Here is a 230,686-nt window from a genome sequence, read left to right on the forward strand (position 1 = left end):
CTCCCTGCGTCCAGCCATGTTCCACCAGCAGCCAGCCACCGGGAAGCAAATGTTGCCGTGACGTTGTCACAATGTGATCGAGATCCGCAAGTCCCTGATTCGCAGCGACCAGCGCGGTCAACGGTTCAAAACGCACGTCGCCCTGCGCGAGATGCGGATCGTCTTCGTCGATGTAGGGCGGATTGCTGACAATCATTTCGAACATGCGGCTTTCAAGCGCGGCAAACCAGCTGCTTTGCAGAACGGAAACATTGTTCAGCCCCAGCCGTTCAACGTTGCGCTGCGCGAGGGCGACCGCATCCGGCATCACGTCTACCGCCGTCACGGTGCAGTCCGGTCGCTCGCTGGCAAGCGCCAGCGCAATCGCGCCGGTGCCAGTACCGAGATCGAGGATCTGACACGGCTGCGCCGGTAACCGCGCCAGCGCCTGCTCCACCAGACACTCGGTGTCCGGGCGCGGGATCAGCGTGGCCGCTGAAACGTACAGCGGAAGCGACCAGAACTCGCGTTCGCCAACCAGATGCGCCACCGGCTCGCCGGTTTTACGGCGGGCAAGCAGCGCCTCCAGCTGCGATTGCTGTTCAGCGGTCAGCGCGGTTTCGCCGAAGGCCAGCAGATATGTGCGGGCTTTACCCGTCACATGCTCAAGCAGAATTTCGGCGTCGCGCTTCGGGCTTTCACTTGCAGAAAGCTCACTGGCGGCATGGCGTAACCAGCGCTGAAAATCCATTAATCCTGCTCGGACAGTGCCGCCAGCTGGTCGGCCTGGTATTCCTGCACGATAGGCTCAATCAGCATATCGAGCTTGCCTTCCATCGCCTCATCCAGACGGTAGAGCGTCAGGTTGATGCGATGGTCGGTTACGCGACCCTGCGGGAAGTTATAGGTACGGTTACGGTCGCTACGATCGCCGCTGCCCAGCAGGTTACGGCGGGTAGAGGCTTCCGCCTGCTGGCGTTTCGCCATTTCAGCCGCGTGGATACGGGCGCCCAGCACGGATAACGCTTTAGCCTTGTTCTTGTGCTGGGAACGTTCATCCTGACACTCAACCACAATCCCGGTGGGCAGGTGAGTAATACGGATAGCGGAGTCGGTGGTGTTAACGTGCTGACCACCTGCCCCTGAAGAGCGGAAGGTGTCGATGCGCAGATCCGCCGGGTTGATATCCGGCAGTTCCGCTTCCGGCAGCTCCGGCATCACCGCCACCGTACAGGCTGACGTATGAATGCGTCCCTGAGATTCTGTCGCAGGCACGCGCTGCACGCGGTGACCGCCGGATTCAAATTTCAGTCGACCGTACACGCCGTCGCCGCTGATCTTGGCGATAACCTCTTTGTAGCCGCCATGCTCGCCTTCGTTGGCGCTCATGATCTCCACGCGCCAGCGACGGGATTCGGCATAACGACTGTACATACGGAACAGATCCCCGGCGAACAGCGCCGCTTCGTCGCCGCCGGTACCGGCGCGGACTTCCACAAAGGCGTTACGCTCATCGTCCGGATCTTTCGGCAGCAGAAGCACCTGAAGCTGCTGCTCCATCTCTTCTGAACGCGCTTTTGCGTCCTGTAACTCTTCCTGCGCCATCTCGCGCATCTCAGGATCGTCGAGCATCATCTGCGCGGTTTCGATATCTTCCTGGACCTGTCGCCAGTCGGTAAAGCATTTTGAAACATCACTTAACTGCGCGTATTCACGCGACAGCGCGCGAAAACGTTCCTGGTCGGCAATGGTCCCGGCATCACCGAGCAGCGCCTGGACTTCTTCATGGCGCTCGTGCAGAGCTTCCAGTTTAGCGACGATAGAAGGCTTCATAGGCGTAAATGCACCTTGTCTTAGAAAATGGGTATAGGGCGCTATTCCAGCCCGAGGCTGTTGCGCAGAATTGTCAGGCGTTCATCGTCCCCGTCACGGGCAGCCTGCTGAAGAGATTTGGTTGGGGCATGGATCAGGCGGTTGGTCAGTTTCCAGGCCAGATCCTGCATAATCGCCTGCGCGTCGCCGCCCTGTTCAAGGGCCGCTAACGCTTTGGCCGTCAGGTCATCACGCACCTGCTCCGCCTGACCGCGGTATTCGCGGATGGTCTCGCTGACGCTTTGCGCGCGCAGCCAGGCCATAAATTCGCTGGTTTCCTGTTCAACGATGGTTTCCGCCTGCACAGCCGCCGCCTTACGCTGGGCAAGGTTGTGCGAAATGATGCTTTGCAGGTCATCCACACTGTACAGGTAGGCGTTCGCCAGTTTGCCCACTTCCGGTTCGACATCACGCGGAACGGCGATATCCACCAGCAGCATCGGCTGATTGCGGCGGGATTTCAGCGCACGCTCGACCATCCCTTTCCCGATAATCGGCAGCGGGCTGGCGGTAGAACTGATAATAATGTCCGCCTCTTTCAGACGTTCATCGATGTCGCTCAGCGCAATCACCTCAGCGCCCACTTCGTCCGCCAGCACCTGCGCACGTTCGCGGGTGCGGTTGGCAATGATCATCTTCTTCACCTTGTGTTCGCGAAGATGGCGCGCCACCAGCTCGATGGTTTCGCCCGCTCCCACCAGCAGTACGGTGACGGTCGACAGGGATTCAAAAATTTGACGGGCAAGGGTACAGGCCGCGAAAGCAACCGAAACCGCACTGGCGCCAATGTCGGTTTCGGTTCGCACACGCTTCGCCACGGAGAATGACTTCTGGAACATTCGCTCCAGTTCGCTGGCTTTCAGATGCCCTTTCTGGGAATCCGCGAAGGCTTTTTTCACCTGGCCGAGGATCTGCGGCTCGCCCAGCACCAGCGAATCCAGACCGCTGGCCACGCGCATCAGATGGCTGACCGCATCGTTATCCTGATGCCAGTACAGGCTGTTGCGCAGCTCTTCTTCGTTGAGGTTGTGGTAGTCACACAGCCAGCGGATCAGCGCCTCGTGCAGGTTGTCCTGCTCTTCTACGCTCAAATACAGCTCGGTACGGTTGCACGTCGACAGCACCACGCCACCCTGCACCATCGGCTGTGCAAGCAGGCTGTCCAGCGCCAGGTCGAGCGTATCCGGCGAAAACGTAACGCGTTCTCGCAGTGAAACCGGGGCCGTTTTGTGGTTAATACCGAGTGCTAATAGGGTCATGTTGAGCGGGAGTAGTACCAGCGTTAATAAGGTTAGCAGGACGCATCATACAGGATGCGCGAGATCAATAAAAGAGACTGCCCCCTTTCGGAGTAATAGCTTACGCCACGCTTTGAGATAATTTGAACGTAGACGGTGGCACCCTTCAACGCTAGCATTAACAGTTATAACTGCAACGTATCTCAAGGATTTGTCATCATTATGACCCGAATGATTCGCCTGCTGCCTCTGGCGGCCTTGGTTCTGACCGCCTGTTCCGTTCATCAGCCGAAAGGCCCGGGCAAAAGCCCTGACTCACCGCAGTGGCGTCAGCACCAGCAGGACGTGCTGAAATTAAGCCAGTACCAGACCCGCGGTGCATTTGCTTATCTCTCTGACGAACAAAAAGTTTATGCTCGCTTCTTCTGGCAGCAAACGGGTCAGGACAACTATCGCCTGCTGCTGCTGAACCCGCTGGGCAGCACCGAGCTGGAGCTTAACGCGAAGCCTGGCGAAGCGCAGATCACCGATAACAAAGGCCAGCACTACACGGCAACCGACGCCGAAGAGATGATTGGCAAGCTGACCGGAATGCCGATTCCGCTCAATAGTCTGCGCCAGTGGATCCTCGGCCTGCCGGGTGACGCAACCGACTATACGCTCGACGATCAATACCGTCTGAGCCAGGTGAACTACACCCAGGGCGGTAAAACCTGGAAAGTGGTGTACAGCGCGTATGACAGCAAGACGCAACCGTCGCTGCCGTCCAATATGGAGCTGACGCAGGGTAGCCAGCGTATCAAGCTGAAAATGGACAACTGGATCGTTAAATGATGACCCACTGGCCCTCTCCCGCAAAACTGAACCTGTTTCTCTACATTACCGGGCAGCGCGCTGACGGCTATCACACCCTGCAAACGCTGTTTCAGTTTGTCGATTACGGCGACACCATCTCCATCGAACCGCGTCAGGACGGGCAGATTTGCCTGCTGACGCCGGTCGACGGCGTGGCGCATGACGATAACCTGATCGTGCGCGCTGCCCGCCTGCTAATGAAAACGGCGTCGACGTCGGGTCGTCTGCCGGCGGGAAGCGGTGCGGATATCCGTATCGACAAACGCCTGCCGATGGGCGGCGGTCTTGGCGGCGGCTCATCAAACGCCGCGACCGTACTGGTGGCGCTTAACCACCTCTGGGGCTGCGGTCTGACGACGGACGAACTGGCAGCGTTAGGGTTGACGCTGGGCGCCGATGTACCGGTGTTTGTGCGCGGCCACGCGGCGTTCGCTGAAGGTGTCGGTGAAATCCTCACGCCGGTCGATCCGCCGGAAAAATGGTATCTGATCGTTCACCCCGGCGTGAGCATTCCTACCCCGGTCATCTTTAAAGATCCTGACCTGAAAAGAAATACCCCGGCACGGTCAATAAAAACGTTATTAAATTGTGAATTCAGCAACGATTGCGAGGATATCGCAAGAAAACGTTTTCGCGAGGTTGATGCGGTGCTTTCCTGGCTGTTAGAATACGCGCCGTCGCGCCTGACCGGTACAGGGGCCTGTGTCTTTGCTGAATTTGACACCGAAACCGCCGCCCGTCAGGTGCTTGAGCAAGCGCCGGTTTGGCTGCATGGTTTTGTAGCACGCGGGATGAACACCTCCCCCCTACAGCAGGCCATTCTGGCGCAGACTGAGTTTCGGTGACAACGTCACCCTGTTCCAGACGTTGCATCGCGCTCTTTAATACACCGCCTGGATAGCGTTTGCTTAGGCCCCGCAGTTTGCGGCGAACGCTATCCACCACTGGACGCATGCCTGAGGTTCTTCTCGTGCCTGATATGAAGCTTTTTGCTGGTAACGCCACCCCGGAACTAGCACAACGTATTGCCAACCGCCTGTACACTTCCCTCGGCGACGCCGCTGTAGGTCGCTTTAGCGACGGCGAAGTCAGCGTACAAATTAACGAAAATGTACGCGGTGGTGATATTTTCATCATCCAGTCCACCTGTGCTCCAACGAATGACAACCTGATGGAATTGGTTGTTATGGTCGACGCGCTGCGTCGTGCTTCTGCTGGCCGTATCACTGCTGTTATTCCTTACTTTGGCTATGCACGTCAGGACCGTCGCGTCCGTTCCGCGCGTGTGCCAATCACCGCTAAAGTTGTCGCTGACTTCCTGTCCAGCGTCGGCGTTGACCGCGTACTGACGGTTGACCTGCACGCAGAGCAGATCCAGGGCTTCTTCGACGTGCCGGTTGATAACGTATTCGGCAGCCCAATCCTGCTGGAAGACATGCTGCAACTGAATCTGGACAACCCGATTGTGGTTTCTCCGGACATCGGCGGCGTGGTACGTGCTCGTGCTATCGCGAAGCTGCTGAACGATACCGACATGGCGATCATCGACAAACGCCGTCCGCGCGCTAACGTTTCTCAGGTGATGCACATCATCGGTGACGTGGCTGGCCGCGACTGCGTGTTGGTGGACGACATGATCGATACCGGCGGTACGCTGTGTAAAGCCGCTGAAGCGCTGAAAGAGCGTGGTGCGAAACGCGTATTCGCTTACGCCACTCACCCGATCTTCTCCGGCAATGCGGTAAACAACCTCCGTAACTCCGTCATTGACGAAGTTGTGGTGTGCGATACCATTCCACTGAGCGACGAGATCAAAGCGCTGCCAAACGTGCGTACGTTGACTCTGTCCGGGATGCTGGCCGAAGCGATTCGTCGTATCAGCAACGAAGAATCGATCTCTGCAATGTTCGAACACTGATCGAACACGGCCAAAAAACCCGCTACGGCGGGTTTTTTTGTTTATAGTATTTATTTGTATGACTTATGCCTCCTTCACCTGCCATTCACATGACAGATGATGCGCACACGGATGATAGATAATTGTGAAAAACGTAACCTCCTCACATGTTCTGCCCTTTCGCGCCCTCATCGACGCCTGCTGGAAAGAGAAATACACATCGTCACGCTTTGTTGGTGACCTGATAGCCGGGATCACCGTCGGGATTATTGCCATCCCGCTGGCGATGGCGCTGGCGATTGGTAGCGGCGTCGCGCCGCAGTACGGGCTGTACACCTCGGCCGTTGCGGGGATTGTGATTGCGCTGACGGGCGGGTCCCGCTTCAGCGTCTCCGGCCCGACTGCCGCCTTTGTGGTGATCCTCTACCCGGTTTCCCAACAGTTTGGTCTGGCAGGCCTGCTGGTTGCCACCCTAATGTCCGGCATCTTTTTAATTCTGTTTGGTCTGGCCCGCTTTGGTCGCCTGATTGAATATATTCCCCTTTCCGTAACGCTGGGGTTCACCTCGGGGATTGGGATTACCATCGGGACCATGCAGATTAAGGATTTCCTCGGCCTGCAAATGGCCCATGTTCCGGAGCACTATTTACAGAAAGTGGGCGCGCTGTTTATGGCGTTGCCGACGGCCAACCTGGGCGATGCAGCCATTGGCATCGTTACCCTCGGCACACTTATCGTCTGGCCTCGCTTAGGCATTCGTCTCCCGGGGCATCTGCCCGCTCTGCTGCTGGGCTGCGCGGTGATGGGCGTTGTCAACCTGCTCGGTGGACAGGTCGCCACCATTGGCTCCCAGTTCCACTATGTTCTGGCGGACGGCTCACAGGGCAGCGGCATTCCGCAGCTGCTGCCGCAGCTGGTTCTGCCGTGGGACATGCCGGGCTCAAGCTTCACCCTAAGCTGGGATTCCCTTCGCGCTCTGCTGCCTGCCGCGTTCTCCATGGCAATGCTGGGCGCGATTGAATCCCTGCTCTGCGCCGTCGTGCTCGACGGCATGACCGGCACTAAGCACAAAGCCAACAGCGAGCTGGTCGGCCAGGGCTTAGGGAACATCGTTGCACCGTTCTTCGGCGGTATTACCGCTACGGCTGCGATTGCCCGTTCCGCCGCGAACGTACGTGCGGGCGCGACATCACCGGTTTCGGCGGTCATTCACTCCCTGCTGGTGATCATGGCGCTGCTGATCCTTGCCCCGCTGCTTTCATGGCTTCCGCTCTCGGCCATGGCTGCGCTGCTGCTGATGGTGGCCTGGAACATGAGTGAGGCGCATAAGGTGGTTAACCTGCTGCGCCGTGCGCCGAAAGACGACATTATCGTGATGCTGATCTGCATGTCGTTGACCGTACTGTTCGATATGGTTATCGCCATCAGCGTCGGCATTGTGCTGGCCTCGCTGCTGTTTATGCGCCGCATCGCGCAGATGACGCGTCTCTCCCCGGTTAACGTTGAGGTGCCTGACGATGTGCTGGTGCTGCGCGTGATTGGTCCGCTGTTCTTCGCCGCAGCGGAAGGTTTGTTCAGCGATCTGGAATCCCGCATTGCGGGCAAACGGATTGTGGTGCTGAAATGGGATGCCGTCCCGGTGCTGGATGCCGGCGGTCTGGATGCCTTCCAGCGCTTTGTCGCCCGCCTGCCGGAAGGCTGTGAACTGCGGGTGAGTAACCTCGAATTCCAGCCCCTGCGCACCATGGCGCGCGCGGGCGTGCAGCCGATCCCTGGCCGATTGTCCTTCTACCCTAACCGTGAAGCTGCGTTAGCGGATCTGTGAGTCATCTGATGCAGAGACGCGTCTTTGCATCATCACCCCGATCGCCTGCTGGAGCCATTCAAGCACGGCAGGCGTCATCCACGTGCCTTTCATCAGATGCGGCTCCTGCTGCATGGCGAGGCGAAATTTTTGCTGGGTCTGCGGGTTTGTTCCCGCATAGGACTGGAATAAAACCAGCCAGTTTTCTGCCAGCTTTTGCGCATCGTCAGAAGCGGGACTGAGATTATCCCGCTGCGCCTGATGCAGCTTCGCCACCAGCGGCGGCCACTCCATCATCCGGTCAAAGTAGTGCGCCCGGGTAAAGGCCATCTCTTCGGCAGTGAGATATTTCTCCCAGATGCTGAGCTTTGATTCGGCAAACGCCCGCGTGATGTAATCAGTTATCTCCGGCGTAATGCCGGTTTGCTCCTGCATCTGCGGCTCCACGCTGTGCATCTCGTTCAGACGGGTCAAAAATTCCGGTTTGCCTGCGGTATCCTGCTCCAGGCGTTCCATCCACCGTGAAGCCAAATCGGTCGCCCGCGCGTCCGTGACGCTGACGTTCTGTTCCAGCAAGTGTTTAACTTCCGTCACCAGACCCGCCCAGATATCCGCCAGCGCCTCTTTCTCTACCGCAAACGGCAGTTGCTGCAACTCTTCTTTGCTAAACCAGCGATCGTACATATTCATTAACTCCAGAGTCTGTAGCCAGTATTCCAGATCCGGCGTCGCATCGTCGGTCAGCCCGGTTCGCAATTCCACCAGCCGGTTGCGCAGCGTATGGATGCTACGCAGTTGCTTGTCCAGCAGAGTGATTTGCCCGTCGAGTAATTCGGCTAATGACAGCGAACGCTGTTCCAGAAAATCCCTGATTTCGGCAAGCTCCAGTCCGGCTTTTGCCAGCGCCTGGATCATATGCAGACGCTGCACATCCGCCAGGTTATAAAGCCGGTAGCCTGCCGCGCTTCTGGCAGAAGGTAACAACAGCCCTGTTTGCTCGTAGTGATGCAAAGTCCGCACGGTGATCCCGGCACGTTTCGCCAGTTCACCCACCTGTATCAACATAACGGCTCCTTTTGTTCTGCCAGTGTCGTTACTCTGAAGCCTTACGTTACGTGAGGGTCAATGCGTCATGCAAAAAAAACGACTTCAGATGAAGTCGTTTCGGTGTTCTTTATGGGGCACTAGCTATGCTTGCGCTGGTCGCGGCGGCATCGTTTATCGTAATGGCGCACCCACCAGTATTTATCGCAGACTTCCTCATGTCCGCTCACGCGCGCCCCGGCGAGCCACAATACCGCACCAAGGAAGATACTCAGCACCGCGCCATGCGCAAAGTATTGTGGGAGGTCAAGCTGCGGTAATTGGTTTAAGATTGAATAACCGACACCGGCGACCATCACGAACAGTCCCAACCCCATTAGCACGTTACCGAGCATTGAAGCGTTTTTGCGTTTCATATGTCACCTCCGGAACTTTGGGTTGTCAGGGGAAAAGCCCCTTCTCCTTGTGTGTAAAGTATAGACAACGCCTCTTATATGAGTTGCGTGAATGATCACATTTACTGATAGCTCCCGGACAAAAATTTACAAATAAGACATTGAACAGCTTGAAATTCTAATTGTTCAAAGAGGAAATTATTCGCATTTCGGTGTACCGCAGGCAGAACTTTGTCAAGCGGCGCGCCAGACAGTAAACTACGCGCCAGATCTGGAACCCATTAGGAAGTAAATCGTGACGATTAAACTGATTGTCGGCCTCGCCAATCCGGGCGCAGAGTATGCCGCCACCCGCCATAACGCCGGTGCCTGGTATGTTGATCTGCTGGCGGAGCGTTTGCGCGCTCCCCTGCGTGAAGAACCCAAGTTTTACGGGTATACCTCACGCATCAATCTTGCGGGTGCTGACGTGCGGTTGCTGGTGCCAACCACCTTTATGAACCTGAGCGGCAAAGCCGTGGCGGCCATGGCAACGTTTTATCGCATCAACCCGGATGAGATCCTGGTGGCCCACGACGAACTGGACCTGCCGCCAGGCGTGGCGAAGTTCAAACTGGGCGGCGGTCATGGCGGCCACAATGGTCTGAAAGACATCATCAGCAAACTGGGTAATAACCCTAATTTCCACCGTTTGCGCGTGGGAATCGGCCATCCGGGCGATAAAAACAAAGTTGTTGGTTTCGTACTGGGTAAACCACCGGTTTCTGAGCAGAAGTTGATTGACGAAGCGGTGGACGAAGCGGCCCGCTGCACCGAGATTTGGCTTCAGGACGGCCTGACGAAAGCCACCAATCGACTGCACGCTTTCAAAGCGCAATAATCGGCGCCCCGGGGCTTTTTTACCGCGCGTCGCGCGGGTTACGTGTATAATAGGCGTAGTTATTTACTTTTCTTCAATCGGTTATCGTTAACGGATTGATTATCAAGATATTAAGGTGATTTAGAAATGGGATTCAAATGCGGTATCGTCGGTCTGCCAAACGTGGGCAAATCCACCCTGTTCAACGCGCTCACCAAAGCAGGTATTGAAGCGGCGAACTTCCCGTTCTGTACCATCGAGCCGAACACCGGTGTTGTTCCTATGCCCGATCCGCGTCTGGACCAGCTCGCGGAAATCGTGAAGCCACAGCGCATTCTGCCAACCACCATGGAGTTCGTGGACATCGCGGGCCTGGTAAAAGGCGCATCCAAAGGTGAAGGCCTGGGCAACCAGTTCCTGACCAACATCCGTGAAACCGAAGCGATCGGCCACGTTGTGCGCTGCTTCGAGAACGACAACATTATCCACGTCAACAACAAAGTGGATCCGGCTGACGACATCGACGTCATCAACACCGAGCTGGCCCTCTCTGACCTTGACACCTGCGAGCGCGCCATTCACCGCGTGCAGAAGAAAGCCAAAGGCGGCGACAAGGACGCGAAAGCGGAACTGGCTGCGCTGGAAAAATGTCTGCCACAGCTGGAAAACGCGGGCATGCTGCGCGCGCTGAAAAACCTGACTGACGAAGACAAAGCGGCGATCAAATACCTGAGCTTCCTGACCCTGAAGCCAACCATGTACATCGCCAACGTCAACGAAGACGGTTTCGAGAACAACCCGTACCTCGACAAAGTGCGTGAAATCGCTGCGGCTGAAGGTTCTGTAGTTGTGGCGGTTTGCGCTGCCGTTGAATCCGACATCGCTGAGCTGGACGACGCCGACCGTGAAGAGTTCATGGCCGAGCTGGGTCTGGAAGAGCCGGGCCTGAACCGCGTGATCCGCGCGGGCTATGAGCTGCTGAACCTGCAAACCTACTTCACCGCTGGCGTAAAAGAAGTGCGTGCGTGGACCATCCCTGTGGGTGCGACCGCGCCTCAGGCGGCTGGTAAGATCCACACCGACTTCGAGAAAGGCTTTATTCGTGCGCAGACTATCGCGTTTGAAGACTTCATCACCTACAAGGGTGAGCAAGGCGCGAAAGAAGCAGGCAAGATGCGTGCGGAAGGGAAAGATTACATCGTTAAAGATGGCGACGTGATGAACTTCTTGTTTAACGTTTGATTTGTTTTGAATGAAAAAAATCCACGCTTTGGCGTGGATTTTTTTTCGCGTGTCCTATCAATAGATAACTAGTTTGCCCGCTGGCCAAGTACCTGACCATCCACAGGGCATATGCCCAGCTTCATAAACATTAATTAAGCCTTCAAAAGCGAATGGCTCATGTAGTAAAGAACTATACGCATCTTCAAGCAAGTAATTCACAAGGTCCCATTTTAAGTTCTCAGTCATTGATCCTTTCTCAGACTCTGGGAAGATTATTTTTGGGATAATATCATTCTCCACAACTTTCTTAGCTTCTTTGACCAAAGAGTTCCAATATTGATATTTGTTAGTGTGTTTTTTTGCGAGATAGCCCGTTATTTCATAACCAGCCTCCAAGGTGGCACTTTCCCATTCATCGCTATTCAAGCCTTTTATAAATAAGCTAAGGGACTGAGCCTGGATAACACCAGGGAGTGTCGTTGCTACACCAAGATTAACAAACCAATTAATATTATTTAACCTATGTATTGCTAACTGGGATATCTTCATTTTTTAACCTGATTTATTCTACATGGGATTCTAGCTGCTTTCATACCACCAAGCCTGTCATGCTGTTTTATAATAAAACCCTATGATTTGTGTCACAGAGCTTTATTAAAAATATGAATATCAAAACAACAGCAATCGAAGTAAATAAATCGATTAAATTTTTAAATATTCTTTAAGAAAGATCTTCTTCTGCTACTAATCCATTAACAAAATTGGCAAATGAATTTGTCAGATATCTTTGAAGTTTTATGTGATTCTCTTGCATAGTCAAATCCTCATCAAAAGAATCTGTAGCAAAATATACTATTGAGTAATTGTCTAAATCTAGACAGAAGAAATTCCCTCCCCAATCATTTGCGAAAGGAAGCAGGTTTTTAGGAATCACTTCCCTATCCAACATGCTGATATAACAACCGTCGATTAAAGATCTAGGGTCATTATTTGTCTGACTATTATAAACAAACGGTTTAAACCCTGCCACCTCTACTGGCTCAAAATCTTCATCACCGTCCCACCAACTTTTCTCAGGAGTGCCACCATTAAATTGCAGATAATGTGAAACGAAATCATCCGGAAGAGTAATAGATAATTTCTCTTCCGTTTTAGTAATATCTGCACGTCCAATCTTTTTTTCACAGTTACTGAAATGGTTCATAGGTTATACCTCACTGATGACAGTTTGCACGCAATTTTTTCGGGACACGCCCCTTCAACCAGCCTTTAGAATGAGAAACAGCAATGGCTTCTTGGGAACCATATTTTACACCAAAATATTTCTCGAATTGTGAGACTGAGCCTTTATGTGGGAAAGTAGCTTCATGCGCAGAAGTTTTTACTAATTGCATTGTTGTCCTTCCTGTGGCTGGGTCAAAATCATCGACATGATGCCATGTATATCCAGTTGCATCGCTTTTAGAAATACCGGCTGCCTTGAAAGCCTCGGTGAAATCTCTATCTCGAGTTCCTTGCATTGTAATAGATACAATATTCTGTTTTGTTCCATTGATTGGGAAAAGATCTGGGCTTCCTGTAAAGTCGACTCCCTTTAATGCCAACCCCCACGGATCCACCCAACCCAGCGCATTCGGCGCATACTGGTAAAGGTTTATCCCCCCCGCCAGCCCTATCGGGTCCTGCTGCGTAAATCGTCCGCAGTCCGGGTCGTAATACCGGAACAGATTGTAGTGCAGCCCTGTCTCACGATCCAGGTATTGCCCCTGCATGCGCAGGTTCTGAGAATATCCTGATACCTTCGTCTCGCTTTCCCGTAGCAGCTTGCCCCAGGCGCTGTTCACCCCTTCCCAGCGCACCTGCCCTTCGCTATCCGTCATCCGCTCCGGCGTGCCGTTGGGCTGGCAGTGGAACCAGAAGATCTCCGGGGCATCAACGCCGTCGATACGCGCCAGCGGGTCGTAGCTGTCCTGATCGCTGTAGACGTAGGTCAGCGGCACATCACCGTGCACTTCCTGCAACAGCCGGAACCCTTCCCATACAAACCGGGTGGTGACTGGCTTGCCGGTCGGCTGCCCAAACAGCATCTGGCGTCGCGTTTTGCTGATGCGGCGCCCGAGCGGGTCATAGCGGAAGCTGACCTGCGTCTGCGGCCTGTTGCGGTCCCGCGGCTGGCTGATGACCTCCGTCAGGCGGTGCTCGCCGTCATAGCGGTAGTGCCAGCGGGTCTGGCCGTTATCCTTCTCCACGGTGCGGCCGTGGATGTCATAGCGCCAGCGAATGCCGTTGAGGTGCGTCAGACGGTTGTGCGTAACCTTCTCAGCAGAGCCTTCGAGCGGGTTACCGGCAGCATCCCAGCGCCACTGCTCCTGGCCGGGCAGCGTGCCGTCCTGAACCAGCAGACGTCCGGCGCTGTCATACTGCCAGCGGTACCAGCTGAACGGGTCATCGTCCCGCTCTTCGCGGACCAGATTATTGCGATAGTCGTAATCCCAGCGGCGGGACCATCGGCGCGGCGACGGGCGCTGGGCATTGCCGGTAAAGACGTCCCGGCGATGCAGTCGTCCAAGACGATCGTATTCACTGCGGGTGGTCAGCAGCCCCTGGGTACGGCTGGTTTCACGGTGGAGTTCGTCGCGGGTAAAGTCGGAGACCGAGAGCTTATCAAGGGCAATGCTGAGCAGATGCCCGCTGCCGTAGTAGAACTGTTTCAGCTCCCGGCCATCGGGCAGCGTGACGGAGGTGCGGTTACCCAGCGCGTCATACTCCCACGCCAGCTCCCCGTGTTCGCCCGTTTCGCGCGTGACGCGCCCGAGCGCGTCATACTCAAATACAAGCTCCTGCTCGGCCTCGGCGCTCCAGGCATCGGCTGAAAGCGCGGGATGCAGCCCAATCCGGCTCAGAAGGCCGGACGGGGTGTAGTGGTAGCGGGTCTGCCCTTCCGGCGTGGTGCGGGCGACCAGCTGGCCGCTCGCGCTCCAGGCGAAGGCATGGGTAATGGCCTCCAGATGTCCGGCGGCAAAGGTGCGCGCAATCGTACGCCCGCAGGCATCGTAGCGATACTGCGAGGCCACGCCATCCAGCCCCACCTCTTCCAGTAGCAGCGAGTCTGCGCCCCAGCGGAACTGATACGCTTCGCCGTTTTCGTTTTCCAGGGCAATCAAACGCCCGCGGCTGTCCCAGCGGCGGCGCACCTCTTCACCCTGCGTATTGCGGGTGGCGGTTAAGCGCCCTGCCTCGTCGTATCTGAACTCGCTCTCTTTCCCGTCGGCGCCCGCATGCTTCACCGGCAGACCACGTTCGTTCCATTTGAGCGACTCTGTCCACCCTTCCGGGCGATCGAGCTGCACCGGACGCCCCGCGGCGTCGTAGCGGTAACGCGTCTCTTCGCCGTCGGCGCTTATCTCAGCCACCAGCCAGCCCAGCGGATGATAACGGTATTGTGTCACACGGCCCGAACAGTCCGTCGCACGCACCATCTGCCCGGCTTCGTTGTACTCCTGGTAGCGGCTGTTCCCGGCGGCATCAACTTCTTCCACAACCTGACCAAACTCGTCCCGACGCAGCAGCGTGGTCTGCCCCATCGGATCCACCACGCGTTTCAGCCCGTGATGTTCGTCATACAGGAACCGGGTGGCGCTACCGTCGGCTTCGATGATGGACGCCGGAAGCGCACGGTGCTCCAGCCAGGTGGTGGTGCGGGTATTGCCGTCGGCGTCGATCTCCTGCACCCGGTTGCCCATCTCGTCATAGACGAAGGTAACGGCATTACCCAGCGGATCGATGCGACGCGTGAGGAGTTCGTTGTCATCCCACTCGTAGCGCCAGTTCTCACCGCGCTCGTCAACGTAGCGAACAATCAGGTTTTGCGCGTTCCAGTAATGCTTTCGCGTCTGACCGTCGTAGTGATCGACGGTCGTCAGCCCGGCGGCTAAATCGTAGGTAAAGCGACAGCCGTCGCCGGTGCTGGTGCGATTTTCCACCACGCGCCAGTGGTCGAATTTTTGCCAGCGGTATTCGCTCTCCAGCCCGCCCGGCAGACGGTGCCAGACCATCAGGCCATCATCGTTATAACGGTATTCACGGGTTACCACGCCGGAGGCATCCGTTGCGCTGGCCAGCTGGCCGCGCGCGTCGTACCCCCACTGCATCAGCGGCCATGTCTGGTTGCCGTCAAAATGGCTGGCAGCGGTAACGCGCTGCGGGAAACGTTCATCGTCATAGCGCAGGGTGACATCGATCGCTCGCGGCTCATCGTGCAGACCGACCAGCCGCCCGTGCTCATCCCATTCAGTCAGCAGCGCGTTGCCGTACTCGTCGCTGAGGGAGGCCAGGCGCAGGATGGAGGGGTTAGCGCGGGTCGGTTTATACAGACGCCACACCGCGCCGTCATCGTCAGCTATCGCCACGTCGCCGCTCTCATTGCGGCGGATAATGATGCCTTCGCTGATGCTGTAAAACGCGCGGTCGACCGGCGGCAGTTCAAAGCTCAGCTCGCGCCCGGTTTCATCGAACCAGGTGGCGTTGTTTTCTTCCAGCGCCAGATAGCTGTCAAAGGTGGTAGCCCAGCCCAGACCGAAAAGCCCTTCGCGGGTGGTCAGGCTGTTGTAGCTGCGCTGCCAGCGCAGCGGAAAGCGCCCTGGCAGCGAGAAATCGAGTTCGTCGTCGTCATTCAGCACCTTCACGCCGGTAGCGGCGTGAACCGGGTGCGAGGAGCCGAACACGGCGTTGACGGCCATATCCGCCAGCATCCCGCCACCGGCAGCAGCCAGCGCGCAGGGCATGTTTTTCAGGATCTTGCCTGGCCGCCCGCGCAGCAGGGAGAGCGCAATCATCCCCAGCGCCAGACCCGGCGTTTTACCGCTTTTGATATCGCGGACCGTGAGCGTGTCGCCGCCTATGATCACGTTCGGGGAGACGTCGTCGGAAACGGTGCCCTCGCAGGTGGTGCGATCTTTTGCGCGCACCGCAGGCTGTCCGTTGATGAAGACGCTTTTCGAGCCTTCCGCCAGATACTGCGGCCCGGAGTGTTTATCACACGCCACCTTGTCTTCTTCCAGCGGCGAGGTCCCTGCGGCGGCAGAGGCGACGCTCGGCTGCCACATCTCGCTGCCGAACTGTCCGGCAGCGGAGAGCAGCATGCCCGCGTAGTCGGCAAAGCTGCCCGGCGACTGCGGCTCAGGGGACGGGGTATCGGCAGGGGTTAACGTCCCGGCGGCGCGTGCAGCGGGAAGTTTATTTGTCAGAACATTGCTCGAACCGGTGGTGATTTTGCCCGCGGGCGACGGCGGGAAAAGCGCGTTACCCAGCCCTTCAGCGGCGTTGCTGATATCGTCGGTGATCCCGGCGACGTTCGCCAGAACCCCGCCGATAATGCCGCTCAACAGACAGCTGGATCCAATCGCCGCCACGCCTGCTGCTGCGGCCCCGGCTCCCAGCAGTGGGGCCGCGACGGTCGCTGCCGCGCCCACCGCCGCGCCAATCACCGCATAGGCGGCACCTTCCGCCACAATGCTGGTAATATCAGCAAAAATGCTGGAGTGAATAATCTCGTCGCCCTTACGGGCCGCGTTGTTATCGCTCATGCCTTACACATTCCGGTTGTCGTTTAGCGTCAGACTCTGCTTCAGTGCGCTCCAGCGCGCCTCGTCCTCTTCCGTAAAGGCTTTTAAGGCCGAGAGGGTAAAAATTATCAGTACCGGTTTGCCCGGCGTCTGCACGGCCAGCTGTTTTTGCCACAGGCGCTGGCCGTTACGGTCAAAGGTGGTCTCAACTTCCAGCCCGTTAATTTTTCCGTCAGGCCCGGCTTTTACGTGCTGAAATTCGCTCTGGGCGATCTCACCCATCTGAGGACGCAGCACGTCCCACTGGCGGTGAAACTCTTGTTCGTAGTCGCTGCCATCCGGGATAACGCCGCGGCTGACCACCACGGACAGCCCGCTTTCGTCATCGCGAATGATGTTCATGCTGTTGTCCTGCCAGGCGGCAGGAAAAAGGGTAAAGGAACCTTCCTGGAGGGTGTATTTCATCGGTGAACTCGCGTCTAAAATTGCTAAAGGGTTTTACGTGCCGCCACGGACAACCCGGCGGCAGACAGAAAGCGGTTACTCTTCCGGGGGCGTAAATTTCTCCTGCACCGCCGCATCAATATCCCCTTTATGCCCTGACCCCGGCGCCGTTGTGCCCGGTTGGGTGCCCGACGTATTCAGGTGCAGCTTGCCGCCCGTGGTGATATAGCCGTCCCCTTCAACGAAGAAGTTGAACTCTTTGCCGATCAGGTTAATTTTGCCGTTAGCGTTAAGCTCAATAGCACTCTCGCCCGAGACCAGCCGCAGCTTCGTCCCGGAAGCAATAACATACTGCTCTACCGCCGCATCCAGCTTGCCTTTACCCGTCAGGATCTCGGTTCCGCCTTTCACGGCCTGGATCTGATTAGCCTCCACGCGATGCAGCTCATTTTTCTTCACGTAATGGCTGCGTGCGCCGCCAACGCTGTGCGTTTCATCATTCTTGACGCTGGTGTCCAGATTCCGCTCGGCCTGGATCCACACCTGTTCCGCGCCCGCCTTGTCCTCAAAGCGCAGGGCGTTGGCATTGTCGACTGAACCGTCTTTCGTGCGGCTCATAAAGCCCATCTGCGTCGCGGCAGCCGGCAGCGCCCACGGCGGCATGCTTGCTTCGTTGTATACGCGGCCGGTGATAATCGGACGGTCCGGGTCGCCGTTGATAAAGTCCACCACCACCTCATCGCCGACGCGCGGGATTTGCACCCCGCCGTAGCCCTGGCCCGCCCAGGCGCTCGACACGCGCACCCAGCAGGAGCTGGTGTCATCGCCCTTCGCCAGGCGGTCCCAGTGGAACTTCACCTTCACGCGGCCATATTTGTCCGTCCAGATACTCTCCCCCTGCGGTCCCACGACTTTCGCCGTCTGCGGGCCGTAGGTGCGCGGCCACGCCGTGCTCTGCGCCGGACGGTAGGACACCGACGCCGGGATAACGGTGAAATCGGTGCGGTGAATGGTTTCCCCCTCACCGCTCGCGTAGCGGTTCTCCTCGAAGTGGTAACCCGCCGCCGTCACCAGATACTCCCCGTTGTCACTGAAGAACGGCGCGTTGGACAGGGTAAAGATGTGGCCCGGCGCAATGCCCGCCGCCGTGGCCGTCGCCTGAATCTGCTGATGCTCCACCTGCCAGCGCTCCTGACGGATTCGGGCGTAGAACTCCGCATGGCCTGTCTCCACAAAGCGGCCCGGCCAGTCGTACACGTCGATGCTGCCCGGCTTCGGGGACGCCGGGTTCTGCTGCGCCTGGAACAGCCACGCGTTCGGCTTGCGGAAGTCATAGTCGTCGAGGCTGTATATCCCCGGCGTCACGCTGTCCTCCAGTGCCCACTGACTGATGCCCTCTTCATCCGTACTGCCGCCGGACGGCGTCTGGTGGTAAGGAATGACTTCATAGCCGCTGAACGGCTGGTGCTGGGTCGCGGCGTCGGTCAGTACCAGGGTATGCTTGTCGGCCTCGTGGCTGAAGTAGTAGGCAATCCCCTCCAGCTCCATCAGGCGGCTGATGAAGTCCAGGCTCGATTCCTGATACTGCACGCAGTAGTCCCACACCCGGTAGCTGCCGGTAAGTTTGTCTTCGAGGTTAACCTGATGCTCACCCAGCAGGGTTTTGACAATCTGCGGTACCGTCTGGCCCTGGAAGATACGCAGGTTACGGTCGCGCTTCATCGGCCACAGGTCCGGCTCCACCGTCAGCTGGTACACCGCGTAGCGGGTGCCCGTCAGCTCCACGGCGCTCACCGCCACGCGCGTCACCTTGCCGTTGATATAGCGGGGGGTGAGCAGGTTCTGCGTGGGGATGGTCACCGTGACCGGCTGGCCCAGCAGCTTGCTGCGGTCAATGCGCGCGTCCGTACCAAGCAGGGTCAGCGTCAGCGCGAACGACTCGGACATCGCCTCACGGCCGGAGAGTTTCCAGAAAAGCAGCCCCTCAACCGGGAGCTGGACGGTAATTCGGTTGAGCATAATCTTTATTCCGTAATGGTTTATGCTGGGAACGTTTATGAACGTAAAGCTAATTTCGACGAGGTGGTTTTGGATTGATGCAATGCTGGGTTGATTTGTCTGGAGGTACGAACTTTCGTTTTTATAAATCCAAAGAGTGCAGGCTAATGGAAACTCCGGAAAAAACCTTATCTCTGGCTTTCATGAAAGTTGAGCAATCACTTAACCGGCGCAGGTGGCCACACGCCCCCTTTCTGAATAAGTTTCTCTTTTATTTCATTTAACTTCTCGTATTGCTCGCTGCCTCTATCAAGTCCACTCAGCGCGTCCGCAAGCGCATTACTCATTGACCAGCCATTTTTAGCCTTAACTGACGGGTCCGCTCCACGATCGAGCAGTAACAAGACATGCTCGTAAGCCTGGTTATCCAGCGCATCAAACACCAGCGTTTTACCCAGTGAATTGGTTGCATTGACGTCAGCTCCGCGATCGAGCATGGCTTCCAGAGTCTCTGTGTTTTTCGCTTTAAGCGACTGGAAGACGATCGGTTCGTGGAAGACCTTATCTTTCACGTTGGGTGAGAGGCCACCGTCCAGCATCGCATCGATCCAATCCGCGCTGTCCCCCTTCAGGGCAAATTCGGCAGGGCTGCTTTTTCCCTGCGGTCGAGGCTGGAGCGGATCTGCGCCGGCCTTAACAAGCAATGTAATCACCTTTAAATGGGGCGATGTTTTTTTATCATTAATCGCGTTGCCGATGGCCCAAAAAAGCAGGGTCATATCCTGCTTTCCCGGTTTATTAAGATCGCTTTCTGGTGCAAGCGTCTTCACCGCGTCGACATCACCTTCTTCAATCGCTTTCGCCAGTTCAAGCTGCTGACCGCTGAAGTAGTCCTGTGGATTAAGGTCCATATCCTGCTTACACCCCTGAATCATGGATAAAAAACATAACGCGACAAAAGCCATCAACCGTTTTTTCACAATCGACTCCCGATTATCGAAATATCCTCGTCCTTCTGTTGCTCTATGCAATCAATCGCCTGATTAATCCCGTGGCGGTCCAGCGCGCTTCCGGTTCCACCGGGAAGATCGTGGGGTATTCCGGCAGCATTAGGGCTCAGCGCAGAGATTTCCTCTTTGAGGATCCACGAAGGGACATGCCCTTTCATCGTTTTCAGATCTTCCCAGGGGTTAACTTCCTGAATCTTCGTCAGCAGTTCACCTTCAACCCGATACGCCTGGATATTATCCGTACTGCCTAATATCTTACCGCCGTATTTTTCTACGGTTCCGGCATTCAGGCCGGCGGCGTTGAACGTCCACCCCGCTTTCCCGCTGCCCATAGAGGTTGCAGAGGCGAGGCCACCGCCAAGGGAATGACCGGCAATATCAATATTCTGGCCTGACCTTGCCAGCTCCTTACCAATACTCACGGCCTTTTTATAATAATCTGAAGCCATACCCATGCCCTGTGAGAAGTTATTCGACCAGTCAGCCCCGTTTACCACCGGCGCCAGCTCCCCTTTGGTCAGTAAAGAGGAGACATTCTCAGACAGAGAGGCGAAACCAGGCTCGCGCGATCCCCTGAATACCAGTGTGGGGTTCATATCTGTACCAAACACTTCCGGCTTCGGTTGATAGACGCGCGCCAGAAAATTGGGGGACGTATCATCGTCAAAGAGCATTGATTTGTTCAGCCCGAACTTTCCTAACAGCGCATCGTCATTACTGATATCCGTCCACCCCTCCGGCACGCCCGGTGTGGTTTCCAGCGGGTTCACGGTCTTATAAATATTTTCCGCAAGCTTCGCTTTTTCCACCGCGATATTATTCGCCGCCAGACGCTTCGCGGCGATCTGGGCATCCGGATAAAGGCTATTGCTCCCCTTCGCAATCAGATCTTTACGCGCCTGCCAGCGCTCTGCTTTGGTCATCTTCTGAAGCTGCCCGGCATAGGTTTTACCGTCCTTGCCCGGAGTAGGTTCATCCGGCACCTGTGCCGTTTTAGATTTCACCACCTGTTTTGGCAGTACCGTTGGCGCAGGGCGAGATCCGTACGTTCTCACCATGGCTTCGTAGCGGTCGACAATCGTACTCACCGGATACCAGCCCAGGCCGACCAGCGAGGCAGCCTGGAGTTGCCCTTTGGCATTGATGTAAAAAATTTCCGTTACTGATGACCAGTCACGAAAACTTTCGTCAATGGCAACCACTCTGCCCATCTCTAAATCCTGCGCGATCAGCGTGCGGGTATCGCGCCCGGACTGATAAGGATTCGCACCGGTGATCGTGCGCAGCAGATCGTAGCGCGTGAAGAGCGAGCGCAGCGAATGGTCGGGAACCGACATAATCCACTGTCCGGCAACGGACGGGCGGATTATTTTCGCAAACAGCGCTGGCGAGACGTTCTCGTGGAACAGATAGACAAACTTGATGTTATACATTCGCTCCGTCCTGTTACCCGCAGGCTTACGGATTCACCAGCCAGGTGCCTGGCTTCGCAATATCCAGCGTCTGGGTACGCGTTCTTCCATTGCCTTCCAGTTCAATGCGGGTCTCGCCCGCAGGCAATTTCAGCGATGCGTAACCGTTATTCCCCGGACGCAGCGCTTTAGACTCGCCGTTCACCTTCAGCGTCTCGCCATCAAGCATGCGAATGTAGACCAACGCGACCGGGCTGGCGTCGACAGGCGGCGCACTCTGCTGCGCCGAAGCAGGTGGCGCAACCGGCTCGCTCACGTCTGCCGTTGCCGGTCTGGTTTCCGCCTGGGCGGAGGTCTCAGCCGGAGGGCTCACGGCAGGCGTTTGCGCCGTCTGCGCTGGCGTTTCCTGACTCTCGCCGCCGAACAGCATCGCACCGGCAACCACCCCAACCAGCACGCCCGCAGCCACCAGCCCCGGAAGCTTGTAACGTCGCCAGTCCAGCGCGGAAGCAGATGTCTCCTCTTCCACCGGCACCAGCATCGTGCCGGTCTTCTTCGCGGTCAGCACCTCGTCGATACCGGCGACGGGCATCTCGATCAGCGCCGCGAACTCCTCAATGGATTGCGGACGGTCTTCCATATGCAGCGCCAGCGCCTTGTCGATGGCCTGTAGCAACGGGATGGAATACCCCTGCGGCATCAGCTCCACCAGCGGTTTGCAGGTGTCCTGAATCGAGCGCACCACGCTGACCGGTGGCGGAGAGCCCACGATGAGGGTGCGCAATACGGCGCCGAGCGCGTAGATATCCGTCCACGGCCCCTGCTCGCTTTCATTGTCGTCGGTATACTGCTCGATAGGCGCGAAGCCCGGACGCAGCATGGTTTCCGTCTCATCCGAGAGATTACCGATGGTGCGGCGCGCCGATCCGAAATCGAGCAGCACCGGCAGGCCGTTATCCTGAATCTGAATGTTATCCAGCGAGATGTCGCGGTGTAGATAACCCTCGTCGTGGATCGTTTTGATGGCGCCGAAGAGCATTGGCAGCATGCGGCGGATCCACGCCTCGTTAATCAGCTCCGGTTTCTCTTCGCGCAGACGCGACAGCGTGGTACCGCTGTAAAACAGCGTCCCCATATAGGCCGTGTCGTTTTGCACCCAGAAACGCAGTACGTGCAGCAGGTTCGGGTGGTTAAAGCGCGCCAGCAGGCGGGCTTCCTGGATGAAGCTGTTCAGACCGGCAGAAAACGCTTTGCCGAAGCGCTCGCTGCGCAGCACCAGCGTCATATCCTCGCCGCGCACGGCGAGGGAGGAAGGCATAAATTCTTTGATAGCGATAGTGCGTTCGAGCTGGTGATCCCAGGCGCGATAGACGATGCCGAATCCGCCGCCGCCAATCACCTCTTTTATCTCAAACTCATTGAAACGGTACCCGACCGGGAGCGCGTTTGGGACAGTCCGATTGTTATCATTATCCGTCATCTTTTACAGTTCTCTTGATGATTATTACGCGGCAAACTGACAGTGGAACTCGCCCTGCTCGCAGGTGACATGCAGACGTCGGTACTGCTCGTCGCTGCGGCTGGCGGTAAGTAAAATCTGGCTCATCTGAGGCAGCAACGTATTGGTCAGAATCGCATCCACCATACGCCCGCCCGACTCAACCTCGGTACAGCGCTGAACAATCTGTTCGACCACGCTGTCGTCAAATTCAGAAATAATGTTGTGATTCTCTTCCAGACGACGCTGAATGCGCCTGAGCTGAAGACGCACAATCTGCCCCAGCATCTCGTCGCTCAGCGGGTAATACGGCACCACCAGCAGGCGGCCCAGCAGCGCAGGCGGGAACACCTCCAGCAGCGGCTGGCGCAGGGCGCCGCTTAACGCGTCAGGCTCCGGCATCAGTTCCGGGTCGGCGCACATGGCTGCGATCAGGTCGGTGCCGACGTTAGAGGTCAGAATAATAATGGTGTTACGGAAATCAATGTGACGCCCTTCGCCGTCCTCCATCCAGCCCTTGTCGAAGACCTGGAAGAAGATCTCGTGCACGTCCGGGTGCGCTTTTTCAATTTCATCCAGCAGCACCACGCTGTAGGGACGGCGGCGCACGGCCTCGGTTAAGACGCCGCCTTCACCATAGCCCACATAGCCCGGAGGCGCACCTTTTAACGTCGAAACGGTGTGCGCTTCCTGGAATTCACTCATGTTGATGGTAATAACGTTCTGCTCGCCGCCGTAAAGCGACTCCGCCAGCGCCAGCGCGGTTTCAGTTTTACCCACGCCGGATGGCCCGCAGAGCATGAATACGCCGACCGGTTTGTTCGGATCGTCAAGCTTCGCCCGCGAGGTTTTTACCCGACGGGCAATCAGATCCAGACCGTGACGCTGACCAATAACCCGCTGGTTCAGCGTGTCGGCCAGGTTCAGCACCGCGTCAATCTCATTTTTCACCATCCGGCCCAGCGGGATCCCGGTCCAGTCTGAGACCACCGCAGCCACCACGTTCTCATCCACCGCGGCAAACAGCAGCGGTTCGTCACCCTGTAAGGTCTTCAGCGCCTGCTGCTGTTCTGCCAGCTGGCCGCGCAGTTCAGCCGTATCCTCATCACCCGCCGCAAACAGCGCGGCACGCAGACGGATAATCTCCTGCACCCGCGTGCGCTCTTCTTCCCAGCGACGGGCCAGAGCTTCGCGCTGGGTTTCGAACGCGTCACGTTCGGCGGTTAAGGCCGCCACACGCGCCGGATCGCCCGCCCCCACGCGCACTTCGCGTTCAGCAATCTCCAGCTCCACGTCCAGGGCCGCCAGGTGACGCAGACAGTCTTCCAGCTGGGCAGGCGGCGCGCTCTGGCTGACGGCCACGCGCGCGCAGGCGGTGTCCAGCAGCGCCACCGCTTTATCCGGCAGCTGACGCGCAGGAATATAGCGATGCGACAGTTTCACCGCCGCGCTGACCGCTTCGTCGAGGAGTAAAACCTGATGATGGGTTTCCAGCGGCGACACGGTGCTGCGCAGCATCAGCACGGCTTTGGCTTCGTCCGGCTCGTGAACCTGTACGGTCTGGAAACGGCGGGTCAGCGCCGGATCTTTCTCAATGTATTTTTTGTATTCCGCCCAGGTGGTCGCGCCGATGGTGCGCAGTTGCCCGCGCGCCAGGGCAGGCTTGAGCAGGTTAGCAGCATCGCCGGTGCCCTGCTGACCGCCAGCGCCAATCAGAGTGTGGATCTCATCGATAAACAGAATAATTGGCGTGGCGCTGGACTGCACCTCGTTAATCAGCGCCTGGAGGCGCGCCTCAAATTCCCCTTTCATGCCCGCGCCGGCCTGAAGCATGCCGATATCCAGCAGCCACAGCTGAACGTTTTGCAGCGGCTCCGGCACGTCGCCGTCAGCGATACGCAGCGCCAGCCCTTCCACCACCGCCGTTTTCCCGACGCCGGCTTCCCCGGTCAGCAGGGGGTTGTTCTGGCGACGACGCATCAGAATATCGACCATCTGGCGGATCTCTTCATCGCGCCCCACCACCGGGTCGATTCTCCCTTCCCGGGCGCGCGCCGTCAGATCCTGACCATACTGCGCCAGCGTGCCCTGCGCAGCCGGTACTGCCCCGGCAGGCGCGTCCGCAGCGGCGGCGGCCTGCTGGCTCTCTTTGCTGCTGGCGCAAATGGCGTCGAACTGCTCGATCAGCACCTCGACGTTAAGACGGGTGAACTGCGCCGAAATGCTTTTCAGCACGTTAGCCAGATTCCACGTTTTCAGTATGCCGATCAGCAAATGGCCGCCGCGGATGCGGCTGACGCCAAACTTCAGCGAGCCGTAGACCCAGGCGCGCTCGACGGCGCTGTCGATATGCTCGGAAAGATCAGACACGGAACTCGCGCCACGCGGCAGGGCATCCAGCGCCGCCACGATATCGCGTGTCAGCTGCTGTTCATCAAGGGCGAAGTGACGGATGACCTGTTGCAGATCGCCATCCTGCTGCTGCATCAGCTGATGCAGCCAGTGCACCAGCTCAACGTACGGGTTGCCGCGCAGCTTACAGAAGGCAGTCGCGCTTTCCAGAGAGGTAAATAACAGCGTATCCAGTTTGCCGAAAAGCACGGCACGGCTAATTTCTGACATGTTAGTTTCCATTAACAATGATTCGGTATACGGAAGGATTATCGCTCTGCGCGATACACCAGATCGCCACGCGGAACAGGCTGAGGCTGAAGGCCGAGCCAGGTGTTGTACCCTAATCGCCCGGCGCTACCGAGCGTGGCGCCCTGCACCGCATCGGCGCGCAGGATCACCCGTGTTTCCCATTCAAATTCCACCCCGGCGTACTGTCGCACCCAGTCGCGCAGCTCGGTCACCCATCCTTCGCCCGGCAGAAAACGGTTGTAGTCGTCTGCGCTCAACGGGCCAATCTCGAGCCGGAATTTATGCTGCACGTCGCGTACCGCAATGCCGAGAAAAGCGGACTCTCCCATGCGCGGCAGGCGACGCCCCTCACCCAGCTGTGCCTGCTCCCGCATTGAGAGCGGCATCCACTGCGGGACGTTGGCCACCAGCCTGACCGGCACGTTGAAATAGTTGCGCAGGATTTTCTCCAGCCCTTCCGGGTCCCGTCCGTGGCGGGTCAGGTGCCCGGCGTGAGTAAAGCGGGCGTGCGCGCTCAGACTGCCTTTCGACATCTGGGCAGGCTGCCCCATGCCAATCAGCGATGCCAGATACCCTTCGAAGCGCCTGTTGTCGTTGCGATCCAGTGAAACGGCAGGCTGCGCGTCCGCCCAGGCGCGGTAGAACAGCAGCGTCAGGCGGTGGTGAAAGAGGTCGGCAAACGCGCTGAGGCTGTGATCCTGATGATGATGAATACGCTCGCGGGCATACTCAGTCATGTGCACCGGCAGCGGGCCGTTAGGACCAAACAGGCCGAAGCTCAGTATGGAAACGTCATGCAGTCCGTTCTCTTCCCGCTGCCGGACCTCAGCAACCGTTGACGGCGCAAAGCCCATTGAAGGCTGCTGACCAATACGCAGCGGCTCAAATTTAGGCAGCGGCGCGCGCCCCAGCGGGTAACGCTCACTGCCCTGGGCATCAATGCGTCTTAACAGCTGGAACAGATCGTAGCGCCACGGCGTCTCGCGCACCCCGCGCCAGAACGCATCGGGGAGCGGCGTCAGGCGATGCACGCGCAGCGTTACAGGGGCAACTTCACTCATACCAGCGCCCTTTTACCCATGCGCGGCGCCCAGTAGCCGATTTCACCACGCTGCTGGCTCTTGAGCGTGAACTCCGTAAAACTGTTGATGGAGACCAGGCGGGCAAAAAGGCGTTCCAGCACGCTGCCGAAAAGCCATGGGCTGGCGCCGGAAAAGGCGCGTTCGTCCACCGTCAGGGTGATGCCGATCCCGCGGGCGAACACCACCGGGCCGGGTTCAGGCACGCGGCGGTGCACCGGCTCCAGCACGCAGTGACGAACGCCATCCACCTGACGGGCAACCGGCGTCTCGGCCAGGTTGGCGTACAGCCCTAACAGCTGACGCAGCGCGGCAGCGCCCTCTTCGTTTTCGCTGTCCATCAGGCTGAGGTAGTTCATTTGCAGCTGGCTGATGAGCCGCCAGGTGCTGAACCCTTCCGCCAGCGCCGGACGCGGCGGCGTCGGGCCTTTACGCAGGGTTAACGCCTTCACCGGCATGGAGTCGGCCATAATAAACTGCCCAAGCTCCTGCTGGAGCATCAGCGGCAGGTCACGGCTGGTGCACAGCACCTCGGCGGAAATGTAGCGCAAATTCTCCTGCCACGGCGCGTGCTGCGCATCCACCAGCGAGACGAAGACCTCCGAGCCGATATAGCCCGTGCGGGTGCCATAGCGCAGCGCGTGTTCAGAGAGAACGCGCTGCTCACGGCGCAGGGAAAAATAGGCGCCGTAGTTGCCCGCGTCTCCGCTCCAGGTACTCCAGAACGGACGAAACGTCTGGTCGTCCCGCTGACCATCCGCGCTGGCATAGATTTTTTTCACGGCATAAATTTCATAATCCAGCGGGCGGATGTTATCCACCACCAGGTGGTATTCATGCTGGCTTTCGCTCAGCTTCTGCCGGGCCGCCACTTTCGGGAACAGGTTGATCACCGGCGTGCAGTGCAGCGCCAGGTGGCTGGCATCCACCACGCGCTCCAGCTGATTGTCGCTCTTGTCGAGCAGAATGAAGATATCAAACGCTTTTTCGTCTTCGCAGCGCTGGATCAGCTTGCCCAGCCCGCTCAGGCTGATGAAACGAAAACGCGCCGGGAACGCGAAGTACTCCTGCAACAGGCGATAGCCGTCGAAGTTACGCAGATCGTCCGGGAGCAGCGCCTGGTCCGCAGCAAAGCCTTCCTGACGCAGGGCGTCAGACGACAGCAGCTGGCGCTGGGGCTGCTTGCTGACCGTCTGGCAGACAATACCCGCGTGGTGCTCCATCACCAGCTCCAGCAGCTTCAGCGCCTCGATGTCCGGGCCGCTTAAGAAGAACTCCAGGCGGTCAAAGTCCAGGTGCCCGAGATGCTGCGGGCCATCGCAGGCAATGCGGATCCGTAAGGCGCTGCTGATCCCCCGCTGGCTCAGGCCGAGCTGGGCCAGCGGCAGATCGGCGGGAACGCCGCCCAGCTCGATCCGCTCAATTTTTAACGGCAGCAGGTTCACCTCGTGCGCCGTGGTATAGCTGCACGTAACGCCGGTCTTTTTCAGCGCCAGGCTGTCCATCATGGTGCCGCGCGGCACAATAAAGCCTTTGCTCAGGTCGCCGCGGCTGCTGTCGGGCTGAATTTCAGCGATCGCCATCGACGGCGTAGGCGCCAGATAATTTGGCGCAATCATCTCCAGCATACGCTGTGAAAAGCGCGGAAATTCGGCGTCCATTTTCATCTGCACGCGGGAGGTCAGGAAGGCGAAACCTTCCATCAGGCGCTCAATGTACGGGTCCGCCACTTCGATGCCGCGCATGCCGAGCCGCCCCGCCACTTTCGGGTAGCGCTCGGCGAACTCTGCGCCCATCTCGCGCAGATAGGCCAGTTCACGGTTGTAATATTCGAGCAGTTTGCTTTCCATAATTACCCCGCATCCTTCAGTTCAAAATGGCCGTTCTCAAGATCGACGTCGGTGCGAAAGAGAAACTCCAGCGGATACGGCACGCACCACAGGCGACCTTTGATTTCGATAGACAGAACGTTGTGCAGATCTAACGAGGAGGTATCGGACACGCAGCGAACCTGAAGCCCCTGCGGCAGGATCCGCGGTTCAAAGTTAATAATCGCTTCGGTGAGCTTGCGCTGAATGTCGTGCCATTCAATATCGGACATTCTTTTCCCCGCCAGCGGCGCCACGCCAAAGTTAACGACGGAACGGCTCACCTGCGTCAGCCCGCTCGGATCGCTGGAGGCATCGTGGTTAATGGTGTTAAACAACCACTGTAAATCCCGCAGGACGTTACGACGCAGCGCGGCGTGGGTAATCAGATTGCTGTTGGCGGACTCGCGTTTTTTTTCCGGATCGTTATCCGTCAGGCGATCCAGCAGTGAGGGCTGCATTTTGTCGCGCGCCCCCACTTTCTCCTGCTTGCTGCGGGCCTGCCAGCCGCTGCGCAGCAGATCGCCTTCGCCAGCGGGATTACTCATCCGCACCATCCGAGGTAAATGTCACCAGGCTCAGGGTAAGCAGCGGGCTTTCGCTTTGCTCGCTCAGCCAGGCTTTCTGTCCCATGCCTTCATACAGGGCGCCGTCATCGTCCAGCGGGAGCCATTCGGTGGTGCGCCCCAGCTTAACGCTGTCTGGCGCCCCGTCAGCAAACGGATAACGCGCCGGGATCTGACACACCTGCTCGGTGCCGTCCGTGAGGCGGACCAGCGCATGACGCCACACCAGATCGGTCACGCTGGCCGGAGCCTGAAAACGGATCGCGTCGATGGCGCAGAACGGCACCCAGAAATAACGGCCATTGACCAGGGTTTCACACACCGGCCCCAGACGGGCATCGCCGTCCATCAGCCATTCAAAGGTGTGGCTCTCTTCATTCTCCAGCGTGACCTGCCCGCGGCTTGCCGGGGCCTGTTCGAGTGCCGCCAGGCGCAGCGTTTGCGCTTGCCCTGCGCTTTCGGTCAGCGCCTGGGCTAACGTCGTCAGCCACGGCCACTGCGCCTCGGGCATTGCCGGTCGTACCTCCCCCGCGAACACGCGCGCACGCTGCTGTTCACCCTGAATGGCCTGCTCCAGCAGCGTTACGGTCGGTTTTGCCTGCGGCTTCAGCGCCAGCCAGCTTTTCAGCTGGGTCAGGGCGCGCGCCCAGTTGCCGCTGAGGATCAGAAACTGCACAAACGCAGCGCGCAGATCGGCATCCGCCGGACGGGCTTTGATATCGGCTTCCAGGCGAAGCAGCGCGTCGCTAATCGACTCCCCCGCCAGACGTTGATAAAGCGTATTCATAGCCCCTCCTTAATTCGCCGCGCGCCAGGCGCCCACTGCCGGATCGCGCAGCTGCGGACGCAGCGTGTCAATCAGAACAACGTTCAGCTCCGCGCCCGGTGCAACCCATGCGCTCCAGATCTTCTTCACCTCTGCGATACGCGCCTGGAGTCTGGCGTCGTCGCTGGCGATCTCACGGGTGATTTCCACCGCCACCGTGCCGTTGCTCTTCCAGCCGTTCAGGGTGCTGTCGTACGGCAGGATCATCCAGCTCTGGTCGCTGTTCTGGGTGCTGAAGACCATGCGCTCTTTGTTGACGGAGGTGATCAGCGCCTTTTCAGGATCGACCGTGTTGTTCAGCCCCATCACCGGGAAGCCGTGAATGTAGGTGACCGGAATCGCTTTCTGCGTCCCGTTACGGTTCTGCGTCACCACGGTGTGGCCGCTGAGCCAGCTGCCGTTGCCGCAGCGGGTGGTGTCGGAATCCGGAATAAACAGCGCTGGCGCGGAGGAACCGCCCTCCCAGAAGGTGCGCAGGTGGCAACCGTCCTGAAGGGTGAACTCCTGCCATGGCGTACGATCTGCCGCCACGGTGTGCGTCTCCGGATTCTGGTCAGGCGGCAGCAGCGCGCCTGAGGTGGAGGTCGTTGCCGCCGCCGTTTCCTGCTGCTTCACCACCAGCGCCCAGTCCTGCGCTTTAGCCGCTGTGCCCCGGGCAAGCGTCGTGCCTTCCGGATCGTTAAGCGTCCAGTTCAGGGTATTCAGCTTGCTGCACTGGTGCTCCAGCAGCGAGCCAAGGCGCGGCACGAAGTTTTCCAGCACCGAAACCTCTTTCTTGCCGTTCGCCACGATACGCAGCGCCACGTCCGCCTTACACCAGCTTTGCGGCGTATTGTCTTTAATGTTGTCGATCCAGATATCCAGCTTCTGCGCAGGAGACTGCACGATGCGGAAGTTTTCAGCCTGTGCGGTGGTCGCCACCGTCAGAAGAGCCAAACCCGATAGCCAAAGTTTCATATCAATCCTTGTGTGTCTAATCAGTTCCGCAGGGAAGAAATTGTGCTGCGTCAGAGAGCGTATGCAGCAAAGTGGTGTCCTGAGGGTTGCCCATCCACACCGCCACGGCGGTATAGTTATCCTGAGCATTGCCCTCCTGTTCGGCATTCTTTTGAATGATTTGGTTCATTAAGGTCAGCCACTCCTGTGGCGTATTGACCATGTGCAGCGACTGCTTCATCTGCTCTTCGCTGACGCCGTGCCAGAAACCGTCGGTGCAAAGCAGGAAGGCATCACCGTCCTCAACCTGCACGACATCGCTGTAGCTCGCTTCCGGTCCGCCATTCTCAATACCCAGCGCCAGATACAGCAGGTTGCTGTTGAGATCGTCGGTCTGATGCCCGGCATCTTTCATCTGCTGGACGAGGCTGTGATCGGTGGTGACATGCCACAGCCAGCCGCGGCGAAACAGGTACAGGCGGCTGTCTCCGGCGTGCGCCCAGTAAGCCAGACGGTAATCCCTGTCGATAAACAGGCTGACCAGCGTGGTGCCCATCCGGCGATAGTCCTGCACGGCCTGTTGTTCGCTGAGAATGGTGCGGTTCGCCGTTTGGACGTAGTCACGAATATGCTGCGCATTCAGGTGCTTGTCGCCGTCAAAGCGGGAAATAATGCTGTTGCGGGCCAGCTCAGCGGCCACCTCGCCGCCCGGCAGGCCCGCGATGCCGTCACAGACGACAAAGCAGGCTGAACGTTCCCCGATGGTTTCTCCCGTCTGATCCTGGTTGCTGGCGCGCGTCCCCTGGCGGGAGAGAGAAGCCGTTGCGATATTCATTTTTCTTCCGATCCGCTTTGTGAGTCTTTGTACTGATTGACCTCCATGTCATAGGCATGGAGGAAGGCTTCGCCAAACAGGGTATGGAAGTCGTCCTCGATCTCGCCCGCCGTCTCGCCATAGCTGCGCACGAAATAATCCCACAGCGCGGCTTTACGGCTGCCCGGCAGCGCCAGGCGTGACGTCATCCCGTTCTGCTTCGCCTGCTCTTCCAGCTGTTCCGGGTTAAAGGATTGCAGCATAGCGGCGATAATGGCGCGGATACCGGAGATCATCCCTAGCTGGTGTGCCTGGAGATCGATCAGCGCATCACGCACCGATTTGGTCGGCGGCATAAATCCCGGCATCGGCGTGCCGAACATCTGGATCAGCACCGTTTTCCCGGTCGGCAACAGTTTGAACGGGTTGTTCGCATCGTCGAGCACCATGGTCATATCGGCTTTCACCCCACGCTTGAGGATGGAGCGCGAGGAGAGCAGCGCCACGGTCCCCTGCGAGAACATGCCCAGGATCTGCCCCAGCTGACGCATATTTTCCCGGTCAAACTGCGGCACCGGCTGCATTTCGCTCAGGCCCATGCCCTCCAGCAGCGCCTCCAGCAGTTCGCCCTGAAGCACCTCGCCCCGCTCGCCGGTCTGCGCGGAGGCAGCAGGCGATGCAGCGTTTTTAACCGGGTCGATACGCAGACGTCCCTTCGGCGTCTGTGCGCTACTGCGTGCGACGGCCTGCGGCGTTGGCATGGTGAAGCCAGCGTAATCCGGACGCGCGGGCTCTTCTTCCGCGCGCGGCGCATCCTGTGGTTCAGTCGGTTCCGGATCGAACAGCGGTGAGCTGGCCAGCGCATCCTCTTCCTGTGCGGCTTGCGCTTCAGGCTTTGGCTCCGGCTTATCGGCCACGATTTCATCCGGATGGGTTAACGGCGCGCCGCCCATCAGGCCGAGAGGGTCATCGTGACGCGCGGCAGGTGCGCTCGCCGACCCGCCAAACAGGGCTAACGGATCGAGTTCATCAGACGCCTCTTCCTTTGGCTGGGCAGGTTTGCTTTCGTCCGGCTGTACCAGCGTTGAAGGGGTGACATCGTCAAAGATGCTCTCTTTTTTAAACAACGCTTCATCGCTAAACAGCGTGTCCGGGTCAACGTTTTTACGTTCAAGCGACGGTTCGGCGTCGTTAAACATTGCCAGCGGATCTTCGGCATTCCGCTCCGGGGCCGCAGGCTGAGAGAACGGATCGTGGGATGCGGCGGGCTGTGGTTTTGCCCGGTTGCTGGAGATGCTGTCGGAGATGGAAAACTCCTGCATCAGGCTGTCCCAGATTTCCGACGGCACGGCCGTAGGTTCAGCTTTTCCACGAGGCGCGGCGCTGGCCGGTTTCGGTTGCGGCGCTGGTGCAGGTGTCGCCACTGGGCGCGCCTGCTGCATGCTGGCCGCCATGCGGCTTACGGGCTGGGTGTCATGAATGAGTTCGCTGACTTCAATGCGATAATCATCAATACCGAGAATATCCCCATCCTGAAGCTCAACCTGACGCCCACGCTCCAGCGGGATATCATTCAGTACCACGCGGGTAACGCTGCCGCGGTTCGTGACGCGGCATTCGCCACTGGCGTCGACGTGAACGATGGCCTGCAAACGCGAGATGGTGCGGTCATTGTCCGGCAGCACCAGATTGTTATCCGTACCGCGCCCAATGGTGCCGCCCGGGGCATAAAAATCACAGCTGCTTTGCGGCGGCTGATGACCGGGTTTCGTAGAAATAATCGTGAATCGCATGGCGTATTCCTGCTGGTATGATTAGCGCTCAAACGCTGCCGCTCTCGGGGGTGAGAACGGCGGGGTTTGGGGGTTAAGGGCTGATTAAAGCTATTTGACTACATTCAGGAAAATAATGCCGATAAGCAGCCATAGCGTAAAAAGTAAGGCCTGAGCTTTATAGCGTCGATGCAGTTTTAATATCCAGCCGATTCTCTCTTCCGGTAAAGCCTGAACAAATTTATAGGCATCGTCCTGAACATTTCTGTCTTTGGTAAATTTCATCTTCACGCCTTTGCGAAGACGAACAAACCAGATTATTTTTTGATAGTTCGCCAGCGAACCAAAAAATGATGCGTAATTTGTCACCAGATCGAGATCGTAGCCTTTTTGCCTATATTCTGAAAGAAGCTGATTATATTCGGCCTCGTGTTTTTTAAAATAACGGGAACTGATGAAGTCCATAATTACGACAAGTAAAAATAAAACAACAATCAGAAATAAAAGAATATTTTCTAAATTCACCATAGCTTATCCATGACATATTCAGTTGCTCCACCGGCAACTTCGCCACCAATGTATCCACCCGCAGCGGCGCCTACCACAGAACACGCGAGCAACCCTACACCACCTGTTGCCACGCCCAATGCAACACATACGCCAGCCCCAGCCATGGCGCCATATTTTCCGCCATAAATCCCGCCCGCAAGACTGGCGCCAAATTGACTGTACTTCTTAACGGCGACTTTGGAACAACTCTGCTCTCTACCTACTGTACAGGCATCGTAAACTTCATTGGTTGTGTTTGCACCAGCGAAGCCGATAGCAAGCCATCCTCCCATTTTCAGAAAACGGGCAGCTTTTGAAGCATTGTCTACATATGTTGAATACCCTCGTATCGAGGCAACACCCGCAGTACTCCATTCGTGGACAATTGACCTGCTTGATAAACCTAAAGCGTGCTTGATTTCTTCATAAGGTTTCAGTTTCAGCGTTAGTCTGGACAGCTTATTTAATAAAACGTCCAGCTCAGAAAAAAGTTTTTGCCTTTCAACAAAAAACTGCTGCCCGATCAATGTGCCTTGCGTTCTGTATTGATTTTGATAAGCCAGTTCGATAGCTTTTAATTTCTTTTCTATTTCGCTAAAGTACCTTTCACCTGCATCAGCAACCACCCCGAGAGATTTATCCATAAAATTAGTTAATGCTGCGATGGTACTAAAATGCTTGTTAAAGAAATTAGCTTCATCTGTATTCAGTTCTGCCAATGCTCCATTAACCTTTTGCTTTGCATTTTGTAATTGTTTTAGCTGAACCGCATTTTCAGCACCCGGAGCATTAAGGATCAATATTTGCCCGGGTTTTAACCACCGTGTGTCCCTGTTCACTTGCATAAAATAACGTGCCGCTTCACTGTCTGGTTTATTGAACAGTAGTCTTGCCTGGAAATCTAACGTACCAGCCTGCTGAACAACACAATAACCAGGAGCAACCGTTGATTTTACGCTCATATTGACATCCCTTTGCAAACGAAATTAAGTCTCTGTAAATAATGACCGGGGAAAACTCCCCGGTCACGCGCGCAATTACGCTTCTTTGTTTTCTTTGATGTTCCAGCCAGCGCTGCTTTCAGCACCTTTACCACCGGCAGTGGTCTGCTCCCAGTACTGCTGTTTCACTTTCGCAGCCTGGAATGCATAGGTCACGCCAACGGTATCGCCGTTGTCTGCACCCGTGTACTGAACGGAAGTCACGAGAACGTCTTCCAGGGTGATGCGGGTGTATTCAACCTGCTGACCACCCGCTTTGCAGACGGACAGTTCAACTTTGGTCAGGTGTTTACCGCTTGCGCAGTGTTTCAGGATTGCTGTAGTGGATTTGTCGATCAGAGCGTTAACGTGCAGATCGTTAAAGTTCACTTTACCGGCACCGCCGCCACCGCCAACGCTCATATTACCTGGCTGGGACGCGCCCCAGGAGAAGGAGGTAATATCAGTCCAGCCGGTGTGGTTAGAATCTTTAGATTCGCCCGTAACACCCTCGACCTTCAGAAACATATCAATAGCCATAATATCTACTCTTCGTGGATGAACAATATTGCTTTCGAAAAAGCCCTTATATGGCAAACAGGAAAGCATGGGGCTGAATAAAACCGTCCATATTTTACCTCTGCCTCATATCAAACGACCCGTGTCATTTGACAGTCTTACATTCCCCCTGAACGAAAGGAAAGAATGTGAAGTCTTATACTATTGTGGATTATCCTGAATCCAGGTGCGGTCAGGATTTCCGATGATTAATTGAGGAGCAAGTTGATTAAGTTCGTCACTATGATAAAGACGCAGGCAGTTTAAGGTTACGCCTTTTACATCGGGTTTTCTCTCAGAATGAAAGGCATTGGTTGCGCCTTTATATTTATTAATAAGGGCATTAATTTTGTCATTGCCATTTTCAATATCGAAAGGCACCCATTCCAGTAATGCGCTACTGCTACGGGCTGCATCCAGAGAAAACTGGCTTTTATCATCTGCAACTTGTGCCAGGCAGCGAGAAAAAACAACGTCTTTAACAACTTGCTTATAAGGCATTTTTTTGACAAACGACACCGGATCGTCAGTTGCATACACAGAGGCGGAACTGGTGAGCAACAGTAGACTAGCAATCATTTTTTTCATGGCAACTCCCAAAAATTAGCTTTGGTCGTCGTGTAATTCGTCTCCGGCGCATTGAAATAACAGTGATCCGAACAGGTTAAACCATTCCAGAATGTTGCATGACCTGCGGCGTCACTCCAGCCCTGTACCTCAAACAGAATTACGCCCTTTTTGTTGGCTAATTGCTCAACGGGTAAGGAAGGATAACTCACGATCATGTCAGGTTTACCCCACTGACGCGTCAACCAGGCAATGACATCCTTTACGCGGTAGAAGTACCATTTATTATCAGCACCGGATACCGTGAGATTTGCAATACGCGGAACGGGATGCCCGGTATAGTTAAGAACATAACTCATCCGTACGGCACAACTATTTGACCACCCGCCCTCATCTGGCGCTATTTCGAAATTGTGCTTAACTTTGCCGCCGATAACTTGCTTAACTTTGCCGATAGAATCATTTGCATCGTAAATACGTGTTGCCGCCGCCCAGGCAGCAACAAACGAAGGTCTCGCGGTCATATTTCCTCTCAAATTTCCATACTATAAAGCTAACGCCGGGCATGGCCCCCCGGCGGCAATTATCATTACGCGTCCTTCGTCTTCAGCGACGGCAGTTTAGATACCAGACGCAGGGAAACGGTCAGACCTTCCAGCTGGTAGTGTGGACGCAGGAAGAACTTCGCGGCGTAGTAGCCCGGGTTGTCTTCGATTTCCTGCACCTGCACTTCCGCAGCCGCCAGCGGTTTGCGGGACTTGGTTTCCTGGGAGGAGTTCGCCGGGTCGCCGTCCACGTAGTTCATCACCCAGTCGTTCAGCCAGCGTTCCATCTCTTCGCGCTCGCGGAAGGAGCCGATTTTGTCGCGCACGATGCACTTCAGGTAGTGAGCAAAACGGCAGCAGGCGAACAGGTACGGCAGACGGGAGGCCAGGCGCGCGTTAGCGGTGGCATCCGGGTCGTGGTACTCGGCCGGTTTTTGCAGGGACTGCGCGCCGATGAAGGCGGCGAAGTCGGAGTTTTTGCGGTGAACCAGCGGCATAAAGCCGTTTTTCGCCAGTTCCGCTTCACGACGGTCGCTGATGGCGATCTCGGTCGGGCACTTCATGTCCACGCCGCCGTCATCGCTCGGGAAGGTGTGGCACGGCAGGTTTTCCACCGCCCCGCCGGATTCCACGCCGCGAATCGAGGTGCACCAGCCGTACTCTTTAAAGGAGCGGTTGATGTTGGCCGCCATCGCATAGGCAGCGTTTGCCCACGAGTAGCTGTTGTGGTTCGCGCCGTCGGTCTGCTCTTCAAAATCAAAGCTGTCGACCGGGTTGGTGCGAATGCCGTACGGCAGACGCGACAGGAAGCGCGGCATCACCAGGCCCAGATAACGGGCATCTTCTGATTCACGCAGTGAACGCCAGGCAGCGTATTCGGTGTTCTGGAAGATTTTGGTCAGGTCGCGCGGGTTAGCCAGCTCCTGCCAGGACTCCATCTGCATCACGCCCGGCGCGGTGCCGGTGATGAACGGACAGTGGGCCGCAGAGCCGATGCGTGCCATCTCGCCCAGCAGCTCAACGTCCTGCGGGCTGTGGTCGAAGTAGTAGTCGCCCACGATGCAGCCAAACGGCTCGCCACCGAACTGGCCGTACTCCTGCTCGTAGATTTTCTTGAAGATCGGGCTCTGGTCCCAGCCCACGCCCTTGTAGCGCTTCAGGGTGCGGCCCAGCTCCTGCTTGGAGATGCTCATAAAACGGATCTTCAGCATCTCGTCGGTTTCGGTATTGTTCACCAGGTAGCTCAGCCCGCGCCAGGCGCTCTCCAGCTTCTGGAACTCCTCGTGGTGAATAATCTGGTTCACCTGCTGTGAAAGCTGCTCGTCAATACCGGCAATCAGGTTCTGAATGGTGCGGTAGGTATCGTTTGAGAAGGTCACGGTGTTTTCCAGCGCCTGCTGCGCCAGGGTTTTAACCGCGCTTTCTACGGCAGAGCGCGCCTGATCGGTTTTCGGGCGGAACTCTTTATTCAGCAGCGCGCTGAACTCGTCCTGGCTGAACGCCTGGCCCGCCTGCTGATCGTGTTGTTGAGTCTGGTTGCTCATCGATTATTCCTCGCTACCTTTCGCACTTTCGTCATTTTTTGGCAACTGGCTCAGGGATTTGAGCAGCGTCGGATCCTGGAGAATTTTCGCGATCAGCTCTTCCGCACCGTTTTTACCGTCCATGTAGGTCAGCAGGTTGGAGAGCTGGGTACGGGCTTCCAGCAGCTTGTTCAGCGGCTCTACTTTGCGGGCCACCGCGTCCGGCAGGAAGTCGTCCATGCTGTCGAAGGTCAGATCGACATTGAGCTTACCTTCGCCGGTCAGGGTGTTATCCACCTGGAACGCCACGCGCGGCTTCAGCGCCTTCATGCGTTCGTCGAAGTTGTCGATGTCGATTTCCAGGAACTTACGCTCGTCGACGGCTGGCAGATTTTCCACCGGCTTGCCAACCAGATCGGCCATAACGCCCATCACAAACGGCAGCTGAATTTTGCGTTCTGCGCCGTAGATCTCTACGTCGTACTCGATCTGCACGCGGGGAGCACGGTTGCGTGCGATGAATTTCTGTCCACTGTTACTCATTGCCATGATGTTCTCCATCAAAGATGCGCGGTGAAGGTGAAACGGCAGACTCCATGCCTGTCGTCATAATGCCAGGACGCGTCATTCGCGGCGTCCAAAGATGTTTTCCAGTTGGTTAACGCCGTCTGGCGCCAGGTCGCGAATAATGTCCATAAAGTTGAGTTCGGACAGCCGCTGCACCCGTTCAATCATCAGCGGTGCGGGATGGCTGGGTTCGTACTGCGCAAAATACTGTTTCGCTTTTTCCAGCATCAGCTGGGCGTCGGCGCGGCTGGTCACCTGCACGCTGCGCCAGTCCGTCACCTGCTGAACGGGCGACGCGGCCACCGGCTGCGGCTCGGCGTGCTGTTCAGCCTGCGCGTCACGGTTCGGCAGCAGCTTGCTGATATCGGTCACCTGACAGGCGCTGGAAACCAGTCCGACGGTTTTCAACAGCTGTTCCATCTCCGGTACGCCACTTTCCCCGAGATAGCCGGTAAGCAGTTCGCGGATGGCCAGCAGGCGTTCGTTGATCACGATTACCGCTTCGGTGCCGGGCTGATCGCCCCGGGCCAGCTCATCGATCAGTCGTGGACGACCGCCCGGATAATCCGGACACTCGGTTTTACTGCCGTCAAGCAGCGCCTGGGCGTCACGGAGTGAAATCTCATCGCCGTTTGAGCGGAGCAGTGAGGCGTTACGCACCGCGACCGTCAGGTCAGATTTATCACTCAGCCCGGCGAGGGCATTGATGCGGTAGAATGGATCGGTTTCGCCATACTCTTCCAGCAGCGGGTAAAGTTGCTCCCAGTATCGGGACAGGGCTTCCTGCACCAGCACTAGCCCGTCGGCGTAACCTGCCAGACCGCGACGACGTGTCCAGGCATGGGTTAACGCCAGCATGACGCGAAGATCTTTGGTGCGACCCAGCAGGCTGGTGGCGAGTTTTTCCACCGTGTTCCAGTCGGCAGGCTCTGCCGGAATGATGGTGTCGCCAAACTGCTGCTCGGCTTTGCCCTGACTGGCCTGACCCATGGCCTGGAAATCGGCGTCGTACTCCAGATTTTCACCGCAGGGGTTATCGGGGCTTATCGGCGCGAGAAATTCATCGATATTCATAAGATCCCTGCTTATTCAAACATAGGCGGGTAAAGACCGTGGCGGCCCGGACGGGCGCCGCCTGCCGGATCGAACAGCAGCGTAAAGAGCTGCCCGGTGAAGTTTCCACTGTGGACGTGGGTGTACAGCGGATAGCCGTCGCAGCGGTTTGTCCACCAGTAGCTGGTCTGGCGCAGCGGATCAAAACACTCCGCCGCCTGCGGCCAGCCCAGCGTGCTCTGACCATCGTCGTCATAGCCAATCACGTCGAGAATGTCGGAACGCTTTTGTGGCTCAACCGGCTGGGGCGCCGGGATGGTCATCAGCATTTCATCTAGTTGGGAGGCAGAATAGCTGTTACGCACCGCGTGCAGCCCCAGACGGCCAAGCTGCTGGTACCAGCTCTCAGCCTGCCCGAGCAGGCGGGATGACCACTCGGCGGGGGTGAAGCTCAGTTGCAGGCATACCGGATAGTGGCGGCCTACGCTGTCACGGCCCGGCAGCAGGCAGCCCATCTGAATCATCTGGCTACCGAGCATCGGCGGGACGACAAAGTTCCACACCGGGGCTTTTGAAAACGGGCGCTCGCCGCTGCGCTGCTCTTCCTGTTGCCAGGCCAGCAGGCCGACCTGGAACCAGTGCGACCACTGGCGTTGCAGGGTATCCGGAAAGCGACGCTGCAAAAAATCTCCGGCGCTGGGTAATTTGCCATACCAGCTATAACGGTTCATCGCAGGGGTATTCGTCATACGGCTGTCCTTGCGGTTATGGGCATGAGAAACGGGGAAGCTGGAACGGGTTGCGGATGCTGTTCGGGGCAAACTCCAGCGTGACCTGATGTCCGTCGACGTTGAAGGTCGCCTGACGGCTCAGGCTACCCGCGCCAGGGCTGGTGCGCGCCTTGTCGAAAAAGCGGTTGAGCGCCCAGGAACCGTTAGTTACCAGCGTTGCGGTGCTGCCATTGGTCAGACCGAGCTGCATACGCACCTGGTTCGTCCCGCCCGGCCCCGGCCAGTTCATGATCTGCACCGCCTGCGGACCGTGGCTGTAGCGCAGCAGCTGGCCGTCCACGTCCAGCGTCAGGTTCAGAATGGTGTTGTCCATCCGCACGGTGCGCACCGTCACCCTGAAGGATGGCGTGGTCGCGCCGTTGGCGAAGAAGGCATCGCGGACAGACTGCGCCTGCTGGAACGGACGCAACAGCCCTTCGCTGCCCGGCAGCGTTTTACCGTCGATGCCCGGCATAAAGCGCCAGTTCGCCTGGGTGGTGTCCACCTTGTTGGTCAGGTTGTCGCGGAAAAAGGTGTCCATCAGTCCGGTGCCCGGCGCGAACATGCGGGCGAGATCGTCCGGCGTCACCTCGGTGCTGGCGCTGCGCACCAGTGGATAACGCCCGGCAATCGCCTGACGGCAGAACCCACCCACTTCCACGTTAATGCGCTTACGCACGTTCTCCAGATCGCGACGCTGGGTGTCGCTGCTGGCGCCGACGGCCATATTGCTGAACATGGTTTGCAGCCCGCCCGGCAGACGTCCCGCGCTGGCTTGCAGGCGGCTGATTGCATCGCCGCCCGGCGCGGGCATACCGCTGTTTGCCGCATCCTGAACGGCGGTCAGGTAGCGATAAAGCTCGTCAACCTGCTTAAGAAAATCGTCGAAGACGATGGTCTTGCCACCCTTCTCCAGCGGCTGCGCCAGCTCAATCATCGGCGCATAGTGGTCGGTCACCAGTTGCTCAGGCGCCTGCGTCACGACCGCGCCCTGCGTCGGGGCATTGTCACCGTTGCTGAACAGCGCTTCCAGCGTGCGGGTGGCGCGGTTGCTTTGATCTTCCGCTTTCTGCGCATCTTCCGGCGCAGGCGCAGTGCGCGACAGGGTCAGCACCTTGCTCAGGTTAAGCACCAGACGGCGCAGCGGCGAGTTGGTGCCTGAAAGCAGGCGCGCGGTGTTAATACGCTGGGAAAGATCGGCGCTGTTGTTGAGCTGAATGTCAGCGAGAAAGCGATCCCAGTTGACGATAAAGTCGCGCATGTAGAGCTGGCGCACGGCGTTGTCGATCTGCTGTTTATCTTCCTGGGCGGTGGTCGCTCCCAGTACCCAGGCGTCGTCCTCGTGCAGGGCGGTGGTCACGCTGTCGATCTGGTCGTTGAAGCTCTTCCAGTAGCCGTCCGGCGTATAGAGGCCCGGTACGCCTTCACTCACCGGCTTGCCGCTTTTACGGGAAAACACCAGCTCGCTCTGCGGGCCGCCGAGATCTGAAAGCGAAACCGGCTTCAGGTTCTCATCATGCTCCAGCAGACGTTTCAGGCGGCCATATACGCGAGTTGAGAGCGGCTGCTGGTTGATAAGCGCCCTTTCACGTGCCACCAGATCCTCATCCTGCGCATACGGTGAAGCCTGAATTTTTGGCTCCAGCAGCTGGGTCAGGTGCCATTCCAGCTCCTGAAGCTGCGCCTGCGTCACGTTCTGTGGCAGGTTGCGTTGCAGGTTGAGCATCACCCACGAGTGCAGGAATTTGCCGTCATAGTGCTTCGGCTGGTAGAGCATCTGATAGGCTTTCAGCGCCTCATAGCTGTACTCCACGTCGCTGCCGTTGTCGTTGCGCAGCCAGGTGGTAATGTGCATCGCCACGGCGGGCAGCAGCATCTGATCCAGCGCCTTCTGATACAGAGACTGCGAGGCATCGCTGACGTCATCCCCGCGATAAAGCCCCATGCGGCGGGAAACCGGCGGGTCGTTAACGTCGAAGGCATTGCTTTTCGGCAGATCCACCAGGCTGTTAAGCAGCGGCAGAAGCGCAAACAGATCGCGCTGGGGCTGGTTTTGCAGCGCCTTGCTCTGCTGCTCCAGCATCGGCACTTTTGCGTCCACTTCTTCCAGATAGGCTTTATTTTTGGCGTAGCTGGTCAGCCACAGGCCACCCAGGATCACCAGCAGGGCCAGCAGCGCCGCGTAGCCGGACCACATCACGGCGCGGTTGCGCAGTTCCCACCAGCGGTTTTCCCCGGCGATGCCCGCTTCCTGGAAAATCACGTTTTGCAGCAGGTTTTTAATGAAGAAGCTTTGGCCCTTCGCGCCTGGGATCGGCGCCTCTTTGCTCACCGAATCCCAGCGCGTGCTTTCCCCCCCTTCAGGTAAGGAGAGCGCGCGATTCAGCTCGCCCATCACGCGGTCAAACGGCATCCCTTCCTGAGTGCCACTGGCAAAGTAGATGCCGCGCGGCGAAAATTCGGTTTCGAAGTTTGAACGGGCAAAGACCGTGCTCAGGTAGTCTGCCAGCAGCGGACGCAGCGCGGCGAACTCCTGCGGGAAGAGATAGGCTTCCGCACGGGTTTTGGCGTCATGCTCTTTGAGCATGGTTTCCGGAAGGCCAGCATCCAGACGCTGTTGCAGCAGGGAAAATTCCTGCTGGAAGTTGCCCATCAGGTCGTAATCAGCGTGTTTGGTCTGCTCCCACGGCAGCGTAAAGCCCCAGATCTGGTCGCGCTGGGCTTTGTCGTAATCCGCAAACCAGGCGCGGAAGCCTTTAAGCAGGTCCGCTTTGGTCACCATCACATACACCGGGAAGCGAATACCCAGCTGTTCATGCAGCTCGGAGAGACGCTGGCGCAGGTTGACCGCCTGCTGGCGCGAGGCCTCAGCGGACTGCGAAAGCAGGTCGGAAATGCTGATGGTGATAATCACGCCGTTAATGGGCTGGCGACGGCGGTATTTACGCAGCAGGTTGATAAATTCCAGCCACTCCCCGGCGTCCTGAACCTGCTCGCTCTCCTGAGTGGTGTAGCGCCCCGCGGTATCCAGCAGAACCGCCTCGTTGGTAAACCACCAGTCACAGTTGCGCGTGCCGCCAATGCCGCGCAGCGCGGTTTTACCGAAGCGATCCGCCAGCGGGAATTGCAGCCCGGAGTTGGCCAGCGCGGTGGTTTTACCTGAACCCGGCGCGCCAATAATGACGTACCACGGCAGCTGATAGAGGTACTGTGTGCTGAAGCGCTGCGTCCACTGCGCGCCATGTCCCGCTTTGCTGAAGTGGGCTTTTTTCAGCATCTGGGCGGCTTCATCGAAACGCCCGGCAAGGATCTGCTCCTCGCTGTTCAGACGTTTCTGCGGATCGGCCGCCTCCGGGCTGGTGGTATTTTCGTTGAGCTTGTCCATCAGCTTACGGTTCAGCCAGGCGTTATACAGCCGCGGCAGAATGTGGCTCTGGGCCCAAATCAGGTAGACCACCGCAATGCTGATGACGCGGTTCTGCTCTGATTCAAGGGGCCGGGTATCCACGATGGACAACAGCGGGCCAATCATCCAGATGACCGCCGCGAGCGCCGTTACGCCCAGGAAGCTCCACAGAATGCGATTGGTCAGTATAGAAAGTAGAGTTGTCAGCATCCTTAGTTTCCTTGCGGCAATCCGTTCAGCTCGGCCTGGGTATTGTCAGGCGATACCAGCAGCGTAATCTCTACGCGGCGGTTACGGGCGCGATTTTCAGGCGTGGTGTTAGGCGCTACCGGGTTGATCTCACCCCGCCCTTCGGCTTTGACGCGCTCAGGCTGTGAGAGGCTACCCTGGAGCTGTTTTTGCACCGAACGGGCGCGCTCAAGCGAGAGTTCATAGTTAGAAGCGAAGCGTGCGCTGCGGATCGGCACGTTGTCGCTGTACCCCACCACCAGAATTTTGCCGCTGACGTTATTCATCGCCTGGGCGATGCGGTCGATGACCGGCTCATAGCGATCGCGCACCACCGTTGAGGCCGAGGCAAAGAGTCCGTCCCCTTTCAGGATCACCACGCTGCGATCCGCCTCATCCTTAACGGCCACCAGACCGGCATCAATTTCTGGTTTCAGGAAGCCGCGCAGGTTCAGCACCGCTGGCAGCTGACGCGCAGGCTGCTGGATGGTGGTTTCCGGCAGTTGGGACTGGTAAATTTTCGCCAGCACCGGGCTGGTGTTATCACCCAGACGCCAGTTCAGCACGATATAGAACAGGCAGGCGATAAAGCCGACCAGCGCCACGCACGCCCAGAGTGGGATCATCGGCCGCCAGAGCTTGCGCAGAACGGGGCGATCTTCCGGGTGCGGCGAGAGCGGCGGCGGATAGCTGCCGCGCACGCCACGGATCATCTGCCACAGGCGCTGTTTGATGGTTTCAAGCTGGGTCCGGCCATTGTCCAGCACGCGGTAGCGGCCTTCAAAGCCGAGCAGCAGACAGTAGTTGATCATCTCCAGCAGCAGAATGTGTTCGCGCGGATTCTGCGACAGACGCGCCAGCAGCTGGAAAAACTTCTCACCGCCCCAGGTTTCGTTATGAAACGTCACCAACAGACCATTGCTTGACCAGACGCCGCTGCTTCCCCACGGGGTCAGCGCGGCGGCTTCGTCCAGCGCCGTGCAGAGGCAGTAGCGCGCGCCGACAATCACTTCATACGGTAAGCCCGCCTGCTGGCATCGCACTTCGAAACGGCGAATTTCGTCAATCAGGCGCTGGCGCAGCCCGACCTGATCGTCGTGGGAAACCGAATGACGGATTTGCGGAATCGCATTGAGCAGCGGATTGGCGGCCGCCACCAGCTGATTGTTCCCACTGGCTCCGGTAAACACGGCATCACTGCCGGTATCCTGTCGTTCCTGCATATTAAGCGCTCGCTTTATTATTCTGTCGGGCTACGGATGGCCCAGAACTCCATATCGAGACCCGGGAATTCCCCTGCGAGATGCAGCGCGAATGCCCCGGACTTGTCCATCTCGTGCCACAGTTCGCTGCCCCTCTCGAGCTCGAAATAGCTGTAGCCTGCATGCCACGGGATCTGCGGCGGCGCGACGGGCATTGCCCGAAGCATGATGCCCGGCAGCTGGAGCTGGACCAGATCGCGAATTTTCGACACTGGCGCAACCTTCATTTGGGCAGGGAAATGGGTTTGCAGGTGTTCGCCGGGGACATTGGCTTTTACCGCCAGCACGAAGCCAAATTCGCGGACCATGCTGGTCTCCGGCACGGTGGCGATGTTCAGCCCGTGGGAGCGTTCGTGCAGCGGCAGCTGGATGGCATGATCCTCCATGACCAGCGACAGCCCCTGACGCAGCATCAGCATCAGTTTGCTGAAGCAAACGGCGAGATCGTCATGGTCGTATACCGGCAGTATGCTCTCTGCGGTACGCTGCGGCGTCCAGGTGGCGAGCTCCGTGGCAAACGGCAGCCAGCTGCGCCAGAGCGCTTCCGGGTGAAGCAGCGGCAGCGTTTTTAAATGTGAGACGTCGCCAAGGTGGCGGTTGATCAGCGAGAGAAGCGTGAACTCAACCATCTCGGACGTATTGAAACGCCCCGGCTGGCGCAGTCGACCGCCGATCTGCTGGCTACGCTGCACCAGCAAGCCGTGCAGGTCATTGATCATGCCGTACAGCTGCGGGCTGTTATTGGCGTTCAGCATTGGCGGAATGTAGCTGTTATCCAGCCGCACGTGGTTGTCGTTGCGCTTTTCGGTGACGTACGCCACGCCGATGGCGGTCCATTCTGCCGTCAGATCTTTCTCCAGCATCAGGGTCAGACGCAGGCGGCCAAACTGGACCGTCGCCTCCCCGACCGACATGGCGTTGTCGTCTTCCACCTCTTGTTCAAAGGTAATAAAACGCGCCAGAGAAGACTGCTCCTCGCTGAAAATCACCTCTTCACGGCCACCGCGACGAACCGGCAGCGCAAGCACCACCTTTTCATTGGTCAGATTATCGGGGATTTTTAGCGGAGCCGGACCGTTGCGGTCGCTGCGAACCTGGAAAAAGGTGCCGTCAGGCAGCAAACCGCTACAGTAGCTCAGGGCAATACAGCCCTGGCGAAGCATCGCTTCATCCAGCTCAAGGTCGAGAAAGCCCCAAAGATACGATCGCTGCAAGGCCCCCCACTCACGAACGTGGTTGAGGAGGTAGCTTTCTGTCCGCTGAAAATGGTGGGGACGCAGGAACATGCCCTCGGTCCAGACGACCTTTTCTGCTTTCGTCATGATGATCTCTTTCCTGTTATGAAGGGCGTTACTGGCTGATGACCCGGATACCATTTACGTCAAGAAAGACGCTGGCCTGGAGTTCATCTGCGGACCATTTCCAGAACTGGTAAATCGCGTTTTCGCCGGGAACAGGCAAAGGAAGTGAGACGCGCCATTTTTTGCCGTCCAGCGCCTGGTATTCCGCCATCACGCCGATATAGCGCGCTTCCGGTGAGCTTTGTCCGCTCAGGGTTTTCGAAAGCTGGCCCGGCATCAGGAAGAACACATCGCTGTTCAGCAGATTCGCGCCAAGCGTGGCTGACGCGTTGTTCTGTAAGGAGTAGAAGTCACTGGACATGAAATCCGCATCGGATTTCAGCAGCAACACTCTGACCTTAAGCGGCGCAGAATCATTGATTTGAGGATGAGCCTGAAACTGAAGATTGTAGCGGGAGGGGTCGCTGTGTGAAGACGACGTACAACCACCGATCAGCGCGAAAATCAACGCAAAAAAAGGGAACCACATCCGATGAAAATTTTTATTATTCATAAAAATATGCTCGTGAAACCCGTTTAGTTCAGGATCCAGGTACCGTTCGCGCTGTCTTTGCAGGCTTTGCTGTTGCCATCGACATCAACACAGGTGGTTTTCTTGCGCGCTTTCGGGCGCAGTGCCTGTTTACGCACGGTGGCTTCGTACTGGTCAGCCTTGATTACGGCACGCATCGGCACATAACCAATCAGCTGTTCACTCCCTTCATCGGCCAGCGCCATCCAGAAATGTTCAACCTGCCCCAGCACGACGTAAGTTTTACCGGTCTCAAGCGTACGGATCACTTTTCCGCCGTAGTCAGGACGGCTCATCAGGGATGCCGGGTACATGGCACGGTACGGTTCATTCACCTGAGTGAACTCCGCCGGAGGGGTAACAGCGTGACGGTGCGTCAGCGTGATGCCATTCACCTGGCTGGTCACAATCGTATCATCGGTGATCGCTGGTTTCTGCGGCGCCTTACAGCCCGCCACCGCCATAACAAACAGAAGTGATAACAATACGCGCAGTTTCATATGCTTTTCCGTAGCGATATTTAGAGGATGAAGAGAGGGGATAAAATTTGACTTAGGTGCTATTGTTAAAATAGTCGGAATATTTTCAGCAGGTAACTATTTTAAGGCATAGCTACCGCACGAACCCGACAGAAATGGGCCCAGCATGCTCCTGACATATTTTGACAAACGGTAGACAAGTTTACATGAGCTTGTCATCAATTCAATATTTCCCACCTGCTTAATGGCGTTTAATGATACGCCCAATGCATTATAGGATTAATCTCATAAAAAATGCGCACTTAGGTAAAATCGTCTTTTTCTTAGACAGATTTCGAGCATAACTCTATGAAAATTAATGGCTAAACAGGAAAAAGAGAACCACTATCATTAACGTAACCCCTTATTATCTCCACTACCATAATTAGTAGAATTTCATTTTTTCTGTGCGCTGCGGGATATATCTGGGATATTTTCATTGTTGCATTCAGAAGATAACTTTTATTGTGCACGAGCGTCCCGCATAAACAAATGGCGGCTAAGAAAATGGCAGAAATTTAATTTCGCGATCCGAAATAACCTGAGCAAAATTCCCCTTTGGGGTTATTTTTTGCACCTAAACAATTAAGCCCGGCTACATCTTTTTGCTCTCTCATCGTTCAGCGCGCTCCCTTGCAGCCCATAAACTGGGGGGTTCAGCGGCGCTGACAGTGAACCTCACGCAAGAAGTTTTACCGTTACTACATATTTCTTTTACTTCTTCCCAACATCTGCCGTTCTACTCTTTCACCCGGCACGCCTCATTTGTCTCTTCTACAATGTTCGCCTTCCGCTTGACTTATTTTGTGATAAAGGTACTTTTCAGGACATGAAGAAGATCCTGATTATCGTTCCTGATGGTGGCATGTTGTTTGAGGCCGCCGGTATCGCCGACATTCTGATGCAGGCCAACCGGCTGCACCCGGACGGCCTTGCGCAGCCCCGCTACCGCATCATTATCGCCACCACCCAGCCTCATCTGGTGATCCACGGCCAGTCCGGCTTGAACCTGCTGGCGGACTATCGCCTGCCGGAGCTTGATCCGCGCGAGCCGCTGGACACGATCATCATTACCGGCCGCGGCATGAATGAGCTGGAGAGCACCGCCGTGGTGGACTGGCTGCACCTGGCCGCGCCGCATGCGCGCCGCGTCGCCTCTGTCTGCGGCGGGGCCCTGCTGCTGGCACAGGCCGGACTGCTCGACGGGCGCCGGGCAACGACCCACTGGCGGCTGCTGGAAACCCTGAAAACCCGCTATCCTGCGGTCAACGTTGAGGGCGGCCCGCTCTATGTTCAGGATGGCCCCGTCTGGACGTCGGGCGGCGTCAGCTCCGGGTTTGACCTGACGCTGGCGCTGGTGGAGGATGATTACGGCTTCACCCTCGCCCGCAACGTGGCGCAGGATATGGTGATGTACCTGCGTCGGCCTGGCGGCCAGCTACAGTTCAGCCGCTATAATCTGGAGCAGTCCGGTGCGAGCGGACCGGTCAGCGAACTGCAAAGCTGGATCCTGCAAAACCTCACCGCAGATTTGTGCGTCGAAAGGCTGGCCGAACGGGTCGCCATGAGCCCGCGCAATTTCACCCGCGTGTTCACGCGTGACGTGGGCGTGCCTCCGGCCCGTTATGTCACCGAAGCGCGCCTGGCCGCCGCCCGACAGCTTCTGGAGCAGACCCAGGCTCCGCTTGAGGTCATTGCCGAAAAAAGCGGGTTTGGTACCAGCATCAACCTGCGCCGCGTTTTTGAAAAGCAGCTTCATCTCACGCCGGGCGAATACCGCCAGCGCTTCCACTGCCGCAGAATGGCGTAATATGATCCTTTTTTGTCATTTACGCCATCTGACCTGACGCCTACAGTAACTCCAGACAACACAGATAAGGAGTGCATCATGGTTAAGGTCGGTATTAACGGTTTCGGCCGTATCGGACGTAATGTCCTGCGCGCGGCGCTGGGCAACCCGGATCTCCAGATTGTGGCCATTAACGATCTGACGGACAGTAAAACCCTCGCCCATCTGCTGAAATATGACTCTCTGCTCGGCACGCTGCCGGTGCCTGTGGAAGCGGCGGACGGCGCGCTACAGGTTGACGGGCAACGCATCACCGTATTCAGTGAACGCGACCCGGCAAACATTGCGTGGAAAGACGCAGGCGTTGAGGTGGTAATTGAAGCAACCGGCTTCTTCACCGAACGTGAAAAAGCGGCGGTGCATATCACGAGCGGCGGCGCAAAACGAGTCATTATTTCCGCCCCGGCTAAAAATGATGATCTGACGGTGGTGATGGGTGTGAACCACACGCTGTACGATCCGGCCCAGCATTTTGTGGTCAGCAACGGGAGTTGCACCACTAATGGTCTGGCGCCAGCGGCGCAGGTGCTGCACCAGCAGTTTGGCATTGAGCACGGGCTGATGAACACCACGCATGCCTACACCAACAGCCAGGCGCTGCATGACCAGCCGGAAAAAGATCTGCGCGGCGCGCGCGCGGCAGCATTATCCATTGTGCCTTACTCCAGCGGCGCGGCAAAAGCGCTCGGGAAAGTGATCCCCGAGCTTGACGGTAAACTCACCGGGTATTCTCTGCGCGTGCCGGTTCCGGTGGTGTCGATTGTCGATCTGACGGTGACGCTGAGCCGCAACGTGACCGCCGAAGAGGTGAATGACGCGTTCCGTCAGGCTGCCGCCAGCGGGCCGCTGAAAGGCATCCTGGGCTACAGCGATGAACCGCTGGTCTCCCGTGATTATCAGGGCGACCCGCGCTCATCCATCATCGACGGGCTTTCAACGCTGGTGATTGGCGGGAATATGGTGAAGATCCTGTCGTGGTATGACAACGAGTGGGGCTTCTCGAACCGTCTGGTGGATCTGGCGGTGCTGATGGATAAGAAAGGGTTGTAGCCGATCGTATTGCCGGGTGACGCTTGCGCATACCCGGCCTGCAAAATGGCCCCTCTGCCTGCTAACAGAGGGGCATCATGACACTCTTCAGAAATAATATTTAAACCGCACACGACCGCCATAACGATCGTCGTTCTTATCGCTTCCCTTTTTCGGCGACGCGTTCACCCACGAAGCGTAGGCGCCCAGGTAAATGTTAAAGTTCTTCATCTTCATTACGTTGGGAATAAGGTACGACGCATGGACAGTGTGAATATCATACTCACCCGGATCGGTGATCCAGCAATCATTCTCACACTCTGCGTCAAAGGTTGAAGTGTTAAATTCGTCGATTTCGTTATGCGCATAAATATAGCCCAGCTCAGCGTTACGCCACAGGGCATTGACGCCGGAGGTGAAGTCCGTTTCGTCTGCGGCGTCAAGATACGCTGTGTTGAGATTCACGACTATGCCATCCTCAGGATCGGCTTTCAGACCATCCCAGGTCATGGTGAATCCGTAACCGGTGCGGTCAGACTGATCGACCCAACGACCCGCGTCATCCCGATAGCCATAAGCATTGTTGACCAGATTGGTTTCCATGGCGACGGCCGTTGAGAACGGGCCGTCCTGCCACGAAATAACTGGCCGGACATAGGCGACGTTCTTATCATTTTCCAGTTCCGCGCCATGGTAGCGCTGGTCGACGTACAGATCGCTGCCGTCTTTGAACAGCGTATTCAGCTCGAAATACCAGTTATCCAGCGTTTTACTCATCAGGAAGTTACCGCCGCTGTCGGTACGGCCACGCCCCTCTTTCAGCATATAAATGTAACCATAGCCGTCGCTATAAAGATCGTCCGCTGTATTGCCTGAGTATTCAACAAAGGTATCCTGGTTGAGCGGGAACATATCGTAGGCTTCAAAACGTCCAACTTTAATTTCCCAGTCGTTTTCTGCGCCAAAGAAAAATACCGCATCATCAAGGTACATTTGCCCTGCCAAATCGCCCAGTGGTTGTACAGAAAATCCGGAAAAATGGCCGTTATCCATTTTTCGATAACCATCAAACCCCAGCAAAATACGACCATTAATATCCCACCGTTCTTTATCTCCCGGCGCCCAGTCGCTATTAGCATTTTGCTTAACAGAAGTCAGACTGCCGGTTTTGCTGGCAGCATCCATATTAAATTCCACATCGCCATAAAATTTTATATCTCCAAAGCCCGAAAGCGTCAGCTTCGGTGGTGCGTCTTTATTGACGGGCTCTTCTGACTGGACGACCACGGGAGCAGCCTGCTGACTGGCCGCCTGCTGTTGTTTCAACGCCTCGATTTGCGCCTCCAGTTGCGCCAGTTTTTCATCTACGCTCGTCGCGCTTTGTGCCGCAAAAAGAGAGCCAGAACAGAGTGCCCCCACGAGGACAACCATTTTTTTTAATTGCATAGAATCCATCCTGAAATAAAAGTGAATACCCGAAGTGATGGGCCACTCTATTTCGTCTAAATGTTTTTCGGCAGGCTATTATGTTTTTTGTTATGTCGGTTATGTTTTTTACTTTGTGTGACCTTCACGGAAAGTTATTCGCGGAATGTAATAAAGAAACACAACCCCGTTCACAGAATTAAAAAAGGTTGCAACCCATAAGCCTGGTCAATATTCATAGTGTGCCCTGACAGGATATTTAATTAAAATCATTCCCCAAAAAACATTCCCCGAGTAAATAGTTTTCGGCGCGCTTCTCACGTCCGGGCGCGGCGGTAAATTGTCTGGTAATGCGCAAAATGGGATATCTAACACGCGAAGCGGGCAATATTCGTCTAAGGTTTTCAGGTGATTGACGACAGCGGTGACGCTACCCAGCGACGAATGGAGATGAACCGATGATAAAAACTCGAATGCTACGCCCTGGCTTGTTACACCTTACGTTGGCAGGCGCCCTACTCGGTGTTACCGCATTTGGTTATGCTGAAGACCAGCCAACGAGCCAGCAAAGCTCACCTGATATTCTCCTTGGCCCCCTCTTTAATGAAGTACAGAGCGCCAAACTGTTCCCGGATCAGAAAACCTTCGCGGATGCCGTTCCCAAAAGCGACCCGCTAACCATCCTGGCGGATTACCGGATGCAGCATACCCAGTCCGGTTTTGACCTGCGCCACTTCGTAGAGATGAACTTTATCCTGCCGAAGGAAGGTGAGAAATACTTTCCCCCTGAAGGCCAGAGCCTGCGCGAACACATAGACGATCTGTGGCCTGTACTGACCCGCACCACTGACAAAGCGAACAAATGGGATTCCCTCCTGCCCCTGCCAAAGCCCTATGTCGTGCCGGGAGGACGCTTCCGCGAAGTCTATTACTGGGACAGCTATTTCACCATGCTGGGGCTGGCCGAGAGCGGCCACTGGGATAAGATCGGCGACATGGTGGACAACTTCGCTTACGAGCTTGATACCTGGGGCCATATCCCTAACGGTAACCGCAGCTACTACCTGAGCCGCTCTCAGCCGCCTTTCTTCTCGCTGATGGTGGAATTGCTGGCCACGCATGACAGCGACGCGTTGAAGAAATACCGTCCGCAGATGGAGAAAGAGTACGCTTACTGGATGGAGGGGGCTGATGGGCTCCAGCCTGGTCAGGCGAACAAACGCGTGGTGAAGCTGGATGACGGCTCGATCCTCAACCGCTACTGGGACGATCGGGACACGCCGCGCCCTGAGTCGTGGCTGGATGACGTGACCACCGCCAAAAATAACCCTAACCGTCCGGCCACCGAGATTTACCGCGATCTGCGCTCTGCCGCGGCCTCGGGCTGGGATTTCAGCTCCCGCTGGATGGACGATCCACAGAAGCTGGGTACCATCCGCACCACCAGCATCGTGCCGGTGGATCTGAATGCGCTGATGTTTAAGATGGAAAAACTGCTGGCCCGCGCCAGTCAGGAAGACGGCGATAACGCCAGTGCAAGTAAATATGACGCGCTGGCCTCCGCACGTCAGAAAGCCATGGAAAGCCACCTGTGGAACGATAAAGAGGGCTGGTATGCGGATTACGATCTGAAAACCGGGAAGGTGCGTAATCAGCTGACGGCCGCAGCCCTCTTCCCGCTGTATGTGAAGGCCGCATCACAGGATCGCGCCGATAAAGTGGCCGCAGCCGCGTCGTCACGCCTGCTGAAACCGGGCGGTATTTCTACCACCACCATCAACAGCGGGCAGCAGTGGGATGCGCCGAACGGCTGGGCGCCGTTGCAGTGGGTAGCGGTGGAAGGGTTGCAGAACTATGGTCAGCAGAAAGTGGCGATGGACGTAACCTGGCGTTTCCTGAAAAACGTTCAGCATACCTACGATCGCGAGAAGAAACTGGTTGAGAAGTACGATGTCTCTTCGACCGGTACCGGCGGTGGCGGCGGTGAGTATCCGTTGCAGGACGGTTTCGGCTGGAGTAACGGCGTGACGCTCAGGATGCTGGACATGGTCTGCCCGAAAGAGAAGCCGTGCGACAGCGTACCGGAGAATCAGCCTGCGGCAAACGATGATGTTGCACCTGAGAAACAGGCGGCGCAGTAGCGCCCCTCACCCTGCCCCTCTCCCCGGTGGGGCGAGGGGATGGTTCCGTGCAATAGATTGGCCCGGTAGCGAAGCGCCACCGGGCTTTTTTCAGAAGCTGTAACTCGCCCCGACCTGGAACGTGCGGTCACGGCCTATCCAGCAGTTGGTCGCGTCATAGCAGGTGAGCGTCTCTTTGTTGGTGACGTTCTGCGCGCTCGCTTTCAGCGTCAGCCCCTCCAGCGATGGCGCCAGCTCGCCCATGCGGTAGGATGCCGCCAGATCGTACTGCGTCGTACCGCCCAGCTTGCCTGCGTCGTTGGCTGGCGAGATCTCCATCGGCCCGGTGTAGCGTGCCCCTGCCCCCAGCGTTAACCCTCTCAGCGGTGTGCTGTCAAAGGTGTAATCTCCCCACAGATTAAAGGCGTTCTCAGGGACCTGCGTCGGTCGTTTGCCCTGGTATTTGTCATCTTCGGTATTGATGGCGTGGGTGTAGGCATAGTTGGCAATCAGCGTCAGGTTATCCGTTGGACGACTCATAGCGGAAAGCTCCGCACCTTTCGATTCCACTTCCCCGGTCTGGCGATAGTTGAGGAAGCCCGGATCGCTGGTCACCACATTTTTCTGACGAATGTTAAACACCGAGGCGGTGAAGGTGGTTGCGTATTCCGCCAGCAGGTATTTCACCCCACCCTCCACCTGCTTGCTGGTGGTGGGCTTAACGTCTTTCGCGGTCAGCGTGCCCTGCGGCGATACCGGGGCGAACCCTTCCGAATAGCTGATAAACGGCGAGAGACCATTGTCGAAGGCATAAAGCGCGCCCAGTCGCTTGGTGAGGCGATCCTGCGATACCCAGGCTTTGTCACCGTTTTGCAGATAGTTGGTGGTGACAGAACGGTAGTCGTCATAGCGCAGGCTGGCCAGCACGTTCAGCCCGCCAAACGCAATCTGATCCTGGAGGTAATAGCCATTCTGCTGATAGCTGAGACGGTTTTTCTGCGCGGTTTCAAGCCCCAGCGCATCGTTATCGATCTGCGAGTGATCCGGATTACGCATATCGATACCCGGTGTGGACGAGGCGTAACGATAATGGAAGTGAGAGTTCAGCTTCTGGTAGTCAAAGCCCGCCAGCAGATGATGTTTCCAGTCCCCCAGCGCGACGGTTCGGGTGACCTGGTTATCAATGTTGAAGCTCTGTAAATCTTCATCCGTGGTATAGGCGAAGCGGTTAAGCTGGTAGACCTCGCTGCCCGTCCCGGTTGAATAGGCGCTGCGCTGGTGGGTGTCCACGTCAAAGTAGCGCGCTTTCTGATTAAAGCCCCAGCCACTGTCAAACTCGTGCTCAAAGCTGTAGCCCAGCATCCACTGGCGCTGCTTAAAGCCGCTCCACTCATCCCCGGCATAGTCACGACGATCGGCGTATTTAGACCGCAGATAGCTAAGCGGCATCGGATCAGACGGCGTCAGGCTCGGCGTATTTTGCGCCAGCGCGTCAATGGTCAGGCGCGTTTTGTCATCCGGCTGCCAGGTCACGGAGGGGGCCACCAGATAGTTTTCATAGCGCGTGGTGTGCGCCTGTTCGTCACTCTCTGTCGCTTTACCCAGCAGGCGATAGTTCCAGTCGCTGGTCGCAATCTGCCCCGTGGAGTCCAGGTACCCCTCTTTCAGATTGCGGTTTCCGGTGTTAAAGCCCAGTTCTGTTTTCGCCTCTTTCTGCGGCTTTTTACTCTGAATATTGACCAGCCCGCCCGGGGAGCCGCCGCCATACAGCACGGATGACGGCCCCTTCAGGATATCGACGCTCTCAATCAGCAGCGGATCGATTCGCGCTTTGGTGTTCCCGGTGACGTTATAGGGAAGTTGCAGGCCGTTGTAGAACTCCTGCTCGACGTTGAACCCGCGGATTTTGTACTCGCTCATGTAAGAGGTGCTCCCGCGCACCTCCGTGGAAACGCCCGGCGCATAGCGCAGGATCTCGTTTACCGAACTGGCGTGCCGCTGCTCAATCTCTTTAGCGGCGATGGTGTTGATCACCTGGGGCGTTTTACTTTCCGCGACGGCTGATTTCGTGGCGCTGTTGGTCCAGGCAGGGAGCGCGCTGCCCTGCTCTGTACCGGTCACCACGATGGTGGGTTCTTCTGCAAAAGCCTGTGTTTGCAATGCCAGCGTGACGGCGCCTGCCAACGCGCATAACGCAAAACGTGAGGTGCTCATAGTGTCGTCTTGTTATTAGATGGTATTGGGAACGCCAATTATTATCATTTCCATTAGCAAATCAATATCGGCGGAGAAAAACAGATCGTTTGTATTAAGTTTCATGCCAGCGTGCCGATAACCCAGAGACAGTCTGTCATCTATCGAGGAGCCATCTGGCGTGAGTAGCTACAGTGAGCAGTTCCTGAAACAAAATCCGCTGGCTGTATTAGGGGTGTTACGCGACCTGAAAAAGGGCGAGGTGCCGCTGCGCATCAACTGGTCAACCAGCCAGTTTATCAGCAAGATCCTGGACGTGACGGCAGAACACCTGATCGTGGATCTGGGTAGCCAGAGCGAAGAAAACCGTGCCGCGCTCCAGGCAGAAAACCTCTCGGTGATGGCCGAAACGCAGGGGGCTAAAGTCGAGTTTATACTGCCCCGCCTGACCACGATCGCGTACCAGGGTTTGCCTGCGTTTATCGCTCCCCTGCCCGCTAACCTCTGGTTCGTGCAACGCCGCGAGTTTTTTCGCATCAGCGCCCCGCTTCACCCGGCCTATTTCTGTAAGGCAAAAATGCCGGACAAAAAAGAGATCCGCTTTCGTCTCTTCGACCTGTCACTGGGCGGGATGGGCGCGTTAATGGATACGCCGAAGCCGGAAGGACTGGTGGAAGGCATGCGTTTTAGTCAGATTGAGCTGGATATGGGCGGATGGGGACGCTTCTGGTTTGACGCCCAGCTGATTGCCATCAGCGAGCGTAAGGTGGTGGACAGCAAAAACGAAACCATTACCACGCCGCGACTGAGCTTTCGCTTTCTGAATGTCGGGCCAGGCGCCGAACGCGAACTACAGCGCATCATCTTCTCACTGGAGCGTGAAGCGCGGGAACGCGCGAACAAAGTGCGCTGAAAGGCGTCGGGCAGCATACTGCCGCCCGACAAAGGCGTTACATGGCGTCCATCGCTTTCTGTACTTTCCAGATATAACGTGGAGCCTGTGCTGACGGATGATTCTTCACCACGTGCTCGAAGAATTCATCTTTATCCATATCGTTAATCTCTTCTATCGCCTCTTTGCGATCGGATGAGAAGGTTCGGAGCAGCGCGCCGGCTCCGTTAACGTACGACACCACCAGCGCATATTGCATCACTTCCGGATCGTCAATCCCCTTCAGAATGCCATGCTCGAGAATGCTCAGGTAAGCGGTTCCCATAGAGATATTACGTTCCGGGTTTTTCAGCTCGCTGGTGGATGGCTGTCCCTTCCAGCCCATGTAGCGATAGACCTCTCTTCCCGCCGTCGAGGCTTTTAACTGCATCAGCCCCACCGCATTCGATTTACTCACCAGCGTCGGGTTGCCGCCGGACTCCACGGCAATGATCGCCGTGATCAGACGCGGGCTCACGCCCCAGGCCTTCCCGGCTTGTTCGCTGATCGGCATCCACTGCATGGCCCGCTTTACCGGCACTTCAGGGTTCCAGGGGGGATTTTGATAATCATGTTTTGAACTACAGCCAGCGAGCAGCACAATCAAAAAAGCAAACCATCTCAATTTCACGTCATCTATCCTTATAGCCGGTCATCGCGGTACGTCGCCCCTTGAAGCAGGCGGCGTATAAGCGGCATGATATAGACAATTAGATTCTCATTCAGCAAGGAATTGCCATGCCTCAGTTTCATCTCATCGCACCGTCAGGCTACTGCATCAACCAGGAGGCGGCACAGCGGGGCGTTCAGCGCCTGCTGGAAATGGGCCATCAGGTAAAAAATCAGACAATTATCCCCCGCCGCATGCAGCGTTTTGCCGGTACCGAGGCGCAGAGACTGAGTGATATCAACAACCTGGCGACGCTGGAAGGTGAAAACACTATTGTGCTGGCCGTGCGCGGCGGCTATGGCGCAAGCCGGCTGCTGGAGAGCGTCGACTGGGCCGGGCTGGCCGCGCGCCAGCAGCAGGATCCGCTGTTAATCTGCGGACACAGCGATTTCACGGCGATCCAGCTCGGCCTGCTTGCGTTGCATAACGTCATTACCTTTAGCGGCCCGATGCTGGCCGGCAACTTTGGTGCGCCGGAGCTGGATGCGTTTACGCAGGACCATTTCTGGCGCGCCCTGCAAAACCCGACGTTCACCATCGAGTGGCAAGGCAATGGACCGCACTGGGAATGTGAAGGACAGCTGTGGGGCGGCAACCTCGCGATGCTGGTGTCGCTGATTGGAACGCCGTGGCTGCCGCAGATCACGGACGGCATACTGGTGCTGGAAGATATCAACGAACACCCGTTCCGCGTCGAACGTATGCTGTTGCAGCTGTATCACGCCGGGATCCTGGATCGGCAGTCGGCCATTGTGCTGGGCAGTTTTAGTGGTTCAGCCCCCAACGATTACGATGCGGGCTATTCCCTGGAGACGATGATTGATTTCATTCGTTCCCGGCTGGATATCCCGGTGATCGCCGGTCTGGATTTCGGCCATGAGCAGCAAACCGTTACCCTGCCGCTGGGTGCCCAGGCGCACCTTGTACACGATAATTCAGGCAGTCGGTTAACAATCAGCGGTCATCCGGTCTTAAAGGCATAAAAAAGCCGTTATTCCCCCTCAATAAAACGCAGTTAACGTTGTTATTATGTTAGGGTTTTAATAACAGCGTTCACATTGAGGTGGGAGTAAGACGACATTGGGTGCCACAGCGATAATCAGTCTCTTCATTCTGGGTTCCATCCTGGTAACCTTTAGCATTTTATTAAGTTCATTTTCATCGCGTCTTGGCATACCTATTCTTGTCATTTTCCTGGCTATCGGCATGCTTGCCGGGATCGACGGTATCGGCGGTATCCCCTTCGATAATTACCCTTTCGCCTATATGGTGAGTAACCTCGCGCTGGCGGTGATTCTGCTGGACGGCGGAATGCGCACCCAGGCAAGTTCGTTTCGCGTTGCCTTAGGCCCGGCGCTGTCTCTGGCGACCGTCGGCGTGCTGATCACCTCCGGCCTGACCGGCATGATGGCGGCCTGGCTGTTTAACCTCGATATAATGGAAGGCCTGCTGATTGGCGCGATTGTCGGCTCTACCGATGCGGCGGCGGTTTTCTCACTGCTCGGCGGCAAGGGGCTGAACGAACGCGTTGGCTCCACGCTTGAGATTGAATCCGGCAGTAACGATCCGATGGCGGTGTTCCTGACCATCACCCTGATTGAGATGATCCAGCAGCACGAAACCGGCCTGAGCTGGATGTTCGCCTGGCACATCCTCCAGCAGTTTGGCCTCGGGATTATCATTGGTCTCGGCGGCGGTTACCTGTTACAGCAGACGATCAACCGTATTACGCTGCCTTCCGGCCTTTACCCGCTGCTGGCCCTGAGCGGTGGGATCCTGATCTTTGCCGTCACCACCGCGCTGGACGGCAGCGGTATTCTGGCGGTTTACCTTTGCGGTTTCCTGTTGGGCAACCGACCGATTCGCAACCGTCACGCCATTTTGCAGAACTTCGACGGCCTGGCCTGGCTGGCGCAGATTGCCATGTTCCTGGTGCTGGGCCTGCTGGTGACGCCGTCGGACCTGCTGCCTATCGCCGTACCGGCGCTGCTTTTGTCGGCCTGGATGATCTTCTTCGCCCGTCCGCTGTCGGTGTTTGCCGGGCTGCTGCCGTTCCGCGGGTTTAACCTGCGTGAGCGGATATTTATCAGTTGGGTGGGGCTGCGCGGCGCGGTGCCGATTATTCTGGCCGTGTTCCCGATGATGGCCGGGCTGGACAACGCCCGTCTGTTTTTCAACGTCGCCTTCTTCGTGGTGCTGGTGTCGCTGCTGTTCCAGGGGACGTCGCTGGGCTGGGCGGCGAAAAAAGCCAAAGTGGTGGTACCGCCCATTGGCTGGCCGGTCTCCCGCGTGGGGCTGGATATTCACCCTGAGAATCCCTGGGAACAGTTTGTCTACCAGCTAAGCGCCGATAAGTGGTGCGTGGGCGCGTCCCTGCGCGATCTGCATATGCCCGCTGAAACGCGCATTGCCGCCCTGTTCCGGGATAACGCCCTGCTTCACCCGACCGGCAGCACGCGGCTGCGTGAGAACGATATCCTCTGCGTGATTGGCCGCGAGCGCGACCTGCCGGCCCTCGGCAAGCTGTTCAGCCAGTCGCCCCCGGTGGCGCTGGATCAGCGTTTCTTCGGCGATTTTATCCTCGAAGCCAGCGCCCGCTTTGCGGATGTGGCGCTGATTTATGGCCTGGAAGGTGGACTGGAGAATCGCGATAACCAGCAAACCCTGGGTGAGATTATTCAGCAATTATTAGGGGCTGCGCCGGTCGTCGGTGACCAGGTGGAGTTTGCCGGGATGATCTGGACGGTAGCGGAGAAAGAAGATAACGCGGTGCGCAAAGTCGGCGTAAGGCCGATGGAGGAGGAGGCGGAGTAGCTGCTTTTTTGCCGGGTGGCGGCTTCGCCTTACCCGGCCTACAAAACCCCGAACGTAGGCCGGGTAAGCGCTAGCGCCACCCGGCACACACAAGTTACACCGTCACAACAGGCACTCTTGGCGCCAGAGCGCACATCAGTTCATACCCGACGGTGCCCGCCGCAGCGGCCACATCATCAATTTTAACCTCGTTGCCCCACAGCTCAACCGGCGATCCGATGCCCGCCTGGGGACACGGCGTCAAATCGATGGCCAGCATGTCCATGGAGACGGTACCTACCGTGCCGGTGCGCACGCCATCGACCCACACCGGCGTGCCGCTCGGGGCGATGCGCGGATAACCATCTGCATAGCCCCCCGCCACGATACCGATGCGCTGTTCACCTGCTGCCCGATAGCGGCTGCCATAGCCCACCGTATCGCCCGCTTTAAGGGTTTGCACGCCGATAATCTCGCTTCGTAACGTCATCACCGGCTTCAGGCCGCTGTTGGCAATATCCTGCCACTGACCTGAGGGTGACGCGCCGTACAAAACGATCCCTGGACGTACCCAGTTGTAGTGCGCCTCGGGATGCCAGAGCGTTGCCGCTGAGTTCGACAGCGAGCGCGGACAGTCCAGACCTTCTGCCGCCTGCTCAATGCGGACCATGGCATCGGCAATGCCGTCCGGCTTTTCCGCATCGGCGAAGTGCGCCATCAGCGTCATCTCACCGACGTTTTTCAGCGCACGAAGCTGCTGCCAGACCGTATGCACCCGTTCAGGCTGGAAGCCCAGACGGTTCATCCCGCTGTTCACTTTGAGATAGAGATCCAGCGGGGCATGCAGCTTCGCGTCCTGGATGGCCTTGATCTGCCAGTTACTGTGAACGCTGGTCGTCAGGCGGTACTTATCCAGCAGAGGCAGATCCTGCGCATGAAAGAATCCTTCCAGCAGCAGGATCGGTCCTTTCCAGCCGCGCTCGCGCAGCAGGATGGCCTCTTCCAGATTCAGCAAGGCAAAACCATCGGTGCCGCCGAGCGCACTCCAGATACGGTCGATACCATGACCGTAGGCGTTGGCTTTCACCACCGACCAGACACGAGAACCCGGCGCAGCACGGCGAACAATTTGCAGGTTATCCTTCAGCGCCTGCAAATCCAGCTGGGCCAGAATGGGACGGGACATGACGACTCCTTAATTATGCGCGCCGTGCAGGTGTTGTGGACGCGATGGGGTAAACCCTGATTGATAGCGTGCGGCGCTCAAATCGTCAAACGGAATTGCCGGCGTCCTTCCGGAGATCAGGTCGCTCAGCAGCTGGCCCGAACCGCAGGCCATGGTCCAGCCAAGCGTGCCGTGGCCGGTGTTAGTCCACAGATTTTTGTATGGTGTACGGCCCACAATCGGCGTGCCGTCCGGGGTCATTGGGCGCAGGCCGGTCCAGAATGTCGCCTGCTCAATGAAGCCGCCGCGCGGGAAGAGATCGCCCACGACCATCTCCAGCGTTTCACGACGCGGTTTGAGCAGCTCGGTATTGAAGCCCACGATTTCCGCCATGCCCCCGACGCGGATCCGGTTATCGAAGCGGGTGATGGCGATTTTGTAGGTTTCATCAAGAATGGTCGAGACCGGCGCGCCGCTGTCCTCTTTCACCGGGATGGTCAGGGAGTAGCCTTTCAGCGGATAGACCGGGATATCCAGGATGCCTTTCAGCATCGCGGTTGAGTAGGAGCCAAACGCCATCACGTAGGCATCGGCTTTAATTACCTCTTCCCCACACTTCACGCCGTAAATCTTCTCCCCTTCCGACAGCAGTTTGTCGACAGAAGTATTGAAGCGGAATTTCACCCCGGCCTGCTCACACATGCGCGCCAGACGCTGGGTGAAAAGCTGGCAGTCGCCGGTTTCATCGTTCGGTAAACGCAGACCGCCCGTCAGCTTGTGCGCGACCTCGGCAAGCGCTGGCTCCACCTGCGCCAGCTGGCTGGCTTCCAGCAGCTGATACGGTACGCCAGCATCTTCAAGCACGGCGATATCGCGGGTCGCGTTTTCGTACTGTTGCGCGGTACGGAACAGCTGAAGCGTGCCGCCCTGACGCCCTTCATATTCAATGCCCGTTGAGGCACGCAGCGCCTTCAGGCAGTCGCGGCTGTATTCCGCCAGCCGCACCATACGCCCCTTGTTTTCCATATAGTGGCGGGTGTCGCAGTTGCGCAGCATCTGCCACATCCATTTAAGCTGGAACTGCGTGCCGTCAAGACTTATCGCCAACGGCGCATGTCGCTGAAACATCCATTTGATCGCCTTCAGCGGAACGCCCGGGGCCGCCCACGGCGCAGCGTAGCCCGGAGAGATTTGCCCCGCATTCGCCGCACTGGTTTCCAGCGCCGGACCGGATTCGCGATCGATAACGGTAACCTCATGTCCCGCCTGACTCAAATACCAGGCGCTGGTTACGCCAACGACACCACTTCCCAGTATGACAACACGCATAGCCACTCCATTATGAGCAAAAGAACAATCATCTAATTACAGATTGATAACCTAGTTGAAAATATTATTCAACATATGACTTTTTTATGGTGACTCAACTCACATATCCCGCTGTATCAGGGGATGGCGCTTATTTGGGATCTCCTGCTGCGCGTTATTTTTAACCAGTAGAAAATTCTGTGAGCACCGCTTTATTTGCCGTATCGAAAACGCGAAATCGCAAAGAAAAAATTTCTGCGCCCCGCGTATTTGAATGGGGTGATCTATGCTTGAAAGGAGGCTCTCCAGTCAGAGAGAGCGACCAACAACGAGGGCGCGCTAATGGCTACACTAGATTCCATGTCCAGGGACAGCACCCGTCTGAGCGATGGACCCGACTGGACCTTCGAGTTGCTGGATGTCTACCTGGCGGAGATCGACCGGGTGGCCAAACTCTATCGTCTGGATACCTATCCCCATCAGATTGAAGTCATCACCTCGGAACAGATGATGGACGCTTACTCCAGCGTCGGGATGCCAATTAACTATCCGCACTGGTCGTTTGGCAAAAAATTCATTGAAACAGAGCGGCTGTATAAGCACGGGCAGCAGGGACTGGCGTATGAAATCGTCATTAACTCTAACCCGTGTATTGCCTATCTGATGGAGGAGAACACCATTACCATGCAGGCGCTGGTGATGGCGCACGCCTGCTATGGACATAACTCGTTCTTCAAAAATAACTATCTGTTCCGCAGCTGGACGGACGCCAGCTCCATCGTCGATTACCTGATCTTCGCCCGCAAATACATTACCGACTGCGAAGAGCGCTACGGCGTGGACGAGGTGGAGAAGCTGCTGGACTCCTGCCACGCGCTGATGAACTACGGCGTTGATCGTTATAAGCGTCCGCAGAAGATCTCATTGCAGGAAGAGAAAGCCCGGCAGAAGAGCCGCGAGGAGTATCTGCAAAGCCAGGTGAATATGCTGTGGCGCACCCTGCCGAAACGTGAAGAGGAGAAAACCGTCGCCGAGGCGCGTCGCTACCCTTCCGAGCCGCAGGAAAACCTGCTCTACTTTATGGAGAAAAACGCCCCACTGCTGGAGCCGTGGCAGCGTGAGATCCTGCGCATCGTGCGCAAGGTGAGCCAGTATTTCTATCCGCAGAAGCAGACCCAGGTGATGAACGAAGGCTGGGCGACCTTCTGGCACTACACCATTCTTAACCACCTGTACGACGAAGGAAAAGTCACCGAGCGGTTTATGATGGAGTTTCTGCACAGCCACACCAACGTGGTATTCCAGCCGGCATATAACAGCCCGTGGTACAGCGGCATTAACCCGTACGCGCTCGGCTTTGCCATGTTCCAGGATATCAAGCGTATTTGTCAGTCGCCCACCGAAGAGGACAAATACTGGTTCCCGGATATTGCCGGTTCCGACTGGCTGGAAACGCTGCACTTCGCGATGCGTGATTTTAAGGATGAGAGCTTTATCAGCCAGTTCATGTCGCCGAAGATCATGCGTGATTTCCGCTTCTTCACCGTACTGGATGATGACCGCAACAACTACCTGGAGATCTCCGCGATCCACAACGAAGAGGGCTATCGCGAGATCCGCTCGCGCCTGTCATCCCAGTACAACCTGAGTAATCTTGAACCGAACATTCAGGTCTGGAACGTGGATCTGCGCGGCGACCGCTCCCTGACGTTGCGCTATATTCCGCACAACCGCGCGCCGCTGGACAAGGGGCGTAAGGAAGTGCTGAAGCATGTGCATCGCCTGTGGGGATTTGACGTGTTGCTGGAGCAGCAGAACGAAGATGGCAGCGTGGAGCTGCTGGACCGGTGTCCGGCGCGGTTGAATACGCTGTAGTTTGTTGCCGGGTGGCGGCTACGCCTTACCCGGCCTACGGGTTTTGTAGGCCCGGTAAGCAAAGCGCCACCGGGCGAAAAAAAACCTCTCAATCGAGAGGTTTTTTATTTTAGCGACTCTGAATCGCTAAATCACCCGGCAGCGTTTTCTGCATCCGATGCCAGATTTCACCGGAGTCGTGGCCGTAACGACGCACCGTTTCATAGACCTGATCGTGCAGCCCTTCGGTGCAGAGTTTGCTCAGTTTATGGTAGAAGCCGAGCGCCAGGCTGCGGGCTTCAGGGTTAGCAAAATAGTGACGACCAATGCGCGTATATAACCCTTTCATTCCATTCAGGATCAGACCGTAAACCGGATTGCCGGAAGCAAACGCCAGACCGCGGAACACATTGTAATCCAGGGTCGCAAAGGCATCCGCGTGGTCTTCCACCTCATTAGCGGTGGCAAGCACTTTCAGCGCATCTTCAGGATGCTGACGAAACGCGGTGCGGATGAAAATGGTGGCGATGTTGGTGCGCACGGAAAGCAGATTATCAATCAGCTGCGGTACGCTTTCGTGGTCGAGACGCGCCAGCGTTTCCAGAATGTTCAGCCCGGACGTTTCCCAGAAGTTGTTCACCTTAGTGGGTTTGCCATGCTGTATCGTCAACCAGCCATCGCGCGCCAGACGCTGGAGCACTTCTCGCAGCGTGGTACGGGTGACGCCAATCAGTTCAGAGAGTTCGCGTTCAGCAGGTAGAATTGATCCCGCAGGGAAACGATTATTCCAGATGCTTTCAATGATGTACTCTTCCGCGAAACCCGCCGGGCTCTGCGCCTTAATGACCATAGTGAGATTTCCATTACACAGCTTTAGCAAATTGCACTCATCATACCAGAGGCGCGCAGAGGCAGATAGCGCAGCAGAGACAGAAAAGAGGGATCGCCGTTTCATTTTTATGAAATTTACAAATGGCTTAATCCCCCGCTCTGCCGCCATTTTTGCGTATACTGATGTCTTGTCTTATTTGACGGGTAAAGGACGTCTGTCGTGGAAATTTCATTTGGGCGCGCGCTGTGGCGCAACTTTTTAGGTCAGTCACCTGACTGGTACAAACTTACTTTACTGGTATTCCTGGTCGTTAATCCCGTTATCTTTTTGCTGGATCCCTTCGTTGCCGGGTGGATGTTGGTCGCCGAGTTTATCTTTACCCTGGCGATGGCGCTGAAGTGCTATCCGCTGTTGCCCGGCGGGCTGCTGGCGCTGGAAGCCGTGGTCATTGGAATGACCAGCGCGGAGCATGTTAAAAACGAGATAGCGTCGAATCTTGAAGTCCTGCTGCTGCTGATCTTCATGGTGGCGGGGATCTACTTTATGAAGCAGCTTCTGCTGTTTATCTTCACCCGTTTGCTGCTGAGCATTCCGTCGAAAACGCTGCTTTCGCTGGCGTTTTGCCTCGCCGCGGCCTTCCTCTCTGCCTTCCTGGATGCGCTGACGGTCGTTGCGGTGGTGATCAGCGTCGCCGTCGGCTTTTACGGGATTTACCACCGGGTGGCCTCGTCTCGTCCTGGCGATAACTTGCAGGACGACAGCCATGTTGAGGCGCACAACCGCGATGTGCTGGAACAGTTCCGCGCGTTTCTGCGCAGCCTGATGATGCATGCGGGCGTGGGGACGGCGCTGGGCGGCGTGATGACCATGGTCGGGGAGCCGCAAAACCTGATTATCGCCAAAGCGGCTGAATGGCATTTTGGCGAATTTTTCCTGCGCATGGCGCCCGTCAGCGTGCCCGTGCTGGTCTGCGGGTTAGCCACCTGTGTGCTGGTCGAAAAATTCAACCTCTTTGGGTATGGCGCGAAGTTGCCCGATCAGGTCCGCCAGGAGCTGCATAAGTTTGACGAGCAGAGCCGCAAACAACGCACGCGCCAGGAGACGCTGCGCCTGATTGCACAGGGTTTCATCGGCGTGTGGCTTATCGCTGCGCTGGCCTTCCACCTTGCCGAGGTGGGGCTGATTGGCCTGTCGGTAATTATCCTTGCAACCAGCCTGGGCGGCGTTACGGACGAACATGCTATCGGAAAAGCCTTTACCGAAGCGCTGCCGTTTACCGCCCTGCTGGCGGTGTTTTTCGCGGTCGTGGCGGTGATTATTGACCAACATCTGTTCGCGCCGATCATCGCGTTTGTGCTTCAGGCTACGCCAGATTCGCAGCTAACGCTGTTCTATTTGTTTAACGGTCTGTTGTCCTCTATATCCGATAACGTCTTTGTCGGGACGGTATACATCAATGAGGCCAAAGCCGCGATGGAGCAAGGGATTGTCAGCAGTGAACAGTTCGAGCTGCTGGCGGTGGCGATCAACACCGGAACCAACCTCCCCTCCGTGGCAACCCCGAACGGTCAGGCGGCATTCCTCTTCCTGCTGACCTCGGCGCTGGCACCACTCATACGACTTTCTTATGGAAGAATGGTCTGGATGGCGCTGCCGTATACGCTGGTGCTTACCCTGGTTGGTTTGCTGTGCATCAAAATTACTCTCGTTCCCTGTACGCAATGGTTATTGCAAGCAGGTATACTTGCGGCGCATTAAAATTCGTTTACACTGCGCTGTCTAAGCATGTTCCAGGGAAATGATTATGTTGCGATTTTTGAACCAGTGCTCACGCGGTCGCGGAGCGTGGTTGTTGATGGCCCTGACCGCCTTTGCGCTGGAAGTGGTCGCGCTGTGGTTTCAGCATGTGATGGGGCTGAAACCTTGCGTACTGTGTATTTATGAGCGTTGTGCTCTGTTCGGCATTATGGGCGCGGGTCTGGTAGGTGCGATTGCACCCAAATCACCGTTACGCTATGCGGCAATTGCCATCTGGCTATACAGCGCCGGGAAAGGGATTGCGCTTGCCTGGGAGCACACCCAGATGCAGCTTCACCCGTCGCCGTTTATGACCTGCGATTTTGCCGCCCGCTTCCCGAGCTGGCTGCCGCTGGATAAATGGCTGCCGCAGGTGTTTGTGGCCTCCGGTGACTGCTCTGTACGCCAGTGGGAGTTCCTGACGCTGGAGATGCCGCAGTGGCTGGTGGGCATTTTTGTCGCCTACTTTGTGGTGGCGCTGCTGGTGCTGATTGCCCAGCCGTTCAAACCAAAGAAACGCGATCTTTTTGGAAGGTAAAAGCAAAACGGCAACGTCAGTTTTGTTGGTCGGGTAAGCGCAGCGCCACCCGACAAAATTGCGCACAATAAAAAACCCGCCTCGGCGGGTTTTTTATTATCACCGATTAGGGTGATTCATAATGTGGTCTTCCCAGTCGCGCACCTCGGACTCTTTCACCGCAATGTGGCGCACGGAAATACGTTCACCGTGCATCGCCGCTTTCGACCCCGTCAACAGCGGATGCCATGTCGGCAGATCCTTTCCTTCCGCCAGCAGGCGATACGCGCAGGTATGCGGCAGCCACTCAAAGGTCGGCAGATTTTCACGGGTTAACTTGATGCAGTCCGGCTCATATTCGAAACGGCGCTCATAGTTGCGGCACTGGCAGGTTTTGATGTTTAACTGCTTGCAGGCTACGTTGGTGAAATAGATCTCGTCCGAATCTTCATCCATTAGCTTATGCAGGCAGCACTGCCCGCAGCCGTCACACAACGATTCCCACTCCGCGTCGGTCATGTCGTCGAGAGTTTTGCTTTGCCAGAAAGGAATGTCGTTCATCGGGATGTCCACACGTCAAAATAGAGCGCACCTTATAACGAGTCTGGCACGTTGATGCAAGTTTTGCCGCCCTTTTCAGGCGGCAAGGTGCTTTTACAGCACGCGGGTTTTCAGCGACAGGCCGTTAAAACTGACGTCCAGTTCGTCGCTGCTAAGCAGCGGCCCCACACCTTCCGGAGTGCCGGTGAGGATCACGTCGCCAGGTTTCAGGGTGAAGAAGCGGCTCATGTAGGCAATCAGCGGAACGATCTTATGGATCATGTCAGCGGTTGTTCCCTGCTGGCGGATCTCGCCGTTGACCTTCAGGCTGAGCGGCGTGTTCTGCGGATCGTCGGTAAATTCACTCACCGGAACGAAACCGGAAATCGGGCATGAATTATCAAAACCCTTGGCTTTTTCCCACGGCTGCCCCGCTTTCTTCATTTTGCCCTGGACGTCACGCAGCGTCAGGTCGAGCGCGACACCGTAACCCGCAATCGCTTTCTCTACATGCTCTTCAGTTGCCTGGCGCAGCGTCGCGCCGATCAGCACCGCCAGCTCCACTTCATGATGCACCGAGCCCAGTCCCTGCGGCAGAACCAGCGGCTGGCGAATATCGCACAGTGCGGTTTCTGGCTTAATAAACAGAACCGGCTCTTCCGGCACGGCGCTGCCCATCTCCTGAATATGTTTTGCATAGTTGCTGCCCACGCAGACCACTTTGCTGACGGGATAATCCAGTAATGCACCTTGCCAGTTATGATGTTGATACATGGTCGACCCCTAATCGGTTGATGAGTTGTTCCCGGAAGGACCCGGGCTTATTTCTTTCCGCTCAGCTCAAGGTGCTGTTTTAATAAATTCTCCGGTGGCGGCGGAAGCTGTAAATAATAGCCCTGCTCGATTAACGCCTTTTTGACTTTCTCAAGATCGGCGTTCACCAGCTTCTTACAGCCGTCCAGCGGCAGCAGCATCGCCAGCTGCGGTCGGCCAAAGCTTTTCATTAATTCTTCAGGCACGCGGGAAAAATCGTCTTTCTTTTCGACATAAAGGTAGGTCTGGTCGCGGCTGGTACTTCTGTAGATCACACAAAACATGTTTTTACTCTGAATTAACGGGTGGTTGCTTGCCTCAATATACTCCTGACTATAACATGCCTGATACTCTTCGGAATATCGCGGCGATGTGTTGCGGTTAATAGCAAATTGAGTAAGGCCAGGATGTCAAATACGCCCATCGAGCTTAAAGGCAGTAGCTTCACCTTATCAGTGGTTCATTTGCATGATGCAAAACCCGAGGTTATTCGTCAGGCGTTAGAAGACAAAATCGCGCAGGCTCCCGCTTTTCTTAAGCATGCTCCTGTCGTCGTCAATGTAAGCGACCTTGAGGGGCCGGTTAACTGGAAGCGACTCCAGCAGGCCGTCGTCTCCACGGGGTTGCGCATCGTGGGTATTAGCGGCTGCAAAGACGCAGAGTTAAAAGCCGAAATTGAACGCGCGGGTTTGCCCTTGTTAAACGAGGGCAAAGAAAAAGCCCCGCGTGCAACGCCTGCAACCGTTCCCGCTCCCCCGCCTCCGGCGCAAAATGTAGCCCCAGTCACAAAAACGCGATTGATTGATCTGCCGGTTCGTTCCGGTCAGCGCATTTATGCGCCAAACTGTGATCTGATTGTTACAAGCCACGTCAGTGCGGGCGCAGAACTGATTGCAGATGGCAATATTCACGTTTACGGTATGATGCGTGGGCGTGCGCTTGCGGGCGCCAGCGGCGATCGAGAAGCACAAATTTTTTGTACTCACCTGACGGCAGAACTGGTGTCTATCGCAGGTGAATATTGGCTGAGCGATAAAATCCCAGCCGAATTTTATGGCAAAGCGGCCCGTCTGCAACTGGCAGATAACGCTTTGACCGTTCAACCGTTAAATTGATCCCTTTTAACAAGGAATTTCTATGGCACGCATTATTGTTGTGACTTCGGGTAAAGGAGGCGTTGGCAAGACCACCTCCAGCGCGGCCATCGCTACTGGTTTGGCCCAGAAGGGAAAGAAAACCGTCGTAATCGACTTCGATATCGGTCTGCGTAACCTGGACCTGATCATGGGTTGCGAGCGTCGCGTGGTGTATGACTTCGTGAACGTCATTCAGGGCGATGCCACCCTTAACCAGGCGCTGATTAAAGATAAGCGTACCGAGAACCTCTACATTCTTCCGGCGTCCCAGACCCGTGATAAAGACGCCCTGACCCGCGAAGGCGTGGAAAAGGTGCTCGACGATCTGAAAAAGATGGAGTTCGACTTCGTGGTCTGCGACTCCCCGGCCGGTATCGAAACCGGGGCTTTGATGGCGCTCTACTTCGCGGATGAAGCCATCATCACCACCAACCCGGAAGTCTCGTCAGTACGTGACTCCGACCGTATTCTCGGCATTCTGGCCTCGAAATCCCGTCGCGCGGAAAATGGCCAGGAGCCAATCAAAGAGCACCTGCTGCTGACCCGCTACAACCCGGGCCGGGTGAACAAAGGTGACATGCTGAGCATGGAAGACGTGCTGGAGATCCTGCGCATCAAACTGGTTGGCGTGATCCCGGAAGATCAGTCCGTGTTGCGCGCCTCTAACCAGGGCGAGCCCGTGATCCTGGATACACAGGCAGACGCAGGTAAAGCGTATGCGGATACCGTTGACCGTCTGCTGGGAGAAGAACGTCCTTTCCGCTTCATTGAAGAAGAGAAGAAAGGTTTCCTCAAACGCCTGTTCGGAGGATAAGTTATGGCATTACTGGACTTTTTTCTCTCGCGGAAAAAAAGCACCGCCAACATCGCAAAAGAACGTCTGCAAATCATTGTGGCGGAACGTCGTCGTAGTGACGCCGAACCGCACTACCTGCCGCAGCTGCGCAAAGACATTCTGGAAGTGATCTGCAAATACGTGCAGATTGACCCGGAAATGGTCACCGTTCAGCTGGAGCAAAAAGACGGGGATATTTCGATTCTGGAGCTGAACGTGACGCTTCCGGAAGCGGAAGAGTCGCGTTAATCCGTTTGTGGTTTTGTAGGCCGGGTAAGCATCGCGCCGCCCGGCAATTTCCCCGGTGGCGCTGCGCTTACCGGGGCTACAATTCTTTAGCGCGGATACCCTTCCAGCAGGGTATTCAGGCGTTCGGCCATCAGTTCCCCCCGCCATCCGGCGACCAGTTCCGGTAAACCATTTTGCGGTTTCAACTTCCAGTGCCAGTTCAGCAGCTGGTTAATCTGACGACGTGAAGCCAGCAGTTCGGCACTCAGTTTGCTTTCCCCCGCCACCGTCTGCACCAGCGCTTTGATGTCTTTGAACGCCTTGCGGTAGCCCGGCATATCCATCAGGTTAAGCAGCGGTTCTGGCAATGCGTCCTCCGGCAGCTGCTGAGCTTTCTCTACCAGCGCGAGCAGCGTTTTACCGTGGAAACGGATCTCACTTCCGGAAAGGCCAATGCTGTCCAGCTCACCAAGGCTACCCGGCATATAGCGCGCCACCGCCCACAGGTGTTCTTCACGCACCACGAAGTTAACCGCCAGATCGCGCTCACGCGCTTTACGCAGACGCCAGTCAGCCAGCAATTGCAGACAGGCCAGCTGGCGGGTGCGCAGCTGCCAGGCGTTGGTGATGTCACGCCAGGCTTCTTTCGGATCAACCACTTCCTGGCGACGCTGCTGCGTCATGCGGCACTCGTCCAGTGCGGCAGACAGCCAACCGGACGCCTCAGCCTCTTTCATGAGCTGGCCGGCAATTGGAAGAAGATAAAAGACGTCTGCCGCGGCGTATTCAAGCTGACGCGCCGTCAGCGGACGCGCGAGCCAGTCGGTACGCGATTCGCTCTTATCCAGCGTCAGACCGGTGTACTCTTCCACCATCGCCGCAAAACCCCAGGAGAGCGGACGACCGCTGAACGCCGCGAGGATCTGGGTATCAATCAGCGGCTGCGGCATGATGCCAAAGGTGTTGAGAAAGACTTCCAGATCTTCACTGCCCGCGTGCAGATATTTGGTCACGGCGGTATCCAGCAACAGCTCGCGCATTGGCGCCCAGTCGGTAATGCCGAGGGGGTCAATCAACGACACGTGTTTGCCGTCATACATCTGAATCAGACCCAGCTGCGGATAGTACGTTCGGGTGCGGACAAATTCCGTATCCAGGGCGATAGCGGGAAATTCACGCGTCACCTCGCACAGCGAAGCCAGCTCGTCGTTGGTAGTGATCATCTGGTAATTCAAATCGGACTCTCTTTTGTTTGCGCCCATAAAAAACGCCGGATTAACCGGCGTCTGGGCGATTAACGTGAAGCTCAGGCCTTATTGTCCACTTTGGCACGGGCTTCGTCACGTAATTCTCGTCGTAATATCTTCCCGACGTTGGATTTCGGCAGCTCATCCCGGAATTCCACCAGCTTCGGCACTTTATAGCCGGTCAGCTGACGGCGACAAAATGTTATCAGCGCATCCTCGGTCAGAGAAGGATCTTTCTTGACCACAAATATCTTCACCGCTTCACCGCTGCTGCCGGAAGGAACGCCCACCGCCGCCACTTCCAGCACGCCGCTGTGCTGCATCACCACGTCTTCGATTTCGTTCGGATAGACGTTGAACCCTGACACCAGGATCATATCTTTCTTGCGATCGACGATGCGCAGGAAGCCTTCGTCATCCATCACCGCGATGTCGCCCGTGTGCAGCCAGCCGTCTTTGATGATCTCATCCGTGGCATCCGGACGTTGCCAGTAGCCCAGCATCACCTGCGGCCCTCTGACGCACAGCTCCCCTGGCTCACCGTGAGGCACTTCGTTATCCTCATCATCCACCAGTTTTGCTTCCGTCGACGGGACCGGCAGACCGATACTGCCGCTGTGATAGTCGATATCATGCGGGTTAACGCTGACCAGCGGGGCGCACTCCGTCAGGCCATAGCCTTCCAGCAGATATTGCCCGGTGAGTTTCACCCAGCGCTCGGCAACCGCCTGCTGAACCGGCATCCCGCCACCCGCAGAGAGGTGCAGCGTGGAGAAATCGAGCTGCAGGAACTCTTTATTGTTAAGCAGCGCGTTAAACAGGGTGTTCACGCCGGTCATGGCGGTGAACGGGTATTTCGCCAGCTCTTTGACCAGCCCCGGAATGTCGCGCGGGTTGGTGATCAATACGTTTTGACCGCCAAGCTCAATAAACAGCAGGCAGTTCATGGTCAGCGCAAAAATGTGATACAGCGGAAGCGCGGTGATCACCAGCTCCTTGCCCGGGTGCAGCAGCGGCCCGTAGGTGGCATTAACCTGCTCAAGGTTCGCCAGCATATTTCGGTGGGTCAGCATCGCCCCTTTCGCCACGCCGGTGGTACCGCCCGTGTATTGCAGAAATGCCAGATCCTCAGACACGATCTCCGGCTTCACGTACTGCATCCGGTAGCCCGCATGCAGGGCGCGGCGGAAGGAGATGGCATCCGGCAGGTGGTATTTCGGCACCAGCCGCTTAACGTATTTAACGACAAAGTTGACCAGCGTACCTTTCGCGGTAGAGAGCTGGTCGCCCATGCGCGTCAGGATGACGTGCTTAACCTGAGTTTTTTCAACGACTTTTTCCAGCGTGTGGGCAAAGTTGGAGACAATCACAATCGCCGCCGCGCCGCTGTCATTCAACTGATGTTCCAGCTCGCGCGGGGTATAGAGCGGGTTAACGTTAACCACAATCATCCCTGCCCTGAGGATCCCGAACAGCGCCACCGGGTATTGCAGCAGGTTTGGCATCATCAGCGCGACGCGATCCCCTTTCTGCAAGCCCAACCCTTCCTGTAAATAGGCCGCAAACGCCCGGCTGCGCTCTTCCAGCTTACGGAAGGTCATCACTTCGCCCATATTCACAAATGCAGGCTGGTCAGCGTAGCGCCGTACCGAGTGTTCAAATAATTCAATCAGGGATTGATAACGGTCAGGATTGATCTCCGCAGGGACATCCGCGGGATAACGGTTAAGCCAAACCTTTTTCAATGCATCACCTCTGAAATGAGTGTTCGTCGTCATCACAGCCCCGATAATAAACAGTTTGTTAACATTATATTAACTCAGCGTACCAGTTTATTAATTGTTCAGATTGCAGGTTGCGAAGCGCGTCACTCTTTTTTTTCGTTTTATCCGTAGAAAAACAGAGACAGCGGCTGAGCCGCTGTCTCTTTCCTAACAATAACAGTAAGTTACTCAGTTACGATTGTTTGAACCTGTGCAGGGCCTGGATTGTACCAACCCCAGCCACCGTAGCCGTAACGATACGGATGCGGTCCCCACATCCACGGATCGATTGGCTGTGGCGGCATCACCACCTGCTGGGCGATACGCCAGCGTTTGTAGCCGTTCACCTGCATGGTCATAAATTTGTATGGCGTATTGCCGATTTTCCCCGCCACCGAACCGGTAATCGGCCCGACGACGGTCACCAGCTGCCCGCGGAAATCTACCGGATCGAGGAAGCCGCTGACGTCAGCGTAGATCCGCCCGCGCGAGGCTTCACCCAGAACAGGCCGCGCGCCGTCGTCCAGCGGGACAGTGGCAATCTCCAGTCGGGTTTTCCCCTGCTGGTTTAACACTTCAACCACCTTGCCGCCAAACCGCGCTTCCTGCCCGACATACAGCTCCGGGGCATTCATCACGCGTACCAGATCCTGCTGTGGCGTCGGGCTGGTGCCCTTGATCGCATCAGGAACGGTGACGCACCCGCTCAGTGCTATGGCAACCGCGCCTGCCATAAGAAAGCGTACAACTTTAGTCTGAACCGCCATGATGCGACTCCTTTTTCTCAGTTCCTGTTACTGAGATTCACTCGCGGCCAGGAAGTTTCTTCCACGCGACGGTGTTTCGTAAATAAACCGGTTCAGCATGTTCAACCGCCACGGTTTTTCCTGCGGCAAGCAGCTGACAGGCAATCGGCAGCATATCTTCTGCGGCGGGCAGGAGCATGTTACCGTCCACCAGCGTAAGGCCGGTGTCCTTCGCCATCTCAGGCCATGCCGGCCAGCCGGTTCCGACCGTCGCCCACTCACCGGAGAGCTGTTTCAGGCGCCCGGTGACGGCTTCAGGTTTAAGCACCGCTTCCGTCTCTTCGCCGTGCCAGACGCCGTTTTCGTCACGGGTGTACTCCGCCCAGTAGACTTCCCCCATGCGGGCATCAATCGCAGCCAGCACGCGGGTGGCGCCGGTCATGCGCCAGGCACCCTGAGCCATGGTCGCAAGCGTTGAGACGCCGATCATCGGCAGGTCAGCGCCCAGCGCCAGCCCCTGCGCAATGCCTATCCCGATACGTACGCCCGTAAAGCTGCCCGGACCACGGCCGTAGGCCAGCGCGTCGAGGTCAGTCAGGGCGGTGTTGCCCTCGGTTAAAATGGTTTTTACCAGGGGCAGAATACGTTGGGTGTGTTCCCGTGGGCACTCTTCGAAATGAGCAAAAGTCGTACCGTCGTTCCACAGGGCAACGGAACAGGCCTCTGTCGCGGTATCAATAGCCAGAATTCGCATCAGTCGTCGCGCTCTCGCAATGGTCAGTCACAAAATGGCGCGCATCTTAACACACTCCGGGAAGAATTACTCCGCCGTCGGGTTCGCCAGGAAGCGGACCGCGCGTTTAATATCCCGCGTGCGCGGCGCGGGCGGCAGGCTGGCGAGGAAGGTGGCGCCGTAGGGACGCATCACCAGGCGGTTGTCGCAGATCACCAGCACCCCGCGGTCGGTTACGTCGCGGATCAGTCGCCCTACCCCCTGTTTAAGCGTGATGACCGCGTCCGGCAGCTGGACGTCGTCGAACGGATCGCCCCCGCGCAGACGGCAATCCTCCATGCGCGCTTTCAGGAGCGGATCGTCCGGCGATGTGAACGGCAGCTTATCGATAATCACCAGCGAGAGCGTATCGCCGCGCACGTCCACCCCTTCCCAGAAGCTGCTGGTCGCCACCAGCAGGGCATTACCGGCGCTGACAAACTGCTGGAGCAGCTGGCCTTTGCTGGTTTCCCCCTGCAACAGCACCGGTAGCGTCATGGTGGCGCGGAACTGCTCGGCCAGATCGCGCATCATGGCGTGTGAGGTGCAGAGCATAAAGCAGCGCCCGTTGTTGGCCTCAATCATCGGCTTCAGCATGGCCGCCAGATGGCGCGCCGCGCCCGGCTGGTTAGGCAGCGGCAGATTGCGCGGCACGCACAGCAGCGCCTGTTTCTCATAGTCGAACGGGCTCGGCAGAAGCAGGGATTCCGCCTGCTCAATGCCGAGGCGCTCGGTAAAGTGGTGCAGATCGTCATTGACCGACAGCGTGGCCGAGGTAAAGACCCAGGTGCCGGGCTTTTGCGCCATCACCTCTTTGAATTTATCAGCAACGGTCAGCGGCGTGAGCGCCAGGGTGAAGTGGCGCGAGGTACATTCGTACCAGTAGCTATAGCCCGGCTGGTTGATCTCTTTCAGCCGCTTCAGCCGCCCACGGTAGAGCGTGGCGCGCTCGAAAGCGGCGTCCAGCAGCGCTGAACGTCCGAGGGACAGCTTCGCCACGTCGTAACAGAGTTCAAGGGCATCATCGAGCAGCAGCAGCGCGCGCTGGATATTTTTGTCTGCGAGCAGTTCGCGCAGGTTGCCGCGATAGCCCGGCTCGCCAAGCTGTAAGCGGAAATCCTGTGCGCATTGCGCCAGGCGGTCCGCGCACTTCTGCAACTGCTGGGTATCTTTGAGTTCGGTGCGATAGGCAATGGTAATATCTTTCGCCAGATCCTGAAGCTGACGGCTGGAGAGCGACTGACCAAAATACTGGCTGGCGATGTCCGGTAGCTGATGGGCTTCATCGAAGATCATCACCTCCGCCTCCGGGATCAGCTCGCCGAAACCACTGTCCTTGACCACCATATCCGCAAGAAACAGGTGATGGTTCACCACCACCACGTCGGCGTCCATCGCGGTTTTACGCGCTTTCACCACAAAACAGTCCTTATACAGCGGGCAGTCGCTGCCGAGGCAGTTGTCATTGGTGCTGGTCACCAGCGGCCAGGCCGGGGAGTCTTCCGGCACGCTCGCGCAGGTGCTGATGTCCCCCTCCTCCGTCTGGTTGGCCCAGGCGCGCAGGACGATCACATCGCTCAGGGTTTGTACCGGCAGGTCACCGCCCGCCAGCGCCTGCTGTTCAAGACGCTCCAGACACAGGTAGTTAGAACGCCCTTTCAGCAAGGCCAGACGCCCTTTGTATTTCAGCGCTTTCGCCACCGTGGGTAAATCGCGGCTGTAGAGCTGATCCTGGAGCGCTTTTGATCCCGTAGAGATGATCACCTTCTTTTTCGCCCGCAGCGCAGGAGCGAGGTAAGCATACGTTTTCCCCGTACCGGTGCCGGCCTCCACGACCAGCGGCTGCGCCTTGTCGATGGCGTGCGCGACGGCATGCGCCATCTGACGTTGGGGTTCGCGCGGTTTAAAGCCGGGAATAGCCTGTGCTAAGTGACCTTCTGGGGAAAAATCGTCTGCCACGGTGTTCTCTCACTGTATTTTTGCACAGGGATTATGTCAGCCCCTTCTCTCCGGTGCCACCCCAAATAGTGACGACGGCGGAACATTATGGCAGTCTTGCCGCCTGACGACGAAAGATAACGAGGATACGTTTATGACAATTACGCGCATTGATGCCGAAGCCCGCTGGTCTGATGTGGTGATCCACAACCAGACGCTGTACTACACCGGCGTCCCTGCCAATCTGGACGCTGACGCCTTCGAGCAGACCGCCAACACCCTGGCGCAGATCGACGCCGTACTGGAAAAACAGGGCAGCGATAAATCCCGCATTCTGGATGCGACGATTTTTCTGGCGAATAAAGACGATTTCGCGGCGATGAATAAAGCCTGGGATGCGTGGGTGGTGGCGGGTCACGCGCCTGTACGCTGCACCGTACAGGCCACGCTGATGAAACCGGAATATAAGGTTGAGATCAAGATTATCGCGGCAGTGTAAGCCGGTTATTCTTCATCTTCATCCTCAAAGCGCGCCACGATCCGCTCGCCGGTATGGGTGGCGCGAAGTTCTTCCGCGACCTGGGAAATTGCCTGTCCGCTGCTCATCCCCTGGGACATCAGCTCCTGAATACGTTCAACGGCTTTCTGCTGTTGGTCATGGCTGAGAGAAGGTAAACCTGCAAACATCGTTAACTCCTGCTAAATTATTCGCGCTAATTATTTCACGCTGCCCGGTAGTATGCCATACATGAACATGCGCTTCCCCACTGTTATGACCTTGCCCTGGCGTGCAGACGCCGCCGAGTTCTGGTTTGCCCGTCTGAGCCACCTTCCTTTTGCCATGCTGCTGCACTCCGGCCATGCGGATCACCCCTACAGCCGCTTTGATATTCTGGTGGCCGACCCGGTTAAAACGCTGACGACCGATGCGCTGTCGCCAACGGACGATCCGCTGATGCGGCTTCAGAACGAGATCCATGCTCTGGGCTTATCTGCCACACCGGATCCGGATCTGCCTTTCCAGGGGGGCGCGCTGGGCCTGTTTGGTTACGATCTGGGTCGCCGTTTCGAAACGCTGCCCGAGCATGCGCAGGCGGATATTTCCCTGCCGGATATGGCGGTGGGGCTGTATGACTGGGCGCTGATCGTGGATCACCGTAAGCAGACGGTTTCCCTGCTGAGCCACCGGGACGTGCAGGCGCGTCTGGCCTGGCTTGAGGCGCAACGGCCCGCCATCCCGGAACGCTTTATGCTGACCTCCGGCTGGCGCTCGAACATGAGCGCGGAGGAATACGCGGAAAAATTCTCCCGCGTGCAGGCGTATCTTCACAGCGGCGACTGTTATCAGGTCAACCTTGCCCAGCGTTTCCAGGCGGCATACGAGGGAGACGAATGGCAGGCGTTTACCCGCCTCAATGCCAGCAATAAGGCCCCGTTCAGCGCATTTTTACGCCTTGAACACGGCGCTATCCTCAGCCTTTCGCCTGAGCGTTTTATTCACCTGGCTGACGGTATGATTCAGACCCGTCCGATAAAGGGCACCCTGCCGCGCCTTGCCAACCCCGACGCCGACCGCCAGCAGGCGAAGACGCTGGCAGCTTCGCCGAAAGATCGCGCTGAAAACCTGATGATTGTCGATCTGATGCGCAATGATATTGGCCGCGTCGCCGAGCCGGGCAGCGTGCGCGTGCCGGAGCTGTTCGTCGTGGAGCCATTCCCGGCGGTGCATCATCTGGTCAGCACCATCACCGCACGTCTGCTGGCCTCGCGAACCGCCTGCGATCTGCTCCGCGCCGCGTTTCCGGGCGGCTCCATTACCGGCGCGCCGAAGGTCCGGGCGATGGAGATCATCGACGAACTGGAACCGCATCGCCGCAACGCCTGGTGCGGCAGCATCGGCTATGTGAGTCTGTGCGGCACCATGGATACCAGCATCACTATTCGCACCCTGACGGCCTGCGACGGTAACCTGTACTGTTCCGCAGGCGGTGGCATTGTGGCCGACAGCCAGGCGGAGGCGGAATATCAGGAAACCTTTGATAAAGTGAATCGTATCCTGAAACAACTGGAGAACTCACGGTGAAGAAAGACGACCTGACGCTGGATGATTTTCTGTCGCGCTTTCAGCTTCTGCGGCCCCAGGTTAACCGCGCCACGCTGAATCAACGTCAGGCGGCGGTGCTGATCCCGGTCGTGCGTCGTGAGCAGCCGGGTCTGTTGCTTACCCAGCGCTCACCGCATATGCGAAAACACGCCGGTCAGGTTGCGTTCCCGGGCGGCGCGGTGGACAGCACCGATGCATCCCTGATTGCCGCCGCACTGCGCGAAGCGCATGAGGAAGTGGCGATCCCCCCGGAGGCGGTCGAGGTGATCGGCGTGCTGCCGCCAGTGGACAGCGTAACCGGTTTTCAGGTCACGCCGGTCGTTGGCATTATTCCGCCCGATCTTCAGTATCACGCCAGCGTCGATGAAGTTTCAGCGGTATTCGAAATGCCGCTGGAAGAGGCACTTCGTCTGGGTCGCTATCACCCGCTGGATATTCACCGCCGCGGACACGATCATCGGGTCTGGCTGTCGTGGTATCAGCATTATTTTGTCTGGGGCATGACGGCAGGCATCATTCGTGAGCTGGCCCTGCAAATCGGCCTGAAGCCTTGACTATACTTTACATTCCACCCTTTTCTGGCAGGTTTGCGATCGGCGTCGCGCTATTAGCAGAACCATCGTTAACCATTAGTTTAATTCATGTGAATAGTTAAGCCGAGGTTGGTGTTCCCTCTTACACTATGCGCAGTTATAACATCGTTACTGGAACCCCAGTAACCCTGTCAGGAGTGTGAAAGTGATTAGTATATTCGACATGTTCAAAGTGGGGATTGGTCCATCTTCTTCCCACACTGTAGGGCCGATGAAGGCCGGTAAACAGTTCGTCGATGATCTGGTCGAAAAAGGATTACTGGAAAGCGTTACCCGTGTCGCCGTAGACGTTTACGGTTCACTGTCATTAACGGGTAAAGGCCACCACACCGATATCGCCATTATTATGGGTCTGGCGGGCAATATGCCGGACACAGTTGATATTGATGCCATTCCGGCATTTATCCGCGACGTGGAAACGCGCGGTCGTTTGCTGCTGGCTAACGGCCAGCACGAAGTGGACTTCCCGCAGGATGACGGGATGCGTTTTCGTAGCGACAACCTGCCGCTGCATGAAAACGGCATGACCATCCACGCCTGGAGTGGCGAAAAAGAGATCTACAGCAAAACTTACTACTCCATCGGCGGCGGCTTTATCGTTGACGAAGAACACTTTGGTAAAGAGAGCGCGGGCGACGTCAATGTGCCCTATCCGTTTAAATCGGCCACCGAGATGCTGGGCTACTGCAAAGAGACCGGTCTGTCCCTGTCAGGCATGGTGATGCAGAACGAACTGGCGCTGCACAGCAAGAAAGAGATCGAAGACTATTTTGCTAACGTGTGGCAAACCATGCGCGCCTGTATTGACCGCGGGATGAACACCGAGGGTGTTCTGCCTGGGCCACTGCGCGTACCGCGTCGTGCCTCTGCGCTGCGCCGCATGCTGGTCACTACCGACAAGTTCTCCAATGACCCAATGAACGTGGTCGACTGGGTGAACATGTTTGCCCTCGCGGTTAACGAAGAGAACGCAGCGGGTGGTCGCGTCGTGACGGCGCCAACCAACGGAGCGTGCGGTATCGTTCCGGCGGTGCTGGCCTATTACGATCACTTTATTGAGCCCGTGACGCCGGACATCTATATCCGCTATTTCCTCGCGGCAGGTGCTATCGGCGCGCTGTACAAAATGAATGCGTCCATCTCTGGTGCCGAAGTAGGCTGTCAGGGTGAAGTGGGCGTGGCCTGCTCTATGGCAGCAGCGGGTCTGGCGGAACTGCTGGGCGCCAGCCCTGAGCAGGTGTGCGTGGCGGCGGAAATCGGTATGGAGCACAACCTCGGTCTGACCTGTGACCCGGTTGCCGGCCAAGTGCAGGTGCCGTGCATTGAGCGTAACGCCATCGCCTCCGTCAAAGCGATCAACGCCTCACGTATGGCGATGCGCCGTACCAGCGAGCCACGCGTGTCGCTGGATAAGGTTATTGAAACTATGTACGAAACCGGCAAGGACATGAACGCGAAGTACCGTGAGACCTCGCGCGGCGGTCTGGCCATTAAGGTGCAGTGCGACTAAGCCTTCCTTTCGCCCATCTGCAACGGATGGGCGAATTTTCCCCTCTCGTCTCGTCGCTTCACGTATTCCCCACTACACTGTCACTGTTGCGTCTGGCTTTTCCGGCCGGTGCTTAACAGGCGACCGTTCATGCAAACTGCACAAACGATCATTAAAGACTATCGCCGAAAACGCGTTATCGTCTGTGTCACGGTTGCGCTCGTTACGCTCGTCCTGACGCTGGGTATTCGCTTTATTTCACAGCGCAACATAAATCAGGATCGGATCCACGACTTTACCCACCACACCGTGCGTGCGCTTGATAAGGTGCTTCTTTCGTTAGAGGCCCAGCGGGAAACGCTACTTTCACTGGTTGGCATACCCTGTTCCGAAGCAAATCTGATCCTGCGAAAACAGGCGGCGATCCTCCAGACCGTACGCTCCATCGCCCTCATTCAAGACGGAATACTGTATTGCTCAAGCGTCTTTGGCAGCCGTAATGTGCCCGTCAGTGAGTTTGTGCCGGAGCTGCCGGTCAGTGAATCCAGGCTGTTGCTGCTGACCGATCGGTGGCTGGTAAAAGGCAGCCCGGTACTGATTCAGTGGTCTCCCCTCGCGAGCGACGGCAACGACGGGGTGATGGAGGTGGTGAATATCGATCTCATCACTAAAATGATTCTCGAGCCGCAGCGGCCGCAGATCACCGACGTTGTCCTGAGAGTAGGAGATAACTTCCTCCGCGACGGGCAACAGGTGACGACTACGCCGACCTTCGATGAAAACGCCTCCCTGCTGGAACAATCGTCACAGCATTACCCTTTCAGCGTCACGGTGAGTGGCCCCGGGCCTGGCGAAATGGCGTTAAAAAATCTGCCCACCCAGCTGCCGCTGGCGTTAATGCTCAGCTTACTGATGGGCTATATCGCCTGGCTCGCCACCGCGCGGCGCATCAGTTTCACCTGGGAAATCAATATGGGAATTGCGGCCAGGGAGTTTGAGCTCTTCTGCCAGCCGCTGGTGAATGCCCGCACCCGGGAATGCGTCGGCGTCGAGATCCTCCTGCGCTGGAACAACCCGCGTCAGGGATGGATTTCGCCCGATGTCTTTATCCCTCTGGCCGAAGAACATAACCTGATTGTTCCGCTTACCCGCTACGTCATCAGCGAAACGGTGCGGCAGATAGGCTATTTCCCGGCCTCGCGCGATTTCCATATCGGCATTAACGTGGCCGCCAGCCATTTTCGCCGCGCTGCGCTGATCCAGGATCTCAACCGCATCTGGTTTAACGCCAGCCCTGTTCAACAGTTGATCGTGGAGTTAACCGAACGCGATGCGTTGCTGGATGTGGATTACCGCATCGTGCGGGAGCTGCACCGCAAAGGGGTGAAACTTGCGATTGATGACTTTGGTACCGGCAACAGCTCACTTTCATGGCTAGAAAAACTGCATCCGGATGTGCTGAAAATTGATAAATCCTTCACCACCGCGATCGGCACCGACGCCGTGAACTCAACGGTAACGGATATTATTATTGCGCTGGGTCAGCGGCTGAATATTGAACTGGTTGCGGAAGGGGTGGAAACCGAGGAGCAGTCACGCTACCTGCGCCGTCACAGCGTACATATTTTGCAGGGGTACTTGTATGCGCGGCCAATGCCGCTGCGCGAGTTTCCGAAATGGCTGGCGGAAAGTCACTCTCCGCCAGCCCGCCACAACGGACACATCGTGCCCTTACTGCCGTTACGCTAGATAGCGTTACTCTTCTTCGTCGTGTGCAGAGTGCTCTTTAACAATACGCACCATATCAACGCGATAGTCGTTGGCTTCGACGATAGTAATTTGCAGCGGCGGCAGCTCCAGCACATCACCAATACGCGGGATCTGCCCGTTAACGGCAATCACCAGCCCCGCGACGGTGGCAATGTCTTCATCATCATTGACCACGTTTTCGACGCCCAGCGTGTGCGAGAGCGCGTGCAGGTCGGTGGTGCCTTTCACCAGCCAGCCGTCACCGTCGGCAACGATTTCCGGGGTTTCATCCGCATCAGGGAATTCACCGGCAATGGCTTCCAGCACGTCCAGCGGCGTCACCAGGCCCTGTACCACACCAAATTCATTGGTGACGATAACAAAGCTCCCGCGGGCACGACGCAATACGCCCAGCAGGTTGATCGGATCCAGCGTCTCCGGTACTACGATGGCGGGCGACGCGGCCGCTACGGCCTCGACGTTAACGCCCTCTTCCAGCGCCACCAGCATCTCTTTCGCGCGTACGACACCGATGATCTCATCCAGCTCACCCCGGCAGACCGGGAACAGGCTGTGTGGCGAGGAGAGCAGCTGCTGACGAATTTCGTCGACGCTCAGGTTGGCGTCCACCCAGCTGATCTCACCGCGCGGCGTCATAATGCCGCGCAGGGAGCGGGAAGCCAGCGAAAGCACGCCGTTGATCATGTAGCGTTCTTCTTCCACAAACGCGCCTTCCGGCACCGGAACCGGGTTACGGTTCTCGTTATCAGCCTGCACGTTGACCTGACGACGTCCGCCCATCAGTCGCAGAATCGCATCTGCGGTACGGGCTCGCAGCGGCTGATTCGACTGCTGCTTAATAAAGTTACGGCGCGCAATCTGGTTAAACAGCTCGATCAAAATCGAGAAGCCAATCGCGGCGTACAGGTAGCCTTTCGGAATATGGAAGCCAAACCCTTCTGCCACCAGGCTCAGACCAATCATCAGCAGGAAGCTCAGACACAGCACAACGACCGTCGGATGCTGGTTGACGAAACGCGTCAGCGGTTTTGACGCCAGCAGCATTACCGCCATCGCAATCACCACCGCCGCCATCATCACCGGCAGATGGTTCACCATGCCGACCGCCGTAATCACCGCATCCAGTGAGAAGACCGCATCAAGCACCACAATCTGGAGAACAACCACCCAGAAGCTGGCGTAACCCTTACCGTGACCATCATCGTGCTGCCGGTTCTCCAGCCGTTCATGCAGCTCTGTTGTGGCTTTGAACAGCAGGAACAGTCCCCCCACCAGCATGATTAAATCGCGGCCGGAGAAGGTGAAATCCATGACGGTGAACAGCGGCTTCGTCAGGGTAACCATCCACGAGATCACAGACAGCAAGCCCAGACGCATGATCAGCGCCAGCGAGAGGCCGATCAGACGGGCTTTATCACGCTGTTTCGGCGGCAGCTTATCCGCGAGGATGGCGATAAACACCAGGTTATCAATACCGAGAACGATCTCCAGCACGACCAGCGTAAGCAAGCCTACCCAGATTGACGGGTCCATTAAGAATTCCATGACACGCTCCTGCTAAAGGAATGACAAAACGGTGCCCCGCTAATTTCGGGCATTTCAAAGGGAATGAGAGTCGATGCGTGGCGAAGATCGCCGATGAATAAGGCGCGGAATGGCCTGGAAGATGACTGACGTCGGTGACGGTCCATATAGTGGGCTGTAGCCCTATACTCCTGAATAATTAAACGGACGCTAAACATATCAGAGACAATTGGTTTTTAGCAAAGATTTACGTTCCTTTGCAAACTTCTGTAACACACGCGGATTAACTTAAAGAAAAATCTGTAAGGCGTAGCTAAATTACGGATCTTCATCACATAAATTATTTTTTCACTATCTAAAATAATTCGCGGAAGTCTTAGTTTTTTGAACTCTAACCCTTATCTGAATCGATTCGGTTCGCCAATACGATTCTCAGTACGCCTGCCTGGCAGACGTATACATGATAATAAAAGGAGGTAGCAAGTGACCATTGCTATTGTCATAGGCACACATGGTTGGGCTGCGGAGCAGTTACTCAAAACGGCAGAAATGCTGTTGGGCGAGCAGGAAAACGTCGGCTGGATCGATTTCGTTCCCGGTGAAAATGCCGAGACGCTGATTGAAAAATACACTGCTCAGCTTGAGAAGCTGGATACCAGCAAAGGCGTGCTGTTTCTCGTGGATACATGGGGCGGCAGCCCGTTCAACGCTGCCAGCCGCATTGTCGTCGATAAAGAGCATTATGAAGTCGTCGCCGGGGTGAATATCCCGATGTTGGTGGAAACCTTCATGGCGCGTGACGACAACCCAGGTTTTGATGAACTGGTGGCACTGGCGGTGGAAACCGGTCGCGAAGGCGTGAAGGCGCTGAAAGCGCAGCCGGTTGAAAAACCGGCCCCTGCCCCTGCTGCACCAAGGGCGGCAGCACCGGCGAAGCCAATGGGTCCGAACGATTACATGGTTATCGGCCTTGCGCGTATTGATGACCGTCTGATCCACGGCCAGGTGGCAACACGCTGGACCAAAGAGACCAACGTACAACGCATCATCGTGGTCAGTGACGAAGTGGCCGCCGACACTGTCCGTAAAACCCTTCTTACCCAGGTTGCACCGCCGGGCGTCACCGCGCACGTCGTGGATGTCGCCAAAATGATCCGCGTTTACAACAACCCGAAATATGCGGGTGAGCGCGTGATGCTTCTCTTCACCAACCCGACAGACGTCGAACGCATTGTTGAAGGCGGCGTGAAAATCACCTCCGTTAACATTGGCGGTATGGCATTCCGTCAGGGCAAAACGCAGGTCAACAACGCGATTTCAGTGGATGCGAAAGATATCGAGGCCTTCAACAAACTGAATGCACGCGGTATCGAACTGGAAGCCCGTAAGGTTTCCACGGACCAGAAACTGAAAATGATGGATTTGATCGGCAAAGTGGGGAAATAAGCCCGGGCCGGTTTTTCATATAGAGCTTATGTAATAGGAGAAGTGCAATGGAGATTACTACTCTTCAGATTGTGCTGGTGTTCATCGTCGCATGTATTGCGGGTATGGAGTCCGTACTTGATGAATTTCAGTTCCACCGCCCTCTGGTGGCCTGTACGTTGATTGGCGCCGTTCTCGGTGACATGAAAACCGGTATCATCATCGGTGGTACTTTGGAAATGATCGCCCTCGGCTGGATGAACATCGGTGCGGCAGTTGCGCCAGATGCCGCGCTGGCGTCCATTATTTCAACCGTTCTGGTTATCGCTGGTCATCAGAGTATTGGTGCCGGTATCGCGCTGGCCATCCCGCTGGCCGCAGCGGGTCAGGTGCTGACCATTATCGTCCGTACTATTACCGTTGCCTTCCAGCACGCGGCGGATAAGGCGGCCGAAAACGGCAACCTCACCGCGCTCTCCTGGATCCACGTTTCTTCCCTGTTCCTGCAAGCGATGCGTATCGCAATCCCTGCGGTTATCGTGGCGATTTCTGTCGGTACCAGCGAAGTTCAGGGCATGCTGAATGCGATCCCTGAAGTGGTTACCAGCGGTCTGAATATCGCCGGGGGTATGATCGTGGTGGTCGGTTATGCGATGGTCATCAACATGATGCGCGCGGGCTACCTGATGCCATTCTTCTACCTCGGCTTCGTTACCGCTGCGTTCACCAACTTCAACCTGGTTGCGCTGGGTGTGATTGGTGCGGTGATGGCGATTCTTTATATCCAGCTCAGCCCGAAATACAACCGTGTCGCGGGTGCCCCTGCGCAGGCTGCTGGTAACAACGATCTCGATAACGAACTGGACTAACAGGTGAGCGAAATGGTTGATATGACAAAAACTACCACTGAGAAAAAACTCACTCCGGGTGATATTCGTGGCGTGTTCATCCGTTCTAACCTGTTTCAGGGTTCATGGAACTTCGAACGTATGCAGGCGCTCGGCTTCTGCTTCTCCATGGTGCCGGCCATCAAACGCCTGTATCCGGAAAACAACGAAGCACGCCGTCAGGCAATTAAGCGTCACCTGGAATTCTTCAACACCCATCCTTATGTTGCGGCGCCTGTTCTGGGCGTGACGCTGGCAATGGAAGAGCAGCGTGCGAACGGGGCTGAAATCGACGATGGTGCCATCAACGGTATCAAAGTTGGTCTGATGGGGCCGCTGGCAGGCGTGGGCGACCCGATCTTCTGGGGTACCGTGCGTCCGGTCTTTGCGGCGCTGGGCGCCGGGATCGCCATGAGCGGCAGCCTGCTCGGTCCTCTGCTGTTCTTCATCCTGTTCAACGCGGTGCGTCTGCTGACCCGTTACTACGGCGTGGCGTACGGTTATCGTAAAGGGGTGGATATCGTTAAGGATATGGGCGGCGGCTTCCTGCAAAAACTGACTGAGGGGGCGTCAATCCTCGGCCTGTTTGTAATGGGGGCGCTGGTTAACAAGTGGACGCACGTGAACATCCCGCTGGTGGTATCGACGATCACTGGTCAGGATGGTCAGACGCGCGTTACCACCGTGCAGACGATTCTGGACCAGCTGATGCCGGGCCTGGTACCGCTGCTGTTAACCTTCGCCTGTATGTGGCTGCTGCGTAAGAAAGTGAACCCGCTGTGGATCATCGTTGGCTTCTTCGTCATCGGTATCGCGGGCTACGCCGTCGGCCTGCTGGGTCTGTAATAAAATGCGTTACCGACCGGGGGCTTGCCCCCGGTCTTTTTATCTGGAGGATGAATGACTGTCACGGACACAGTACTGGTTTTATTTATTGTTGCCCTTCTGGCTTACGCGATCTATGACGAGTTCATTATGCCTCGCCGCCACGGCGAGACGCTGCTGACCCTTCCCCTCTTACGCCGTGGACGCATTGATGCGTTTATCTTCGCCGGTCTGGTAGTCATCCTGATTTACAATAATGTGACCAGCCACGGCGCAATATTAACCACATGGTTATTATGTGCGCTGGCATTAATGGCGATTTACCTGTTCTGGATCCGCTCGCCAAAACTCATTTTTAAAAAACACGGATTCTTCTTCGCCAATGTCTGGATAGAATATAACCGTATTAAAGAGATGAATTTATCCGAAGACGGGGTTCTGGTGATGCAATTAGAACAACGCCGCCTGCTCATCCGGGTCAAAAATATTGATGACCTGGAAAAGATCTACAAATTACTCGTTAAAACTCAATGAGTTAATATTATAGCATCGGCTATATATTGCATTATTCTTAAACCAGCAATATAGCCGGTGCTATATCTCCTCTGTTAATTGCCTTATATTTGTTAACGATATTTTCACGCATAAATCTAAATGGAAATCGTTATCAATATAGTGGCTATATAAAGCCATCTTCGTTGTTGTTTTATATTCTCAAAATATGTTAAGGTTGCGCCCGTCGTTGGGGAGTAGCCGATTTCCTGCCTGCGGGAAATGTACGTGTCAACATACTCGTTGAAAAACGTGGCGCGTACGGATCGTTTTCAGCACACTTACTGTGCCAAAAGCAATCAGGCGAGACCATAGATACATCAACTGCTGTTTACTGGGGGCAGTGATGTGTCATATGGATATCCCCGGTCTGGACGCTCTTATGAATATCTCCGCTACGATCCTTCTGGCTTTTGGCATGTCCATGGACGCATTTGCCGCCTCTATTGGTAAAGGTGCCACCCTCCATAAACCTAAATTTTCCGACGCCCTGCGTACCGGTCTCATCTTTGGCGCTATCGAAACGCTGACGCCGCTTATCGGCTGGGGTCTGGGGATGCTCGCCAGCCAGTTCGTGCTGGAGTGGAATCACTGGATTGCTTTCGTGCTGCTGGTGTTCCTCGGAGGACGCATGGTGATTGAAGGCTTTCGTGGTAACGGCGATGAAGATGATGCGCCGCTGCAACGCCACGGCTTCTGGCTTCTGGTGACAACCGCCATCGCAACCAGCCTGGATGCAATGGCCGTGGGTGTCGGTCTGGCGTTTTTGCAGGTCAATATTATCGCCACCGCGCTGGCGATTGGCTGCGCCACGCTGATCATGTCAACGCTGGGGATGATGGTGGGTCGGTTCATTGGCCCGCTGTTAGGCAAACGAGCCGAAATTCTGGGCGGTATCGTGTTGATCGGGATTGGTGCCCAAATCCTTTGGGCACACTTCGCGGGTTAACCTTCGCGCTGCCAGCAATGAATGCTGAAATCCGTCTGGCAGCGAAATTCTGTCTGCGCTGCCAGCGTTTCCCACACCTCTGGTTTTGCCCGCCATGCAAACGGCGTCATTTGCAGTAACGCCACCGCTTCACTTCCCTGCAACGTCATTTCATACGCTACCGACTGCGCCTGCTTTAACGCAAAGCCCGCCAGCTGTTCAGAGTGCGGCGCATGCAGGTGAACTTCATCATAGATCAGCCCTTTTAGCTCCAGCAGATGACGCGGCCCTGGCGTGACGGTAATAACCCAGCCGCCGGGCTTAACGACGCGCGCCAGCTCCTCTGCCTTGCACGGCGCATAGATACGCACCACGGCGTCCATACTCGCTTCCTCAAACGGCAGGCGGTGGCTGGAGGCCACGCAGAACGTTACCGCTGAATAGCGTTTTGCTGCCGCACGGATAGCCACTTTCGACACGTCCAGCCCGTAAGTTTCGGCACCCTTCTCAGCCGCCACGTCAGCAAACGTGGCGGTGTAGTAACCTTCGCCGCAGCCGATATCCAGCATGGCGGATGCGCCTTCTGTCAGATATTGACGGAGTAAGGCGACAACGGCATCCCTGAGCGGTTGATAGTGCCCGGCATCGAGAAACGCCCGGCGCGCCTGCATCATCTCCGCGCTGTCACCCGGGTCCCGGGAGCGCTTGTGTTGTACCGGCAGAAGATTTACATAGCCCTCTTTCGCCCGGTCAAACTGATGTCCCTGTGGACAGATAAACGTTTTCTCCGCGCGCGTCAGCGGCGCGTGGCAAAGGGGACAACTGAAAGACATGACAGCTCCAGGGCGTAAACCAAAAGGCGAAGTGTACCGCTATTCGCCAGGGTTATAAACGGCTGGGTGACGCATCACGATCAGATGGTCAGAATCTGCCGGCAGCCCGTCTGGCTTCACATTTTCCAGGCGCAGGACGTTACCCATAATTTCGCTGAACACGGGCGCAGAAACGGCCCCGCCATAGTAGGCACCGTTTTGCGGATCGTTGATCACCACCACCAGCGCGAAACGGGGATCGCTGGCAGGCGCAACGCCTGCGGTATAGGCGACGTATTTATCCACATACTTACCATGTTCATCGATTTTTTTGGCCGTCCCGGTTTTTATCGCCACGCGATAGTTACGCACCGCCGCTTTGACCCCGCCACCGCCGGGTAACGCAACGCTCTCCATCATGTGCTCCACCTCGTGAACAATTTCCTCGGGCATCACCCGCTTGCCAATCACCGGCGGGTCGATTCGGGTGATGGACAGAGGCCGTTCAATGCCATAGCTGCCGATGGTGGCATACACATGCGCCAGCTGGAGGGGGGTGACCATCAGGCCATACCCAAAGGCAAAGGTCGCCCGGTCTAACTGGCTCCAGAATTTTCGCTGCGGCAGTAAACCTGCGCTTTCTCCCGTTAAGCCAAGCCCGGTACTCTCGCCAAAACCAAAGTGTTTATAGGTATCCAGTAACCGTTGCACGGGCATCGCCAGCGAAAGACGGGACACGCCCGTATCACTGGATTTTTGCAGGATCCCGGTCATCGTCAGCTCGGGGTAGTAGCCCACATCGCGGATACGATGGCCATCAATAGTGTAGGGATGCGTGTCTATGACGCTGTCAGGCTGTACCAGCCCCTGCTGTAGCGCCGTCATCAGCACCAGAGGCTTAACGGTCGAGCCAGGTTCAAAGGTGTCGCTGATCGCGCGATTGCGAAAATCATCCAGCGTTGCCCCTTCCCGGTTATTGGGGTTGAAGTCGGGGAAGCTCGCCATTGCCAGAATTTCGCCCGTCTGGATATTAATCAGCACCGACGCGCCTGATTCGGCTTTGTTCCACGCTACGGCATTATCCAGCGCGTCTTCGGTGATAGTTTGCAGGCGTTCATCGATACTAAGCTGGATATTATGTGCAGGTACGGGAGCCACCTCCGTAAGGTTCTCCACCACATGTCCGTAGCGATCTTTCCTGACCAGCCGCACGCCTGCCTTCCCGGTAAGCTGCGTGTTAAAGCTTTTCTCGACGCCCTCAATGCCCTGACCATCAATATTGGTGAAGCCAATCAGGTTCGCCGCCACGTGCCCGGCAGGATAAAAGCGGCGGGACTCATCGCGAAGGTTGATACCGGGGAGACGCAGCTTATCGATCCACTTTGCCTGGGCGGGATCAACCTGACGGGCCAGGTAAATAAATCGCCCGTGCGGGTTACTGTTAATTCGCGATGCGAGCGTGCTCAGAGAAAGGTGTAAGGCATTTGCCAGGGCCTGCCAGCGCGAGTCAAAACCGATCCCCCCTTTTTCCAGCACTGTTTTGGGATCGGCCCAGACGGCCTGGACGGGTACGCTCACCGCAAGGGGTCGCCCTTCACGGTCAACAATCATCCCACGCGGGGCGTCTATCGCCACTTCGCGCAGGGAGCGCATATCCTCCTGCTTCACCAGATTATCCGGTTTGATAATTTGTAGCCACGCTACGCGGCCCAGCAGAAACGCAAGGCTACAAAAGATGGCGAGACACAGAAGTGCAAAACGTGCCGGAGTAAAATTTCCGGTGGTGGTTATTGTCTTTTTTTTCACCTTAACCCCAGGGCTGTTAATCAACGCCCTGATTTAACGAGAAAAGCGGATAATAAGGCGGGAAAACAATGCTAATAATCTCGCGGGTTTGCAACAAGATAATAACAGAGGAGGATTACGTAATATTTTGAAAAATAAGCGAATAAAAAAGCCCCGCATTGGCGAGGCTTATGTCTGAGATCGAAGCGCTGAGCGCTTCAGTCAGCAGTGATTCGATCAGATAGCAGTTACGTTAACCGCAGCTGGGCCTTTCTGGCCATCCTGAATTTCGAACTCAACGTTCTGGCCTTCAGCCAGAGTTTTGAAGCCGTTACCCTGGATTGCAGAGAAGTGTACGAACACGTCTTTGCTGCCGTCAGCAGGAGTAATGAAACCAAAACCTTTAGACTCGTTGAACCACTTAACTTGACCTTTAATCTTTGCCATTTGCAAAATTCCTTAGAGTGTTTTCTTAGCCCGCGGGCTTTGACATAGATAAAACTGAGACATTACTGCTTGAGGCACTAATATAAGGTTCGGCAGAGAAGCGGTATTCAACGACAACGTGTTTACTCAGGACTTCTTTACTGAAAATGCCACACATAAACAGAACTGTACCTCGTTTGACCCAAAACGTGTTATCACACACAACGTTTAATATGGCAAGCCATTTTTAAACGTGTCTCGATCCGCCGCACAAATTCAGACGTTACTCCATAACAATCTGCACAGTTATGCGAATTGTCAAATGAAGCGCCACCTGACCTCACTGCCCGCAGGGTGCGTTGACGCGCCCTGTAATCAAAGACTTTTTAAACATAGCTCAATCATTTCAAAGCGTCCATCCCAATCCCAGAATTTCTTTAAAGGAATGACTGAGTTAGAACATTTTGTGAAAAGTTATGCTGAAAACATTGCAACGCACCAACATGTGTCAGGGAATATACGATGTTAATTACATTTTGCTAACTGTATTAAAAACCACCATTTAATAAGTGTTATTCTGCACCAAAATAATGAAATTTTTATGACTCTGCCTCAAAACAAGGCAAGCAAAACGTTTCGATAAAAATAAAACACTTCAGGAAAGATATAGCACACTATTTATTCAACGAAACTGAATTTGTTAAATAAGGATAAATATTCGCCAGTTTTCAGTGTGCTAAAACATGAGTTAACTGCTGCTTAATTAAATGCCGGGAAGTTGTGGGATGCATTTGATAAGGGAGGGGATTTACGCCGTACGTCAGGCCACCTCCCCGCTCCTGGCAGACTATCGTTCAGCTACCAGGCGAATGAAGTCTTCCTCGTCTTGTTGTTGAGCAACAGCGTCCTTCGGTACCGCTTTCTCCTCCGGCTCGTTGGCTTCGCACAAACGACGCAGCAGCGCAGTCTGCCGTTTCTGCTGATCGAGCAATGCTTCCAGCAGCTCAATCTGCTCGTTTGTGCGGGAGCTGGCGCGGTTAACGAAAAACCACAGCACCAGCCCAACGACCAGCACCACCAAAGACATTACCAGGGATGCAATGCTCAGCAGCCCCGAATTCAGTAACTCACCCATTTCACCACCTCAGTAAAAACCGCCATTTTACCACTGCCGCCGCGTAAGGACATCACTCAGCGTAAAAATGGTCTCTACCAGGGGATAAACTTATTGATTGAACAAATGCCGCTAAAGAACTGTACATCCTGATCGCACATCACATTGATAGTCTGCGTCCACAGCACCACGCATGCTATCAACACTATAATCAGAATTACCCAGCGTATTTTTTTCACTCCACACTCCGTCTTATGACCTGATACAGCCAGGTTATCACGGTTATCTTAAACAGGGGCTAACTGTACCTTCAACAGACGCTTTTCGGAATCGTGCACTTGTTTCACTGCGTAAAGCCGTTACGCTTACTCTATGACAACAAAGAAAAAAGAGGCAACGATGCGTTTACTTATTCGTACAGTAATTGTACTGGCCATTGTCTGGATCGGCCTGTTATTAAGTGGGTACGGCGTATTAATGGGGAGCAAAGAAAATGCCGCGGGTCTGGGTATCCAGTGTAAATATCTTACCGCCCAGGGGATAAGCACGGCTCAGTACATCCATTCCGACAGCGGGATCATCGGGTTAACCAACTGTCCTGTGCTGCGTAAATCATCTGTTGTGGTTGATAACGGTTAATCAGCGCTGAACTTCGCTTACAGAAACGCCGCAAAAGTGCGGCGTTTCTATTGGTGGCGTCGATCAGAACGGATAATCGTTATAGCCCATCTGCTCTGAAATTTTGCGCGCTGCGGTATGCAGAATCGCCACATATTCATGAAGACGCTCTTCAGAGAAACGCAGCGTTGGGAACGAAATGCTCAGGCCGGCAATGACAACGCCGAAGCGGTCAAACACCGGCACACCGATACAACGCAGCCCCTCTTCCTGCTCTTCGTTATCTTCCCCGTAACCCTGCTCACGCACTTTATCCAGCACGCTCAGCAGTTCTTCCGTACTGGTAATCGTGCGGTCGGTGCTGCGTTTGTACTCCACCCCGTAAAGGATTTGCTTCACCTCTTCGCGATCGCGCCAGGCCAGCAGTACTTTACCAATTGCGGTGCTGTAGAGCGGGTTACGACGACCGATGCGTGAATACATGCGCAGGTTGTACATGGAGTCAATTTTGTGGATGTAAACAATGCTGTCTTCATCCAGCGCACCGAGGTGAATTGTCTCTTTCGTCAGTCGTGAAAGTTCACGCATCTGAATGTCAGCGCTGCGGATCAGATCCACGTTCTGCAAGGCGCGGGCACCCAGTTCAAACAGTTTCAGGGTCAGAGAATATTTTTCTGATTCTCCCTCCTGCGCGACATAACCCAATGATTTCATCGTCTGCAAAAAGCGATAAACGGTGCTTTTCGACATCATCACACGCTGCGACAACTCTGTAATACCAATTTCACGCTCTTCTCCGAGCGCCTGCAAGATGCCAAACACCTTCAGCACGGAAGAAACAGAATCTGGCTGCTTATCCAAATCTGCGATTGCCATTTATCACCTCATGGAGAGTGTTTTATAAAAATCAGAACCGGTTTTTATTATAAATTCGTGTGATGCGTGCTGCAATCTATCTGGGTTTACTTCGTTACAAATCTGCGACATAAAACCGAAATAACGATGCTAAAATAGTTACTCTGAAAATAATTTCACGCTGAGTCATTCTTTTCCCATGCAAAAAAACGTTTCTTATGGCCTGCCCTTACCGCAGCGGTACGGGGCAATTGCCACTATTGTCATCGGTATTTCGATGGCTGTCCTTGACGGTGCGATTGCCAACGTGGCTCTTCCGACCATTGCCAAAGACCTGAATGCTTCGCCGGCCAGCTCCATCTGGATTGTCAACGCGTACCAGATAGCGATTGTGATTTCTCTTCTGTCGCTCTCTTTTCTGGGCGATATGTTTGGTTATCGCCGGGTTTACCAGTGCGGGCTGGTGGTATTTACCCTCACCTCGCTCTTCTGTGCCCTTTCAGATTCACTGCACACCCTTACGCTGGCGCGTATCGCCCAGGGTTTTGGCGGCGCGGCGCTAATGAGCGTGAACACGGCCCTGATACGGCTTATCTACCCTCACCGCCACCTGGGGCGCGGGATGGGCATTAACTCCTTTATTGTGGCCGTGTCGTCCGCCGCCGGGCCGACGATTGCCGCCGCCATCCTGTCCGTTGCCTCGTGGCAGTGGCTGTTTGCCATTAACGTGCCGCTGGGCATTGTGGCGATCTTCTTCGCCCTGCGCTATCTTCCGGAAAATGGTCCGAAAAGCACCATGCCACGTTTCGATCTGCCCAGCGCTGTGATGAACGCGCTGACCTTTGGCCTGCTGATTACCGCGCTGAGCGGATTTGCGCAGGGACAGTCTCTGTCGCTCATTACCACAGAAATCGTTGCCATGCTTATCATCGGCTTTTTCTTTGTACGACGTCAGCTGGCGCTGCCCGTGCCGTTACTACCGGTGGATTTGCTGCGTATTCCGCTGTTTTCGCTATCCATTTGTACCTCCATTTGCTCGTTCTGCGCCCAGATGCTGGCGCTGGTTGCGCTGCCGTTCTTTTTGCAGAGCGTGATTGGCCGTTCGGAAGTGGAGACAGGCTTGCTGCTCACGCCCTGGCCTCTGGCAACCATGGTGATGGCCCCGCTGGCCGGTTACCTTATTGAGCGCGTCCACGCCGGGCTTCTGGGGGCGATTGGGCTGGTCGTCATGGCGGTAGGACTGTTTGCGCTGGCGCTCCTGCCCGCCTCGCCGGGGGATCTGGATATTATCTGGCGCATGATCCTGTGCGGGGCCGGTTTTGGTCTGTTCCAGTCCCCTAATAACCACACGATTATCACCTCTGCCCCACGTCATCGCAGCGGTGGCGCCAGCGGGATGCTGGGCACGGCAAGACTGTTAGGGCAAAGCACCGGGGCCGCACTGGTGGCGTTGATGTTTAACCTTGCCGGGCAGAATGCGACACACGTTGCGCTGATTACCGCAGGGACCCTGGCGACCCTCGCGGCTGTCATTAGCGGCCTTCGTGTCACCCAGCCAAAGGCGCAGGCATAAAAAAACCGGGCGGAGAATGGCTCCAGCCCGGTTCTTTTCAACCCGATTACGTTACTTCAGGTATTCGCCGCTACGCAGCGCTTCAATACGTTTATCCAGCGGCGGGTGAGACATAAACAGCTCGCTCAGCGACTTTGATTTGCCGTTGATGCAGAAGGCCATCATGCTGTTTGCTTCCTGCGGCTCGTAGCTGGTTTTCAGTCGTTGCAGCGCAGCAATCATCTTTTCACGACCCACCAGTTTCGCGGAACCGGCATCCGCGTGGAACTCACGATGACGGGAGAACCACATGGTAATGATGCTTGCCAGGATACCGAACACCAGCTCCAGCACCATTGAAACAGCAAAATAGATCAGCGGGTTGCCGTTGCTCTCTTCACCCTCATCACGGTTGCCACCCATAAACCCGGCAGCAATCTGTGCCAGAATACGAGAAATAAAGATAACGAAGGTGTTCACCACGCCCTGGATCAGGGTCATGGTGACCATATCGCCATTGGCGATATGGCTGATCTCGTGAGCAATAACCGCTTCCGCTTCGTCACGGCTCATGTTTTGCAGCAGGCCGGTACTGACGGCCACCAGGGACGCGTCACGACGCGCACCGGTAGCAAACGCGTTGATATCCGGCGCGTGGTAGATGGCTACCTGCGGCATGGCAATGCCCGCCTGCTTTGACTGCTGAGCAACCGTGCTCATCAGCCACTGCTCCATATCGTTACGCGGTTGCTCAATAACTTCACCGCCCACGGATTTCAGTGCCATCCACTTCGACATCAGCAGTGAAATGAAAGAGCCACCGAAACCAAACAGCAGCGCCATAATCAACAGACCCTGAACGCTGCTCGACTGAATTCCCGTCAGGCTTAGCACCAGCCCGAATACCACCATCACCGCCAGGTTGGTGAGCAGGAAGAGCGCGATTCGCATCATAATATTCTTTTAACCTCAGTTTAACAAAACGCACTATGCGATTACCCACATCGTATGGGTATTACGGCTATTTTCAAGCATCCAGACGGCGTAAGTCACCAGAAAGACACAACTTTACACAATTGGAAATCCGCCTGACGGAAGGAGGAGGTACATAAAGAAACAGGCACAATTTCTTGTGCCTGTTGGGGGATTATTTTGTCGGAGCAGGTTGCAGGGCGGGTTTCTCTTTTTCCAGCTTCGCGAGATCAAGCGCGATATGCACCGTCTCGTCCAGATACGGATCGGGCTCCTGGTAATCCTTAGGCAGATCGTCCAGTTTTTTGAGCAGAGGCTTGCCTTCACGTTTGAAGCGATCGTTGATACGCGCCAGACGTGTCGCGTCATCTTCATTGTTCTCTTTCTCACGCTGGGCGTAGTTCAGAGACACAATGTTCCGTTTCGCTTTCAAAGCATTGAAACGCGCGATGTCCTTCATGATGTACTGGAATTCCGGATCCTTCCCGATGCGATCGTTGTGATTTTTCAGCAGTTCCGGTCCGAACTGTTTCATATCACCCGATTTCACGAATGTCGCGGCATCAATGCTATCCCACGGCAGCGCGTTATCTTCAAACTTCTCGCCCGTTTCCGTCTCTTCGGTACCTGTCGGCATCATGATATCCGGCGTCACGCCTTTGCGCTGCGTACTGCCGCCGTTGACGCGGTAAAACTTCTGAATAGTGTACTGTACTGAGCCCAGCGCAGGCCACTCAGGGCGCAGCATCTGGTCGTAAATACGGTTCAGAGAGCGGTACTGCTGAACGGTGCCCTTGCCAAACGTCGGTTCGCCGACGATTAATGCCCGGCCGTAATCCTGCATGGCAGCAGCGAAGATTTCCGATGCAGAGGCGCTGAAGCGATCGACCAGCACCACCAGCGGCCCCTTATAGTAGACCACACCATCGGTATCGGCATCTTCACGCACTTTACCGTTGTTATCGCGCACCTGTACCACCGGGCCAGACGGGATAAACAGCCCGGAAAGCGAGACGGCCTCGGTCAATGCCCCGCCGCCGTTGCTGCGCAGGTCAATGATCACGCTGCTGACATTCTGCTTTTCAAGCTTCTGGAGCTGCACTTTCACATCATCGGTCAGGCCGACGTAGAAACCTGGGATATCCAGCACGCCAACCTTCTCTTTACCCACGGTTTTCACCGACATTTTCACCGCGCGATCTTCCAGACGGATACGCTCACGGGTGAGAGTAACGATACGGGTTTTAGTCCCCTTACCGGCTGGCAGGATCTCCAGGCGAACTTTGCTGCCCTTCGGCCCTTTGATCAGCGCAACAACATCATCAAGACGCCAGCCAATCACGTCCACCATGCTCTTTCCGGTTTGACCCACACCGACAATACGGTCGCCTACGCTGATCGCTTTGCTTTTCGACGCAGGGCCACCAGCCACCATGGAGTTGATTACGGTGTAGTCATCGTCCATCTGAAGCACAGCACCGATACCTTCCAGAGACAGGCTCATTTCGGTATTGAACTGTTCGGTGTTACGTGGAGAGAGATAATTAGTGTGCGGATCAATTTCATGCGCAAACGCGGTCATCGCCAGCGAGAAAACATCTTCACTGTTGGTCTGCGCCAGACGACGAATAGCGAATTTGTATCGACGATTTAACGTCTCACGGATCTCTTTCTCGTCTTTGCCTGTAAGCTTGAGGCTCAGTTCGTCATATTTGACTTTTCCGTCCCACAGCGCATTCAGTTCAGCCTCGTCTTTCGGCCATGGCGCTTTGCTGCGGTCCAGATTAAAGGTGTCGTTGCCGGTGAAGTCCATCGGACGTTCCAGCACTTTCAGCGCGTATTGATAACGCTCAAAACGGCGCTTTTGCGATAAGTTGTACAGATCGTAGAACAGATCGAGCTTTCCGGAGCGCAGCTCATCACCCACTTCGGATTTGCGTTTAGCGAACTGTTCGACATCGCTGGCCAGCAGTACGTTATGGCTGTAATCCAGCAAGTTCAGATAACGGTCAAAGATTTTGGCCGAAAAGGCCTGATCGAGATCGAACTGACGATAGTGCGAACGAGTAAAGCGCGACGTCACGCGCTCACTCACCGTCGCGTGCTGAGTCTCTTCCTTGAGAACCGGAATTTGATCAACACGCGTAATATCGTCCACAGCGAAAGCATGGCCTGTTATAGCAAACAGGCCAGCCAGCGCGGTGAGCTTAAAAAAAGTGTTCATGCCAGGCTCGGCCTCCGTTTCAGAACAACAAGTGTTCTGCGCGTACAATCATTGACATACCAGAAGTCAGCTGTACACGAACGCCATCTTTGGTGATTTCCAGTACGGTGGCGTCCATCGCGTTGTTACCCGCTTTCACCTTCAGAGACTGACCTACGCTCAGCGCATTGATGTCAGAAACTGGGGTGTGGCGCGGCTCTTCGCGCGGCGCACGTGGGGCTTTAGCTGCGGGTTTGTCAGCACGCGGTTTGCGATCGTTATTTTCAGTACGACGCGGTGCCGGGCGCGGTTTACGCTCGCGACGAGGGGCGTCTTCCTGACCGTTTGCCGCTGCGGCTTCGCGTTTTTTCGCCTGCTGTTCCGCACGCTGTGCCTGCACGCGAGCTTTGGCTTCTTCAAGCTGCTTACGCGCATGTTCTACGTGCTGCTCGTCCAGCTCACCGCACGGGTTGCCGTCAAGGTCGACACGGGTCGCACCCGGCTTGATACCGTACAGGTAACGCCAGCTCGAGGTATAAAGGCGCAAGGCAGAACGAAGCTGCGTTTTGCTGAGGTTCATCTCCCCCTCAACGCGCGCGACCAGATCCTGAAAGATACCGACTTTCAGAGGACGCGCTTCACCTTCAGCGCTGAAGCACTGCGGGAAACGCTCGGCCAGAAATGCGATAACTTCTTTACTGCTATTCAACTTAGGTTGATTTTCCATGAAATTTCCTGATTACAACGGACGTTGCCAACAAGCGCAGGCATGAACAGGCGACATTATAATGACGCTATCAGTAAATGCTACGTTATCCGTTGATTATCCTGCGACGCTCGCAAAGAATTTATGATAATCGGTCTCTGCCAGAACATTTTCCAGGTTTGCGGCCAGCGCGCGCAGCCCCTGCTCATCCTCGGCAGTAAAGCGGCTGAAGACCGTGCTGTCGATATCCAGAACGCCAATAATCTGATTTTTAACCACCAGCGGCAGTACGATTTCAGAATTGCTGCTGGCATCGCAGGCAATGTGGCCGTCAAACGCATGAACATCTTCGACACGCTGAACCTGACGGGTCGCCACTGCGGTACCGCACACGCCACGACCTACCGGGATGCGTACGCAGGCGAGTTTACCCTGGAAAGGCCCCAGCACCAGCGTGTCACCTTCCAGCAGATAAAAGCCCGCCCAGTTCACGTCAGAAAGGCGTTCGAACAGTAACGCACTGGTATTTGCCAGAGTGGCTAAGAAACTGGTTTCCCCTGCCATTAATACCTTAAAATCGCGATTCAGATCCGCGTAGAATTCTGTTTTGTTCATTATTCAATCACTTAGTTATCTTACATAGTTACCGCATAGCCTATTAAAATAAGCATTAAATGCGCTCATGCTCAAGATGAATCCGTTCATGAGTTATTATAACTTTCAACAATACTAATCTGTGTGCGACTGATGGCCCTAAAAACACCCCAAATTACGCCGACACGAAAGATCGTTGTCCGTACGGTAAGCCAGGCTCTGCCCCGTGCACATTATCAGCGTTGTCCCCAGTGCGATACGCTTTTTATGTTGCCGAAGATGAAATCGCACCAAAGTGCTTTTTGTCCATGCTGCGATGCTAAAATCCGCGATGGCCGGGACTGGTCATTGACGCGTCTGGCGGCAATGGCGGTCACCATGCTGCTGCTGATGCCCTTCGCCTGGACCGAGCCGCTGTTAAAGCTCTACCTGCTTGGCGTGCGTATTGACGCTAACGTGTTGCAGGGGATCTGGCAGATGACGCGCCAGGGCGATCCGCTTACGGCCGCCATGGTGCTGTTCTGCGTCGTCGGCGCGCCGTTGGTGCTGGTCGCGGCAATTGCCTACCTGTGGTTTGGCAACATTCTGGGGATGAACCTGCGCCCTGTCCTGCTCATGCTGGAAAAGCTCAAGGAGTGGGTGATGCTGGACATCTATCTGGTAGGCATTGGCGTGGCCTCCATCAAGGTGCAGGATTATGCGTTTTTACAACCCGGCATTGGCCTTTTCGCGTTTATTTCACTGGTCCTGCTGAGTATTTTGACCCTGATTCATCTCAATGTTGAACAGCTTTGGGAGCGATTTTACCCGCAGCGCCCCGCGACCCGGCCTGATGAAAACCTGCGCGTCTGCCTGGGCTGCCATTACACCGGTTTTCCGGATAAACGCGGGAGGTGCCCACGCTGCCACATTCCGTTAAGATTGCGACGCAACAACAGCCTGCAAAAGTGCTGGGCGGCGCTAATCGCCTCCCTGGTATTTTTGTTCCCGGCCAACATGCTGCCGATCTCCGTAATTTATGTGAACGGCGCCCGTCAGGAAGATACTATCCTTTCGGGGATTATCTCTCTGGCGCACAGTAACGTGGGGGTCGCCGCCATTGTTTTCATCGCCAGTATTCTGGTGCCCTTTACCAAAGTGGTGGTGATGTTTACGCTGCTTATTAGCATTCACTTTAAATGCGAACAAGGACTACGCACCCGCATCCTGCTTCTGCGATTTGTGACCTGGATTGGTCGCTGGTCGATGTTGGATCTGTTCGTGATTTCGCTGATGATGTCGCTCATCAATCGCGATCAGTTACTTGCTTTTACCATGGGACCCGCAGCTTTTTATTTCGGCTCTGCGGTGATATTGACTATTCTTGCAGTGGAATGGCTGGACAGCCGCTTACTTTGGGACGCACATGAGTCAGGAAACGCCCGCTTCGCCGACTGAAGCGAGAATTAAAACAAAACGCCGCATTTCGCCATTCTGGTTGCTGCCTGTTATCGCGCTGATGATCGCAGGCTGGCTTATCTGGACGAGCTATGAAGATCGCGGAAGTACCATCACGATTGATTTCCAGTCTGCGGACGGCATTGTCGCCGGACGTACCCCCGTTCGCTTCCAGGGGGTGGAAGTGGGTACTGTGCAGGATATCTCCCTTGGCAAAGGGCTGAACAAAATCCAGGTCCGGGCGAGCATTAAGTCTGACATGCAGGATGCCCTGCGTGCCGAAACGCAGTTCTGGCTGGTCACGCCTAAAGCCTCCCTGGCCGGCGTTTCCGGACTGGATGCGCTTGTGGGCGGTAACTATATCGGCATGATGCCCGGCAAAGGTGAGCCACAGGATCACTTTGTTGCGCTGGATACCCAGCCGAAATATCGGTTGAATAACGGCGATTTGATGATCCATCTCCGCGCGCCGGATTTGGGCTCGCTGAACAGTGGTTCTCTGGTCTATTTCCGCAAAATTCCGGTAGGCCGCGTTTACGACTACGCCATTAACCCGAACAAAGATGGCGTGACCATTGATGTACTCATCGAGCGCCGTTTTACCAACCTGGTTAAAAAAGGCAGCCGCTTCTGGAACGTCTCAGGCGTCGATGCCGACCTGAGCTTAAGCGGTGCGAAAGTGAAGCTTGAGAGCCTGGCGGCGCTGGTGAATGGCGCTATCGCCTTTGACTCACCTGCTAACTCCAGCCCTGCCGCCGCAGAAGATACCTTTGGCCTGTACGCCGACCTGGCGCACAGCCAGCGCGGTGTCATCGTCAAGCTGACCCTGCCGGATGCCAAAGGCCTGAAAGCCGGTTCGACCCCGCTGATGTACCAGGGTTTAGAGGTCGGGCAACTGACAAAATTAACCCTCAATGCGGGCGGTTCCGTTACCGGCGAAATGACGGTGGATCCGAGTGTGGTGGATCTCCTGCGGGAAAAAACGCGCATTGAACTGCGTAATCCGAAGCTCTCCCTCAGCGACGCCAGCATCAGTTCTCTGCTGACGGGAAGCACCTTTGAGCTGATCCCCGGCGAAGGTGCGCCGAACAAAAACTTTGTTATCGCGCCGGCGGATAAAGCCCTGCTGCAAAAACCGGGCGTGTTGACGGTTACGCTGAATGCACCGGAAAGCTACGGTATTGAAGCCGGGCAACCGCTGATCCTGCACGGTGTGCAGGTGGGCCAGGTCCTCGAACGTAAGCTGTCGGAAAAAGGGGTCTCCTTCTCCGCCGCCATCGATCCGCAGTACGGCAACCTGGTCCACGGCGACAGTAAATTTGTGGTTAACAGTCGGGTCGACGTGAAGGTGGGTCTGGACGGGGTTGAGTTCCTCGGCGCCAGCGCCAGTGAGTGGGTTAACGGCGGGATCCGCATTCTGCCGGGCAGCAAAGGTGCGCTGCGCGAAAGCTATCCGCTGTTCGCCAATCTGGACAAAGCCATTGAAAACAGCCTCGGCGACCTGCCAACCACCACGCTGACCTTAAGCGCTGAAACGCTGCCGGATGTCCAGGCAGGCTCCGTCGTGCTTTACCGTAAGTTTGAGGTGGGGGAAGTGATCACCGTTCGTCCTCGTGCGGACGCGTTTGATATCGAACTGCATATCAAGCCGGAGTACCGCAAGCTGCTCACGCCAAACAGCGTGTTCTGGGCTGAGGGTGGCGCGAAAGTGCAGCTCAACGGCAGCGGGCTGACCGTACAGGCATCGCCTCTCTCCCGTGCCCTGCGCGGTGCGATCAGCTTCGATAACCTGAGCGGCGCCGGCGGCAACATGCGTAAAGGTGACAAGCGGATCCTCTTCCCGTCCGAAACCGCGGCGCGCGCGGTCGGGGGGCAGATTACCCTGCACACCTTTGATGCCGGTAAACTGGCAGAAGGCATGCCCATCCGCTATCTCGGCATTGATATCGGGCAGGTCCAGAAGCTGATGCTGATCACCGCACGCAACGAAGTGCAGGCGACCGCCGTGCTTTATCCGGAATATGTGCAGACGTTTGCCCGGGCAGGCTCGCGCTTCTCGGTGGTTACGCCGCAAATTTCTGCCGCAGGGGTTGAGCATCTCGACACCATACTTCAGCCGTACATTAACGTTGAACCGGGTCGCGGCAACGCGCGTCGTGAATTTGAGTTGCAGGAGGCCACCATCACCGACTCCCGTTATCTGGACGGTTTGAGCATTGTGGTTGAAGTGCCGGAAGCCGGTTCGCTGGGCATCGGTACGCCGGTCCTGTTCCGCGGCATTGAAGTAGGGACAGTAACAAGCCTGACGCTGGGTAATCTGTCCGATCGCGTGATGGTCGGCCTGCGCATCAGCCAGCGTTATCAGCATCTGGTGCGCAACAACTCGGTGTTCTGGCTCGCTTCAGGCTACTCGCTGGACTTCGGCCTGACCGGTGGCGTGGTCAAAACGGGGACCTTTAATCAGTTCATTCGCGGCGGCATTGCCTTCGCGACGCCGCCTGGCACGCCTCTGGCGCCTAAGGCGCAGGCAGGTAAACACTTCCTGCTGCTGGAAAGTGAACCGAAAGAGTGGCGCGAATGGGGAACGGCGCTGCCACGTTAATCTCGCAGGCTCCGGTGTCAACGCGCCGGAGCCTTTATGTTACACTGCGCACCTGAATGTTTCCCTGTGGTGTGCCCGTGGCTCAAAACTCCGTATTTCTTCCCGAACAATTCCTCGCACAGATGCGCGAGGCGCTTCCTGCTCATCTCTCTTTCGACGATTTCGTTGCCGCCTGCCAGCGCCCTTTGCGCCGGAGTATTCGCGTCAATACGCTGAAAATCAGCGTCGGGGCGTTTCTGGATCTCGTCTCCCCCTACGGCTGGCAATTAACGCCAGTGCCGTGGTGTGAAGAGGGTTTCTGGATCGAACGGGATGACGAGGAGAGCCTGCCGCTCGGCAGCACCGCCGAGCACCTGAGCGGGCTGTTTTATATTCAGGAAGCCAGCTCCATGCTGCCGGTTGCTGCGCTGTTTGCCGACGGGAACCAGCCTGAGCGGGTTATGGATGTCGCAGCGGCGCCGGGCTCTAAAACCACGCAGATTGCCGCCCGGATGAACAACCGCGGCGCGATCCTCGCCAACGAATTTTCCGCCAGCCGCGTTAAAGTCCTGCATGCCAATATCAGCCGCTGCGGGATCCACAACGTCGCGTTAACGCACTTCGATGGTCGCGTGTTTGGCGCTGCCCTGCCGGAAGCCTTTGATGCCATCCTGCTCGACGCGCCCTGCTCCGGCGAAGGCGTGGTGCGTAAAGATCCTGATGCGTTAAAAAACTGGTCCGTTGAAAGCAACCTGGAGATCGCCGCCACACAGCGCGAACTGATCGACAGCGCGTTTCATGCCCTGCGCCCAGGCGGGACGCTGGTTTACTCTACCTGCACGCTGAATCGCGATGAAAACGAGGACGTCTGCCTGTGGCTCAAGCAACGCTATGCGGATGCCGTCGAGTTTCTGCCGCTGGACACCCTCTTCGACTCGGCCAGTCATGCGGCCACGCCTGAAGGCTTCCTGCATGTCTTCCCGCAGATTTACGATTGCGAAGGCTTCTTTGTTGCCCGTCTGCGTAAAACCCGCGCCGTCGATCCTTTGCCTGCCCCTAAGTTTAAGGTCGGCAACTTCCCGTTCACGCCGGTCAAAGGCCGTGAGGCGGCAGAGGCGCAAGCGGCTGCGAGCAAAGTCGGCCTGCACTGGGATGAGAGCCTGCGCCTCTGGATGCGTGACAAAGAGCTGTGGCTGTTCCCGGTCAATATCGAACCGCTGATTGGTAAGGTGCGTTTCTCCCGCCTCGGTATTCGCCTGGCGGAGATCCACAACAAAGGCTATCGCTGGCAGCACGAAGCGGTCATTGCGCTGGCCGACAGTGAGAACACCTTTGCCCTGACGCATCAGGAAGCGGAAGAGTGGTATCGCGGTCGTGACGTTTACCCAGAAGACGGCCCGTCACAGGATGAAGTCATCGTGACGTATCAGGGTTATCCGTTGGGGCTGGCGAAAAAAGTCGGCTCGCGGCTGAAAAACAGCTATCCGCGCGAACTGGTACGCGATGGCCGCCTGTTTACCGGTAACAACCGCAGCGCCTGAAAAAAAGCGCATTTTTTTACTGGCGATTTCGCTCTCCTTGTCTAGGATCAAAAATGGGTGACTGCACTGGTCATACCAGATTTTGGGCAACAAACCGGAGAGCATTATGACGAAAACCAGCGTACGCATTGGCGCTTTTGAAATCGACGACGCTGAATTGCGCGGCGAATCACAAGGCGAACGAACGTTAAGTATTCCCTGCAAATCCGATCCGGATTTGTGCATGCAGCTGGACGCCTGGGATGCAGATACCAGCGTCCCGGCGATCCTTGATGGGGAACATTCCGTTCTGTACCGTGAGCATTACGACAGTAAAACCGATGCCTGGGTCTTGCGTCTTGCCTGACCCAAAGAGAACCCGCCCGAAGGCGGGTTATTTATTACTGAAGCTGCGCCAGCGTCAGAAAGCCCCCGAATACTGCCCCCGTATCAATGTAGTGCAGATTGTTAAAATCGTAGCGTTTGTCCACAGGCGTATGTCCAAACCAGAAGTGATCCGCGCCGCTAATGCCCTGCCCTTTGCCCACCATAAAGCCCATTAACCGGTCGCGATCCCACAGCACGCGCTGGGCATCCACCGGCTTATGCCAGCCATATTCAGCGGAGGGATAATCCGCATGAGCAATCACGTTCAGACCGTTTTTGCAGGTTATTTCAATAATGTGCGGTAAGTCCCGACACGCATCGAGTAAACCCTTCGCCTGTTTTTGTTGAGCGTCCTTAAGCCCGGTAAACCAGTTACCGCCATTTATCGACCAGAGACTAAAATCATTATTTTCAAGCGCATCTAACGCCATTTGCTCGTGATTACCGCGTACCGCATAAAACCAGTTTTCCTGCATCAGCTGTAAACATTTTACGCTGTCAGGCCCGCGATCGATAATATCCCCCACCGAGATCAGCAGATCCGTATCAGGATTAAAATGCCGTCGTTTCAGCTCATCCATAAGCCACTGATAGCAACCATGAATATCGCTGACAACCCAGACATGACGCCAGTGTTCTCCCTCTATTTTCTGATACATAACGCCTCCTGTAAGAAGTATAGCCGCCACAAAAAATGTCATGAGCTGGCGTCGGATTTCGCGAATCCAAACAAACCATAAACCAGCCGGAAATAAAGATCGCTGCGCTATTAATCCCTTATTCCCTGGCCTTTAAAATAGAGCGGAATAAAAAGAGGGATTTTCACGTGTCAAACATACACCTGCAAAACGATGTTTTTTATCCGCATCGCACAAATATTATTTCTGAACTGGTGAGAGGAGAACGCGTTCCCGGCCCAATCTGGCACAAACGTGATTACCGGTTAAAGTTCCTTCTACGCTCGCTTTTATTCTGGTCCTCCACCCATCGCATGCTGGAGGCCCTGTCCGGGCGCGATGATTTCGACAGGCTGCTCACCTCTCAAATTACCTTACCGAGCAAAACTCACCGCCAGTATCTGATGCGCGGCCTGAACTCAAACGATCGGGCCGATGCTATCATCAGCCACTATCAGTGGATTGATAGTCTGAAAAACATCGCCCTCGCCCACGCGCTGACCAGCCCGCAAGAGGTGCCGGTTGTCCGGTTCGAGGCAAAAAACGGCGAAATCTATACCGTCCACGCCTCGTCCGCAGGTAAGGCCGAACGCGAAGGCGAAAGCACGCTTTGGCTGCACGACAATGACAATACGCTGCTTGCCAGCCTGACGTTCTGTGTCGCACGCAGTAACGGCCGTACGGTGCTGGTGATCGGCGGCCTTCAGGGTCCACGTCGTCATGTTTCACGGGAGGTGATTAAGCAGGCTACCCGTGCCTGCCATGGGCTTTTCCCGAAACGCGTGCTGATGGAGGTGATCTTCCAGCTTGCCTCACGCTCGAACATTAGCGCGATTTTTGCCGTCAGCGATGAAGGCCATGTTTTCCGCGCGCTGCGCTACCGTCTGAGCAAAGGCCGTCATTTTCACGCCAGCTACGACGAGTTCTGGGAAGGCCTGAACGGAAAGAAACTCTCCCCCTTCTGCTGGCAGTTGCCGCTTCAGATGGAACGTAAAGCACTGGAGGAGATTGCCAGCAAAAAACGCGCCGAATACCGTCGCCGCTTTGCGTTACTTGATGATATTGCGGCTTCCGTACATGCGCGCATTGATCCCGCAGTCTTCTCAGGCAAAAAACAAACAAAAATTTAACAAAACAGCCAAAAAGGACTGGACTTACGCCTGCCGGGTTGTGGTATGTTTGAGGCAGGCGCACAGGAAGTGAACCTTCTGCTGAGACGAAAACCGGATTTTATCGTTTATTTTCAAGCAGATAAAAAGAGACCGAATACGATTCCTGTATTCGGTCCAGGGAAATGGCTCTTGGGAGAGAGCCGTGCGCTAAAAGTTGGCATTAATGCAGGCTCAATCGCCTTGCCCTTTAAGAATAGATGACGACGTCAGGTTTTCCAGTCCACAGTAAAAGTGGTCTGAAAAAAAGCGTCAGAACATCACTAAATGTGAAAAACCGCAGAGCTTTTACAAGCACCTGCGGTTTTTTTTTACTGGAAACCTGACGGCTAGCAGAGCTTTTCAGCGCGCTCAATAAACGGTGCCAGACTCTTCTTCTGCCCGGGGTTTGCCGGGTCATCTACCTGGATCACGCTGACAGGCTGTCCGTTACTTTTCCCTCTGGCAACCTGCTGCTCCGCCACGTCATTTAACGGATACTGCACGAGCGTACTGGGATTGATGACATACAGCGCGTTACCGGGACGGCAGGTAAGCATGACTTCTTCACGATTAAATGCCCAGTTGTCCTTACCCACTTCAAACCGGCTGACGGTGATGACCTGCGGCGCGGCTAACGCACTGCTGGCACAGGTGAGAAGTAAAAGAGAAAGCAGTGTCTTTTTCATATGTTATTTAACCTTGTCAGAAGGGTTCCCAGGTCGCGAACAGGCTGACGGCCGCCAGTACCAGCGCGCCCAGCACCACCTCTGCCTGTGTCATCCTGATAAAAATCTGTTGTTCCCGCCCGGCCTCCGGGCGAAAGCGTGGCACAAGAAAATACCGATTCGCCAGCGCAATTGCCACCATCATCATGACCAGCGCACATTTGAACAACAACAGCTGGACATAAGGCGCCTGCCACGGCACGTTTATGCCAACAATAAAGAGCGTATTGATTATCCCGGTCAGCAGCACGCCTGCCACGGCGTAATGCCCCACGCGGGAGAAGCGCATCATGGTAAAGATAGCGGCTGGCTGCCAGCGGCCTTTCGCCAGACGCATACAAAACAGCAGCGGCAGTAAACCACCCACCCAGGTCGCGGCGCAGAGCAGGTGAAGCGCATGGTTGAGACGATGCAACGCTCCCGGTGCGCCACCGTTCATCGCGGCATGTCCCACGCCCGCCAGCAGCACCAGCTGCCCCATCGCGAGCAGTAACAGCCGTGAGCCTTTTTGCGGGGTAAGCCATGCAGCGCCCGCCGTCACAGCGGCCAGCACCATTTGCCACAACCAGACGCCGCCAAATTGCGTTCCCAGCACGCTGCGCCAGACCGCCGGACGAATGACATCGCCCCATCCGTTGCCCATCAACCCACTTTGCAGGCCAAACATCAGCAGAGCCGCTATCAGGCTGATTAAGGCCGCGAGTTTCTGCTGCCGCTGGAAACGCCGGGTCATGAGGCGCTGCAACGAAGACGGCGCAAACCAGACGCTGTAGAGCGCGTTGCCGAAAAGCAGCATCAGCGCAGCAAAATGGATAAAGCGTAACGCGACGTAGCTCAGGGTCAGCATGCTATTTCACGCTAAAGTGATAGCTGCCTTTGGTTTTGTGGCCATCCACGGAGACCACATGCCAGTCCACCGTGTAGGTGCCGGACGTCAACGGTTTCTCAAGAGGAACAATCAGCTTTGCGTTATCCTTCTCGTCACGCTTCACCGCGCCGGTCTGGATCTTGTGCTGCTGCGCGTCCGTCACCACCACGCCGCTGAAGGCTGGCTCAATGCCTTCCGAGAAGTTCAGGGTAATAACCTCTGGTGCCACCGCAACGGTATTTTCCTGCGGGGATTGCTGCTTAAGATGCGCATGGGCCAGAACTGAGGGCGTGATGGCTGAAGAGAGCAGAAATGCCAGCGCGCACGCGACACGGGAAGGGGTAAAATGCATCACAATCATTCCTTTTCGTTATGCCTGAATGCTAAAGAATAACTCTGTATAATTAACGAGTCGAGGAACATCCTTTGCTCCCTTGTCATCGTTGAACAATCGCGGTAACGTTGCCGCCGCAGAAAAAGGAGAAGGAAATGAACGTTAACCTGGCCGCCCTTCCTCAGGACGAGATGGACAAAGTGAATGTCGATCTCGCCGCCGCGGGGGTCGCATTCAAAGAGCGTTACAACATGCCCGTCGTGGCTGAAGTGGTAGAGCGTGAACAACCCGCGCATCTGCGCGACTGGTTTCGCGAACGTCTCATTGCGCATCGCCTCGCCTCCGTCAATCTCTCGCGCCTGCCGTACGAACCTAAAGTTAAATAAGCTTAACGTCTCGTTACACTTCCTTACGCGTTATGTGGCAGGATAAGAAAACCCTGATAAATTTAGGTGTAATCTTAAAATCCCAGCGACTTAGTGTATAAGGAAGTCACGATGTCACGATGGAATATTGCCGCGGCTCAGTATGCCCCGCGGCACAACTGTGTTGATGAGCACGTAAAACATCACCTGCACTTTATTGCCGAGGCTGCCTGGCATGGGTGCGATTTAATCGTCTTTCCGGAGCTTTCGCTTACCGGCCCAGGCGGAACATCCTTACCCCCACCCCCTGACGATTTGCAGCTTGCCCCCCTCCTTCACGCCGCCCAGTCACGTTTCATCACGGTGATTGCTGGTATTACACTCCAGCAACACGGCCAGCGCCAGAAAGGACTCGCGCTTTTCACCCCTAACCTGTCGACCATCCGGCGTTATCCGCAGGGCAACGGTGCAGGTGTTATTCCTGGCGATAAACGGTTAACCATCGTGGATAACCAGGCTGACGCCCCGGAACTGGACCCGGAGGCAACGCTGTTCACCAGCAGCCTGGCCGTGGGCGAGCATCGCTGGCGGCAATCCATCGGTTCGTTACAACGCTTCGCGCACAAGTACGCCATCGCGGTATTAATGGCGAACGCGCGCGGCGGTAGCGCGTTATGGGATGAAAAAGGTCAGCTGATCGTACGTGCCGATAAGGGAGAACTGCTGCTAACCGGTTCTTTAGGCCAACAGGGTTGGCAAGGCGATATCATTCCATTAGGCTAGGCATTTTTGGATCAGGAGCGATCAATGCTGCGCGTTATCGATACCGAAACCTGTGATTTGCAGGGTGGAATTGTGGAAGTCGCTTCTGTCGACGTGATTGACGGAAAGATAGTCAACCCCATGAGCCATCTGGTGCGCCCGGATCGTCCCATCAGTGCGCAGGCGATGGCGATACATCGTATTACGGAATCGATGGTGGCGGATAAGCCGTGGATTGAAGAGATCATCCCTCTTTACCACGGTAGCCAGTGGTATGTGGCCCATAACGCCAGCTTTGACCGCCGCGTGCTGCCGGAGATGCCCGGCGAATGGATTTGCACTATGAAGCTGGCGCGCCGTCTGTGGCCGGGGATCAAATACAGCAATATGGCGCTGTATAAGTCGCGCAAACTCAGCGTACGGACGCCGGAAGGGCTGCATCATCACCGCGCTCTTTACGACTGCTACATCACCGCAGCGCTCCTGATTGATATCATGAATACTTCCGGCTGGACGCCAGACGATATGGGGACCATTACCGGGCGCCCCGCGCTACTGACCACCTTTACGTTCGGAAAATATCGCGGGAAGCCAGTATCGGAAGTGGCGGACAAAGATCCGGGCTATCTGCGCTGGCTGTACAACAACCTCGACAGAATGAGCCCGGAACTGCGCCTGACGCTGAAGCATTATTTAGGCGAAGCCTGAGTCCCCGCCCGGCCTGGCAGCGTATCCTGCGCCAGGCCAATCAAAAAGGCGTACTCCAGCGCCACCCCTTCATAGGATTTAAATCGCCCTGATTTCCCTCCGTGCCCCGAGTCCATATCGGTACACAGCAGCAGTAAATTATCGTCAGTTTTCAGCTCACGCAACTTCGCCACCCATTTCGCGGGCTCCCAGTACTGTACCTGGGAATCGTGCAGGCCGGTGGTCACCAGCATATGCGGATAGGCTTTCGCCTCGACGTTATCGTACGGGCTGTACTCTTTCATGTAGCGATAATAGGTTTCATCCTGCGGGTTCCCCCACTCCTCAAACTCCCCGGTGGTCAGTGGAATGGACTCATCCAGCATGGTCGTCACCACGTCCACAAACGGCACCTGGGCGATAACGCCTTTAAACAGTTCAGGCCGCTGGTTGATCACGGCGCCCATAAGCATGCCCCCGGCGCTGCCCCCCATGCCAAAGCAGAGCTGCGGATCGCCATAACCCTGCGCGATCAGCGCATCGCAAACATCAAGGTAGTCATTAAAGGTATTTTTCTTTTTGAGAAATTTTCCGTCTTCATACCAGTGCTGACCCAGCTCGCCGCCGCCGCGAATATGGGCAATCGCATAAACAAAACCGCGGTCGAGCAGGCTCAGCCTGCTGCTGCTGAAATCGGCGTCCATGCTGGAGCCATAGGAGCCATAGCCATAGACGAGGATGGGGTTTTTACCTTTGTTGAAGTGCGCCTTGTGATAGACGAGCGACACTGGGACTTCAACGCCGTCGCGTGCGGTCACCCACAGATGCTCACTGCGATAATTTTCCGACTCAAAACCCCGGACCTCAGCCTGTTTAATCACCTGACGCTGCCCGGTGTCCATATCCAGTTCAAACAACGTATCCGGGGTGGTCATCGACGAATAGCCGTACCGCAGGCGGGACGATTCCGGTTCCGGGTTAAAGCCGATCCACGTTACGTAAGCCGGGTCATCGAACGCAATGCCCACCACTTCGCGGGTTTTGCGGTTGATTTGGCGGATACTGGTCAGTCCGCGCTGACGCTCTTCCACCACCAGCCAGTCGGTAAACAGGGTGAACCCCTCCAGCATCACCTGATCGCGCGCGGGAATTAACACTTCCCATTTGCGTTCATCGCGCACTTTGGTTTTATAAAGGCCAAAGTTTTTGCCCTCGCGGTTCGAACGCAGGTAAAAGCTGTGCTGGAAGTGATCCAGGCTGTACTCATGATCTTTACGGCGCGGCAGGAAGCACAGAGGCTGCGCATCCGGCAGCTCTGCATCCAGCAGCAGCACTTCTGAGGTGGTGGCGCTGGAGAGGAAAATGATCACGTAGTGGCGAGACGACGTTTTGTGCAGGCTGACATAGAACGTCTCGTCTTTTTCCTCATACACCAGTTCATCGTCGGCGGAATCGGTCCCCACCGTATGACGCCAGACCTGATAAGGCAGCAGCGTTGAGACATGCTTTTTAACGTAGTAGACCGTTTCTGAATCGTTACCCCAGACGAAATCGGGGGAGACATTATCCAGCATTTCGGGATACCAGTTTCCCGTTTCAAGATTGCGGAAACGCAAACCGTACTGGCGGCGGGAGAGGTAATCCTCAGCCAGCGCCATAATGGCGTTATCGGGGGAAATGGACATGCCACCCAGCGTATAAAACTCACTGTGGGCCGCACGTTTGTTGGCATCCAGCAGGATCTCCCATTCATCCCACTCGGCGCTCAGCACAGACTGGCGCTGGTAGATGGGATATTCGTTTCCCGGCTCATAAATATGGCGATAGCGATAACCGTTTTTGCACCACGGGGCAGAGACATCACGCTGGGGGATACGCTGCACCATTTCCTTCAGAAGTTGATCCTGAAGCGCCTGCTGGCTGGCCATGACCTGGCGGCCATAGTCGTTTTCCTCGTGCAGATAGTCCAGCACTTCTGGCCGGGAACGAGAATCGTCCCGCAGCCAGTAGTAGTTATCGATACGCGTATCGCCATGCGTGGTGATCGCATAAGGAGTACGTCGGGCTTTTGGAGGCATGGCATTCTTACTTTTTCGTTTTACATCCTATAAGGTTGGCAAAACACACGTATGATGCAAGCGAAACATGACCTTCTAGCCCACGAGGGTCTGCTTCTGCTGCTGAATATCCTGCTCAATTCCCTCACGAACGTCCTGTGGGATCTTCAGCGCATCGCCCAGGGCGTTCAGGTAGCTGCGCTCCATAAAGTGATCGATATCGATGGCGGCACAGCTCAGAAAATAGAGTTCCAGCGCCTCTTCTTCGTTTTTCACGCTTTGCGCCAGACGCTGCGGATCAAGCGGCTGTTCGATGGCCTGCGCCACCAGCGCCCTGCCCTGTTCCTCAACGCCCGCTTCCCGCATCTGCTGTTCAATTGCGGCACGTTCACTGGCATCAATATGCCCGTCGCTCTTGGCCGCAAAGACCAGGGCGAGGATCAACCGCTCGGTGCGTAAATCTAACGGCGATACCTGCTTCCCGTACTGCGGTTCATCCTGATGCGCGCTGCGCACCTTGTCTTTGTATTTGTTCCATAAGACGGAGCCTGCAATAGCCCCTCCGCCCGCCAGCAGCGCGCCGGTACCGTATTTGGTAAGCAGTTTCCGCGATGATTTATTGGCAACCAGCAAACCGGCCAGCCCGCCGAGCGCACCCGGCACCAGCAGCTTGCTCAGACCCTGCTCGCCGGACGACGAGCCTTTTTGTCCCAACAGGGATTGCAGTTGATTCATCCAGCCTGACATATTTTTCCTCACGTAACAGTGCGTAACCTTCACAGCCTAAGCGAGCGGGTGTCAGGAAATGTCTGTCAGTACTAAAGAAGCGCAAATTTCCCTGCTGTCCGGTTATCCCCATACAAGACAGACGCAAACGTTTTCGTTTATACTGCCCGCATCTTTTTCAGGGGGATTTTTATGACTCGTTTAGGAACCGCGCTGCGTCCCGCCGCGACGCGCGTCATGCTGTTGGGATCGGGTGAACTGGGTAAAGAAGTGGCCATTGAATGCCAGCGTTTAGGTGTGGAAGTGATTGCGGTGGACCGTTACGCGAATGCGCCCGCCATGCACGTCGCGCATCGCTCGCACGTCATCGATATGCTTGACGGTAATGCGCTGCGGGGGTTAATTGCCGACGAAAAACCGGATTTCGTGGTACCTGAAATTGAGGCCATTGCCACTGAGATGTTGATTGCCCTTGAACAGGAAGGCCAGCGCGTGGTGCCCTGCGCCACTGCGGCAAAACTGACCATGAACCGGGAAGGCATTCGTCGCCTGGCGGCAGAAGAATTACAGCTCCCGACCTCCAGCTACCGTTTTGCCGGGGATAAAGCTGCGTTTCTCCAGGCCGTAGAGGAGATTGGCTACCCGTGCATCATTAAGCCGGTAATGAGCTCCTCCGGCAAAGGGCAGAGCTTTATCCGCGACAGCAGCACGCTGGACAACGCCTGGGACTATGCCCAGCAGGGTGGCCGTGCCGGGGCCGGGCGCGTCATCGTGGAAGGCGTGGTGAAGTTTGATTTTGAAATTACCCTGCTCACCGTCAGCGCCGTGGATGGCGTTTATTTCTGCGACCCGATTGGTCATCGCCAGGAAGACGGCGATTATCGCGAATCCTGGCAGCCGCAGCAGATGAGCGAGCTGGCGCTGGCACGCGCACAGGAGATCGCCCGCAAGACGGTGCTGGCGCTGGGCGGCTACGGCCTGTTCGGCGTGGAATTGTTTGTTTGCGGCGACGAGGTGCTCTTCAGCGAAGTCTCCCCTCGTCCGCACGATACCGGGATGGTTACGCTGATTTCACAGGATCTCTCCGAGTTCGCGCTGCACGTACGCGCTTTCCTCGGCCTGCCGGTTGGCGGCATCCGTCAGTACGGCCCGGCAGCCTCGGCGGTGATCCTGCCGCAGCTGACCAGCCAGAATGTCACCTTTGATAACGTCGAAGGTGCGGTTGGCGCAGGCTTGCAGGTCCGGCTGTTCGGCAAACCGGAGATCGACGGAAGCCGTCGTCTGGGCGTGGCATTAGCGACCGGGGAAAATGTGGACGAAGCCGTCGCGAGAGCAAAAAGAGCGGCTGCGAACGTCAGCGTAGCAGGATAAAAAAACGGGCCGAAAGGCCCGTTTTAACTGTCTGGCTGGCCGGGTTAGGCGCAGCCGACACCCGGCAAACAAACTTACTGTTTCGCGCCTTCTACCGCTTCGCGAGCCAGTTTAGTGATGCGATCCCAGTCGCCTGCTTCCAGCGCATCCGCCGGAACCAGCCAGGAGCCGCCGATGCACAGCACGCTTTTCAGCGCCAGGTAGTCGCGGTAGTTGGCCGGAGAGATGCCGCCCGTTGGGCAGAAACGCACCTGGGAGAATGGGCCCGCAATGGCCTGCAACGCTTTGGTGCCGCCGTTCGCTTCAGCCGGGAAGAATTTGAACTCTTTCAGGCCGTAGTCCATGCCCAGCATAAGTTCAGAAACGGTGCTGATACCCGGGATCAGCGGAATAGAACCTTCGGTTGCGGCTTTCAGCAGGGGCTCAGTCAGCCCCGGGCTGATGGCAAACTGTGCGCCCGCTTCGGTCACTTCCGCCAGCTGCTGCGCATTCAGAACCGTACCTGCACCGATGATCGCTTCCGGCACTTCTTTGGCGATAGCGCGGATCGCATCCATCGCACAGGCCGTACGCAGGGTCACTTCCAGAACACGAACGCCACCCGCAACCAGCGCCTTCGCCATTGGGACAGCGTGCTCCAGTTTGTTTACCACAATAACCGGCACGACAGGGCCAGTGGTCAGGATTGCTTCTGCACTTGTTTTCCAGTTTTTCATCAGAGTTTTCTCTCGCCAGATCGTTAAAATCAAGTCGTCTTAAAACGTAATACAGGTTGCGCCCTGCTCCGCACCGGAGAGTTTCTCACGCAACGCACCAAACATTTCGCGTCCGGTACCCACGCGCGATGCGCTCAGGTCAGGAATATGTGGCTGACGCGCCGCCAGCTCTGCTTCATCCACCAGCAGGGTTAACTCGCCTGTCTGACCGTTAACGCGGATCATGTCACCATCACGCACTTTCGCCAGCAGGCCGCCGTCGTAGGCTTCCGGGGTGACATGAATCGCTGAAGGCACTTTACCGGATGCCCCTGAAAGGCGTCCATCGGTTACCAGTGCGATTTTGAAACGGCGGTCCAATAATACACCAAGCGGCGGCATAAGTTTATGTAATTCTGGCATCCCGTTCGCTTTTGGTCCCTGATGACGCACCACGACCACACAGTCTTTATCAAGCAGACCCGCGTCAAAGGCAGGTAAAACGTCGTGCTGGCTTTCAAACACCACCGCCGGGGCTTCGATAACCTGATTCTCTTCCGGCACGGCAGAGGTTTTCATCACGGCACGTCCAAGGTTACCGCTCAGCACTTTGGTGCCGCCGTGAGGAGAGAACGGCTGTTCGAAGGTTGCGATAACCTGAGGATCGAGCGAGTCGCTCGCCCCTTCGCGCCAGTCCAGCTCACCGTTGTTCAGCCAGGGTTCAAGGGTATAGCGATGCAGGCCAAAGCCCGCCACCGTGTTGACATCCTCATGCAGCAGGCCGCCTTTCAGCAGCTCGCGCATCAGCACCGGCACGCCGCCCGCGGCCTGGAAGTGGTTGATGTCCGCCGGACCGTTCGGGTACAGACGCGCCATCAGCGGTACCACGGAGGAGATATCGGAGAAGTCATCCCAGTTGATCAGAATGCCCGCCGCGCGCGCCATCGCGACAAGGTGCATGGTATGGTTGGTTGAACCGCCGGTCGCCAGCAGGGCGACAATCCCGTTTACGATGACTTTTTCATCCACCATTTTGCCCATTGGCATCCACTCGTTGCCGTTACCGGTCAGGCGCGTCACCTGACGGGCTGCGGCTTCGGTCAGCGCTTTACGCAGTGGCGCATCCGGCTGGATGAACGACGAGCCCGGCAGCTGCATACCCATAAACTCCACCACCATCTGGTTGGTGTTGGCCGTACCGTAGAACGTACAGGTGCCCGGCGCATGATAGGACGCGGCTTCCGCTTCCAGCAGTGCCTGACGGTCCGCTTTTCCTTCGGCATACAGCTGGCGGATACGGACTTTTTCCTTGTTTGGCAGACCACTAGCCATCGGGCCTGACGGCACAAAAATCGCTGGCAGATGGCCAAACGACAGCGCGGCCATCACCAGCCCCGGGACGATTTTGTCGCACACGCCCAGATAGAGCGCGCCATCAAACATGTTGTGAGAGAGGCCCACTGCCGCCGACATGGCGATCACTTCGCGGCTCAGCAAGGACAGCTCCATACCGTCCTGGCCCTGGGTTACGCCATCACACATGGCCGGCACGCCGCCTGCAACCTGGCCCACCGCGTTCACGCTGTGCAGCGCATTGCGGATGATAGCCGGGTAGGCCTCATACGGCTGGTGGGCTGAAAGCATGTCGTTATAGGAGGTAATGATGGCGATATTGTTACGCAACATGCTTTTCAGCGCGTCTTTATCACCAGGCTGGCAGGCCGCAAAGCCGTGGGCCAGATTCCCGCAGGCCAGCTGAGAGCGATGGACAGTTTCACTCTTCGCCTGTTCGATGCGGGCAAGGTAGGCAGCACGGGTCTCTTTCGAGCGTTCAACGATGCGCTGTGTTACGCGTAACAATGTCGGATTCATAAAAGCTCCTCTAATTTATCTGTCCAGGCTCGGGAGTTTACACAGTTTCTGACGGTTGTTAACAACGCTGAAACGCCTGATATCCGGAGCACAGGGGCAAAATGTCTGAAGGGAGTGTAATAAAAAAAGCTCCGCGGGTGAATCCACGCGGAGCTTAAAAGATAAAAATTATGCCACTTGCTGTGTTAGATCATGTTACCGGTAAAATAACACCTTTGGGCTAGAGAAGGTGGTTATTCAAACTCGTTCCAGGAGCGGCCATCACGGGTGATCATCGCAACGGAGGCGACAGGTCCCCAGGTTCCCGCCTGATACGGTTTTGGCGCGTCCTGATCGGCTGCCCACGCTTCAGTGATGGAGTCGACCCACTTCCACGCCTCTTCCACTTCATCGCGGCGGACGAACAGCGCCTGGATACCACGCATGGTTTCCAGCAGCAGACGCTCGTAAGCATCGGCGAGATGCGTCTGGTTGAAGGTTTCAGAGTAGCTCAGGTCCAGCTTGGTAGTTTGCAGGTTGTGTTTGTGATCAAGGCCTGGCACTTTGTTGAGGATCTGAATATCCACACCCTCGTCCGGTTGCAGACGGATGGTCAGTTTGTTCTGCGGCAGTTCCTGCCAGGATTCTTTGAACAGGTTCAGTTCCGGATTTTTGAAGTAGACCACCACTTCGGAGCATTTTGCCGGCAGACGTTTACCGGTACGCAGGTAGAACGGCACACCGGCCCAGCGCCAGTCGTCGATATCCACGCGGATCGCCACAAACGTCTCGGTGTTGCTGGACTTGTTCGCGCCCTCTTCTTCCAGATAGCCAGGAACTTTTTTCCCCTGGGCAAAACCTGCGGTGTACTGGCCGCGCACGGTTTTCTCACGTACGTTGGAGCGGTCAATACGGCGCAGTGATTTCAGTACTTTCACTTTGGCGTCACGAATGCTGTCGGCCGTCAGATCTGACGGTGGAGACATGGCAATCATGCACAGAATTTGCAGCAGATGGTTCTGGATCATGTCCCGCATCTGGCCGGCCTGGTCGAAGTAGCCCCAACGGCCTTCGATGCCCACCTCTTCCGCCACGGTAATTTCCACGTGGTCGATAGTGCGGTTGTCCCAGTTGTTCACAAACAGGGAGTTGGCAAAACGCAGCGCCAGCAGGTTCAATACCGTCTCTTTGCCCAGATAGTGGTCAATACGGTAAACCTGACACTCCTCAAAGAACTCGCCCACCTGGTCGTTGATTTCACGCGAGGTCGCCAGCGACGTACCCAGCGGTTTCTCCATCACCACGCGCGCCGGTTTGGCGTTCAGCTTCGCTTCGCCCAGACCTTTGCAGATGGCGCCGAAGGTGCTTGGGGGCATGGCGAAATAGTTAATAGTGACACGATTTTCCTGGTCAAGCATTTCACCCAGACGGGTAAAGGCGCCTACATCGTTGACGTCCAGGTTGCAGAAATCGAGACGCCCGCTCAGCTTATCCCAAAGGCTTTCATCGATTTTCTCTTTCATGAACGTTTCGAGCGCCTCGCGCACGACTTTGGTATAAGCCTCCTTATCCCAGTCTGCGCGCCCTACCCCAAGGATCCGGGTATCGGGATGGATCTGGCCCGCTTTTTCGAGCTGATACAGGGAAGGCAGCAATTTTCGGCGTGCAAGATCGCCTTTCGCGCCGAAAATGACCAGGTCACATGCCTGGGCTGTTTGCGTTACCGCCATGTCATTCTCCTCAGTTAGATCGCCTGGTACTCTGCCAGGTATCGTTGTAATTTTATTACAATGCACTGTACTGCTTTTACGCGTTTCCTGAAACCATTAGCGCTTAACGTCGCGTGCGATACGGTGATTTTTCGTCGCCCGGGCCATTACGCCCGTCTGATGACGCAACAAACGTCGATTCTTTGCGCAACAGGGTCAGAGCAAAACCCGACGTCGATCAAGTAATGAAAAAAAACAACAACATTTCTTGTCGACGATTACCCTTTCGGGAGTCCCGGGGGTAATATCGGCTAAATCGAATCAAGATTTCATCTCTTTATGAAATCGTTTATGCCCTCATGAGCGTCTTGTTAACAATGAACATGCTGGAAAAAATCCAGTTTCAACTGGAACACCTTAGCAAATCCGAGCGCAAAGTGGCTGAAGTTATTCTCGCCGCGCCCGCTCAGGCGATTCATTCAAGCATCGCCGCTCTGGCACAGGAATCGGGCGTCAGCGAACCGACGGTCAATCGATTCTGTCGTAGTCTGGACACGCGCGGCTTTCCTGATTTTAAACTGCATCTGGCCCAAAGTCTGGCAAACGGCACCCCGTATGTTAATCGCAATGTAGATGAAGACGACAGCGTTGATGCTTACACCGCAAAAATATTTGAATCGGCTATGGCCACGCTCGACCACGTTCGCCAGTCTCTGGACATGAGTTCAGTGAATCGCGCGGTCGATCTTCTCACGCAGGCCAAACGGATTGCCTTCTTTGGCCTTGGCTCGTCCGCCGCCGTGGCGCATGACGCCATGAATAAGTTCTTTCGCTTTAACGTGCCGGTGATTTACTCCGATGACATTGTGCTGCAACGCATGAGCTGTATGAATTGTAGTGAAGATGATGTCGTGGTACTCATCTCCCATACGGGCCGCACCAAGAGCCAGGTGGAGCTGGCACAGCTCGCGCGTGACAACGATGCGATGGTCATCGCCCTGACGACGGCAGGTACGCCGCTGGCCAGGGAAGCGACGCTCGCCATTACCCTGGACGTACCGGAGGACACCGACATGTACATGCCGATGGTCTCCCGCCTGGCGCAGTTGACGGTCATCGACGTGCTGGCGACCGGTTTTACCTTACGCCGGGGCGCAAAATTCCGGGATAACTTGAAGCGGGTCAAGGAAGCCCTGAAAGAATCGCGTTTTGATAAAGAATTGCTTATAAAGAGCGATGTTCCCTAATAACTACGATGTACGATTTACGGCATTCGGTCCCCTCGCTACTGCCTTGCGATAGATGAAGGCCGATTCTATGTTCACGCAACACCAAAGTTGTTTCAGTCAACGGAGTATTACATGTCCAGAAGGCTTCGCAGAACCAAGATCGTCACCACCTTAGGCCCGGCCACCGACCGCGATAATAACCTCGAAAAGATTATCGCCGCGGGTGCCAACGTGGTGCGCATGAACTTCTCTCACGGTACGCCAGAAGACCATAAATTACGTGCCGACAAAGTGCGTGAAATCGCAGCTAAACTGGGCCGCCATGTTGCTATCCTCGGTGACCTGCAAGGTCCAAAAATCCGCGTTTCGACCTTTAAAGAAGGCAAAGTCTTCCTCAACATCGGCGATAAATTCCTGCTGGATGCCAACCTGAGCAAAGGCGAAGGCGATAAGGAAAAAGTGGGTATCGACTACAAAGGTCTGCCTGCTGACGTTGTGCCTGGCGACATCCTGCTGCTGGACGACGGACGCGTACAGCTGAAAGTGCTGGAAGTTCAGGGTATGAAGGTATTCACCGAAGTGACAGTCGGCGGCCCGCTCTCCAACAACAAAGGCATCAACAAACTCGGCGGTGGCCTGTCTGCCGAAGCGCTGACCGATAAAGACAAAGCGGATATCGTGACCGCAGCGCAGATCGGCGTGGATTACCTGGCCGTCTCCTTCCCGCGCTGCGGCGAAGATCTGAACTATGCTCGCCGCCTGGCGCGCGATGCAGGCTGCGATGCGAAAATCGTTGCGAAAGTGGAACGCGCTGAAGCGGTCTGCGATCAGGACGCGATGGACGACGTGATCCTGGCGTCTGACGTGGTGATGGTTGCCCGTGGTGACCTGGGCGTGGAAATTGGCGACCCTGAACTGGTCGGTATCCAGAAAGCGCTGATCCGTCGCGCGCGTCAGCTGAACCGCGCGGTGATCACCGCCACCCAGATGATGGAATCCATGATCACCAACCCAATGCCAACCCGTGCGGAAGTCATGGACGTGGCGAACGCCGTGCTGGATGGTACCGATGCGGTGATGCTGTCAGCGGAAACCGCGGCAGGTCAGTATCCGGCAGAAACCGTGGCCGCCATGGCGCGCGTGTGCCTGGGTGCAGAGAAGATCCCAAGCATTAACGTCTCTAAACACCGTCTGGACATTCAGTTCGACAACGTGGAAGAAGCGATTGCGATGTCCGCGATGTACGCAGCCAACCACCTGAAAGGGGTCACGGCGATCATCACCATGACCGAATCTGGCCGTACCGCGCTAATGACGTCCCGTATCAGCTCCGGTCTGCCGATCTTCGCCATGTCCCGTCACGAGCGTACGCTGAACCTGACGGCGCTGTATCGCGGCGTGACGCCAGTATACTTCGACAGCACCAACGACGGCGTGGCCGCCGCGCACGATGCCGTGAACCTGCTGCGCGACAAAGGTTATCTGGTATCCGGTGATATCGTTATCGTGACGCAGGGTGACGTGATGAGCACCATCGGCTCAACCAATACCACCCGCGTACTGACCGTAGAGTAAGCTCCGATCCCCTCTCCCCTAAGGGGAGAGGGGTGAAGGTTTCCTATTTCTTCGGGAAAAGCTCTTTACGCTTGTACGGCTCTGTTTCGCCAGGTTTGCGCGTTTTGAGCAGCTTCAGGATCCACGTATATTGCTCCTTATGCGGCCCCACCAGCACCTCCACCTCTTCATTCATGCGACGTGCGATGGTGTGATCGTCTGCGGTCAGCAGATCGTCCATCGGCGGACGTACCTCAATGCTCAGGCGATGCGTTTTACCGTCATAAACCGGGAACAGTGGGATCACGCGGGCGCGGCAGACTTTCATCAGGCGACCAATCGCGGGTAGCGTGGCTTTATAGGTTGCGAAGAAATCGACAAACTCGCTGTGTTCCGGGCCGTGGTCCTGATCGGGCAGATAGTAGCCCCAGTAACCCTGACGTACCGACTGAATGAAAGGCTTAATGCCATCGTTTCGGGCGTGCAAACGCCCGCCAAAGCGACGGCGCACGGTATTCCAGACGAAGTCGTAGATTTTGTTTCCCTGATTATGGAACATCGCCGCCATTTTCTGGCCCTGCGACGCCATTAACATCGCCGGAATGTCTACCCCCCAGCCGTGCGGCACCAGGAAAATCACCTTTTCATCATTGCGACGCATCTCGTCGATGATCTCCAGCCCTTTCCAGTCAACGCGTTCGACGATCTTCTCCGGCCCTTTCAGCGCCAGTTCCGCCATCATCGCCATGGCCTGGGGCGCGGTGGTATACATGTCATCAATGATTGCTTCGCGTTCGGCGTCGCTTTTATCCGGAAAACAGTACAACAGATTTATTTGCGCGCGGCGGCGTGCGCTTTTACCTAAGCGCCCTGCCAGGCGCCCCACTTTGCCGAGCACCGGATCGCGGAGGGAAGCAGGTAGCAACGCCATGCCAGCAAACGCGTATACGCCAAGCCAGGCGCCCCAGTTACGCGGGTGGCGGAAAGATTTTTCAAACTCGGGAATGTACTCAATATTGTTTTTTTTGGTTTCCATGCGGGTTCCAGGGTCTGGTGACGCAAAAATATATTCGGATAGTGTAGCGAGGCTGCCGCCCGCGCACAAAAGAAAAAGCCGGCGCATACTGACGCCGGCTTTTTAAATCAGGAGAGCTTAGTCGAAGCGCAGCTGCGGCATCACCTCTTTCACCTGCGCCAGGTAATCTTTGCGATCTTTGCCGGTCAGCCCTTCGGTACGCGGCAGTTTTGCCGTCAGCGGGTTAACCGCCTGCTGGTTGATCCACACTTCGTAGTGCAGGTGCGGACCCGTCGACCGGCCGGTGTTACCGGACAACGCGATGCGATCGCCACGTTTCACTTTCTGGCCCGGTTTGACCAGCAGTTTACGCAGGTGCATGTAGCGGGTGGTGTACGTACGACCGTGACGAATAGCAACGTAGTAGCCAGCAGCACCGCTGCGTTTCGCCATGACCACTTCACCATCCCCTACCGCCAGCACTGGCGTGCCCTGCGGCATGGCGAAGTCAACGCCACGGTGCGGCGCTACGCGGCCAGTTACCGGGTTCAGACGACGCGGGTTAAAGTTGGAGGAGACGCGGAACTGTTTCGCCGTTGGGAAACGCAGGAAGCCTTTTGCCAGACCCGTACCGCTGCGGTCATAGAACTTACCGTCTTCCGCGCGAATAGCATAGTAGTCTTTGCCGTCTGAACGCAGACGAACGCCCACCAGCTGGCTCTGCTCGCGCTTACCGTCCAGCATTTCGCGGGACATCAGGACAGAGAACTGATCGCCTTTTTTCAGTTTGCGGAAATCCATCTGCCACTGCATGGCTTTGATCACCGAGCTGATTTCAGCGCTGGTCAGGCCGGCATCGCGTGCGCTGGAAACAAAGCTGCCGCCGACGGTCCCTTTCATGACGCTGTTAACCCAGTCGCCCTGCTGCAATTCGCTGGTCATTTTGAAACCGTTTGCAGTGCGATCGTAGGTGCGGGTTTCGCGACGGGACATCTCCCAGGTCAGACGTTGCAGATCGCCGTCGGGCGTTAGGGTCCAGGAAAGCTGCTGACCAATTTTCAGGTTACGCAGCTCTTTATCGGATGCGGCGAGCTGGCTGATGTTGCCCATGTCGATACCGTACTGGTTCAGGACGCTGCTCAGCGTATCGCCAGTAGATACAACATATTCATGAATGCCGGCTTCATTCTGGATCTTGTCATCCAGCTCATCCTGGGGAATCGCTTCATCTTCCTGAGCGGCCTGATCGATAGGCTCGCTGGCCTCAGGCAGCAGAGAGCGGATCTCGCTCTTCTCCAGTTCGATGGTTTTAATGATTGGGGCGGAACTCGGGTGGTAAACATAGGGCCGCCAGACGGCGACCGCTAATGTGAGAACTGTAAGCGACCCCAGCATAACGCGGTGGGGTCGAGGCAGATTGTTAAATGCCAGGGCGACAGAGCGGGCTATCTGTTGCACGTATTCACTTCCTCGTTAATCTCCTTTCAGGCAGCTCGCATACTGATTCGCCAGTTGGCTGAGGAACTGCGAATAGCTCGCTTTGCTCAACTGGATGTTCGTACCTAGCGGGTCAAGGGTTCCCATGCGCACGGATGTTCCCCTGGCCACGGCTTCTACGACCGCTGGCCTGAACTGTGGCTCAGCAAAAACGCATGTCGCTTTTTGCTCAACCAACTGTGTTCTGATTTCATGTAAACGCTGCGCACCAGGCTGAATTTCAGGGTTGACGGTAAAATGCCCCAGCGGGGTCAGACCGTAATGTTTCTCGTAATACCCGTAGGCATCATGAAAAACGAAGTACCCTTTTCCTTTAAGCGGTGCGAGCTCGTTACCCACCTGTTTGTCGGTTGCAGCTAATTGAGCCTCAAAATCCTTCAGGTTGGCGTCGAGTTTGATTCGACTTTGCGGCATAAGTTCCACTAATTTGTCGTGGATTGCAACCGCTGTAAGCCGCGCTATCTCTGGGGAGAGCCAGAGATGCATGTTGTATTCGCCGTGATGGTGATGGTCGTCACCTTTTTCACCGTGAGCATGGTCGTGGTCGTGTTCGTCACCCTCGCCCTCAGCTCCTTTCATGAGTAACGGTTTCACGCCGGACAGCCCGGCAATCGTCACCTGTTTCTCAGCGGCAAGCTGACTGGCTGACTTCTGCATGAACGCTTCCATCTCAGGACCAATCCAGACGACTAAGTCCGCGTTCTGTAAGCGTTTTACATCAGATGGACGCAGGGAATAATCATGCTCGGAAGCACCGTCAGGCAGCAGAACCTGGGTCTCAGTGACCCCATCCGCGATGGCAGAGGCGATAAACCCAAGCGGTTTAAGCGAAGCGACAACGGCGGCGTTAACATCTTGTGCTGTTGTACCCCAAAGAGCAGCGGATAAAGCTGCGAAAAGAAGCGTATTTTTCTGTAACATAATGCGACTAATCATCGTAATGAATGCGTGGAATGTGATATTATAACATTCGATGACTTCTGCAAGCTTAAATTGACATGACGACTTTAGTTTCTCTTGAAAATGTTTCGGTCTCATTCGGCCAGCGCCGCGTCCTTTCTGAGGTGTCGCTGAATCTGAAGCCCGGCAAAATACTCACGCTGCTCGGCCCTAACGGTGCAGGCAAGTCGACGCTGGTACGCGTCGTATTAGGCCTGGTAGCCCCTGATGCAGGTGTTATCGTCCGCCAAGACAAGTTGCGTATCGGCTATGTGCCGCAAAAATTACACCTCGATGCCACCCTGCCCCTGACGGTGAGCCGCTTCCTGCGCCTCCGTCCCGGTACGCGTAAAGCGGATATCCTCCCGGCGCTGAAACGCGTTCAGGCGGGACATCTTGTTGAGGCGCCCTTGCAAAAGCTGTCGGGCGGTGAAACCCAGCGCGTATTACTTGCCCGCGCCCTGCTCAGCAGCCCTCAGCTGCTGGTCCTGGACGAGCCGACGCAGGGTGTTGACGTCAACGGTCAGGTTGCGCTGTACGATCTGATTGACCAGCTCCGTCGGGAGCTAAACTGCGCGGTGCTGATGGTGTCCCATGATCTGCACCTGGTGATGGCCAAAACCGACGAAGTGCTGTGCCTGAACCATCACATTTGTTGTTCCGGCACGCCGGAAGTGGTGTCAATGCATCCGGAATTTATCTCTATGTTTGGCCATCGCGGCGCCGAACAGCTGGGCATCTATCGTCATAATCACAATCACCGCCATGATTTACAGGGACGAATTGTCCTGCGTCGGGGAAATGGACACTCATGATTGAACTGTTAATGCCCGGCTGGCTGGCCGGGATTATGCTTGCCTGCGCCGCAGGTCCACTCGGCTCGTTTGTCGTCTGGCGCAGAATGTCCTATTTCGGCGATACGCTGGCCCATGCTTCATTGCTGGGTGTGGCGTTTGGTTTGTTACTGGACGTGAACCCGTTTTATGCGGTGATTGTCGTCACGCTGCTGCTGGCTGCCGGTCTGGTCTGGCTGGAAAAACGCCCTCACCTGGCAATTGATACCCTGCTCGGCATTATGGCGCACAGCGCCCTGTCGCTGGGCCTGGTGGTAGTGAGCCTGATGTCAAACATCCGCGTAGATCTGATGGCCTACCTGTTTGGCGATCTGCTGGCCGTCACGCCCGAAGATCTCATTTCCATTGCCATTGGCGTGGCGGTGGTGCTCGGGATCCTGCTGTGGCAGTGGCGGAATTTACTGGCTATGACCGTCAGTCCGGATCTGGCCTTTGTTGATGGCGTGAAGCTTCAGCGCGTGAAGCTGCTGTTGATGCTGGTGACGGCGTTAACCATCGGCGTGGCGATGAAATTTGTTGGCGCGCTGATCATCACGTCGCTGCTGATAATTCCTGCCGCCACTGCGCGCCGTTTTGCGCGAACGCCGGAGCAAATGGCCGGTATCGCGGTGATTATCGGAATGATTGCGGTGACGGGCGGGTTAACCTTCTCGGCGTTTTATGACACGCCAGCGGGGCCGTCGGTGGTACTGTGCGCGGCGGTGTTGTTTATTTTCAGTATGATGAAAAAGACCGCGCAGTAGTCAGCATGTCCCCGGTGGCGCTTCGCTTACCGGGGCTACAATTTATCGCTGCTTACGGCATCGCGGGCGGCGTAATGCCGAAATGATTCCACGCCCGCACCGTTGCCATACGACCACGCGGGGTACGCTGCAAGAAGCCCTGCTGGATCAGATACGGCTCCAGCACGTCCTCGATAGTCTCACGCTCTTCGCCAATTGCCGCCGCCAGGTTATCCAGCCCTACCGGCCCGCCAAAGAACTTATCCAGCACCGCCAGCAGCAGCTTACGGTCCATATAGTCAAAGCCTTCGGCATCGACATTCAGCATATCCAGCGCCTGGGCGGCGATCTCGGCCGATATGGTGCCGTCGTGCTTCACCTCGGCAAAGTCACGCACCCGGCGCAGCAGGCGGTTGGCGATACGCGGCGTACCGCGGGAGCGCTTCGCCACTTCAAACGCCCCCTCTTCGCTCATATCCAGCCCCATGTAGCGCGCGCTGCGCCCTACAATATGCTGAAGGTCGGGCACCTGATAAAACTCCAGACGCTGCACGATACCAAAACGGTCGCGTAGTGGAGAGGTCAGCGAGCCGGCGCGGGTCGTGGCGCCAATCAGGGTAAACGGTGGCAGATCGATTTTGATCGAGCGCGCGGCCGGACCTTCACCGATCATGATATCCAGCTGGTAATCCTCCATTGCCGGATAGAGCACTTCCTCCACCACCGGTGAAAGACGGTGGATCTCATCGATAAACAGCACGTCATGCGGTTCGAGGTTGGTCAGCATCGCCGCCAGGTCCCCTGCTTTCTCCAGTACCGGGCCGGAGGTGGTACGCAGGTTAACGCCCATTTCATTGGCGACGATATTCGCCAGGGTGGTTTTACCTAACCCCGGCGGACCAAAAATCAGCAGGTGATCGAGCGCATCGCCGCGCAGCTTTGCCGCCTGGATGAAAATCTCCATCTGAGAACGAACCTGCGGCTGGCCGATGTACTCATCCAGCAGTTTGGGACGGATCGCGCGATCCACCACGTCATCTGGCTGAATGGTGCCTGCCGATACCAGGCGGTCTGCTTCAATCATCCTTTACCTCACAATGCAGCGCGCAGCGCTTCACGAATCAGAGTTTCACTGCTGGCATCCGGTTTAGCAATTTTGCTCACCATCCGGCTGGCCTCCTGAGGTTTATAGCCCAGCGCCACCAGCGCGGCAACCGCTTCCTGCTCGGCATCATCATCAGATGCAGGCGCGCCCGGGGAAGTCAGCACCAGATCGGCTGCCGGCGTGAACAGATCGCCATGCAGACCTTTGAAGCGGTCCTTCATCTCGACAATCAGGCGCTCGGCGGTTTTCTTCCCGATGCCAGGAAGTTTAATTAACGCAGCCGGATCTTCACGCTCAACGGCGTTCACAAACTGTGGCGCTGACATACCGGACAGAATCGCCAGGGCCAGCTTCGGCCCGACGCCGTTGGTTTTAATCAATTCGCGGAACAGGGTGCGTTCCTGTTTGTTATTGAAGCCGTACAGCAGCTGAGCGTCTTCACGCACCACAAACTGGGTAAAGACAACCGCCTCTTTGCCCGCCTCCGGCAGCTCATAGAAGCAGGTCATTGGCATATGGACTTCATAGCCCACGCCACCCACTTCCAGCAGTACTAACGGGGGTTGTTTTTCAATGATGATGCCTCTGAGTCTGCCTATCACGTGACGCTCCTGCGTTCTGGAAGAAATTAACTGCCGACATAATAAAAAAAGGCTGGATAAACATCCAGCCTGATTTGTCATTATCGTAACCTGCCTCGCGCCAGATTGAGCCGCGACTCGCTCATTTGCATCGCATTCTGGCTGACGTGACAGTGGGTAATCGCAATGGCCAGCGCATCCGCGGCGTCGGCCTGCGGGTTCGCAGGGAGCTTCAGCAGGGTACGCACCATGTGCTGCACCTGGCTTTTCTCCGCGCTACCAATGCCCACCACCGTCTGCTTAACCTGACGGGCCGCGTACTCAAACACCGGCAGATCCTGGTTCACGGCGGCAACAATCGCCACGCCGCGCGCCTGACCGAGCTTTAACGCCGAGTCAGCGTTTTTCGCCATAAAGACCTGCTCGATGGCGAAATAGTCCGGCTGGAACTGGGTGATGATCTCCGACACGCCCGCATAGATGAGCTTCAGGCGCGACGGCAGATCGTCCACTTTGGTGCGAATACAGCCGCTGCCGAGGTAGGTTAGCTGGCGTCCCACCTGACGGATAACGCCATAGCCGGTGACGCGTGAGCCGGGGTCAATCCCGAGAATAATCGACATCACGCGTCTCCCGTAAACGGTTTACAGGCTCTCATCAGAGAGTCGCTGCAACCTCATCAGAGATTTCACCGTTGTGATACACTTCCTGCACGTCGTCGCAGTCTTCGAGCATGTCGATCAGACGCAGCAGTTTCGGTGCGGTTTCCGCATCCATGTCCGCTTTGGTAGACGGGATCATGGAGACTTCAGCGTTATCCGCCTTCAGGCCAGCCGCTTCCAGCGCATCGCGCACGGCACCCATCTCTTCCCATGCGGTGTAAACATCAATAGCACCGTCGTCATAGGTCACCACGTCTTCCGCACCGGCTTCCAGCGCCGCTTCCATGATCGCATCTTCGTCGCCTTTCTCGAAGGAGATGACGCCTTTTTTGCTGAACAGGTACGCTACAGAACCGTCAGTGCCCAGGTTGCCGCCGGTTTTGGTGAACGCGTGACGCACTTCCGCAACGGTACGATTACGGTTGTCGGACAGACACTCAACCATCACCGCCGTACCGCCAGGACCGTAACCTTCATAAATGATGGTTTCCATGTTCGCGTCTTCATCACCGCCCACGCCACGTGCGATGGCACGGTTCAGGGTGTCACGCGTCATGTTGTTGGACAGGGCTTTATCCACCGCTGCGCGCAGACGTGGGTTAGAGGCCGGATCGCCGCCGCCCAGACGCGCCGCTGTCACCAGCTCACGAATGATTTTGGTAAATATTTTACCGCGTTTGGCATCCTGTGCCGCTTTGCGGTGTTTGGTGTTGGCCCACTTACTATGACCTGCCATAAAAAGTTCTCCAAAAATCGCGCCTTCTCAGGCAGCGTTAATTACAAATTCTTCAATCGCCTGCCGGTTGCTCCACGACTTGGTCAGTGCGGCGGCATCCGCCGCATCCACCCAGCGGTAGGTCAGGTGTTCCGTGAACACGATCTCCCGCTCATGGGGAAGCGCAAGGCAGAACCACGATTCCGTATTGCGCTCAATGCCCGGTGCATAGCGATGACGTAAATGGCTAAAAATTTCAAACTCCACCGTGCGCTGACAGTCCTTCAGGGTCAGTTGCTCGTAAGCAACGTCAATGGCGACCTCTTCCTTTACTTCACGCGCGGCGGCCTGCGGCGCGGTCTCTCCCTCTTCCAGGCTGCCGGTAACCGACTGCCAGAAATCCGGATCGTCGCGCCGCTGCAACATCAGCACCCGCTTCGTGTCTTCTGCATAAATGACCACCAGAACCGAAACGGGACGCTTATATGCCATATCAGTTTTTCTCTTCCTTCTTCACCACCTCAATGCCCAGCTCAGCCAGCGCGGCCGGGTTGGCAAAGCTTGGCGCTTCAGTCATCAGACACGCCGCTGCGGTGGTTTTCGGGAAGGCGATCACATCACGGATGTTGTCGGTGCCGGTCAGCAGCATGGTCAGACGGTCAAGACCGAAGGCCAGACCCGCGTGCGGAGGGGTACCGTACTTCAGGGCGTCCAGCAGGAAGCCAAACTTCTCGCGCTGCTCCTGCTCGTTAATGCCCAGAATGCCGAACACGGTCTGCTGCATTTCACCGCTGTGAATACGCACGGAACCGCCGCCCACTTCGTAGCCGTTGATGACCATATCGTAGGCGTTTGCCACCGCGTCTTCCGGCGCCGCTTTCAGCTCTGCCGCCGTCATCTCTTTTGGCGAGGTGAACGGGTGGTGCATCGCGGTCAGGCCGCCTTCACCGTCGTCTTCAAACATCGGGAAGTCGATTACCCACAGCGGCGCCCATTTGCTTTCGTCGGTCAGGTTCAGGTCTTTGCCAAGCTTCAGACGCAGCGCGCCCATCGCATCCGCAACCACTTTCTTGTTGTCTGCGCCGAAGAAGATCATGTCGCCGTCCTGCGCGCCGGTGCGCTCAAGGATCGCTTCCACGATGTCCGCATTCAGGAATTTCGCCACCGGGCTGGTGATGCCTTCCAGACCTTTTGCACGCTCGGTCACTTTAATATAGGCCAGACCTTTCGCGCCGTAGATCTTGATGAAGTTGCCGTAGTCGTCAATCTGCTTACGGCTAAGGGCAGCACCGCCCGGAACGCGCAGGGCAGCCACGCGGCCTTTCGGATCGTTAGCCGGGCCAGCAAAGACCGCGAACTCAACGGCTTTCACCAGGTCTGCCACGTCCACCAGCTCCATCGGGTTACGCAGGTCTGGTTTGTCGGAACCGTAGCGACGCTCGGCTTCCGCGAAGGTCATGACAGGGAAATCGCCCAGCTCAACGCCTTTCACGTCGTTCCACAGGCTACGCACCAGGGCTTCCATCACCTCACGCACCTGCTCAGCGGTCATGAAGGAGGTTTCCACATCGATCTGGGTAAATTCTGGCTGACGGTCAGCGCGCAGGTCTTCGTCGCGGAAGCATTTCACGATCTGATAGTAGCGATCGAAGCCGGACATCATCAGCAGCTGTTTGAACAGCTGTGGTGACTGCGGCAGCGCGTAGAATTTGCCTTTATGGACGCGGGATGGCACCAGGTAGTCACGCGCGCCTTCCGGCGTGGCTTTGGTCAGCATCGGGGTTTCGATATCAAGGAAACCGTGGTCATCCATAAAACGGCGCACCAGGCTGGTGATTTTCGCACGGGTTTTCAGGCGCTGAGCCATTTCCGGACGACGCAGATCCAGGTAGCGGTATTTCAGACGCGCTTCTTCGGTGTTGACGTGGTTGGAGTCCAGCGGCAGCGCTTCCGCGCGGTTGATGATCGTCAGATCGGACGCCAGCACTTCGATTGCGCCGGTCGCCATGTCGGCGTTGACGTTTTTCTCGTCACGCGCACGCACGGTGCCCGTCACCTGAATGCAGAACTCATTGCGCAGCTCAGAAGCCAGCTTCAACGCATCAGCGCGATCCGGATCGAAGAACACCTGAACGATACCTTCGCGGTCACGCATATCAATAAAGATAAGGCTACCAAGATCGCGACGACGATTGACCCAACCACACAGGGTGACCTGCTGCCCGACGTGGGACTGACGCAGCTGCCCGCAATATTCTGTACGCATGAGATATCCCTTAATTAGCCGCAGGCTGATTGTCGCCTGTCTCGCAGGCTACGATGTCGCAGCTTTCTGTATGTCACAACTGGATGAAAAAAGGCGGCTATTATACTGGAAATTCTGCCGCACGATAAGAGCGAAGCACGGCCTGACGCGCGTTTGCTGAACTCTTATTGCCTATTCTCACAAAAATTAACAAAATTATCCGACCGATAACAGGCCATCACGTCGTAAGGTGTAGAAAAGCAATTCATTTGACGGGAGTGACGATGTTTACACTAGATGCCACCAAAACCGCCCTTGTGGTCATTGATTTACAGGAAGGCATTCTGCCTTTTGCCGGTGGACCGCACACCGCTGACGATGTGGTCAGCCGCGCTGCGCGCCTGGCAGAAAAATGCCGCGCCAGCGGCTCGCCTGTTGTTATGGTGCGCGTCGGCTGGTCCGCTGATTTCGCCGAAGCGCTAAAACAGCCGGTTGATGCCCAGGCCCCGGCGCAGGCGCTGCCGGACAACTGGTGGACATATCCTGTCTCGCTCGGTAAACGCGACAGCGATATAGAAGTTACCAAACGCCAGTGGGGCGCATTCTACGGCACCGACCTGGAGCTCCAGCTGCGCCGTCGCGGGATCGACACGATTATTCTGTGCGGGATCTCCACCAACATTGGTGTGGAATCCACCGCCCGTAACGCCTGGGAGCTGGGCTTTAACCTGGTGATCGCGGAAGATGCGTGCAGCGCAGCCTCTGCGGATCAGCATCAGGGCAGCATGACCCATATCTTCCCGCGTATCGGTCGCGTGCGCAGCACGGATGAGATCCTCAGCGCGCTATGATGTACGTGGGCCTGCCCCAGTGGTCGCACCCGAAATGGGTGCGCCTGGGTATTACCAGCCTTGAAGAGTATGCCCGACACTTTAACTGCGTGGAGGGCAATACCACGCTGTACGCCCTGCCCCGCGCGGAGATCGTCGAACGCTGGCGCGAGCAAACCACCGACAACTTCCGCTTTTGCTTTAAATTCCCGGCGACCATCTCCCACAACGCCGCGCTGCGCAACTGCGATGATTTAACCCACGAGTTTTTCACCCGGATGTCGCCTCTGGCCAACCGTATTGGCCAGTACTGGCTCCAGCTTCCCGCCACGTTTGGCCCGCGCGACCTGCCCGCCCTCTGGCAGTTTCTCGACGCCCTGCCACATGGCTTTACCTACGGCGTAGAAGTGAGGCATCCGGAATTCTTTGCCAAGGGCGACGCGGAGAAAGCGCTCAATCGCGGCCTGCATGAACGATCGGTCAACCGCGTGATCCTCGACAGCCGCCCTGTGCACAGCGCAATCCCGCACAGCGAAGCGGTTGTTGATGCCCAGCGCAAAAAACCGAAAGTGCCCGTCCACGCGATCGTAACGGCGCAGAACCCGATGGTCCGGTTTATCGGCAGCGATAACATGCAGCAAAATGAGGAGATGTTCGCCGTCTGGCTGCAAACGCTGGCGAAATGGGAGCACACCACCACGCCGTACCTTTTTTTACATACGCCGGATATCGCGCAGGCGCCTGAACTGGTCGATGCTCTCTGGCAGGCCTTGCAGCAGGCGGTTCCGTCGGTTGGCCCCGCGCCGTCCATCCCACAACAATCTTCTCTTTTCTGAAATCACCCCCTATCATAGAGACGTGCCATCTGCCAAAAACAGGGAGTTAGTATGGTCAGCGCGCTGTATGCGGTGTTAGGTGCATTACTGCTGATTAAGTTTTCATTTGATGTTGTGCGCCTGAGAATGCAGTACCGCGTCTCGTACGGTGACGGGGGCTTTTCTGAGCTACAAAGCGCAATCCGCATCCACGGCAACGCGGTCGAGTACATTCCCGTCGCGTTAATTTTACTGCTGTTAATGGAGATGGATGGCGCAGAAACCTGGATGGTGCACGTCTGTGGGCTGCTGCTGATAGCAGGGCGTTTGATGCATTATTATGGTTTTCACCACCGCCTGATCCGCTGGCGTCGTTCCGGCATGAGCGCGACCTGGTGCTCGCTTTTGCTGATGGTGCTGGCTAACCTTTGGTATATGCCGTGGGAGTTGGTTTTCTCCTTCCATTAGCGCACAATATGCCCCTTTATTTTTCCCGGATTTTTTACGTTATGTCAGATCGCGACACGCTTTTTTCCGCGCCTATCGCCAGCCTGGGCGACTGGACCTTTGATGAACGGGTAGCCGAAGTCTTCCCGGATATGATCCAGCGCTCTGTTCCCGGTTATTCCAATATTATCTCCATGATCGGCATGCTGGCGGAGCGTTTTGTTCAACCCGGCACGCAGGTCTATGACCTGGGTTGTTCGCTGGGAGCGGCAACGCTGTCTATTCGTCGTAACGTTCATCACAAAGGCTGCAAGATTGTGGCTGTCGATAACTCACCGGCCATGGTCGAACGCTGCCGTCGCCACATTGACGCGTATAAAGCCCCTACGCCTGTGGAGGTGGTAGAAGGCGATATCCGCGATATCGACATCCAGAACGCCTCGATGGTGGTACTGAACTTTACCCTTCAGTTCCTGGTGCCGGACGATCGTCAGCGGTTGCTGGATAAAATTTATCAGGGCCTGAACCCGGGCGGCGCGCTGGTGCTGTCTGAGAAATTCAGCTTTGAAGACGCCAGCGTGGGCGAACTGCTGTTCAACATGCACCATGATTTCAAGCGTGCAAATGGCTACAGCGAGCTGGAGATCAGCCAGAAGCGCAGCATGCTTGAAAACGTCATGCTGACGGATTCCGTAGAAACCCACAAAGCGCGCCTGCGCAAAGCCGGATTTGAACACAGCGAACTGTGGTTCCAGTGCTTTAACTTTGGTTCTCTGGTGGCGCTTAAAGCCGGAGACGCAGCATGATCGAGTTCGGTAATTTCTATCAGCTGATTGCCAAAAACCACCTTTCCCACTGGCTGGAAACCCTGCCTGCGCAAATTGCCACCTGGCAGCGCGATCAGCAGCATGGTCTGTTGAAGCAGTGGTCCAACGCCGTGGAGTTTCTGCCTGAACTGACGCCTCATCGTCTGGATTTGCTGCACAGCGTGACAGCGGAGAGCGAAGAGCCGCTCCCGGCCGGGCAGATCAACCGCATCGAAACGCTGATGCGTAACCTGATGCCGTGGCGCAAAGGGCCGTTCTCGCTGTACGGTGTAAATATCAACACCGAGTGGCGCTCTGACTGGAAGTGGGATCGCGTTCTGCCGCATTTATCCAACCTGACCGGGCGCACCATTCTGGACGTGGGCTGCGGTAGCGGCTATCACATGTGGCGCATGATCGGCGCAGGCGCGCATCTGGCCGTCGGTATCGATCCGATGCAGCTGTTCCTGTGCCAGTTTGAAGCGGTGCGTAAGCTGCTGGGTAACGACCAGCGTGCGCACCTGCTGCCGCTGGGTATCGAGCAACTCCCTGCCCTGAAAGCGTTTGATACCGTTTTCTCGATGGGCGTGCTGTACCACCGTCGTTCCCCGCTGGAGCATCTCTGGCAGTTGAAAGATCAGCTGGTCAGCGGCGGCGAACTGGTGCTGGAAACGCTGGTCATCGAAGGCGATGAACATGCCGTTCTGGTGCCGGGCGATCGCTATGCGCAGATGCGCAACGTTTACTTCATCCCTTCCGCGCTGGCGCTGAAGAACTGGCTGGAGAAATGTGGATTTGTCGATGTACGCATCGCCGATGTGTGCGTGACGTCGGTTGAGGAACAGCGCCGCACCGACTGGATGATCACCGAATCGCTGGAGCAATTCCTCGACCCGGACGATCACAGTAAAACCATAGAAGGCTATCCGGCCCCGATGCGTGCGGTATTGATTGCGACCAAGCCGTAGCCTTTAGCCGGGTGGCGGCTGCGCCTTACCCGGCCTACGCGTGATTTCGTAGGCCCGGTAAGCGCAGCGCCACCGGGCAAAAAAGAAAAAAAGGCCCCTGTGTAATTTGCAGGGGCCTGGTACAAGCAAGCATCATATTGGGCGACATGATGCGCGGTAAAAATCGGTTCGTTGCTACACGTGATGACGTTCAATCAACGATTTCATTACCGCAACCGACTCTCCATCCACACCGTAGCGTGAGTACTCATCCGCTTCAGCATCCGTCGACATTGACAACCCTGTATTGCGATAACGCATGGGTGAAGGTATCCATTTACCCGCCGAGCTGTGCAGCTCTTCCACCCCTGCGTTTAAAAACAGTTCCAGATTGCTGGCGCGTACTCCTGCGCCCGCCATGATTATTGGAACACCGGAATATGCTTTTAGTTCCGTAATTAATTTCAGTCCTTTTTCAGCCGAGGACTGCTGGCCCGACGTCAGAACGCGCGCCACGCCCAGTTCTGCCAGCGTATCAAAGGCTTGTATCGGATCCTGACACATATCGAACGCACGATGAAAAGTGACCGCCATCCCCCGGGCGGCGCGCATGACCTGACGCATACGCGGAAGATCGATGTTGCCGTCTTCGTCCAGCATACCGATCACCAGCCCCGGAAAACCGGAATCACGGACGAGGGCGATATCCTCAAGCATGGCACTGAACTCACCCGCCGTATAACAAAAATCACCGCCGCGCGGGCGAATAATCGGGTGCACCGGAATAGTGATGGCCTGACGGGCTGATTTCAGCACGCCAAAGGACGGGGTTAATCCTCCTTCTTTCGGTGCCGCGCAAAGCTCGATGCGATCGGCCCCCTGCCGTTGCGCAGTGACGGCACACTCCACGCTGTAACAACAAATTTCCAGCAGCGCCATGTCATCCTCCTTAAATTTCACTCAACGTACCATCGTGGCACGTTGCCCGATTGGTGTCTGGATCGACGCTCACAATGCTTACGCTTCGCTGGCGACGATCTGCTCGATAGTCCAGGGATGGAATTTCACCGTCACGTTGCCGTCCGTTACGGCAAGCGTAGGGTTCGGTAAGCGTTCGCGCTCCCCTTTTGGCGAGCTGGTTTTGACGAAAATACCCGGCTGGCTTAACCCCTCGTCGGAAAGCAGCGCCAGCGCACGGGCGTTCAGCGTCTCGGGCTCCCCAGGCAGAACAATTTCGATATGCTCCCAGCCTTCGTGCGGATAACGCTTCTCTCCTGGCCAGGGCAGTTCCACAACGGTGAGTTGCCAGTGCGCCACCGTTACCGGCGCGTGAAGTTTGAACAGGCAGATCGGGCGACCGTTAATGATATTCTCCGACAGCAGTTCTCCGCACTGCTCAAAGCCACGCCGCCAGCGTTCGGCGGTGGCATTCTGGTGGCAGCGCAAAGAGATGTGATCGGCCTCAAGCGGCGCGATATCCAGCCCGAGACGGGTGGCAAGTTCTGTGAACGCCTGAGTGAAGCGCGGTAAATCTGCGGAAATATCATGCAGTTCGTCAATGGTATGCCAGTTCGCCATAGGTCAGTCTCGTTTCGTGTCGCAAAGCCGCTAATTTACTCTGTTGCCCTCTGTCGACCAACCGCAGAATCACGGTTTTTTCGACTGCATGATTATGCATACCGTCTTCGCCTGGATTCTGAGCGATCTTCGCCCCCCGCAGGGCTGACGCCCGAAGGCATTTGCAGTATACTCCCGCCCTAAATTCTTAAACTGGCGTGGGTGTTTTTTACCCGCATCAAAAACGTAAGGTATCCAGGTGAATATTCAGGCTCTTCTCTCAGAAAAAGTCAGTCAGGCACTGATTGCCGCAGGTGCGCCTGCGGATTGCGAACCACAGGTTCGTCAGTCAGCGAAAGTACAGTTTGGCGACTATCAGGCTAATGGCGTGATGGCAGTGGCTAAAAAACTGGGCATGCCGCCGCGACAGCTCGCTGAGCAGGTACTGACGCATCTGGATCTCACCGGCATCGCCAGCAAAACCGAAATCGCCGGTCCAGGCTTTATCAACATTTTCCTTGAGCCTGCATTCCTCGCAAGCCACGTTGACGCGGCGCTGAAGTCTGACCGTCTGGGCGTGGCTCAGCCAGAAGCGCAGACCGTGGTGGTTGACTACTCCGCGCCAAACGTGGCGAAAGAGATGCACGTCGGTCACCTGCGCTCCACCATCATCGGTGACGCGGCGGTGCGTACCCTCGAGTTCCTTGGTCACAAGGTGATCCGCGCTAACCACGTAGGCGACTGGGGCACGCAGTTCGGCATGCTGATCGCGTATCTGGAAAAGCAGCAGCAGGAAAACGCAGGCGAAATGGCGCTGGCAGACCTGGAAGGTTTCTACCGTGAAGCCAAAAAGCACTATGACGAAGATGAAGCCTTCGCCGAGCGCGCGCGCAGCTACGTGGTGAAACTTCAAGGCGGCGACCCGTACTTCCTCGAGATGTGGCGCAAGCTGGTGGACATTACCATGTCCCAGAATCAGCTCACCTATAACCGTCTGAACGTGACCCTGACCCGTGACGACGTGATGGGTGAAAGCCTGTATAACCCGATGCTGCCAGGCATTGTGGCGGACCTGAAAGCTAAAAATCTGGCGGTGGAAAGCGAAGGCGCAACGGTGGTGTTCCTTGATGAGTATAAAAACAAGGAAGGCGAACCGATGGGTGTAATCGTCCAGAAAAAGGATGGCGGCTATCTCTACACCACCACCGACATCGCCTGTGCGAAATACCGTTACGAAACCCTGCATGCGGATCGCGTGCTGTATTACATCGACTCCCGTCAGCACCAGCACCTGATGCAGGCGTGGACTATCGTGCGTAAAGCGGGTTATGTGCCGGATTCCGTGCCGCTGGAACATCACATGTTCGGCATGATGCTGGGTAAAGACGGTAAGCCGTTCAAAACCCGTGCGGGCGGCACCGTGAAGCTTTCCGATCTGCTGGATGAAGCGCTGGAACGCGCGCGTCGCCTGGTGGCCGAGAAGAACCCGGATATGCCTGCTGACGAGCTGGAGAAACTGGCTAACGCGGTTGGGATCGGCGCGGTGAAATACGCGGATCTCTCCAAGAACCGTACCACCGACTATATCTTCGACTGGGACAACATGCTGGCGTTTGAAGGCAACACGGCGCCATATATGCAGTACGCTTATACCCGCGTACTCTCCGTCTTCCGTAAAGCCAATATCGACGAAAGCGTGCTGGCGAATGCTACGGTGACCCTTACCGAAGACCGTGAAGCACAGCTGGCTGCCCGCCTGCTTCAGTTCGAAGAGACGCTCTCCGTGGTCGCGCGTGACGGTACGCCGCACGTTATGTGTGCATACCTGTACGATCTGGCCGGTCTGTTCTCTGGCTTCTACGAACACTGCCCTATCCTCTCTGCCGAGAGCGAAGCGGTGCGCCACAGTCGCCTGAAGCTGGCGCAGCTGACGGCGAAGACCCTGAAGCTGGGTCTGGATACCCTGGGTATCGAAACCGTAGAACGTATGTAAAAAAGAAACCCGGCGAGCGCCGGGTTTTTTATTATCAGAAATATTTCCGCAAATATTCCGTCAGACACAGAATCGCCATGGCCTGTCCATACGGCATTGAGGTCAGCGGTATCTGGCGGTAAAACGCCAGATCGCTGCCCATCCCCGTCCCGAAGGACGTTTGCAGCAGCTCCCCTTCCGGCGAGATGTTTTGCACGATGCCGCGAATCGCTTTCTCCGCCACCTCTGCGTACTCTGCGCCGACATAACGCTTGCGCACGGCTTTCAGAATGCCGTAGGCAAACCCTGCCGTGGCCGACGCCTCCAGATAAGAATCAGGATCGTCCAGCAGCGTATGCCACAATCCGCTCTCGTCCTGACATTTTGCCAGCGCGGCGATCTGCGCGTTCAGCACCTGCACCAGATAGCGACGAATGGCGTTGTTTTCCGGCAGATCCACCAGCTCGAGGAAATCCGGGATCACGATGGTCAGCCAGCTGTTGCCGCGCGCCCAGCGAGCCCGGGCAAAGTTGTGATTGCCGTCGTAATTCCAGCCGTGGAACCACAGTCCGGTCTCCCGATCCATCAGGTTCTGTACGTGGAGCAGGAACTGATAGATCGCCTCCTCGACGTACTCCGGCTTGTTCAGCAGCTTGCCGATTTTCGCCAGCGGCAGCACCGTCATCATCAGCGTGTCATCCCACATCTGCTGATGGTTCTCTTCCGCCAGGGTGATGTGCTGCATGCCGCCATGTTCGGTGCGCGGCATCTCATTCATCGCCCATTCCGCCCAGCTTTCCAGCCACGGCAGCCAGGCAGGGTTTTTGGTCTCTTCGTAGCGATACGCCAGCGTCAGGAACGGCGACATGGTATTCACGTTTTTGGTGGTTGCGCCTTCAGCGAAACGGTCAGCAAACCAGCTGTCGATAATCTCGCGCATGCCTTCGTCACCGGTCTGGCAGTAATACTGCCAGATACCGTATAAACCGACGCCGTGGGTCCATTCCCATCCGGCCCAGCCTTTGGTGTCGATCACGCGCCCGTCGTCCAGCCGCAGCAAAAACTCACCCGTTTTGTCGTGGATATTGACCAGGTTATGCGTCACCTTTTGAATCAGCGATTTCAGCTCATCCCTGGCGATAAAGCGCTCAGGCTGACGCAGTAACGGGCTATGTTTGACAGGCCAAACTTTCATCATCTTAACCTCTGTTGTATGTCGAATTCAGTACCGCGCGATCCTTCAGCGAAGGGGCCGCCGGCTTATTGCGATTCAGATAACCGATGTTGTTGTTGCCCCACAGGGATTCATACGGCATTCCCGCCAGCATCTCCACGGTAGCGCGGGCCTGCGGGGTCACCGCCTCTGGCATCGCATGGCCGGACTCGCGCATTTTCGCGGTCTCTTCACGCAGGGTGCTGTGAGTCTGCAAATTGAGTTTGAAGCGCAGGGAGACAAGGAAGCCGCAGAACAGCACCAGAATAGTGCCAACGCTCAGGATCATCAGAATGGTGTGGCTCACTTCCGCAGGTTGCACTTTTTGCCCGCTGATAAAGCCCGACATCTGCATCACGATCCCCACCAGCATCACCGCACCGGCCTGAGACGCTTTACGGGTCAGCGTCATGATGCCCGCGAAGATCCCTTCGCGACGCTGACCGGTGATCACTTCGTCCACGTCAGCAATGTAGGTGTAGGTATTCCACGGTACGTAGTTGATACCCCCGCGGCCAAGACCGGCAACCGCAGAGATCAGCAGCAGCAGAGCGTAAACGTCGCTCAGGCCCGCGTAATAAAGCACCGCGTAAGAGAGCGAGGCCAGACCAAACAGCACGACCACCATGCGGTAAGACGGCGCAGGTCCGAAGCGAATGCACAGCGGGATCATGCCGATCACGGCGAGGAACTGGAAGATGGCCATCGTGCCCAGCAGGTTGGACGCCATTGACGCCTCCTGCATCAGCACAAATACCACGTAATAGGTGAACACCGCATTAAAGACGTCCTGGGCGATGTAGCCGCCAAGGTACATCCCCAGATGCTGGCGGAAAATCTTGATGCGCAGCGTCGAACTTAATTCGACAAAAAGACGGTTCAGGCTCTGGCCCAGGGTCAGCTTTTTCTTCTCTTCCTCGGCACGCAGAGCCGCTTCAGACCACTCTTCCCGCGGACGCTCCCAGGTGAAGAACCAGACGAAAGTAAGCATCAGCGCGCAGAGTACGGAGAAGACCAGGCTTGCATAGAAGAAGGAGATCGCGTTGTCTTTGCCGAAATGCGTGAGCAGGATCCCCGGCAGGAAGGAGGCCAGAATGGCGGACATCTGCGCCATAGAGATTCGCGCCCCGGAGAATTTGGTTTTCTGTTTGAAATCGTCCGTCATCTCCGGCACCAGCGTTTCGTACGGCACCAGGATCATGGTGTAGACGATATCAAAGATCAGATAGGTCAGCAGGTAGTACCAGAAACTCATGTCCCCTACCCACATCAGCGAGTAGCTGAAAACGCAGGGAATACCGAGCAGGATGAAGAACTTACGACGGCCAAAACGCTTGCCCAGCCAGGTGGTGCCAAAGTTATCGGTTAAAAAGCCCATTAACGGGCTGACAACCGCATCCAGCACCCTTGCGGCAGCGAAGATAAAGGTTGCTTCAATCGGTGTGAGTCCACAGAAGGTGGTATAAAAATACAAAAGCCAGGCGGCCGTCAGGGCGGTAGTCCCCGCCCCGAGGAAGTCCCCTGACCCGTAAGCAAAATAATTTGCGAGTCCAATTTTACGTGTTTTCATTGCCGTCAACCCTAATCAGTTTTGGGAGACTCCCTGTAAGCAACCTCGTCCGGGAGTTTTTACACGGCTACAGTAAAAGTATCGACCTGTTGATACCTTTCTGTTTCTGCCATCACAAAGTGGTGAATGGCAAAAACGCAAAGAGTGTCAATACGCGTGTCACTGATTTATAAAACAGCGTTTCTTTTGTATCAAAAGGGAAGGTCATTTTTGCGAGCCAGCCTTCAGAAATGCCTGGAGACTGGCGAAAAGGCGGGCAGTTAGCGGTAGTTGACGAGCACCTCGTTGCGCTGAACCTTCAGCGCCGGGATCAGACGTCCACCGCCTGGCACTTCCCAGATAAAGCGTAAAGGCTCCTGAGCAGACACCCCGTTGAAGGCCTGGGTAGTGCCACGTTGACCCTCGATTTCCGCGCAGCGGGTCAGCGAGCACAGCCGCACCCGCAACCCGGCCGGTGTGGGTCCCGTCAGGGTGTAATTCCAGGCCACCAGCGTCATCTGCCCGGACACGGGCTCAGAGGCGGACAGCGGACGGGAGGAGATCGACTCACCCCGATGGTTGAGCGTCAAGCCGATACTGCTGGCCTGCCATGCCCCCTCGCCTGCGGCCTGCGCCGCCAGCGGGAAAAGTAAGATCCACAGCCACTTACGCATTATTTCCCTCCTATGGTCGCCGTCATGCGAATATTGCGGTTATCGGACAGCTCCATATTCGACAGCACTACCAGCTGGTTCAGGCTCCGGCGCAGGAAGCGCGACAGCAACGGACGCAGCGCGTGATTCACCAGCAGCACCGGCGGCGCGCCCAGCATCTCCTGACGCGCCAGCGCCTCCTGGGTTTGCGCCAGTAATCTGTCCGCCAGACCCGGCTCCAGCCCGCCACCGCCCTGCAACGCCTGAAGCAGCAGACGTTCCAGCGGCGTGTCCAGGCCAATGACCTGCACTTCGCCGGTTCCCGGGAACCATTGCTGGGTAATGGCGCGTCCGAGCGCCACGCGCACCACCGCCGTCAGTTCGTGCGGATCGCTTTGCAGCGGCGCATGTTCGGCCAGCGTCTCAAGGATGGTACGCATATCGCGAATGGGCACCTTCTCATCGAGCAGATTTTGCAGCACTTTGTGCAGGGTGGTTAAGGTCAGTACGCCCGGCACCAAATCTTCGGTCAGCTTCGGCATCTCCTGCGTTACGCGGTCGAGCAGCTGCTGCGCCTCCTGACGTCCAAACAGTTCCGCGGAGAACTGGCCAATCAGGTGGTTGAGGTGCGTCGCCACCACGGTACTGGCCTCAACGACCGTGTAACCCTGAATCTGGGCCTGCTCTTTCAGGGCGCTCTCAATCCAGATTGCCGCCAGACCAAAGGCCGGGTCGGTCGTCTGCTCACCCGGCAGCGTGCCTGCGGCGGTGCCCGGGTTAATCGCCAGCCAGCGGCCGGGGTACGCATCACCGCTGCCGATTTCCACCCCTTTCATCAGGATGCGGTAGCGCGCGGGCGGGAGATCCATATTGTCCCGGATGTGGACCACCGGCGGCAGGAAGCCCATATCCTGGGCGAATTTTTTACGAATGCTGCGGATACGGCCAAGCAGCTCACCATCCTGCTGGAAATCCACCATCGGGATCAGGCGGTACCCCACTTCCATCCCCAGCGAATCTTCGAGCTGTACGTCGTTCCAGGTGGCTTCCACCGCCTGGGTGTTCTCAGGCATTTTGACCGGCGCAGGCTCTGCCTTAGGCTGCGTTTCCCGGCCACGCATCCACCAGGCAAGCCCCAGCAGCGCAGCGGTGAACAGCAGGAATACCAGGTTTGGCATGCCCGGCACCATACCGAGCAGGCCCAGCACCGCCGCGGAGAGCAGCATAACGCGCGGGTTGCTGAAGAGCTGCCCCACCATCTGCTCGCCCACGTCCTGATCGGTACTGACGCGAGTCACAATCACGCCCGCCGCGGTGGAGATCACCAGCGCCGGGATCTGCGCCACCAGACCATCACCAATGGTCAGCAGCGTATAGCTTTCCGCTGCGTGGCCCATGTCCATGCCGTGTTGCAGCACGCCGACAAGCAGGCCGCCGACGACGTTAATCACCATGATCAGAATGCCCGCGATGGCGTCACCGCGCACAAACTTACTCGCACCGTCCATGGAGCCGTAGAAATCTGCCTCCTGGGTCACTTCAGCACGGCGTTTTTTCGCTTCATCTTCCGCGATCAGCCCGGCATTCAGGTCCGCGTCGATGGCCATCTGCTTGCCCGGCATCCCGTCGAGCACGAAGCGCGCGCCCACTTCTGCGATACGCCCCGCCCCTTTAGTGATAACCATGAAGTTAATAATCACCAGAATGACGAACACCACGATACCGATGGCGAAGTTGCCGCCCACCAGGAAGTGACCGAAGGCTTCGACCACCTTGCCCGCCGCCGCCGCGCCGGTGTGCCCTTCCATCAGGATGATACGCGTGGAGGCAACGTTCAGCGCCAGGCGCAGCAGCGTGGTGAACAGCAGGATCGTTGGAAACGCGGCGAACTCCAGCGTGCGCTGGGTGAACATCGCCACCAGCAACACCATGATGGACAACGCAATGTTGAAGGTGAAAAGCAGGTCGAGGATAAATGCCGGTAACGGCAGCACCATCATCGACAGAATTAGCAGGATCAGAATCGGTCCGGCAAGGATCTGCCATTGCGTCGATTTCAGGTTGCCGGGCAGGCGCAACATTGCCACCAGATTAGCCATCAGTGTCCTTCTCGTTCAAAAAATCCAGTGCTTCAGGCACCGGAAGGTTCTCAGGTTTTACAGGTCGTTGACCGCCCGCTAAACGCCAGCGTTTCAGTTGCCACACCCAGGCCAGCACCTCTGCGACAGCGGCGTAGAGCTGGCCCGGGATCTGTTGTCCAATTTCCGCGTGGCGATACAGCGCGCGAGCCAGCGGCGGTGCTTCCAGGATCGGCACACGGTTTTCCGTGGCGATTTCACGAATGCGCAGCGCAATCAGCCCGGCCCCTTTCGCCACCACTTTCGGCGCGCTCATTTTGTTTTCGTCGTACTGAAGCGCCACGGAGTAGTGGGTCGGGTTGGTGACGATGACGTCGGCTTTCGGCACATCTTCCATCATGCGCCGACGCGCGGCGGCGCGCTGCATCTGGCGGATACGGCCCTTAACGTGCGGGTCGCCTTCCATCTGTTTATATTCATCGCGGATGTCCTGACGCGACATTCGCAGCTTTTTGATATGGGAATAGATCTGGAAGATAACGTCGAACGCCACCATCGGAATAATGCTGAGTACCACCAGCAGCGAGCATAACCCGACCAGGTTCAGGGCATTCTTCATCGCCGTCATCGGGGACTCGCTGATGAGGCGCATCATCTCCGGCCAGTGGTGCCACAGAAAAAACCCGGCGGTACTGCCCATAAGAAGCGATTTCAGGATCGCTTTAAGAAGCTCAGCCCCGGTTTGCGCGGAAAACATTTTCGCAATGCCGGGGAACGGATTGAGCTTAGAGAATTTCGGTTGCAGCGATTTTCCGCTGAACACCAGGCCACCGAGCATGACCGGCGAAACCAGGGCCACGATGACCACGCCCGCGATCAGCGGCAGCAAGGCGAGCATCGCGCTTTTCACAAGGTTGATGATCTGAATGAGGATCAGATTGGGGTCATTGACCATGCTGTGATCAAAACGTAGGCCAGCAGAAAGCATTCCCGCCAGTCTGCGGGCGAGCATCTCCCCGCCCCACCAGATTATGCAGACGCCCACCACCAGGATCAGCAGGGATGTCAGCTCTCGGGATCGGGGGATCTGCCCATCCTCACGGGCTTTTTCAAGTCGGTGGGGTGTGGGGGCTTCTGTTTTGTCGTCGTTCTCTTCTGCCACTGTGCCTGCTCGCAGCCCATTAATTCACGGGTATCATGCCAGCGCAGAGAAAATCCAATGGCGAGAAAAGCCCGTTTATTCGGGCTCTTTTCGCTGTTTTTGTTCTGAGCTGCCTCAGGCCGCGTTAACGAGCTGAGGCAGAACGGGCAATCAGAAACCAAGACTGTCCAGCAGATCGTCCACCTGATCCTGGCTCGCCACCACGCCCGCTTTGCTGGTGTCAAGCTGTGGACCATTGAGCAGGCTTTCGTTCTCGCGTTTCGGACGGGCAGCCGGTTCCGGTATGTTCTCCAGCAGCACCATCAGCAGCTGACGTTCAATCTCCTGAATCACATCCATCATGCGCTTGATCACCTGGCCGGTGAGGTCCTGGAAATCCTGTGCCATCATGATGTCCAGCAGCTGGGCATTGGTGAAGCTGGTGTGCCCCGGCACGTCACCCAGGTACTGACGGGTATCCGTTACCAGTTCGCGGGCATCCGCCAGCTCAATAGGGTTCTCAAACCACTCATCCCAGCGTTTGCTCAGCGCTTTCGCCCCCTTCTCCATCGCATCCTGGTGCGGCTGCGAGGCTTCAACGCTGTTCAGCGCACGCTCGGCCGCCTGCGCGGTCATCTGTACGACGTAGTCCAGACGGTCGCGCGCGTCAGGGATGGCTTCCGCCGCTTCGGCGATAGCCTGGTCCAGCCCCAGCTCACGCAGGCTGTCACGCAGCATGCGGGTCAGGCTACCAATGCGAGCAATAATGTCGCTCGGCGAATGTTCTTCAACGGGTTTCATAGCAGGTTGCAACATATCCATCACCTCACATGCCGAGTTTCTCGAAGATCTTCCCGAGCTTCTCTTCCAGAGTCGCCGCGGTGAATGGCTTCACCACGTAGCCGCTTGCGCCCGCCTGTGCAGCGGCAATAATGTTCTCTTTCTTCGCTTCTGCGGTCACCATCAGCACCGGCAAAGAGGCCATGCCCGCATCCGCGCGGATGGTTTTCAGCAGTTCGAGACCGTCCATGTTCGGCATGTTCCAGTCGGAAATCACAAAACCAAACCCGCCAGCCTGGAGTTTGTTCAGCGCATCCACCCCGTCTTCTGCTTCTTCAACATTGTTGAAGCCCAGCTCTTTCAGCAGGTTGCGCACAATGCGACGCATGGTGGAAAAGTCATCCACAACCAAAAACTTAAGCTCTTTATCCGCCATAAAATAATACTCCTGAGTCAAATACGTATTGCCTGTCCGGCACTGATTTTCGCCAGCATCTGCTGGCTTACCTGGCTAAGATCGACCACTTCGCTTACGCCACCCATATTGATGGCCTCGCGCGGCATGCCGAACACCACACAACTTGCTTCATTCTGCGCAATCGTCCAGGCGCCAGCCTGGTGCATCGCAAGCATTCCGGCGGCGCCGTCGTTGCCCATTCCCGTCAGGATCACCCCAACGGCGTTGCGCCCCGCATGTTTCGCCACCGAATGAAACAGCACATCCACCGACGGACGGTGCCGGTTAACCGGCGGCCCGTCATGAATTTTGATTTGATAGTTCGCCCCGCTGCGCGCCAGCTCCATGTGCTTGTCACCCGGGGCGATATAGGCGTGACCCGGCAGCACGCGCTCGCCGTCTTCCGCCTCTTTCACGCTGATCTGGCACAGCTTATTCAGGCGCTCCGCGAACGAACGGGTAAACCCTGGCGGCATATGTTGCGTGATCAGAATACCCGGGCTTGAGAGCGGCAATGGCTGGAGTACATGGCGAATTGCCTCTGTTCCTCCGGTTGACGCCCCAATGACCAGCAACTTTTCCGAGCTGAGTAACGGCCCTGCCTTCAGGGTTGCCGGAGCTGCCATCGGCTTGTGGGCCGCGAGTTTTGCGCGCGACGCGGTACGGATTTTCTCGGCGATCATCTCGCTGTACGCCAGCATCCCCTCGCGAATGCCGAGCTGCGGCTTGGTGACAAAATCCACCGCCCCCAGCTCCAGCGCGCGCAGGGTGATTTCTGAACCTTTACCGGTCAGAGATGACACCATCACCACCGGCATCGGGCGCAGGCGCATTAATTTTTCCAGGAAATCGATGCCATCCATGCGCGGCATTTCAACATCCAGCGTCAGCACGTCGGGGTTATATTTTTTGATTAAATCCCGCGCGACCAGCGGATCGGGCGCTGTCGCCACCATCTCCATATCGCTGTGGCTATTGATGATTTCGGTCATGATCTGACGCATTAGCGCTGAATCATCGACAGACAATACCCTGATTTTACTCATGCTTTTTCCTTACTCAGCGCATATACCGTTTGCCCACGCAGGCTAAACTCACGCACGAGGTTGCTGAAGTTTTCCGAGTGCCCGGCAAACAGTAAACCGTCAGGCTTGAGCAACGGAACAAAGCGACGCAGGATGTCCTGTTGCGTCGTTTTATCAAAATAGATCATCACGTTACGGCAAAAAATGGCGTCGAATGGCCCCGGCACGTTGTACTGCTTATCCAGTAAATTAACGGGAGCAAATTCCACGCAGTTCGCCAGCTCCTGGCGTACGCGCACCAGTCCTTCATGCGGGCCGGTACCGCGCATGAAGTAACGCTGTAGCTGCTGAGGAGACAGCGTTTTAAGCTCATCCTGGCGATAAACGCCGTTACGGGCTTTTTCCAGCACTTCGGTATCGATGTCGCTGGCGTACACTTTCCAGCGGCCCGGCGCCATGCCCAGGGTGTCCGCCAGGGTGATGGCCAGCGAGTACGGTTCTTCCCCGGTAGAGGCCGCCGCGCTCCAGACGCGATACTCTCCGCTACGGCGACGGGCGTGTTCCGCCAGCACCGGGAAGTGATGCGCCTCGCGGAAAAACGCGGTCAGGTTGGTGGTTAATGAGTTGATAAATGCCTGCCATTCGGCGCTGTTCTGGTTCGCTTCGAGCATGCTCAGATAGCGGCCAAAATCATCCAGCCCCAGCGTACGCAAGCGCCGCACCAGCCGGTTGTAGACCATGTCTCGCTTATGGTCCGCAAGCACGATCCCCGCACGCTGGTAGATTAACTGACATATCCGACGAAAATGCGCGTCGGACAGCGCGAGGCGCTGTGTCATCTGCAACAATAATGACGTTTGCCCTGAGGGCATGGGTGATGTCATAGCGCCTTCTTAATCACATTCAGGATACAACGGGCACGGCCTGTGACCGTCCGACTTCTGTTACTGCTTCAACGTGCTCTTTCACATTAAATACGGCGACCAACCCGGTAAGGTGATCCGCCTGGTTTGCCAGCTGATCGGTAGCCGCCGCCGCCTCTTCCACCAGTGAGGCGTTCTGCTGCGTAACCTGATCCATCTGTGTAACGGCCTGCGCCACCTGCTCAATACCACGGCGTTGTTCATCAGACGCCGAGGCAATCTCGCCCATAATGTCGTTAACCCGCGTCACGGAGGTGACAATCTCGTGCATGGTCTGCGCGGCGGTATCCACCAGCGCGGAGCCCTGCTGAACGCGGGAGACCGACTCTTCTATCAGCCCTTTGATCTCTTTCGCCGCATTGGCGCTGCGGCTGGCGAGGTTTCGGACTTCACCGGCAACCACCGCGAACCCGCGCCCCTGCTCCCCGGCACGCGCCGCTTCAACGGCCGCGTTCAGCGCCAGAATATTGGTCTGGAACGCGATACCGTCGATGACGCTGATAATGTCGCCAATTTTCTGCGAGCTGGCGGCAATCTCCTGCATCGTGCTGGCGACGTGAGAGGCCTGATCGCCCCCACGTTTCGCCGTCATCGCCGCCTGTTTTGACAAGTCGGACGCCTGACGCGCGTTATCGGCGTTCTGGCTTACCGTCGCGGTCAGCTGCTCCATGCTGGCCGCCGTCTGCGCCAGCGATGCCGCCTGCTGTTCGGTGCGGGATGAGAGATCGTTATTGCCTGCCGCAATCTCGGAGATCCCGGTATGCATGGCGTAACTGCCCTGGCGAACGTTGCTTACCGTTTCCCGCAACGACCCCTGCATCGCCTTCAGGCTGGCGAAAATCGCTGATATCTCATTCCTGCCATACACGGCCACCGGACGCGCCAGATCGCCCTTCGCCATACTGTCGAAGTGGCTGCTGACGATGGCCAGCGGCTGGACGATCATTTTGCGCGACCACCACAGCGAGCCGCCGGTCAGCAGGGCGGCCAGGATCACCATGGTCAGGAAAATCGCCCCTGACATGCGGTAGCTGGTACGGCTGTCCGCACCGGCACGCGCCACAAACTGGTTAATATCCTGCTGCCAGGCGTTAAAGCTGCCGTCGAACGCCGCCTGAGACGCCTGCACCGGCGCGGTCAGGAAGTCAGAAAGCTGGTTGTTTTCCAGCCACGTCGCCTGATGGTCGAGATCGCCGTACCACACATCAAAGGTCTTTTTCATGGCGACTTTCAACGCTTTCTCTTTCTCACTGACCGCCTCCTGCGCCGTAAAGGCCTTAAACTGCGCGTCGGCCTGCTTCAGGCTGCTGCGGGCCACGACCATCAGCGCCTTAATATCCTCCGGCGGATAGCTCAGCGCGGTTAACGTCCCTGCTTTGTTCAGCGCCGTGCTTGCCTGCAACAGCACGGCACGCGTTTGTGCCAGTGCGGAGCGCTGCTGATTACTCGTCTCAACTTCCTGCAAATTCTGATAGCCATCGCGAAACGCCCAGAAAGACAACCCGTTACTGCCAACCTGCAAAACCCCACACAGGATCAGAATCAAAAACAGTGTGGTCGAGATACGAATACGATTTAACATCCACGCTCCCATCAAGCGGCAAGCAGCCGCGGTTTAATTGTCAGTCAAAATGTTTCCCAGTTTTCATCTTGTCCGGTCACCGCTGCGCGCGTACGTGTTGTCACGGGTGCCGGGGTTGCTTCGCTGTACGCCGACCGCGAGCTGACCGTATTTGTCGTTTTTGAAGTAAGACGGAACGCCGAGACGGCCATTTTCAGGCGGCTCGCCTGGTCCTCCAGCGCAGCGGCCGCGGCAGCGGACTCCTGCACCAGGGCGGCGTTTTGCTGCGTCACACGATCCATTTCCGATACCGCCAGGGCGACCTGGTCAATACCACGACTCTGCTCATCCGATGCAGAGGCGATTTCACCCATGATGTCCGTCACGCGCGTCACGGCATTCACGATGTCATTCATGGTTTCACCCGCACTTTCCACCAGCACCGAGCCGGTATCCACGCGTGAAACAGAGTCTTCAATCAGGGCTTTGATCTCTTTCGCCGCATTGGCGCTGCGGCTGGCGAGGTTACGCACTTCGCTGGCGACCACGGCAAACCCGCGCCCCTGCTCGCCCGCACGCGCCGCTTCAACGGCCGCGTTCAGCGCCAGGATATTGGTCTGGAAGGCGATGCCGTCGATTACGCTGATGATGTCGGCAATTTTCTTCGAGCTGTCGGCAATGTCATGCATGGTTTTCACCACGCCGTCGACCACCCGACCGCCGCGCTGGGCGGTGTCGGACGCGCTTTCTGCAAGCTGCGACGCCTGGCGGGCATTGTCGGCATTCTGCTTCACGGTCGCGGTGAGCTGCTCCATGCTGGCCGCCGTCTCTTCCAGTGCGGATGCCTGCTGTTCGGTACGGGACGAGAGATCGTTGTTGCCCATCGCGATTTCACTCGTGCCGGTATAGATGGCATCCGCCCCCTCGCGCACGTTGGCGACGGTATCAATCAGCGAACGCTGCATATGGTCGACGCTGGTTGCCAGCTCGGTGATCTCATTGCGGCCAGAAACGGTCAGCGTTTTCGTGAGATCGCCCCGGCCAATATCACGGATATGGGCAATGACGCGGCCAAGCGGGTTAAGCAGGATATGACGAATGCCGTACCACACGGCCACCAGCACGATGACCAGCGCGAGGGCGAGAACCGCCATCTGCCATTTCGCGAAACGGTAGTCGTTCTGGCTTTGCGTAAAGGCGGAGTGATAAAGTTCGCCGCTGGCTTTGGCGTACTCGCCGAGCGCCGCGCCGAGGGCGTTCTGCATTCCCTGGGTCGGCTGCGCGAAATAGGCGTCCATATTGCCCTGCTCCAGGAACTGTACCAGCTCCGTGAGGCCGGCGAAGTAGGCCTGATATTTTTCATCTATGTTCGCGCTCGCCTGCGCCATTGCTGGCTGAGGGGCGATTTTTTTGAAGGCGTCGTAATGTTTCGCCGCGTCTGCCAGCGTGGCGCGCGCATTCTTCAGCAGTTCCGTTTTTGCGCTGCTCTGTTGGTTATTCGGGTCCATCATCATGCGGGCAGACGAGCGGCTCAGGTTGATACGCGTCTGCAACATCAGATCCCAGGTCGTGGTCAGTTCGCTTTGCTGCATTCGCAAATCGTTCGAGGCCGCGAAGCTGTCCTGGTTCTGTTTTAACGACGAGAAAAAGAGGCCGCCAGAAATAAGCTGAAGAAGTGCGAAAATGACCAGCACCATCATAAGCATTGTGACAACGCGGATACGGTTCAACATACAACACCTTCTCATAGATTTATTAACGGTGTTATCGGCACAGGCCACAGGAACTTTACATTTGCGAAAGGGAAAAGCGCGGGAGTCAGAACGCGACGTCGACAATCAGCGTGTCGGTGTAGGTTCCGGCAGGCGGCGTGGCCTGGCTGGTCAGAACTTTGGCGGTGTAGTTGTAGGTACGTAAAAGCCCGTCCGTACTGACCTGCGATGAGCTGGCGCTGGCCCAGCGCTCGCTGCCGCTGCTACCCCAGCGGTTGCTGGTCGCCTCTTTGTAGATGTCGTAACTCATGAAGTTGCTGCCGCTGACCATACGACGCACGTTGTTCAGGGCATTTGCCCCATTATTAATGCCTATGGTGTAGGTGCTGCCTTTGGTGCAGGTGACGGCAACCGACTGTGAAACGGTAGGAAAATTTTGCACCAGCGGCGCGCTGTTAAAATTCACGTCCGGCGTGGTCATGGTGCTGCAATCGTTGGTGACGGTCATGTTGAGGAGGATCGAGGTGGTTGCCGTACCGGTTTGCGGGGTCAGGCACGCTCCGACCGCGCCAACGGCGCACACGTTGTAGTTAATGCTGAACGTTAACAACACCTGATACGGCCCGGCGGTGACGTTCTGCCCCATTACGGTCCGGAAATAAAGGGGAATGTTGTAGCGCCTTGAACCCAGCAGCCCGAGCAGCGTATTTCCGTTCCAGGTATAAGCTTTGCTGATTTGTACTTCACTGTTTCCGCCGCAGCCGGACGCCCCGCACAGCCGCGCAGGGATGACATCGGTAATAGCCGCGTTGTCCGTACGCTTCATGGTCGCCCGGCTATTCGCGAAGACGGATGCCGAGGTGTAATTCAGCGTCACCGAGTCGTTAGTTAACAGGTTGAGAACGGTATCGCAGGTCACCACCAGCGTGCCCGTCGTTTCCACTTCCCCGGTGCCGCTGAGTGCGAACGAGGTGACGCTGCCAAACGAGGCATTCACCGTACTGACGGTACAGGCCGCCCAGCTGCCGCCGGAGCACAGCAGCAGGAGCGCGATTAACAGGCGTCTCACGGCGCCTCCCGACAGGTCAGCGGACCGTAGGTTTGCAGCTTATGTTCAGGGTTTGCGCCAACGGTCAGCGTTGCCGTACAGCGTTTACCCTCCGGGGTGGTAACCTCGAGCGGATTCACGTCGTTGAGGTTTTCCAGCCAGGCGAGGCCGTCGTAGCCGACAACCGCGCTGCTCCGGGACGCGCGTCTGACCTGGCTTCCTACCGGGATCGCATTGCCCTGCGCATCGTGCAGGATCACGCTGGCAACCCGCTCCTGCTCCATCGGGAAATCCACCAGATAACCGTTATGCCGACGAATCGCCACCCGACGCTCGGTCTCTTTCAGCCGGGTATCCGCAGGTAAGTTCAGGGTATCAATGCGGTAACTTGCCGGGTAATAGGCGGAAACGCCGCTCACCAGCAGATAGCCTTTGTTATTGGTTTTTCCGACCGGCTGGTTTTCGTAGCTGACGGGAACATCCGGATGACCGTCGGTGCTGATCACCACAAACGCATCGTTGATTTTGTTCGCCGCAAACAGCTCACCGTCCATCAGCACGACAGAGCCCATTGCCTCGCCCCACCAGGTCATCATGCCCTTCTCACCATAGCCGCCGCCCTGTAGCTCCACGTTGTTATTCCGCCAGCCGAGCGTGGCCTGCTGATAGTTACTCGACCGCGACTGGTTGGCCCAGGCCATGTTCCAGCTAAAGCCGCCGTCTGAAGGCATCGAGTGGTTGTAGTTAATGCGTTGAGTGCTGCCTGCGTCAGGGGTGTTTTCAAAGGTGACGGCGGCGCTGTCACGTTCGCCGAGGGGAACCTGCAACGACAGCGCAACCGTCCAGTCGCCTCGCTGCTGGTCACGGCTGGCAGCCAGATAAATACTGCTTGAGCCCCACAGATTACGGCTCCAGGAGAGGTTGAGCAGCTCAGTTTTCTGGCTGTCAAAACTCTCAACGCCGATCCATGCCGCGCCGATATTGCCGTATCCGCCGAGGTTAAAGGTTAAAGAATACTGGTCGGTATTGCGGCTCAGGCTGGCAACGGGGTTATCATTTTCATCATAAACGGTGGGCTGATCGTACAGGGCGAGATTGCCAAAACCACGATCACGTCGGGTATGCTGGGTCGCTACGCTAAGCTCGCTGGTGTTGTATTGATAGCCCCAGTTTATCTGGCCGCCGCTATCGCCGCGCATGCGGCTTTGGGTCCACGAGGTATTTACCACGCCAAAACGCCCGAGCTTCAGTACCGTGCCCGCGCCACCAAGCGCCAGCGACTCCGCCCCTTCCGCATGCCCCTCCAGCGTCAGCCAGTCGGTCACCCCGTAGCGGTACGATCCGCTGCCCGCCGCCGGGCCATAGTCAAAATTCTCAATACCGTAGTTACGCCGCAGGCTGCCCAGCGTCACGGCGCCGTCGCTTAACCCCTGCTTAAGCAGATCGCTGCTGACATAAAACGGCAGCGTGGTACTCACCTGACGACCCAGCGCATCAGTGGTAACCAGTACTGCATCGCCAGCACCGTTGATATACGGCAAATTGGTGAGGGTAAACGGCCCCGGCTGAAGGCGGGTGGAGCCGGAACGGTAGCCATTAATAAAGAGATCGACCGAGGTCGGGACAGCCGCCTCGCCGGAAAACGCCGGCAGCGGCCAGGTCACCAGATCCGGACGCAGGGAGAAGTCGCGCCCGTAGCTGATCCCGCCCATGCGCACGCTGGTGCTCCAGCTCAGCGCATCGCTGATGACGTCCCCGGCGGACCAGGTGGTGGCATCCTCTTCGTTGGTGATCAGTAACGTAGAGTCATAACGCACGTACCCTTCCTGCTGTCCGCTGTTACCGGTGAAATTCTGCCGGGCGTAACCCGTCGATGAAAATGAATAATCCTCATTGAAATAGCGGAACTCGTGCCAGACCGACGCCTGGCCGCCCGTGTGTTCGGAATGGTTGGTATAAACGTCGTAATTGAGCAGCGCGCCGCGGCCATAGTGCGGTTTGCTTTGCGTGCTCTGCTCACTGAAAGGCGTGACCCGCGCCGCGACCCAGTCCCGGGGGACCGTCAGCAACAGGCGCTGGGCCGTGCTGTCGTACTCTGCGCGTACCGACGTAAGCGTCGAGAGATTCACCTCTCCGGCTGGCACATGCGCGGGCGGCAGCCCGGCGCGGAGCAAATCCGCGCCCGAAATAAACCAGGCGCCCTCACGCTGCGTCACCGGCACCACCAGACCCGTGTCATAGTGGTTCAGCACCAGGGCGAGCTGGAATACTGCTTCGCCGTTTATCGTCCGTGCATCCGGCGGCGGTAAACTGTCGTCGCCGGTTTCGGCAAAGGCGCTGGTACTGACGCAAAGCAGGATCATCATCGCCGGTTTCAGTTGACGGGCGTCGATTGCCATTGCGTATCCCTGGCATTAATTTGCGCGCTCATCCGGTTCGGCTGATAAATCCCTGCCGGAAGCGGCCAGCTTCGGGTGCTGCCTGGCAGCACATAACCCAGCAGCCCCTCGGCAACCGTGCGTTTTTGCCCGCCCTGCTCAACCGTAACCTGGCTGAGCCGGACGTGCACATCCCCCTGATTACGGACCTGAAGCGCGGGTTTCCCCCCTTCCTGAACGACCCGCCAGCTCAGCTGTTGAGTATTCGCCAGCGCGTGGTGCGCCCCTTCGTTGAGGGTGGGGATCCCCTGCCCATAAACAAATAAGGGAATGGAATAGCGCATTTGCAGTTTGAGGCCCATGGACGGTTCCGCTTTGGCATCCGGCTGGGGAATTTCATCCACAATAATGCGGTAGGCCTGCTCAACCCCCGACGGGATCGTCCCCTGCTTGATCAGGCGAATAAGCTGTTTACTGCCTTTGGCGATGGTCACGATCGGCGGGCTGGCAACCACATCCTGCTGGGCGGTGTAACGCTCATATCCGCCCTCCTGCTTCCAGCGCACAATACGCACCTGCATTGTCGTGGCGCTGTTGCCCTGATTCTGGATCCACAATTCAGTTGCTCTGGCCTCTGCCGAAAGCCACGGATCGATGGGCCACAAAAGAATGGTTGCCGCTGCCTGCGCCTGGCCCGCTGCCAGAGCCGTTGCCCCCAACAGACCCACCAGGCCTGATCGCCTGAAAAATGGCTTCATCGATGTTCTCCCTTTCCTACCATGACAAGGTCACGGTGAGTTGATCTGAATATGTTCCCGGCAGGCTAAACCCCGTCAGGAGCGCGACGCCAAAAAGAGGCAGCGCGATGTTATTGCTGTTGGTATAGGTAATCGGTATGGCCTGGTTAACCCCAATTTCGCTGTTCGCCGCCAGAGAGCTGCTGCTGTAAAGCCGGTAACCAACAACTTCGGTCCCACCTGAACGCGTCATCCGTCGCACCGAGCTGTAATTCTGGCCGCCGTCAATGCTCATGCTCAGCGCCACGCCCGGCGTGCAGGCGATGGACAACGCACCGTCGGCGACAAAGCTGGTGCTGACCGGCGTGTTGTCCACGCCGTTACGGGTTCCAAAATCCAGCGTCCCAAAGCGCCCGCCCGTGCCGGTACTCACCGAGCACCCTGGTACTACCGTCGCGCTCACCCTGAAGGACTGGGAGGTCACCGCTCTGGCGTCGCAGTTCATCATCAGCCCGACGAGCAGGGCCAAAAAAGGGTGCACGACGCCCTCTGCGCTTTCGCGCAGACATAAACACAATGCCTTCATGGCTGAATCAGTAGGTGACGCTGACGTTAATCGTGTCGGTATAGGTTCCCGGTACAACCGTTACGCTATTGCCGCCGCCCGTTATGCGCCCGTAGAGGGTATAGCTGTTCACCCCGCCCGCTGTGGAAGCTACGGGCAACGCGGCGTTGTTAGCGATAACGTTGTTGTACCCGCTGTCGCTATAGAGGCTGTATGCCACGCCCTGTGCCGCATTGGCGGTGTTCACCAGATAGCGGGCGGGTGTGCCGGGGGTGCCGACTACGGTTCCGGGTGCGGTCGCGTTGGTGTTGCCGGTGATCGCCACCGTGTAACTGGCAGTGGTACATTGAATGGTAAAGGTGTTTCCGCCGCTGGCCCCGGTTAACTGGGTTGTCAGGGTGGAGAATGTCGCAGGATGGGTCCCGAAATCGAGTGTCCCGAAGTTAATGCCGTTTTGCGTTGGCGAGCCGTTGATCAAACAACCGTTCGTCAACGTCAGCGTCGCCCCGATAGTACCGCTACTGGTGACTGCCAGCGCCTGACCGACAGTCGCCGCCGTCAGCAGTGTACCCGCGCAGATAAAAAGAAGTGTTCTTTTCATTTACCACCCTCCAGAAGAAATAATGGTCCGCTTACCCTATTTTATTCATACTGTTCAGTATGTTAGCCCCGCTTAAACATTCCCCGGCGCGGTTACTGAGAATTTAGTTTATGGTTCACGCTTCAACCACTTTCAGCGAAGGTGAGACACCCGCCCTCCAATTAACAGACTATTAACAGACTATTAACAAACATTACAAAGAGTTAGCAAAATAAAACGGGCATTATTCTTGCTTAATTTGAGGATATATCGCCTGTAATGTGATCCTCGTCACAATATATCGTCATAGTAAAAACAACGAATTTCATAAAAATTAAAAACAAGTTGTAACTCACGCAGCTTTACTTCAATTTATGCCCCGAATATTTTCCTGCGCTTAAATAAAAATTTTGTATGCATTGACGCAGGAAACTCTTTTAGCGCATAGAGGATCTTTTTGTGGCAAGTGCAAACAAACTCACGCTCTTCATCGTGATTTTCATGCTGGCGGGCATTCTTTCAGGTGCGGCAATCCATGAGTATGCTTCGCCCGACGCGATACAGGCCTGGTCGGAGAACATCACCCTGCTGACCGATATTTTCCTGCGGCTGATTAAGATGGTGATTGCCCCGCTGGTGTTCAGCACCCTGACGGTGGGCATTATGAAGCTGGGTGAAACGTCGACGATTGGACGCGTCGGGGGTAAAGCGATGGTGTGGTTTATCAGCTCATCCGTGCTTTCCATTCTGGTGGGGCTGTTTATTGTTACCCTTGAACAACCCGGCAGCGGTCTGAACCTGAGCATTCCGACAGAGACGGTTGATACCGGCCTGGCCGTTAGCGGGATGTCGCTGAAAGCCTTCCTGTCACACACCATTCCAACCAGCATTGCCGGCGCGATGGCGAACAATGAGATCCTGCAAATTGTGGTCTTCTCGATGTTCTTCGGCATCGGCGGCGCGTCATTAGGTCAAAAATTCAACGCCCCGCTGGTGGCGGCGCTGGATGTGGTCTCCCACATTATGCTGAAAGTGACGGGCTATGTGATGTACGTTGCGCCGCTGGCCATTTTTGCCGCGATTTCGTCCGTGATTGCCACTCAGGGTCTGGGCATTTTGCTGAACTATGCCTCGTTCATTGGCGGTTACTATGTGGCGATCCTTCTGACCTGTCTGGTATTGCTGGCGGTAGGTTACATGGTACTGAAAAAAGAGATTTTCCGTCTGGTGGCGATGCTGAAAGATCCGGTGCTGGTCGCGTTTACCACCAGCAGCTCAGAAGCGGCATACCCGAAAACGCTGGAGCAGTTAGCGCGCTTCGGCTGTTCACGTAATATCGCCTCTTTCGTCCTGCCGATCGGCTACTCGTTTAACCTGGTCGGCTCCATGGTGTACTGCTCGTTCGCCTCGATGTTTATCGCCCAGGCATACAACATTCACCTGAGTTTCACCGAGGTGACGGTGCTAATGTTAACGTTGATGCTGGCCTCGAAAGGGATTGCGGGCGTACCGCGCTCGTCGCTGGTGGTGCTGGCGGCAACTATTCCGAGCTTTAACATTCCGGTGGCCGGGATCTTGCTGCTGATGGGGATTGACCATTTCCTGGATATGGGACGATCGGCCATTAACGTGCTGGGGAACGGGATTGCGACGGCGATGCTGTCGCAGAATGAAGGGGCGCGGGAAGCGGAATCAGCGCTGGTGGAGCAGGAGGCGTAAGGTTACAAAAGAGCCGGGTGGCGCTGAGGCTTACCCGGCCTACGTGTTCGAGCCATTTGTAGGCCGGGTAAGGCGAAGCCGCCACCCGGCTTTGTTTTATGCTACGTGATTCGCCGCGATATCCAGCAGCGCCATCTCTTCGCTGTTCAGCAGCTTCTCAATATTCACCAGAATCAGCATACGCTCGCCGAGCGCACCCAGCCCCGTCAGGTATTCCGTCGACAGCGTGACCGCAAACTCCGGCGCAGGACGGATTTGATCGGCGGTCAGCGACAGCACATCAGACACGCCATCCACCACGATCCCCACCACGCGCTGCCCCAGATTCAGGACGATCACCACCGTGTTTTCGTTGTACTCCACATCGCCCTGGCTAAACTTCACGCGCAGGTCCACGATAGGCACAATCACACCGCGCAGGTTGGTCACACCCTTGATAAACGCTGGCGTGTTCGCAATGCGCGTTACCTGGTCGTAACCGCGAATTTCCTGCACTTTCAGGATGTCGATACCGTACTCTTCATCCCCTAAAGTGAAAACCAGGAATTCCTGTCCAGATGGCTCGCCCGCCAGTTTCGTTACGTTACTCATACCGGTCATGTTATTACCTTTTACTTAATCAGGCGGCTGTGTTCGCCACACGTTGTTCACGATTTAATCCCTGAAGTGCCGATACATCGACGATCAGCGCGACGCTACCATCACCCAGGATGGTGGCAGCAGAGATCCCCGGCACTTTGCGGTAGTTACTTTCCAGGTTCTTAACCACCACCTGATGCTGACCAATCAGCTGATCGACCAGCAGCGCGTAGCGGCGTCCGGCGCTTTGCAGGATCACAACGATACCCTGCGTGGCCTCGGTTTTTGCCCCGTCCACTTCAAACACTTTCCACAGTTCCACCAGCGGCAGGTACTCGCCGCGCACTTCGAGCACGCGCTCGCCGCCCGCCAGCGGATGCAGATCTTCTTCACGCGGCTGGAGGGACTCCATCACCGCGTTCAGCGGCAGAATAAAGACTTCGTCCGCCACTTTAACGGACATGCCGTCAAGAATGGCCAGCGTCAGCGGCAGCAGGATGCGAATCGTGGTGCCCGCGCCCTGCTTAGACTGGATCTCAACGTGACCGCCCATCTCCTGAATGTTACGTTTCACCACGTCCATGCCCACGCCGCGGCCGGAAACGTCGGTGACCTGCTCTGCGGTTGAGAAGCCCGGGGCAAAAATCAACATGCCCACTTCTTCGTCGGTCATATTTTCGTTGACCGCCATTCCCTGCGAAATCGCCTTCGCCAGAATGCGCTCGCGGTTCAGGCCCGCGCCGTCATCGGTCACTTCGATGCAGATGTTGCCGCCCTGATGTTCCGCTGACAGGATCAGGTTGCCCACGGGCGATTTTCCAGCTGCCACGCGGTTTTCCGGCAGCTCGATGCCGTGGTCGAGGCTGTTACGCACCAGGTGCGTTAACGGATCGATAATGCGTTCAATCAGGCTCTTGTCCAGCTCGGTGGAGCTGCCCATCAGCGTGAGTTCGATCTGTTTGTTGAGCTTGCCGGCCAGGTCGCGCACCAGGCGCGGGAAGCGGCTGAAGACATATTCCATCGGCATCATGCGGATGGACATCACCGATTCCTGCAAATCGCGGGCGTTACGTTGTAACTGGCCCATGCTGGTGATGAGATCGCCATGGGTCACCGGGTCCAGCTCGTTGGAGCGCTGGGCCAGCATCGACTGGGTGATGACCAGTTCACCCACCAGGTTGATCAGCTGATCCACTTTCTCCACCGCCACGCGAATGCTCGTGGACTCGCTGGAACGCGCCGCTGGTTTTTCACCGCGGGCCGGAGCGGCCGTCTCTTTTGGCACGGCTTTCAGGGCCGGGGCAGCGGCAACTACCGCAGGGGTATTCTCTGCCGGAGCAGGCGCTTCAACGGCCGCCGCCTCGGTTTCAAACGCAATCTGATCCGCTTCAATCACGAAGCAGAGCACCGCCACGATGTCATCCTGGCCGATCCCGCCGTCGAGCGTCGCGGCCAGGCTGTCTTTGCCCTTCACCACGTTGCTGAGCGTCGCCAGGTTCCCCAGCTCCTCTTCCAGCAGGTTGACCTCGTTCTCCTTCAGACGTGACAGCACTACGCGCAGTTTTCCTGCGGGCGCGTCAGGCGCCGTATCGGGTTCGGCCACGGCGTCAACAACGCTCAGTTTTGCCGCAGGGACAGCGGGCGCAGACGCCTCACCTTTGGCTTCCAGCGCTAACTGACGCAGCGCGTTGCAGATGTATTCAAAGCTGGCGGCATCAGGCTCTGCCGAACTTTTATAGGCGTCGAGCTGTTCCTGCATAATATCTTTCGTTTCCAAAAACAGGTTGATAATGTCGGTATTGAGCTGCATCTCACCGCGTCGTGCTTCATCCAGCAGGTTTTCCATTAAATGGGTGGTTTCCTGCAAAATGGTAAATCCAAACGTTCCGGCACCGCCTTTAATGGAATGCGCCGCACGGAAGATGGCATTGAGCTGTTCTGAGTCCGGTGCCTCGGGCACCAGATCCAGCAAATGTTGCTCCATATCGGCCAACAATTCGTCGGCTTCATCAAAAAATGTCTGGTAAAAATCGGTAATATCCATGCTCACGCTATCACCTCGGATTGGCTGGTGGCGATGTTGGAACGGCAGCCGAAGGGACGGCCCCAGGCTGTTTTAAATCGTCCAGTGACTCATTCTGACTTTCGGCGTTTTCATGCAGGATGGCCTGCTCCGCCTGCTGGTTCAGCACTAAAAGACTGATACGACGGTTGATGGCGTCATCCGGTCCGCGGTCGGTAAGGCGCATGGTTGCAGCCATGCCGACCACGCGCAGGACCTTGCCATCATCAAGCCCACCCGCCACCAGCTCGCGACGCGAGGCGTTGGCGCGATCGGCAGAAAGCTCCCAGTTGCTGTATCCTTTCTCTCCCGTGGCGTACGGGAAATCATCCGTGTGTCCGGACAGGCTAATGCGGTTTGGAATACCGTTCAGCACCGGTGCAATCGCACGCAGAATATCGCGCATGTAGGGCTCCACGTCGGCGCTGCCGGTTTTAAACATCGGCCGGTTCTGGCTGTCGATGATCTGAATACGCAGCCCTTCCTGTACCAGGTCAATTTTCAGATGCGGACGCAGCGCGCGCAGCTTAGGGTCTGCTTCAATCAGCTGATCCAGGTCACCGCGCAGTTTTTTCAGACGCGCCTGCTCCATCTTTTTTTTCAGCTCGTCGATGTTAGGCTGTTTTTTCACTTCACCCTGCTGCTGGGTGTAATCGTCACCGCCGCCGGGGATCGGGCTGTCGCTGTTAGAAATGCGCGGCCCGCCGGTAACCGCCGTCGCCAGCGGCGTTCTGAAATATTCCGCAATCTGAATAAGCTCTTTCGGGCTGGAGATGGAGATTAGCCACATCACCAGAAAGAAGGCCATCATGGCGGTCATAAAGTCGGCGTACGCGATCTTCCAGGAGCCGTGAGAACCGTGCCCGTGCCCCTTATGCTTGCGCTTTTTTACGATGACGATCGGATGGGACTGGTTTTTCATGCGTCCTCAGTTGTCGTCTGTTGGTTAGGGTTTTTCACCGCGCGCACGTGCTCTTCCAGTTCGATAAACGACGGACGTTCGCTGGAGTAAAGCGTCTTACGACCAAATTCGACGGCAATCGGTGGCGCATAGCCGTTGAGGTTTGAGAGCAGCGTAATTTTCACGCACTGCATCATTTTGGTGGTTTCGGCGCTCTTCTGGCGCAGCACGCTCGCCAGCGGGGAGATAAAGCCGTAGGCCAGTAAAATACCGAGGAACGTCCCCACCATCGCGTGGGCAATCAGCGCCCCCAGTTCAGCCGCCGGGCGATCCGCCGAGGCCAGAGCATGAACGACGCCCATGACCGCCGCCACGATGCCGAACGCCGGAAGCGAGTCGCCCACCAGCGCCAGGCTGTTGGCCGGTACTTCGGACTCGCTCTCGTGGGTTTCGATCTCTTCGTCCATCAGGGCTTCAATTTCGAAGGTGTTCATGTTGCCGCTGATGATCAGTCGCAGGTAATCGACGATAAAATCGAGCATCATCGCGTCGGCCAGAATACGCGGGTAGCTGGCGAAAATTTCGCTCTCTTTCGGGTTTTCGATGTCCCGCTCCAGCGAGAACATCCCCTGCTGACGTGACTTCGCCATCAGGCGATAGAGCAGCGCCAGCAGATCCATATACATGCTTTTGGTGTATTTCGAGCGACGAAACAGCAGCGGAATCGCCTTCAGCGTGCCCTTGATCGATTTGCCGTTGTTACCAACGATAAAAGCCCCTACCCCTGCACCGCCGATGATGACAAGTTCAGCCGGTTGATAGAGTGCTCCAAGGTGCCCGCCGGTCATCATGTAACCGCCGAAAACTGTACCGAGAACTACCAGGTAACCTAATAAGATAAGCACGACATCATCCTTCCGCTAGTGACTATGGCAGGACGTTCATTTCGAGCGCATGACCTGAACGCAGGGTAAAAAAAAGCAGCGGTAATCGCTTACCGCTGCTGGAATCTTGCCCACAGGTTCGGGTTAAACAGCGTGTTCGATCTGTTCATCCAGCAGTTGTGGAATAATATCGGCAGCATCCCGGGAAAGTTTACGTCTTTTTACGGCTCGGGATGGAGGCTGGCACAAACTACAGGCGAAGCTGCCCGCAGGCAGGTGCGCGTGGGTAATGAAATTGCCGTCACAGCAGTTGCAGCGGGACAATTCAAGCATTCCGCTTTCAACAAAACGCACCAGCGTCCAGGCGCGGGTCAGCGCCAGCAGGGGTCCCTCTTCCTGCTGCGGGCATTGCTCAAGGTAAAGTTTGTAGGCTTTGATCACGGCATCAACGCCGCTGCATAAGCCCGTTTTAAGCAGGTACTGCCAGGCGTTACAGAACATGGAAGCATGAATGTTCTGCTCCCAGGTCATGAACCAGTCAGTCGAAAACGGCAGCATGCCTTTTGGCGGCGGGCTACCACGCAATTCTTTGTACAGCTTGATCAGACGACCACGGCTCAGCTGCGTCTCGCTTTCCAGCATTTGTAAACGCGCACCGAGCGTGATGAGTTCCATCGCCAGCTGGATATCACGGGCTTCCTGAACAATGCTTTTTTCGCTCATTGTTAAGCCCTTTTCTTCCGGGCTACGTCATCAGGCTGGCTGATTTCGTTGAGCAGGCGGGTGGAGAGAAGAATACCAGTGTGGATCTGTTGCAGATCGTCCACGCGGGATTCCTGAGTCAGACGCGTAATGGTCTGCGGGTTATCAAAACGGAACTGGCAGACAAGTTGATTGGTTTCAGCCAGCTTGACCATTTGCGGGAGGGTTAATCCACCCAGCATGGTTGCCATCTCTTCGTTAACACCCAGACGAAACATCGCTGACGGTTTGTCCTGACTAATCAAACGCTGCGCGAGCAATAAATACGACAAATTGATGTCATAAATATGTTTTAGCAACTCGGATGTATGCATTTTTCCCATCCCGAATAACCAACTATTATTTTTATGCGGAAAGACCGCACCCCGTGATGTCGCCGGGAAATCACCCGGTATAAAAAGAAAAGGCCAAATGCATAGTTGAATTTAGGTTTGTACGTCGTAAAGCGCGTGACCGGTTAACATGGCCAAAATGTCGGTTACACATTTTATCTTTTCTTACAAATAACTAAGATTTTTCCTAATTCGACGCAAACTCTACTCGTCAGTTTTGACACATACAATGCAGCCCCCCCTGGAATTTAAAAAAAATGTGATCTCCGTCACATAATTTACGCGAATGTAACCCATAAATCCATCAGCGTGACTTGTAATTTGACTATTTATTGAGCAACTAAAGCTTGTTTATATTCTTATGGAACGAATACTCATGCAGAAGGATGAGGGGATCGGGTATGAAAATTGCTACGTCGAAGAAGCACTGCCCTTTCGCGTCACAACGGGCGCGAACGCCAGAGAAGAGGCGGAGTTAATTAAGTAAAAACAGCAGCTTAAGTTTTCCTTTCGAGAAAAAAGTTTCCATGGGTAACCATCACGCTTGCGTTGACGATCGGTTAACGCGATTTAACAGCACGGAAGGCTAAATGTGTGATTTAAGTTAAGTTGTTAATTACTTTCATTTAGCGTCCCCATTTCGTTATTCTTCTTATAAGAATAATTAATGAATAATTATGATAAGCTTCACACTATTGTCGCATGTGCCTCTTGCAGAAGCGGCAGATTCGCGGTAAAGCTTGAGAAACGTGTCATTCTGACATAAAAGGAGTGTGTGATGAGTTACTCCCATCTTCTTGTTTCTGTTGCGGTTTCCCCCGAAAGTCATCAACTCGTCGCCCGTGCCGTTTCCATTGCCCGCCCGAATAATGCCCGCATAAGTCTGATTACCCTGGCTGCTGAACCCGAAATGTATAATCAACTGGCAGCGCCAATGCTGGAAGATATTCGTGAGGTTCTTCAGGAGGAAACGCAGCAATTTCTGCGCGAGCTGGTTGAGCGGGCAAAATATCCTGTCCACCAGACGGTGATTGCCACCGGCGAGTTAAGTGGACATATTCTCGACATTTGTCAGAAACAGAATGTTGACCTGGTCATTTGTGGAAATCATAACCAGAGCTTTTTTTCCCGGGCGGCATGCTCGGCAAAATCCATCGTTTCGTCAAGCCAGGTGGATGTCCTGCTGGTGCCTCTCGGGGGCAATTAATGCCCCCGGAGAAAATCAGGCGAGTTTAGGGAAGGTCGCGATCTTTTTTTGCAGATCACCTTCCTGAGTTTGCGGCTGGATCGCGCGCAAATCGTCAATAAAACGCGCCTGCCAGCGGTTGATATCATTCTTAACGATGGTCTCCATCATTTCTGAATGACGTGAAATACGTTCCGCAAGCGGCATGGTTAACGCGCGGTTCAGGGCATTTGCCACATCATCGCGATCGTAAGGGTTCACAATCAGCGCCGAGGTTAACTCGTTTGCCGCACCGGCAAATTGGGACAGCACCAGCACGCCCGGGTCAGCAGGATCTTGTGCTGCTACATACTCTTTTGCCACCAGATTCATCCCGTCGCGCAGCGGGGTGACCAGCCCGACGTCCGCATAGCGGAACACTTTCATCAGGATTTTGCGCTCAAAGTGCTGATTCAGATAGAAAAGTGGAGTCCAGCCGAGCTGACCATAGCGCCCGTTGATGCGCCCTGCTTCGGTCTCCAGCTGGTGACGAATATCCTGGTAAGCCTGAACCTCACCGCGCGAGGTCGGCGCTATCTGGGTATAGCGGATCTTGCCGTGATGCTGCGGGAATTTATCCAGCAGGGTTTCATAAGCGAGGAATCGCTCCGGCAACCCTTTGGAATAATCCAGTCGTTCAACCGAAAAGATATTCTTAACGTGCTTGAGTTCGTCCTTGAGCTGGGCAAGCTTCGGCGGCAGCGGACCAGAGGCCTGCTCGGCGATTTCGTCTGGCTCAATACCAATCGGGTAGACTTCGGTATGGAAATTTCGTCCCCACGCGGTGTGAGATTTGCCGCCGTGAGTGACCAGCCGGGTTTTACCCGACACGCTGTCGAGGAACGCCAGCCTGTCATTTTCCGTCTGGAAACCGAGCAGGTCGTAATCAGACAATGCTTCAAGAATTTCATCATGCTGCGGCAGCGCCGTAAAGATCTCCGGGGTCGGGAACGGAATATGCAGGAAGAAGCCGATCCGGTTCTTCACACCCCGTTTACGCAGCTCCCTGGCGAAGGGCAGCAGATGGTAATCGTGGATCCATAAAATATCGTCTTCTTCGATCAGCGGCAGCAGTTTATCTGCCAGCAGCGCGTTAACGCGCATGTAGCCTTCATAGGATTCACGCTGGAATTTCACCAGATCCAGACGATAGTGAAACGCTGGCCACAGCACGGCGTTTGAGAACTTGGAATAATATTCATCGTAGTCCTTCTCACTAAGGGCGAAGGAGGCCCACGTGATATTGCCCCGTGACACCTTTTTTAGCGGTTTCTCATCATTACTGATTTCCCCGCTCCAGCCAAACCAGAGACCACCTGCGGCTTTGAGGGCACCTAATACCCCGACCGCCAGGCCACCGGCACTGGCTTTTTTATCATCCGGCGGTGCGATGCGATTAGAGACGACGACTAAGCGACCCATAATGATTTCTCCCGTTGTTTTGCGCTATTTGTTGTTGTTGCTGGTTAGCGACGTCAGATATCCACTGCCAGACGCTGGCGACATTTTCCAGCCGCCATCCGGCAATGGTTTCACCAGATCCAACCTTAACAGACATGCCCTGGGCCTGGTTTACCACCCTGAACCCGGCCTCGTCGGTCAGGTCATCCCCAAAAAAGACTGGCGTACGCCCTTTGAACGGCGCTTCCGCCATAAACGCTGCAATGGCAGCGCCTTTATTAATTCCTGCCGGTTTAATCTCGACCACACATTTACCCGGCTGTAACGCCAGCTCCGGATGGGCTTCCGCCACGCTTCTTGCCACCGCAAAGATCGCCGCCTCATGATGGGGCGCCTGACGGTAGTGCAGCGCAAAGGCCATGCCTTTGGCTTCCAGTTCCGTGCCGGGAAGCATTTCCAGAGCCGAAGAGAGTTGCGTATGCAGCGCCTGAATCAGCGTGTCGGGGAGTGAAACTATATGCAGTTGATCATGGATATCGCGGCGCTCCGCTCCGTGCACACCGGCCAGCGGAAAGTGATAAGGACTGGCGAGCACGTCCAGCTCGGCCATTGAGCGCCCTGAAATCAATGCCAGTGCCCCCTCGTTCTGTCGGGAGAGCTGCTGCAAATTCTCTAACACCGTGTCCGGTACAACGACGTAATCCGGATGCGGTTCAATCCCGGCGAGCGTCCCGTCGAGGTCAAAAAAGAAAGCAAATTTTCCGGGCAGTACAGGCGGTGCGGTTAACAAGTCAGCCACCCTAATCCTCCTTACAGTGAACAAAACAGCCATGTAAGTATAGACAGTGTGACGGTGCTCGCCATTTGGCAACCGGCCCGTCAGCAAAACTGGCGGGCCGGTCAGGGGGTCAACTATGGTTAATAGTTGAGCATATTGATGGCTAAAAATAAATCAGACGGTACGCTTCGCTTTTTGCTTGTAACGGTCGAAGATCACCGCTGCCAGCAGGATCAGGCCGCGTACGACGTACTGAGAGAACGGAGAAATATTAAGCAGGTTCATGGCGTTCTCCACGGTCCCCAGAATCAGGATCCCCGCCACCACATATGAGATTTTTCCGATGCCGCCCTTGAGGGAAACGCCCCCTAAAACGCAGGCTGAGATGACGATCAGCTCATAACCAATGGAGGTCATTGGCTGGCCGCTGGTCATACGCGACGCCAGAATAATCCCCGCCGCCGCCGATACCAGCCCGGAAAGCACGAAGATAATGATCTTGGTCCGTACGACCGGAACACCCGCCAGACGCGCCGCCTCTTCATTGCCGCCAATCGCCAGCGTGTTACGGCCAAACGTGGTGCGGTTAAGCAGGAAACCGAACAGGATCAAACAGCCTACCGTCAGCCAGATTGGCGCAGGCAGCCCCAGCCAGTTGGCATAGCCCAGCGTGAAGAAACGCTCGTCTTCAATCCCCACGGCTTTCCCGTCGGAGATGATATAGGCCAGACCGCGCACGATTTGCATGGTCGCCAGCGTCGTAATCAGGGCGTTAATCTTCAGGCGCGCAATGACAAACCCGTTCACCAGGCCGCTCAGCACGCCGAGCAGCAGCCCGGCCAGCACGCCGATCCACAGGCTTTCGGTCATGTTGATCACCACGGCAGTGGTGACGCCAGCACAGGCAATCACCGAGGCAACCGACAGGTCAAAATCGCCGGAGGCCAGGCAGAACAGCATTCCGCAGGCCACCATGCCGGACATGGAGATAGCCAGCCCCAGCCCCTTCATATTGATGAACGTGGCGAAGTTCGGCACAAAAATCGCGCAGGCGACGAACAGGGCAGCAAAGACCACCAGCATGCCGTACTGGTCCCAGATGCGGCCAAAACTGAAAGCCGACTTCGGCGCTCCGGATGTAGTAACAGAGGACATCATTGACTCCTTACTCAGGCGACAGCCTGGCTAACTTTAGGCATGGCGAGACTCAACGCCTGTTGTTCATTCGCCTGTTCATGCAGCAATTCACCGGCAATTTCACCTTCACGCATCACAACAATGCGGTCGGCGACGCCCAGCACCTCAGGCAGATCGCTGGAGGCGAACAGGACCGCCACACCGCGTTTTGCCAGTTCATAGATGACGTTATAGATTTCGTGTTTCGCCCCCACGTCGATACCGCGCGTTGGCTCATCCAGCAAAATGACCTTCATATCTTCCGACAGCCAGCGCCCCAGAATGGCTTTTTGCTGATTGCCGCCGGACAGGTTCATGATCAGCTGTTCAGCCCCGGGGGTTTTGATGTTCAGCGAACGGATATGGTGATCCGCGTTGCTCGCCTCCCAGCCGTCGTTAATCAGACATCCCGCGCGGATGAACTTGCGCCGGGCAGAGATGTTGATGTTGTCGCGCACCGAGTGCACCGGAATAATGCCCTCAGCCTTTCGATCCTCCGGGCAGAGCATAATCCCCGCGTTAATCGCCTGCGCAGGCTTCTGAATATCGACCTTTTTCCCGTCGACGAAAACCTGGCCCTGGGTTATTCGGGTGCCGCCAAACAGCCCTTTCATCAGCTCGCTGCGCCCTGCCCCCACAAGGCCAAACAGCCCGACGATTTCGCCGCTGCGCACCGAGAGTGAAATGGGCGTGCGCACGCCCGGGGCTTTGACGTTATCCAGACGCAGACGCTCCGGGCCATACTCGCGCGGTTTCCAGTGGTAAATATCCCCCAGATCGCGTCCGACCATCGCCTGCACCAGTTGGTCATGATTGACCTGCTGCATATCGGTGAAGGTGCGCACGTAGCGGCCATCTTTAAACACGGTGATGGCATCGCTTAAGGCAAAAATCTCTTCCATACGGTGAGAAACGTACAGAATGATGCGGCCCTCTTTGCGCAGCTCGCGGATCACGCGAAAGAGATTTTCTATTTCACGCGCCGAGAGCGAGCTGGTTGGCTCATCGAAAGCGATGATTTTGGCGTTACGCGCCAGCGCTTTGGCAATTTCCACCATCTGCCACTGGCCGATGGAGAGATACTTAAGGGGCGTTTGCGGATCGACATCCAGCCCAAGATGCTTGAGCTGCAAGCCCGCTTCATAGTTGAGCAGCGAGCGGTTGACCACGCCGCTTTTATGCGGAAGCTGGCCCAGATAGATGTTCTCCGCCACGGTCATTTCAGGAATGAGATGCAGCTCCTGATAGATGATGGCGACGCCCGCATTTAACGCTGCCGTGGTGTCGGCAAAGGCCACCTCTTCGCCGCGAATAGCCAGCGTGCCGGTGGTGGGCGTGTAGTTGCCGCTGAGAATTTTTAGCAGCGTGGATTTTCCCGCGCCATTCTCCCCCATCAGGGCGTGAACCTGGCCGGCATAGCAGTCGAAGCTGATATCGGTCAGCGCGTTTACACCGGGGAACGTTTTACCGATGCCGCGGAAAGAGAGATACGGATCAGACTGTTGCATAACGACTCCGTGATTCCTGTAGTGTGTACGTCTGGCCCCTCACGGTGAGTGAGGGGCGCAATCACAGCGTATTACTTACCGCCCAGTCCTTTTTTCGCCAGCTCCTCTTTGAAGTTATCGCGGGTGATCAGCACCACATCGGTCACTTCGGTGAATTTCGGCGGCTCAACCCCTTTAGTCACCCAGTTGTAGAGCATTTCGCTGGATTTATAACCGTGGACATCCGGGCTTGGCAGCAGAGAGCCATAGAAGCCGGTCGCCTGCGCTTTAGACAGTTCGCTCACGGCGTCAACGCCGTTGATGCCGATCCCGATCACGTCCGGTGCTTTAAAGCCCTGGCCTTCCGTTGCACGCACGCCGCCCAGTACGGTGTTGTCGTTCATCCCCACCACCAGCCAGTGCTTCACTTCCGGATGCTGGACGAGCATGGAGTTCGCCGCATCAAAGGCGCCCGGAATATCGTTGGATTTGGTCGGAACTTTGTAGATCTGTTTTTCCGGGAAGCCAGCCGCTTTCAGGGCGTCCATGGACCCGGTGGTACGACGACGGGCGGTGTCCAGCTCGTCAGCGGTAATGGCCATCACGGCGGTCTCTTTGACATCCCAGCCGCGTTTTTGCATCTCTTTGTAGAGCTCCTGGCCCTGACGCTCACCGATTTTAGTGGCCGCCATCATTACCAGCGGAACGGTATCCATTGGTTTACCTTTGGCGTTCACGAACTGATCGACCACCGCAATCACTTTCATGTCGTAACCGCGCGCTTTCGCGGCAATCGCTGACCCCAGTTTTGGATCCGGCGTACAGATAACGAAACCTTTCGCGCCGCTGGCCGCCAGGCTATCAATGGCGTTCAGCGTTTTCTCACCGTCAGGTACGGCGATTTTAATTACCTCAAATCCCAAATCTTTTCCGGCTTTATCAGCAAATTTCCATTCGGTCTGGAACCACGGCTCTTCCGGCTGTTTAACCAGAAAACCGAGCTTTAAATTTTCAGCGATAGCGGATTGTGACATAACGGCAGCCAGGCCGATGGCCGCCAGCGCTTTAGTAAATTTGTGCATGGTAAACTCCAGCTTTAGCATTCTTATCTGTAGGGAATAATGGCGAACAACTTATTTAATCGGACTTAAAACAAGGCATTAGCGCTTACCTCGTCATAAGCGTTATTGCTGGAGATAGTTTTAGCGGGAAATTAATCATCCATAAGAGAGCGACATCACACCGCAGAATTACAGTAATTGCGTACATAAATTCAGCGAAAAATGACATAAAAAAGGACGTAATTGTCCTACAAATGGAAAGGAGTTAAGCAGGATTATCCATAAGGTCAGCTAAGAAATCCCTGTAACCCGGACGCCTTAGCGCCCGGCAGAAAAATTACCAGCGGTAATAGATGTGTTCAGCATGATCGCGCACGGGGGCGTCGTCACCCAACAGACGAGCAGAGAGCGCCAGCGCAAAGTCAAAAGCGTGACCCAGCCCCTTGCCGCTGATGAGGTTATTATCCACCACGACCGGCGCATCCACATATACTCCATCATCAACGCTCTGCCAGAGGTCGCCGGAACAGACGTAGCGGCGCCCCTTCAGTAGCCCGTTACCGCTCAGCACCCGCGCGGCCGCAGAGCAGATCGGGCAGATGAGTTTGCCCTGCTCGTCATGGGCGGAAACAAAGCGGAGTACCTCCTGGTTAGCCGCAAGATTGACGCTCCCCTGCGGCCCACCGGGCAACACGACCGCGTCATACAGCGTATTAATGCGCTCCGTTAACGTACTGTCAGCCACCATGGGGATATTGTGGTAACTCACTACCGCACGGGACTCCGCACAGGCCAGCGTCTCCACCTCAATCTGTAAACGCCGCAGAATATCAATCGTGATAATCGCTTCTGCTTCTTCAAAACCGGGTGCCAGCAGCACCGCAACGTTAGCCATCATAAACCTCAACGAATGAAACGATGTAAAACAGTGTTTCATTTTCACTCTTTATCAGATCACAATCTTGCGACGCGATCACAGAACCGTATATTGAGTGAAAATTGATTTAGCTCAAATTCGATACGACAGGATATATTTGCAGATATTATTTCTGATTTAACACTTTTACAGAATTTCCCGCCAAAGAACGTTTCCTGAAACGATAAAAATGAGCGATATTAATTTCACACCCATCAAAATCAACAAGTTATATTAAATCCAATCTCTTAACCCTCTTTCTATTCTGGGCTATATTTAAATTTGTAATGTATGGTAAACACAGCCCAATTAAGAGTTTTCTTAAGTCAAAGAGAAGCGTATGCTTATTTTAATCGAACACAGGAAGTGAATTTTCGAGTTTTTTACCTTGCAGAAATCTATTTCTGCCATTCAATCGTCAATACCTGCCGGGTCAGGTTAAGTAGCGGACATCAAGTCCCACAGTCAATAAGGATATGAGAATGACTACCCAAACGATGATGCAAAAACTGAATGCCCAGATGAACCTGGAGTTTTATGCTTCAAATCTGCATCTGCATTTGAGCGCGTGGTGTTCCAGAAAAAGCCTCAACGGCACTGCCACCTTCTTTCGTACTCAGGCGCAAAGTAACGTCACGCACATGATGCGCGTCTTTAATTTTTTGAAAGCTGTCGGGGCAAACCCTACCGTCAAAGAGCTTGAAACGATTGAAGATAATTACACTTCTCTGGAAGAATTGTTTCAGAAAACGCTCGAAGAGTATGAGCAACGCTGTGCGAAGCTGAGCAAACTGGCTGATGAAGCCAAAGCGCAACGGGACATCATTACCCTCAAGTTTTTACGTGATATGGACAGAGAGCAGCAGCAGGATGGCATGCTGCTGAAGACGCTCGCAGATGAAATCCGCAACGCGAAACGCGCGGGGATTTGTCTGGAGCAGACGGACCGCCATCTTCTCGACATTGCTACCGTGCAACACCACTAAGTCCTTCACCCGCTCCCGTCAGGGCTGAGAGTTCCCCACAAAATAATGCCTGCACAGACGGCCCCCTCTCCCTTGAGGGAGAGGGCTGGGGTGAGGGGGAACATACGGCTCTGGTGGTCATTCCGTTCACTTTATGTTCCTTGCTACTCTGTCACGGCATAACCGGTGAACGTGCCAGGGTGGCTCAGTCGCCACCACCCTGGCGACCCGGGCTTCCGGCGGAAAATCGCCGCTTCGCGGTACCTTCGGCTTATTCCTTCCGGCTTATCGGGGACGGGCGGAGGTAACATCCCTGTAAAGCCCGCCCTCTCGGCGCATCCCTGCGCCTCGCCCCGGCCTACAGGAAACGCCTCAGCGATTTACAGCCGGACCGAGGCATCGCTGAAAGCCTTCAGTTATTCTGAAGGCAACGTTATCGCTTTTGCTTTCAAATTACTGGGGATCCCTCAGCCCGTCAGGGAGTGGGTACCAACTCCCTGCTTTTGCTGACATTTAACAAATCAGATCTTGCTCCCAATGAATAACCATACATCGTGTAATGATTTGTTTAATTACATTCATTAACGAGGGAGCATCATGATCACCATTGAGTTTATTGTCATTATCCTCTGCCTGCTGATAGGCACCCGCTTCGGCGGGATGGGCCTGGGGCTGATAAGCGGCATCGGCCTGTTTGTTTTGAGTTTTGTCTTTGGTCTGCAACCCGGTAAACCGCCGGTTGACGTGATGCTCACGATCCTCGCCGTCATCGGCTGTGCGGCCACGCTACAGACCGCCGGTGGCCTGAATGTAATGATGCAGTTTGCAGAGCGCCTGCTGCGTAAACATCCCCAGCACATCACCCTTCTCGCACCGTTTACCACCTGGATGTTGACCTTCCTGTGCGGGACCGGGCACGTCGTCTACACCATGTTTCCCATTATCGCGGATATCGCCCTGAAAAAAGGCATACGCCCGGAACGGCCGATGGCGGTGGCCTCGGTGGCATCTCAGATGGCGATCACCGCCTCCCCCGTTTCCGTGGCCGTCGTTTCGCTGGTCTCGATTCTTGGTGCGCAGCACGGTATCGGCCACGCGTGGGGGATCCTTGAAATTCTTGCGGTCTCCGTACCGGCCTCACTGTCTGGCGTCGCCATTGCGGCACTGTGGAGCTTGCGTCGCGGGAAAAACCTCGCAGACGATCCCGAATTTCAGGAAAAGCTGAAAGATCCGAAACAGCGGGAGTTTATCTATGGAGGAACGGAGACGTTGATGGATCAACGTTTCCCGAAACAGGCCTACTGGTCCACGTGGATCTTCTTCGCCGGGATTGCCGTAGTGGTCCTGCTGGGTGCGCTGCCCGAGCTGCGTCCGGCGTTTGAGATCAAAGGGAAAATGACAGCCCTGTCGATGAACCTTGTCATTCAAATGATGATGCTGATCGCCGGGGCCATCATGCTGATGACCTGCAAGGTGAATGCGTCGGCCATTTCAAACGGGGCGGTATTTAAGGCGGGGATGGTCGCGATTTTCTCGGTGTTTGGCGTGGCGTGGATGAGCGATACCTTTTTTCAGGCGCATCTCGACGAGCTGAAAATGGCGCTGGAGGGGGTGGTGAAAAGTCATCCCTGGACGTATGCCATCGTGCTGTTCCTGGTATCAAAACTGGTCAACAGCCAGGCTGCGGCCTTGACCGCGGTCGCCCCGATGGGGTTGATGCTGGGCATCGATCCGAAAATGCTGGTGGCCTTCTTCCCGGCATCCTACGGCTACTTTGTGCTGCCCACCTATCCGAGCGATCTGGCCTGTATCGGGTTCGATCGCTCCGGCACCACCCGCATCGGTAAATTCATCATCAACCACAGCTTTATTCTGCCGGGGCTGATTGGCGTCAGCTGTGCCTGCGTGGTGAGCTATCTGCTGGTGCAGACGTTCTTCTGATCCTTCTGCGGGCGACAGGCTCTGTCGCCCTTCGACGTAAAAGCAGAAAAGAGTTTCTAATTTTAAAACATCGGTTTATTTTAGTGAGACTCGCCCTGCGGTGTGAAGCGGAGTTCAATCAGCGCAATCGCTTTCTGGATCGCGCGGAGCGTAACCGGGTCCGCCGCAGCAGGATGGTTGGTGAAATCGATGTTTTTCAGTTGGGTCGACATCTTTTCGCGCACTTCTACCGGCGCGATAACGTCAATTACATCAAGGATTTGTTTGATAACCAGCTGGCAGGCGACGACGTCAGATACCAGTTCCTGATCGGCGCTCAGGTTTTGTGACATGGGGTTCTCCTTATTCAAAGGCCGCCATAGTAGCAAAACAGACGCCCTTCCATCTCCCTCTCGTCGTCCGCAGACATAAAAAAACCTGCCGAAGCAGGTTTTTTTATCAGAACATCGCACCCGGTGGGACGTCTTTAAACGTTGTGCAGTAGTTTGCCCACATGCTTTTCAGGATTTTGCGCAGTTTCATTATGTTGCTCCATTAACGTGTTATGCAGGTGTTATTGTCAATACGCTTATAATATGACCACCATCACAAAAATCAACCATTTTGTGACCTGCATCACGGTTATTAAACCCTCAGTGCTGCTGGTTTGTTAAAAAAAGCCATGATAAATCCGCACGTTACAGGCTTATAAATTCCAGTAAATGTTTATAAAATTTTTTGAGCGGGCAGGAAGAGAATGAGTGAAAACGTATCCGGCAAAGAGAGCCGTGGATTATCGCCTGCGGCGCTGCTGGTGGCCGGTGCTTTCTTTATGGAGTTTCTGGATGGGACGGTGATCGCCACCGCGTTGCCGGATATGGCAAAAAGCTTCGGCGACCAGGCGGTGGATCTGAATATCGGCATCAGCGCCTATCTGATCACCCTGGCCGTACTGATCCCCGCCAGCGGCTGGATCGCCGACCGCTTCGGCGCGCGAAAAGTGTTTGCCCTCGCGCTGGCGATCTTCACGCTGGCCTCGGTATTTTGCGGCCTGTCCACCACGCTCGATCAGTTCGTTGCGATGCGCGTCCTCCAGGGCATGGGTGGCGCGCTGATGGTGCCCGTAGGTCGCCTGGCCGTGCTACGCACAACGCCAAAACATCAGCTCATCACGGCAATCGCCACCCTGACGTGGCCTGCGCTGGTCGCGCCGATCATCGGCCCGCCGCTGGGTGGGTTCATTACCAGCTATGCCGACTGGCGCTGGATCTTCTTTATTAACGTGCCGCTGGGGATAATCGCCATTTTGCTGGCGCTGCGCATCATTCCAGACCTGCATGAAGATACGCGCCGACCGTTTGATTTACCGGGTTTTGTTGTCACCACCCTTGCTATGGTGAGCCTGGTTTATGCGATGGAGTTGATGGGCGCAGAGCCTCTGCGAACAGGATTAACCGCCACGCTGTTTATCGTCGGTGTCGTCGCCTTAAGCCTGGCGCTGCGTCACTTTAAGCGGGCAACCTGGCCGATGATCAGGCTCGATGCGATGCAGGTGCCGACGTTTCGCGTCACCCTGTACGGCGGATCGCTGTTTCGCGCCTCCATCAGCGCGGTTCCGTTCCTGTTACCGCTGATGTTCCAGGTCGGCTTTGGCATGGACGCGTTCCATTCTGGCCTGCTGGTGCTGGCGGTTTTCGTTGGCAATCTCACCATTAAACCGGCGACGACGCCGCTTATCCGCAGCCTGGGGTTTAAGCGGCTGTTGCTGATTAACGGTGCGTTGAATGTCCTGGCGTTGCTGGCCTGCGCGTTTCTTACGCCGCAGACGCCCGCGTGGCTCATCATGCTGATCCTTTATCTGGGCGGCGTTTTCCGTTCGATTCAGTTTACAGCCATCAGTACGTTGGCTTTTGCGGATGTGCCATCGGCGCAGATGAGCTATGCCAATACTCTGTTTTCAGCCGCAACGCAGCTTGCCGTGGGGCTTGGGATCACGCTCGGGGCGATTGGTATTCGTATCGGGGAAAAAGTCAGTGAGGCGATGGGGATTGCCGGTATGCCGGGAATGAGCTTCCGGCTGGCATTTGTGGCAATCGCGCTGATCTGCCTGGTGGGAATGGTTGACACGCTGCGGCTGACTAAAGATGCGGGCAGCGCGGTCTCATCGAAAAAGTAACGCTATCTGCCGGGCAGGCAACGCACCGCCCGGCAAAGTAAATCAGCCAACAATACCGCGCACGAAGGCTTCAATCTCTTTGTCCTGGCAGTTCTCGAAGAAGCACTGCTGGAAGCGCTGGCCTGATACGGCGGTTTTAACCAGCTCAGGATCGATTGCTCGCAGGGTATCCAGATAGTTTTCTTTCACCACCGCCGCTTTCACCTGGTTCAGGATCCCGGCGTTACGCACCTGCGGCTCTTTACGCTCTGGTGGATAGCCTTCGCCATTGCGTCCGGTAAAGGCTTTCTCAAAGATAAAGCGTACGTTCAGTTCTGCCCCCCAGCCGAAGCCCTTCGCAAACGGCAGAGAAAGCGCGTTACCGTTGTTGATTTGCGCAAACAGGAAAGCATCCGCAGGATCGATGCAGTAACCGCAAATCACACCCGGATGGATGTTCAGGGACATCAGCGCGCCCTGCCCGGTACCGCAGCCGGTAACAACAAAATCAACGGCTTTAGCGTTAAGCAGAATGCTCGCCATGATGCCCAGGTGAATATAGGTGAGATGATGATCGTTCTCATCACTCATACCGACGTTATAGACCGGAAAACCTTTCTCATCAGCAACGGCTTTCAGCTCATTAAGGATGATGGGATTCTTAGCGGCCTGGCTGTTTTCCATCATCAGTGCAATTTTCATCTTGTCTCTCCTAAATGCATGGCGGGCGATCCCGCTGTGGATACCTTTTCAACTTAACCTTACTATCAAACAAACGCACTTTCAAATTAAGTGAAAACTTGTTTTAAAAAACAAAGATGCGCTCACAATTTCGCGCGGTGGCCCGGCTCGTTGCACAGTGAGAGGGCAGATCCTCCGGCTATTCCAGCCATTGCGTACCATCGCGTTGGTTACAATGGCGTATTTCCCGTCACGCAGAGTGAACCATGAAACGTGTAATCATAGCCGGAACGATCCTGTTGCTCGCCGGGTGCAGTATCAACCGTCAGGCAGAAGTCAGCAGTACGGATGCCCCAAACGGAATTGTGCGCCTCGACTATGGCCAGGCCATGCTGCAAAACGCCTGGTCTGATGAGTATGTTAATAACGGTACGGCAACCAAAGCCTGTCAACATATGGGCTACGCCACTGCGTCAGCCTACGGGCAGCCAATTAAAACCTGCACCCTGATCAGCGGTTCACTCTGTCTGAACGAAAGTGTGACCATTCAGTATAAATGTCAGGGATATGCTGTTACCTCTTCCAGCCAGAATCCGTGGTATTAACCGCTACTGCCAGTCACGCTGGCAGTTTATTTAATAAGAACTAAAACAATTCTCATTAATAAATATTATGGGCGGCAATGCGTTTTATTCCCATTCGTATTTTTAATAAAGAAATATTTATTTTACTTTTTGCAAATAATTAAATAACAAATTATAGTGTCGCTCATCGTGAACCAGAATTAATAAACCGGAGCTGCACCATGTTAAAAACTGAAATGATCGACAAGCTCAATGCGCAAATGAATCTTGAGCTTTTTTCTTCCCTGCTTTATCAGCAGATGAGCGCCTGGTGCAGCTATCACAGCTTTGAAGGGGCGGCCGCCTTCCTGCGTCGTCATGCCCAGGAAGAGATGACGCACATGCAGCGTCTGTTTGATTACCTGACGGACACCGGCAGCCTGCCGCGCATTGATAACGTGGCATCGCCTTTTGCCGAATACGGCTCTCTTGATGAACTGTTCCGCGCCACCTATGAGCATGAACAGCTGATCACCCAGAAAATTAATGAACTGGCTCATGCCGCCATGACCAGCCAGGATTATCCAACCTTTAATTTCCTTCAGTGGTATGTGGCTGAACAGCACGAAGAAGAGAAGCTGTTTAAATCCGTGCTGGATAAATTATCTCTGGCAGGTAAATCCGGGGAAGGTCTGTACTTCATTGATAAAGAGCTGTCGACGCTCGATACCCAGAATTAACAGAAAAGCGGTGCTGAGTTTTCAGCACCGCACTATTTAATGGCGGCAAATTTTACTTTCGTGAGTGGAAAATCCGTCTGCTGCCGGAATGAATTTTCCGCGCGCCGCCAGAAACGCCACCAGCTCCGCGGCCGTCATCTCCGAAGCTGAACAGGTATGGAAACGCGCCGCTTCGCCAAAGCGGGCATGTATCGCCTCAACCAGACTCTCCTCCGTATAGCGCTCACCTGACTCAATCATCATATTCAGCACGTCGTGTCCGTGAATTGACATGGTTACCTCTCGCAAATAAAAAGCAGACTAAACGTTCCCTCCACGGCACGCTTTGCGCTGGCTCAGGTTACCCTTTTCTTTTTGTAAATTAATTATTACACCCTATGTAACGGTGATTTGACGAGATGGTGCTTTTCCCTTACTCTGCGCCGCAGAATGAGTCGCGGTATGGAAGCGTTGTAGAGGAAAGCGTGAAGAACAGAACTCTGGGAAGTATTTTTATCGTCGCCGGAACGACAATTGGCGCAGGAATGTTGGCCATGCCGTTGGCTGCCGCCGGCGTCGGGTTTGGGGTTACCGTAGTGCTGCTGGGCGGTCTGTGGGCCCTGATGTGTTACACCGCGCTATTATTGCTGGAGGTTTATCAGCATGTCCCTGCCGATACTGGCTTAGGCTCCCTGGCTGCACGCTATCTTGGACGCTACGGGCAGTGGATCACCGGTTTCAGCATGATGTTCCTGATGTACGCCCTGACTGCCGCTTACATCAGCGGCGCCGGGGAGTTGATTGCGTCAAGTATCAATGACGGCTTCGGCGCGTCACTTTCACCGGAAACAGGCGCCATTGTCTTTACGCTGATCGGTGGCGGCGTGGTTTGCGCGGGCACATCGCTGGTCGATCTGTTTAACCGTTTTTTGTTCAGCGCCAAAATTCTCTTCCTGATTGTGATGCTGGTGCTGCTGGCACCGCATGTTCACAAGATTAACCTGCTCTCCCTCCCGCTGGAGAAAGGTCTGGCGCTTTCGGCCATCCCGGTTATTTTCACCTCCTTCGGTTTTCACGGCAGCGTGCCGAGCATCGTGAGCTATATGAACGGTGATATTCGCAAGCTGCGCCGCGTCTTTGTTATCGGCAGCGCCATTCCGTTGATTGCTTACCTGTTCTGGCAGCTGGTGACGCTGGGCAGTATTGATTCCAATACCTTTATCGGCCTGATGGCAGAGCATTCTGGTCTGAATGGATTCCTGGTTGCCCTGCGTAACGTGGTGGCCTCTTCACACGTGGAGCTGGCGGTACATCTGTTTGCAGACCTGGCGCTGGCAACCTCCTTCCTCGGCGTGGCGCTTGGCCTGTTTGACTATATGGCGGATCTGTTCCAGCGTCGCAATACCGTTGCGGGACGCTTACAGACGGGGGCGATGACCTTCCTGCCGCCGCTGGCCTTCGCGCTCTTTTACCCGCGCGGGTTTGTGATGGCGCTGGGGTATGCTGGCGTGGCGTTATCCATTCTGGCCCTGCTGCTGCCTTCCCTGCTGGCGTGGAAGAGCCGCCAGCAACATCCGCAGCAGGGGTATCGCGTAGCGGGCGGTACGCCAATGCTGTGCGCGGTGTTTGGTTGTGGGGTGGTGATTATTCTGGTGCAGGTGCTGATTGCAGCGGGAATGCTGCCGGAAGTGGGATAACTTATTTATACAGGTCCTGAGGTACTGTTCCGTTCACCTTAAGATCAACAGAATATAATTTTTTCACAGCATGTGAACGGGATAAGGGGGCCGCCGCGGCCCCCTTATCAATCCCCGCGGCCCCGCGGAAAATCGGTGCTTCGCACTGCGCTCACCTCCCGACCATCTGCCTGCGGTCGGCTCAACTCGACATCCTGTCTCGATTCGCCTCTGGCCGCCATCCATGGCGTCCAGCCTTTGTCATCTGGTCTCCGGTTCGCCGATTTTAGCGGGGACTCAACACCCGTGCCCCATTCAGGCCACAGTAATTAATGATTTAATGCAGGCAGCAGCTTTTAAACTTCTTCCCACTCCCGCACGGGCACGGATCGTTACGCCCCACCTTCGACCCGTTCACGATCGGCTTTTTCGCTTCCGGCTGCTGCGGGTTAGCCACCCAGTAGTTATACAAACGCAGCGCCGCAGGCTGAATGCTTTCGATGCTGGCCATGTACTCCTCTTCGGTCAGCGCATCCAGCTTCTCGCTGTTCTCTTCCGTCCCGTGCAGGGCAATCACCGCCAGGTCCGCTTCCAGCGCTTCCGGCAGGGATGACCAGTCCGTCAGCGCCACGCCGCGCATGTAACCATAGCACCACTCTTCCACCACGGTATAGCTCTGACCGTCAACGTCGTTATAGCCAAACAGCGGTTCAAACTGATCCGGGTATTCGCTCAAACGCTCGGCAATATCGTTCATGTGCTTAAAGCAGAGATCGATAAAACGGTTCATCTCACGATCGTTTTTCCAGCGCGGAATATATTTCTCACCACCCCAGACCGCCACCAGCCAGGTGTCGGGCTCCACCACAACGGGACCGGAAAGTACTGCGGTAAGCATGCCGTCCAGTTCGGACACGTCAATCACGGATGCATCGTCGTGACCGTAAGAGATTAATGTCTCTTCCAGCCACGCCATCTCGCTTTCATTTAATGGGCCTTCAGCCATTGCTGATACTCCTGATAAAAAAAACGATCCTGACATAGATCGCCGCACGTGCCTATCTGAAGTTTAGGTCTTTATTGCTGCAAAAACGTGCAAATCGTGACCGTTGCACAACTTATGGGCTTTGTTGTTAAGGAGATGTGATCTCCGCTGTAAATTCATCTCATCCCGCAAAGACGCATAAAACGGCGCTCTATACTCAACGTGTTGTGACCCGGTCAAGGGATTAACCATTCTGGCAACCTTTTTGCTTAATGTTCTGCGCGCTTCGCGGTGCGTGGGATCCTCGCCGTATTAAGCATGAGATTGCTTCTAAAGTGCATTTTGTTCTCGCTCTTGTTTTTGGATTTACGATGCCATCAGGCGTTCGGGTTTATACCTGGTGCAAAAACCTCTTTGCTAAGGAACATAATAATGTCGCTGAAATTTACCAAAACTCCCCTCTCCCTGGTGCTGGCCGGTTGTCTGGTGACGGCCTTTTCCGCGCAGGCCGATATCGTCATCGGCGTGGCCGGGCCGTTCACAGGCCCGAACGCAACCTACGGCGATCAATACTGGCATGGCGCTACGCAGGCGGCGGAAGACATTAACGCCGCCGGCGGGATCAACGGTGAGAAAATCAAACTGGTTCAGGGCGACGACGCCTGCGAGCCCAAACAGGCCGTCGCCGTTGCCAACCGCTTAGTCGATCAGGATAAGGTGAAAGCGGTCGTCGGCCACTTCTGCTCCTCGTCGACCATGCCCGCCTCCGAGGTCTACAGCGATGCCGGGATCCTCTCCATCACCCCCGGCTCAACGAACCCGCTTATTACCGAACGTGGCATGAGCGATATATTTCGCATGTGCGGACGTGACGACCAGCAGGGCCAGGTCGCCAGCGATTTCATTCTTGATAAGCTGAAAGCCAAACGGGTGGTCATCATCCACGATAAAGACACCTATGGCCAGGGGCTGGCGGACGCCACTAAGGCGGCGCTGGCGAAACGCGGCGTGAAGGAGGTGATGTACGAAGGGTTATCCCGCGGGGAGAAAGACTTTAACGCGCTGGTGACCAAAATTGGCGCACAAAAACCGGACGTGGTGTTCTTCGGAGGCTGTCACCCGGAAGCGGGCCCGCTGGTTCGCCAGATGCGTGAACAGGGCGTGCAGGCGAAGTTCTTCTCGGGAGACTGTATCGTCAATGAAGAGATGGTCACCGCCGCCGGTGGGGCGCAATACACCAACGGTATTTACATGACCTTCGGTAAAGATCCACGCCTGATCCCGGACGGAAAAGCCGTCATCGAGAAATTCCGCACCGGTAAATTTGAACCTGAAGGATACACCCTCTACGCCTACGCGTCTGTGCAGGCTATCGCGGCGGCATTCAAGGCCACGCAAGGGACGGATTCCGCAAAAGCCAGCGAGTGGCTGAAGGCCAACCCTGTCGACACGGTGATGGGTAAAAAAGCCTGGGACAGCAAAGGTGACCTCAAAGTCTCTGACTACGTGGTCTATCAGTGGGATGACAAAGGCAAATATAAAGAAGTGCCATAACGGGACGGAATCTGCTCAGCGCCGGCAGGTCTGACTGTCGGCGTAACCCTTTATTCAGGTGCGCGACCATGAGTACATTCTTCCTGCAACAATTAATTAATGGCTTAACGCTGGGTTCGGTCTACGGTCTTATCGCCATCGGCTACACCATGGTGTACGGCATCATCGGTATGATCAATTTCGCCCACGGCGAAGTGTATATGATCTCCGCCTATCTCTCGGCCATTGGCCTGGCCCTGCTGGCGTTTTTTGGACTCCACTCCTTTCCGCTGCTGATCCTGGGGACGCTGGTTTTCACCATCGTGGTCACCGGCGTTTATGGCTGGACGATTGAGCGCATCGCCTATAAGCCGCTACGCAACTCGACGCGTCTGGCACCGCTGATTTCGGCCATCGGGATGTCGTTGATACTGCAAAACTACGTCCAGCTCAGCCAGGGCCCGCGGCAGCAGGGCGTGCCCACCATGCTTGATGGCGTGCTGCGTTTTCACCTCGGCGAAGGGTTTGTCCAGATAACCTATACCAAAGTCTTTATTCTCATCGCCTCGTTCGCGGGCATGCTGGTGCTGACCTGGATTATCAACCGTACCCGCTTAGGACGCATGTGCCGTGCGGTACAGCAGGATCGTAAGATGGCCTCCATCCTGGGCATCAACACCGACAGAATTATTTCGCTGGTGTTTGTTATCGGCGCAGCCATGGCCGGGCTGGCGGGCGTGCTAATCACCATGAATTACGGCACCTTTGATTTTTACGTCGGGTTTGTTATCGGCATCAAGGCCTTTACGGCGGCGGTGCTGGGCGGCATCGGCTCTCTGCCCGGTGCGATGCTTGGCGGGCTGATTCTGGGCGTCGCAGAAGCGCAATTCTCCGGGATGGTGAACTCGGATTATAAAGACGTGTTCTCGTTTGGATTGCTGGTCTTAATTCTGATCTTTCGTCCTCAGGGGCTGCTGGGCCGCCCCGTCGTGGCTAAAGTGTAAGGAACAACGCGATGACCTCTGACGGTTTTTCCCTGAAGCGCTGCATTCTGGACTCGATTTTTTCCGGAATGATCGCCCTGATTATTTTCGGCCCGATTGCGGGCGTGATACTGGATGGTTACAGCTTTACCTTTGACGGCCAGCGGCTGGCGTGGATTGTAGGCACGGTGATGGTGGGACGCTTTTTACTGAGCGCCTTTTCAGCTACGGCGGCCGGAAGACGTTTACAGGCACGGTTTGAATCCGACAATGCGGGGGTGTATGTCCGGCCGCCGGCGTATAAAAGCCGCATGCGCTGGATCATTCCGCTGATTGTCACGCTGGCGATCTGCTTCCCGTTTGTGGCCACTAAATACGTTCTGACGGTTGCCATTCTCGGACTGATCTACGTCCTGCTCGGTCTTGGGCTGAACATTGTTGTTGGCCTGGCAGGGCTGCTGGATCTGGGTTATGTCGCCTTCTATGCCATCGGCGCTTACGGGCTGGCGCTCGGGTATCAGTATCTGGGGCTTGGGTTCTGGAGCATGCTGCCGCTGGCGGCGCTAATGGCCGCGGGCGCGGGCGCCCTGCTCGGCTTTCCGGTGCTGCGCATGCACGGGGATTATCTCGCCATCGTCACGCTCGGGTTTGGCGAGATCATCCGCCTGGTGCTGAACAACTGGCTCACCTTCACCGGCGGGCCTAACGGCGTTTCAGCCCCTGCCCCGACCTTTTTTGGCCTGGAGTTTGGCCGACGCGCCAAAGAAGGCGGCGTCCCCTTCCACGAGTTCTTCGGCCTGACCTATAACCCCAACTTGAAGTTTATCTTCATCTATGCGGTGCTGTTCCTGGTAGTCATGCTGGTGCTGTACATTAAACACCGGCTGACCCGAATGCCCATTGGACGGGCGTGGGAAGCGCTCCGTGAGGATGAGATTGCCTGCCGTTCAATGGGGCTGAATCACGTTCTGGTCAAACTCTCGGCCTTCACCCTGGGCGCATCGACGGCAGGTATCGCCGGAGTGTTTTTTGCCACCTACCAGGGATTTGTTAACCCGACCTCTTTCACCTTTTTTGAATCGGCCCTGATCCTCGCCATTGTGGTCCTGGGCGGGATGGGCTCCACCGTCGGCGTCGTACTGGCCGCCTTTGTGCTGACCGTCACGCCGGAACTGCTGCGCAGCTTTGCGGAATATCGCGTGCTGCTGTTTGGCATGCTGATGGTGGTGATGATGATCTGGCGTCCTCGCGGTCTGATCCGCATCAACCGCAGCGGATTTGCCGTGCGTAAAGGAGTGGCGCCATGAACGCAACGATTTTACGTGTAGAACATCTGATGATGCACTTCGGCGGGATCAAGGCCTTAAACGACGTCAATCTTGAGGTGCAGCGCGGCTCCATTACCGCACTCATTGGGCCTAACGGCGCGGGAAAAACGACCGTCTTTAACTGCCTGACCGGTTTCTACCGGGCCTCCGGCGGCAACATTCTGTTCAATGCACGAAATAAAACCACCAATGTCATTCAGGTGCTCGGCCAGAAATTCCAGCCGGGCGACTGGCTCAACCCGGCGCAGCTTGGTCAACGCCTGTTCTATAAGATGTTTGGCGGCACGCATCTGGTGAACCGCGCGGGTCTTGCGCGCACGTTTCAGAACATCCGCCTGTTCCGCGAGATGTCCGTTGTGGAAAACCTGCTGGTGGCACAGCACATGCGCGTCAACCGCAATCTGCTGGCGGGGGTGCTGAACACCCCTGCGTATCGTCGCTCAGAGAACGATGCGCTGGACCGGGCGTTTTACTGGCTGGAGGTGGTGGATCTGGTGGATTGCGCGAACCGTCTGGCCGGGGAAATGTCCTATGGCCAGCAACGACGCCTCGAAATCGCCCGCGCCATGTGTACCGGCCCGGAGATGATTTGTCTCGATGAACCTGCTGCCGGCCTGAACCCGGTGGAAACGCACAAGCTGAGTGAGATCATCCGGTTCCTGCGCGACCACCATGACATCACGGTTTTGCTGATCGAGCATGATATGGGGATGGTGATGGGCATTTCAGATGACATCATTGTGCTCGATCATGGCGATGTGATTGCCAGAGGTAAACCGGCTGAGATCCAGCACAATGAAAAAGTGATTGCCGCGTATCTGGGCACCGACGAAAGCGAGGTAAATCTGTGAGCGAACCGATGCTTCAGTTTCAGGATGTGGATGTTTTCTACGGGGTGATCCAGGCGTTGAAGCAGGTTTCGCTTGAGGTTAACAAAGGGGAAACCGTGGCCCTGATTGGCGCTAACGGCGCGGGGAAGTCAACATTACTGATGTCTGTCTTTGGTCAGCCCCGGATCCGCAACGGGCAGATCCTCTTCTGCGGCGAGGATATCAGCCACAAATCCACCCACTATGTTGCCACCGGTGGCATCGCGCAGGCACCTGAGGGACGACGCATTTTCCCGGATATGTCTGTAGAAGAGAACCTGCTGATGGGGACAATCCCCGTCGGCAATCAGCATGCAGCGGAAGATATGCAAAGCATGTTCGACCTCTTCCCCCGCCTCAAGGAGCGACGTAACCAGCGGGCGATGACGCTCTCCGGCGGTGAACAGCAGATGCTGGCTATCGCCCGCGCGCTGATGAGCCGTCCTAAACTTCTGCTGCTGGATGAACCCAGCCTCGGCCTCGCGCCAATCGTGGTTAAACAGATTTTCCAGACGCTGCGCGAACTGGCCCGTAACGGAATGACGATTTTTCTGGTCGAGCAGAATGCGCACCACGCGCTGAAGTTGTCCGACCGCGGCTATGTGATGGTTAACGGGCAGATTCGGTTAAGCGGCAGCGGCGAGGCGTTGCTGAAGGATCCGGAGGTGAGAAAGGCGTATCTGGGTGGCGTGTGAAACGAAAAGGCTATAGTGAGAAAAACTCACAGTGATTGCGATTATTAATCGTTTTTCAAAAACGTACGCCTTCCAATATTATCCTCTCGACCTACCCGGACGGTGGGCCAATTAAAACATTCAGGCGCAAACTGAATAGTCATAATGTGAGGAACCGGGGCAAACATGACACTTGATGCTTTATTTCAGTTAATGAAAATTATATCGCCATCTGAAACCCCATCAGGTGGCGATTTAGCGAATTTTATGACCATGCTTATCTCCACCAAAAATCATTCTGACGCCCTGTTACCGTTTTCGCAGCGCGCGTATATGCTTTCAGTTGCCTATCGCGATCCCCAAAAAGCAGCTGCGTTGCTTTCATCCTGTCAGCCCGAAGCAGGCAACCCTCTCCCGCTGCTCAACTTCTCTGGCTGGCCGGACGTGCGTTACGCCACTTCTGGTGAATTACAGACGCCGGAGTCTGAGGACTATTTTAACAAGATTTCGTCTGCCGCCACGCTATTACGCGCGGCAATTATTGACGCTGAACAGCAGAAAAACACGCCAGCATTTTATATTCTGGATAAGGTGCTCAACCTGAACAGCGCTTTGCCAGAACGTTATAAAAAGATGGCAAATATATCTTATTCATAACGGTATTAATAAATCCGACTGTCATCGTATGCCAGATAATCGATATCCAGCGCCGGAACGACCGGGGTATGGTTTTGCAGCCAGGCCAGAAGATGCTGAATGCTCTCTCTTTTGAGTGAATTTTTTGGCCAGACGAGGTAGTAGCCATCCCCCGTCGCGATAGCTTCCCTGAAAGGCAGGCCCAGCAGGCCACTTTTCAGGGCATCAAGCGTGAGATGCAGGTCGGCGATAGCGATGCCGTGCCCGTTCATCGCGGCAATACTTCCCTGTTCAAGGGTATCGAACACCATACCGCTGCTCATATCGAGCCCCGGGAACAATCCTGTTCTTCGCAGCCAGCGCCGCCAGTCACGTCTGTCCGGTGAAGGATGGATCAGATCGCATTGCGGAAGCCGCTGCCGGGCCGGTTCGATAAGCGATGGAGTACAAACCGGGATAAGCCATTCATGAAATAGCAGTTGGCTTTCCGTTGTGTCACCAAAACGCCCATTGCCGAGAAGAATGGCGCAATCGTAGGGCTCAAGATTGAAATCAACGGTGTCAATGTCCATCCAGACGCTGGCAATCTCAACCTGTGGTTTTGCATGGTTGTTGCGAAAAGATCGCAGCACGTCGAGAAGCCATCTCATGGTCAGGGTGCTGGGCGCTTTAAGCCGCAGCAGGTGGTTTTCACTGCGAAATACCCGGCAGGCCCATTCAATGCTCGTGAAGCTTTCGTTCAGCTGCCCGGCAAGCACTCGCCCGGCTTCAGTGACCTCCACCCGAGGACCTTGCCTTTTGAAAAGCTCGCAGTCGAACCACAGTTCAAGGGTACGAACATGTCTGCTGACCGCGCCCGGCGTAATATTGAGCGTTTCAGCGGCTTTACTGAAGGAGTTCAACCGCGCAGCAACTTCAAACGCACGCAGTGCATACAATGGCGGTAAAGACATAGCGTCCCTTAAATGAGGTGATGGCATGGGGAATCAGGATCGCAAACCTGCAAATCTTCACACTGCAAATCGCGCCCGCTACACGATAGCATAATGGGTATCTGTTTAATTCCGTTGAAAAGGATCGTTGTTTTATTACGTGAGGGTCAGAAATGAAGGTTGTTGATTAGCAGAATGGCAGGCACAAAAAAACCACCTTTCGGTGGTTTCACGACACTGCTTATTGCTTTGATTATTCTGCTTTTTCCCATGGTAGCCGGAGTGGGACTTGAACCCACACAGCGCGAACGCCGAGGGATTTTAAATCCCTTGTGTCTACCGATTCCACCATCCGGCCAGGGAAGAAAGTGGAGGCGCGTTCCGGAGTCGAACCGGACTAGACGGATTTGCAATCCGCTACATAACCGCTTTGCTAACGCGCCTTAAATCTGTTGTCTTTCGACCTGCACCCGCAAGCTGCCGATGCATTAATCTGGAGCGGGAAACGAGACTCGAACTCGCGACCCCGACCTTGGCAAGGTCGTGCTCTACCAACTGAGCTATTCCCGCATGTCATCAAGTAACTATTTAACTACTTCCTAACCACTTGATTTCATTGTCGTCCGGCTAACTGTGCCGCCGTTCGATGCGTTGCATTCTACTGATATGACGTTTTGAGTCAACGTTATTTTTTGCATCTCAGGATCGTTTGCTGAAAATTAAGCCGAAACGATCACTGTTCAAGCAAATCACCGCGCGCAGCGTTCAAATATTGCAGCATTGACCACAGCGTCAGCACCGCCGCAACCCACAGCAGACCAATGCCGGCCCACTCTACCCAGGCATTCGGACGCCACAGCATCCATACCAGCGCCGCCATCTGTGCGGTGGTTTTAACTTTACCGATCCAGGACACCGCCACGCTGCTGCGTTTACCCAGCTCCGCCATCCACTCGCGCAGGGCAGAGATAATAATCTCACGGCCAATCATGGTCGCGGCAGGCAGCGTTACCCACCAGGTATGATAATGTTCCGCCACCAGCACCATCGCGATTGCCACCATCACCTTATCCGCAACCGGATCGAGGAACGCGCCAAAGCGGGTACTCTGGTTCCAGCGACGCGCCAGATAACCGTCAAACCAGTCCGTCACGGCAGCGATCAGGAAAATAAGCGCACAGGCAAAAGGCGCCCAGACGACCGGCAGGTAAAATGCCAGGACGAAGAACGGAATGAGCACAACGCGAAAGAGAGTGAGCAACGTAGGGATATTAAATCGCATGATGACGGTAACTGTCTGTTGTCAGTAAAATTTAGCTCTATGTTGCTACAGAGCCCTCAATGTTTCAACGAGTAGTAGATCTTTTCTGCCAGCCCTTGCGAAATACCCGGCACTTTTGCAATTTCTTCCATACTGGCGTTGAGTAATCCTTGCAATCCGCCCATATACTTCAACAGCATCTGGCGACGTTTTGGCCCGACGCCTTCAATCGTCTCAAGGGTACTGGTATTTTTCACTTTCGCCCGTTTTTTACGGTGCCCACTGATGGCGTGATCGTGCGACTCATCGCGGATATGCTGGATCACGTGCAGCGCAGGGGAATCCGGCGGCAGGCTAAAGCCCTCGCCTTCCGGCTCAAAGAACAGCGTTTCCAGGCCAGCCTTACGATCTGCCCCTTTCGCTACCCCTAGCAGCAGCGGATGGTTCTTATCCCACTCCACGTCGAGCGATTCAAATACCGCCTTCGCCTGCCCCAACTGCCCTTTCCCGCCGTCGATAAGGATAACGTCCGGGATTTTGCTCTCTTCAATCGCTTTACCATAGCGACGGCGCAGCACCTGGTTCATGGCGGCATAATCGTCACCGGGCGTAATGCCGGTGATGTTATAGCGACGATACTCTGCCCGCAGCGGACCGTTGGCATCAAAGACCACACACGACGCCACGGTCTGCTCACCCATCGTATGGCTGATGTCGAAGCATTCCATGCGTTTCACTTCCGGCAGCTTAAGCAGCGTAGCAAGCGCGGTTAAACGCTGGCTGACGGTCGACTGCTGGGACAGTTTGGTGGTCAGCGCCGTGGCGGCATTGGTTCGCGCCAGCTTCAGATAACGCGCGCGATCGCCGCGCGGTTTCGTCTGAACATTCACCCGGCGGCCTGCGAGCTCTGAAAGCGACTCCGCCAGCAGGGTTTTATCATCGAGCGTGAAGTCGAGCAGGATCTCCGAGGGCAGCGTACGCATCTGGCTGCCCTGCAAATAAAACTGGCCGACGAAGGTCTCCACCACTTCACCCAGCTCAGTGCCGCCCGGCACTTTCGGGAAGTAGCTGCGGCTGCCGAGCACTTTGCCCTGACGAATAAAAAGCACATGAACGCAGGCCAGACCGGCGTCAAAGGCTACGCCGATAACATCGAGGTCGTCGCCCGTATTGGAAACAAACTGCTTCTCGGTCACCCTGCGCACCGCCTGAATCTGGTCGCGGATGCGTGCGGCCTCCTCAAATTCCAGCGCCGCGCTGGCTTTTTCCATACGGGCAATCAGTTGCGTCAGCACCTGATCGTCTTTCCCGGCTAAAAACAGGCGGACATATTCCACCTGCTGCGCGTACTCTTCTTCGCTCACCAGCCCTTCAACGCACGGCCCCAGGCAGCGGCCAATCTGATATTGCAGGCATGGCCGGGAGCGGTTGCGATAAACGCTATTTTCGCACTGGCGAACAGGAAAGATTTTTTGCAAAAGCGCCAGCGTTTCCCGCACGGCATAACCGTTCGGGAACGGGCCGAAATATTCACCTTTCGCATGCTTAGCGCCACGATGCATCGCCAGCCGCGGGTGCGTGTCGCCGCTCAGGAAGATAAACGGATAGGATTTGTCATCGCGCAGCAGAACGTTGTAGCGCGGCTGATACAACTTAATGTAGTTGTGCTCAAGGAGCAGCGCTTCCGTTTCCGTATGCGTTACGGTGACATCAATGTTATGTATAAGTGCGACCAGCGCTTCGGTTTTACGGGAGGCAAGGTTGCTGCGGAAATAGCTGGAAAGGCGTTTCTTCAGATCTTTCGCCTTACCGACATAGATAACCGTACCGCCAGCATCGTACATACGGTAGACGCCTGGCTGGCTGGTGACGGTTTTCAGAAATGCTTTTGAATCGAACGCTTCACTCACTGACTTATTAACGACTCCGCATTGCACAAACCATGGCGAATGGCCAGGTGAGTCAGTTCGACATCACCGTGAATGTTCAGTTTACTGAACATTCGATAGCGATAGCTGTTGACCGTTTTCGGGCTGAAATTCAGCTGCTCTGAGATCTCATTCACCTTCTGACCTTTAGTGATCATCAGCATAATCTGCAATTCGCGCTCAGACAAACTGGCAAACGGAGATTCCGTTTTTTCCGGTTCAATCTGACTCAGAGCCATCTGTTGAGCAATATCAGAAGCGATGTAGCGCTGCCCGGCGTGTACGGTGCGGATCGCATTGACAACTTCCTGCGGCGCGGCGCCTTTACTGAGATACCCGGCAGCACCCGCCTGCATAACCCTGGCAGGCAGCGGATTTTCGGTATGGACGGTCAGCATGATAACTTTGGTATCAACGAACATGCGCGCGATTTTGCGCGTGGCTTCAAGCCCGCCAATACCGGGCATGTTCATATCCATCAGCACCACGTCTGCGGAGTTAGCGCGACACCATTTGACGGCATCTTCGCCACAGCACGCCTCGCCGGCAACTTTAATACCCTTTATATCTTCAAGAATGCGTCGTATCCCTGCGCGCACCAGTTCGTGGTCATCAACAAGAAGGACGTTGATCAAAGGAAATGTCTCCAGAATAGGGATAACGCTACTGACTGCTAATTGGGTTTATATTAACGGTTTTCCATGCAAGATTAAAACGCTAAAAAATCGGCTATTCGATTCTGGTCTCGTTTTTGGAAATTAAGCTGTACAGTAAGTGGAAAGAAAACCCTTGCCCGCCGGGCTTTTACCGCTATTTTTTAGCATCGACATTCGAAAAGTTACTAAAACAGTTGTTAACTCAAACGAAAAAGAGCGCGCGATTTTTTGTAACAACAATTAACGAATGGCGAACCGGGGATAAACATTTAATTGTCGCTAACATATTGGACAGGGTACCTTCATAATCCGCGCCGCCCAATAATCACTGCGCGATAAGTATAAAAAACAACCACTGCATTTTTTGCCGTAGCTTGTGGTATACTCCGCCGCCTTAACTTTCATCGTCGCGCTCATGCGCTGTTTTATAATGAGGAAAATAAATGAGCACACCTGAATTTGCCACTGCCGAGAATAACCAGGAACTGGCACAGGAAGTAAACTGCCTGAAGTCGCTGCTGACGCTTATGCTACAGGCGATGGGCCAGGCTGATGCTGGTCGTGTGATCATTAAAATGGAAAAACAGATCGCGCAGATGGAAGACCAGGCGGAATCCGCTGTTTTTGCCAATACGGTTAAGCAAATTAAACAAGCCTACCGCCAGTAACAAAAACGGCTGGATGCAAAGCATTCAGCCGTTTTCTCGTCTGACACGCAGAACGTGATATCAGTCAGATAAGCCCCGTCGCCGCGGCATAACACGCTATCTGGATCTTATTCGGTGCGTTGAATTTCTTCTGCATATTCTTTTGATGGAAATTGACGGTATTTTCCGAGATGGAGAGAATGATGGCGATTTCTGCCGACGTCTTCCCTTCTGCGGTCCACTTCAGAATTTCCCGCTCACGCTTGCTGAATTTCATTTCAGGCGGCATCACCGTCTCATGTTCAAAGCGTAACAGTGTGGTGAGCGCCATCTGGACGAGCATTTGTAAACGCAGCTCAACTTCTTCACTGGATATCGAGTGTGCCTGTAAGCTGGTACATGACACGGAGAGGAAACCGAGCGCATGATTTGGCATCATCAGACACTGCGTTATTCCCTTGCGTAATCCGTGGTCCCGCGCGCCGTCCCATAATTGCTGGGCATCCGTGAATAATTCATCCGTCCAGGGCAAATGTCCCTGAATGAAATTCTCCGGCTTCAGCACCGGGTCAATGGCGAAATAATTCTCGGACTGATATTGCGCCATCCATTGTTGCGGATAACTGGAATGGACGGAGGTTCGCGGGCGGGTAAATGGCACAGGGTGTCGAACACAAAGCGCATAATAATCGAATTCAAGCGCCTGCGTTTGTCGCTGAAGTTCCTGATATACCTCTTCGGCACAGGTCATTTCCTGAAACCGGAGGAAGCATTCCCGTCGCCAGGTGAAAAAGTCTATATCCCTCATACTTACTGAATGAAGCCTCTGATAAAGATAATCATTATTATGGTGAATATAACCTAACACATAAAGCATGATTATTTATATAAAATATCGGCCACAGGCAGATTATCTTTAATTTGGCGATGGCTTATCCACATCAGTCGGAATAAAAAAGCAACAGAACGGAGTTTAAGGGAGGATAATTTGCTCCAGAAGCGGCATCTGGAGCAAATTGAACGCTAAAATGCTACTGCATTAAGAATTTTTCAAGGAACTGACGGGTTCGGGGCTGCTGCGGATTGGCAAACAGCGCTTTAGCCGGCCCCTGCTCAACTATTCTCCCCTGATCCATGAAAATAGCCCGATCGGCAACGTCGCGAGCGAAGCTCATTTCATGCGTCACAATCACCATCGTGCGTTTCTCCTGCGCCAGCTGTCGGATCGTGTTCAGTACTTCCCCGACCAGCTCAGGATCGAGCGCGGACGTGGGTTCGTCAAACAGGATCACATCCGGGCGCATCGCCAGCGCGCGCGCAATGGCGACACGCTGCTGCTGCCCGCCAGATAAGCGACGCGGATAGCTCGTCTCCTTCCCTGCCAGCCCAACCTTCGCCAGCAGCTCGCGGGCGCGGACCGTCGCGTCTTCCTTAGGTTCCCCCTTGACGATGACCGGCCCTTCAATAATGTTTTCCAGCACCGTGCGGTGCGGAAAGAGATTAAAGCTCTGGAACACGAAGCCGACATGCTGGCGCAGGCGGCGAATCAGCCCTTTTTGCTGGCTGATGGGTTTCCCGGTATCAATGGTGATATCACCCACGCGGATCGTCCCGCCTTCGGGCTGCTCCAGTAAATTGATGCTGCGCAGCAGCGTGGTTTTGCCTGACCCGCTCGGGCCGATAATTGCTACCACTTCGCCCTGCTCAACCTCAAGATCAATGCCATGCAGCACCGTTTGTCCATGGAATTTTTTCACCAGGTTTTTGACGTCAATTGCACTCATTTTGGATCACGCTCCTGGCGGTTAAGCTGGTTTTCAAAATAGTTTTGCAGAGCGGACAGTACCGTCGCCATCACCCAGTAAATCAGCGAGGCCGCCAGATACATGGTAAACACTTCCAGCGTGCGCGAGGTGATCAGCTGCGCCTGACGGAACAGCTCCGGCACCTGAATGGTCGCCGCAAGCGAGGTGTCTTTCACCAGGCTGATAAAGCTGTTGCTCAGCGGCGGCAGCGCCACGCGCGCCGCCTGGGGCAGGATCGCCCGGCGCAGCGTCTGCCACGGGGTCATCCCGATACTGGCCGCCGCTTCCCACTGTCCTTTATCGATGGAGGAGATCGCCGCACGCAGCGTTTCAGAGGTGTACGCCGCGGTATTCAGCGACAGGCCTATCATCGCCGCCGGGATCGGATCCAGCTCAATACCAAACTGTGGCAGACCGTAGTAAATCATAAACAGCTGGGCGATAAGCGGCGTTCCGCGGAACACGGAGATGTAAAACCGCGCCAGCCACCGCACCGGCCAGATGTTCGACATGCGCATCAGTGCCAGCACAAACCCGAGCACCAGCCCGAAGAACATCCCGCCGATACTGAGCTGTAAAGTAAACACCGCGCCCTTAAGCAAGAACGGCAGCGAATCAATAACCAGTTGAATACTTTCTTGCATTATTATTTTTCTACCTGATTTTTAGACATGAGGATGATAGGCAAACAGCGCAGGCGCCCCGCCAGTATGAACAAACAAAATGGGTCCTTCATCCTTAAAGCGCTTGCGGGCGATGCCGTCGATCAGACCCGCCATTGCCTTGCCGGTATAGACCGGGTCAAGCAGAATACCTTCGAGACGGGCCAGCAGCTTAACCGCCTCCATCCCTTCATCATTGGGGGTGCCATAGCCCGGCGCGAAATAGTCATCCCACAGCAGTATTTCCGCCTTCGCCTGAAGCGCAAGCTGTTCAGCCACCGCCTGTTGCAGGGTGACGACTTTCGGCTTCTGTTCCGCAACGCTTCTGGAAACCGTCACGCCAATCAGCTCGACCTCCGGCATCAGTTGCTCAAGCCCGACCGCTAAACCAGCATGGGTCCCCGCACTGCCGGACGCCACCACCACCGAGGATAAACTCACCGCGCCTTCGCACTGCTGAGCGATTTCCAGCGCGCTCTCAACATAGCCGAGGGCACCCAGCGCATTCGAGCCGCCAACCGGGATCACGTACGGACGAAAACCCTGCGCTTCCAGACGCGTCGCCAGCTCGTCGAGCTGTGCAGCCGGGTCGGTCAACGCGTCGACCATTTCAACCTGCACGTTGAACAGATCCAGCAGCAAACGGTTACCGTTAGTCAGGTAATTCTCTGCCTGCGTCCCGATCGGGTTCTCCAGCAGGGCTACGCAGTGGAGTCCCAGCTTCGCCGCCACTGCCGCCGTCTGGCGAACGTGGTTAGACTGAATTGCCCCGGCGGTGATCAGCGTGTCCGCCCCCTCACGCAGAGCATCGGCGGCGAGAAACTCCAGCTTGCGCAGCTTATTTCCGCCCATCGCCATGGGCGTCACATCGTCACGCTTAATGAATATATCGCGCCCCAGGTAGTCAGAAAATCGCGGCAGATACTCCAGCGGCGTGGGTGCGCCGATAAATTCCAGACGGGGAAAGCGCGTTAAATTCTGTAGTGACATGGTTCCTCCGGTCACGCAAACAATTGTTATTTCATTATGCACGCAGACGCGCGAGAAATAAAAAAGGCGCTTTTAAAAGCGCCTTTTTTTGTCAGTCAGAGACTTATTTCGTCACGTCTGCACCAAACCACTTCTCAGAAAGCGCCTTCAGGCTACCGTCTTTCTGCATCTCAGCAATGGCGCCGTCGATGGCTTTCAGCAGATCCTCGTTACCTTTACGCACCGCCACGCCGGATTCCTGACGGGAGAACGCATCACCCGCGACAGCCAGGGTATTGTTGGTTTTCTTCACCAGATCCAGCGCTGCCAGGCGGTCAACCAGAATGGCGTCAATACGGCCTACGCGCAGATCCTGGTATTTCGTCGGGTCATCATCGTAGGTACGGATGTCCACGCCCTGCACATTCTGGCGCAGCCACTCCTCGTAGTTGGTGCCCAGACCGACGCCGACTTTCTTACCTTTCAGATCCGCTGCGGATTTGATACTGCCTTCGTTACCTTTCTTCACCAGCGCCTGAATACCGGACACGGTGTACGGCGTGGAGAAGTCATACTTCTTCTTACGCTCGTCAGAAATGGTTACCTGGTTAATCACCACGTCAATACGTTTGGAATCCAGTGACGCCAGCATCCCGTCCCATTTGGTGGGTTTCAGGGAGGCTTTAACGCCGAGGTGTTTTGCCAGCTCCTGCGCAAACTCCACTTCAAAACCGGTCAGTTTACCGTCGTCGCCCTGGAAGCTGAACGGAGGATAGGTTCCTTCCAGCCCAACCAGCAGCGTGCCGCGCTCTTTAACTTTGTTGAGCAGATTCTCTGCCGCGAACGTTTTCACGCTCATCCCCGCGACCAGCGCAACGGCCATCATCCCCATCAGCGCCTGACGACCCAGAAGTGCTAATTTCATAAGTACCCCGATACAGTGGAATTTTTGAGTAGTGTAGAGAAATCGCCTGCAACGTCAAAGGCGGCTGCGCTACATCTTATTCTTTTTTAATATATATCAGAAGTTGTTCCGGCGCGGACTTTCTGCTTTATGACGCCCGGCATCTGGACTTTATATTGCGCGTACTTTCGCAGCGCGATGCGGTAATTATTGGTACTGGTGGCGGGCAACCAGGGTTCCAGATTTTCATCCAGGTATCCGGTCGTCAGCAGATCGCGGGAGATATTTTGCATGGTCAAATGCTGACCCAGGCGGCGCAGGCGAACCACGTATTCACGCACGGTGCCGTGACTCATCTCCGTTTGTTCAAACAGGAATTGCTTGAAGCCGATAATATCGAAGAAGTCGCTTTGCTCTTTGCAATGGAGATCGCCACAGAAACGGCAAAGCGCTACCCACTCTTTTTGCTCTTCAAGCCAGGCGGCTTCATCCATCAGCGTGTCGAGGCGGGAAATCGCAATCTTATTCACGATTTCACCGCGACGAACCAGCGTGATGCGGTCGAGTAATTTTTTACAGTGGGCGCAATGCGTCTGGCTGTGTTTAAAGTCTTTCAGGTAGCGGCTTAAAGGCCGTCTTTTAGATTGCTGCACCGTCATGATAACTCCTGGTTGTCAATACGTTGTGCGGCATTTCCAAGGCGAATAACTCACCTATAACTTACCCAGTTTTGTGCGCAGGCGTTTAATGGCCTGGCTGTGCAGCTGGCTCACCCGAGACTCGCCCACCTCCAGCACGGCGCCAATCTCTTTGAGATTGAGCTCTTCCTGGTAATAGAGGGTTAACACCAGTTGCTCACGTTCCGGTAAAGCTTCGATCGCTTCCATCACGCGCTGGCGTAAATTCCCTTCCAGTAAATGGTGTAACGGGTTTTCTTGCTGATGTTCATCGGTCACCAGCTCGATGCTATCGCCATGCTCTTCGCGCCACTCATCATAAGAGAAGAGTTGGCTGTTATTGGTATCGAGCAACATCTGGCGATACTCTTCAACAGGAATGCCCAGACGCTCCGCTACTTCGGTTTCCGTCGCGTTGCGCCCCAGCTCCTGTTCCAGCTGCCCCATCGCATGCGCCACTTCGCGCGCGTTGCGGCGAACGCTGCGCGGCACCCAGTCGCGGCTGCGCAGCTCGTCCAGCATCGCACCACGAATACGCTGCACTGCGTAAGTCGTAAATGCCGTTCCTTGCAGAGCGTCGTACCGGTCAACTGCATTCAATAACCCGATACCGCCCGCCTGTAGCAGATCGTCCAGTTCCACGCTCGCCGGCAAACGCACCTGGAGGCGCAATGCTTCGTGACGCACCAGCGGAACATAACGCTGCCACAGCGAGTGTTTATCCATTACACCTTCAGCGGTATAGAGTGAATTCACGATAAACAGCCCTGCGTTAGTTGAGTTATCGGCATGATTATCCGATTCTGGAGGGGTTTTAATCGGGTGAATAGTGGGTGAAATGAGGGGTTATTTGGGGGGTTACGCGTAAATGCGGACAGAAAAAACCCCGCCGAAGCGGGGTTTAAGCGTCATCAGGCGATTAGCCTTGCAGCAGAGACAGAACCTGCTGAGGAACCTGGTTAGCTTTGGACAGCACGGAGTTACCGGCCTGCTGAACGATCTGCGCTTTAGACATGTTGGACACTTCCGTCGCATAGTCGGCGTCCTGAATACGGGACTGCGCTTCAGACAGGTTGGTGGTGGTGTTGTTCAGGTTGGTTACGGCAGAGCTCAGACGGTTCTGAACCGCACCCAGTGAAGAACGGAATTTGTCTACGGACGCGATAGCTTTGTCCAGCAGAGCCAGTGGATCTGCAGAAGAAGCGCCAGCAAAATCATCTGTGGAAGCAGTAAGGTCATATGCTGTTGCTTTTGCATCGCTGTTTGCAGTTGCGCCGTTTGCCAGTAACGCGCTGTCTGCAACCAAGTTTTTACCTTGAACGGTTACGAAAGCAGTAGGAACACCTGATTTATCAGCTCCGACTTTGACTAATTGGTTATCTTGCTCTGCGCCCGTAACACCATTAGTGGAGTCATTATAGGTAACTTTTGCAGTATTGAGGGTAACAGCGCCAGTCGTGTCATCAATGGTAGCCGCATAGAAGTCATTACCTGATTGAACAACATAATTTGCTGTTGCTTTTCCATCTTTATCATTGACGTTATGCAGAGTCAGAGAACTTGCATCTACTTTTAAAGTAGATGCTGCTGTAGACAGGTCTACTGCAACTGGTGCTGTAGTAGTACCAGTACCCAACTGGGTGATCGATGCCCCAACATCAAGTGTATTTTTAGAAACGGAGAAACCATTCAGACCCAGCGTAGAAGAGTCAATCTGCTGCAGGTCGATGTTGATAGTCTGACCATCGTTCGCACCTACCTGGATAGACATAGAACCGTTTTTAGCCAGTACGTTCACGCCGTTGAACTGAGTCTGGCCAGATACGCGGTCGATTTCAGACAGACGGGATTTGATTTCGTCCTGGATTGAAGACAGGTCAGAATCGGAGTTGGTGCCAGTCTGAGACTGAACGGTCAGCTCACGGATACGCTGAAGGTTGTTGTTGATTTCAGACAGCGCGCCTTCAGTGGTCTGCGCCAGAGAGATACCGTCGTTAGCGTTACGTGCAGCCTGAGTCAGGCCTTTGATGTTAGAGGTGAAGCGGTTAGCGATAGCCTGGCCCGCAGCGTCATCTTTCGCGCTGTTGATACGCAGACCAGAAGACAGACGCTCGATAGAAGAAGACAGAGCGGACTGGTTCTTGTTGATGTTGTTCTGAGTGATCAGCGAGAGGCTGTTGGTATTAATGACTTGTGCCATGATTTCGATTCCTGTTGTTCATCAAATCTGTTTGGTTAGATTTGGGTTTCCACCCTTCGGCTTCATCGCCGTCAAAGGTGTTATCGTCTGGTCCAAACCAACCTTTAGATATTTTTTCAGGATCGCGTTAATTTTTTTAGTCACGGAAAAGCTCTTCTCTATTACCGTTATTCCCGCCATTAAAAAAAAGAAATTAACCGTAAACTTTCCCCCATTAAGGCCGATAACCCCACTATTCGTTCTACGTGTCGATAGATTAAGGAATAAATATGGCAAGTATTTCATCATTGGGGATTGGTTCGGGTCTTAAGTTAGCAGACATTCTGGATAGTCTGACCACGGCCGAAAAAGCACAGCTGACGCCAATTTCCAAACAACAGACATCGTATACCGCCAAGCTGAGCGCTTACGGCACGTTGAAAAGTTCACTGGAAGCGTTTCAGACCGCCAACACCGCGCTGAATAAAGCCGACCTGTTTACAGCGACCAGCACGTCGAGCAGTACCACGGCATTCAGCGCCACCACTACCGGCAGCGCGATTGCCGGTAAATACACCATCAGCGTGTCGCAGCTGGCGCAGGCGCAAACCCTGACGACCAAAAACGCGCAGCCGGATACCAAAACGGCCATTGCCACGGCTGACAGCAAGATCACCTTTACCGCCGGTAACGGTAAAGATCCGGTGACCGTCGATATCAGCGCGGCAAACTCCTCGCTGACCGGCATTCGCGATGCGATTAACAAAGCTGACGCCGGCGTGACCGCCAGTATTATTAACGTCGGTAATGGTCAGTACCGTCTGTCCATCACCTCCACCGAAACCGGGGCGGACAACGCGGTCAGCATCAGCGTGAGCGGCGACAGCGCCCTGCAATCCTTTATGGGTTACAACGGCACCAGCACCGACGCCAGCAACGGCATGACAGAAAGCGTCACCGCGCAGAACGCGAAGCTGAAGGTGAATAACGTTGATATCGAAAACAGCAGCAACACTATCAGCGATGCGCTGGAAGATATCACCCTGAACCTGAACGACGTCACCACCGGTAACCAGACGCTGACGATCGCTAAAGATACGTCGAAAGCGGAAACGGCGATGAAAGCCTGGGTGGATGCCTACAACACCCTTCAGGACAGCTTTGCATCATTAACCAAATATACGGCAGTTGATGCGGGTACAGATGCGCAGGACTCCAGCAACGGTGCCCTGCTCGGGGACAGCACGCTGCGTACTATTCAGACGCAGCTGAAAACCATGCTGGGCAACTCCGTCGGCGGAACCGCCTATAAAACGCTGTCTCAGGTCGGCATTACTTCAGATCCAAGCACGGGCAAGCTGGAGCTGGACAGCGACAAGCTGAAAAAAGCGCTGACGGATAACCCGTCTGCCGTGAAAGATTTGGTTGTGGGTGACGGTAAAACCACCGGGATCACTACCACCATGGCCACCCATCTGACTGACTGGCTTTCCAGTAAAGGCATTATCCAGGCGGCCAAAGATGGCGTCAGCAAAACGCTGAACAAGTTAACGGATCAATATAACGCCGTGAGCGAACGTATTGACGCGAGAGTGGCGCAGTACAAAGCCCAGTTTACCCAGCTGGACGTACTGATGACCTCGCTGAACAACACCAGCAGCTACCTGACGCAGCAGTTCGAAAATACGTCCAGCAACAAGTAGTAAACGCTAATCAGACCCGAGGGGGATAACATGTACGGCGCAAAAGGCACGCAAGCCTACGCAAAGATAGAAGTTGAAAGCGCGGTGATGAGCGCCAGCCAGCAGCAGCTGGTTATCATGCTATTTGATGGAGCCCTCAGCGCGCTGGTACGCGCGCGTCTGTTCCTGGCAGACGGTAATATCCCGGCAAAAGGGCTGGCGCTCTCAAAAGCCATCAACATTATCGAAAACGGGCTGAAGGTTGGCCTGGTGGAAAATAACGGTGATGAGCTTACGCAAAACCTGATTGCCCTTTATGCCTATATGGTACGTCGCCTCCTGCACGCCAATGTGAATAACGACGCCAGCGCCATCGAAGAGGTGGAAAACTTGCTGCGCAATATCGCTGACGGGTGGAAGGAGGTTGCCGGTACGCCACAACTGATGCAGGACGCCGTCTAATGAGTAACGCACCGCAACTTTATGCCCTTTATCAGCAACTCCTTGAGCAGAGCCAGTTGATGTTGCGACTGGCCCGGCAGGGACTATGGGATGATCTGATCATCTGTGAAACCGACTATGTTAATGCGGTGCACTCACTGGCTCGTCTCACTCAGGAAAGTGAACCTTCGATGCAGATTCAGGAGCAGCTTCGCCCGACGCTGCGGGTGATCCTGGACAACGAAGGCCAGGTAAAAACGTTGCTGCAAGCCAGAATGGATGAACTGGCGAAGCTGGTTGGGCAATCCTCCATCCAGAAAACCGTTCTCTCCACCTACGGTAACCAGGGCGGTCATGTCCTGGTTCCGCAAAGTAATAGCGATATTAATTAGCCATTTAACTGGCGTTCGAGCGTTAACCGTTTCGTTCGCCAGGCATTTCTGCCAAACCTGCTCCATACTTGAGTTTCGCAACCTCATGGAGATGGTGCATGCGCAACCCAACACTTTTACAATGTTTTCACTGGTACTACCCCACCGGCGGTGAACTGTGGCGAGAAGTCACGGCATTAGCCCCCAACCTGAACGAAATCGGCATCAATATGGTCTGGTTACCGCCGGCATATAAGGGGGCATCCGGCGGCTATTCCGTCGGGTATGACTCTTATGACCTTTTCGACCTCGGTGAGTTTGACCAGAAAGGCAGCGTCGCCACCAAATACGGCGATAAAGCCCAGCTGCTGGAGGCCATCAACGCCTTAAAAAGCAACCAGATTGCGGTGCTTCTGGACGTGGTGGTCAACCACAAAATGGGGGCCGATGAAAAGGAACCCGTCCGCGTGCAGCGCGTGGATGCTCAGGATCGCACCCAAATCAGCGATGAGATCATCGAATGCGAAGCCTGGACGCGTTACACCTTCCCCGTTCGGGCCGGGCAGTATTCGCAATTTATCTGGGATTACAAATGCTTCAGCGGTATCGACCACATTGAAAACCCCAATGAGGACGGTATCTTCAAAATCGTGAACGACTACACCGGCGAAGGCTGGAACGATCAGGTCGACGACGAGATGGGCAATTTCGATTACCTGATGGGTGAAAATATCGATTTTCGCAACCATGCGGTGACGGAGGAGATCAAATACTGGGCGCGCTGGGTGATGGAGCAAACCCACTGCGACGGCTTCCGCCTGGACGCGGTAAAACACATCCCGGCCTGGTTCTATAAAGAGTGGATTGAGCACGTCCAGGAGGTGGCCCCGCAGCCGCTGTTTATTGTGGCGGAATACTGGTCTCACGAAGTGGATAAATTGCAGCACTACATCAATCAGGTGGACGGTAAAACCATGCTGTTTGATGCGCCACTGCAAATGAAATTTCACGAAGCCTCACGCCAGGGACGCGACTACGATATGAGCCAGATTTTCACCGGTACGCTGGTGGAAGCCGATCCGTTCCATGCCGTGACCCTGGTAGCCAACCACGATACCCAACCCTTGCAGGCGCTGGAAGCCCCGGTTGAAGCCTGGTTCAAACCGCTGGCCTACGCGCTCATCCTGCTGCGTGAAAACGGCGTGCCGAGCGTATTCTACCCGGATCTTTTTGGCGCCAGCTATGACGACACCGGCGGGGATGGCGAGACGTATCACATCGATATGCCGGTGATTGAACAGCTCCACGAGCTGATCCTCGCCCGGCAGCGTTTTGCCCACGGCGTACAGACGCTGTTTTTCGATCATCCAAACTGCATTGCGTTCAGCCGCAGCGGGACTGAGGAGCACCCGGGCTGTGTGGTGGTGCTGTCGAATGGTGATGACGGCGAGAAGACCATCTGCCTCGGGGAGAATTACGGCAATAAGACCTGGCGTGATCTTTTAGGCAACCGCGAGGAAACCGTGACCACGGCGGCGGATGGCGAAGGGACGTTCTTCTGTAACGGGGGAAGCGTCAGCGTCTGGGTGATTGAGGACGCGCTGTAGTGCTGGGAAAGTGCGGCCTGATGCCCTCACCCCGACCCTCTCCCACCGGGAGAGGGAGCAAACCCTAAAAACGGCAATATGATTGCCGTTTTGCTTTTACCGCTACGGAAGCTTACTATCCAGCGGATTCTTGCTCAGGTAATCTGCGCATTCCACCGTTGGACGGTCAACCTTGTACAGTTCCATACCGTCATACTCCAGCGCCGCCCCATCACGCTCCAGCGGATAGACATCCAGCTTACGCGTCACGTTGTAATAATCATCTGAACGCAGCATGATCTTACCCGGCACCGCGATAACGCGCTGCCACTGACGGCAATCCAGCGTATCCCCCTCTGGCGTCACCACCAGCGTGGCGATCGCTTCCGGGCTCACCATCGCGCTCTGCGGCCCTTTCGACTGCCAGTAACCTGCCAGTTGCGAAGGTACCGGGTGCTTAATCACTTCCTGATAGTTATCTACCTGAACACATCCCGCTAACGTCAGCATCGCAGCCACAATTGCTACTTTTTTCATCATCTTTCCTGCATGCGAAGAAAAAAATATTGTGGCATTAAAGCCATCAGGCTGCCAGCGTAAGATAGGTATTGATTAAACCTGCATGCCCATCACATGAGCATACTTTTTTCATAATCGACAAAGATCGTCCAAGAGCGCTCCAAATAACAGATGGTTGCAGTTGTCTAAAACATCAGTCGTCTAAGTTCACCTTAGATCGAGTGCTGTTTTATGCCCCACCCATGCCCCATTACATCACCGGGCAGCAGTCGTCATCGCTTGCACGATTGATGAAGAACGTGACGCGTCCAAGCACCTCTACTTCTTCCAGTGCGCTTCCCTCTATTGCCTCTCCATCATCTGTAATGAGCGACTTTCCCATCAACCTGGCAAACTGCGTATGACCATCGCAAAGTATAAGCAGCACATCGCCGGGCGCGCATTTGGCTGCTGGTTCAATGACTGCAAATCCTGAATCAGTTTCAAGCACCCTACTTTCTGCGCCGATGTTGCAAATCACCTCGGGTGAAAGTTGGCGCTCGACATAATCGCTTGCAGGTGATGCAAATCCCATTACTGGATCCTCCCCATGTTACGTAGGATCCAGTACCTGTTATCGCTACCGTCTGTCGTCTTGTCAGCAAAGTCTTTTTGGTATCGCTTTATCCAGGCATTCGCTTCTTCGCGCGTGTAGTGCCAGTTGAACTCCCGCAATTTCTCTACGAATGCGTCTGTGCTCAGGTAACGATACCCCTTGGGGTTTAACTCTATGGCCGCAACAAACGCGGCATGAATGTCTGCTGTGCGTGGCATAATCACCTCACAAAATAACTGTATGCATATACAGTATCGTCAAATATGAGGGTCGATCAAGTTTCACAGTGGTGCTAAACTTCAGACCTTTCCGAATTGACTGATTTATATAATGTTAAAGCTCTTTGCTAAGTACACATCAATCGGCGTCATAAACACGCTCATTCACTGGGTTGTGTTTGCCGTTTGCATTTACGCATTCCATACAGGTCAGGCGCTTGGCAACTTTGCCGGGTTCGTCGTGGCGGTGTCATTCAGCTTCTTTGCAAACGCCAGGTTCACCTTTAAGTCCTCGACAACTACGATGCGCTACATGCTGTATGTCGGGTTTATGGGAACCTTGAGCGCAGCTGTTGGTTGGGCTGCCGATAAGTCCGGTATGGCGCCGATCGTGACTCTTATTCTCTTCTCCGCCATCAGTCTGGTGTGCGGTTTTGTTTATTCAAAGTTCATTGTCTTTAGGGATGCGAAATGAAAATTTCTCTGGTCGTTCCCGTCTTTAACGAAGAAGACGCGATACCTATTTTTTATAAAACTGTTCGGGAATTTGAAGGGCTTCAGCAGCATGAAGTAGAGATAGTCTTCATCAATGACGGCAGCAAAGATGCTACAGAATCAATTATCAACGCGCTTGCTGTGTCCGATCCGCTTGTGGTCCCGCTGTCATTCACTCGCAACTTTGGTAAAGAGCCCGCGCTTTTCGCTGGCCTTGACCATGCGACCGGTGAAGCGATTATTCCGATTGACGTAGACTTGCAGGACCCGATAGAGGTCATTCCTCACTTGATTGAGAAATGGCAGGCCGGGGCGGATATGGTGCTGGCTAAGCGATCTGACCGCTCTACCGACAGCAGGTTAAAGCGTAAATCTGCCGAGTGGTTCTATAAGCTTCACAATAAAATCAGTAATCCGAAGATTGAGGAAAACGTTGGCGACTTCCGGCTGATGTCTCGTGAGGTTGTAGAAAATATTAAGCTGTTACCTGAGCGTAACCTTTTCATGAAAGGTGTCTTGTCATGGGTTGGTGGTCGCACTGATGTAGTCGAGTACGCCCGTGCCGAGCGTGTTGCAGGCAGCACGAAGTTTAACGGCTGGAAGTTGTGGAACCTGGCACTTGAAGGGATCACAAGCTTCTCTACATTCCCTCTGCGTATGTGGACTTACATCGGCCTGTTTGTTGCTGGGGTGGCATTCCTTTACGGCGCGTGGATGATTTTCGACACTTTGGTGTTCGGTAATGCTGTCCGTGGATATCCATCTTTACTGGTATCTATTCTTTTCCTTGGCGGCATTCAGTTGATCGGTATCGGCGTACTGGGAGAATACATTGGCAGGATATATGTTGAAGTAAAAAATCGTCCAAGATACGTTATTAAGGCGCGCAAATAATGAACCAAAAAGACCTAAATATTTTAAAGTATACTTCCCTTGCGGGGATACTTTACATACTTCCTATAGTTGTTGCTGGCATGAATTACTCAGATGATTTCATGCGCTCAGCAGACGGCGTTTTTGGGCTTAGCATTATGGCTAGGCCTCTGGCTGACCTAATATTTAAGCTTATTTCCCTTAACTCATCTTCAAACATAAGCGCGGCACCATTAACACATATACTTTCAATCTTAGCCATGGGCTTTTCTGTACTATTTTTAGCAAAGAGCTTAAATAGAAAGTATAATTACACTGACGCTTTGATTTTATCGCTTGTAATATTCAATCCATTCTACATACAGAATCTATTGTATAAATTTGACAGTATAACCATGTCTCTTGGTGTGTTGATTGCATCCGTTTCAGTATGGTTATGCAGCAAGCAAGCATTATCAACAAAAATTCTATCAATTGCTCTGTTAGTCGCCTCCCTCAGTCTTTATCAGCCTTGCGCTGGAATTTTTGTTGCCATGGTGATTATAAGATGCATTGATGAGGTTTCAAGAGGCATATCATTAAACATAAAAAAATACTTCACTTATCTAATTTGTTTCTTGGTAGGATATGTATCGTATTATATTTTTATTGTAATACCCTACTCTGAAGGATCATCTCGCTCATCATTTATCAGTCTAGGTTCAGGAATGACTGAAAAGCTAGGCAATAATCTATTGAGCCTTTGGGGAAAAACAAGCTTATTCACACCGGTTGGTAATGAATTATTAATCTTACTATCATTAATTTCATTTTCTATCTGTGTTTATGCGTCATTTAAATCAGAAAAACCAATAGCCGGTATTTTTGTTTCAATTCTCGCATTTCCTGCATCATATTTTTCAATTGGAGGTGTGATAATCATCCTGGAGGAGTCTATATTCTTCCCAAGAACATTAGTTACTTATGGTTTATTTTTGGCATTGTTGCTTTACCCGATTTACAACTTTAACCATAAGTTATCTAGGTTATTGGCAGTTACTATAGCCGGATTACTTGTTTCAGTATCATTTTTGACTATGAGCATCACTGTTACGGCTATTAGAAGCCAGGAGCAGTATGAAGATAAGATACTGAACAATTTATCTTATGATCTTGAAAATCTTAAACTAAATAGTAACGAGACATATATAAGTGGGATTTTCAATTACTCTTTATATGCGAAAAATGCCGTAGATAATAACGGAATAGCTAAATTGATATCTAATAGAGGCTATGATTGGACTATCTCTTATAAACTTCGTGACTATGGTTTGAATGTTCCATTTTCATTCAGAAGAGACATGCAGAAAAAACTAATAAAGAGTATCTGTAGTGATAGGTACAACTCTAAAACCGCTAGAACCGAATACACTATATACCAAGTTGGTGGTAAAAATATTGTAAATATAGGCGGTGACGTTGATTGTAGGTAAAAAGAAGGCCGCCGATGCGGCCTTTTTTTTATAATATGAACCCATGATTTTTAAAATCGACAAAGACCGTCCAAGAGCGCACTACATAACAGATGGTTACACCAGTCGAAAACATCAGTCGTCTAAGTTCACCTTAGATCGAGTGCTGTGTTTGGCCCACCAATGCCTCATCACATCACCGGGCAGTCATCAAACTCACCTGTCCGCGCATCGTTGATGATGTACGTGATTACTCCAGACACCGGACTCTCTACCCCTTCGAAGTTACCAGGTAGCTTTTACTTCCTGCCAGTTTGCGCGTTTTCAAGATGAAGCTGAGGATATGTTCGGTAAATCTTAACCTTGAACTCCCCCCATCTCATACACAAGCAAGGAGCCATCACAAGGCTTTAGTGATGAGTCGATGACAAGCAGTGCATTTTTCATTATGCCGCCTCGATAGATATTCTCTGACGCTTACATGTTCAAGCGAAAGGCGGTTCTCAACGTAATTAGCAGCTTAACTTGGGAATCCCATAACTCACCTCCGATAGAACTGTATGCAAGCACAGTATTATCGCTCGACTAAACTGATCAAGTGATCATTCTCAACCATGTGGTAAACTGATTTCTTTAAAGGAGAAAAAAATGGAGTTGCTACTCATCATGGCTATTGTGCTGTTCGTCTTTGCGCTGCCAGGTACTGATATATGAAGGACGGGATAAACCTACCCAGAGTGTTGGGCGTCTCAATGGTTTGCTTGCTTGTCACCGGCTCTGTAGATAACAAGTGGGTTGTTGCCATATTCTTGCTGCTTATAGCGGCCTGGCTGGCGCTTGAAGTAACTAATAAGATGAAGGGTTAGATGCACCCCTCGATATTTGAGGGGTGAATCAATAGGTCAAGCGGCTTTCTTTGGGATAATAGATGAGGCCACTTTGAATAAAAGGTAGACAAAGCTTACGACAATTAGGTTTTTAAAGTAGATGAACATAAATAGCTCAAGACTTTCTCGTGCCATAAAGAAAGTGAAAGGCACCGTTACGAAACCTGCTATTGACATAACTGTAAGTTTATTGCTGTTTATTATTATATCCAACGTCCTTACAACCAGACCTGATAACGCATAAGCCAGCCAATAAAAATATCCACCGAACAGAACAAGTGATGACCCTAGCAATGTCGAGGCCATGTTCAATCCGCTACTCATACCCAGTATGTTCGTCGTAAAATAGTATGAGCTATTCATTGTAACGATTGGCTTCTCCTCCCAAAGGAAGCGCGGCACGAACCCCGAAAACTGACTAAACATGTAATATATGCCGCCAACAGCGTCAGGATTAGTTGTATTGTCGTAGTATTTTACCGCCTCGTACTGGTAGTTTATTGGAGAGAGGCTGTCAGTGAGGTACTGTATAGCTAGACTTAGCGCGGCACCGGAGCTGGACATGGAGTTTGAGTAGCGAAGCATCCCGAGTGCCGCCACAAGGAAAAGCCCTATGCATCCAATAATCAGAAACTTAAATTTATTTATCTTTCCTGTTACGAAGCATATCAAGGTTGCCATTAATAACGCTGAGAACATTACGTTTCTTGAACCACCTATCAGTATATAAAACGCAACACCAAACAGGATAGAAAGGCCACATGACTTAGCAAATGCATATTTTGATTTAGATGTGAAGCTATAGACAATAACGGCTGGAACAAAAGCTGACATAGGCATAAGCAAAAGCCCGCTTCCCGCATTTTCCCCTAATTTAGATGCGTAGTTATCTGAGTCGAATGATGAACCTTTGGTTATGTAGAAGATGATCATTGCAAGGATAGATACCGACAATGATATTGCTACAAATAGTTTTGCAGATCCGAAAAATATCTTCCCTCTCGCCATTCCTCTTGGCTTAGGCGATAGTAAATGAGATGCCAGATAAAATATTATGATTCCGATGAATGATTTTAGTGAAACATCATTTATATATTCTACTGGCATATATACATCAGCGGGAACAAGCGCATCAACACGGAAAGGTAAAGACGCATAGCCAACGAAATGAGTTATCACAAGGAACATCATACCTACAGATTTGAATCTGATCCCGTTCCTGATGAAAGAATGAGCAGCAAGAAAGAAAAGTATAGTGAAGTATATGATCGGAAATATGTACGTAAATATCGATGTGTAATCTGACATTTGCAAGCACCAGACAGCAAATCACCGCATTGTATCCCATGCCGATTGCAAGTAAAGCCAAATCTGGTCAAAGCATGCCTGATTCGCATCAAAAGATAGGCGGCATAGGCCGCCTTTTCATGTTTCACGCTATAACCTGGAATGTTGGCGGCGTTCCGGCAAAGTCCCCTGACTGAGAGCATGACCAACCATACTTGATGGTTGTTCCTGGACTTATGAGGATTAGTATGTCACCGCTTGTCCATTTACCAGCAGTTGGTAGCGCAGTTACCCGGAAGACCCTTGATGGCGTACTAATTGCGGAAGTTATGAGCGGTGCGCCCGACACATTAACCTGAACTGCCTGACCAGATGCCACCTCAATGGTGGAGTTGCTTAGGTTTGTCATCCTTACAGTGGCGGAGGACGAGCTATAACGCTGTAATCCTATTTTGCTTCCTGTCGACTGCGCATTAGTTGGAAGGGAAAAATAGGCAATGTTTGATGCCGTTAAGGTACCTGTCTGGTCGACGAAAGTTATGTTCCAGTTGCCCAATGCAATTCGAGAACAAGCAGAAAAATCTCCAAGTCCTAAGTACGAGCCTGTCACGTAGTTCAGAGTGACGTTCATGTCACCAATGCTCAGGTCTGTAATACCTTGGGTAATGGCAAACATTGAGTTAGAGATAGATGCTGTAACCCCGCCAAGAACAAAACTACCCTCAATCTTACCAATGCTGACAACGCTATTAACGTTATCTGGCCGAGAACGAAGCAGAGGCATTGCAGAGCTGACAAGCGTTTGTTCCAGCACTAGGTGGTCTATACGCAGGCGCCCACTGTAAGAATAGGTTATGCCAAATCCCTGGCATTCTTTAAGTTTCATAGTTCCTACAGTACAAATACCACCGGCGTTAACAAATGGCTCGCCAAGCACGTTATCACAAACCATCGTCCCGATTGTTTGACGGCTATTTTCAAGGGCATAAAATCCGTTATCGTGTACGTAACGGGCAATTACTTCCCCAAAAACCGATTCATCTGTAGAGTTACCAATGATTCCGCCCTGGCTGTCGTAAATATCTACATATGGATAAAAACCCTTAGAACCATAAGTCGTAAATGCCGCAGGTTGCGGATCAACTCCGCTATCTCCTTTTTTAATGTTACGCACAATAACTGACATATTATTGCGTATACCACCATCTGATACAGCATTTTGTAGGCCATATGTCGTGCGATTCGCGCCGTAAATATTTGATACTTTGATTAGACCAACAGTATCGGTCCCCAGATTTAGAAATCCACCAGCCCCAAAGTTCTGCATGTCGATATCAATGTCATAGGTGACATTAGCGCCTGTCAGTGTCAGAAGCGTACGGCCATATGCCGTAGAAAAATCAGCAGTAGAGGCTTTCATTCTCCCAGTAAGGCTGAAGCGATCTGAAGGGATGCTAACTACATTGTAATTCTCCCCCATCATTTTCACGTCAAGACCAGAGGCGCATGCTTTCATCAGTCGAGCAGAATTGTCAGATCCTGTATTCCCATCCCAGCATCCATATTCTTCTGTGCTGACCTGTTTATTTTTGACGCACCGACGCCACACAGCTCCGCCGGACGTTTTGATATAAAGACCGCCATCGTCTACCAGCGATCCGGGATTAACACTGCGGAAGAATCCCCCACCACCAAATTTGTCTGAGTAATAATTTTGTACCCGGATTAACTGGCCAATGCTCTTTGGTTCAGTTTCACGGAGGGTGGCTACATCTGGACACTCACCAAGCAATCTGAACCCATCAGTATTCCCTAATTGTGTTCTAAGAGATGCGTCACCAACACTTAACCATGCTCCAGGACCTATGCCGCCTGTAGATTCTGGAGTGGAGTCAGGAGATACCACCTTCGGGAAAGGACCGTCCCAGCGATAATATTCGCCGGTCGCTTCAAGTCGCAGAACCTGGTTTGGAAGCGTAAGCGTATTTCCGTCTTCAAAGCTGTCCAGGGTGATATACCCGAACTGGGAGATGGCCTGCTGTGCCAGCCAGCGCAGGCCCTCGATCGTATAATGCTTATTGCCGAAACGGTCAATGTAAGTCCATCCCATCGAGGTAACGAACTCGTCAATTTTCCCGGCGTTGTATTTCAGATCAATCGGTGATTCGCTTGGTACTGGATTATTGGTTGGTGTAGTAGTCATATTTATTCCATAAAAAAACCCAGCGCGAGACCGGGTTAGGTTGGTCGGGATGGGCTTATTCGTAAATAGCGTCGCTGTATTCTGCGACTGTGAGTGAAACAGTGTTGTCTGTGTTTGGTTTAATGCTGTTCACCGTCCATAGCTGACTGTCCAGTTCCTCCACCGTCGCTATGAGATAGCGCGACGGTAGTTGCACAGTGTCACCATTCCATATGTTGAGGTGTATGTTAGGGATAGCCGCGGTGAAGCCATACTTCGTATCGCTGCGGGCCGTAGCCGGATAGCGCAGGGTCGGGTTGCCAAGGCTGTCTGTCACCAGCACATACATCGAGCCGGCAAACGTGATCGGCTCGCTGGTATCGAAGTCATTCCCGGAGCGGCCGGTGACGTAACCACCCTGCTGGTTGCTGTCGTAAATGTCTGGCATCTGAATGACGCTACCGACCTGTATAATGCCGTCCTCAAACACTTTAGCGTTCATCTTCACGCGCGAGTAGATTAGGCGCTTGGTTTCGCGTAATGCGCGCTCCCGGGCCTGGAACTCGTTACGGAAGCCGACGATCTCCAGCTTGTTCGGGTTCTCCGCTTCCTGTTCGACGATAGCGCCGTTCAGCACGCGGTAGTTGATGTATGTCTTGTTGTTCGTTGTGGGGTGAACATAGGACACCTGCACGCCGTCATAACCGCCTGGGAGAGTGGCCTCGTACGTCATTTTGTACTCATCCGTCTTCATGTTGGCCCGGTTGAATACGGCAGCCGGGTAGTCAACCTTCTGATCGCGGGTAAACGTCAGTACTCCGTCATCCCAGTACGCCACAACCGACGCCGCATTGCAGATCGCCTGCACGCGGTCGCCCAGTGAGTCGTTCTCGTCGTCAAACGTGTAGTCAAAGTAACCCAGCCGTTCATCAGGCAGGCTTTCAGCGATTGAGTACAGCCCGTACAGGTCGATGCTGCTTACCGGCTGTTCACCCATAATCAACCAGGTATGCGCCACCGCATCAGCGAACGAGCGCGACGGCCGCAGCGTGTAATCCACCGCCTGCGTGTCCAGGTCGTACGTGATGGTATGACGTGTAACCAGGGCGTTATATTTGCGCTCACGGCTGCCCAAGGCATTCTCGGTCGCCCGGACTTTTACACGTACCAGCGTGTCGGTCGGGTGAACGACGTTTGTCCTGATGTTGATGCTGTGGATCTCTTCGACCTTGAGCAGTGACGCGTCGCCGGAGTTATCCGTGCGCTGGAAGCTGACCGCGTATTTCCCGAAGCCGCCTGTGGGCGTTATTTTGTCGGTGCGGTAGAAAACCTCACTCGTCGACTGGTGCGGCGTCGTCTGTCGGTACGTAAACGTCTGTTGCGTGCCCGGCACCTGGTTGTAGTCGTCGTCAATTTTCCAGATGACAACCTTCCAGTTGGTCTCCTTCTTCCCGCCAAGACTTGATTGAGTGTGCAGCCACAACTGAGTGGACTCGACCGGAGAGAAGAACGGCCCAACCACCAGCGCCTCGTTGTCGTTGAGGATGAATTTCGTGGTGTTGATAGTAGCGTTGGCCGGGATATCCTGCGGTCCTTCGAGCTGGTTCATCGTGAACGTGTACCAGCGCACCGGGTTCACCACTGCGCCATCGCTTGTTTCAACGGCGGAGATCAGCGTGCCTGAGAATGTAGCGTCGGTAGTCACGTTGCCGGAGGCCGTGCTGTACGTCACGTTGATGGTGAAAGTCACCGCGTGCGGTAGCACCAGGCCCATGAAATAGTCGAACTCGGATTGTTTCACGATTTTCATCGCTATCTGGCCGCCGGAATACGTTCCGCTGACCACTGTGTTTGCCGTTGCTGTTTCGATAGGAAAATCGTTGGCTTCGTTCTGCCCGGGCACCTCCTGCCCGTCAACGTCATCGAATCCGTACCCCTCGACGATCTGCGGTATAACTTCTCCTGGCTGGAAGAACTGGAATTCAGCACCGGCCAGAGAGCCGAGGCTTGATTCTGAGTAGCGCACGGACTCGTAATCGTATTTGCCGATCCCGATACACATCCATTCAGTGACGTACTTCAGGCCGCCGTCTGTGGAAGTCTGATGAACGTATTCAAATACCGATTCCTGAATCAGATCCGGGAACGAACGAATCTGCCCGTAAATGTCCGGCTTGGCCTTGTAAACTCGCGCAGTGTTTGTCTGACCGGTCAGGCTATTGTTTGGTGAGTCGACGGTATTACCGCCGTTGTTTGCGATAGCGGGCTTCGGCGCCAGGAACGAAAACACCTGGCCCACCACTTTAAAGATCGGGCTCAGTATGTCGCCGACAATGCCCTTCGGCTGGTCGAATATCTGGATGTGGTCCAGCTCGCTCAGTTCAAACGCCAGCTCATCATCGTCGCCCAGCTTTACGCCGTTGCGGACGATCAGCAGGTCGCGGTGAAAAGTAGCGTCATTGGCCGCCAGCCAGTCATAAAAAAGGGTGCCGTTTGGCACCCTGCAACGCAGCTTAGGCGTTCCTGGAAAATTCGATATCTCAACCAGCGCCATATTCGAAAAACTCCACTTTGGTGAATGCCCGCTGAATGACCAGCAACGAGTCCATGCGCACGCTTCCATTCTCTCCTCGCGAGTGCAGCGCCTGCCGGTTCAGTACCAGGCCAACGTGTGCCGGTTGCGTGCCGCGGTACCCGACGAATATCCCGCCCTCGACCGGTTTATCGACCTTGCGCCAGAAAACGACGTCTCCCTGATAGCAGGTGAAGAAATCTTCCCCGGCTTCGTAACCCGGTGTCTGGTGCAGCTCAATGTCGAGCACATGTCGGTAATACAGCACAACCAGCCCCCAGCAATCAGTCTTTTCGTATGAGCAGGCGCGGTTAGACCACGGCACGCCGATCATCCTGCTGATAAAATCAGAGGTACTGAAGCCCCGTGTATTCGACTGGATCATATGGTTGGCCAATGTTGTTATTTAGCGGGTTTGTCATTGATAAAGTAACTGATGCGTTATCTGAAACAACATCGACAGTTTTTACAAATAATGTCCAATTCTTCATTGGCGTAGAGGTATCAACTCTATCGAAAACCTGACGAGTTGCCGTGATAGGCGACAGCCTGGAAACACCACTCCACTTCTTCATCAGCGTTTTGATATCTGAAGACAGTCGCCCAAGCTTCACCGTTGCGTCGATTACCGGAGTTCCGCTCTGCTGGCTCTCTTCGATTTCAAACCGCGCAGGCGTGTACGTCTGGCCGCCAAGCGTCTTCGGGAAGAACTGTTTGTCGACGAGGCGGACGTAACCAAAGGAGGGGTGATAGAACGTGATGGTGTTGTAACAGCCGCTAATCGGGCGCTTCTGATTATATTCACGATATGAAGGCATCAGGGAACCCTCGGAAGACTTTCTGGATCGCGTCCGTCCGGATAGCCAGTCACCACGATATCAAGCACTGAAGGCCAAGGCGGCGGCAGCTCAACAATGATGTCGTCGAACTCGTCGTCGGCGTTGTAGAGGTGGTTCGCAATAACCGTCCCCGTCCAGGTCACCACCCCGCCGTTGATACTTGTTTGCACCGGCATCTGCGTGAAGTGAAGCTCCTGCAATTGCAGGCCACTACCACCCAGATTGATATTCATCCGGAACCAGTTCAGGCCCCGGTTGAGATAGTTTGGGCTGCGTAGCCACTGCTGGAATGCTCGTTCCTCAGCCAGAGTGAAGATCCACGTCAGTGACCAGGTCACTTTCAGGTCGTCGGTTTGATTCTCGAAGATAGCCGGGCCTACCGCCGGTTGGTCAGTCTGGAACCCGGTATCGAGTGTCATGTTTTTGCTGGCCTTCTGCGCCAGCGGCAGCCAGTCGGGATAGTCGATAATTGGCATCTAAGCTCCAGGCAATAAAAAACCCGCCTGAGCGGGTTTGCTTAATCAACAAGCCGGGGCCCGGTTGGTGCCTCGTAGATATTGATTTTTATGTCAACGATTTCGCCATTATTGGTAAATTCCAGCTCTTCCCCAGCAGGCGTTATGCCCTTGATTGTTGATCCATCACTTAGAGTAAACACAAACTCGACCGCCCTGTTCGGGCGTATCCTGTGTGGTTTACCTATCTCAGTTGGTATTGACTGCACTTCGCCCGGCTCAATTACCACGTAAGTCTCCTTATCCCTGACCGTTCGGGGTTCTTTTTACGTTGAAATTACTGGTTATACCCTGACTTATCGGGCCACCATTGTTCAAATCCGCGATAATCGTTGTGAGGGTAATGCTACCATCTGAATTCACTGTACCCTGAGAATCAACGGTAGCAGAGGTGTAATTCTGCACGATATTGTTGATTATTACACCACTTCCGCTCTGCATATCCTTATTGCTGATCACCTTGCCGTTGTCGCCCGGTATCATGTACTGCTTACCGGTACTGGCCTGGTAAATCTCAGGTTTCCCTCGCTCACCGACCTGATAAAGACCTCCTGCATTCACCGGGCCGCCATTGTAACGCATACCGGTTAAAGCAAGGCCCTGTGCCAGGCCTACCGTTGAAGCAATTCCTGTCATGGCAGGAACTGAGTTGGCCCCAAATGAAGCGAGGCTCGCCATGGCGGCGGCAGGAGCCCAAGCTGTAGCCAAGATTGCAGCCTGAGATGCTCCAGCAGCAGTAGCCGCTGCGCCCAATGTCTGCCCTATAATGAAGTTTTTGAGGGCCTCAACTCCAACCTGGACTAGCGCATTGACCACGCTGTTCAGCATCGTATTCCCGAGAGAACGCATAGCATCCTGAGCTGACATCGTTCCTGTGATCAGTCCAGTTATGACGTTTGATGCGTTTCCGCCAAAGGCATCCACGGCACTCGTTAGCATGCCGAAGCCGATATTCATTTGGCTTAATTCTTGCCACTGAGCATCGAGTCTTTTTTGGCGATATTGCTCCTCAATGCTAGCCCTTACAGCCTCTACCTCAGCTATTTTCTGAGGGTAGAGCGCAGCGTACTGGTTAAGTTGCTCAATCTGCTGCTGAAATTGGCTTTCAACGCTAGCCACAGGAGAAGCTTGGCTTTGTAGGCTGCTGAAGTTGGACTGCGCAGCTTGCTTATCTCTTTCTGCCTGGGCTTGCTTTTTCAATGCTTCAGCAGTGTCCAAAGCCTGTGCTTTGTACTCTCTTGCCTTCTGTCGCTGTTCATCCGTTGCATCAGCACCAAGAGACATCTCTGCCCTTAGTAGTTGCTGCTCACGGGTTAATTCGCTGGTTGAACCTGCTGCAAGAATAGATTCTTGTCTCAGGGCTTCCAATTTTTCGTTTATCGAGTCCTGCGCTTTAGCGTACTGCTCCGCCTCTTTCTGGGCTGCTGACTTGCCTCCCTTCGCTTTAGAACCACCTGAAGTGGCAGTGGCTTTTATTTCGATAGGTTTAGTGGCTGCGGCTGTTTTCTGAACTGCATCCCAACCGGCGCGAGATGCCTTCTCCCAAGCTTCAGCTGTAAGTTGCGCGGATTTCTCCTCGTTCTCTTTCTGCCAGTCACCAAAGCCAAGCCAACTCCATGTTCTCGCTCGCTTGGCGTACATTTCGGCTTCAGAGCGCAGATCTGCTATTTGCTGACTGGCGGTAGCGGCCTGCCCGGTAAGCCTGCCAATGGCAACAGCAAGAGAATCGATAACCAGAACCATCCCGTTACTGGCTCCTGTAGCCTGGTTAATATTATCAACCATAGTCAGGAAAGAGTTGGTGAGAGCGGTATTGGCCTGCGACAGTGTGCGTGGGAGTTTCTCGAACTCTGCATTCACTGAGCCGGTTTGCTTCTGAATGGCGTTGAGAGCATCTTCTGCCGTCAGTTTCCCGTCCAGCATCAGTTGGCGAAGTTCTCCAATGCTTACACCCATCCCAGCGGCAATCTGGCGTGCCAGTTCCGGCATTTGCTCAAGGATGGAGTTGAACTCCTCAGCCCTGACAGTGCCGGAGGAAATTGATTGACCGAACTGACGAAGAGCATTCGCCATTTCTTCTGCCGAGGATCCGCCAATGCGACCTATTTTCTGAAGTGTTTCGGTGAGCTGGATGACCTGGCCGTTCGTCGCACCGGTATCGCGCAATGCGGTACTGAGGGTTTCCCACAGCTTCGCTGTATCCTGTAGCGAACCACCCGTTGCCGAACTGATGCGCATCAGACTCTGCATCGTCTGCGATGCTGTCGCTGCGCTGCCAGTTAGTCTCTCTATACGCGCGTTGAGCTGGCTCATGTTGTCAGCAGCAACGAGGAATGCACGCCCCCAGTCAACAACTATCGATGCAGCTATGGCCCCGGCAACTTTGTTTATGCTGGTCTGGAGTTGGTCAAACTTACTGGCCGCTTTTGACGCTCCGCCACTCATCTTCTCAAGGCGCTCATTTACTTTGCGCTGGGCCTCAATCAGATTCGCAACATCCATCTGCACCTGATAGACGATATTGCCTACTTGTTCCTCACCAGCCATTGATATTTCTCCTGTGGATTATCCCACGCAATAGCCGGGAGTTATTTCTTCGCTGCGGCCCTTCTTGCCGCCTGTTTAGCCAGAAAATCATCAGCAACTGCGCTGTATTCTTCTTTGGTTAGGCCTTTCTGGTCCGGATATTTCTCTGACAGCAACGCCTGAAATTCAGTCATGGTCAAACAACGCGCTTCATCCAGGCTTATGTTGAAGTGGATCCTTGCTGCGTTGATGTATTCAATGGCGTTAAATTCTGTAGTACCGCCTGATGATTCATGGCGCTGGAGTTTTCGCGTCTTGGCTTTCCCTGTTACGCCATGCTGTAAAAGATGCTGAGCAAAGATGACAATATCTGACTGAGGCATGAGACCGGGCGAATAAGAAAGCTTTCCTTCAACCTCATCCCATTGGCCAACAATCGGCGTTAAATCTTCGTCTGAGCACGCCTGTAAAACATCCATGGCTTTTGCTAGCAGGCGATCTGAAACCCTGCGCATCGCTGGCCCCATCCAGTCAGGTAAACCGCCAAAAGCATCTGCACAGACAGAGATTAATTTTTCCGCCTCGCGACCATGGATATCAGCGTATATCTCAACAATTTCATGCGGCTCACCGATTCTTGTCATTGCCTCGAAAGACGGTCGTAACAAGTAATCTTTTCCGCCTTCACGGCTGTCACTTATGCCTATTTCGCCAATTTCTCTCAAAGCGGTCATGGTATTTCCTGATCAACGGTCATTATCAAGGCTGCCAGCCGACAGCCTTTGTAATGTTCGCTATGCGGTAACAGTGAGAACGCAGGTAGTTGAGGTGATTTTATTTCCGTCGCTATCTGTGACTTCACAGCGATAGCTACCGCTCGAGGCGGTTGTAACGCCAAGCAGCAAGAGCGTGGCTGTTGCCGCCGTAGGGTTTGCAGTTGAATCGATCTGAGTGCTGCCAAGGAACCATTTGTAGCTGTAAGTTGGGCGGCCGCCTGTTACGTCAACATCAAGAACGACGTCGTTGTCTGCATCGGCAGCTTTAGTTGCTGGCAAATCTTTGGAGAATGCCAACGGCGTTGAAGGCGTGGCGTCCGTATTAACAACCTGAACAGTAGTGCCATCAGATACTTTGAACTCAACGGTAAACGTGATGATGTCGTTACTTCCGCCATCTGCTGGCGTAAGGTTAGAAATCACCATATAGCCCGAGAACTCGATTGGACCGATAGCGATACGCGCCCACAGCGTCGGCTGGCGCTTGGCATTGATCTCATCAGTAAAGTACTTCACCAGATTGCCGTAGCCGAACTGGTCCAGTTTGTCGTGCTTACGCACTTCACCATCAAAACTGATTGTCGCGTCTGCGTTCGTGATGATGTTTTCTACCCATCCAGCAGTATCGTCTGCGTCAGAAGTGACCGAGTTTGGTGCGAAATCAAGACCCTTACTGGTTCCAGCACCCAGAGCCTTCCAGTCGTCTTCTGTTGGCCGAGCGTCTGGGCATCCATAGGCCAGCTCCAGCACTGTTGCCGAGCCGAATACCCTTTCGTTGGAGTTTTGGCAATTAGCCATCTTTGACCTCTTTTATGTATAAAAAAAGGCCGCCAGATGGCGACCTTGTGTTGATGATTTTTCTTCAGTCCCCGAAAGTGCAGGCAAACTGTAATCTCAGGACAATCCTGCCCTCCTCCGTCGTCACCGGAGTTGGGTAAGCACCCATGTTTTCGATCTTACCCACGCATTCGTCTGCGTGAGGATTTGCCTGAACGTAATCAAGGATTGACTGAGCTGCCGTTGCCGCCGCCTGGTTTTTGCCCTTTGCACCAATCACATCGACCAGGACGTAGTTATCGTTCCCGAGGTCATTTCTGATGGGAGTTCCGCCATTTGGTCTGAACACCATGATCGCTTTCGAAAGATCATTCGGGTCATTGAAACTAAGAAGCTGAACCAGGAAACCGGTAGTAAGACCGGCATCGCCAAACATGTTCCTGACTCGCTGATACATAGGAGGATTCATAGAGACATTTCCTTGGCGATCACAGCATCGATCTGTCGCTGCGTGTCTTCAAACCCCTTGGTTAAAAACTCCTTCCTGGCCGTCGCCCGGCGGAAGTTCTGAGGTACGCTTGGGTCATGGACGTATGCAGCGTAGTTAGCTGAATAACCCACCCGGCCAGTCACGCGATTGCCATTTACAGTAATCTCGCGAAACTGGCTATTGATGAGGGTTGACGTATCGATCGGGGTATAGAGCGCCGCCTGAGATCCGCCGATAATCAAAGCTGATTGCATGGCTCTAACGACCTTTCTCCCCTGAATATCACCAACCAGAGCATTAAGGTTTTTCTTCGCCTGGCTGATGCCCTTCACTTTGATGCCCATGGCTACACTCCCGTAATTATCGCCCAGTCATCTTCCAGACCGTCGAGAGTGTCGTTCCAGCGCGTCACGTGACGGACCTCATCAGCACCTGCTACGACCGGATCCGGCTCAGCGCTCACACCAATCATGATGTAGTCGCCCTCATCGGCCAGTGCGTATGCCGTGAAAAAGGTGTTCTTAACGACAACCTCTTTACCGATGGAGCCGAGCTTTGCAGACAGGCCGCCGATGTAGTCGCACATGATGGTTTCAGGCGGTTCGTACGGGTCGACAGGATCGCCCCACTCGTCATTACCGCCCGCGCCCTTACGCCATATCGTGCACGGCTTATTGTATGACCATGAAGCAGTAGACGACATCAGCCCTCCTTCCAGCGCAGCACCTTCGCGCCCGTCGCCCGGATGCGGGGGCAGTTGATGTGCCACTCTCCGTCCGATTTCACGTAGCCGGTAGTCTCCCGCCCGGTGTCGGTTTCGACCCATACGCGGGTGAATGAGCGTGGGAGTCCGTGCTTAACAGATTTCCAGTTCATGAATTGCGCCCAATAAAAAACCGCCCGGAGGCGGTTGGTCGTTTGAAGTCTTGTTATCTGCCATGGTTTCGGTGATAACCGAACCTCACCTCTGCTGATTTTCTTGCCGCAGCGGCATCAAGCAGGTTATCGAATGAGCCAAGAGACACATCCTCTCCTTCATCGCCAATGGTGCTTTTCCAGGTTCCATATCGCTTATCCCACCTAACGCCGATAATCCCAGATGAATTTGACGAAGGAGTTTTACGGTTTCTGGCATTACCCTCAGCATCGACGAGACGCAGATTGGATATCCTGTTATCCCGCTTATCACCGTTAATGTGGTCGATAAAGATTTCTGGGTGCTCATTGTAGTGAATCGCCCAGACAACACGATGAAGCCTGTAGCATCGCTTATTAAGCTTGAATACCAGGTATCCCCTGCGATTCTGAACCCCTACAACAGTGCCAGCATAGCGAGTGTTCCAAATTTTAGAATCTCGCTCGCTTTTGAAATGCTCTAAAGCGCGGGGCTTCCATTTAACAACGCCAGTAAGTGCATCGTAATCAAGCAGCTTTCGCAGGTAGTCCACAGGAAGATTTTTTTCTGTGCAGATATCCATGTAACCCTCGTAGCAAGGTCGCGTAGATTGAGGTTGCGGCAACAGAGTCTACGATCTCTGCTTTCGGTGATCAGCCTAGCCGCGTGGATATTTTATCAGCACTAACACCCACCAACAACGAGAAACAACCCTACTTTCTGACCGACATCAATGGGTAATCCTGATGTACAGCCAGACGTATCCAGCGCCAGCAGCGCGTCACGCATGTTGAGCACGCTCTCGCCGTAGTCAAACGAGCGAGAGGCACCGGACGGAGCGCCCTGCGACTTAATCCGCTGCGTGTACGCCGTCAGAGCCATCAAGGTGACTGCGTACACTTGGATGAGCATCAGATCGCAATCGTCGTAACCGGCGGCAATCAGGCAGGGTTCTATCTTCGCCAGCTTGCACAGGTAGGCGTCGATCATGAAGTCAGGAACGGTGGTATAGCCAAGCGCAGACAACTGCTGTTTAACCTGCGCCGCCGTTATCTGCACTACAGCCATGTTTTATACCCTCCTGAGTAACCCAATTCACCGAGGAACGCCTGCACGTCTGCCGCTGTGATTGGGTCAGCCATGGTTATTTCGCCTTCTTGATAGCTTCTGCCATTGCCGCTTCAGCTGCGTCAGCACGTTTTGTTTCAGCGTCCAACTTAACTGCGCTTTCCTGCTTCAGTTGCTCAATCACTTCGGCATGCTCTTTATCCTTAGCATCAATTTCAGACCGGGCCTGTTCCAGTTGAGCCAACGCCTCGTTGAGTTTTGACTGCAAATCGGATGCACTGGATGCCACAGGCGCAGAAGGTGTCGCCACTTCAAAGACGAGCTTTTCACCCTTCTTCTCGGTGGATTTCTCTACCTTGCCCTGCTCAATCCACTTTTCAGCGATCGAGTCATCGACATCATAAACCTGTCCAGCCTCCAGCTTTTGAAGGCTGGCACCGGCAAAGAGGTTTGCTACCAATACCTTTACGAGTGCCATGTTGTTTCCTTAGCTTGAAGCGTGAATAACAGAGTAGTGACCGTTGATGTCCTGCTTGACCATCAGGCCAGCAGCACCCCAGGTGCGCCATACGTAATCTGAGTTATAGTGCAGACGCGGATCGGCAACAGTACCGAATGCCTGACCGACGATAGGAGCAATCACGCCAGCCTGAAGCGGTACGATTACGATTTCGTTTCCGGTCAGCTCAGCATCTTCTTTGATTGCCGCGATGCCTGACAGTTTGGAGATCTCTTCCAGCACAGTGCGGAGCGAGTTCACATCGAAATACTGTTCCCAGTTGGACATGATTTCGCTGGAGACGTACCACGTCTGCTGGCCGTACTGCATGTTTTGCAGCTTAAGGACGTCACGCAGGGCTATCGCCGCGGCACGCATGGCTTTCGGGTCGGTGCTGGTTGCGAAGTTAACAGTCAGTGTCACCTGGGCCACACGCTCATCGTGACGTAAACCCTTCCAGGTCTTGTCATCGAATTTGATGTAGTTACCGTCTGCGTCACGGAAGCCTTCCCAGATGTAGTCCACATACTGTCGACGCACATCATCAACAGATCCGGCCTGAGCATCCGCCAAGGATGAGAGCGCAGAGCCTTTATTGAATACCGGATCACGCCAGTTAAACTTAAAGCCGCTGTCGTGGATCGGTACCATGGTGCCATCGAAGGTGTAGGACTTCGCATCCAGCGCAGCACCAATCTGACCGGACATGGAAGTGTGCGCCCAGCCACGGCCGCCGGTGCGAGCGTATTCGTACACAGACTCTTCCAGGCGAACAGAGCGAGACAGCGGCATCAGGTCGTTCAGCAGCGTGAATTCAGTGTTCGGTTCGAATTGCTTAAACACAGTCTGGTCATAGGCCTTGTAAAGACGACGGATATCGTCGACTGCGTTTACTGCGTCCAGTACCGGGGCATTTGCCGCTTCACCGCGGACACGGGTACGAGCAATAAAGTCTGCCACGGCCTGAGCGCTGGAATTACGAGCGAACGTAAGCTCATTGAACTGAGCCATGTTGGCTTCGAGGTTCCCGGTTTCGGTCGCCTGCTTAGTGGAGAATACAAACATTCAGGTGCTCCTTATTTAATGACCACGCGCAGGAGGTCACCTGCCGTTGCAATGGTGTATGAGCGGTCTTCTTCTACGTAGCAGCGGACCGATTCATCAGTACCAACAGCCTTAACACGACCGTTCGCAACAGAGAGCGGCTGCCCTTTCGTATAAGTACCTGCTACAGCGGGAACGTTGAAGAAAACGCCCGGGGTTGGGTGGAAAGCAACAACCCAGTCGCCAGCCTTGATGACGTCGTCTACGGTTTTGCAACGCAGGTAGTCATAGTTGGCTACGTAGAGGATCGCGGCTTCATTGCCATCCACAGACGCGGTGAATTTCTTCGTTGTGTTGTCGAAGAAACCAATCGTACCAGGAGGAGTATCAGCGGCTGCGGCACCTTCTCGGTGAAGTTGTGGGTTTGCGAAGATACCGCCCGCGTGAATTACGTGTTTTCCGTCTTTAGCCATTTTTTACTCCGGCATTTCGCTGACTGACTGGTTGTTAGTAGCCTGACGGAATGCACCATTCAGGCCGGTTGAGGTCTGGCACTGAGCAAACAGCTCTTTCAGCGGCTCGCCGTCCAGCGCGTTCACCGCAAGATCGGTCATGCCAAACTTGGCTTTAACCGCGGAGCGCATATTGCCCTTCTCTGTTTCAGCGCTGGCGTTGATCTGGCTGTTCAGGGCTGTTACCTGCTCGGTTAGCACCTTGGCCCAGGCTGGCATCTCTTCGTTATTGGTAGCCTGCTCTTTTTTCTTGAGCTTGCCGGTTTCCTGGTCGATTTCTTCATCGCCTTTTTTCTTGGCGGTGGCCTCTTCGGCCTTCATCTGGTTGTATGCGTCCATCAGCTCGGCGTCGGACTTGCCTTCAGTCGGCTTACCAGCGGCTTGCAGCGCATTGATAATCAGTTCTTTCATCGGATCGTTCTCTCCGTTGGTTTTAATCTCGTACTCAGGTTGTTTGCGCACGACTTCTACAGGTTCGCCGACGAATTGGGCCTTGCCGTCATCGTCGATGATGTACTTCTGTTTGAAATAACGGGAATCATCCCGGTATACGAAGGTGTCAGGCCATACCGACTCTGGCCAAAGCCAGTTGTCATCAGATCGACCCTCTCGCAGCTTTTCACTGATTGCGCGCTGTATGTCGTCGAAGGAAAAGTTGGAGGCATTGGTAAAGAAGAATTTGGTTTTGTTGATCAGGCCATCGCGGGTGCAGTCGATTCCGTCAGCCAGGCGGGCAACTTCGATCTGCTGCTCATCACCTTCTGAGTTAACGAAGATGCCAACGCCCTCCTCCGGTGTACCGGCTCCTGGCTCATCAAGCAGCACAGCCACATGGTCAAACATCATGTTTGTGGCGATCTCGTTGTACTTCTTGCCCTTCGATTCGCCGTTGGCGGCGATACCGGAATAGAGCAGGCCTGTGGAGATGTGGATCGGGTCAGAGTTGGTGCCGGCCAGCATCTCATCCAGGC

General features: G+C 55.3%; 220 protein-coding genes, 3 tRNA genes, 2 pseudogenes and 1 riboswitch (2 of these 226 only partly in view). Of the genes and pseudogenes, 72 read left to right on the forward strand and 153 right to left on the reverse strand.

Going from position 1 to position 230,686, the window contains the following annotated elements:
• The 3 genes in view from prmC to hemA are tightly spaced (at most 41 nt apart) and all read right to left on the reverse strand, a layout consistent with a single transcriptional unit that may run on beyond the window.
• A protein-coding gene (gene prmC / locus SK50_RS14905) for a peptide chain release factor N(5)-glutamine methyltransferase (RefSeq protein WP_045345071.1) crosses the window boundary here: on the reverse strand, positions 1-730 show its 5' portion. The gene continues 101 nt to the left of window position 1, outside the view; only the first 730 of its 831 coding nucleotides appear in the window; the start codon lies at positions 728-730; its stop codon lies beyond the left edge, outside the window.
• Positions 730-1,812: a peptide chain release factor 1 gene (prfA, locus tag SK50_RS14910; protein ID WP_003856667.1), complete on the reverse strand. Its 1,083-nt coding sequence runs from the start codon at positions 1,810-1,812 to the stop codon at positions 730-732. Before prfA ends, prmC begins: the two co-directional genes overlap by 1 nt.
• 41 nt (positions 1,813-1,853) lie before the next feature.
• Positions 1,854-3,110 carry a glutamyl-tRNA reductase gene (gene hemA, locus SK50_RS14915; protein ID WP_003856666.1) on the reverse strand — a complete coding sequence of 419 codons (1,257 nt, stop codon included), beginning with the start codon at positions 3,108-3,110 and terminating at the stop codon, positions 1,854-1,856.
• Between the two features lie 201 nt (positions 3,111-3,311).
• On the opposite strand from hemA, the gene lolB reads away from it, so the two are divergent.
• The 4 genes from lolB to dauA all read left to right on the forward strand — a co-directional run bounded on the left by lolB (position 3,312) and on the right by dauA (position 7,666).
• A complete protein-coding gene (lolB, locus tag SK50_RS14920; protein ID WP_003856665.1) occupies positions 3,312-3,923 on the forward strand; it encodes a lipoprotein insertase outer membrane protein LolB in 612 nt (203 codons plus the stop codon).
• Positions 3,920-4,789, forward strand: a complete 870-nt coding sequence (gene ispE / locus SK50_RS14925; RefSeq protein WP_017693293.1) for a 4-(cytidine 5'-diphospho)-2-C-methyl-D-erythritol kinase — start codon at positions 3,920-3,922, stop codon at positions 4,787-4,789. Before lolB ends, ispE begins: the two co-directional genes overlap by 4 nt.
• 125 nt (positions 4,790-4,914) lie before the next feature.
• Positions 4,915-5,862 (forward strand): ribose-phosphate diphosphokinase, encoded by a 948-nt coding sequence (gene prs / locus SK50_RS14930; RefSeq protein ID WP_003856663.1) that lies wholly within the window; start codon positions 4,915-4,917, stop codon positions 5,860-5,862.
• 124 nt (positions 5,863-5,986) lie between these two features.
• Positions 5,987-7,666, forward strand: coding sequence for a C4-dicarboxylic acid transporter DauA (gene dauA, locus SK50_RS14935; protein WP_017693292.1), 1,680 nt, complete (start codon positions 5,987-5,989; stop codon positions 7,664-7,666).
• Here the strand turns inward: dauA and SK50_RS14940 are convergent.
• Both SK50_RS14940 and ychH read right to left on the reverse strand, forming a co-directional pair.
• Positions 7,652-8,710, reverse strand: coding sequence for a MerR family transcriptional regulator (locus tag SK50_RS14940; RefSeq protein WP_045345068.1), 1,059 nt, complete (start codon positions 8,708-8,710; stop codon positions 7,652-7,654). The two genes, dauA and SK50_RS14940, sit on opposite strands and share 15 nt — an antisense overlap.
• Before the next feature lie 119 nt (positions 8,711-8,829).
• Entirely contained in the window at positions 8,830-9,105 is a 276-nt protein-coding gene (gene ychH, locus SK50_RS14945) for a stress-induced protein YchH (protein WP_003856655.1), read from the reverse strand.
• Positions 9,106-9,379: 274 nt separating this feature from the next.
• Here ychH and pth point away from each other — a divergent pair, with 274 nt between their 5' ends.
• Together pth and ychF are read left to right on the forward strand one after the other, a co-directional pair.
• A complete protein-coding gene (pth, locus tag SK50_RS14950) occupies positions 9,380-9,964 on the forward strand; it encodes an aminoacyl-tRNA hydrolase (protein ID WP_006810922.1) in 585 nt (194 codons plus the stop codon).
• A 126-nt stretch (positions 9,965-10,090) separates the two neighbouring features.
• Positions 10,091-11,185, forward strand: a complete 1,095-nt coding sequence (gene ychF / locus SK50_RS14955; protein ID WP_003856650.1) for a redox-regulated ATPase YchF — start codon at positions 10,091-10,093, stop codon at positions 11,183-11,185.
• Positions 11,186-11,242: 57 nt separating this feature from the next.
• Here the strand turns inward: ychF and SK50_RS14960 are convergent, their stop codons facing one another.
• The 30 genes from SK50_RS14960 to SK50_RS15105 form a co-directional block, all read right to left on the reverse strand.
• Positions 11,243-11,716 (reverse strand): hypothetical protein, encoded by a 474-nt coding sequence (locus SK50_RS14960; protein ID WP_017384271.1) that lies wholly within the window; start codon positions 11,714-11,716, stop codon positions 11,243-11,245.
• 172 nt (positions 11,717-11,888) lie between these two features.
• Complete coding sequence (locus SK50_RS14965) at positions 11,889-12,371, reverse strand: SMI1/KNR4 family protein (RefSeq protein WP_017384273.1); 483 nt, start codon at positions 12,369-12,371, stop codon at positions 11,889-11,891.
• A 10-nt stretch (positions 12,372-12,381) separates the two neighbouring features.
• The gene (locus SK50_RS14970) at positions 12,382-16,752 is read right to left on the reverse strand and encodes an RHS repeat-associated core domain-containing protein (protein ID WP_017693290.1); all 4,371 of its coding nucleotides are present in this window, start codon (positions 16,750-16,752) and stop codon (positions 12,382-12,384) included.
• A gap of 3 nt (positions 16,753-16,755) precedes the next feature.
• A complete protein-coding gene (locus tag SK50_RS14975; RefSeq protein ID WP_023303865.1) occupies positions 16,756-17,196 on the reverse strand; it encodes a DcrB-related protein in 441 nt (146 codons plus the stop codon).
• A gap of 75 nt (positions 17,197-17,271) precedes the next feature.
• Positions 17,272-19,194 (reverse strand): type VI secretion system Vgr family protein, encoded by a 1,923-nt coding sequence (locus tag SK50_RS14980; protein ID WP_023303866.1) that lies wholly within the window; start codon positions 19,192-19,194, stop codon positions 17,272-17,274.
• A gap of 197 nt (positions 19,195-19,391) precedes the next feature.
• Complete coding sequence (locus SK50_RS14985; protein ID WP_074172720.1) at positions 19,392-20,153, reverse strand: ankyrin repeat domain-containing protein; 762 nt, start codon at positions 20,151-20,153, stop codon at positions 19,392-19,394.
• Complete coding sequence (locus SK50_RS14990) at positions 20,150-21,616, reverse strand: hypothetical protein (RefSeq protein WP_023303868.1); 1,467 nt, start codon at positions 21,614-21,616, stop codon at positions 20,150-20,152. The genes SK50_RS14985 and SK50_RS14990 overlap by 4 nt, the downstream gene beginning before the upstream one ends.
• A 25-nt stretch (positions 21,617-21,641) precedes the next feature.
• The gene (locus SK50_RS14995) at positions 21,642-23,075 is read right to left on the reverse strand and encodes a serine/threonine protein kinase (protein ID WP_048229613.1); all 1,434 of its coding nucleotides are present in this window, start codon (positions 23,073-23,075) and stop codon (positions 21,642-21,644) included.
• Positions 23,076-23,099: 24 nt separating this feature from the next.
• The gene (gene tssH, locus SK50_RS15000; protein ID WP_023303869.1) at positions 23,100-25,715 is read right to left on the reverse strand and encodes a type VI secretion system ATPase TssH; all 2,616 of its coding nucleotides are present in this window, start codon (positions 25,713-25,715) and stop codon (positions 23,100-23,102) included.
• 38 nt (positions 25,716-25,753) lie between these two features.
• Positions 25,754-26,797 carry a type VI secretion system baseplate subunit TssG gene (gene tssG / locus SK50_RS15005; protein WP_032619556.1) on the reverse strand — a complete coding sequence of 348 codons (1,044 nt, stop codon included), beginning with the start codon at positions 26,795-26,797 and terminating at the stop codon, positions 25,754-25,756.
• Entirely contained in the window at positions 26,794-28,665 is a 1,872-nt protein-coding gene (gene tssF / locus SK50_RS15010; RefSeq protein WP_017693283.1) for a type VI secretion system baseplate subunit TssF, read from the reverse strand. The genes tssG and tssF overlap by 4 nt, the downstream gene beginning before the upstream one ends.
• A 2-nt stretch (positions 28,666-28,667) precedes the next feature.
• Positions 28,668-29,231 carry a type VI secretion system baseplate subunit TssE gene (gene tssE / locus SK50_RS15015; protein WP_048229616.1) on the reverse strand — a complete coding sequence of 188 codons (564 nt, stop codon included), beginning with the start codon at positions 29,229-29,231 and terminating at the stop codon, positions 28,668-28,670.
• On the reverse strand, positions 29,224-30,036 hold the full coding sequence (locus tag SK50_RS15020) for a type VI secretion system accessory protein TagJ (RefSeq protein ID WP_017384294.1): 813 nt from the start codon (positions 30,034-30,036) through the stop codon (positions 29,224-29,226). Before SK50_RS15020 ends, tssE begins: the two co-directional genes overlap by 8 nt.
• Positions 30,037-30,045: 9 nt before the next feature.
• Entirely contained in the window at positions 30,046-31,032 is a 987-nt protein-coding gene (locus SK50_RS15025) for a hypothetical protein (RefSeq protein WP_039270580.1), read from the reverse strand.
• A gap of 16 nt (positions 31,033-31,048) precedes the next feature.
• Positions 31,049-31,846, reverse strand: a complete 798-nt coding sequence (locus SK50_RS15030) for a PP2C family protein-serine/threonine phosphatase (RefSeq protein WP_003859969.1) — start codon at positions 31,844-31,846, stop codon at positions 31,049-31,051.
• A complete protein-coding gene (gene tagH / locus SK50_RS15035; RefSeq protein WP_032648559.1) occupies positions 31,843-33,618 on the reverse strand; it encodes a type VI secretion system-associated FHA domain protein TagH in 1,776 nt (591 codons plus the stop codon). The genes SK50_RS15030 and tagH overlap by 4 nt, the downstream gene beginning before the upstream one ends.
• Positions 33,619-33,708: 90 nt before the next feature.
• Positions 33,709-34,125 (reverse strand): hypothetical protein, encoded by a 417-nt coding sequence (locus SK50_RS15040; protein WP_015570334.1) that lies wholly within the window; start codon positions 34,123-34,125, stop codon positions 33,709-33,711.
• Entirely contained in the window at positions 34,119-35,108 is a 990-nt protein-coding gene (locus SK50_RS15045) for a hypothetical protein (RefSeq protein WP_015570333.1), read from the reverse strand. The genes SK50_RS15040 and SK50_RS15045 overlap by 7 nt, the downstream gene beginning before the upstream one ends.
• 75 nt (positions 35,109-35,183) lie before the next feature.
• On the reverse strand, positions 35,184-35,666 hold the full coding sequence (locus tag SK50_RS15050) for an Hcp family type VI secretion system effector (protein WP_014884229.1): 483 nt from the start codon (positions 35,664-35,666) through the stop codon (positions 35,184-35,186).
• A gap of 180 nt (positions 35,667-35,846) precedes the next feature.
• Complete coding sequence (locus SK50_RS15055) at positions 35,847-36,272, reverse strand: T6SS amidase immunity protein Tai4 family protein (protein WP_017693279.1); 426 nt, start codon at positions 36,270-36,272, stop codon at positions 35,847-35,849.
• Positions 36,269-36,775 carry a type VI secretion system amidase effector protein Tae4 gene (locus tag SK50_RS15060; protein WP_017384301.1) on the reverse strand — a complete coding sequence of 169 codons (507 nt, stop codon included), beginning with the start codon at positions 36,773-36,775 and terminating at the stop codon, positions 36,269-36,271. The genes SK50_RS15055 and SK50_RS15060 overlap by 4 nt, the downstream gene beginning before the upstream one ends.
• A gap of 65 nt (positions 36,776-36,840) precedes the next feature.
• Positions 36,841-38,340 (reverse strand): type VI secretion system contractile sheath large subunit, encoded by a 1,500-nt coding sequence (gene tssC, locus SK50_RS15065; RefSeq protein ID WP_006810956.1) that lies wholly within the window; start codon positions 38,338-38,340, stop codon positions 36,841-36,843.
• 3 nt (positions 38,341-38,343) lie between these two features.
• Positions 38,344-38,868 (reverse strand): type VI secretion system contractile sheath small subunit, encoded by a 525-nt coding sequence (tssB, locus tag SK50_RS15070; RefSeq protein ID WP_008502644.1) that lies wholly within the window; start codon positions 38,866-38,868, stop codon positions 38,344-38,346.
• Positions 38,869-38,943: 75 nt separating this feature from the next.
• Positions 38,944-39,960, reverse strand: coding sequence for a type VI secretion system protein TssA (tssA, locus tag SK50_RS15075; RefSeq protein ID WP_017693278.1), 1,017 nt, complete (start codon positions 39,958-39,960; stop codon positions 38,944-38,946).
• Between the two features lie 11 nt (positions 39,961-39,971).
• Positions 39,972-40,688: a type VI secretion system-associated protein TagF gene (gene tagF, locus SK50_RS15080; protein WP_015570330.1), complete on the reverse strand. Its 717-nt coding sequence runs from the start codon at positions 40,686-40,688 to the stop codon at positions 39,972-39,974.
• Positions 40,689-40,704: 16 nt separating this feature from the next.
• A complete protein-coding gene (gene tssM, locus SK50_RS15085; RefSeq protein WP_045335080.1) occupies positions 40,705-44,325 on the reverse strand; it encodes a type VI secretion system membrane subunit TssM in 3,621 nt (1,206 codons plus the stop codon).
• A 2-nt stretch (positions 44,326-44,327) separates the two neighbouring features.
• The gene (locus tag SK50_RS15090; RefSeq protein ID WP_003859963.1) at positions 44,328-45,566 is read right to left on the reverse strand and encodes a DotU family type VI secretion system protein; all 1,239 of its coding nucleotides are present in this window, start codon (positions 45,564-45,566) and stop codon (positions 44,328-44,330) included.
• A gap of 17 nt (positions 45,567-45,583) precedes the next feature.
• Complete coding sequence (gene tssK, locus SK50_RS15095) at positions 45,584-46,927, reverse strand: type VI secretion system baseplate subunit TssK (protein ID WP_015570328.1); 1,344 nt, start codon at positions 46,925-46,927, stop codon at positions 45,584-45,586.
• Between the two features lie 28 nt (positions 46,928-46,955).
• Positions 46,956-47,459 carry a type VI secretion system lipoprotein TssJ gene (gene tssJ / locus SK50_RS15100; protein WP_015570327.1) on the reverse strand — a complete coding sequence of 168 codons (504 nt, stop codon included), beginning with the start codon at positions 47,457-47,459 and terminating at the stop codon, positions 46,956-46,958.
• Positions 47,460-47,482: 23 nt separating this feature from the next.
• The gene (locus tag SK50_RS15105; RefSeq protein ID WP_006810964.1) at positions 47,483-47,977 is read right to left on the reverse strand and encodes a hypothetical protein; all 495 of its coding nucleotides are present in this window, start codon (positions 47,975-47,977) and stop codon (positions 47,483-47,485) included.
• Positions 47,978-48,824: 847 nt separating this feature from the next.
• Here SK50_RS15105 and SK50_RS15110 point away from each other — a divergent pair.
• Positions 48,825-49,805 carry a GlxA family transcriptional regulator gene (locus SK50_RS15110; RefSeq protein WP_017693274.1) on the forward strand — a complete coding sequence of 327 codons (981 nt, stop codon included), beginning with the start codon at positions 48,825-48,827 and terminating at the stop codon, positions 49,803-49,805.
• 78 nt (positions 49,806-49,883) lie between these two features.
• A complete protein-coding gene (gene gap / locus SK50_RS15115; RefSeq protein ID WP_015570325.1) occupies positions 49,884-50,894 on the forward strand; it encodes a type I glyceraldehyde-3-phosphate dehydrogenase in 1,011 nt (336 codons plus the stop codon).
• Positions 50,895-50,981: 87 nt separating this feature from the next.
• On the opposite strand, the gene SK50_RS15120 is transcribed toward gap, so the two are convergent.
• On the reverse strand, positions 50,982-52,319 hold the full coding sequence (locus SK50_RS15120; RefSeq protein WP_017693273.1) for a carbohydrate porin: 1,338 nt from the start codon (positions 52,317-52,319) through the stop codon (positions 50,982-50,984).
• Positions 52,320-52,756: 437 nt separating this feature from the next.
• On the opposite strand from SK50_RS15120, the gene SK50_RS15125 reads away from it, so the two are divergent.
• The gene (locus SK50_RS15125; RefSeq protein WP_017693272.1) at positions 52,757-54,439 is read left to right on the forward strand and encodes an alpha,alpha-trehalase; all 1,683 of its coding nucleotides are present in this window, start codon (positions 52,757-52,759) and stop codon (positions 54,437-54,439) included.
• 90 nt (positions 54,440-54,529) lie between these two features.
• Here SK50_RS15125 and SK50_RS15130 read toward each other — a convergent pair whose 3' ends face one another.
• Complete coding sequence (locus tag SK50_RS15130; RefSeq protein ID WP_017693271.1) at positions 54,530-56,632, reverse strand: TonB-dependent siderophore receptor; 2,103 nt, start codon at positions 56,630-56,632, stop codon at positions 54,530-54,532.
• 160 nt (positions 56,633-56,792) lie between these two features.
• On the opposite strand from SK50_RS15130, the gene SK50_RS15135 reads away from it, so the two are divergent.
• Positions 56,793-57,524, forward strand: coding sequence for a flagellar brake protein YcgR (locus tag SK50_RS15135; RefSeq protein WP_017384309.1), 732 nt, complete (start codon positions 56,793-56,795; stop codon positions 57,522-57,524).
• Between the two features lie 37 nt (positions 57,525-57,561).
• Here SK50_RS15135 and emtA read toward each other — a convergent pair whose 3' ends face one another.
• Positions 57,562-58,173 carry a membrane-bound lytic murein transglycosylase EmtA gene (gene emtA / locus SK50_RS15140; protein WP_017384310.1) on the reverse strand — a complete coding sequence of 204 codons (612 nt, stop codon included), beginning with the start codon at positions 58,171-58,173 and terminating at the stop codon, positions 57,562-57,564.
• 107 nt (positions 58,174-58,280) lie between these two features.
• On the opposite strand from emtA, the gene ldcA reads away from it, so the two are divergent.
• Both ldcA and SK50_RS15150 read left to right on the forward strand, forming a co-directional pair.
• Entirely contained in the window at positions 58,281-59,195 is a 915-nt protein-coding gene (gene ldcA / locus SK50_RS15145; RefSeq protein WP_015570320.1) for a muramoyltetrapeptide carboxypeptidase, read from the forward strand.
• Between the two features lie 97 nt (positions 59,196-59,292).
• Entirely contained in the window at positions 59,293-61,026 is a 1,734-nt protein-coding gene (locus SK50_RS15150; protein ID WP_017693270.1) for a potassium/proton antiporter, read from the forward strand.
• Positions 61,027-61,120: 94 nt separating this feature from the next.
• On the opposite strand, the gene dadX is transcribed toward SK50_RS15150, so the two are convergent.
• Together dadX and SK50_RS15160 are read right to left on the reverse strand one after the other, a co-directional pair.
• A complete protein-coding gene (gene dadX / locus SK50_RS15155) occupies positions 61,121-62,191 on the reverse strand; it encodes a catabolic alanine racemase DadX (RefSeq protein WP_015570318.1) in 1,071 nt (356 codons plus the stop codon).
• 9 nt (positions 62,192-62,200) lie between these two features.
• A complete protein-coding gene (locus SK50_RS15160) occupies positions 62,201-63,499 on the reverse strand; it encodes a D-amino acid dehydrogenase (RefSeq protein WP_015570317.1) in 1,299 nt (432 codons plus the stop codon).
• Between the two features lie 321 nt (positions 63,500-63,820).
• On the opposite strand from SK50_RS15160, the gene SK50_RS15170 reads away from it, so the two are divergent.
• Positions 63,821-65,353 (forward strand): SpoVR family protein, encoded by a 1,533-nt coding sequence (locus SK50_RS15170; protein ID WP_017384314.1) that lies wholly within the window; start codon positions 63,821-63,823, stop codon positions 65,351-65,353.
• 109 nt (positions 65,354-65,462) lie between these two features.
• On the opposite strand, the gene fadR is transcribed toward SK50_RS15170, so the two are convergent.
• A complete protein-coding gene (gene fadR, locus SK50_RS15175; protein ID WP_015570315.1) occupies positions 65,463-66,182 on the reverse strand; it encodes a fatty acid metabolism transcriptional regulator FadR in 720 nt (239 codons plus the stop codon).
• Between the two features lie 201 nt (positions 66,183-66,383).
• On the opposite strand from fadR, the gene nhaB reads away from it, so the two are divergent.
• Both nhaB and dsbB read left to right on the forward strand, forming a co-directional pair.
• Positions 66,384-67,922 (forward strand): Na(+)/H(+) antiporter NhaB, encoded by a 1,539-nt coding sequence (gene nhaB / locus SK50_RS15180; protein WP_017693269.1) that lies wholly within the window; start codon positions 66,384-66,386, stop codon positions 67,920-67,922.
• Between the two features lie 46 nt (positions 67,923-67,968).
• On the forward strand, positions 67,969-68,499 hold the full coding sequence (gene dsbB / locus SK50_RS15185; protein ID WP_048229619.1) for a disulfide bond formation protein DsbB: 531 nt from the start codon (positions 67,969-67,971) through the stop codon (positions 68,497-68,499).
• Positions 68,500-68,598: 99 nt separating this feature from the next.
• Here the strand turns inward: dsbB and SK50_RS15190 are convergent, their stop codons facing one another.
• The 3 genes from SK50_RS15190 to SK50_RS15200 form a co-directional block, all read right to left on the reverse strand.
• The gene (locus SK50_RS15190; RefSeq protein ID WP_015570314.1) at positions 68,599-69,039 is read right to left on the reverse strand and encodes a YcgN family cysteine cluster protein; all 441 of its coding nucleotides are present in this window, start codon (positions 69,037-69,039) and stop codon (positions 68,599-68,601) included.
• A 93-nt stretch (positions 69,040-69,132) separates the two neighbouring features.
• A complete protein-coding gene (locus SK50_RS15195; RefSeq protein ID WP_017693267.1) occupies positions 69,133-69,792 on the reverse strand; it encodes a fumarylacetoacetate hydrolase family protein in 660 nt (219 codons plus the stop codon).
• Between the two features lie 47 nt (positions 69,793-69,839).
• Positions 69,840-70,115 carry a YcgL domain-containing protein gene (locus tag SK50_RS15200; protein WP_017693266.1) on the reverse strand — a complete coding sequence of 92 codons (276 nt, stop codon included), beginning with the start codon at positions 70,113-70,115 and terminating at the stop codon, positions 69,840-69,842.
• 123 nt (positions 70,116-70,238) lie between these two features.
• Between SK50_RS15200 and minC the strand changes: the two genes are divergently transcribed.
• The 3 genes from minC to minE are packed head-to-tail and all read left to right on the forward strand — an operon-like array spanning position 70,239 to position 72,051.
• Positions 70,239-70,946, forward strand: a complete 708-nt coding sequence (gene minC, locus SK50_RS15205) for a septum site-determining protein MinC (RefSeq protein WP_015570311.1) — start codon at positions 70,239-70,241, stop codon at positions 70,944-70,946.
• Between the two features lie 22 nt (positions 70,947-70,968).
• Entirely contained in the window at positions 70,969-71,781 is an 813-nt protein-coding gene (gene minD, locus SK50_RS15210) for a septum site-determining protein MinD (RefSeq protein ID WP_003859938.1), read from the forward strand.
• Between the two features lie 3 nt (positions 71,782-71,784).
• Positions 71,785-72,051 carry a cell division topological specificity factor MinE gene (gene minE, locus SK50_RS15215; protein WP_003859937.1) on the forward strand — a complete coding sequence of 89 codons (267 nt, stop codon included), beginning with the start codon at positions 71,785-71,787 and terminating at the stop codon, positions 72,049-72,051.
• An 86-nt stretch (positions 72,052-72,137) separates the two neighbouring features.
• On the opposite strand, the gene rnd is transcribed toward minE, so the two are convergent.
• From rnd to SK50_RS15240, 5 genes are all read right to left on the reverse strand, one after another.
• Entirely contained in the window at positions 72,138-73,253 is a 1,116-nt protein-coding gene (gene rnd, locus SK50_RS15220) for a ribonuclease D (protein ID WP_122959317.1), read from the reverse strand.
• Between the two features lie 83 nt (positions 73,254-73,336).
• Positions 73,337-75,022, reverse strand: coding sequence for a long-chain-fatty-acid--CoA ligase FadD (gene fadD / locus SK50_RS15225; RefSeq protein WP_075553104.1), 1,686 nt, complete (start codon positions 75,020-75,022; stop codon positions 73,337-73,339).
• A 203-nt stretch (positions 75,023-75,225) separates the two neighbouring features.
• Positions 75,226-75,807, reverse strand: a complete 582-nt coding sequence (locus SK50_RS15230; protein WP_015570309.1) for a Slp family lipoprotein — start codon at positions 75,805-75,807, stop codon at positions 75,226-75,228.
• A gap of 37 nt (positions 75,808-75,844) precedes the next feature.
• Positions 75,845-76,540: a tRNA (adenosine(37)-N6)-threonylcarbamoyltransferase complex dimerization subunit type 1 TsaB gene (tsaB, locus tag SK50_RS15235; RefSeq protein ID WP_015570308.1), complete on the reverse strand. Its 696-nt coding sequence runs from the start codon at positions 76,538-76,540 to the stop codon at positions 75,845-75,847.
• A gap of 66 nt (positions 76,541-76,606) precedes the next feature.
• Positions 76,607-78,517, reverse strand: a complete 1,911-nt coding sequence (locus tag SK50_RS15240; RefSeq protein ID WP_045345049.1) for an ATP-dependent DNA helicase — start codon at positions 78,515-78,517, stop codon at positions 76,607-76,609.
• Between the two features lie 133 nt (positions 78,518-78,650).
• Between SK50_RS15240 and SK50_RS15245 the strand changes: the two genes are divergently transcribed.
• Complete coding sequence (locus tag SK50_RS15245) at positions 78,651-78,995, forward strand: RidA family protein (protein WP_003859927.1); 345 nt, start codon at positions 78,651-78,653, stop codon at positions 78,993-78,995.
• A gap of 5 nt (positions 78,996-79,000) precedes the next feature.
• Here SK50_RS15245 and SK50_RS15250 read toward each other — a convergent pair whose 3' ends face one another.
• Complete coding sequence (locus SK50_RS15250) at positions 79,001-79,183, reverse strand: YoaH family protein (protein WP_003859925.1); 183 nt, start codon at positions 79,181-79,183, stop codon at positions 79,001-79,003.
• A gap of 61 nt (positions 79,184-79,244) precedes the next feature.
• Here SK50_RS15250 and pabB point away from each other — a divergent pair, with 61 nt between their 5' ends.
• The 4 genes from pabB to SK50_RS15270 all read left to right on the forward strand — a co-directional run bounded on the left by pabB (position 79,245) and on the right by SK50_RS15270 (position 84,431).
• Entirely contained in the window at positions 79,245-80,579 is a 1,335-nt protein-coding gene (pabB, locus tag SK50_RS15255) for an aminodeoxychorismate synthase component 1 (RefSeq protein WP_047642499.1), read from the forward strand.
• Entirely contained in the window at positions 80,576-81,154 is a 579-nt protein-coding gene (locus SK50_RS15260; RefSeq protein ID WP_045345047.1) for a CoA pyrophosphatase, read from the forward strand. The genes pabB and SK50_RS15260 overlap by 4 nt, the downstream gene beginning before the upstream one ends.
• A 184-nt stretch (positions 81,155-81,338) precedes the next feature.
• The gene (gene sdaA / locus SK50_RS15265) at positions 81,339-82,703 is read left to right on the forward strand and encodes an L-serine ammonia-lyase (protein ID WP_003859920.1); all 1,365 of its coding nucleotides are present in this window, start codon (positions 81,339-81,341) and stop codon (positions 82,701-82,703) included.
• A gap of 129 nt (positions 82,704-82,832) precedes the next feature.
• Complete coding sequence (locus tag SK50_RS15270) at positions 82,833-84,431, forward strand: EAL domain-containing protein (protein WP_015570305.1); 1,599 nt, start codon at positions 82,833-82,835, stop codon at positions 84,429-84,431.
• A gap of 6 nt (positions 84,432-84,437) precedes the next feature.
• Here the strand turns inward: SK50_RS15270 and yoaE are convergent, their stop codons facing one another.
• The gene (yoaE, locus tag SK50_RS15275; RefSeq protein ID WP_006810992.1) at positions 84,438-85,997 is read right to left on the reverse strand and encodes a CNNM family cation transport protein YoaE; all 1,560 of its coding nucleotides are present in this window, start codon (positions 85,995-85,997) and stop codon (positions 84,438-84,440) included.
• Between the two features lie 462 nt (positions 85,998-86,459).
• Between yoaE and manX the strand changes: the two genes are divergently transcribed.
• The 5 genes from manX to mntP all read left to right on the forward strand — a co-directional run bounded on the left by manX (position 86,460) and on the right by mntP (position 90,614).
• The gene (manX, locus tag SK50_RS15280) at positions 86,460-87,422 is read left to right on the forward strand and encodes a PTS mannose transporter subunit IIAB (RefSeq protein ID WP_017384327.1); all 963 of its coding nucleotides are present in this window, start codon (positions 86,460-86,462) and stop codon (positions 87,420-87,422) included.
• 47 nt (positions 87,423-87,469) lie between these two features.
• Positions 87,470-88,270: a PTS mannose transporter subunit IIC gene (manY, locus tag SK50_RS15285; RefSeq protein WP_003859914.1), complete on the forward strand. Its 801-nt coding sequence runs from the start codon at positions 87,470-87,472 to the stop codon at positions 88,268-88,270.
• Positions 88,271-88,282: 12 nt separating this feature from the next.
• A complete protein-coding gene (locus SK50_RS15290; protein WP_006810994.1) occupies positions 88,283-89,134 on the forward strand; it encodes a PTS mannose transporter subunit IID in 852 nt (283 codons plus the stop codon).
• A 54-nt stretch (positions 89,135-89,188) separates the two neighbouring features.
• Positions 89,189-89,647 (forward strand): DUF986 family protein, encoded by a 459-nt coding sequence (locus SK50_RS15295; protein ID WP_015570303.1) that lies wholly within the window; start codon positions 89,189-89,191, stop codon positions 89,645-89,647.
• A gap of 198 nt (positions 89,648-89,845) precedes the next feature.
• Positions 89,846-90,046, forward strand: a riboswitch (yybP-ykoY riboswitch).
• Between the two features lies 1 nt (position 90,047).
• Complete coding sequence (gene mntP, locus SK50_RS15300) at positions 90,048-90,614, forward strand: manganese efflux pump MntP (protein ID WP_023296797.1); 567 nt, start codon at positions 90,048-90,050, stop codon at positions 90,612-90,614.
• On the opposite strand, the gene rlmA is transcribed toward mntP, so the two are convergent.
• The 6 genes and pseudogenes from rlmA to mgrB all read right to left on the reverse strand — a co-directional run bounded on the left by rlmA (position 90,611) and on the right by mgrB (position 94,969).
• A complete protein-coding gene (gene rlmA, locus SK50_RS15305; RefSeq protein ID WP_017384329.1) occupies positions 90,611-91,426 on the reverse strand; it encodes a 23S rRNA (guanine(745)-N(1))-methyltransferase in 816 nt (271 codons plus the stop codon). The genes mntP and rlmA overlap by 4 nt on opposite strands.
• A 39-nt stretch (positions 91,427-91,465) precedes the next feature.
• Positions 91,466-93,211, reverse strand: coding sequence for a peptidoglycan glycosyltransferase FtsI (ftsI, locus tag SK50_RS15310; protein ID WP_017693260.1), 1,746 nt, complete (start codon positions 93,209-93,211; stop codon positions 91,466-91,468).
• Positions 93,212-93,427: 216 nt separating this feature from the next.
• Positions 93,428-93,637: a transcription antiterminator/RNA stability regulator CspE gene (gene cspE, locus SK50_RS15315; RefSeq protein WP_001062678.1), complete on the reverse strand. Its 210-nt coding sequence runs from the start codon at positions 93,635-93,637 to the stop codon at positions 93,428-93,430.
• Positions 93,638-93,649: 12 nt separating this feature from the next.
• Positions 93,650-93,794, reverse strand: a pseudogene (locus SK50_RS15320) (DUF2627 domain-containing protein).
• A 669-nt stretch (positions 93,795-94,463) separates the two neighbouring features.
• The gene (locus SK50_RS15325; protein WP_017693259.1) at positions 94,464-94,751 is read right to left on the reverse strand and encodes a YebO family protein; all 288 of its coding nucleotides are present in this window, start codon (positions 94,749-94,751) and stop codon (positions 94,464-94,466) included.
• A 74-nt stretch (positions 94,752-94,825) separates the two neighbouring features.
• Complete coding sequence (mgrB, locus tag SK50_RS15330) at positions 94,826-94,969, reverse strand: PhoP/PhoQ regulatory lipoprotein MgrB (protein ID WP_003859906.1); 144 nt, start codon at positions 94,967-94,969, stop codon at positions 94,826-94,828.
• Positions 94,970-95,129: 160 nt separating this feature from the next.
• Between mgrB and SK50_RS15335 the strand changes: the two genes are divergently transcribed.
• The gene (locus SK50_RS15335; protein ID WP_017384332.1) at positions 95,130-95,369 is read left to right on the forward strand and encodes a YobH family protein; all 240 of its coding nucleotides are present in this window, start codon (positions 95,130-95,132) and stop codon (positions 95,367-95,369) included.
• A 63-nt stretch (positions 95,370-95,432) separates the two neighbouring features.
• Here the strand turns inward: SK50_RS15335 and kdgR are convergent, their stop codons facing one another.
• A complete protein-coding gene (kdgR, locus tag SK50_RS15340; protein WP_048229624.1) occupies positions 95,433-96,224 on the reverse strand; it encodes a DNA-binding transcriptional regulator KdgR in 792 nt (263 codons plus the stop codon).
• Positions 96,225-96,402: 178 nt separating this feature from the next.
• On the opposite strand from kdgR, the gene SK50_RS15345 reads away from it, so the two are divergent.
• A complete protein-coding gene (locus SK50_RS15345) occupies positions 96,403-97,776 on the forward strand; it encodes an MFS transporter (RefSeq protein WP_045345045.1) in 1,374 nt (457 codons plus the stop codon).
• A 51-nt stretch (positions 97,777-97,827) separates the two neighbouring features.
• Here the strand turns inward: SK50_RS15345 and htpX are convergent, their stop codons facing one another.
• The 4 genes from htpX to SK50_RS15365 all read right to left on the reverse strand — a co-directional run bounded on the left by htpX (position 97,828) and on the right by SK50_RS15365 (position 102,251).
• A complete protein-coding gene (gene htpX, locus SK50_RS15350; RefSeq protein ID WP_003859899.1) occupies positions 97,828-98,709 on the reverse strand; it encodes a protease HtpX in 882 nt (293 codons plus the stop codon).
• A gap of 193 nt (positions 98,710-98,902) precedes the next feature.
• Positions 98,903-100,951, reverse strand: a complete 2,049-nt coding sequence (prc, locus tag SK50_RS15355; protein WP_015570296.1) for a carboxy terminal-processing peptidase — start codon at positions 100,949-100,951, stop codon at positions 98,903-98,905.
• 19 nt (positions 100,952-100,970) lie between these two features.
• The gene (gene proQ, locus SK50_RS15360; protein WP_003859895.1) at positions 100,971-101,657 is read right to left on the reverse strand and encodes an RNA chaperone ProQ; all 687 of its coding nucleotides are present in this window, start codon (positions 101,655-101,657) and stop codon (positions 100,971-100,973) included.
• 96 nt (positions 101,658-101,753) lie between these two features.
• Positions 101,754-102,251 (reverse strand): GAF domain-containing protein, encoded by a 498-nt coding sequence (locus tag SK50_RS15365; protein WP_045345041.1) that lies wholly within the window; start codon positions 102,249-102,251, stop codon positions 101,754-101,756.
• A gap of 132 nt (positions 102,252-102,383) precedes the next feature.
• Here SK50_RS15365 and yebS point away from each other — a divergent pair, with 132 nt between their 5' ends.
• The 4 genes from yebS (at position 102,384) to SK50_RS15385 (ending at position 108,135) form a co-directional block, all read left to right on the forward strand.
• A complete protein-coding gene (yebS, locus tag SK50_RS15370) occupies positions 102,384-103,667 on the forward strand; it encodes a membrane integrity lipid transport subunit YebS (RefSeq protein WP_020480541.1) in 1,284 nt (427 codons plus the stop codon).
• Complete coding sequence (locus tag SK50_RS15375; RefSeq protein ID WP_048229630.1) at positions 103,636-106,269, forward strand: PqiB family protein; 2,634 nt, start codon at positions 103,636-103,638, stop codon at positions 106,267-106,269. The genes yebS and SK50_RS15375 overlap by 32 nt, the downstream gene beginning before the upstream one ends.
• A 56-nt stretch (positions 106,270-106,325) precedes the next feature.
• Entirely contained in the window at positions 106,326-107,789 is a 1,464-nt protein-coding gene (gene rsmF / locus SK50_RS15380; RefSeq protein ID WP_045345039.1) for a 16S rRNA (cytosine(1407)-C(5))-methyltransferase RsmF, read from the forward strand.
• Between the two features lie 106 nt (positions 107,790-107,895).
• Entirely contained in the window at positions 107,896-108,135 is a 240-nt protein-coding gene (locus SK50_RS15385) for a YebV family protein (RefSeq protein ID WP_003859885.1), read from the forward strand.
• A 34-nt stretch (positions 108,136-108,169) separates the two neighbouring features.
• Here SK50_RS15385 and pphA read toward each other — a convergent pair whose 3' ends face one another.
• Positions 108,170-108,814 carry a protein-serine/threonine phosphatase gene (gene pphA, locus SK50_RS15390; protein ID WP_015570293.1) on the reverse strand — a complete coding sequence of 215 codons (645 nt, stop codon included), beginning with the start codon at positions 108,812-108,814 and terminating at the stop codon, positions 108,170-108,172.
• 167 nt (positions 108,815-108,981) lie between these two features.
• Here pphA and SK50_RS15395 point away from each other — a divergent pair, with 167 nt between their 5' ends.
• Both SK50_RS15395 and SK50_RS15400 read left to right on the forward strand, forming a co-directional pair.
• A complete protein-coding gene (locus SK50_RS15395; RefSeq protein ID WP_045345038.1) occupies positions 108,982-109,962 on the forward strand; it encodes a VirK/YbjX family protein in 981 nt (326 codons plus the stop codon).
• Positions 109,963-110,007: 45 nt separating this feature from the next.
• Positions 110,008-110,205 (forward strand): hypothetical protein, encoded by a 198-nt coding sequence (locus SK50_RS15400; RefSeq protein WP_017693250.1) that lies wholly within the window; start codon positions 110,008-110,010, stop codon positions 110,203-110,205.
• Positions 110,206-110,330: 125 nt separating this feature from the next.
• On the opposite strand, the gene SK50_RS15405 is transcribed toward SK50_RS15400, so the two are convergent.
• From SK50_RS15405 to yobA, 3 genes are read right to left on the reverse strand one after another with little or no spacing between them, the layout of a single operon-like run.
• Positions 110,331-110,669: a YebY family protein gene (locus SK50_RS15405; protein WP_032669635.1), complete on the reverse strand. Its 339-nt coding sequence runs from the start codon at positions 110,667-110,669 to the stop codon at positions 110,331-110,333.
• Between the two features lie 16 nt (positions 110,670-110,685).
• The gene (copD, locus tag SK50_RS15410) at positions 110,686-111,555 is read right to left on the reverse strand and encodes a copper homeostasis membrane protein CopD (RefSeq protein ID WP_017693249.1); all 870 of its coding nucleotides are present in this window, start codon (positions 111,553-111,555) and stop codon (positions 110,686-110,688) included.
• Between the two features lies 1 nt (position 111,556).
• Positions 111,557-111,928 (reverse strand): CopC domain-containing protein YobA, encoded by a 372-nt coding sequence (yobA, locus tag SK50_RS15415; protein WP_017384342.1) that lies wholly within the window; start codon positions 111,926-111,928, stop codon positions 111,557-111,559.
• A gap of 137 nt (positions 111,929-112,065) precedes the next feature.
• On the opposite strand from yobA, the gene SK50_RS15420 reads away from it, so the two are divergent.
• From SK50_RS15420 to exoX, 3 genes are all read left to right on the forward strand, one after another.
• A complete protein-coding gene (locus SK50_RS15420; RefSeq protein ID WP_003859784.1) occupies positions 112,066-112,296 on the forward strand; it encodes a DNA polymerase III subunit theta in 231 nt (76 codons plus the stop codon).
• 111 nt (positions 112,297-112,407) lie between these two features.
• Complete coding sequence (locus tag SK50_RS15425; RefSeq protein WP_003859783.1) at positions 112,408-113,058, forward strand: carbon-nitrogen hydrolase family protein; 651 nt, start codon at positions 112,408-112,410, stop codon at positions 113,056-113,058.
• Between the two features lie 24 nt (positions 113,059-113,082).
• Positions 113,083-113,745, forward strand: a complete 663-nt coding sequence (exoX, locus tag SK50_RS15430) for an exodeoxyribonuclease X (RefSeq protein WP_048229632.1) — start codon at positions 113,083-113,085, stop codon at positions 113,743-113,745.
• Here exoX and ptrB read toward each other — a convergent pair.
• Positions 113,727-115,802: an oligopeptidase B gene (ptrB, locus tag SK50_RS15435; RefSeq protein ID WP_017693247.1), complete on the reverse strand. Its 2,076-nt coding sequence runs from the start codon at positions 115,800-115,802 to the stop codon at positions 113,727-113,729. The genes exoX and ptrB overlap by 19 nt on opposite strands.
• A gap of 75 nt (positions 115,803-115,877) precedes the next feature.
• On the reverse strand, positions 115,878-116,528 hold the full coding sequence (locus SK50_RS15440; protein WP_015570286.1) for a tellurite resistance TerB family protein: 651 nt from the start codon (positions 116,526-116,528) through the stop codon (positions 115,878-115,880).
• Positions 116,529-116,699: 171 nt separating this feature from the next.
• Here SK50_RS15440 and purT point away from each other — a divergent pair, with 171 nt between their 5' ends.
• Positions 116,700-117,878: a formate-dependent phosphoribosylglycinamide formyltransferase gene (gene purT, locus SK50_RS15445; protein ID WP_045345035.1), complete on the forward strand. Its 1,179-nt coding sequence runs from the start codon at positions 116,700-116,702 to the stop codon at positions 117,876-117,878.
• A 74-nt stretch (positions 117,879-117,952) separates the two neighbouring features.
• Here the strand turns inward: purT and kdgA are convergent, their stop codons facing one another.
• The 3 genes from kdgA to zwf all read right to left on the reverse strand — a co-directional run bounded on the left by kdgA (position 117,953) and on the right by zwf (position 122,154).
• Positions 117,953-118,594, reverse strand: a complete 642-nt coding sequence (gene kdgA, locus SK50_RS15450) for a bifunctional 4-hydroxy-2-oxoglutarate aldolase/2-dehydro-3-deoxy-phosphogluconate aldolase (protein ID WP_003859774.1) — start codon at positions 118,592-118,594, stop codon at positions 117,953-117,955.
• Positions 118,595-118,633: 39 nt separating this feature from the next.
• Positions 118,634-120,445, reverse strand: coding sequence for a phosphogluconate dehydratase (edd, locus tag SK50_RS15455; protein WP_017384346.1), 1,812 nt, complete (start codon positions 120,443-120,445; stop codon positions 118,634-118,636).
• Positions 120,446-120,678: 233 nt separating this feature from the next.
• Positions 120,679-122,154 carry a glucose-6-phosphate dehydrogenase gene (gene zwf, locus SK50_RS15460; protein ID WP_003859771.1) on the reverse strand — a complete coding sequence of 492 codons (1,476 nt, stop codon included), beginning with the start codon at positions 122,152-122,154 and terminating at the stop codon, positions 120,679-120,681.
• Positions 122,155-122,510: 356 nt separating this feature from the next.
• Here zwf and SK50_RS15465 point away from each other — a divergent pair, with 356 nt between their 5' ends.
• Entirely contained in the window at positions 122,511-123,380 is an 870-nt protein-coding gene (locus SK50_RS15465) for a MurR/RpiR family transcriptional regulator (protein WP_003859769.1), read from the forward strand.
• Positions 123,381-123,494: 114 nt separating this feature from the next.
• Positions 123,495-124,937 (forward strand): pyruvate kinase, encoded by a 1,443-nt coding sequence (pyk, locus tag SK50_RS15470; protein WP_003859767.1) that lies wholly within the window; start codon positions 123,495-123,497, stop codon positions 124,935-124,937.
• Between the two features lie 43 nt (positions 124,938-124,980).
• Here pyk and lpxM read toward each other — a convergent pair whose 3' ends face one another.
• From lpxM to znuA, 3 genes are all read right to left on the reverse strand, one after another.
• On the reverse strand, positions 124,981-125,952 hold the full coding sequence (gene lpxM, locus SK50_RS15475; protein ID WP_015570283.1) for a lauroyl-Kdo(2)-lipid IV(A) myristoyltransferase: 972 nt from the start codon (positions 125,950-125,952) through the stop codon (positions 124,981-124,983).
• 117 nt (positions 125,953-126,069) lie between these two features.
• Positions 126,070-127,389: a murein DD-endopeptidase MepM gene (mepM, locus tag SK50_RS15480; RefSeq protein ID WP_003859762.1), complete on the reverse strand. Its 1,320-nt coding sequence runs from the start codon at positions 127,387-127,389 to the stop codon at positions 126,070-126,072.
• 15 nt (positions 127,390-127,404) lie between these two features.
• A complete protein-coding gene (znuA, locus tag SK50_RS15485; RefSeq protein WP_048229989.1) occupies positions 127,405-128,349 on the reverse strand; it encodes a zinc ABC transporter substrate-binding protein ZnuA in 945 nt (314 codons plus the stop codon).
• A 77-nt stretch (positions 128,350-128,426) separates the two neighbouring features.
• On the opposite strand from znuA, the gene znuC reads away from it, so the two are divergent.
• Together znuC and znuB are read left to right on the forward strand one after the other, a co-directional pair.
• Positions 128,427-129,182, forward strand: coding sequence for a zinc ABC transporter ATP-binding protein ZnuC (znuC, locus tag SK50_RS15490; protein ID WP_023296807.1), 756 nt, complete (start codon positions 128,427-128,429; stop codon positions 129,180-129,182).
• A complete protein-coding gene (gene znuB, locus SK50_RS15495; RefSeq protein ID WP_045345034.1) occupies positions 129,179-129,964 on the forward strand; it encodes a zinc ABC transporter permease subunit ZnuB in 786 nt (261 codons plus the stop codon). The genes znuC and znuB overlap by 4 nt, the downstream gene beginning before the upstream one ends.
• Positions 129,965-130,016: 52 nt before the next feature.
• Here znuB and ruvB read toward each other — a convergent pair whose 3' ends face one another.
• From ruvB to aspS, 6 genes are all read right to left on the reverse strand, one after another.
• Positions 130,017-131,027, reverse strand: a complete 1,011-nt coding sequence (gene ruvB / locus SK50_RS15500) for a Holliday junction branch migration DNA helicase RuvB (RefSeq protein ID WP_003859753.1) — start codon at positions 131,025-131,027, stop codon at positions 130,017-130,019.
• Between the two features lie 8 nt (positions 131,028-131,035).
• Positions 131,036-131,650: a Holliday junction branch migration protein RuvA gene (gene ruvA, locus SK50_RS15505; protein ID WP_003859751.1), complete on the reverse strand. Its 615-nt coding sequence runs from the start codon at positions 131,648-131,650 to the stop codon at positions 131,036-131,038.
• 80 nt (positions 131,651-131,730) lie between these two features.
• Entirely contained in the window at positions 131,731-132,252 is a 522-nt protein-coding gene (gene ruvC, locus SK50_RS15510; protein ID WP_003859749.1) for a crossover junction endodeoxyribonuclease RuvC, read from the reverse strand.
• A 34-nt stretch (positions 132,253-132,286) separates the two neighbouring features.
• The gene (locus tag SK50_RS15515) at positions 132,287-133,027 is read right to left on the reverse strand and encodes a YebC/PmpR family DNA-binding transcriptional regulator (protein ID WP_003859747.1); all 741 of its coding nucleotides are present in this window, start codon (positions 133,025-133,027) and stop codon (positions 132,287-132,289) included.
• A 27-nt stretch (positions 133,028-133,054) separates the two neighbouring features.
• A complete protein-coding gene (nudB, locus tag SK50_RS15520; protein WP_003859745.1) occupies positions 133,055-133,498 on the reverse strand; it encodes a dihydroneopterin triphosphate diphosphatase in 444 nt (147 codons plus the stop codon).
• A 1-nt stretch (position 133,499) separates the two neighbouring features.
• Entirely contained in the window at positions 133,500-135,272 is a 1,773-nt protein-coding gene (aspS, locus tag SK50_RS15525; protein WP_017384352.1) for an aspartate--tRNA ligase, read from the reverse strand.
• Between the two features lie 263 nt (positions 135,273-135,535).
• Here aspS and SK50_RS15530 point away from each other — a divergent pair, with 263 nt between their 5' ends.
• From SK50_RS15530 to cmoB, 5 genes are read left to right on the forward strand one after another with little or no spacing between them, the layout of a single operon-like run.
• Complete coding sequence (locus SK50_RS15530) at positions 135,536-136,102, forward strand: hydrolase (protein WP_017384353.1); 567 nt, start codon at positions 135,536-135,538, stop codon at positions 136,100-136,102.
• Entirely contained in the window at positions 136,099-136,917 is an 819-nt protein-coding gene (locus SK50_RS15535) for a DUF72 domain-containing protein (RefSeq protein WP_045345032.1), read from the forward strand. The genes SK50_RS15530 and SK50_RS15535 overlap by 4 nt, the downstream gene beginning before the upstream one ends.
• A 51-nt stretch (positions 136,918-136,968) precedes the next feature.
• Positions 136,969-137,364 carry an MAPEG family protein gene (locus tag SK50_RS15540; RefSeq protein WP_003859737.1) on the forward strand — a complete coding sequence of 132 codons (396 nt, stop codon included), beginning with the start codon at positions 136,969-136,971 and terminating at the stop codon, positions 137,362-137,364.
• A gap of 41 nt (positions 137,365-137,405) precedes the next feature.
• On the forward strand, positions 137,406-138,149 hold the full coding sequence (gene cmoA, locus SK50_RS15545) for a carboxy-S-adenosyl-L-methionine synthase CmoA (protein WP_045345030.1): 744 nt from the start codon (positions 137,406-137,408) through the stop codon (positions 138,147-138,149).
• A complete protein-coding gene (cmoB, locus tag SK50_RS15550; RefSeq protein ID WP_045345029.1) occupies positions 138,146-139,117 on the forward strand; it encodes a tRNA 5-methoxyuridine(34)/uridine 5-oxyacetic acid(34) synthase CmoB in 972 nt (323 codons plus the stop codon). Before cmoA ends, cmoB begins: the two co-directional genes overlap by 4 nt.
• Positions 139,118-139,291: 174 nt before the next feature.
• Here the strand turns inward: cmoB and cutC are convergent, their stop codons facing one another.
• Positions 139,292-140,035, reverse strand: coding sequence for a copper homeostasis protein CutC (gene cutC, locus SK50_RS15555; RefSeq protein ID WP_023294933.1), 744 nt, complete (start codon positions 140,033-140,035; stop codon positions 139,292-139,294).
• 78 nt (positions 140,036-140,113) lie between these two features.
• On the reverse strand, positions 140,114-140,674 hold the full coding sequence (locus tag SK50_RS15560) for a VOC family protein (RefSeq protein WP_048229634.1): 561 nt from the start codon (positions 140,672-140,674) through the stop codon (positions 140,114-140,116).
• Between the two features lie 238 nt (positions 140,675-140,912).
• Here SK50_RS15560 and argS point away from each other — a divergent pair, with 238 nt between their 5' ends.
• Positions 140,913-142,646, forward strand: a complete 1,734-nt coding sequence (gene argS, locus SK50_RS15565; RefSeq protein WP_023294934.1) for an arginine--tRNA ligase — start codon at positions 140,913-140,915, stop codon at positions 142,644-142,646.
• Positions 142,647-142,680: 34 nt separating this feature from the next.
• Here argS and SK50_RS15570 read toward each other — a convergent pair whose 3' ends face one another.
• The 16 genes from SK50_RS15570 to SK50_RS15645 form a co-directional block, all read right to left on the reverse strand.
• Positions 142,681-143,820 carry a beta-galactosidase BglB gene (locus SK50_RS15570; RefSeq protein WP_045345253.1) on the reverse strand — a complete coding sequence of 380 codons (1,140 nt, stop codon included), beginning with the start codon at positions 143,818-143,820 and terminating at the stop codon, positions 142,681-142,683.
• Positions 143,821-143,824: 4 nt separating this feature from the next.
• Positions 143,825-145,408 carry an MFS transporter gene (locus SK50_RS15575; protein WP_048229636.1) on the reverse strand — a complete coding sequence of 528 codons (1,584 nt, stop codon included), beginning with the start codon at positions 145,406-145,408 and terminating at the stop codon, positions 143,825-143,827.
• 260 nt (positions 145,409-145,668) lie between these two features.
• Entirely contained in the window at positions 145,669-146,061 is a 393-nt protein-coding gene (locus SK50_RS15580; protein ID WP_023303901.1) for a flagellar protein FlhE, read from the reverse strand.
• Positions 146,061-148,139 (reverse strand): flagellar biosynthesis protein FlhA, encoded by a 2,079-nt coding sequence (gene flhA / locus SK50_RS15585; protein ID WP_003859723.1) that lies wholly within the window; start codon positions 148,137-148,139, stop codon positions 146,061-146,063. The genes SK50_RS15580 and flhA overlap by 1 nt, the downstream gene beginning before the upstream one ends.
• Positions 148,132-149,280: a flagellar biosynthesis protein FlhB gene (gene flhB, locus SK50_RS15590; protein WP_017693236.1), complete on the reverse strand. Its 1,149-nt coding sequence runs from the start codon at positions 149,278-149,280 to the stop codon at positions 148,132-148,134. Before flhB ends, flhA begins: the two co-directional genes overlap by 8 nt.
• Positions 149,281-149,430: 150 nt before the next feature.
• Positions 149,431-150,075, reverse strand: coding sequence for a protein phosphatase CheZ (cheZ, locus tag SK50_RS15595; RefSeq protein ID WP_003859718.1), 645 nt, complete (start codon positions 150,073-150,075; stop codon positions 149,431-149,433).
• A 10-nt stretch (positions 150,076-150,085) separates the two neighbouring features.
• Complete coding sequence (gene cheY, locus SK50_RS15600; protein ID WP_000763862.1) at positions 150,086-150,475, reverse strand: chemotaxis response regulator CheY; 390 nt, start codon at positions 150,473-150,475, stop codon at positions 150,086-150,088.
• Between the two features lie 17 nt (positions 150,476-150,492).
• A complete protein-coding gene (locus SK50_RS15605; RefSeq protein WP_014884341.1) occupies positions 150,493-151,542 on the reverse strand; it encodes a protein-glutamate methylesterase/protein-glutamine glutaminase in 1,050 nt (349 codons plus the stop codon).
• Positions 151,539-152,405 carry a protein-glutamate O-methyltransferase CheR gene (gene cheR / locus SK50_RS15610; protein WP_017384409.1) on the reverse strand — a complete coding sequence of 289 codons (867 nt, stop codon included), beginning with the start codon at positions 152,403-152,405 and terminating at the stop codon, positions 151,539-151,541. Before cheR ends, SK50_RS15605 begins: the two co-directional genes overlap by 4 nt.
• A gap of 19 nt (positions 152,406-152,424) precedes the next feature.
• Positions 152,425-154,026, reverse strand: a complete 1,602-nt coding sequence (gene tap / locus SK50_RS15615) for a methyl-accepting chemotaxis protein IV (RefSeq protein WP_017693235.1) — start codon at positions 154,024-154,026, stop codon at positions 152,425-152,427.
• Positions 154,027-154,070: 44 nt separating this feature from the next.
• A complete protein-coding gene (gene tar, locus SK50_RS15620; RefSeq protein WP_045328664.1) occupies positions 154,071-155,738 on the reverse strand; it encodes a methyl-accepting chemotaxis protein II in 1,668 nt (555 codons plus the stop codon).
• An 85-nt stretch (positions 155,739-155,823) separates the two neighbouring features.
• Positions 155,824-156,786, reverse strand: coding sequence for a Csu type fimbrial protein (locus SK50_RS15625; protein ID WP_039270532.1), 963 nt, complete (start codon positions 156,784-156,786; stop codon positions 155,824-155,826).
• A complete protein-coding gene (locus tag SK50_RS15630; protein ID WP_048229638.1) occupies positions 156,783-159,164 on the reverse strand; it encodes a fimbria/pilus outer membrane usher protein in 2,382 nt (793 codons plus the stop codon). Before SK50_RS15630 ends, SK50_RS15625 begins: the two co-directional genes overlap by 4 nt.
• Positions 159,140-159,901 (reverse strand): fimbrial biogenesis chaperone, encoded by a 762-nt coding sequence (locus SK50_RS15635; protein ID WP_039270529.1) that lies wholly within the window; start codon positions 159,899-159,901, stop codon positions 159,140-159,142. The genes SK50_RS15630 and SK50_RS15635 overlap by 25 nt, the downstream gene beginning before the upstream one ends.
• 16 nt (positions 159,902-159,917) lie before the next feature.
• The gene (locus SK50_RS15640; RefSeq protein WP_045341286.1) at positions 159,918-160,466 is read right to left on the reverse strand and encodes a Csu type fimbrial protein; all 549 of its coding nucleotides are present in this window, start codon (positions 160,464-160,466) and stop codon (positions 159,918-159,920) included.
• A gap of 7 nt (positions 160,467-160,473) precedes the next feature.
• A complete protein-coding gene (locus SK50_RS15645; protein ID WP_015570264.1) occupies positions 160,474-161,046 on the reverse strand; it encodes a Csu type fimbrial protein in 573 nt (190 codons plus the stop codon).
• Positions 161,047-161,484: 438 nt separating this feature from the next.
• Between SK50_RS15645 and SK50_RS15650 the strand changes: the two genes are divergently transcribed.
• Entirely contained in the window at positions 161,485-162,744 is a 1,260-nt protein-coding gene (locus SK50_RS15650; RefSeq protein ID WP_017384415.1) for a dicarboxylate/amino acid:cation symporter, read from the forward strand.
• A gap of 96 nt (positions 162,745-162,840) precedes the next feature.
• Here SK50_RS15650 and cheW read toward each other — a convergent pair whose 3' ends face one another.
• From cheW to flhD, 6 genes are all read right to left on the reverse strand, one after another.
• Complete coding sequence (gene cheW, locus SK50_RS15655; protein ID WP_039270525.1) at positions 162,841-163,344, reverse strand: chemotaxis protein CheW; 504 nt, start codon at positions 163,342-163,344, stop codon at positions 162,841-162,843.
• 19 nt (positions 163,345-163,363) lie between these two features.
• Positions 163,364-165,373 carry a chemotaxis protein CheA gene (gene cheA / locus SK50_RS15660; RefSeq protein WP_017384416.1) on the reverse strand — a complete coding sequence of 670 codons (2,010 nt, stop codon included), beginning with the start codon at positions 165,371-165,373 and terminating at the stop codon, positions 163,364-163,366.
• A 4-nt stretch (positions 165,374-165,377) separates the two neighbouring features.
• Positions 165,378-166,307, reverse strand: a complete 930-nt coding sequence (gene motB, locus SK50_RS15665) for a flagellar motor protein MotB (RefSeq protein ID WP_017693230.1) — start codon at positions 166,305-166,307, stop codon at positions 165,378-165,380.
• Positions 166,304-167,191 (reverse strand): flagellar motor stator protein MotA, encoded by an 888-nt coding sequence (motA, locus tag SK50_RS15670; RefSeq protein ID WP_003859696.1) that lies wholly within the window; start codon positions 167,189-167,191, stop codon positions 166,304-166,306. Before motA ends, motB begins: the two co-directional genes overlap by 4 nt.
• 123 nt (positions 167,192-167,314) lie before the next feature.
• Complete coding sequence (gene flhC / locus SK50_RS15675) at positions 167,315-167,893, reverse strand: flagellar transcriptional regulator FlhC (RefSeq protein WP_048229640.1); 579 nt, start codon at positions 167,891-167,893, stop codon at positions 167,315-167,317.
• A gap of 2 nt (positions 167,894-167,895) precedes the next feature.
• Entirely contained in the window at positions 167,896-168,246 is a 351-nt protein-coding gene (gene flhD / locus SK50_RS15680; RefSeq protein ID WP_003859693.1) for a flagellar transcriptional regulator FlhD, read from the reverse strand.
• A 796-nt stretch (positions 168,247-169,042) separates the two neighbouring features.
• On the opposite strand from flhD, the gene uspC reads away from it, so the two are divergent.
• Positions 169,043-169,471: a universal stress protein UspC gene (gene uspC, locus SK50_RS15685; RefSeq protein ID WP_017384418.1), complete on the forward strand. Its 429-nt coding sequence runs from the start codon at positions 169,043-169,045 to the stop codon at positions 169,469-169,471.
• 15 nt (positions 169,472-169,486) lie between these two features.
• Here uspC and otsA read toward each other — a convergent pair whose 3' ends face one another.
• From otsA to SK50_RS15715, 6 genes are all read right to left on the reverse strand, one after another.
• Complete coding sequence (gene otsA, locus SK50_RS15690; protein ID WP_048229643.1) at positions 169,487-170,911, reverse strand: alpha,alpha-trehalose-phosphate synthase; 1,425 nt, start codon at positions 170,909-170,911, stop codon at positions 169,487-169,489.
• Positions 170,886-171,689 carry a trehalose-phosphatase gene (gene otsB, locus SK50_RS15695; RefSeq protein WP_045345024.1) on the reverse strand — a complete coding sequence of 268 codons (804 nt, stop codon included), beginning with the start codon at positions 171,687-171,689 and terminating at the stop codon, positions 170,886-170,888. The genes otsA and otsB overlap by 26 nt, the downstream gene beginning before the upstream one ends.
• 153 nt (positions 171,690-171,842) lie before the next feature.
• Positions 171,843-172,823, reverse strand: coding sequence for an arabinose ABC transporter permease AraH (gene araH / locus SK50_RS15700; RefSeq protein WP_003859689.1), 981 nt, complete (start codon positions 172,821-172,823; stop codon positions 171,843-171,845).
• A gap of 14 nt (positions 172,824-172,837) precedes the next feature.
• A complete protein-coding gene (gene araG, locus SK50_RS15705) occupies positions 172,838-174,352 on the reverse strand; it encodes an L-arabinose ABC transporter ATP-binding protein AraG (protein ID WP_003859688.1) in 1,515 nt (504 codons plus the stop codon).
• Positions 174,353-174,423: 71 nt separating this feature from the next.
• Positions 174,424-175,413, reverse strand: a complete 990-nt coding sequence (araF, locus tag SK50_RS15710) for an arabinose ABC transporter substrate-binding protein AraF (protein WP_048229646.1) — start codon at positions 175,411-175,413, stop codon at positions 174,424-174,426.
• A gap of 316 nt (positions 175,414-175,729) precedes the next feature.
• Positions 175,730-176,287 (reverse strand): DJ-1/PfpI family protein, encoded by a 558-nt coding sequence (locus tag SK50_RS15715; RefSeq protein ID WP_045345022.1) that lies wholly within the window; start codon positions 176,285-176,287, stop codon positions 175,730-175,732.
• Positions 176,288-176,790: 503 nt separating this feature from the next.
• Between SK50_RS15715 and SK50_RS15720 the strand changes: the two genes are divergently transcribed.
• Together SK50_RS15720 and SK50_RS15725 are read left to right on the forward strand one after the other, a co-directional pair.
• The gene (locus tag SK50_RS15720) at positions 176,791-177,294 is read left to right on the forward strand and encodes a non-heme ferritin-like protein (protein ID WP_017384424.1); all 504 of its coding nucleotides are present in this window, start codon (positions 176,791-176,793) and stop codon (positions 177,292-177,294) included.
• 576 nt (positions 177,295-177,870) lie between these two features.
• Entirely contained in the window at positions 177,871-179,214 is a 1,344-nt protein-coding gene (locus SK50_RS15725; RefSeq protein WP_017693227.1) for an anaerobic C4-dicarboxylate transporter, read from the forward strand.
• Between the two features lie 80 nt (positions 179,215-179,294).
• On the opposite strand, the gene SK50_RS15730 is transcribed toward SK50_RS15725, so the two are convergent.
• Positions 179,295-179,546, reverse strand: coding sequence for a DUF2766 family protein (locus SK50_RS15730; RefSeq protein ID WP_003859683.1), 252 nt, complete (start codon positions 179,544-179,546; stop codon positions 179,295-179,297).
• Between the two features lie 106 nt (positions 179,547-179,652).
• A complete protein-coding gene (azuC, locus tag SK50_RS23920; protein ID WP_003859682.1) occupies positions 179,653-179,736 on the reverse strand; it encodes a stress response protein AzuC in 84 nt (27 codons plus the stop codon).
• Between the two features lie 214 nt (positions 179,737-179,950).
• Here azuC and SK50_RS15735 point away from each other — a divergent pair, with 214 nt between their 5' ends.
• Positions 179,951-181,369, forward strand: a complete 1,419-nt coding sequence (locus tag SK50_RS15735; protein ID WP_045345019.1) for an MFS transporter — start codon at positions 179,951-179,953, stop codon at positions 181,367-181,369.
• A 42-nt stretch (positions 181,370-181,411) separates the two neighbouring features.
• Here the strand turns inward: SK50_RS15735 and SK50_RS15740 are convergent, their stop codons facing one another.
• Entirely contained in the window at positions 181,412-182,050 is a 639-nt protein-coding gene (locus tag SK50_RS15740) for an RpiB/LacA/LacB family sugar-phosphate isomerase (RefSeq protein ID WP_003859680.1), read from the reverse strand.
• A gap of 245 nt (positions 182,051-182,295) precedes the next feature.
• Between SK50_RS15740 and yecR the strand changes: the two genes are divergently transcribed.
• Together yecR and ftnA are read left to right on the forward strand one after the other, a co-directional pair.
• On the forward strand, positions 182,296-182,634 hold the full coding sequence (gene yecR / locus SK50_RS15745) for a YecR family lipoprotein (protein ID WP_015570249.1): 339 nt from the start codon (positions 182,296-182,298) through the stop codon (positions 182,632-182,634).
• A 200-nt stretch (positions 182,635-182,834) separates the two neighbouring features.
• Complete coding sequence (ftnA, locus tag SK50_RS15750; protein ID WP_003859676.1) at positions 182,835-183,332, forward strand: non-heme ferritin; 498 nt, start codon at positions 182,835-182,837, stop codon at positions 183,330-183,332.
• A gap of 36 nt (positions 183,333-183,368) precedes the next feature.
• Here ftnA and SK50_RS15755 read toward each other — a convergent pair whose 3' ends face one another.
• Positions 183,369-183,605, reverse strand: a complete 237-nt coding sequence (locus tag SK50_RS15755; protein ID WP_003859673.1) for a YecH family metal-binding protein — start codon at positions 183,603-183,605, stop codon at positions 183,369-183,371.
• Positions 183,606-183,796: 191 nt separating this feature from the next.
• On the opposite strand from SK50_RS15755, the gene tyrP reads away from it, so the two are divergent.
• On the forward strand, positions 183,797-185,008 hold the full coding sequence (gene tyrP / locus SK50_RS15760) for a tyrosine transporter TyrP (RefSeq protein ID WP_045345252.1): 1,212 nt from the start codon (positions 183,797-183,799) through the stop codon (positions 185,006-185,008).
• A 316-nt stretch (positions 185,009-185,324) separates the two neighbouring features.
• Here the strand turns inward: tyrP and SK50_RS15765 are convergent, their stop codons facing one another.
• Complete coding sequence (locus tag SK50_RS15765; protein ID WP_003859671.1) at positions 185,325-185,993, reverse strand: YecA/YgfB family protein; 669 nt, start codon at positions 185,991-185,993, stop codon at positions 185,325-185,327.
• A 411-nt stretch (positions 185,994-186,404) separates the two neighbouring features.
• Between SK50_RS15765 and SK50_RS15770 the strand changes: the two genes are divergently transcribed.
• The 6 genes from SK50_RS15770 to SK50_RS15795 all read left to right on the forward strand — a co-directional run bounded on the left by SK50_RS15770 (position 186,405) and on the right by SK50_RS15795 (position 192,016).
• The gene (locus SK50_RS15770) at positions 186,405-187,526 is read left to right on the forward strand and encodes a branched-chain amino acid ABC transporter substrate-binding protein (RefSeq protein WP_015570246.1); all 1,122 of its coding nucleotides are present in this window, start codon (positions 186,405-186,407) and stop codon (positions 187,524-187,526) included.
• Between the two features lie 68 nt (positions 187,527-187,594).
• Positions 187,595-188,509, forward strand: coding sequence for an ABC transporter permease subunit (locus SK50_RS15775; protein ID WP_003859667.1), 915 nt, complete (start codon positions 187,595-187,597; stop codon positions 188,507-188,509).
• Positions 188,510-188,520: 11 nt separating this feature from the next.
• Positions 188,521-189,795: a high-affinity branched-chain amino acid ABC transporter permease LivM gene (gene livM / locus SK50_RS15780; RefSeq protein ID WP_015570245.1), complete on the forward strand. Its 1,275-nt coding sequence runs from the start codon at positions 188,521-188,523 to the stop codon at positions 189,793-189,795.
• Positions 189,792-190,667, forward strand: a complete 876-nt coding sequence (locus SK50_RS15785) for an ABC transporter ATP-binding protein (RefSeq protein WP_015570244.1) — start codon at positions 189,792-189,794, stop codon at positions 190,665-190,667. Before livM ends, SK50_RS15785 begins: the two co-directional genes overlap by 4 nt.
• Positions 190,664-191,380 (forward strand): ABC transporter ATP-binding protein, encoded by a 717-nt coding sequence (locus tag SK50_RS15790; protein ID WP_017384431.1) that lies wholly within the window; start codon positions 190,664-190,666, stop codon positions 191,378-191,380. The genes SK50_RS15785 and SK50_RS15790 overlap by 4 nt, the downstream gene beginning before the upstream one ends.
• Positions 191,381-191,545: 165 nt before the next feature.
• Complete coding sequence (locus SK50_RS15795) at positions 191,546-192,016, forward strand: hypothetical protein (protein ID WP_017384432.1); 471 nt, start codon at positions 191,546-191,548, stop codon at positions 192,014-192,016.
• 5 nt (positions 192,017-192,021) lie between these two features.
• Here the strand turns inward: SK50_RS15795 and SK50_RS15800 are convergent, their stop codons facing one another.
• The 7 genes from SK50_RS15800 to uvrY form a co-directional block, all read right to left on the reverse strand.
• Complete coding sequence (locus SK50_RS15800; protein ID WP_017384433.1) at positions 192,022-192,948, reverse strand: LysR substrate-binding domain-containing protein; 927 nt, start codon at positions 192,946-192,948, stop codon at positions 192,022-192,024.
• Positions 192,949-193,198: 250 nt separating this feature from the next.
• Positions 193,199-193,285: transfer RNA gene (locus tag SK50_RS15805), tRNA-Leu, on the reverse strand.
• 11 nt (positions 193,286-193,296) lie between these two features.
• Positions 193,297-193,370, reverse strand: a tRNA-Cys gene (locus SK50_RS15810).
• Positions 193,371-193,421: 51 nt separating this feature from the next.
• Positions 193,422-193,497 (reverse strand) — tRNA-Gly (locus SK50_RS15815).
• A 163-nt stretch (positions 193,498-193,660) separates the two neighbouring features.
• Entirely contained in the window at positions 193,661-194,209 is a 549-nt protein-coding gene (pgsA, locus tag SK50_RS15820) for a CDP-diacylglycerol--glycerol-3-phosphate 3-phosphatidyltransferase (protein ID WP_003859652.1), read from the reverse strand.
• 56 nt (positions 194,210-194,265) lie between these two features.
• Complete coding sequence (gene uvrC, locus SK50_RS15825) at positions 194,266-196,098, reverse strand: excinuclease ABC subunit UvrC (protein WP_017384477.1); 1,833 nt, start codon at positions 196,096-196,098, stop codon at positions 194,266-194,268.
• A complete protein-coding gene (gene uvrY / locus SK50_RS15830; protein ID WP_048229647.1) occupies positions 196,095-196,751 on the reverse strand; it encodes a UvrY/SirA/GacA family response regulator transcription factor in 657 nt (218 codons plus the stop codon). The genes uvrC and uvrY overlap by 4 nt, the downstream gene beginning before the upstream one ends.
• 464 nt (positions 196,752-197,215) lie before the next feature.
• Between uvrY and SK50_RS15835 the strand changes: the two genes are divergently transcribed.
• Positions 197,216-197,440, forward strand: coding sequence for a DUF2594 family protein (locus SK50_RS15835; RefSeq protein WP_003859644.1), 225 nt, complete (start codon positions 197,216-197,218; stop codon positions 197,438-197,440).
• A gap of 64 nt (positions 197,441-197,504) precedes the next feature.
• Here SK50_RS15835 and sdiA read toward each other — a convergent pair whose 3' ends face one another.
• The 8 genes from sdiA to SK50_RS15875 all read right to left on the reverse strand — a co-directional run bounded on the left by sdiA (position 197,505) and on the right by SK50_RS15875 (position 204,636).
• Positions 197,505-198,227 carry a transcriptional regulator SdiA gene (gene sdiA / locus SK50_RS15840; RefSeq protein ID WP_017384479.1) on the reverse strand — a complete coding sequence of 241 codons (723 nt, stop codon included), beginning with the start codon at positions 198,225-198,227 and terminating at the stop codon, positions 197,505-197,507.
• A gap of 223 nt (positions 198,228-198,450) precedes the next feature.
• Positions 198,451-199,203 carry an L-cystine ABC transporter ATP-binding protein TcyN gene (tcyN, locus tag SK50_RS15845; RefSeq protein ID WP_003859634.1) on the reverse strand — a complete coding sequence of 251 codons (753 nt, stop codon included), beginning with the start codon at positions 199,201-199,203 and terminating at the stop codon, positions 198,451-198,453.
• A complete protein-coding gene (gene tcyL, locus SK50_RS15850) occupies positions 199,200-199,868 on the reverse strand; it encodes a cystine ABC transporter permease (protein WP_003859632.1) in 669 nt (222 codons plus the stop codon). Before tcyL ends, tcyN begins: the two co-directional genes overlap by 4 nt.
• Positions 199,869-199,889: 21 nt before the next feature.
• Positions 199,890-200,876, reverse strand: coding sequence for a D-cysteine desulfhydrase (gene dcyD / locus SK50_RS15855; protein ID WP_017384480.1), 987 nt, complete (start codon positions 200,874-200,876; stop codon positions 199,890-199,892).
• Between the two features lie 103 nt (positions 200,877-200,979).
• A complete protein-coding gene (gene tcyJ / locus SK50_RS15860) occupies positions 200,980-201,780 on the reverse strand; it encodes a cystine ABC transporter substrate-binding protein (RefSeq protein WP_003859627.1) in 801 nt (266 codons plus the stop codon).
• Between the two features lie 86 nt (positions 201,781-201,866).
• The gene (fliZ, locus tag SK50_RS15865; RefSeq protein ID WP_015570235.1) at positions 201,867-202,418 is read right to left on the reverse strand and encodes a flagella biosynthesis regulatory protein FliZ; all 552 of its coding nucleotides are present in this window, start codon (positions 202,416-202,418) and stop codon (positions 201,867-201,869) included.
• A 54-nt stretch (positions 202,419-202,472) separates the two neighbouring features.
• Positions 202,473-203,192: an RNA polymerase sigma factor FliA gene (locus SK50_RS15870; RefSeq protein WP_003859623.1), complete on the reverse strand. Its 720-nt coding sequence runs from the start codon at positions 203,190-203,192 to the stop codon at positions 202,473-202,475.
• A 163-nt stretch (positions 203,193-203,355) separates the two neighbouring features.
• Positions 203,356-204,636, reverse strand: coding sequence for a FliC/FljB family flagellin (locus SK50_RS15875; protein ID WP_045345018.1), 1,281 nt, complete (start codon positions 204,634-204,636; stop codon positions 203,356-203,358).
• A 269-nt stretch (positions 204,637-204,905) separates the two neighbouring features.
• Between SK50_RS15875 and fliD the strand changes: the two genes are divergently transcribed.
• The 4 genes from fliD to amyA all read left to right on the forward strand — a co-directional run bounded on the left by fliD (position 204,906) and on the right by amyA (position 208,716).
• A complete protein-coding gene (fliD, locus tag SK50_RS15880) occupies positions 204,906-206,318 on the forward strand; it encodes a flagellar filament capping protein FliD (protein ID WP_017693218.1) in 1,413 nt (470 codons plus the stop codon).
• Between the two features lie 30 nt (positions 206,319-206,348).
• Positions 206,349-206,759, forward strand: coding sequence for a flagellar export chaperone FliS (fliS, locus tag SK50_RS15885; protein WP_003859616.1), 411 nt, complete (start codon positions 206,349-206,351; stop codon positions 206,757-206,759).
• A complete protein-coding gene (fliT, locus tag SK50_RS15890) occupies positions 206,759-207,130 on the forward strand; it encodes a flagella biosynthesis regulatory protein FliT (protein ID WP_006811148.1) in 372 nt (123 codons plus the stop codon). Before fliS ends, fliT begins: the two co-directional genes overlap by 1 nt.
• A 98-nt stretch (positions 207,131-207,228) precedes the next feature.
• Positions 207,229-208,716: an alpha-amylase gene (amyA, locus tag SK50_RS15895; RefSeq protein ID WP_045345016.1), complete on the forward strand. Its 1,488-nt coding sequence runs from the start codon at positions 207,229-207,231 to the stop codon at positions 208,714-208,716.
• Positions 208,717-208,818: 102 nt separating this feature from the next.
• Here amyA and yedD read toward each other — a convergent pair whose 3' ends face one another.
• The 3 genes from yedD to SK50_RS24180 form a co-directional block, all read right to left on the reverse strand.
• A complete protein-coding gene (gene yedD, locus SK50_RS15900; protein WP_032654111.1) occupies positions 208,819-209,232 on the reverse strand; it encodes a lipoprotein YedD in 414 nt (137 codons plus the stop codon).
• Between the two features lie 232 nt (positions 209,233-209,464).
• On the reverse strand, positions 209,465-209,788 hold the full coding sequence (locus tag SK50_RS15905) for a hypothetical protein (RefSeq protein ID WP_048229649.1): 324 nt from the start codon (positions 209,786-209,788) through the stop codon (positions 209,465-209,467).
• On the reverse strand, positions 209,788-210,027 hold the full coding sequence (locus SK50_RS24180; RefSeq protein ID WP_048229651.1) for a hypothetical protein: 240 nt from the start codon (positions 210,025-210,027) through the stop codon (positions 209,788-209,790). Before SK50_RS24180 ends, SK50_RS15905 begins: the two co-directional genes overlap by 1 nt.
• Positions 210,028-210,139: 112 nt before the next feature.
• On the opposite strand from SK50_RS24180, the gene SK50_RS15915 reads away from it, so the two are divergent.
• Genes SK50_RS15915 through SK50_RS15925 form a run of 3 tightly spaced genes read left to right on the forward strand, consistent with a single transcriptional unit; the run spans position 210,140 to position 212,867 of the window.
• Positions 210,140-210,502 (forward strand): GtrA family protein, encoded by a 363-nt coding sequence (locus SK50_RS15915; RefSeq protein ID WP_048229653.1) that lies wholly within the window; start codon positions 210,140-210,142, stop codon positions 210,500-210,502.
• Positions 210,499-211,416: a glycosyltransferase family 2 protein gene (locus tag SK50_RS15920; protein WP_048229655.1), complete on the forward strand. Its 918-nt coding sequence runs from the start codon at positions 210,499-210,501 to the stop codon at positions 211,414-211,416. Before SK50_RS15915 ends, SK50_RS15920 begins: the two co-directional genes overlap by 4 nt.
• Entirely contained in the window at positions 211,416-212,867 is a 1,452-nt protein-coding gene (locus SK50_RS15925; RefSeq protein WP_048229657.1) for a glucosyltransferase domain-containing protein, read from the forward strand. The genes SK50_RS15920 and SK50_RS15925 overlap by 1 nt, the downstream gene beginning before the upstream one ends.
• A 170-nt stretch (positions 212,868-213,037) precedes the next feature.
• Here the strand turns inward: SK50_RS15925 and SK50_RS24185 are convergent.
• The 20 genes and pseudogenes from SK50_RS24185 to SK50_RS16025 all read right to left on the reverse strand — a co-directional run.
• Positions 213,038-213,384, reverse strand: a pseudogene (locus SK50_RS24185) (LexA family transcriptional regulator).
• A gap of 364 nt (positions 213,385-213,748) precedes the next feature.
• Positions 213,749-215,041: a WzyE family oligosaccharide polymerase gene (locus SK50_RS15930; protein ID WP_048229659.1), complete on the reverse strand. Its 1,293-nt coding sequence runs from the start codon at positions 215,039-215,041 to the stop codon at positions 213,749-213,751.
• A 124-nt stretch (positions 215,042-215,165) separates the two neighbouring features.
• A complete protein-coding gene (locus tag SK50_RS24190) occupies positions 215,166-217,223 on the reverse strand; it encodes a tail fiber/spike domain-containing protein (RefSeq protein ID WP_048229660.1) in 2,058 nt (685 codons plus the stop codon).
• 55 nt (positions 217,224-217,278) lie between these two features.
• Positions 217,279-219,756: a host specificity factor TipJ family phage tail protein gene (locus tag SK50_RS15940; protein ID WP_048229661.1), complete on the reverse strand. Its 2,478-nt coding sequence runs from the start codon at positions 219,754-219,756 to the stop codon at positions 217,279-217,281.
• A complete protein-coding gene (locus tag SK50_RS15945) occupies positions 219,743-220,108 on the reverse strand; it encodes an NlpC/P60 family protein (protein WP_048229664.1) in 366 nt (121 codons plus the stop codon). The genes SK50_RS15940 and SK50_RS15945 overlap by 14 nt, the downstream gene beginning before the upstream one ends.
• Before the next feature lie 13 nt (positions 220,109-220,121).
• A complete protein-coding gene (locus SK50_RS15950; protein ID WP_015571561.1) occupies positions 220,122-220,592 on the reverse strand; it encodes a hypothetical protein in 471 nt (156 codons plus the stop codon).
• The gene (locus SK50_RS15955) at positions 220,592-221,089 is read right to left on the reverse strand and encodes a hypothetical protein (RefSeq protein WP_048229666.1); all 498 of its coding nucleotides are present in this window, start codon (positions 221,087-221,089) and stop codon (positions 220,592-220,594) included. Before SK50_RS15955 ends, SK50_RS15950 begins: the two co-directional genes overlap by 1 nt.
• A 41-nt stretch (positions 221,090-221,130) precedes the next feature.
• Positions 221,131-221,358 carry a hypothetical protein gene (locus SK50_RS15960; RefSeq protein WP_017693207.1) on the reverse strand — a complete coding sequence of 76 codons (228 nt, stop codon included), beginning with the start codon at positions 221,356-221,358 and terminating at the stop codon, positions 221,131-221,133.
• Between the two features lie 10 nt (positions 221,359-221,368).
• Positions 221,369-223,675 carry a tape measure protein gene (locus SK50_RS15965; protein ID WP_048229669.1) on the reverse strand — a complete coding sequence of 769 codons (2,307 nt, stop codon included), beginning with the start codon at positions 223,673-223,675 and terminating at the stop codon, positions 221,369-221,371.
• A gap of 41 nt (positions 223,676-223,716) precedes the next feature.
• Complete coding sequence (locus SK50_RS15970) at positions 223,717-224,388, reverse strand: DUF6246 family protein (RefSeq protein WP_048229671.1); 672 nt, start codon at positions 224,386-224,388, stop codon at positions 223,717-223,719.
• A 60-nt stretch (positions 224,389-224,448) separates the two neighbouring features.
• A complete protein-coding gene (locus tag SK50_RS15975) occupies positions 224,449-225,228 on the reverse strand; it encodes a hypothetical protein (protein ID WP_032652847.1) in 780 nt (259 codons plus the stop codon).
• Positions 225,229-225,292: 64 nt separating this feature from the next.
• Positions 225,293-225,676, reverse strand: coding sequence for a phage tail termination protein (locus SK50_RS15980; protein WP_048229674.1), 384 nt, complete (start codon positions 225,674-225,676; stop codon positions 225,293-225,295).
• Positions 225,673-226,041 carry a hypothetical protein gene (locus tag SK50_RS15985; RefSeq protein ID WP_032652844.1) on the reverse strand — a complete coding sequence of 123 codons (369 nt, stop codon included), beginning with the start codon at positions 226,039-226,041 and terminating at the stop codon, positions 225,673-225,675. Before SK50_RS15985 ends, SK50_RS15980 begins: the two co-directional genes overlap by 4 nt.
• 2 nt (positions 226,042-226,043) lie before the next feature.
• Entirely contained in the window at positions 226,044-226,400 is a 357-nt protein-coding gene (locus SK50_RS15990) for a hypothetical protein (protein WP_023314029.1), read from the reverse strand.
• Positions 226,401-226,626: 226 nt separating this feature from the next.
• The gene (locus tag SK50_RS16000) at positions 226,627-227,175 is read right to left on the reverse strand and encodes an HNH endonuclease (RefSeq protein ID WP_023306304.1); all 549 of its coding nucleotides are present in this window, start codon (positions 227,173-227,175) and stop codon (positions 226,627-226,629) included.
• Between the two features lie 101 nt (positions 227,176-227,276).
• A complete protein-coding gene (locus tag SK50_RS16005) occupies positions 227,277-227,660 on the reverse strand; it encodes a DUF7370 family protein (protein WP_023306305.1) in 384 nt (127 codons plus the stop codon).
• A 76-nt stretch (positions 227,661-227,736) separates the two neighbouring features.
• Complete coding sequence (locus tag SK50_RS16010; RefSeq protein WP_048229678.1) at positions 227,737-228,138, reverse strand: hypothetical protein; 402 nt, start codon at positions 228,136-228,138, stop codon at positions 227,737-227,739.
• Positions 228,139-228,147: 9 nt separating this feature from the next.
• Positions 228,148-229,224 (reverse strand): major capsid protein, encoded by a 1,077-nt coding sequence (locus SK50_RS16015; protein WP_045142324.1) that lies wholly within the window; start codon positions 229,222-229,224, stop codon positions 228,148-228,150.
• 11 nt (positions 229,225-229,235) lie between these two features.
• On the reverse strand, positions 229,236-229,676 hold the full coding sequence (locus SK50_RS16020) for a hypothetical protein (protein WP_048229679.1): 441 nt from the start codon (positions 229,674-229,676) through the stop codon (positions 229,236-229,238).
• A 3-nt stretch (positions 229,677-229,679) separates the two neighbouring features.
• On the reverse strand, positions 229,680-230,686 hold the 3' portion of the coding sequence (locus SK50_RS16025; RefSeq protein WP_048229680.1) for a hypothetical protein. 379 nt of this gene lie beyond the right edge of the window; only the last 1,007 of its 1,386 coding nucleotides appear in the window; its start codon lies off the right edge, out of view — the gene reads right to left on this strand; it ends in the stop codon at positions 229,680-229,682.

Origin of the sequence: Enterobacter sp. BWH64 (assembly GCF_001037645.1) — a bacterium.
In the GTDB taxonomy this organism is placed as follows: Bacteria; Pseudomonadota; Gammaproteobacteria; order Enterobacterales; family Enterobacteriaceae; genus Enterobacter; species Enterobacter hormaechei_C.

What these genes read in the sequence shown, in the direction of transcription:
- znuA (WP_048229989.1), bottom strand. Translation starts at nt 128,349, where the DNA reads ATGTTACAGAAAAATACGCTTCTTTTCGCAGCTTTATCCGCTGCTCTT.
- SK50_RS15765 (WP_003859671.1), bottom strand. Translation starts at nt 185,993, where the DNA reads ATGGCTGAAGGCCCATTAAATGAAAGCGAGATGGCGTGGCTGGAAGAG.
- SK50_RS15335 (WP_017384332.1), top strand. Translation starts at nt 95,130, where the DNA reads ATGCGTTTACTTATTCGTACAGTAATTGTACTGGCCATTGTCTGGATC.
- SK50_RS15965 (WP_048229669.1), bottom strand. Translation starts at nt 223,675, where the DNA reads ATGGCTGGTGAGGAACAAGTAGGCAATATCGTCTATCAGGTGCAGATG.
- cheZ (WP_003859718.1), bottom strand. Translation starts at nt 150,075, where the DNA reads ATGTTGCAACCTGCTATGAAACCCGTTGAAGAACATTCGCCGAGCGAC.
- ldcA (WP_015570320.1), top strand. Translation starts at nt 58,281, where the DNA reads ATGCCTCAGTTTCATCTCATCGCACCGTCAGGCTACTGCATCAACCAG.
- SK50_RS15980 (WP_048229674.1), bottom strand. Translation starts at nt 225,676, where the DNA reads ATGAATCCTCCTATGTATCAGCGAGTCAGGAACATGTTTGGCGATGCC.
- SK50_RS15365 (WP_045345041.1), bottom strand. Translation starts at nt 102,251, where the DNA reads ATGAACAAAACAGAATTCTACGCGGATCTGAATCGCGATTTTAAGGTA.
- SK50_RS15560 (WP_048229634.1), bottom strand. Translation starts at nt 140,674, where the DNA reads ATGGCGAACTGGCATACCATTGACGAACTGCATGATATTTCCGCAGAT.
- flhD (WP_003859693.1), bottom strand. Translation starts at nt 168,246, where the DNA reads ATGCATACATCCGAGTTGCTAAAACATATTTATGACATCAATTTGTCG.
- flhA (WP_003859723.1), bottom strand. Translation starts at nt 148,139, where the DNA reads ATGGCTAATCTGGTGGCAATGTTGCGCCTGCCCGGCAACCTGAAATCG.
- SK50_RS15440 (WP_015570286.1), bottom strand. Translation starts at nt 116,528, where the DNA reads ATGTCAGGCTGGATGAATCAACTGCAATCCCTGTTGGGACAAAAAGGC.
- SK50_RS15575 (WP_048229636.1), bottom strand. Translation starts at nt 145,408, where the DNA reads ATGAAAACACGTAAAATTGGACTCGCAAATTATTTTGCTTACGGGTCA.
- ychF (WP_003856650.1), top strand. Translation starts at nt 10,091, where the DNA reads ATGGGATTCAAATGCGGTATCGTCGGTCTGCCAAACGTGGGCAAATCC.
- yoaE (WP_006810992.1), bottom strand. Translation starts at nt 85,997, where the DNA reads ATGGAATTCTTAATGGACCCGTCAATCTGGGTAGGCTTGCTTACGCTG.
- SK50_RS15920 (WP_048229655.1), top strand. Translation starts at nt 210,499, where the DNA reads ATGAAAATTTCTCTGGTCGTTCCCGTCTTTAACGAAGAAGACGCGATA.
- tssM (WP_045335080.1), bottom strand. Translation starts at nt 44,325, where the DNA reads ATGCTGACAACTCTACTTTCTATACTGACCAATCGCATTCTGTGGAGC.
- SK50_RS15465 (WP_003859769.1), top strand. Translation starts at nt 122,511, where the DNA reads ATGAACATGCTGGAAAAAATCCAGTTTCAACTGGAACACCTTAGCAAA.
- tcyJ (WP_003859627.1), bottom strand. Translation starts at nt 201,780, where the DNA reads ATGAAATTAGCACTTCTGGGTCGTCAGGCGCTGATGGGGATGATGGCC.
- SK50_RS15635 (WP_039270529.1), bottom strand. Translation starts at nt 159,901, where the DNA reads ATGAAGCCATTTTTCAGGCGATCAGGCCTGGTGGGTCTGTTGGGGGCA.
- minC (WP_015570311.1), top strand. Translation starts at nt 70,239, where the DNA reads ATGTCAAATACGCCCATCGAGCTTAAAGGCAGTAGCTTCACCTTATCA.
- purT (WP_045345035.1), top strand. Translation starts at nt 116,700, where the DNA reads ATGACTCGTTTAGGAACCGCGCTGCGTCCCGCCGCGACGCGCGTCATG.
- SK50_RS15570 (WP_045345253.1), bottom strand. Translation starts at nt 143,820, where the DNA reads ATGAAAGTTTGGCCTGTCAAACATAGCCCGTTACTGCGTCAGCCTGAG.
- SK50_RS15060 (WP_017384301.1), bottom strand. Translation starts at nt 36,775, where the DNA reads ATGACCGCGAGACCTTCGTTTGTTGCTGCCTGGGCGGCGGCAACACGT.
- SK50_RS15535 (WP_045345032.1), top strand. Translation starts at nt 136,099, where the DNA reads ATGATGTACGTGGGCCTGCCCCAGTGGTCGCACCCGAAATGGGTGCGC.
- tssC (WP_006810956.1), bottom strand. Translation starts at nt 38,340, where the DNA reads ATGAGCAACCAGACTCAACAACACGATCAGCAGGCGGGCCAGGCGTTC.
- yecR (WP_015570249.1), top strand. Translation starts at nt 182,296, where the DNA reads ATGAAACGTGTAATCATAGCCGGAACGATCCTGTTGCTCGCCGGGTGC.
- SK50_RS15345 (WP_045345045.1), top strand. Translation starts at nt 96,403, where the DNA reads ATGCAAAAAAACGTTTCTTATGGCCTGCCCTTACCGCAGCGGTACGGG.
- SK50_RS15030 (WP_003859969.1), bottom strand. Translation starts at nt 31,846, where the DNA reads ATGAATATCGCAACGGCTTCTCTCTCCCGCCAGGGGACGCGCGCCAGC.
- SK50_RS15755 (WP_003859673.1), bottom strand. Translation starts at nt 183,605, where the DNA reads ATGTCAATTCACGGACACGACGTGCTGAATATGATGATTGAGTCAGGT.
- SK50_RS16010 (WP_048229678.1), bottom strand. Translation starts at nt 228,138, where the DNA reads ATGGCACTCGTAAAGGTATTGGTAGCAAACCTCTTTGCCGGTGCCAGC.
- SK50_RS15405 (WP_032669635.1), bottom strand. Translation starts at nt 110,669, where the DNA reads ATGAAAAAGACACTGCTTTCTCTTTTACTTCTCACCTGTGCCAGCAGT.
- SK50_RS15295 (WP_015570303.1), top strand. Translation starts at nt 89,189, where the DNA reads ATGACTGTCACGGACACAGTACTGGTTTTATTTATTGTTGCCCTTCTG.
- SK50_RS15130 (WP_017693271.1), bottom strand. Translation starts at nt 56,632, where the DNA reads ATGAGCACCTCACGTTTTGCGTTATGCGCGTTGGCAGGCGCCGTCACG.
- SK50_RS15785 (WP_015570244.1), top strand. Translation starts at nt 189,792, where the DNA reads ATGAACGCAACGATTTTACGTGTAGAACATCTGATGATGCACTTCGGC.
- SK50_RS15045 (WP_015570333.1), bottom strand. Translation starts at nt 35,108, where the DNA reads ATGAGCGTAAAATCAACGGTTGCTCCTGGTTATTGTGTTGTTCAGCAG.
- SK50_RS24190 (WP_048229660.1), bottom strand. Translation starts at nt 217,223, where the DNA reads ATGACTACTACACCAACCAATAATCCAGTACCAAGCGAATCACCGATT.
- SK50_RS15940 (WP_048229661.1), bottom strand. Translation starts at nt 219,756, where the DNA reads ATGGCGCTGGTTGAGATATCGAATTTTCCAGGAACGCCTAAGCTGCGT.
- SK50_RS15090 (WP_003859963.1), bottom strand. Translation starts at nt 45,566, where the DNA reads ATGCAGGAACGACAGGATACCGGCAGTGATGCCGTGTTTACCGGAGCC.
- SK50_RS15325 (WP_017693259.1), bottom strand. Translation starts at nt 94,751, where the DNA reads ATGGGTGAGTTACTGAATTCGGGGCTGCTGAGCATTGCATCCCTGGTA.
- prfA (WP_003856667.1), bottom strand. Translation starts at nt 1,812, where the DNA reads ATGAAGCCTTCTATCGTCGCTAAACTGGAAGCTCTGCACGAGCGCCAT.
- ruvB (WP_003859753.1), bottom strand. Translation starts at nt 131,027, where the DNA reads ATGATTGAAGCAGACCGCCTGGTATCGGCAGGCACCATTCAGCCAGAT.
- SK50_RS15970 (WP_048229671.1), bottom strand. Translation starts at nt 224,388, where the DNA reads ATGACCGCTTTGAGAGAAATTGGCGAAATAGGCATAAGTGACAGCCGT.
- SK50_RS15735 (WP_045345019.1), top strand. Translation starts at nt 179,951, where the DNA reads ATGAGTGAAAACGTATCCGGCAAAGAGAGCCGTGGATTATCGCCTGCG.
- lolB (WP_003856665.1), top strand. Translation starts at nt 3,312, where the DNA reads ATGACCCGAATGATTCGCCTGCTGCCTCTGGCGGCCTTGGTTCTGACC.
- SK50_RS14965 (WP_017384273.1), bottom strand. Translation starts at nt 12,371, where the DNA reads ATGAACCATTTCAGTAACTGTGAAAAAAAGATTGGACGTGCAGATATT.
- SK50_RS15715 (WP_045345022.1), bottom strand. Translation starts at nt 176,287, where the DNA reads ATGGCTAACGTTGCGGTGCTGCTGGCACCCGGTTTTGAAGAAGCAGAA.
- SK50_RS15425 (WP_003859783.1), top strand. Translation starts at nt 112,408, where the DNA reads ATGTCACGATGGAATATTGCCGCGGCTCAGTATGCCCCGCGGCACAAC.
- SK50_RS15905 (WP_048229649.1), bottom strand. Translation starts at nt 209,788, where the DNA reads ATGGGATTTGCATCACCTGCAAGCGATTATGTCGAGCGCCAACTTTCA.
- SK50_RS15580 (WP_023303901.1), bottom strand. Translation starts at nt 146,061, where the DNA reads ATGCGTAAGTGGCTGTGGATCTTACTTTTCCCGCTGGCGGCGCAGGCC.
- ispE (WP_017693293.1), top strand. Translation starts at nt 3,920, where the DNA reads ATGATGACCCACTGGCCCTCTCCCGCAAAACTGAACCTGTTTCTCTAC.
- tssA (WP_017693278.1), bottom strand. Translation starts at nt 39,960, where the DNA reads ATGAATATCGATGAATTTCTCGCGCCGATAAGCCCCGATAACCCCTGC.
- flhC (WP_048229640.1), bottom strand. Translation starts at nt 167,893, where the DNA reads ATGAGCGAAAAAAGCATTGTTCAGGAAGCCCGTGATATCCAGCTGGCG.
- SK50_RS15160 (WP_015570317.1), bottom strand. Translation starts at nt 63,499, where the DNA reads ATGCGTGTTGTCATACTGGGAAGTGGTGTCGTTGGCGTAACCAGCGCC.
- SK50_RS14990 (WP_023303868.1), bottom strand. Translation starts at nt 21,616, where the DNA reads ATGTATAACATCAAGTTTGTCTATCTGTTCCACGAGAACGTCTCGCCA.
- minD (WP_003859938.1), top strand. Translation starts at nt 70,969, where the DNA reads ATGGCACGCATTATTGTTGTGACTTCGGGTAAAGGAGGCGTTGGCAAG.
- SK50_RS15375 (WP_048229630.1), top strand. Translation starts at nt 103,636, where the DNA reads ATGAGTCAGGAAACGCCCGCTTCGCCGACTGAAGCGAGAATTAAAACA.
- cmoB (WP_045345029.1), top strand. Translation starts at nt 138,146, where the DNA reads ATGATCGAGTTCGGTAATTTCTATCAGCTGATTGCCAAAAACCACCTT.
- SK50_RS14995 (WP_048229613.1), bottom strand. Translation starts at nt 23,075, where the DNA reads ATGACGGATAATGATAACAATCGGACTGTCCCAAACGCGCTCCCGGTC.
- pabB (WP_047642499.1), top strand. Translation starts at nt 79,245, where the DNA reads ATGAACATGCGCTTCCCCACTGTTATGACCTTGCCCTGGCGTGCAGAC.
- tssG (WP_032619556.1), bottom strand. Translation starts at nt 26,797, where the DNA reads ATGAGTGAAGTTGCCCCTGTAACGCTGCGCGTGCATCGCCTGACGCCG.
- SK50_RS15640 (WP_045341286.1), bottom strand. Translation starts at nt 160,466, where the DNA reads ATGAAGGCATTGTGTTTATGTCTGCGCGAAAGCGCAGAGGGCGTCGTG.
- SK50_RS15775 (WP_003859667.1), top strand. Translation starts at nt 187,595, where the DNA reads ATGAGTACATTCTTCCTGCAACAATTAATTAATGGCTTAACGCTGGGT.
- nudB (WP_003859745.1), bottom strand. Translation starts at nt 133,498, where the DNA reads ATGGCATATAAGCGTCCCGTTTCGGTTCTGGTGGTCATTTATGCAGAA.
- SK50_RS24180 (WP_048229651.1), bottom strand. Translation starts at nt 210,027, where the DNA reads ATGCCACGCACAGCAGACATTCATGCCGCGTTTGTTGCGGCCATAGAG.
- zwf (WP_003859771.1), bottom strand. Translation starts at nt 122,154, where the DNA reads ATGGCGGTAACGCAAACAGCCCAGGCATGTGACCTGGTCATTTTCGGC.
- SK50_RS15975 (WP_032652847.1), bottom strand. Translation starts at nt 225,228, where the DNA reads ATGGCTAATTGCCAAAACTCCAACGAAAGGGTATTCGGCTCGGCAACA.
- SK50_RS15795 (WP_017384432.1), top strand. Translation starts at nt 191,546, where the DNA reads ATGACACTTGATGCTTTATTTCAGTTAATGAAAATTATATCGCCATCT.
- SK50_RS15230 (WP_015570309.1), bottom strand. Translation starts at nt 75,807, where the DNA reads ATGGCGGTTCAGACTAAAGTTGTACGCTTTCTTATGGCAGGCGCGGTT.
- tar (WP_045328664.1), bottom strand. Translation starts at nt 155,738, where the DNA reads ATGTTGAACCGTATCCGCGTTGTCACAATGCTTATGATGGTGCTGGTC.
- yedD (WP_032654111.1), bottom strand. Translation starts at nt 209,232, where the DNA reads ATGAAAAAAGTAGCAATTGTGGCTGCGATGCTGACGTTAGCGGGATGT.
- tap (WP_017693235.1), bottom strand. Translation starts at nt 154,026, where the DNA reads ATGTTAAATCGTATTCGTATCTCGACCACACTGTTTTTGATTCTGATC.
- minE (WP_003859937.1), top strand. Translation starts at nt 71,785, where the DNA reads ATGGCATTACTGGACTTTTTTCTCTCGCGGAAAAAAAGCACCGCCAAC.
- ftnA (WP_003859676.1), top strand. Translation starts at nt 182,835, where the DNA reads ATGTTAAAAACTGAAATGATCGACAAGCTCAATGCGCAAATGAATCTT.
- SK50_RS15420 (WP_003859784.1), top strand. Translation starts at nt 112,066, where the DNA reads ATGAACGTTAACCTGGCCGCCCTTCCTCAGGACGAGATGGACAAAGTG.
- rlmA (WP_017384329.1), bottom strand. Translation starts at nt 91,426, where the DNA reads ATGTCTTTCAGTTGTCCCCTTTGCCACGCGCCGCTGACGCGCGCGGAG.
- SK50_RS14970 (WP_017693290.1), bottom strand. Translation starts at nt 16,752, where the DNA reads ATGAGCGATAACAACGCGGCCCGTAAGGGCGACGAGATTATTCACTCC.
- SK50_RS15770 (WP_015570246.1), top strand. Translation starts at nt 186,405, where the DNA reads ATGTCGCTGAAATTTACCAAAACTCCCCTCTCCCTGGTGCTGGCCGGT.
- SK50_RS14980 (WP_023303866.1), bottom strand. Translation starts at nt 19,194, where the DNA reads ATGCTCAACCGAATTACCGTCCAGCTCCCGGTTGAGGGGCTGCTTTTC.
- dadX (WP_015570318.1), bottom strand. Translation starts at nt 62,191, where the DNA reads ATGTCCCGTCCCATTCTGGCCCAGCTGGATTTGCAGGCGCTGAAGGAT.
- htpX (WP_003859899.1), bottom strand. Translation starts at nt 98,709, where the DNA reads ATGATGCGAATCGCGCTCTTCCTGCTCACCAACCTGGCGGTGATGGTG.
- lpxM (WP_015570283.1), bottom strand. Translation starts at nt 125,952, where the DNA reads ATGGAAACCAAAAAAAACAATATTGAGTACATTCCCGAGTTTGAAAAA.
- pgsA (WP_003859652.1), bottom strand. Translation starts at nt 194,209, where the DNA reads ATGCGATTTAATATCCCTACGTTGCTCACTCTCTTTCGCGTTGTGCTC.
- motB (WP_017693230.1), bottom strand. Translation starts at nt 166,307, where the DNA reads ATGAAAAACCAGTCCCATCCGATCGTCATCGTAAAAAAGCGCAAGCAT.
- pyk (WP_003859767.1), top strand. Translation starts at nt 123,495, where the DNA reads ATGTCCAGAAGGCTTCGCAGAACCAAGATCGTCACCACCTTAGGCCCG.
- araH (WP_003859689.1), bottom strand. Translation starts at nt 172,823, where the DNA reads ATGTCCTCTGTTACTACATCCGGAGCGCCGAAGTCGGCTTTCAGTTTT.
- livM (WP_015570245.1), top strand. Translation starts at nt 188,521, where the DNA reads ATGACCTCTGACGGTTTTTCCCTGAAGCGCTGCATTCTGGACTCGATT.
- SK50_RS15515 (WP_003859747.1), bottom strand. Translation starts at nt 133,027, where the DNA reads ATGGCAGGTCATAGTAAGTGGGCCAACACCAAACACCGCAAAGCGGCA.
- edd (WP_017384346.1), bottom strand. Translation starts at nt 120,445, where the DNA reads ATGAATCCGACATTGTTACGCGTAACACAGCGCATCGTTGAACGCTCG.
- manY (WP_003859914.1), top strand. Translation starts at nt 87,470, where the DNA reads ATGGAGATTACTACTCTTCAGATTGTGCTGGTGTTCATCGTCGCATGT.
- SK50_RS15985 (WP_032652844.1), bottom strand. Translation starts at nt 226,041, where the DNA reads ATGGGCATCAAAGTGAAGGGCATCAGCCAGGCGAAGAAAAACCTTAAT.
- exoX (WP_048229632.1), top strand. Translation starts at nt 113,083, where the DNA reads ATGCTGCGCGTTATCGATACCGAAACCTGTGATTTGCAGGGTGGAATT.
- SK50_RS15540 (WP_003859737.1), top strand. Translation starts at nt 136,969, where the DNA reads ATGGTCAGCGCGCTGTATGCGGTGTTAGGTGCATTACTGCTGATTAAG.
- cutC (WP_023294933.1), bottom strand. Translation starts at nt 140,035, where the DNA reads ATGGCGCTGCTGGAAATTTGTTGTTACAGCGTGGAGTGTGCCGTCACT.
- SK50_RS15645 (WP_015570264.1), bottom strand. Translation starts at nt 161,046, where the DNA reads ATGAAAAGAACACTTCTTTTTATCTGCGCGGGTACACTGCTGACGGCG.
- SK50_RS15250 (WP_003859925.1), bottom strand. Translation starts at nt 79,183, where the DNA reads ATGTTTGCAGGTTTACCTTCTCTCAGCCATGACCAACAGCAGAAAGCC.
- SK50_RS14940 (WP_045345068.1), bottom strand. Translation starts at nt 8,710, where the DNA reads ATGTTGATACAGGTGGGTGAACTGGCGAAACGTGCCGGGATCACCGTG.
- dsbB (WP_048229619.1), top strand. Translation starts at nt 67,969, where the DNA reads ATGTTGCGATTTTTGAACCAGTGCTCACGCGGTCGCGGAGCGTGGTTG.
- SK50_RS15195 (WP_017693267.1), bottom strand. Translation starts at nt 69,792, where the DNA reads ATGTATCAACATCATAACTGGCAAGGTGCATTACTGGATTATCCCGTC.
- SK50_RS15040 (WP_015570334.1), bottom strand. Translation starts at nt 34,125, where the DNA reads ATGGTGAATTTAGAAAATATTCTTTTATTTCTGATTGTTGTTTTATTT.
- copD (WP_017693249.1), bottom strand. Translation starts at nt 111,555, where the DNA reads ATGCTGACCCTGAGCTACGTCGCGTTACGCTTTATCCATTTTGCTGCG.
- SK50_RS15730 (WP_003859683.1), bottom strand. Translation starts at nt 179,546, where the DNA reads ATGTCACAAAACCTGAGCGCCGATCAGGAACTGGTATCTGACGTCGTC.
- SK50_RS15120 (WP_017693273.1), bottom strand. Translation starts at nt 52,319, where the DNA reads ATGCAATTAAAAAAAATGGTTGTCCTCGTGGGGGCACTCTGTTCTGGC.
- SK50_RS15720 (WP_017384424.1), top strand. Translation starts at nt 176,791, where the DNA reads ATGACTACCCAAACGATGATGCAAAAACTGAATGCCCAGATGAACCTG.
- SK50_RS16005 (WP_023306305.1), bottom strand. Translation starts at nt 227,660, where the DNA reads ATGGCTGTAGTGCAGATAACGGCGGCGCAGGTTAAACAGCAGTTGTCT.
- SK50_RS15025 (WP_039270580.1), bottom strand. Translation starts at nt 31,032, where the DNA reads ATGAAACTTTGGCTATCGGGTTTGGCTCTTCTGACGGTGGCGACCACC.
- SK50_RS15400 (WP_017693250.1), top strand. Translation starts at nt 110,008, where the DNA reads ATGTTTGAGGCAGGCGCACAGGAAGTGAACCTTCTGCTGAGACGAAAA.
- araG (WP_003859688.1), bottom strand. Translation starts at nt 174,352, where the DNA reads ATGCAACAGTCTGATCCGTATCTCTCTTTCCGCGGCATCGGTAAAACG.
- pphA (WP_015570293.1), bottom strand. Translation starts at nt 108,814, where the DNA reads ATGTATCAGAAAATAGAGGGAGAACACTGGCGTCATGTCTGGGTTGTC.
- azuC (WP_003859682.1), bottom strand. Translation starts at nt 179,736, where the DNA reads ATGAAACTGCGCAAAATCCTGAAAAGCATGTGGGCAAACTACTGCACA.
- uspC (WP_017384418.1), top strand. Translation starts at nt 169,043, where the DNA reads ATGAGTTACTCCCATCTTCTTGTTTCTGTTGCGGTTTCCCCCGAAAGT.
- dcyD (WP_017384480.1), bottom strand. Translation starts at nt 200,876, where the DNA reads ATGTCACTACAGAATTTAACGCGCTTTCCCCGTCTGGAATTTATCGGC.
- SK50_RS15800 (WP_017384433.1), bottom strand. Translation starts at nt 192,948, where the DNA reads ATGTCTTTACCGCCATTGTATGCACTGCGTGCGTTTGAAGTTGCTGCG.
- ruvC (WP_003859749.1), bottom strand. Translation starts at nt 132,252, where the DNA reads ATGTCGATTATTCTCGGGATTGACCCCGGCTCACGCGTCACCGGCTAT.
- aspS (WP_017384352.1), bottom strand. Translation starts at nt 135,272, where the DNA reads ATGCGTACAGAATATTGCGGGCAGCTGCGTCAGTCCCACGTCGGGCAG.
- otsA (WP_048229643.1), bottom strand. Translation starts at nt 170,911, where the DNA reads ATGGGTCGCTTAGTCGTCGTCTCTAATCGCATCGCACCGCCGGATGAT.
- SK50_RS15105 (WP_006810964.1), bottom strand. Translation starts at nt 47,977, where the DNA reads ATGAAACTGCGCGTATTGTTATCACTTCTGTTTGTTATGGCGGTGGCG.
- tssK (WP_015570328.1), bottom strand. Translation starts at nt 46,927, where the DNA reads ATGACGAAAGCAGAAAAGGTCGTCTGGACCGAGGGCATGTTCCTGCGT.
- SK50_RS15110 (WP_017693274.1), top strand. Translation starts at nt 48,825, where the DNA reads ATGAAGAAGATCCTGATTATCGTTCCTGATGGTGGCATGTTGTTTGAG.
- cheY (WP_000763862.1), bottom strand. Translation starts at nt 150,475, where the DNA reads ATGGCGGATAAAGAGCTTAAGTTTTTGGTTGTGGATGACTTTTCCACC.
- tsaB (WP_015570308.1), bottom strand. Translation starts at nt 76,540, where the DNA reads ATGCGAATTCTGGCTATTGATACCGCGACAGAGGCCTGTTCCGTTGCC.
- SK50_RS14960 (WP_017384271.1), bottom strand. Translation starts at nt 11,716, where the DNA reads ATGAAGATATCCCAGTTAGCAATACATAGGTTAAATAATATTAATTGG.
- SK50_RS15925 (WP_048229657.1), top strand. Translation starts at nt 211,416, where the DNA reads ATGAACCAAAAAGACCTAAATATTTTAAAGTATACTTCCCTTGCGGGG.
- SK50_RS15605 (WP_014884341.1), bottom strand. Translation starts at nt 151,542, where the DNA reads ATGAGTAAAATCAGGGTATTGTCTGTCGATGATTCAGCGCTAATGCGT.
- yebS (WP_020480541.1), top strand. Translation starts at nt 102,384, where the DNA reads ATGGCCCTAAAAACACCCCAAATTACGCCGACACGAAAGATCGTTGTC.
- tagF (WP_015570330.1), bottom strand. Translation starts at nt 40,688, where the DNA reads ATGACGAATACCCCTGCGATGAACCGTTATAGCTGGTATGGCAAATTA.
- fliD (WP_017693218.1), top strand. Translation starts at nt 204,906, where the DNA reads ATGGCAAGTATTTCATCATTGGGGATTGGTTCGGGTCTTAAGTTAGCA.
- SK50_RS15385 (WP_003859885.1), top strand. Translation starts at nt 107,896, where the DNA reads ATGACGAAAACCAGCGTACGCATTGGCGCTTTTGAAATCGACGACGCT.
- tcyL (WP_003859632.1), bottom strand. Translation starts at nt 199,868, where the DNA reads ATGCAAGAAAGTATTCAACTGGTTATTGATTCGCTGCCGTTCTTGCTT.
- fliS (WP_003859616.1), top strand. Translation starts at nt 206,349, where the DNA reads ATGTACGGCGCAAAAGGCACGCAAGCCTACGCAAAGATAGAAGTTGAA.
- tssB (WP_008502644.1), bottom strand. Translation starts at nt 38,868, where the DNA reads ATGGCAATGAGTAACAGTGGACAGAAATTCATCGCACGCAACCGTGCT.
- znuB (WP_045345034.1), top strand. Translation starts at nt 129,179, where the DNA reads ATGATTGAACTGTTAATGCCCGGCTGGCTGGCCGGGATTATGCTTGCC.
- cmoA (WP_045345030.1), top strand. Translation starts at nt 137,406, where the DNA reads ATGTCAGATCGCGACACGCTTTTTTCCGCGCCTATCGCCAGCCTGGGC.
- SK50_RS15630 (WP_048229638.1), bottom strand. Translation starts at nt 159,164, where the DNA reads ATGGCAATCGACGCCCGTCAACTGAAACCGGCGATGATGATCCTGCTT.
- cheR (WP_017384409.1), bottom strand. Translation starts at nt 152,405, where the DNA reads ATGACATCACCCATGCCCTCAGGGCAAACGTCATTATTGTTGCAGATG.
- SK50_RS15930 (WP_048229659.1), bottom strand. Translation starts at nt 215,041, where the DNA reads ATGTCAGATTACACATCGATATTTACGTACATATTTCCGATCATATAC.
- SK50_RS14975 (WP_023303865.1), bottom strand. Translation starts at nt 17,196, where the DNA reads ATGAAATACACCCTCCAGGAAGGTTCCTTTACCCTTTTTCCTGCCGCC.
- cheW (WP_039270525.1), bottom strand. Translation starts at nt 163,344, where the DNA reads ATGACCGGTATGAGTAACGTAACGAAACTGGCGGGCGAGCCATCTGGA.
- mntP (WP_023296797.1), top strand. Translation starts at nt 90,048, where the DNA reads ATGAATATCTCCGCTACGATCCTTCTGGCTTTTGGCATGTCCATGGAC.
- SK50_RS15050 (WP_014884229.1), bottom strand. Translation starts at nt 35,666, where the DNA reads ATGGCTATTGATATGTTTCTGAAGGTCGAGGGTGTTACGGGCGAATCT.
- SK50_RS15245 (WP_003859927.1), top strand. Translation starts at nt 78,651, where the DNA reads ATGACAATTACGCGCATTGATGCCGAAGCCCGCTGGTCTGATGTGGTG.
- sdiA (WP_017384479.1), bottom strand. Translation starts at nt 198,227, where the DNA reads ATGAGGGATATAGACTTTTTCACCTGGCGACGGGAATGCTTCCTCCGG.
- SK50_RS15740 (WP_003859680.1), bottom strand. Translation starts at nt 182,050, where the DNA reads ATGAAAATTGCACTGATGATGGAAAACAGCCAGGCCGCTAAGAATCCC.
- fliZ (WP_015570235.1), bottom strand. Translation starts at nt 202,418, where the DNA reads ATGACGGTGCAGCAATCTAAAAGACGGCCTTTAAGCCGCTACCTGAAA.
- rsmF (WP_045345039.1), top strand. Translation starts at nt 106,326, where the DNA reads ATGTTTCCCTGTGGTGTGCCCGTGGCTCAAAACTCCGTATTTCTTCCC.
- SK50_RS16020 (WP_048229679.1), bottom strand. Translation starts at nt 229,676, where the DNA reads ATGGCTAAAGACGGAAAACACGTAATTCACGCGGGCGGTATCTTCGCA.
- cspE (WP_001062678.1), bottom strand. Translation starts at nt 93,637, where the DNA reads ATGGCAAAGATTAAAGGTCAAGTTAAGTGGTTCAACGAGTCTAAAGGT.
- SK50_RS15875 (WP_045345018.1), bottom strand. Translation starts at nt 204,636, where the DNA reads ATGGCACAAGTCATTAATACCAACAGCCTCTCGCTGATCACTCAGAAC.
- SK50_RS15990 (WP_023314029.1), bottom strand. Translation starts at nt 226,400, where the DNA reads ATGTCGTCTACTGCTTCATGGTCATACAATAAGCCGTGCACGATATGG.
- proQ (WP_003859895.1), bottom strand. Translation starts at nt 101,657, where the DNA reads ATGGAAAATCAACCTAAGTTGAATAGCAGTAAAGAAGTTATCGCATTT.
- SK50_RS15945 (WP_048229664.1), bottom strand. Translation starts at nt 220,108, where the DNA reads ATGATCGGCGTGCCGTGGTCTAACCGCGCCTGCTCATACGAAAAGACT.
- SK50_RS15190 (WP_015570314.1), bottom strand. Translation starts at nt 69,039, where the DNA reads ATGAACGACATTCCTTTCTGGCAAAGCAAAACTCTCGACGACATGACC.
- tssH (WP_023303869.1), bottom strand. Translation starts at nt 25,715, where the DNA reads ATGTCAGAAATTAGCCGTGCCGTGCTTTTCGGCAAACTGGATACGCTG.
- gap (WP_015570325.1), top strand. Translation starts at nt 49,884, where the DNA reads ATGGTTAAGGTCGGTATTAACGGTTTCGGCCGTATCGGACGTAATGTC.
- SK50_RS16000 (WP_023306304.1), bottom strand. Translation starts at nt 227,175, where the DNA reads ATGGATATCTGCACAGAAAAAAATCTTCCTGTGGACTACCTGCGAAAG.
- kdgA (WP_003859774.1), bottom strand. Translation starts at nt 118,594, where the DNA reads ATGAAAAACTGGAAAACAAGTGCAGAAGCAATCCTGACCACTGGCCCT.
- amyA (WP_045345016.1), top strand. Translation starts at nt 207,229, where the DNA reads ATGCGCAACCCAACACTTTTACAATGTTTTCACTGGTACTACCCCACC.
- araF (WP_048229646.1), bottom strand. Translation starts at nt 175,413, where the DNA reads ATGCACAAATTTACTAAAGCGCTGGCGGCCATCGGCCTGGCTGCCGTT.
- SK50_RS15915 (WP_048229653.1), top strand. Translation starts at nt 210,140, where the DNA reads ATGTTAAAGCTCTTTGCTAAGTACACATCAATCGGCGTCATAAACACG.
- SK50_RS15835 (WP_003859644.1), top strand. Translation starts at nt 197,216, where the DNA reads ATGAGCACACCTGAATTTGCCACTGCCGAGAATAACCAGGAACTGGCA.
- fliT (WP_006811148.1), top strand. Translation starts at nt 206,759, where the DNA reads ATGAGTAACGCACCGCAACTTTATGCCCTTTATCAGCAACTCCTTGAG.
- tssE (WP_048229616.1), bottom strand. Translation starts at nt 29,231, where the DNA reads ATGAGTAATCCCGCTGGCGAAGGCGATCTGCTGCGCAGCGGCTGGCAG.
- yobA (WP_017384342.1), bottom strand. Translation starts at nt 111,928, where the DNA reads ATGCATTTTACCCCTTCCCGTGTCGCGTGCGCGCTGGCATTTCTGCTC.
- tssJ (WP_015570327.1), bottom strand. Translation starts at nt 47,459, where the DNA reads ATGAATAATAAAAATTTTCATCGGATGTGGTTCCCTTTTTTTGCGTTG.
- SK50_RS15290 (WP_006810994.1), top strand. Translation starts at nt 88,283, where the DNA reads ATGGTTGATATGACAAAAACTACCACTGAGAAAAAACTCACTCCGGGT.
- SK50_RS15950 (WP_015571561.1), bottom strand. Translation starts at nt 220,592, where the DNA reads ATGCCTTCATATCGTGAATATAATCAGAAGCGCCCGATTAGCGGCTGT.
- SK50_RS15170 (WP_017384314.1), top strand. Translation starts at nt 63,821, where the DNA reads ATGGCTACACTAGATTCCATGTCCAGGGACAGCACCCGTCTGAGCGAT.
- SK50_RS15200 (WP_017693266.1), bottom strand. Translation starts at nt 70,115, where the DNA reads ATGTTTTGTGTGATCTACAGAAGTACCAGCCGCGACCAGACCTACCTT.
- ptrB (WP_017693247.1), bottom strand. Translation starts at nt 115,802, where the DNA reads ATGCCTCCAAAAGCCCGACGTACTCCTTATGCGATCACCACGCATGGC.
- prc (WP_015570296.1), bottom strand. Translation starts at nt 100,951, where the DNA reads ATGAACACTTTTTTTAAGCTCACCGCGCTGGCTGGCCTGTTTGCTATA.
- ychH (WP_003856655.1), bottom strand. Translation starts at nt 9,105, where the DNA reads ATGAAACGCAAAAACGCTTCAATGCTCGGTAACGTGCTAATGGGGTTG.
- rnd (WP_122959317.1), bottom strand. Translation starts at nt 73,253, where the DNA reads ATGATCACTACCAACGACGAGCTGGCTTCGCTGTGCGAGGTGACGCGT.
- znuC (WP_023296807.1), top strand. Translation starts at nt 128,427, where the DNA reads ATGACGACTTTAGTTTCTCTTGAAAATGTTTCGGTCTCATTCGGCCAG.
- SK50_RS15055 (WP_017693279.1), bottom strand. Translation starts at nt 36,272, where the DNA reads ATGAAAAAAATGATTGCTAGTCTACTGTTGCTCACCAGTTCCGCCTCT.
- SK50_RS15020 (WP_017384294.1), bottom strand. Translation starts at nt 30,036, where the DNA reads ATGAATACGCTTTATCAACGTCTGGCGGGGGAGTCGATTAGCGACGCG.
- hemA (WP_003856666.1), bottom strand. Translation starts at nt 3,110, where the DNA reads ATGACCCTATTAGCACTCGGTATTAACCACAAAACGGCCCCGGTTTCA.
- tagH (WP_032648559.1), bottom strand. Translation starts at nt 33,618, where the DNA reads ATGCGATTCACGATTATTTCTACGAAACCCGGTCATCAGCCGCCGCAA.
- SK50_RS15530 (WP_017384353.1), top strand. Translation starts at nt 135,536, where the DNA reads ATGTTTACACTAGATGCCACCAAAACCGCCCTTGTGGTCATTGATTTA.
- SK50_RS15125 (WP_017693272.1), top strand. Translation starts at nt 52,757, where the DNA reads ATGATAAAAACTCGAATGCTACGCCCTGGCTTGTTACACCTTACGTTG.
- tcyN (WP_003859634.1), bottom strand. Translation starts at nt 199,203, where the DNA reads ATGAGTGCAATTGACGTCAAAAACCTGGTGAAAAAATTCCATGGACAA.
- SK50_RS16015 (WP_045142324.1), bottom strand. Translation starts at nt 229,224, where the DNA reads ATGTTTGTATTCTCCACTAAGCAGGCGACCGAAACCGGGAACCTCGAA.
- tssF (WP_017693283.1), bottom strand. Translation starts at nt 28,665, where the DNA reads ATGGAAAGCAAACTGCTCGAATATTACAACCGTGAACTGGCCTATCTG.
- kdgR (WP_048229624.1), bottom strand. Translation starts at nt 96,224, where the DNA reads ATGGCAATCGCAGATTTGGATAAGCAGCCAGATTCTGTTTCTTCCGTG.
- SK50_RS15725 (WP_017693227.1), top strand. Translation starts at nt 177,871, where the DNA reads ATGATCACCATTGAGTTTATTGTCATTATCCTCTGCCTGCTGATAGGC.
- fadR (WP_015570315.1), bottom strand. Translation starts at nt 66,182, where the DNA reads ATGGTCATTAAGGCGCAGAGCCCGGCGGGTTTCGCGGAAGAGTACATC.
- SK50_RS15955 (WP_048229666.1), bottom strand. Translation starts at nt 221,089, where the DNA reads ATGCCAATTATCGACTATCCCGACTGGCTGCCGCTGGCGCAGAAGGCC.
- SK50_RS15270 (WP_015570305.1), top strand. Translation starts at nt 82,833, where the DNA reads ATGCAAACTGCACAAACGATCATTAAAGACTATCGCCGAAAACGCGTT.